The organism is Streptomyces sp. AM 4-1-1, assembly GCF_029167625.1.
Classification (GTDB): domain Bacteria; phylum Actinomycetota; class Actinomycetes; order Streptomycetales; family Streptomycetaceae; genus Streptomyces.
The window spans coordinates 802,778-1,033,463 of the sequence record NZ_CP119145.1 but is presented as its reverse complement, the minus strand read 5'-3'; the positions used below and the strand labels follow the sequence as shown (position 1 = coordinate 1,033,463).

The following is a 230,686-nucleotide window of genomic DNA, read 5'->3' as shown; positions in this document are numbered from 1 at the left end:
GCACGGGGCCGACGAGGACAAGCACGGACGGATCTTCAACGCGCTGCTGAGGAAGCGCGGACTGCGGCCGGTCGGGGTCCCGCGCGAGACCGACTACACGATGCTGCTGGAACGGCGTGGCATCGGCCTCGCCCATCAGCGGCTGAGCCGGGAGGAACGGCTCTCCGAACGGGACGTGATCACCTATCTCGCCCACAGCAGGGTCACCGAACAGCGCGCCTCCGAGCAGATGCGGCTGCTGTCCAGGCACTTCGCCGACCACCCCGAGCTCGGCCGCGCGGTACGGATGATCTCGAACGACGAGGACAACCACCTGGCGTACTGCCACGAGGAACTGCTGCGGCTCGCCGAGGCGGGACACGGCCGCACGATCCAGCGGGTCCTGCGCGCCTGCGCCCTCGCCGAGATCCGGGTGTACCGGGACGTCGGTCTCGCCGTGATGTCCCGTATGGGCGGGATTCTGGGCTGGTCCCGGGCCAGGTCGGCCGCGCTGGCCGCCGGCATCCACGCCGTGTACGCGTACGAACGACTCGGCGGGTGGCGGCGCATGGTGAGCCTTGAGCCGCCCGCGCGGCGTGACGCGCTGGGCGGGCCCGCGGTCCCGTCCCCGGAGTACGCCTGAGAGTACGGGGCCGCGCCGAGCCCGGGGCCGGCCTCCCGCCCGCCGGGCCCGCCCGTCGGACCCTCCGCGCGCCCCGCCGTCGTTCAGAGCCAGCCGCGGCGCTTGAACTGCCGGTACAGGCCGAAGACCACACAGCCCATCAGCACGATCACCGCCGGATAGGTCCACGACCAGTCCAGTTCCGGCATGTGTCTGAAGTTCATGCCGTAGATCCCCGCCACCATCGTCGGCACCGCGGCCATCGCCGCCCACGCCGAGATCTTCCGCATGTCGTCGTTCTGCCGTACCCCCATCTGCGCGAGGTGGGCGGACAGGATGTCGGAGAGCAGCCGGTCCAGACCCTCCACGTGTTCGTTGGCACGTGTCAGATGATCGTTGACGTCCCGGAAGAACGGCTGTGACTCCTCGTGGACGAACGGCACGCCCGCGCCCGCCAGCCGGGACAGCGGCGACGACAGTGGTCCCGTCGCCCGGCGGAACTCCAGTACCTGGCGCTTGAACATGTAGATGCTCTCGGCGGTGTTCTTCGCGTCGCCGGTCGCGGACGGCGCGAACACCTCGGTCTCCAGCTCCTCCAAATCGACCTGGAGTTCCGCCGCGATCTCGATGTAGTGGTCGACGACCGCGTCGCAGATCGCGTACAGCACCGCGGTCGGCCCCTGCTTCAGCATCCGGGGGTCCGCCTCCAGCCGGCGCCGTACCGCTGCCAGCGGGGCGCCCTCCCCGTGCCGGACCGTGACGACGAACGAGTCACCGATGAAGACCATCAACTCGTCCGTGCTGACGGTGTCGCCGTGGGGTTCGTACACCACCGGCTTGATGACCGCGAACAACGAGTCGTCGTACACCTCCAGCTTGGGGCGCTGGTGTGCGTTGAGCGCGTCCTCGACCGCCAGCCGGTGGAGCCCGAACTCGCTGCTGACGAGACCGAACTCCTCCGCCGTGGGTTCGTGCAGCCCGATCCAGAGGAACGCGTCCCCGGTGGCCCGCGCCTGGTCGAGGGCGTCGGAGAAGTCGGCGGGCCCGTCGGTTCGACGCCCGTCCCGGTAGATGGCACAGTCCACGATCACTCGCGCATTCTTCCTTCTCCCGGTCCCTGACGCATGTCCGCGCGAGTACCCGCCTAGGCTGGCCGGTATGCCCACGCTGATCCTCGTACGCCACGGCCGGTCCACCGCCAACACGTCAGGGTTGCTCGCGGGCCGGACGCCCGGTGTCTCCCTGGACGAACGCGGCGCCGAGCAGGCCGCCTCGCTGCCCGGCCGGCTCGCGGCGCTGCCCCTCGCCACGGCCGTCAGCAGCCCCCTGCAACGCTGCCGCGAAACCCTCCGGCCCCTGCTCGAAGCCCGGCCCGGACTGTCGCTGCGCACCGACGACCGGATCAACGAGTGCGACTACGGCGACTGGTCCGGGCGCAAGCTCGCGGAACTCACCGACGAGCCGCTGATGACCGTCGTCCAGCAGCACCCGTCGGCCGCCGCCTTCCCCGGCGGCGAATCCATGCGCGCGATGCAGGCCCGCGCGGTGGAGGCCGTGCGGGACTGGAACGTCCGCGTCGAGACCGAGCACGGCGACAACGCGGTCTATCTGATGTGCTCGCACGGCGACATCATCAAGTCCCTCGTCGCCGACGCGCTGGGCATGCACCTGGACCTCTTCCAGCGCGTGCAGGTCGAACCGTGCTCCGTCACCGCGATCCGCTACACCCAGCTGCGGCCGTTCCTGCTGCGGCTCGGGGACACCGGGGACCTGGCCCCGCTGGCCCCCCGCGAGCAGAGCGTCGGAGCCGACGCCGACGCGACCGCGGAGGTCGGGGGCGGTGCCGGGGCGCCGTGATCGCCGCGCACAGTAGGGTGGACGCGCCGTAGGCGCCCGCCGGAGGACCCACCTCCGGGCCCGGCCGCCCTCATCCACCGTCAATCTCAAGTCTCAAGGGAGACAGGACGTGTCCCGTCAGGTGTTCCTGTACGACCCCCCGGACCGTTTCGTGGCCGGCACGGTCGGGTTGCCTGGACGTCGTACGTTCTTCCTCCAGGCATCCGCGCGGGGGCGTGTCACCAGCGTCGCCCTGGAGAAGACCCAGGTCGCGGCGCTCGCCGAGCGGATCGACGAACTGCTCGACGAGGTCGTGCGGCGCACCGGCGGCAACTCGCCGGTTCCCGCCGTCGCGCCCATGGACGTCACCGACACCGCTCCGCTCGACGCACCCGTCGAGGAGGAGTTCCGGGTCGGCACGATGGCCCTCGCCTGGGACGGCGAGGAACAGCGCATGATCGTCGAGGCGCAGGCCCTGGTCGAACTGGACGCCGACAGCGAGGACGACCTCGCCGAGGCGGAGGAACGGCTCCTCCAGGACGAGGAGAACGGCCCGCCGATGCTCCGGGTCCGTCTCAGCGGCGCACAGGCCCGCGCGTTCGCCAAGCGCGCCCTGGACGTCGTGAACGCCGGGCGCCCGCCGTGCCCGCTCTGCAGTCTGCCGCTCGACCCGGAGGGACACGTATGTCCGCGCCAGAACGGATACCGCCGGGGGGCCTGACGGTCTCCGGGCCGGTCACCCTCCTCACCGAGGGCAGGCTCACGGTCCTGGGCCAGGTCACCGGGGCGTCCAACGCGGTGCTCCACTGCGCGGTCGCGTACGAGGGCGAGCGGGCCCTCTGCGTCTACAAGCCCGTCGCGGGGGAGCAGCCGCTCTGGGACTTCCCCGACGGCACCCTCGCCCAGCGGGAGGCCGCGGCGTACGAGCTGTCCGAGGCGACCGGCTGGGGCCTCGTGCCGCCGACCGTCCTGCGTGACGGCCCGTACGGCCGCGGCATGTGCCAGCTGTGGATCGAGACACCGCGGGAGCCCTCCGGGAACGCCCCGCGGGACCCCGCCACGGGCCCGGTGCCGGTCCTCCCGACGGCGGACGGGCCCCCGCTCATCGCCCTCGTCGACGGCGACGAGCCCGGCGACGGCTGGAAGGCCATCGGCTTCGCCGAGATCGGTGAGGGGCGGACCGCGCTGCTGGTGCACGCGGACGACCCCCGGCTGCGCCGGCTCGCGGTCCTCGACGCCGTGATCAACAACGGTGACCGGAAGGGCGGCCATCTGCTGCCCGCCCCGGACGGCAGGCTGTACGCGATCGACCACGGGGTCACCTTCAACGCCGACGACAAACTCCGCACCCTGCTCTGGGGCTGGGCCGGCGAGCCGCTCACCGATGAGGCCGTCGCGGTCCTCCGGAAGCTGAGCGTCGAACTCGCCGAGGGCGCGCCCCTGGCCACCCGGCTGGCCGAACTCATCACCGCCGCCGAACGCGAAGCCCTCCGGGGACGGGTCGCCACCCTGCTGCGGACCGGCCTGCACCCCGAACCGTCCGGGCAGTGGCCCGCGATTCCCTGGCCGCCCGTCTGACTCCGGCCGGGGCGCCCGGGTCCCGTACCGGCGACGGACCCGGCGTGTGCCGGGCGGACGGGATCGGACGCACAGTCGACGGGGTCGCCGGCACGCACAGCCGTCGGCTCCGCCGGCACGCACGGCCGACGGATCGCGGACACGCAGAAGACGGGCCCTCGCCGCGCAAGAACGCCCATTCGGCCAAGAAGGCCGGTCCGGTTCGTATCCGGACGGTGCATCCGGTTAGGCTCAGGGCATGCATGCCTGGCCCGCTTCTGAGGTCCCCGCCCTGCCTGGCAAGGGCCGCGACCTTCGGATCCACTCCACCGCGACCGGCGGACGGATCAACCTTGACCCCGGTCCCGTCGCCCGCATCTATGTCTGCGGCATCACGCCGTACGACGCGACCCACATCGGTCATGCGGCGACCTACAACGCGTTCGACCTCGTTCAGCGCGTGTGGCTCGACACCAAGCGGCAGGTTCACTATGTCCAGAACGTGACCGACGTGGACGATCCGCTCCTGGAGCGGGCCGTGCGCGACGGTCAGGACTGGGCCGAACTCGCCGAGCGCGAGACCGCCCTCTTCCGGGAGGACATGACCGCCCTTCGCATGCTCCCGCCCCGGCACTACATCGGCGCGGTGGAGGCGATACCCGGCATCGTCCCGCTCGTCGAACGGCTCCGTGACGCCGGGGCCGCCTACGAACTCGACGGCGATGTGTACTTCTCCGTCGAGGCCGACCCGCACTTCGGCGAGGTCTCCCACCTGGACACCGCGGCGATGCGGCTGCTCTCGGCCGAGCGCGGCGGCGATCCCGACCGGCCCGGCAAGAAGAACCCGCTCGACCCGATGCTCTGGATGGCCGCCCGGGAGGGCGAGCCGAGCTGGGACGGCGGCACGCTGGGCCGCGGCCGGCCCGGCTGGCACATCGAGTGCGTCGCCATCGCCCTGGATCACCTCGGCATGGGCTTCGACGTGCAGGGAGGCGGCTCCGACCTCGTCTTCCCGCACCACGAGATGGGCGCTTCGCACGCCCAGGCGCTGACCGGCGAATACCCGTTCGCGCGGGCGTACGTGCACGCCGGGATGGTCGCCCTGGACGGCGAGAAGATGTCCAAGTCCAAGGGGAACCTGGTCTTCGTGTCGGCGCTGCGCCAGGCCGGGGTGGACCCCGCCGCGATCAGGCTCGCCCTGCTCGCGCACCACTACCGGTCCGACTGGGAGTGGACCGACCAGGTGCTCGCGGACGCCGTCGAACGGCTCGGACGGTGGCGTGCCGCGGTCTCCCGGCCGGACGGCGTGTCCGCGGACTCCCTGGTCGACGAGGTCCGCGTGGCCCTGGCCGACGACCTGGACGCACCGGCCGCGCTGGCGGCCGTGGACCGCTGGGTGGGGCGTCAGCTCGCCGACGGGGGTACGGACGAGGGGGCACCGGGCCTCGTCTCGCGCACCGTCGACGCGCTGCTGGGCGTCGCGCTGTAACAGGGCTCCGCTTCCGGGCGGACAACGCCGGGACCGGAGGGCGTCCGGCCCGGTCAGGCCGGACGGACCCCGGACGACGAACGAGGCGCGGGACGGACACCAAGTCCGTCCCGCGCCTCGTCGTAGGGTCCGCTGCCGGCGGCGGAACGGCCCCTCGTCACTCGTCCGACGAGTCCGACGAGTCCGATGAATCGGATGAATCGGGTGCGTCGGGTGCGTCCGGCGCCTTTCCGGAGGCCGGCCTGTTCCCGGGGTCCTGATCGTCCTCCGGGTCCGGGGAGGTTCCCCGGCCCGGGACGTCCTCGGCCGTCGAATCCGGTGTCTCCCCGGGGCGCTGTCCCCGTCCGGCCCTGGGCTGTGGGCCCGTACCCGGCAGGCCCTGTCCGGTCTCCGGCCGAGGCGGTCTCGGCGGGCGGGTCCGGCCACCCGGCGCATCGCGTGGATACGAGGTGTCCCCGCTCTCCGTGGCGTGTCCGCCCGGACCCTGAACAGGGCCGCCGTCCCGGCGTCGCAGATACCGCTCGAACTCCCGGGCGATGGCTTCGCCGGTCGCCTCGGGCAGCTCCGCAGTGTCCCGGGCCTCCTCCAACGTCTGCACGTACTCCGCGACTTCGCTGTCCTCCGCCGCCAACTGGTCGACGCCGAGCTGCCAGGCACGGGCGTCCTCGGGCAGCTCGCCCAGCGGGATGCGGAGACCGATCAGGTCCTCCAGGCGGTTCAGCAGGGCCAGTGTCGCCTTGGGGTTGGGCGGCTGCGACACGTAGTGGGGCACCGCGGCCCACAGGCTCACCGCGGGCACGCCCGCGTGGGCGCAGGCCTCCTGGAGGATGCCGACGATGCCCGTCGGGCCCTCGTACCGGGTCTCCTCCAGATCCATCGTCCGCGCCAGATCGGGATCGGAGGTGACACCGCTGACCGGCACCGGTCTGGTGTGCGGGGTGTCGCCGAGCAGCGCGCCCAGGATCACCACCATCTCGACGCCCAACTCATGGGCGAATCCCAGGATCTCGTTGCAGAACGAGCGCCAGCGCATCGACGGTTCGATGCCCCGGACCAGCACGAGATCGCGTGGTGTCTCCCCGCCGACCCGTACCACCGAGAGCCGGGTCGTCGGCCAAGTGACCTTGCGGGTACCGCCCTCCAGGAAGACGGTCGGCCTGTTGACCTGGAAGTCGTAGTAGTCCTCGGCGTCGAGCGCCGCGAACACCTCGCCCTTCCACTCCCGTTCGAGATGGCCGACCGCGGTGGAGGCGGCGTCGCCTGCGTCGTTCCAGCCCTCGAACGCGGCCACCATGACCGGGTCAATCAGCTCGGGAACTCCCTCGAGCTCGATCACCCAGGCCTCCTTCCGAAGTTCCCTTGCGTACGCGCCAACCTTACGGGTTCCGGCCTGCACCGCCGCAGTCCCCGCGCACGGCGGGGTGAACCTGGCCAGTGGGGGTGCATCACGGACGGAACCGGGGCATCATTCTCCGCGCCCGCCCGAGCCGGTGCCGAGGGCGCCGCCGCCGTACGCGGAGGGGCGCGGCAGGAGCACATGCACGATCGGCCCGCGTCCGGAGCACGCGGCCGGGTGCGCCCCGGGTGTCGCCGCGGCCCCCGGGCGTCACCGCACCGGGTCCGGACCCGGCCCGTTCCCGTCGCTCACGCCTCCCAGAGCGTGGTCGGCGCCTCCTTGCGGATCACCGGGGCGATCTCCTCGGCGAACCGCTGAAGGGTCTCCAGCTGCTCCGCCCGGCCGAGCCCGAACCCGTCGACGGTGAGCGACTGCAAATCGTGCCGGTAGACCTCGTGGTAGCCGAGGATCTTGTCGATGATCCGCTGCGGACCGCCGATGAGCTGAGGACCGTTCTCGATGGCGTCCTCGATCGTCCTGAAGGGCGTGTTGTACCCGGCCTTCCCCGCCAGGTGGGGCTTGAAGTTCTGCCGCACCCGGGCCTCGTACACCTCCTTGTAGCGGGCGACCGCCCGCTCGGTGGTGTCCGCGATCAGCAGCCCGCCGGACCCGGCCGCCACATGGGCGCGGGCCGGATCGTGTCCGTACGCCTCGAACCGCTCCCGGTAGTGCGCGATCAGCCGGGCGTAGGCGTCGCGGGGCTGGATCGCGTTGGCGGTGAACAGCGGATCGCCGTGCCGGGCGGCCAGCTCGGGGGAGTGCAGACTCGTGGCCGAGCCGTGCCAGACCCTCGGCGGTCCGGCGTACGGGCGGGGCACCGTCGTCACACCCTTCAGCGGTGTCCGGAACTCGCCCTCCCAGTCCACGGCCTCCTCGGTCCACAGTCGGCGCAGCAGCTCGTACTTCTCCTGTTGCAGATCCCACTGCCGTTCCTCGTCCAGACCGAAGAGTGAGAAGTGCCCCGCCTCCGCCCCCTTGCCGATGACCAGCTCGATCCGGCCCCGGGAGATCTGGTCGAGCGTCGCGTAGTCCTCGGCGACCCGCACCGGATCGAGGATCGCGACCACCGTGACCCCGGTGAGGAGCCTGATCCGGCTGGTACGGGCGGCGAGCGCGCCCAGCACCACGGTGGGGGCGGACGAGAGGAACGCCCCGGCGTGCCGCTCACCGATGGCGTACGCGTCGAACCCCAGCCGCTCGGCGGCCTCGCCGACGGCGAGGACTTCCTCGAACCGGTCGGCCGCCGACGGGAGTTCACCGGTCAGTGGGTGCGGGGCGTGGTTGATGAGAGAGAGCACTTGAAATTTCATGCTTCAACTCTCTGCGCCGGATGTTGCGTCGGTGTGGCGGTGGTGTGGCACGCGTGGCCGACGCGCCGTCAACCGCGTGAGGGGCGGCGCCGCCGCCCCTCCGCTCCTGCTCGCCCCCGCGCCTCCCGCTCAGTTCCGCCCGGCACCGAGCATGTCCTCGACCCCGGCCCGGACCGCGTCCGTCGCCAGGCCCCGGACGGTAAGGGTCGTCCGCCTGCGCAGCACGTCGTCCGCGGTCTCGGCCCACTCGTGGTCGCGTGCGTAGGCGACCTGCGCCCAGATCTCCGGAGCGTCCGGATGTATGCGCCCGGCCAGCGCCGGGTCCTCGTTGGCGAGCCGGGCGATGTCGAACGCCAACGACCCGTAGTGGGTGGCCAGATGCCTCGCGGTGTCCGCCGACATCCGCGGGCCGGGGGTGCCGCCGTCGACCAGCAGCCGGTGCGCGACCGCGTTGGGGTTGGCGATGCCCGGCAGCGGCAGCTTCTTCGGCAGGTGCGCGATCGGCTCCATGTCCTCGCCGAGCGGATGGCCGGGCAGCGCGGCCAGCTTGTTCATCACCGTACGGCCGATGTGGCGGAACGTCGTCCACTTGCCGCCCGCGACCGACAGCATCCCGCCCCGGCCCTCCGTCACGACCGTCTCGCGCTTCGCCTTCGAGGTGCCGCCGGGGCCGCCGGGCAGGACCCGCAGACCCGCGAAGGAGTACGTGATCAGATCGCGCGACAGCTGCTGGTCCCGCACGGAGAACGCGGCCTCGTCCAGGATCTGCGCCGTGTCCCGCTCGGTGACCGCGACGTCCGCCGGGTCGCCCTCGTACTCCTCGTCCGTCGTGCCGAGCAGCAGCATGTCCTCCCACGGCAGGGCGAACGTGATGCGGTACTTGTCGATCGGGGTGGCCAGCGCGGCCTTCCACGGAGAGGTCCGCCGCAGCACCAGGTGCGCGCCCTTGGACAGCCGGACGGACGGCGCGGCGTCCGGGTCCTCCATCCTCCGCAGGTGGTCGACCCACGGGCCGGTGGCGTTGAGCACCAGCCGGGCGTTCACCCCGAACTCCGTACCGTCCGTGCCGTCGCGAAGCTCCGCGCCGGTGACCCGGCCCCGGGTGAACCGCAGGCCCGTCACCGCCGCGTGGTTGAGGACGGCGGCGCCCGCGTCGACCGCCGCGCGCACCGTCATCAGCGCCATCCGGGCGTCGTTCATCTGGTCGTCGCCGTAGACCGCGACGGCCTTGAGGTTGTCCGTGCGCAGTTCCGGTACGGCGCGCCGCGCCTTCGAGGGGCTGATCACATGGCCGACCCCGTCCCCGAACGCGGAGAGCGCCGAGTACGCGAACACCCCCGCCCCGAGCTTGGCGGCGCCGTGCGGTCCGTCCTTGTGGACCGGCAGGTAGAAGGTGAGCGGGTTGGCCAGGTGCGGGGCGACCTGACGGGACACCGCGCGCCGCTCGAAGTGGTTCTCCGCGACCAGCTTCACGGCGCCCGTCTGGAGGTAGCGCAGGCCGCCGTGGAGGAGCTTGGAGGAGGCGGACGAGGTGGCGCCGGCGAAGTCACCGGCGTCCACCAGCGCCACCCGCAGTCCGGACTGCGCGGCATGCCAGGCGGTGGAGATGCCCAGGATGCCGCCGCCGATCACCAGGAGGTCGTACGTCGCGCGGGAGAGCTGGTCCCGGGTCTCGGCCCGGCCCGGGAGGGAACCGGAGGCCGGGTGCGTTCCCAGTGCGGGGACGCTCTGCAGGGTGGTCATGGTGGTGCTCCTCGTCCGCTCTCGTCACTTCTCGTCGTCGAGCCAGCCCATGGAACGTTCCACGGCCTTGTGCCAGCTCTTGTACTCGCGGTCACGGGTGGCCGCGTCCATCCGGGGCGTCCACTCGGCGGCCCGGCGCCAGTTGGCGCGCAGCGCGTCGGTGTCCGGCCAGAAGCCCACGGCCAGGCCGGCGGCGTAGGCGGCGCCGAGGCAGGTGGTCTCGGCGACCATGGGCCGCACCACGGGTGCGTCCAGGAAGTCGGAGAGCGTCTGCATCAGCAGGTTGTTGGAGGTCATGCCGCCGTCGACCTTCAGCGCGGTCAGTTCGACGCCGGAGTCCTTGGTCATGGCGTCGCTGATCTCACGGGTCTGCCAGGCGGTGGCCTCCAGCACGGCACGGGCGATGTGCGCCTTGGTGACGTACCGGGTGAGACCGGCGATCACCCCGCGGGCGTCGGGGCGCCAGTAGGGGGCGAACAGTCCGGAGAAGGCGGGCACGAAGTACGCGCCGCCGTTGTCCTCTACCGAGGAGGCGAGCGTCTCGATCTCGGCCGCCGACTTGATCAGGCCCATCTGGTCGCGCATCCACTGCACCAGCGAACCGGTGACGGCGATGGAGCCCTCCAGGGCGAAGACCGGCTTCTGGTCACCGATGCGGTAACCGACGGTCGTCAGCAGGCCGTTGTAGGAGTTGACGGGCGTCTCGCCGGTGTTGATCAGCATGAACGTGCCGGTGCCGTACGTGGACTTCGCCTCGCCCTTCGCGAAGCAGGTCTGGCCGAACAGGGCCGCCTGCTGGTCGCCGAGCGCGGACGCCACCGGTACGCCGTCGAGCACACCGCCCTTGGCGGGGCCGTACACCTCCGAGGAGGACCGGATCTCCGGCAGCAGCGCCGCCGGGATGCCCATGGAGCTGAGGATGCGCCCGTCCCACTTCATCTCGTGGAGGTTCATGAGGAGGGTGCGCGAGGCGTTGGTGACATCAGTGACGTGGACGCCGCCCTCGGCGCCGCCGGTCAGGTTCCAGATGATCCAGGAGTCCATCGTGCCGAAGAGGATGTCGCCGCCTTCGGCGCGCTCGCGCAGCCCCTCGACGTTGTCGAGCAGCCAGCGGATCTTGGGTCCCGCGAAGTACGAGGCGAGCGGCAGTCCGGTCTCGCGGCGGAAGCGGTCCTGGCCGACGTTGCGGCCCAGCTCCCGGCAGAGCGCGTCGGTGCGGGTGTCCTGCCAGACGATGGCGTTGTGGACGGGTTCCCCCGTGTTCCGGTCCCACAGCACCGTGGTCTCGCGCTGGTTGGTGATGCCGATCGCCTTGACGTCGGCGGAGGTGATGCCCGCCTTGTGCACGGCGCCCGCGACGACCTCCCGTACGTTCTCCCAGATCTCGGTCGCGTCGTGCTCGACCCAGCCCGGCTTGGGGAGGATCTGCTCGTGCTCCTTCTGGTCGACGGAGACGATCCGGCCGTCCTTGTCGAAGACGATGCAGCGGCTGGAGGTGGTGCCCTGGTCGATGGCGGCGATGAACGGGCCGGTGGTGTGTGCGTCGGTCACGATGTGCTCCCGGGGGTCTGTTCGGCGAGGTCGGCGAGGTCGGCGAGGTCTGCGAGGGATACGGGTCGGTGGGCTCAGGCGAACGCGACGTTGTACAGTCCGCCCGCCGCCGCGCCGCCGATGAGGGGTCCGACGATCGGGACCCAGGCGTAACCCCAGTCGGAACCGCCCTTGTGCGGCAGCGGCAGCAGCGCGTGCACGATACGGGGCCCGAGGTCGCGGACCGGGTTGATCGCGTACCCGGTCGGGCCGCCGAGCGAGAGGCCGATGCTGACGATGACCAGCGCGGTGACGAGGGCGCCCAGGGCGCCGAGGCCGTTGCCCTCGTCGTTGAGGCCCTGCGTGAGGATCGCCAGGACCAGGACGAAGGTGGCGATGATCTCGGTGACCACGTTCTGGAGGCCGTTGCGGATCTCGGGGCCCGTGGTGAACACACCGAGCACCGGGCCGGCCTTCGGGGCGGAACTCTGGTCGACCATGCCCTCCTCGACGGGCTGGGCGCCGATGATCCCGGGGTCGGTGAGGTGGGCGCGGAACTGTCCGTAGTACGCCAGCCAGACCAGGACCGCGCCGATCATCGCGCCGAGCAGCTGGGATGCGAGATACAGGGGTACGTCGCCCCACTCGGTGCCGCCCTCGATCGCGAGGCCGAGCGTGACCGCCGGGTTGAGGTGTGCGCCGGAGACACCGCCGACCAGATAGGCGCCGGTCAGCACGGCGAATCCCCACCCGAAGGTGATGGCGAGCCAGCCCGCGTTCTGTGCCTTCGAACGCTTCAGGGTGACCGCGGCGCAGACACCGGCGCCGAGCAGGATGAGTACGGCGGTACCGATGGTCTCGCCGATGAAGATGTCGGAGCTGGACACCGTGACTCCTTTGTCCTTCGTCCAGAGGGAGGCGGAACCCGGGCCCACCGGGTGGTCCGCGCCCCAGGTGGGTAACCACCTGTAAGGGCTTTACCGGCCCTTGGCACTGCCACACCCTAACGCGTATTCCCGTTAAGTGTTCGACAATGCCGACCGGTGAACGGCAGTGTTTCTCCCGGAGGTAGAGGCGTCAAGGGGTGCGGGGTGCGCGACCCGCTCGCCCGGCCCGTCGCGGACACCGCGACGGGCACGTCAGGAGCGAGGGCGGACGGCCCGGGAACCGTCCGGCGGTGGCCGCGCCGTGCCGGCGCGGGAGGGGCCGCGGGATGGTCATCGCTCACCGGGTCCGGCGCGCGCGGCGGGTGCGGGGCGCGCGGGCACGGGGAAGCAGGGCGGGGGAGAAGGCGGGCGCGCGGCGCGGGGGAGCCGGACGGGTGCGGACGCGCAGGTGCCCGGCGCGGCGGGCGAAGGGATCGGGTGGTCGCGGCGGCCCGCTCAGAAGCGGCCGGCGCCCAGGTCCCGGGAGACCGCGCGGGCGCAGTCCCGTACCGCGGTGATCAGCTCGGGACGCAGCTCCCCGTCCGGGCGGATTCGCTCCACCGCACCGGTCACGGCCACCGCGCCCACCGTCATCCGCCGCCGGTCGTGGATGGGCGCGGACACGGCGGCCACCCCCTCCCAGGTCTCCTCCACGTCGGCCGCCCAGCCGCGCGCCCGGATCAGGTCGAGCAGCGACTCGAACTCCTCGGGGGCGGTGACGGTACGGGGCGTGTACGCCTTCCGCTCCGCCTCCAGGGCCTCGCTGCGCGCCACCGGGTCGTACGCCGAGAGCACCTTGCCCAGCGCCGACGAGTGCAGCGGCTGCATGGCGCCGACCTCCAGCACCTGCCGGCTGTCGTCGGGCCGGAAGACGTGATGGACGATCAGGACGCCGTGCTGGTGCAGCACGCCCAGGTGGACGCTCTCGCCGCTGGAGCGGGCCAGGTCGTCGGTCCACACGAGGGCTCGCGCCCGCAGTTCGTGGACGTCCAGGAAGCTGTTGCCGAGCCGCAGCAGTTCGGCGCCGAGCTGGTAGCGGCCCGACGCGGGGTCCTGCTCGACGAAGCCCTCGTGCTGGAGCGTGCGCAGGATGCCGTGCGCGGTGCCCTTGGCCAGGCCCAGGGAAGAGGCGATGTCCGACAGCCCCAGCCGCCGCTCGCCGCCCGCCAGCAGGCGCAGCATCGCCGCGGCCCGTTCCAGCGACTGGATGTTCTTGGCCATCGCGCCGTACTCCTCCACTCGGTTCGACAATGCTGAACAGTATCGGTCGATGCCGACCGGTGTCCGGTCGTACGAGAAGTCTGCGTCACCGCGGCGGTACGGGCATCCCCCCGCACAGCATGCAGTCCGTCCGGTGGGACACGGTGACGGGGCCGAGCGGTGTATGGCTACTCTGGCGGGGTGCGCCTTCCGCCGAAGACGCGAAGCCGACAGCCGTCGCATCCCAGGGAGCACATCCATGGCCTCGTCGCCTACCCCTTCCGCAGACAGCCGGACCCGTATCGCCGACCTCCGCGAAGCACTCGCCACCCGGGTGGTGGTGGCGGACGGGGCGATGGGCACGATGCTCCAGGCACAGGACCCCACCCTCGACGACTTCCAGAACCTTGAGGGCTGCAACGAGGTCCTGAACGTCACCCGCCCCGACATCGTCCGATCGGTGTACGAGGAGTACTTCTCGGTCGGCGTCGACTGCGTCGAGACGAACACCTTCGGCGCGAACCACGCGGCCCTGGGCGAGTACGACATCCCCGAGCGGGCCTGGGAGCTGTCCGAGGCCGGCGCCCGGCTCGCCCGCGAGACGGCGGACGAGTTCACCGCGTCGACGGGGCAGCAGCGCTGGGTGCTGGGTTCGATGGGGCCCGGTACGAAGCTGCCGACGCTGGGACACGCCCCGTATGCCGTGCTGCGCGACGGTTTCCAGGCGAACGCCGAGGGGCTGATCGCCGGCGGCGCCGACGCCCTGATCGTCGAGACGACCCAGGACCTGCTCCAGACCAAGGCGGCCGTGCTGGGCGCGCGCCGGGCCATGGAGGCCACGGGCGCCGACCTGCCGCTGCTGTGCTCGCTGGCGTTCGAGACGACCGGCACGATGCTGCTCGGGTCCGAGATCGGCGCCGCGCTGACCGCGCTGGAGCCGCTGGGCATCGACATGGTCGGACTGAACTGCTCCACCGGCCCGGCGGAGATGAACGAGCACCTGCGCTACCTCGCCCGGCACTCCCGTATCCCACTGCTGTGCATGCCGAACGCGGGACTGCCGGTGCTCACCAAGGACGGCGCGCACTTCCCGCTCGGTCCCGAGGGGCTGGCCGACGCCCAGGAGGCGTTCGTCAAGGACTACGGCCTCTCCCTGGTCGGCGGCTGCTGCGGCACGACGCCCGAGCACATGCGGCAGGTCGTCGAGCGGGTCCGGGGGGCGGTCCCGCCCACCCGTGAGCCCCGCCCGGAGCCGGGCGCCGCCTCGCTGTACCAGACGGTGCCGTTCCGGCAGGACGCCTCGTACCTCGCGATCGGTGAGCGTACGAACGCCAACGGATCGCGCAAGTTCCGCGAGGCCATGCTGGAGGGCCGCTGGGACGACTGCGTGGAGATGGCGCGCGACCAGATCCGGGAGGGCGCGCACATGCTCGACCTCTGCGTCGACTACGTCGGGCGGGACGGGGCCGCGGACATGAAGGAGCTGGCGGGCCGGTTCGCCACCGCGTCCACACTGCCGCTGGTGCTGGACTCCACCGAACTGCCCGTCCTGCGGGCCGGACTGGAGAAGCTGGGCGGTCGCGCCGTCCTGAACTCCGTGAACTACGAGGACGGTGACGGACCCGAGTCCCGCTTCGTCAAGGTCACACAGCTGGCCGCCGAGCACGGCGCCGCGCTGATCGCGCTGACCATCGACGAGGAGGGCCAGGCCCGTACCGTCGAGCACAAGGTCGCCATCGCCGAGCGGCTGATCGCGGATCTGACGGGCAACTGGGGCATCCACGAGTCCGACATCCTCATCGACACCCTGACCTTCACCATCTGCACCGGTCAGGAGGAGTCGCGGGGCGACGGGATCGCGACGATCGGGGCGATCCGCGAACTCAAGCGCCGCCACCCCGACGTACAGACCACCCTGGGTCTGTCGAACATCTCCTTCGGCCTCAACCCGGCCGCCCGCGTCGTCCTGAACTCCGTCTTCCTCGACGAGTGCGTGAAGGCCGGACTGGACTCGGCGATCGTGCACGCCTCGAAGATCCTGCCGATCGCCCGGCTCGAGGAGGATCAGGTCAAGGTCGCCCTCGACCTGATCTACGACCGCCGCGCCGAGGGCTACGACCCCCTCCAGCGGCTGATGGAGCTGTTCGAGGGCGTCGACATGAAGTCGATGAAGGAGGGCCGGGCCGACGAACTGCTCGCCCTCCCGCTGGACGAGCGTCTTCAGCGCCGCATCATCGACGGTGAGAAGAACGGTCTGGAGGCCGACCTCGACGAAGCGCTGGAGACCCGGCCCGCCCTCGCCATCGTCAACGACACCCTGCTGGCGGGGATGAAGGTCGTCGGCGAACTGTTCGGCTCCGGACAGATGCAGCTGCCGTTCGTGCTCCAGTCCGCCGAGGTCATGAAGTCCGCCGTGGCCCACCTCGAACCGCACATGGAGAAGTCCGACGCGGAAGGCAAGGGCACCATCGTCCTGGCGACCGTGCGCGGCGACGTCCACGACATCGGCAAGAACCTCGTCGACATCATCCTGTCCAACAACGGCTACAACGTCGTCAACCTCGGGATCAAGCAGCCCGTCTCCGCGATCCTCGAAGCGGCCGAGGAACACCGGGCGGACGTCATCGGCATGTCCGGCCTCCTGGTCAAGTCCACCGTGATCATGAAGGAGAACCTCCAGGAGCTCAACCAGCGCAAGATGGCCGCCGACTACCCGGTGATCCTCGGCGGCGCCGCCCTGACCCGGGCCTACGTCGAGCAGGACCTCCACGAGATCTACGAGGGCGAGGTCCGCTACGCCCGCGACGCGTTCGAGGGCCTGCGCCTGATGGACGCGCTCATCGGCGTCAAGCGCGGCGTGCCCGGTGCGAAGCTGCCCGAGCTCAAGCAGCGCAGGGTCCCCAAGCGGGACGCCGCGGTGCTGGAGGTCGAGGAGCCGGACGACGACGCGCGTTCCGACGTCCCGTTCGACAACCCGGTCCCCGAGCCGCCGTTCTGGGGCACCCGCGTCATCAAGGGCATCCCGCTCAAGGAGTACGCGTCCTGGCTGGACGAGGGCGCGCTGTTCAAGGGCCAGTGGGGCCTCAAGCAGGCCCGTACCGGCGACGGGCCCAGCTACGAGGAACTGGCCGAGCGCGAGGGACGGCCCCGGCTGCGCGGCTGGCTCGACAAGCTCCACACCGAGAACCTGCTGGAAGCCGCCGTCGTCCACGGTTACTTCCCCTGTGTCTCGAAGGGCAACGACCTGATCCTGCTGCACGAGGACGGCTCCGAGCGCACCCGGTTCACCTTCCCCCGGCAGCGCCGCGGGCGTCGGCTGTGCCTCGCGGACTTCTTCCGCCCGGAGGAGTCGGGCGAGACCGATGTGGTCGGACTCCAGGTCGTCACCGTCGGCTCCAGGATCGGCGCGGAGACCGCGAAGCTCTTCGAGGCCAACGCCTACCGCGACTACCTGGAGCTGCACGGCCTCTCCGTGCAGCTCGCGGAAGCCCTCGCCGAGTACTGGCACGCCCGAATCCGGAGCGAGCTGGGCTTCGGCGGCGAGGACCCCTCGGAGGTCGAGGACATGTTCGCGCTGAAGTACCGGGGCGCGCGCTTCTCCCTCGGCTACGGCGCCTGCCCGAACCTGGAGGACCGCGCGAAGATCGCCGAACTCCTCCAGCCCGGTCGGATCGGTGTCGAACTCTCCGAGGAGTTCCAGCTCCATCCCGAACAGTCCACCGACGCGATCGTCATCCACCACCCGGAGGCGAAGTACTTCAACGCGAGGTGAGGGCTACCGCACCGTCGGCGTCCGACGCGTCGTTGGGCAGGTGTTCGACGCGCGGTCGGACCGCGTTCGACGCGCCGTAGTGGCTCACGCCGTACACTGGTCGGTCCAGTGCAGGCCGGTCGCCCCCGACCCGGGAATCCCCGGGAAGCGGGGGTGACCGGCCTTCTCGTCCCTCATGGAGGTGTGCCGGATGACCAGTACGGTCCCCGCGTCCTTGACCCGCACGGCCGAAGGCGCCACGCTGCAGGCCGTCTTCCTCGACATGGACGGCACCCTGGTCGACACCGAGGGCTCCTGGTGGGACGCCGAGGTCTCGGTCTTCGCCGATCTGGGGCACCGGCTGGACGAGGAATGGCGGGAGGTGGTCGTCGGCGGGCCGATGACCCGCAGCGCGGGATATCTCATCGAGGCCACCGGCGCGGACATCACCCTCCCCGAACTCACCGTCCTGCTCAACGACCGCTTCGAGCAGCACATCGGGCAGGGGGTGGCCCTGATGCCGGGCGCCGCGCGGCTGCTCGCCGAACTCGCGGCGCACGAGGTGCCGACGGCCCTGGTGTCCGCCTCGCACCGGCGCATCATCGAACGGGTACTGGACTCGGTCGGCCGGGACCACTTCGCGCTCACGGTCGCGGGGGACGAGGTCACCCGTACCAAGCCGCACCCCGAGCCGTATCTCGCCGCCGCGGCCGGTTTCGGGGTGGACCCGGGGCGGTGCGCGGTGATCGAGGACACCGCGACCGGTGTCGCGGCGGCCGAGGCCGCGGGCTGCCGGGTGGTCGCCGTACCGTCCGTCGCGCCCATCGCCCCCGCGCCCGGTCGACGGATCGTGGAATCCCTGGAAGAAGTGGACCTGGCATTTCTGCGGGGACTGGTCACCAGAACGCATTGATTCGGCCATTCGAAGCGGTTCTGTGAATAAATGGCGAAAAAATTGACGGGTGCGCACCTGATGTCGTCACATGCGACAGCGTCAAGGCGTGTGCATGTCAAAAATGATCAATCGATTCACATGTGAGCTTGCTCACCCGGCTTGTCGTTCCGCCCGCTCACCTTCGGCTTGCCACCGCACTGTGAGCGCCCAAGTGTCCCGATTGATGGAGCTGTGTACGAAAGCTGAGCGGCCCGCGAAAGCGGTACGCCGCCATGTGTGTTCAACCGGTGATTGCGCATGCCGGATCGGCCGTCCGGCAATTCGGTATTCCCCCTTAACCTCGTTTTCCCGGTACCGGAAGAGGGAGAACGACCAGATGAACCGCAAGACGCTGGCGCTGCCGGTCGTGGTGGGCCTGCTCGCTCCCGTGCTCGCCGCCTGCGGCGGGCCGGGGGGCGGCGGTGGCGGCGGCGACGTCATCGTCGTCGGGACCACGGACCAGGTCGTCGCCGGCAAGGATTCCCCGGCGCCGCTGGACCCCGCGTTCGGCTACGACGCGGGCACCTGGAACATCCTCCGGCAGACCGTCCAGACGCTGACCCACGTACCGCGCGGGGGCGGTGAGCCGGTGCCCGAGGCCGCCGAGAGCTGTCTCTTCACCGATACGGAGAACGAGAGCTACCGCTGCAAATTGCGCGGCGGACTGAAGTTCTCCGACGGGAAACCGATCACCGCCGATGACGTCAAGTACTCCATCGAGCGGGTTCTCGACATCAAGTCCGACAACGGGCCCGTCGGTCTTCTCGCCAACATCGACACCATGGAGACCAAGGGCGAGCGCGAGATCGTCTTTCATCTGCGCACCCCGGACGCGACTTTCCCCTACAAACTCGCCACCCCGGCAGCAGGAATCGTCCCGTCCGGCAGCTATGACGAGAAATCCTTGCGCAACGGCTTCCAGGTCGACGGCTCCGGCCCGTACACCATGAAACCGGAAGTCAGGAACAACAAGGTCGTCAAGATCACTTTCACCAGGAATCCCGGCTACAAGGGTGATCTGAAGATCCGGAACGACAAGGTCGAACTGCGGCTCTTCCCCGACGCCGCCGCGATGGGCAAGGCGCTCGACGCGAAAGAGATCGACATGATGACCCGCACCATGTCGCCCGAGCGGGCCCAGAAGATGCTGGCCAAGCCGCAGGAGGGCCTGAAGCTCACCGAGATGCCCGGCCTCGCCATCAGCTATCTCGCCTTCAACACCAACGACCCGGCCGTGAAGAACAAGGCCGTCCGCCGGGCGATGGCCGAGATCGTCGACCGGGGGCAGATAGCGGCCGACGTCTACGGCACCACCGTCGAGCCGCTGTACTCGCTCATCCCGTCCAGCATCACCGGACACACCAACTCGTTCTTCAACATCTACGGTGAGCCCAGTGCCACCAAGGCCGCCGCGACACTGAAGGCCGCGGGCGTCAAGACCCCGGTCCGCTTCACCATGCACTACGCGACCGACCACTACGGGCCGGCCGCCGCCGAGGAGTTCAAGGTGCTGCGGAAGCAGCTCAACGACACCGGACTCTTCGCCGTCGACATCGAGGGCGCCCCGTGGTCCGTCCACCGGCCCGCCCAGCGGCGCGGCGACTACGCCGTGTACGGCATGGGCTGGTTCCCGGACTTCCCGGACCCGGACAACTACACGGCACCGTTCCTCGACAAGGACAACTTCCTCAACTCCCCCTACACCTCCACCGAGGCGCAGACGTACCTCATCCCGGAATCCCGCCGCCAGGCCGACCGCGCCGCCGCCGGGAAGACCTTCCAGAAACTCCAGGACCTCGTCGCCAACGACGTGCCCTTCCTGCCGATCTGGCAGGGGAAGCAGTACGTGGCCTCCCGGAACGAACTCAGCGGCGTCGAGTGGGCCGTCAACTCCTCCGCGGACCTGCTGCTCTGGGAGCTCGCACGCAACGCCTCCTGAGGAGGGGAGGGCGGCCGGTACGCGGGACGGGCGCGGTCACTGGGCGCCGGGGCGCACCAGACCGCTCTCGTACGCGTAGACGGCGGCCTGCACCCGGTCCCGCAGTCCCAGCTTCGTCAGCACATGCCCGACATGCGTCTTCACCGTCGTCTCGCTGACGAACAGGTCCGCCGCGATCTCCGCGTTCGACAGACCGCGCGCCACCAGCTTCAGCACCTCGACCTCGCGGTCCGTCAGCGTGTGGAGGGTGTTCGGCACCGGCTCCTCGCCGGACGGCAGGTGATCGGCGTACTTGTCGAGCAGCCGCCGGGTGATGCTCGGCGCGAGCATCGCCTCGCCGCCCGCCACCACCCGGATGGCCTGCACCAGCTCATGGGCCGGGGCGTCCTTCAGCAGGAAGCCGCTGGCCCCCGCCCGCAACGCCTCCACCACGTACTCGTCGAGGTCGAACGTCGTCAGCACCAGGACCTTCGCCGGACCGTCCCGGCCGGGACCGGTGATCTGACGCGTGGCCTCGACACCGTCCATCCGCGGCATCCTGATGTCCATCAGCACCACGTCGGGCTGCAACGCCCGCACCTGGTCGATGGCCTGCAGGCCGTCGCCGGCCTCACCGACCACCGCCAGATCACCCTCCGCCTCCAGGATCATCCGGAAGCCGGTGCGCAGCAGCGGTTGGTCGTCGACCAGCAGGACGCGAATCGCCACGGGTTCTCCTCAGGGCCGTTCGAGGGCCGCGGGCCGACCGGCCTCGGCCTGGACCGGACCCATTCTGCCCTGGACGTCCGGCGCCGGTTCCGCCGCCCGTACCGGCAGCGGATAGACCGGAGGCGTGCCACCGAACTCCGGGCAGACGGCCCGGTGGTCGCACCAGCCGCACAGCTTCGTCGGCCGGGGCCGCCACTCGCCCGTCGCCGTCGCCTCCCGGATCGCGTCCCACAGCGCGAGCAGCTTGCGCTCCACCCGCCGCAGGTCCGACACCACCGGGTCGTAGGTCAGCACGTCCCCGCTGCCCAGATAGACCAGCTGGAGACGGCGCGGCACGACACCCTTCAGCCGCCAGATCACCAGGGCGTAGAACTTCATCTGGAACAGCGCGCCCTCCGCGTACTGCGGACGCGGGGCCTTGCCCGTCTTGTAGTCCACGATCCGGACCTCGCCCGAGGGCGCCACATCGATCCGGTCGATCACCCCCCGCAGCCGCAGCCCCGAGTCCAGCTCCGTCTCCACGAACAGCTCACGCTCGGCGGGCTCCAGGCGCGTCGGGTCCTCCAGCGAGAACCACCGCTCCACCAGACCCTCCGCCTCCGTCAGCCAGCGCGAGAGCCGCTCGCCCCCGTCCTCCCCTGCGAACAGCTCCGCCAGCTCCGGCCTCGACCCCAGCAGCCGGTCCCACTGCCCGGGAACCATCGCCCTGGCCCGCGGAGCCGTACGCTCCACCGCCGGATCGTCGAAGAGCCGCTCCAGCACCGCATGGACCAGCGTGCCCCGGGTAGCAGCCTCGCTGGGCTTCTCGGGCAGCTTGTCGATCACCCGGAAGCGGTACAGCAGAGGGCACTGCATGAAGTCGCTCGCCCGCGACGGCGACAGGGACGAGGGGTGCTGCGCGGAGGTCATGCCGAAGACCCTACGACCCGCCACCGACAGCCGTCGGCATACCATCGACCGCAGAGCCTCGCGCACCGCATGATCGGGAAGGATCGTGCCGGACATCACCGACCGAAGGGACCCCGTGGACGAGAGCGGCGACAGCGGGCGGCCGCAGCCCGGCGGCGGGGGAGAAGACCCCGGAGCCCCGCCCGGCAAGAACGCGCCGCGGCGCCCCCGGGAGCCGGGCGGCGGCCTCCTCATGGGCCGCCCCTTCGGCGTGCCCGTGTACGTCGCGCCCAGCTGGTTCCTCGTGGCCGCCCTCATCACCTGGGTCTTCGGCGGTCAGCTCGACCGCGTCCTGCCCCAGCTCGGCGCCGCCCGCTACCTGGTCTCGCTCTTCTTCGCGATCGCGTTCTACGCCTCCGTGCTCGTCCACGAACTCGCGCACACCGTGGTCGCGCTCCGCTACCACCTCCCGGTGCGCCGCATCCAGCTCCAGTTCTTCGGCGGCGTCTCCGAGATCGAGAAGGAGTCCGAGACCCCCGGCCGCGAGTTCGTACTCGCCTTCGTCGGACCGCTCCTCTCCCTCGTGCTCGCCGGCCTCTTCTACCTGGGCATGCGGTTCGTCGAGCCCGGCACCGTCCCGGGTGTGCTCCTCGCCGGCCTGATGATCTCCAACCTGATCGTCGCCGTCTTCAATCTGCTCCCGGGCCTCCCGCTCGACGGCGGCCGGATGCTGCGCGCCGTCGTCTGGAAGATCACCGGCAAGCCCATGAGCGGCACCGTCGCGGCCGCCTGGGTCGGCCGTGCCCTCGCCGTCAGCGTGCTCATCGGCCTGCCGCTCCTCACCCACACCGGCGCCCTGGGCAACCGCGCGGACGAGGTCAGCGGCATGGACACGGTCACCGACGCGCTGCTCGCCGCGATCCTCTGCGCCATCATCTGGACCGGCGCGGGCAACAGCCTGCGCATGGCCCGGCTGCGCGAACACCTCCCCGACCTCCGCGCCCGCGCCCTCACCCGGCGCGCGGTCCCCGTCGAGGCCGCCACCCCGCTCTCCGAGGCCCTGCGCCGCGCCAACGAGGCGGGCGCCCGCGCCCTCGTCGTCGTCGACGGCGACGGCGCCCCCAAGGCGGTCGTCCGCGAGGCCGCCATCGTCGGCGTCCCCGAACACCGCCGCCCCTGGGTCGCGGTCAGCGGCCTCGCCCAGGACCTCACCGACGGCATGACGGTCCCGGCCGAACTCTCCGGCGAAGCCCTCCTCGACCGGCTCAAGGCCACCCCGGCCACCGAGTACCTGGTCGTCGAGGAGACCGGTCAGATCTACGGAGTGCTCTCCACCGTCGACGTCGAACGCGCCTTCGTCGCGGCCATGGCCCGGCCCGGCGCCTGACCGGGCGGGCGGCGCCGGACAGGCGGTCGGGGGCCCGGGAAATACCGGTACGCTGGTCACATGTCCGAACCGACCGGCGCCGCCCGTAGACGCGGCCCCTTCAAGGTCGGGGACCAGGTCCAGCTCACCGACCCCAAGGGACGCCACTACACCTTCACGCTCGAAGCCGGAAAGAACTTCCACACCCACAAGGGTTCTTTCCCGCACGACGAGCTGATCGGTGCTCCCGAGGGCAGTGTTGTCCGTACCACGGGAAACGTCGCCTACCTCGCGCTGCGCCCCCTGCTCCCCGACTATGTCCTGTCCATGCCCCGCGGCGCCGCCGTGGTCTACCCCAAGGACGCGGGGCAGATCCTGGCCTTCGGCGACATCTTCCCCGGCGCCCGCGTCGTCGAGGCCGGTGTCGGCTCCGGCTCGCTCAGCACCTTCCTGCTGCGCGCCATCGGCGACCAGGGCATGCTGCACTCCTACGAACGCCGCGAAGACTTCGCCGAGATCGCCCAGCAGAACGTCGAACGCTACTTCGGCGGCCCGCACCCCGCCTGGCAGCTGACCGTCGGCGACCTCCAGGACAACCTCTCGGACACCGACGTCGACCGCGTCATCCTGGACATGCTGGCCCCCTGGGAATGCCTCGAAGCCGTCTCCAAGGCACTCGTGCCCGGCGGCATCCTCTGCGCCTACGTCGCGACCACGACCCAGCTCGCCCGGACCGTCGAGTCCATCCGCGAGATCGGCTGCTTCGCCGAGCCGCAGCCCTGGGAATCGATGATCCGCAACTGGCACGTCGAAGGTCTCGCGGTCCGCCCGGACCACCGCATGATCGGCCACACCGGCTTCCTGGTCACCGCCCGCCGCCTCGCGGACGGCGTCGAGGCGCCGCTGCGCCGCCGCCGCCCCGCCAAGGGCGCGTACGGGGACGACTACGACGGCCCCGGCAGCCAGAGCGGTTCCTCCTCCCGCGGCTGACCCCGCGCAACGTACCGGCGCCGCCGCCGAGTTCCCGGACCGACCCGGGAACTCGGCGGCGGCGCCCTTTCGTCGCGCGCTCCGCGTTCGCCGCGGGCACGGCGGCCACCCCCCGTTCCCGGCACACCGTGAGGTGTGGCACGATGCTGGCCACCCCACCGACCGCCGCAGGGCACCGACGGCACCGCCCGTCCGGCCGTCCGGGGCTCTTCACCCGGCTTCACAGGAACCACAGGAGACACCCCGCGTGCAGACCTCCGAGCTCCCGGACCTCGCGCACACCGGCAGCGGGGCGATCCACTGGGCCGCCACCGCGGCCGCGATGGCCGCGGTGATCGCCGGTGCCGGACTGCTCCAGCCCCACAGCGCCACCGCGAGGAACGCCCCGTCCGCGGCCGCGGCGGAGTCTGCGTCCGCCCCGGCGCCGGACGCCGACGCTGTCCCCTACCCGATCAGGTGCGGCGGAGTTCCGACCACCGTCGCCCGGCGGGCCTCCGGCGATCTCGACGGGGACGGCAGTCCCGAGACCGTCGCCGTGGTCCGCTGCGACGCCGGATCGGGTACGCCTCCGGAGGGCGTCTACGTCCTGACGCACGGAAGCGGGGCCACCCCCAGGATCGTGGCGACCCTGGTGGACCCCGCTCGGAGGACGAACGTCGAGGACCTCGCCGTGGTGGGCGGAACCGTATCGGCGACCCTGGTCGGCTACTCGTCGCCCGGCGTACCGTCCTGCTGCCCCGATCAGCGCGAGAGCGTCGAGTGGCGGTGGCGGGGAGACGCCTTCGTCAGGTCCGTCCGCCCCACCGGGCAGGGCGCCTGAGCGTCCCCGCGCGCGGCCGGCCCCTTCCGGACCGTGCCAGGCACGTCCGGACGGTCAGGCCGCGTCAGGGCCGAAGACCTCGACGCTGTCCGAAACCCGGCGCACGTGGATGCAGTCACCCGGGCACTCCTTGGCCGAGTCCACCACGTCCTGGAGGAGCGGCAACGGCACGGGCGTCGTCGCGCCCTTGTCCTGGAGCAGTTCGTCCGCGCCGCTCTTCACATACGCCAGCCCGTCGATGTCCAGCTCGAAGACCTCGGGCGCGTACTGGGCGCAGATACCGTCTCCCGTGCAGAGGTCCTGGTCGATCCAGACCTCCAGGTCCTGAGCGTCGCTGCCGGTGGGAGCGTCCTGCTGCACGGTCATTTCTCCTGCCGTTCCCTGCGTGTACGAACCAAATGGATCGGGCCCTGACGGGTGTTGGACAGTTCGACGATACAACCGGCGGCTTTCCGGTGCCGATGGGTGGGTATTCATCCCCTGACGAGGGGGAGGGCGCAAGGGTGAAGATCGGACACACCCCGCAGTCTTTGTGATCTAGGGGTTTCAATCACCACCCACCCAGGTAGGGTCAGGAAGCGTCCAGCTCCCCTTGGAGGAGGTGAGGACCGTGGCAGCCCACGACGACGACATCAACCGCGGCATCCGGCCGGGGCGGGGGTCCGAAGACCCAGCCGGCCAGGTTGCCTATCTCGAGCAGGAAATCGCCGTCCTGCGACGTAAGCTCGCCGACTCTCCGCGCCATACGAGGATTCTCGAAGAGCGGATCGTCGAGTTGCAGACCAATCTGGCGGGCGTGTCCGCCCAGAACGAGCGGCTCGCCAACACACTCCGCGAGGCGCGCGACCAGATCGTGGCCCTCAAGGAGGAGGTCGACCGGCTCGCACAGCCGCCGGCCGGCTTCGGTGTCTTCCTGCAGGCCAATGAGGACGGCACCTGTGACATCTTCACCGGCGGCCGCAAGCTCCGGGTGAACGTCAGCCCGAGCGTCGAGCTCGAAGAGCTCAGGCGCGGCCAGGAAGTCATGCTCAACGAAGCGCTCAACGTGGTCGACGCCATGGAGTTCGAGCGGGCCGGGGACATCGTCACCCTCAAGGAGATCCTTGAGGACGGCGAGCGCGCCCTGGTGATCGGGCACACCGACGAGGAACGGGTGGTGCGGCTCGCCGAGCCGCTGCTCGACATCACCATCCGCCCCGGCGACGCGCTCCTGCTGGAACCCAGGTCCGGCTACGTCTACGAAGTGGTGCCGAAGAGCGAGGTCGAGGAACTGGTCCTCGAAGAGGTCCCGGACATCGACTACGACAAGATCGGCGGTCTGGGCGACCAGATCGAGCTGATCCGTGACGCCGTCGAGCTCCCGTACCTCCACCCCGACCTCTTCAAGGAACACGAACTGCGGCCGCCGAAGGGCATCCTGCTCTACGGCCCGCCCGGGTGCGGCAAGACGCTCATCGCGAAGGCCGTCGCCAACTCCCTTGCCAAGAAGGTCGCGGAGGTGACCGGCCAGCCCGCGGGGAAGAGCTACTTCCTCAACATCAAGGGTCCCGAGCTCCTCAACAAGTACGTCGGCGAGACCGAGCGGCACATCCGCCTGGTCTTCCAGCGCGCTCGTGAGAAGGCCAGTGAGGGAACCCCCGTCATCGTCTTCTTCGACGAGATGGAGTCCCTCTTCCGCACCCGTGGCTCCGGTGTCAGCTCGGACGTGGAGAACACCATCGTCCCCCAGCTGCTCGCCGAGATCGACGGGGTGGAGGGCCTCGAGAACGTCATCGTGATCGGCGCCTCCAACCGTGAGGACATGATCGACCCCGCGATCCTGCGGCCCGGCCGTCTCGATGTGAAGATCAAGATCGAGCGCCCGGACGCGGAGGCGGCGAAGGACATCTTCGCCAAGTACCTGACCCCTTCGCTGCCGCTGCACGCGGACGACCTCTCCGAGCACACCGGCTCCAGGGAAGCCGCCGCACACGCCATGATCCAGTCCGTCGTCGAGAGGATGTACACGGAGTCCGAGGAGAACCGCTTCCTTGAGGTCACGTACGCCAACGGCGACAAGGAAGTCCTCTACTTCAAGGACTTCAACTCCGGCGCGATGATCCAGAACATCGTCGACCGGGCGAAGAAGATGGCCATCAAGGCATTCCTCGACCAGGGCCAGAAAGGTCTCCGCGTCTCCCATCTCCTCCAGGCATGCGTGGACGAGTTCAAGGAGAACGAGGACCTGCCGAACACGACGAACCCGGACGACTGGGCCAGGATTTCCGGAAAGAAGGGCGAGCGGATCGTATTCATCCGCACGCTCGTCACCGGAAAGCAGGGCGCGGACACCGGCCGCTCCATCGACACGGTGGCCAACACGGGGCAGTACCTGTAGAACGCCGGTCGGCTGCGGATGCCCGGCCGGGCATCCGCAGCCGACCGCTTTCCGGACAGCTCCCCACCACACCGGAGCAATGACGTAATTGATCTCCCCAGCGGCGCAGAGGCAATCTAGGCTCATCCGCACCACGAGTCGCGCGACGCGGGGGCGGGCACCGCGCGCGCACCGGAAAAGCAGCGGTACTTGAGCGCCGTTCCCGGAGGGGAGCGCCGCCGGGCAAGGAGGGCCGCATGACCGTACGGCGAGTAATGGGCATCGAGACGGAGTACGGCATCTCCGTCCCCGGACACCCCAGCGCCAATGCCATGCTCACCTCGTCCCAGATCGTCAACGCCTACGCGGCGGCGATGCACCGGGCGCGCCGCGCCCGCTGGGACTTCGAGGAAGAGAACCCGCTGCGTGACGCGCGAGGCTTCGACCTCGCCCGGGAGACCGCCGACTCCAGCCAGCTCACCGACGAGGACATCGGCCTGGCCAATGTGATCCTCACCAACGGCGCGCGGCTGTACGTCGACCACGCGCACCCGGAGTACAGCTCCCCGGAGATCACCAATCCCCGGGACGCGGTGCTGTGGGACAAGGCCGGTGAACGGGTGATGGCGGAGGCCGCCGAACGGGCGGCGCAGGTGCCGGGCGCCCAGCCGATCCACCTGTACAAGAACAACACCGACAACAAGGGCGCCTCGTACGGCACGCACGAGAACTACCTGATGAAGCGGGAGACCCCGTTCTCGGACATCGTGCGCCATCTGACGCCGTTCTTCGTCTCCCGGCAGGTGGTGACCGGCGCGGGCCGGGTCGGCATCGGCCAGGACGGACACGAGCACGGGTTCCAGATCAGCCAGCGGGCGGACTACTTCGAGGTGGAGGTCGGCCTGGAGACGACCCTCAAGCGGCCCATCATCAACACCCGCGACGAGCCGCACTGCGACGCCGAGAGGTACCGCAGGCTGCACGTGATCATCGGTGACGCGAACCTGTCGGAGATCTCGACCTATCTGAAGCTCGGGACCACGGCGCTGGTCCTCTCGATGATCGAGGACGGGTTCATCAACGTCGACCTCGCCGTCGACCAGCCCGTGCGCACGCTGCACGAGGTCTCCCACGATCCCGACCTCCGGCAGCTGATCACGCTCCGCAGCGGTCGCACGCTGACCGCCGTGCAGCTTCAGATGGAGTACTTCGAGCTGGGCCGAAAATACGTGGAGGAACGGTACGGCGCGGACGCCGACGAACAGACCAAGGACGTTCTCAACCGCTGGGAGGACACCCTCAACCGGCTGGAGAACGATCCGATGAGCCTGTCGGGCGAGCTGGACTGGATCGCGAAGCGCGAGCTGATGGAGGGCTACCGCCGCCGCGACGGGCTGGACTGGGACGCGCCCCGGCTGCACCTGGTGGACCTCCAGTACGCCGATGTACGGGCCGACAAGGGCCTGTACAACCGGCTGGCGGCCCGCGGCAGGATGAAGCGGCTGCTGGACGAGAGCGAGGTCGCCAGGGCCCGTACGCGGCCCCCGGAGGACACCAGGGCGTACTTCCGCGGCCGCTGTCTGGAGCAGTACGCCGACGACGTGGCCGCGGCCTCCTGGGACTCGGTCATCTTCGACCTGCCGGGTCACGATTCGCTGCAACGGGTGCCCACGCTGGAACCGCTGCGCGGGACACGTGAACACGTCAAGGACCTCCTGGACCGCTGCCGCACGGCGGAAGACCTGGTCCGGGTGCTCACCGGCGGCTGAAAGCCGGCTGAGAGGGGAATCATCGAGATGGTCCCCGGACGTTGGGACAAGTACCGGGCCAATGTCGGACCCCGCTTGTAGGGTCTGATCAAGTGCTTCGAACCGAGCGGGGTGAGGTAGATGGCGACCAAGGACACCGGCGGCGGACAGCAGAAGGCCACGCGTTCCACCGAGGAGGTCGAGGAGCAGGCGCAGGACGCGCAGGCATCCGAGGACCTCAAGGACCGGCAGGAGAAGCTGTCGGACGACGTGGACGACGTCCTGGACGAGATCGACGACGTCCTGGAGTCCAATGCCGAGGACTTCGTGCGGTCCTTCGTGCAAAAGGGCGGTCAGTAGCGGGTCCGTGCCGTCCGTGTCACGGGGCGAACCGGCCGTGACGCGGACGGGAGCGGTGGCGGGGTTCCGGCCGCCCGGCAGGACGGACGGAACCCCGCCACGCCTCACGGGCGGGACCCCGAGCCGTCGCTCGGGCCGGGGCACGGACCGGAGCGGCACACGATCCGTCGGACCGCTCCCGCCGAGCATGTGGATCACCGCCACGGGGCGGGTAGGGTCCGTGGCGTAGTGTGCTTCAACTGCAATTCGGCCATCGGCAAGTTGGGGGAAGTTCCTGACTCCTTGCGAGGGGCCGTCGCATACCTGGAGGGAAACGCGTGGAAGCCAACACTCGTAGCACCGGGCGTCTACCAGCTGCCTTCCTGACGCCGGGTTCGTCCTCGTTCATGGACTTCCTGTCCCAGCAGTCGCCCGAGATGCTGCCGGGCAACCGGACCCTGCCGCCGCTGAAGGGAATGATCGAGGCGCCGCACGGCACGACGATCGTCGCCGCGGCCTTCCCCGGAGGGGTCGTGCTCGCCGGTGACCGGCGGGCCACCATGGGGAACATGATCGCGCAGCGCGACATCGAGAAGGTCTTCCCGGCCGACGAGTACTCAGCGGTGGGTATCGCGGGCACGGCCGGGCTCGCCGTGGAGATGGTCAAGCTCTTCCAGCTGGAGCTGGAGCACTTCGAGAAGGTCGAGGGCGCCCAGCTCTCCCTGGAGGGCAAGGCGAACCGGCTCTCCACGATGATCCGCAGCAATCTCGCGATGGCCATGCAGGGGCTCGCCGTCGTCCCGCTCTTCGCCGGGTTCGACGTCGACCGCGGGCGGGGCCGGATCTTCTCGTACGACGTCACCGGCGGTCGCTCGGAGGAGCACGGGTACGCGGCCACCGGCTCGGGCTCGATCTTCGCCCGCGGCTCGATGAAGAAGCTCTACCGCGAGGACCTGACGGAGTCACAGGCGCTGACCCTGGTCGTGCAGGCGTTGTACGACGCCGCGGACGACGACTCGGCGACCGGCGGTCCGGACGTGGCCAGGCGGATCTATCCGATCGTCACCGTCATCACGGACGAGGGTTTCCGGAAGCTGACCGACGCGGAGTCCTCCGAGATCGCCCGCACGATTCTGGAACGCCGGCTGGAGCAGCCGGACGGCCCGCGGGCCGCGCTGCTCTGAGTTCCGGTCCTCCCCACGCACTCGTCACTGACAGAAAGGGACGGATAGCCGGTGTCGACGCCGTTCTATGTCTCACCCCAGCAGGCCATGGCCGACCGGGCGGAATACGCCCGGAAGGGCATCGCCCGCGGTCGCAGCCTGGTCGTGCTCCAGTACGCCGACGGCATCGTGTTCGTCGGCGAGAACCCGTCCCGCGCACTGCACAAGTTCAGCGAGATCTACGACCGGATCGGGTTCGCCGCCGCCGGCAAGTACAACGAGTACGAGAATCTCCGCATCGGCGGGGTGCGCTACGCGGATCTGCGGGGATACACCTACGACCGGGACGACGTGACGGCCCGTGGGCTGGCCAACGTCTACGCGCAGACGCTCGGCACCATCTTCTCCAGCGCGGCCGAGAAGCCGTACGAGGTGGAGCTGGTGGTCGCCGAGGTCGGGGACGGCCCGGACGGCGACCAGATCTACCGGCTGCCGCACGACGGGTCGATCGTGGACGAGCACGGATCGGTCGCCGTCGGCGGCAGCTCCGAGCAGATCGGTACGTTCCTGGACCAGCGCCACCGCGACGGCATGTCGCTCGCCGAGGCGCTCAAGCTCGCCGTGCAGGCCCTGTCCCGCGATCCCAACGGGAGCGAGCGGGAGATTCCCGCTGAGCGGCTGGAGGTGGCGGTCCTGGACCGCACCCGGCCGCAGAAGCGCAAGTTCAAGCGGATCGTCGGGCGGCAGCTCACCCGGCTGCTCGACGCGGACGGTGCCGGCGCCACTCCGACGGACGCGCCGTCCGACACGGAGGAGACCGAGGACCCGGGCACGGCCACCGGTTCGTCCGGGACCGGCGGCCCTTCGACCGAGTCGTCCGAGGAGTAGCGGAGTACCCACGAGGAGTGGAGGAGCGCGGGGAAGACGCCCTCGCGCTTCCCGGTGCCCCGACCCGCCCGACGGCGGGCCGGGGCACCGTCACGACCGCCCGCGGGCGCCCCGGTGCGCGTCCTTCCGCGACGGGCTCGCGGACCGGGCCGTCACGGCGGCGGGGGCCGCGCAGGCCGATGGCCACGGCCGGGGGAGTGGCCGTGGCGTGGGTGCGGCTCGACGACGGAGGGTGCTCATGGCACCCGTGCACAGGGTCGGCGCGGTGCGGGGAGACGGGGCCGGGTGGTGTGGGGAAACGGGGCCGGGTGGTGTGGGGAAACGGGGCCGGGCGGTGCGGAGATCGGAAAATGATCGAAACGGTGCCGCCCAACCCGGTTTCAGCTCAGGCCCCAAGGCGTAATGTTCAGTCATGGACCGCCGCATTTTCGGGCTGGAGAACGAGTACGGCGTCACGTGCACGTTCAGGGGACAGCGCCGACTGTCACCTGACGAAGTGGCGCGCTACCTCTTCCGCCGTGTTGTGTCATGGGGCCGCAGCAGCAATGTCTTTCTGCGGAACGGCGCCCGCCTCTACCTCGACGTGGGATCGCATCCGGAATATGCAACCCCCGAATGCGACGACGTGACCGAGCTGGTCACGCACGACAAGGCGGGCGAGCGCATTCTCGAAGGTCTGCTCGTCGACGCCGAACGCCGCCTGCACGAGGAGGGAATCGCGGGCGACGTCTATCTTTTCAAGAACAACACCGATTCGGCCGGAAACTCCTACGGATGCCACGAGAACTACCTCGTTGCGCGACACGGGGAATTCTCCCGGCTCGCGGACATCCTCATTCCCTTCCTCGTCACGAGGCAGCTGATCTGCGGCGCCGGCAAGGTGCTGCAGACTCCGCGCGGCGCGGTGTACTGCGTCAGCCAGCGTGCCGAGCACATCTGGGAGGGCGTCAGCTCGGCGACGACGCGCTCCCGTCCGATCATCAACACCAGGGACGAACCGCACGCCGACGCGGAGCGGTACCGCAGGCTGCACGTCATCGTCGGCGATTCCAACATGTCCGAGACGACCATGCTGCTCAAGGTCGGCGCGACCGACCTGGTGCTCCGCATGATCGAGGCGGGCACGGTGATGCGAGACCTGACCCTGGAGAACCCGATCAGGGCCATCCGCGAGGTCAGCCACGACATCACCGGGCAGCGCAAGGTGCGCCTCGCGAGCGGGCGCGAGGCGTCCGCCATCGAGGTCCAGCGCGAGTACTACGAGAAGGCGGTGGACTTCGTCGAGCGCCGGGGCATCCGCACCGGCACGGTGGACCAGGTCCTGGAACTGTGGGGCCGCACGCTGGACGCCATCGAGGCGGAGGACCTCGACCGGATCGGCACCGAGATCGACTGGGTGATGAAGTACAAGCTCATCGAGCGGTACCGCGCCAAGCACAACATGACCATGTCGAACCCGCGGGTCGCCCAGATAGACCTCGCCTACCACGACATCCACCGCAGGCGGGGGCTGTACTACCTGCTGGAGCGCAAGGGGCAGGTCGCCCGCATCTGCAACGACCTGAAGATCTTCGAGGGCAAATCCGTGCCCCCGCAGACCACCAGGGCGCGGTTGCGCGGTGACTTCATCCGGCGGGCACAGGAGCAGCGCCGGGACTTCACCGTCGACTGGGTGCATCTGAAGCTCAACGACCAGGCGCAGCGCACGGTGCTGTGCAAGGACCCGTTCCGCTCGGTCGACGACCGGGTGGAGAAGCTCATCGCGGGGATGTGATCCGGCCGGTTCCGGTCATCCGGGGCGAGAGCTCCGGAACGGTCCGGAGCCGGAGCGGTTCGTGCGCCGGAGCGGTTCCGCTCCGGCGCACGAACGTGTCGGTTCGCGTGGTGCGGCGGGGGCGGGGTCGTACAGTGGCTGGACTGTCCTGACCCCCCTACTCGCGAGTTGGACTGATGAACCCCACCAAGACTGCCCGACGTGCCGCCGCGGTACTGGTCGTGCCCGCCCTGTTGCTGACCGCCGCCTGCGGATCCGATTCCAAGGACGACGACGCGAAGAAGACGGGGGGCGCCGTCACCGTCACCGGGACGTTCGGCACCGAGCCCAAGCTGGAGATCGCCAAGGACGCCAAGGCGCCCGACAAGATCGCGGTGAAGACGGTCAGCGCGGGTCAGGGCGCCGCGGTCAAGAAGGCGGACTTCGTCCGGCTGGACTTCGTCGGCAAGACGATGAAGGACTCCCAGGACCTCGGCAGCACCTGGACGAAGGCCGCGGGAGGCGACGCGAAGGCGGCGCACGCGCAGGTCGTCCAGGAGGTCGGGCAGCCGGGACAGATGCTGCCGGCCAAGGTGATGGACTCCCTGGAGGGCCAGAAGGTCGGCAGCCGGGTGGAGATCGAGGGCACCGCCGGGGCGCTCGTCGGAGAGCAGCTGAACACCGAGTCCGGCATCAAGCCCACGGACGGCCTGGTGTGGGTCATCGACATCGTGTCGGCGAAGAACTTCGACAAGAAGGCGGAGGCCAAGGGAGCCCAGGCCGCCGCCGCCAAGGGCATGCCCGAGGTGAAGGCGGCCTCCCAGAAGGCCGCCACCATCACCGTCCCCAAGGGCGAGAAGCCCCCGAAGGACCTCAAGGAGCAGGTGCTGATCAAGGGGAACGGGCCCGTGGTCAAGGCCGGCGAGGGCCTCATCGCCCAGTACACGGGCGTGAAGTGGGAGGACGGCAAGAAGTTCGACTCCTCCTGGGACCACGGCGGTGCCACCGGGTTCCAGATCGGTACCGGAGCGGTCATCTCGGGCTGGGACAAGGGGCTCGTCGGCAAGCACATCGGTGACCGCGTCCTGCTGACCATCCCGCCGGCCCAGGCGTACGGCTCCAACCCGCAGAGCGAGCTGGCCAAGAACAACCTGGTCTTCGTCGTCGACATCATCGGCACGGTCTGATCCCGGCTCTCGCCGTCCCCCGGGCCGCGATCATGCGAAACTGGTCCGGTTGTCCCCGAGATTCCTGTGTAGGAGCACTTCAGTGAGCATCGACAAGCCTGAGATCGACTTCCCGGGCGGCGAGCCGCCGGCCGACCTCGTGATCAAGGACATCTGGGAGGGCGACGGCGCGGAGGCCAAGGCGGGCCACACCGTCTCGGTGCACTACGTGGGCGTGGCCTTCTCCACCGGCGAGGAGTTCGACGCCTCCTGGAACCACGGCACCCCGCTCCGCTTCCAGCTCGGTGGCGGTCAGGTCATCTCCGGCTGGGACCAGGGAATCCAGGGCATGAAGGTCGGTGGCCGTCGTCAGCTGACCATTCCGGCGCACCTCGCGTACGGGGACCGCGGCGCGGGCAGCCGTATCGCCCCCGGCGAGACGCTGATCTTCGTCTGTGACCTGATCTCGGTCTGACCGGTCGCGGCGCAGCCGCGCGCACGCGAGGGTCCGCGCCGTCCGGTGCGGACCCTCGCTCCGGTCCGGGGTGTCCCGGAACTTTGGTCCCGGCCCCCCGGAGCGGTACGGTCGACGGTCGTAGGGCATGTACAGAAAGGGCGTCGATGGCGATTGCCAAGGCAGAGCGGCTGATGAACCTGGCGTTGTGCCTGCTGGGGACCCGGCGCCCGCTCAGCAAGCGCGAGCTGCGCGGCTCCATCGAGGCGTACCTGGAGGCGGGCTCGGACGACTCCTTCAACAGGATGTTCGAGCGCGACAAGGACGACCTGCGTGAGCTCGGCCTGGTGATCGAGACCGTGGAGAACCTCGACGGCGACACCGGCTATCTCGCCCGCCGGGACAGCAACCGCCTTCCTCCGATCACGCTGGACGCCGAGGAGGCCGCCGCCCTCGGGCTCGCCGCCAAGGTCTGGCAGCAGGCCAGGCTCGCCGGCGCGGCGAGCGGCGCGCTCCAGAAGCTGCGGGCCGCGGGCATGCCGGAGGCCGAGGACGCGTACGAGGTCCACAGCGCCCTCGAACCGCGCATCCCGGTCCACGAAGCGGCCTTCGAACCCCTGATGCTGGCCTGCCGGGACCGCCGCCCGGTCACCTTCGACTACCGCAAGGCCAACGCCGCCCTTCCCGAGCAGCGCCAGGTCGAGCCCTGGACCCTGGAGTGCTGGCGCGGCCACTGGTACCTCGCGGGCTGGGACCGCGACCGGAACGCCGAACGCGTCTTCCGGCTGTCCCGGATCACCGGCCGGGTCCGCTCCCGGGCGGGCGCCTTCACCGCCGAGGTGCCCGACGTGGTGACCGTCCGTGAGACGGTCGAGACCTGGGCGGGGGAGACCGCGACCAGGACCGCCCGGATCAGACTGCGCACCGGAGCGGGCTACCCGCTGCGCTCGCGCGCCGTCTCCGTACGGGAACTCGGTGACGGCTGGGACGAGTTGGAGATCCCGTACGGGCACGGCCTGGACGCCTGGCTCGTCGAGTTCGGCCCGGACGTCGTCGTACGGGAACCCGCCGATCTGCGGGCCGACGTGGTGGGCCGGCTGCGCGCCGTGGCCAGGGACTGAGGGCGGACCGGAAACATGGCCACGAACGCGATCGACCAGACCCGCCGGATGCTCTCGCTGGTGACGTACCTCAGGGAGCGCCCCGGCGCCCATGTCAGCGATGTCGCCCGCGCCTTCGGGATCACCGAGGACGAGCTGATCTCCGACCTCGATGTGCTGCCCATGTGCGGGACGAGCTTCCGCGGCGGCGACCTCCTCGACATCGACACCGACGGCGACCGGATCTGGTGGCACAACCCCGACGACGTCGCCGAGCCGCTGCGGCTCGCCTCCGACGAGGCCACCGCCCTGCTCGTCGCCGCGCGGGCCGTCGCCACCCTGCCCGGTCTGCGGGAGAGCGACCGGCAGGCCCTGCTGCGGGCCACCGCGAAGCTGGAGGCCGCGGCGGGCGAGGTGGGCGCGGCGAGTTCCCGGCTCTCGGTCACCTTCGAGTCCGAGGGCGGTGTCTTCGCCGAGGTCGACCGGGCGATCTCCGAGCGGCGCCGTCTCTGGCTGCGCTACTACTCACCGGCCCGTGACGAACTCACCGAGCGCGAGGTGGACCCGATCCGGCTGTTCGCCGTCGGACACACCTATATGGAGGCGTGGTGCCGGCTCTCCGAGGACCGGCGCACCTTCCGGCTCGACCGGGTCGCCGAGATCCGGCTGCTGGACGCCCCCGCCGCGCCCCCCGAACTGGAGCTGCGGGATCTGTCACAAGGGCTCGTACACCCGTCGGCCGAGGACCCGGAGGTCGTGATCGAGGTGGGGCCCGGTGGCCGGTGGGTCGCCGAGTACTACTCCCACGACAGTGCCGAGGAACTGCCCGGCGGCGGTCTCCGGATCACTCTCCGCACGCCCGACCCCGCCTCGCTGCGCAGACTCGCGCTGCGGCTCGGCGGCGAGGGCCGGATCGTGGCGCCGGGGGAGTTGGCGGTCAGCGCCCGCCGGGCCGCCCGTGACGCGCTCGCCGCGTACGACGACGCGGTCGACGGTGTCCTCGAAGGCACTCACTGAGAGGGGCGAAGAGATGAACGACACCTCGGTGAGGGCAGCCGTGCCGACCGTGGCCGTGCCCGCCACCGTCCGCTTCAGGGCCGCCTGCCCGGACTGCCGTGAGCGCTTCGAGCTCACGGCCGGGTCCCTGCGGCTCGCCGTCGGAGCCAGCAGGCGCACCACCTTCTACTCATTCACCTGTCCCGAGTGCGGCGCCGCCGTCCGCAAACCCGCCGGGGAGCGCATCGTCGAACTCCTCAGCGGGGGCGGCGTCCGGACCCTGCGTCTCCACACCGCTCCCGGTGACACCTCCTGAGGGATGAAACGGCACAATCAATCACAGACCGACCGAAACCGATCGAAACATCGAGGCTCCGCGCATGTTCTGGCCCATGCTCGCCATCGCCCTGGGATTCCTCGGGATCGCCGTACTCGGCGTACTGGCCGTCCGGGTCTTCGTCGAGACCCAGCGGCTGGGCCGGCAGGTGGCCCTCACCACCCAGCGGGTCAACCGGGCCGCCGAGGACCTGGAGCGGGCGGCGACCGGCCTCGCGGCCACGGGCGAAGCGCTGCGCTGACGGCCCGTCCTGACGGCGCCGAACCCGTGGTCCCCCAGGCCGTGCCCCGTCGTGACTCCCGTACCCGGCGTTCGGCGGGGCGGACGCGGCCTCCAGCTTTCCGGGCGCGAGGGGTACCCTTCTGAGTGCGGCCCGTGGAGCGAGGCAAGGCCGCCACCGCGTGCACGTACGAGCATTGCTCTACGTTTACCTACGCGGGTTACCATCGCTGACAGTCCGAAGACCGTCCGTCTGTCCGACGTTCGATCCGTCCCACCCCTGCTGCCTCGGTGAGAAGGTACACGCATATGTTCGGAAGGCTCGGCGCTCCCGAGATCATCCTGATCCTCGTCGTCATTGTTCTGCTGTTCGGCGCGAAGAAGCTTCCCGACATGGCTCGCTCGCTCGGCAAGTCCGCCCGCATCCTCAAGAGCGAGGCCAAGGCGATGAAGTCGGAGGGCCAGCAGACGGCCCCCGCCGACCCGCCGAACGACCCCGCCGCCCAGGACCAGTCCGTGCCGCGCACCATCAAGGCCGCGCCCGGCGACGTCACCAGCGCACGACCGGTCGCCGAGCCGACCGACTCCACCAAGCGCTGACCCCTGGGCCGCCGCGGTCGCCGTGCTCCATGACGGCCCGACGCACGAGATGAGGACGTGGGTTGCTCAAGTCTGCCCGCAAGCAGGTGACGGACCCAGAGGGCCGCATGCCCCTGGTCGAGCACCTGCGTGAGCTGCGTAACCGGCTGGCCAAGGCCGTTCTGGCGATCGTCGTCGTCACGATCGTCGCCGCCTTCTTCTACAAGGGGATCATCGAGTTCTTCACCGATCCGGTCCTGAAGGCGGTCGGCTGTGAGTCCAGCTTCGCGGAACTGGCCAAGCAGGAGGACGGCACCTGCGCGCGCATCGTCCTCAACGGTCTGCTGACACCGTTCACCCTCGCCCTCAAGGTCTCCCTCATGGCCGGCGTCGTGCTGTCGTCGCCGATCTGGCTGTACCAGCTGTGGGGCTTCGTCGCCCCCGGACTGCACAAGCAGGAGAAGAAGTACTCACTGGCCTTCGTGGGCGCGGGCTTCCCGCTCTTCCTGGCCGGCGGTTTCTTCGCGTACAAGACCCTCCCCACGATGGCCAGGGTCCTGCTCGACTTCTCGCCCGCGGGCCTGGACAACCAGCTGCCGCTGGACGACCTGCTCGATCTGATCACCCGCATGGTGGTGGTCTTCGGACTCTCCTTCGAGCTGCCGCTCCTCCTCGTCATGCTGAACTTCGGCGGCGTCGTCACCGGCAAGCGGATGCTCGGCTGGTGGCGCGGCATGGTCATGGGCATCACCGTCTTCGCGGCGGTGGCCACCCCCAGCACGGACCCGGTCACCATGCTGGCCCTCGCCGGCCCGATCTGGGTCCTCTACTTCGTCGCCACCCTGGTCTCCCTCTTCAACGACCGGCGCAAGGCGCTGCGCGCGGCGGCCGGACCGGGCGACGACGAGGCGTCGGAACTGGACCTCACCCCCGAGGACATCGGCGAGATCGAGCCCGTGCCGACGGGCCGGGGCGCGACCACCGGGGGAGTGCCCGCACAGGGCAAGTCGGAGCACGACCGGGTGAACGGTTACGACGACATCACCTGACCTTGTAGGGTCCCCGGGTGACCAGCGAGATCACCCTGTTCGTCAATCCCACCGCGGGACGCGGCCGGGGCGCGCACGCCGCGCAGCCGGCCGCTTCCGCGTTGCGGGACGCCGGATTCTCCGTGCGCACGGTGCTCGGCGAGGACTCCGCCGACGCGCTGGCACGGGTCCGCGACGCCGTCGACGAGGGCACCGGCGCACTCATAGCCGTGGGCGGGGACGGACTGGTCTCCCTCGCCCTCCAGGTCGTCGCGGGCACCTCGACCCCGCTCGGGGTGGTGGCCGTCGGCACCGGCAACGACTTCGCCCGCGCCCTCGGCCTGCCGGTGCGCGATCCGGCCGCCGCGGGACGGCTGGCCGCCACCGCCCTGAGGACCGGCACCGGCCGTGACATCGACCTCGGCCGGGTCGGTGACCGGTGGTTCGGCTCCGTGCTCGCCTCCGGCTTCGACTCCCGGGTCAACGACCGCGGCAACCGGATGCGCTGGGTCGGGGGCCGCTTCAAGTACGACCTCGCGATCCTCGCCGAACTCGCCGCGTTCCGGACCGTCCCGTACCGCGTCCGCCTGGACGGCGGACCGGTCAGGGAGATCGAGGCGACCCTCATCGCCGTCGGCAACGGGACCACGTACGGCGGCGGCATGCGGATCTGCGCCGACGCCCTCATGGACGACGGGCTCTTCGACGTGACCGTCGTCGGCGGATGCGGCCGGGCCACCCTGCTCAGGGTGTTCCCCCAGGTCTACCGGGGCACCCACCTCGGCCACCCCGTGGTCACCGTCCACCGGGTCTCGTCGATCACGCTGGAGGCCGCCGGGGTCACCGCCTACGCGGACGGCGAACCGCTGGGGCCGCTGCCGCTGACCGCGACCTGTGTGCCGGGCGCCGCGAGGGTCCTCACCCCCTGAAAACAAAGACCGGCCGACTGTCGGAGGTGGCGGGTAGGCTCGTCGACAAGATGACAGAGGACCTTTCACCGGCCGAGCGCTACCAGGCCGCACGGAACCGCGCGGCCGAGCAGGCCACCGCGCTCGCACCCTTCCGCGAGATGTACGAATTCGGTCTCGACCCGTTCCAGATCGAGGCCTGTCAGGCGCTGGAGGCGGGCAGGGGCGTGCTCGTCGCCGCCCCGACCGGCTCGGGCAAGACCATCGTGGGCGAGTTCGCCGTCCACCTGGCGCTGCTCCAGGGCCGCAAGTGTTTCTACACCACTCCGATCAAGGCGCTCTCCAACCAGAAGTTCGCCGATCTGGCCAAGCGCTACGGGGCGGACAAGGTCGGTCTGCTGACCGGGGACAACAGCGTCAACGCCGACGCCCCGGTGGTCGTCATGACCACCGAGGTGCTGCGGAACATGCTGTACGCGGGCTCCCAGGCGCTCACCGGCCTCGGCTACGTCGTGATGGACGAGGTGCACTACCTCTCCGACCGGTTCCGCGGCGCGGTCTGGGAGGAAGTGATCATCCACCTCCCCGAGTCGGTGACCCTGGTCTCCCTGTCGGCCACCGTGTCCAACGCGGAGGAGTTCGGCGACTGGCTGGACACCGTCCGCGGTGACACCCAGGTGATCGTCTCCGAACACCGGCCGGTGCCGCTGTGGCAGCACGTGATGGCGGGCCGCCGGATGTACGACCTCTTCGAGGAGGAGACCGACCACGGCGGCCGGGGCTCCGGACGCCGAGAGGTCAACCCCGATCTGGTCCGGCTGGCCCGGATGGAGAACCAGCGCGGGTACGACCCGCGTGAGCGCCGCCGGGGAAAGATGGTCCGCGAGGCGGACCGGGAGCGCGAGCGGCGCCAACGCAACCGCGTCTGGACCCCGGCCAGACCCGAGGTCATCGACCGGCTGGACGCCGAGGGACTGCTGCCCGCCATCACCTTCATCTTCAGCCGGGCCGGCTGCGAGGGCGCCGTACAGCAGTGCCTGCAGGCCGGTCTGCGCCTCAACGACGAGAACAAACGGCGCCTGGTCAGGGAGATCGTCGAGGAGCGAACCGCCTCCATCCCCGGCGAGGACCTGCACGTCCTCGGCTACTACGAATGGCTCGAAGGGCTGGAGCGGGGCATCGCCGCGCACCACGCGGGCATGCTGCCGACGTTCAAGGAGGTCGTCGAGGAGCTTTTCGTCAGGGGGCTCGTCAAGGCCGTCTTCGCGACCGAGACCCTGGCGCTCGGCATCAACATGCCCGCCCGTTCCGTGGTGCTGGAAAAGCTCGTCAAGTGGAACGGCGAACAGCACGCCGACATCACCCCCGGCGAGTACACCCAGCTCACCGGCCGCGCCGGACGCCGTGGCATCGACGTCGAGGGCCATGCGGTCGTCCTGTGGCAGCGCGGCATGGACCCGGCGGCGCTGGCCGGACTGGCGGGTACGCGTACGTATCCGCTGCGCTCCAGCTTCCGTCCCTCGTACAACATGGCCGTCAATCTCGTGCAGCAGTTCGGGCAGCACCGCTCGCGGGAACTGCTGGAGACCTCCTTCGCGCAGTTCCAGGCCGACCGGTCGGTCGTCGGGATCGCCCGCCAGGTCCAGCGCAACGAGGAAGGACTCGACGGCTACCGCGAGGGCATGACCTGCCACCTCGGGGACTTCGAGGAGTACGCGCTGATGCGCCGCGACCTCAAGGACCGTGAGACGGAGCTGGCCAAGCAGGGCGCGGCGCAGCGGCGGGCCGCCGCCGCGGTCTCGCTGGAGCGGCTCAAGCCGGGTGACGTCATCCACGTGCCGACCGGGAAGTTCGCCGGACTCGCGCTGGTCCTGGACCCCGGGCTGTCCGCCGGCCGGGCCAACGTCCACCGCGGCCTGGAGCACCACGACGGACCCCGCCCGCTCGTCCTCACCGCCGAACGGCAGGTCAAGCGGCTCGCCTCGATCGACTTCCCGGTGCCCGTCGAGGCGCTGGAGCGGATGCGAATCCCCAAGTCGTTCAACCCGCGCTCCCCGCAGTCGCGTCGCGACCTCGCGTCCGCCCTGCGGACCAAGGCCGGACACCTGGACCCGGGCCGCCACCGCAAGCAGCGGGCCGCGGCCGCCGACGACCAGGAGATCGCCCGGCTCCGCACGGCGCTGCGGGCACATCCCTGCCACGGCTGCGCCGAGCGCGAGGACCATGCCCGCTGGGCCGAGCGCTACCACCGGCTGCAACGGGACACGAAGCAGCTGGAGCGCCGCATCGAGGGCCGGACGAACACCATCGCCCGCACCTTCGACCGGATCGTGGCCCTCCTCACCGAACTCGACTACCTTCGGGGCAGCGAGGTCACCGAGCACGGCAGGCGGCTGGCCCGGCTCTACGGCGAACTGGACCTGCTGACCAGCGAGTGTCTGCGCGGCAAGGTCTGGGAAGGGCTGAACCCGGCGGAACTCGCCGCTTGCGTCTCGGCGTTGGTGTTCGAGGCGCGTCAGGCCGACGACGCGGTGGCCCCCAAGCTGCCGTCCGGTCCCGCGAAGACGGCGTTGGGCGAGATGGTCCGCATCTGGGGCCGGCTCGACGGCCTGGAAGAGGACTTCAAGATCAACCAGGCGGAGGGGGTCGGGCAGCGCGAACCCGATCTGGGCTTCGCCTGGGCGATCCACATGTGGGCCTCGGACAAGGGGCTCGACGAGGTGCTGCGCGAGGCGGAGATGCCCGCGGGAGACTTCGTCCGCTGGTGCAAGCAGGTCATCGACGTGCTCGGCCAGATTGCGGCGGCGGCGCCGCACGAGGACAGCACGGTCGGGAAGAACGCCCGCAAGGCGGTCGACGCGGTGCGGCGCGGAGTGGTGGCGTACAGCTCGGTCGGCTGACCGCGACACGGGCAGCGGGACAGGTGACGAGCGGGCCCGCCCGGGGTTGGTGACCGGGTGGGCCCGTGACGTGTCCGGGCTCACCCGGGGTGGTGTGAGCCGGTGCGCCGGTGACGACCCCGTCGGGTGTGCCGCCGGGCGGGGGCCTTCCGCTTCGGCGGCCTGCGGTACGGGGCGCACCGGGTCTCCGGCCGGCATGAACACGCGGGGCGCCGGCCGGTACCGGACGTGCGGGAGTGGCTACTTCGGCGGCATCAGGACCGAGTCGACGATGTACACGGTGGCGTTGGCGGTGCGTACGTTGCCGCAGACGACCTTCGACGAGTCGTTCACGGTGTACGAGGTGCCCGATTTCGCCGTCGTCAGTTTGCCCTTCTCCAGGGTGTCGAAGGAGCCGTCGTCCAGCTGCTTCGGCATCAGCTCCTTGCCCACCACGTGGTACGTCAGCACCTTGGTCAGCTCGGCCTTGTTCGCCAGCAGCTTGTCCAGGTCGGCCTTCGGGATCTTGGCGAAGGCGTCGTTGGTCGGCGCGAACACCGTGATGTTCTGGGCGTTGTTGAGGGTGTCGACCAGACCGGCCTGCTTGACCGCGGTCACCAGGGTGGAGAGCGCGGGGTTGTGGGACGCGGCCGTCGCGACCGGGTCCTGGGCCATTCCGTCGAAGCTGCCCGCGCCGTCCTTGGGCACCGTCGAACAGGCCGGGCCGAACGGCTGGTCCATCGTCATGGAGTCGTCGGACTTCGGGGACTTCGAGTCCATGGCCGCGCCGGCCGTGGAGCCGGAGGAGGCGGAGTCCTTGCTGTCGTCGGAACAGGCCGTCAGCGCGAGGGGCAGCACGGCGGCGACGGACGCGGCGAGAGCGATACGGCGGAGGTGAAGGGTGTTCATGGGGTGCTCCTGATCAAGGGTGTTTCGTACGTGTGGTGGAAAAATGGGGAAGGATCGTGCGGGGTCAGATCACGTCGACCACCACCGAATGCCAGCCGGTCGCACCGTTGGGGACGGTGCCGACGCGCTTGTCGGTCTGGGTGTCTCCCGTGCGGTCCGTCGCGCGGACTTCGAGGGTGTGATGACCGGGGGTGGCCGGCCACTCCCACACCCACTGGCGCCAGGTGTCGCGGCTGTCCTCCGCCGCGAGCCGGGCCGGATGCCAGGTGCCGCCGTCCACCCGGACCTCCACCCGTGCGATGCCCCGGTGCTGCGCCCAGGCGACCCCGGCCACCGGGACCGTGCCCGCCTTCGGTGAGGCGAAGGGGCGCGGGGTGTCGATCCGGGACTCGGTCTTGACGGGTGCCTCGCGCGACCAGGTGCGTTTGACCCAGTAGGCGTCGTACGCGTCGAACGTGGTGAGTTCGAGGTCCTGAATCCACTTGCACGCCGACACGTACCCGTACAGGCCGGGCACGAGCATGCGGACCGGGAAGCCGTGCTGGAAGGGCAGGGGCTCGCCGTTCATGCCGAGGGCGAGCATCGCGTCGCGCCCGTCCATGACCGTCTCGACCGGGCTGCCGATGGTCATGCCGTCCACGGACCGCGCCACGAGCTGGTCGGCCGGGCCGCCCCCGGACGGGGGCCGCACGCCCGCCTCGCGCAGCAGGTCGGCCAGCCGCACACCGATCCACCGGGCGTTGCCGACGTAGGGGCCGCCCACCTCGTTGGAGACACAGGTGAGCGTGATGTCCCGCTCGATGATCTCCCGCCGGAGCAGATCGCGGAAGCCGAGGGTGACCGGCCGTTCCACGCCCTTTCCGTGGATGCGCAGCCGCCAGCCGTCCGCGTCCACGCGGGGGACGACCAGGGCGGTGTCCACCCGGTAGAAGTCCTTGTTCGGGGTGGTGAAGGGACTCAGTCCGCGGACCGCCGGCCCTGCCCCACGGGGTACGGGAGGTGCGGGCGAGTCCGGTACCGGCAGGACGAGCGCCCTGCGTGAGGCGTCGGCTCCCGCCTGCTGGGACGCGGTGAGCCCACGGCCCAGTACCCCGGCGCCGGCCGAGGCGGCCGCGGCGGCGCCCGCCAGGATGACGAACCCCCGTCGGTCGAAGCCGGCGGGAGCCCCGCCGCCCCTCTCACCAGCCGCGGAAGAGGGGCGGGGGGCGGTCGTGGGGGCCAGTCGGCCGGCCAGCAGGTACAGCAGGGCCGCGGCCAGTACGGCACCCACCGCCGACGGCAGCGCGTCTCCCGGCCTGCCCTCCGGCCGGCCGGTCGCCGCCACCGCTCCGATCACGCCGAAGACCAGCACGGCCGCCGAGCCGGTCCGCCGGTACCGCGACGCGAGCACCCCGACCGCCATGGCGAACACCGCGAGCAGCACCAGGATGCCCAGCTGGAGCACCAGCTTGTCGTTGGTGCCGAAGTTCCGGACGGCGAAGTCCTTCAGGGCCGGGGGCGTGCGGTCGATGACCGCTCCGCCGACGGCGGCCACGGGTCCCGCCTCCGGCCGGACGAGCACCGAGACCAGTTCGGCGACGCAGAGCGCGCAGAAGCCCGCGATCAGACCGCTGAGCGCGGCGAGGGCGGCACGTGCCCAACGGGATCGCCGGGTGGCGGATGCCGTGGCCTGTCGCGGACGGTTCTGATCTTGACTCACATCCGGGATTCGTCGCCGGTCGGCGGAAGGATTGGTCCCTCACCCGATCGAATGAAGAGAAACGGTTGTCGAGCGCGTGGTCCGTGGGATGTGCTGTTCGAGGGGATGAGGCTGTCAGCCCAGGTCGCGGGCGTGTTCGAACCGCGCCCGGCCCTCGGAGAGGTCCACGATCGGGTCCGGGTAGTCGAGCCGGGCGCGGTCCCGCGCGGGCAGCTCCCACGGCTCATGGACCACGGCGCCCCGTACCTCGGCGAGTTCCGGCACCCAGCGGCGCACGTAGTCGCCGTGTCTGTCGAACCGCCGTCCCTGTGCGACCGGGTTCAGCACCCGGTTGGGGCGGGTGTCCGTGCCGGTGCCCGCCGCCCACTGCCAGTTGAGCTGATTGTTCGCCAGGTCCCCGTCGACCAGGAGCTCCAGGAAGTGCCGGGCGCCCACCCGCCAGTCCGTGTACAGGGTCTTCGTGAGGAAACTCGCCGCCAGCAGTCGCCCTCGGTTGTGCATCCATCCCTCGTGCGCCAACTGCCGCATGGCCGCGTCGACCAGCGGAAAACCGGTACGCCCCGCCCGCCAGGCGTCGATCTCGTCCCCCTCGGAACGCCAGTGGTCGCCCCGGGCCCGGTAGTCGGCGTGCGCCGCGTCGGGGCGGGCGGCGAGCACCTGGTGGTGGAAGTCCCGCCAGGCCAGTTGGCGTACGAACGCGTCGGCCCCCGGGCCGCCCCGCCGCCTGGCCCGGTGCACCAGTTCGGCGGCGGAGACGCAGCCGAAATGCAGATGGGGGGAGAGACGGGAGGTGGCGTCCCCGGCCAGATCGTCGTGCCCGTCCTCGTAGCCGGACATCGGACCGGCCAGCCAGGCCGACACCCGCCGGCGCGCCACCGACTCGCCGCCCGCCGCGAGGCCGGGCGAGACCCCGGAGACATCGGTCCGGGACGGCAGCGGGGCGGAGCCGACACCGTCCGGCAGCCGTACCGCGCGCGGAGCGCCCAGCGTGCCCCGTACCCCCGCCGCCTCCCAGCGGCGCAGATACGGGGTGAAGACCGCGAAGTGGTCACGGCCCGCCGGGACGACCTGCCCCGGGGCGAGCGCGGTGATCACCGCGTCATGGACGTGCAGCGCGCAACCGGTGTCCGCCAGCGCCGCCCGCAGCCGCTCCTCGCGCCGGGTCGCGTACCGGCTCACGCCGCCCGCGATGTGCAGGGAGCGTGCGCCGGTCTCCACGACGACGGCGTACGCCTCGGCCACCACGTCCCCGCCCCGGACGATCAGCCGGCCACCGCGCTCGCGCAGACCCGTGTCCAGATCCGCCAGACAGTCGGCGAGGAACGCGCGCCGGTTGGGCGCGTCGAAACCGGCTGCGTGGATGCCGTCGTCCTGGACGAACAGCGGGACGACCCGGTCCGCGTCCCGGACGGCGGCGCGCAGCACCGGGTTGTCGTGCAGCCTCAGGTCGGAGGTGAACAGGGCGACCGAGACGTTCATGGGGCCAGGTCCTTTCGTTCGGGGCAGCCCGGATCAGGGAGCGGCGGGCTCCGGTGCCGGGCGTCACGAGGCGGAGGAGGGAGTCATGGCGGAGCCGTGCCGACCGACGACAACGCCGCCAGGTGCGGTGCCGGAGCCGCGAGCCCGGTCTGACCCGAACGAAAGGCCCTCGTGCTCCTCGGGTGGTGTCGTCACCGCGCCGGACGTACCGGCCCCGGCCCGGCGCGGTCCTGTACGAGGGCGAGCCTGACCCGTGTGTCGGACCGCGCCGTGCGACGGGCCGCGCCGGACGCCGGTCGTGCCGTCAGCGTCGGCGACCGGCCACGACGGTGACGGCGCATCCGGCGCATCCGGCGCATCCGGTGGGGCTGGTGGGGCCGGTACGTCCGGCGCGACGGATGCCGCTGTCACATACGGTACGGCCGATATGTACAGATATACCCGGAACGACCCGATCCGGCCTGACCCGACTCGACCTCGACCTCACCCGATCCGGCCGTCACCGGAACCGGGCGTTCCTCCTGGCCGAGTTCATCAGCTCGGCAGGCTCATCACGGCGAGCGGCGCGGATGTCGGACGGGTGGAACCGCCGGCCGGCTCCACGGTGATGCCCATCCCGGACGCCCGGTCGACGGGCCCGTCCATCAGCGTCACTCCCGTCCGTCCGTCCGCATGCAGCAGGCCCGCGGGCCGCATGGTGCCGCCGTCGTCGAACCACAGCTGGTAGACCTTTCCGCTCGGCGGCCGGCGCAGTCCGGAGGCCAGGAAGACGGCGCGGTTCTCGCTCCTGGAGACCACGACCGTGCCCTTCGCGCCGTCCGCCATGGTGTGGGAGCCGGTTCTCGCGTCCGGCGCCGCGAGCACCCGGGTCAGCTGTTCGGTCTGTTGCCGGGCCTGCCGCGCCTCCTGCCGGGCGTCCCCGGCGACCTGGTGCTGCCATGCCGCGACGCCGCCCAGGCCCACCGCGGAGGCGAGGCAGGCGGCCAGCGCGTACCGCGACCACCGCCGCCCCGCGGAGCCCCCGGTGTGTGCGCCGGAGGGTGCGCGAAAGCCTGTGCGAGCACGCCGGGTGTGCGCCGGTGGTTCCTGGCGCACGGTCGTGATCCTCCGCAGCACCCGCTCGCGCAGCTCGCGCGGTGGGGTCTCGGCGACCGCCAGGCCGAGCCTGGTGGCGGTGGCCGACAGCTCACGCACCTCCTGGGCGCAGGTCTCGCAGCCTTCCAGGTGGCGTTCGAACGCCCGGCGCTCGTCGTCGGGCAGCGCGTGCAGCGCGTACGCCCCGGTCAGCGTGTGCGGTTCGGCGCTGCTCACGCGGTCACCCCCAGGCAGTCGCGCAGCCGGATCAGTCCGTCGCGCAGTCGGGTCTTGATCGTGCCGAGCGGTACGGAGAGGAGTTCCGCCACCTCGCGGTAGGTGAGCCCCCGGTAGTACGCCAGGGTCACCGACTGCCGCTGCAATTCGGAGAGGGTCCGCAGACAGCGGCGGACCTGTTCGCGTTCGAGCCGGATCTCGACCTGTTCCGTGACCTCGTCGAAGGCGGGGGTGCGGTCGAGCAGCGCGGCCTTGTGCTCACGTACCGCCGACGCCTCGGCCGAGCGGACCCGGTCCACCGCGCGGTGGTGGGCCAGGGTGAGGACCCAGTTCATGGCGCTGCCCCGGGAGGGCTGGAAGCGGGGCGCCGTGCGCCACACCTCGATCAGTACCTCCTGGGCCACCTCCTCCGACTGGGCCGGATCGCGGAGCACGCTGCGGATCAGCCCGAGCACCGGTCCGCAGACCGCGTCGTAGAGCGTGGCGAACGCCGGCTGGTCGCCCCGGGCGACCAGCGCCAGGAGTTCCTGGAGATCGGGGCCCGCCAGGGGTGCCCCACTGATGTGTACGGCCTCTTTCACGCGGGCTTCCTCCCGGGACGCTCATCGGTTTCCGAGTGATTCGGAGCCGTCGGCGACATGGATTGGTCGAACGGACCGACCGTGGGAGAAACCCTGCCAGGTCCGCCGCGCGTGACGGGGACGCGCGCCCCATCGCGTTCGACGGCCTCTCCGGGGGAGCGGTGTGCGGGTGTGCGGCGCAGAGTGGCCCGGTCGACGGCTCCGGGTACGGGGAGCGCCGGCTGCATCGGCCCGGACCTCGCGGACCTCGCGTGGAGTGTGTCGGCGGGGCCGGTGCGGCGGCCCGCACCGTAAGCGGGGGACCGGAGCGCCGGTACGCGTACGCCCCGGCGGACCGCGTGGTGCGGCCCGCCGGGGCGTGACGGACTGTGCGGTCCGGGGTCCGGGCGCGACCCGGGGCGTAGCTGTCCCGGGACCGGGCGCGTGCCCGGCGTACGGCTATCCGGCGTTCTCCTGCTCCCGCTCCACCTGCTCGTTCCACTCGCGCTTGACCGCGCGCCAGGCGTCGTCGTTCTGGCCGAGGCGCCAGTAGCCCGAGATCGACAGCTGGGAGAGGGGGATTCCGCGCTCCAGCCGCAGATGGCGCCGGATCTCCTTCACGAAGCCCGCCTCACCGTGTACGAACGCCCGCACCTCGCCCGCCGGGAAGTCCAGCTCCCGCACGGCGGCCGTGAGGGCTTCGCCGACCGGGCGGTCACCGCGGTGCAGCCATGTCACCTCGACCCCGTCGGGCGTCACGATCTTCTGCTCCTCCGAGGCGTCCGGCACCTCGACGAAGGCGTGCACGACGGCGCCCGCGGGCATCCGCTCCAGCGACGCGGCGATCGCCGGGAGCGCGCTCTCGTCACCCACCAGCAGATGCCAGTCGGCCGAGGCGTCCGGGGCGTAACCCCCGCCCGGACCGAGGAGGTTGACCGTCTCGCCGGGGAGCACCCGGGATGCCCACGGGCCGGCGAGCCCCTCGTCGCCGTGCACCACGAAGTCGATGGCCAGCTCACGGGAGGCGGGGTCCCAGGAACGCACCGTGTAGGTGCGGTTCGCGGGCCACTGCTCGCGCGGGAACTCGGCCCGGACGCGGTCCATGTCGAAGGGCTCGGGGTAGCTCACGCCCTCGGGCGGGAAGCACACCTTGACGTAGTGGTCGGTGAAGCCGGAGAGCTCGAAAGCCGCGAGCCCTTCGCCGCCGAGGACCACGCGCACCATGTGCGGGGTGATGCGCTCGGTGCGCAGGACCTGCGCCCCATGGGCCTGCGGCGCCTTGCGTACCGGTCGGTCTGCCACGCGTACTCCCCTGATCGTGCGGTGCTCACAACAGCTTAGGCATACCTAAGCTAACACCTCACCGGCGGAGTGTGGAGAGCAGCCGCTGGAGCGCGCCGCCCAGGCCCCAGCGGGCCGCGAGCGCGTCGAGAGCGGCGGCATCCCTGGGTCGGGAGGGCAGCGCCGGGTCGAACGCGGGCAGTGGTACGTCGGCCGCGACCCGGACCACCTCGGGCGCGACCGCCACGTAGTCCCGCGCCTCGTCGAGCCGCTTGCGCTGCGACGGGGTCAGCCGGGACGCCGGATCGTCCACGGCGGCCATGATCCCGGCCAGGTCGCCGAAGGTGTCCAGCAGCTTCGCCGCGGTCTTCTCGCCGATCCCCGGCACCCCCGGCAGTCCGTCGCTCGGATCGCCGCGCAGCAGGGCCAGATCGACATAGCCGGGGCCGTCCACGCCGTACCTCTCGCGCAGCCACGCCTCGTCCGTCAGCTGCGGTGATCCGACACCCTTGATCGGGTACAGCACCCGGACGCCCCGGGCGTCGTCGACCAGCTGGTAGAGATCCCGGTCGCCCGTGACGATGTCCACGGGGCCGGCGGCCAGTCCGGCCAGCGTGCCGATCACGTCGTCCGCCTCGTATCCCGCCACACCCACCCGGGCGATCCCCAGCGCGTCGAGCACCGCCTCGATGACCGGAACCTGAGGGGCCAGGGTGTCGGGGGTCTCCTCCTCGTCGGGTACGCCCGCCGGGGTCGCCCCGGCCACCCGGTGCGCCTTGTACGAGGGGATCAGCTCGACCCGCCAGTGCGGACGCCAGTCCGCGTCCATGCAGGCGACCAGGTCGTCGGGCCGGTGGTCCTGGACCAGGCGTCCGATGAAGTCGAGCAGGCCCCGCACGGCGTTGACCGGGGTGCCGTCCGGAGCCCGCACGGAGTCGGGAACGCCGAAATAGGCGCGGTAGTAGAGGGAGGCGGTGTCGAGGAGCATCAGGCGTCGCGTCACATCCCGATGATGCCGCACCCCACTGACAGCGGGCCGGGCGGCGACCGGCGGGAGGACGGGCGAGGTGACCGGTCCACGCCGTGAAAGTGACGCGGGACACACTTGTGTTTGCTCGGTGTAAGTGCGGGCAGGCACGGCACCGGAGCGGATCACGTCCTAATTTCAACTAGTGCACGTGCCATGCGGACAGAATCCGCGCCGCTCCACGGCCTGTCGGTGGGGGTGACGGGCCGTTTTCGGTTCAACGCGTGAGGTGTATGTGTCAAGGCTGCAAGCTGAACACCTGTACAAGGTGTTCGGCAGACGACCCGATCAAGCCGTGCGGAAACTGGAGCACGGCGCCGACCGCGATGAGCTGCGAGAAGACGGAACGACCGCAGCGGTGATCGACGCGTCCTTCACCGTCGATCCGGGACAGATCTTCGTGGTGATGGGCCTGTCCGGGTCCGGTAAGTCGACGTTGCTGCGGATGCTCAACGGACTGCTGGAGCCGACCGCCGGACGCGTCCTCTTCGACGGTCAGGACCTGACCGCACTGAGCCCGCGTGAACTGCGCGCCGTCCGTTCCTCGAAGATCAGCATGGTGTTCCAGCACTTCGCGCTCTTCCCCCACAGGAGCGTGCTGGAGAACGCCGCGTACGGCCTCGAAGTGCAGGGCGTGCCGCGCGCCGAACGTGACAGGCGCGCCGCCGAGGCACTGGAGATGACCGGCCTCGCCGGCTGGGAGAAGTCCTGGCCCGACGAGCTGTCCGGTGGTATGCAGCAGCGCGTCGGCCTGGCCCGCGCACTCGCCACCGACGCCGACCTGCTGCTGATGGACGAGTCCTTCAGCGCCCTCGACCCGCTGATCCGCCGCGACATGCAGGACCAGCTGCTCGAACTGCAGAAGCGGCTCAAGAAGACCATCGTCTTCATCACCCACGACCTCAACGAGGCCATGCGTCTGGGCGACCGGATCGCCGTCATGCGCAACGGCGAGATCGTCCAGCTCGGCTCGGCCGAGGACATCCTGGTCCGCCCGGCCGACGACTACGTCGCCTCGTTCATCCAGGACGTCGACCGCTCCCGGGTGCTCACCGCCGGCTCGATCATGGAGAAGCCCGAGAAGGGCCGCTCCGACAAGGAGCTGCTGGCGGGCGCGCCCGCGACCGTCTCCGCCGGGACGCCGATCTCGGAGCTGTTCACGCCGTGCTCGACGAGCGGTGCCGCGGTCGCGGTCACCGACTCGGACGGCGACGTCATCGGAGTCGTACCGCGCGGCCGGCTGCTCGCCGCGCTCGGGGAGGAACCCCGCGTCGAGGACGTGCCGCGGTCCAGGGGGGACGGGAAGCCGCCCCGGCGGGGCGCCAAGAAGGAGATGACCGCCGGTGCCTAGGTTCAAGTTCGGTTCCTGGGTCGAGTCCGCGGTCGACTGGCTCCAGTCGAACCTCGGCTGGCTCTTCGACGCCATCAAGGCCGTGCTCGGCGGCATGTACGACGGTGTGAACTACGTCCTCGGCGGCGGGGAGCCGCTGCTGGTGGCCGCGGTCTTCGCCGTCATCGCGTTCTGGCTGCGCGGTGTGGTCCCGGCCGTGCTCACCTTCGTGGGCTTCGCGCTGATCGACTCCCTCTCCCTGTGGGACGAGGCGATGGCCACGCTCTCGCTGGTCGTCGTGGCCGCCGTCATCACCATCGTGATCGCGGTGCCGATGGGTGTCTGGGCCGCCCGCAACAGCAAGGTCAGCGCCACGCTGCGGCCGGTGCTCGACGTCATGCAGACGATGCCGGCGTTCGTCTACCTGATCCCCGGCGTCATGTTCTTCGGCGTCGGTGTCACCCCCGGTGTGATCGCGACCATCGTGTTCGCGATGCCCCCGGGCGTACGGATGACCGAACTCGGCATCCGGCAGGTGGACGGCGAGCTGGTCGAGGCGGCCGAGGCGTTCGGCACCACCCCCAGGGAGACCCTGACGCGGGTACAGCTGCCGCTCGCCCTGCCGACGATCATGGCGGGCATCAACCAGGTCATCATGCTGGCCCTCTCCATGGTCGTGATCGGCGGCATGGCGGGCGCCGGCGGGCTCGGCGAGAAGGTGTACGCGGCGATCACCCAGCTCCAGGTCGGCCTCGCCGCCGAGAGCGGTATCGCCGTGGTCATCCTGGCGATGTACCTGGACCGGATGACCGGGGCGCTCAACGAGCGGGTCTCCCCGCTCGGCCGCCGCGCCGCCGCCAAGGCCGCTGCCGCGGCCCGGCGCTTCAAGTTCACCCACTACAAGCCGGGCACCGCCGTCGCGATGGTCGGCGTGGTCGTCCTCGCGCTCCTCGCGGGCGGGATCAACGCCATCGGCTCCGGTGACGACAAGGGGTCCGAGGCCACCGACAGCACGAACGTCGGCAAGGGCCAGAAGATCAACATGGGGTACATCCCCTGGGACGAGGGCATCGCCTCCACCTTCCTCTGGAAGGAGATCCTGGAGCAGCGCGGTTTCACGACCGACATGAAGCAGCTCGACGTCGGCCCGCTGTACTCCGGTGTGGCCCGTGGGGACATCGACTTCCAGACGGACTCCTGGCTGCCGACGACGCACAAGGACTACTGGGACAAGTACAGCTCGCAGCTGGACGATCTGGGTTCGTGGTACGGGCCGACGTCGTTGGAGCTGACGGTTCCGTCGTATGTGAAGGGTGTGGATTCGCTGGCGGATCTGAAGGGGCAGGGCAAGAAGTTCAACGGGAAGATCATCGGTATCGAGTCGAGTGCCGGGATGATGGGGACGTTGAACAAGGAGGTGCTGAAGGCGTACGGCCTGGAGGGTGAGTACCGGGTCGTGTCGTCGAGCACGTCGTCGATGCTGGCGGAGCTGGACCGGTCGATCAAGAAGAAGGAGCCGGTGGTGGTGACCCTGTGGTCGCCGCACTGGGCCTACGGACGGCACGACCTGAAGAAGCTCAAGGACCCCAAGGGCGCCTGGGGCAAGGGCGAGGACGTGCACACCGTCGCGCACAAGGGCTTCGCCGAGAAGGCCCCGGCGGTCGCCGACTGGCTGAAGAAGTTCAAGCTCACCGAGAAGCAGCTCACCAGCCTGGAGAACGAGATCCAGGGCGCCGGCGAGGGCCACGAGCAGGACGGCGTACGCACCTGGCTGAAGAAGAACCCCGGCCTCGTCGACCAGCTGGCCCCGGTCGCCGGCGGTGGCGAGCAGCAGGGCAAGGACGCCGGAAAGACCGTCAACCTCGGCTACTTCCCGTGGGACGAGGCCATCGCCTCCACCTACCTCTGGCAGAACATGCTGGAGGACCGGGGGTACCGGACCACCGTCAAGCAGCTCGACCCGGGACCGCTCTACACGGGCCTCGCGCAGGGACAGCTCGACGTGCAGTTCGACTCCTGGCTGCCGACGACGCACAAGGTGTACTGGGACAAGTACAAGGACAACCTCACCGATCTGGGTTCGTGGTACGGGCCGACGTCGTTGGAGTTGACGGTTCCGTCGTATGTGAAGGGTGTGGATTCGCTGGCGGATCTGAAGGGGCAGGGCAAGAAGTTCAACGGGAAGATCATCGGTATCGAGTCGAGTGCCGGGATGATGGGGACGTTGAACAAGGAGGTGCTGAAGGCGTACGGCCTGGAGGGTGAGTACCGGGTCGTGTCGTCGAGCACGTCGTCGATGCTGGCGGAGCTGGACCGGTCGATCAAGAAGAAGGAGCCGGTGGTGGTGACCCTGTGGTCGCCGCACTGGGCCTACGGAGCGCACGACCTGAAGAAGCTCAAGGACCCCAAGGGCGCCTGGGGCGAGGGCGAGCGGATTCACACGGTCGCCAAGAAGGACTTCGCCAAGGACTTCCCGGAGCTGACGGGCTGGCTGAAGGACTTCAAGCTCACCGAGCAGCAGCTCGCCTCGCTGGAGGTGGAGATCCAGAAGGGCGGTGGGGGCAACGAGAAGAAGTCCGCCCGCACCTGGATGGAGGCCAACCCGGACGTGGTGGCGAAGCTGACACCGGTCGGCAGCTGAACACGGCCCCGGCGGCCGCCGAGGCACGGCCGGGGAAGTGAGTACGCGGTGAGGAGGGGACGGACCCGGTGGCGCACCGGGTCCGTCCCCTCCGGCATGCCCCGGCCGCGCGGGGCCCGAGGCTCGGAGACTGCGGGTTTTTGGCTCCCGGCGGCTCCGGGTCTCCGGGGTTCCGGGACCACGGGCCCTGGGTTTCTGAGCCTCCGGTTTTCCGGGCCCCGCGTTTCCCGGAGCGAGGCCGAGGCGGACCACCCCCGGAGCCGCCCGGAGCGGTTCATCGGCCGCATCGCCTCGCCCCGCCCCCACCGCCCCCTCGCCCCCGGCGGCTCCGCGGTGACTTTCCGGCCGCGGCACCCATGGGTTTCCGGCCTTCGACGGGCTTCCGGGGCCCGCTGCCCGGGGGCATCCCGCATTCGAAGTGCGTAGGGTGCTGGCAACCGGGAGGATGGCCGTTCGGGGAGGGAGCCGGAGATGGACGACAAGGAAGCCCTTCGGGTGGGTGCCGCGGTTCGCCGACGGCGCAGAGCCCTGGGGCTCACACTGGCCGCCGTCGCGGCCCGCAGCGGCCTTTCGGTGCCGTTCCTCAGCCAGGTCGAGAACGAACGCGCCCGGCCGAGCCCCCGATCCCTGGACCGGGTCGCCGACGCGCTGGAGACCACGACCGAACGGCTGCGGGCCGCCGCGGACTCGGCACGCGCCGTCGACGTCGTGCGGTGCTCCCCCGACACGCACACGGGTGCCGGGGAGGGCAAGGACGGCGTACGACGCGTGGTGCGCGGACGCCACCAGCTCAGCGCTCTGGAGTTCAGCGGCGAGATCGACCTCGGGCGCGAGTTCCAGCACCGGAACGACGAGCTGATGTACGTCGCGGAGGGCGCCGCCGAGGTCGAGGCCGAGGGCCAGGCGTACCGGCTGGAGCGCGGGGACACCCTCTTCCTCTCCGGCGGGGTACGCCACCGCTGGCGCGCCACCTCGCCCGGCACCCGGCTGCTGGTCGTCGCCGTCGCCGAGCACATCGACGCCACCTACGACTCCCGCCGCTGACCCCGCCACCGCGGGAAGAACCCGAAGGGCCACCGCCGTGCGCGTCGTCTCCCTGGTCCCCTCGCTCACCGAGGCCGTCGCCACCACCGGCCCCGGCCTGCTGGTGGGCGTCACCGACTGGTGCACCCGTCCGGCCGGCCTGACCGCCGCACGGATCGGCGGCACCAAGAATCCCGACCTCGCCGCCGTCGTCGCGCTGCGCCCCGATCTGGTCCTCGCCAACGAGGAGGAGAACCGCGAACCGGACCTCGCCGCGCTGCGGGCGGCCGGGCTCGACGTACTCGTCACCGAGGTCCGCAGCCTCGACCAGGCGTTCGTGGAACTGACCCGGGTGCTGGTGGACGGCTGCGGACTGGCCAGGCCGCGCTGGCTGGACGACGCCGAGGCCGCCTGGACGGCCCTGCCGCCCCCGGCCGCCCCGCGCACCGCGATCGTGCCGATCTGGCGCAGACCGTGGATGGTGCTGGGCCGGGACACCTTCGCCGGTGACCTGCTGACCCGCCTCGGGGTGCGGAACGCGTACGCGGACCACGCCGAGCGCTATCCGCGGATGCCCCTCGACGAGCTGACCTCGGCCGGCGCCGATCTGGTGGTGCTGCCCGACGAGCCGTACCGCTTCACCGCGCACGACGGACCCGAGGCGTTCCCCGCGCTGCCCGCCGTACTCGTCGACGGACGCCACCTCACGTGGTACGGGCCGTCACTGGCCGAGGCGGCACCGGCGCTGCGAGCAGCGCTCCGCTGAGCAGCCCCCGCACGGTGCGCAGCCCGGCGACCGCCCACGCCGTCACCAGGAACACGTAGAGCGCGACGGCCAGCCAGGTGTACGCGGTCAGGCCGGTGTGCCGGGCCAGTCCCGATGCCCCCGTGACACAGGTGCCGACCGGGAAGGTGAACCCCCACCACGTCATGCCGAAGGTCATCCCGTCCCGCACCGCGCGCACCACCAGAGCGCCCGCCAGCGCCAGCCACATCATCGCGAAACCCATCACCGGGACCCCGTACAGCACGGCGAACGCCCCGAACGCGGAGGCGTACGGCGCCGGGACCACGCCCGGCGCCACGTCGGCCAGCTGGTTGACCGCCGTCGTCGACTGCCCCAGCGGGCCGAGGACCAGGAACAGCACCGGGGTGAGCGCCAGTGGCAGCGGGCCCTGGTGCACCAGCCGGGCGAAGATCACCGGCAGCATCACCAGCGTCGCGAGCAGGCTCAGCCCGAACATCGCGTAACAGGCGAGCAGCAGTGCCTCCTGCCACTGCCCGGCCGGCAGTTCCGGCACCAGCAACGGCCCGAGCGCCGCCGAGACCATCGGCGCCACCACCGGCAGCAGCCAGACCGGCGACGCGGTGCCGGGCGCCGGACGGTGGCGTACCACCATCAGGTACGGGATCGCGACGGCGGCGGCCAGACCGGTGGCCGTGCCCGCCGTGAACAGCACCGCGTCCACGGCCACCGCCGCCGAGTGCCCGATGACATCCCGGCCGACCGTCATGGCGGCGCCGCCGACGGCGAGCATCGCCATGGACAGACAGCCGTAGAACGGGGCGACGGCGGGGTCGAGCAGATGGGCGCGCGCCTGGTCCCGGTGCCTGATCCAGTGACCCGCGCGAGCGGCGAGCACCGCGCAGAGCAGCACCGCGGACAGCGCCCACACCACCCAGCAGACGGCTCGCAGCCCGGGAACGCGCACCGGCAGCGAGACACCCGCGCCGGCGACGATCGCGGTGCCCATGACCGTCGCGTACCAGTTGGGGCCGACGTACCGCAGGGAGCCGGGGCGCGGACCTGCGGGGCCGGGCGCCGCGGGACGCGTGACGGCGCCGGTGTGCGCGGCGTCGCCGCGCGAGCCGTCGCCCCGCGTGCCGGCCGTCGGGGACGGGTGCTGGGGAACGGGGCGGGCCGTGGTCCTGGCCGGAGGAAGGTGGGGCATGCATCCACCCTCCCCGCAGGGGCCGTCCCCCGCCAGGGTGCCTGGATCTATGAGGTCATAAGCTGCTCTTATGTCCAGTGACGCGCGCGGCCACCTCTCCCACCGGGTCCCCGACCTCGGGGCGCTGGAGCTGCTGCTCGCGGTCGCGAGGCACGGCAGCCTGGGCAGAGCGGCCCGGGACGTCGGCATCACCCAGCCGGCCGCCAGCAGCCGCGTCCGGTCGATGGAACGCCAGCTCGGCGTCGCTCTGATCGACCGTTCGCCGCGTGGTTCCCGGCTCACCGACGCCGGCGCCCTCGTCACCGACTGGGCCCGCCGGATCGTGGAGGCCGCCGAGGCGTTCGACGTGGGCGCGCAGGCGCTGCGGGACCGGCGCGACTCCCGGCTGCGGGTCGCCGCCAGCATGACGATCGCCGAGTACCTGCTCCCGGGCTGGCTGATCGCTCTACGCGGCGAACGGCCCGGGACCGCCGTCTCACTGCTGGCGGGCAACTCGTCGGCCGTCGCCGAGCGGCTGCTGTCCGGCGAGGCGGACCTCGGGTTCGTGGAGGGCCTGTCCGTGCCGGAGGGGCTGGACGGGGCGGTGATCGCCCACGACCGGCTCGTGGTCGTGGTCGCCCCCGGCCACCCCTGGGCCCGCCGCCGAACCCCTCTCACCCCGGGGGAACTGGCCGCGACCCCACTGATCCTGCGCGAACACGGCTCCGGGACCCGCCAGGTCCTGGACGCGGCCCTCGCCGTGCACGGCGGCCTGGCCCGGCCGCTCCTGGAACTCTCCTCCACCACCGCCGTGAAGGGCGCCGCGGAGAGCGGGGCCGGACCCTGCGTACTGAGCGAACTCGCCCTCGGCGAGGAACTCTCCTCGCGCCGCCTGGTCACGATCCCCGTCGCTGGCGTACGGCTGCGCCGCCAACTGCGCGCGGTCTGGCCGTCCGGCCACCGCCCCACGGGCCCGGCACGCGACCTGCTCTCGCTGACGGCGGACCCGACGGCGTCACCCCGCACCGGCTGACGGCGGTCGGCACAAGGCGGCGGACAGGGCGGGCGCGCTCCTGGGGTACGGGGCCCCGGGAACGGCCGCGCCGGTGAACCGGCGAGAGCGGTAGCGGTACGGAGGCGGCGGCACCGCCGGCCTTTCGCGCTCTGACCACGCCGAGCTCTGACCACGCCGAGCTCTGACCACGCCGAGCTCTGACCACGCCGAGCTCTGACCACGCCGCGCTCCGACCACACCGAGCCCCGGCCGCACCGACCTCTGACAGGGCGACTCATGCCGGCGCGGCTGCCGCCCGGTCAGAGGAAGGTGCGGCCCTCGCCCCGGTACGTCGGCACGGTCGCCGTGATCCGGTCGCCCTCGATCAGGTGCAGTTCGTCGAAGCGCTCGCACATCTCACCGGCCTTGGCGTGCCGGAACCACACCTTGTCGCCGAGCAGCAGATCGTCCGCGGGGGAGCCGAGCAGCGGCGTCTGCACCTCGCCCGGCCCCTCCTGCGGGTCGTAGCGCAGACCCTCCGGCAGATACGGCACGGGCAGCCGGTCCCGGCCCGCCGCGCCGGAGGCCGGATAGCCGCCGCCGAGCACCGTCACCACACCGACGCCGGGGCGCCGCACCACGGGCTGCGCGAACAGAGCGGCCGGCCTGCCCGTGAACGACGTGTAGTTGTCGAACAACCGCGGTACGTACAGCCCCGACCCGGCCGCGATCTCGGTCACCGCCGGCTCCGCCGCGGTGTGCTGCACGCTGCCCGTGCCACCGCCGTTCACGAACTCCAGTCCGGGCGCCACGGCCCGTACCGCCCGCACCACCTCGGCCCGCCGGACGGCCAGTTCCCTCCGGGCGGCCGTCTGCATCATCCGTACCGCGCGCGACCGCAGGGGCCTGCCCGCGACCGAGTCACCGACCCCGGCGACATGTCCCTCGTACGCCATCAGGCCCACCAGCCGGAACCCGGGCCTGCGCTCCACCGAGCGTGCCAGCTCGGCCAGTCGGGCGGGGGAGCGCAGCGGCGAGCGGCGGGCCCCGATCCTGATCCGGCCGCCCAGCAGTCGCAGTGAGGTGTCCAGCTCCAGACAGACCCTGATCACCTCCCCGCCACCACCCCGCGCCGCGTCGATGAGCTCCAGCTGCGCGTGGTCGTCGACCATCACCGTCACCGCGGCGGCGAGCTTCGGGTCGCCGGCCAGTTCCGCGAAGGCGGAGCGGTCCGCCGACGGATACGCCAGCAGGACGTCCTCGAATCCCGCCCGGGCCAGCCAGAGCGACTCGGCCAGGGTGAACGACATGATCCCGGCGAACCCCGGGCGGGCGAGCACCCGCTCCAACAGCGCCCGGCAGCGCACCGATTTGCTGGCGACCCGGACGGGCTTGCCCCCGGCCCGCCGTACGAGATCGTCGGCATTGGCGTCGAAGGCCTCCAGATCGATCACGGCGATCGGGGCGTCGAGGTGGGCGGTGGCCCGGTCGTAACGGGTCCGGTCAGCGGCGCGGGCAGTCATGTCGGCAGCTTGCCAGACCGTCCTACCGCTGGGTAGGGGGATGATCCGCGCAGATCGCACGGGGGCCGGTGTTCCGTTCCCACCAGCCGCGCACCAGCCCGTAGAGTGACGGGCACGCGGTGGCCAACGGGCCTGTCTGTGACGGTGATCCGCAGACGGACGAGGGTGTGGACCAGGGGGGCGGATGAGTACCGAAGCGCGACGCGGCGCTGTTCCACCGCGCCCCGCCACCCCGCCACCCCCGGCCGTACCGCCCGCCCCGGCACCCGCCTCCCGGACGCCCCCGCCCACCCCGACGCACGTCCCACCCGCCGCCGCGACGGCGCCCCCGGCACCTCCCGCTCCTTCGCGGAGGGACGCGCCACCCGCGGTGCGTCCGGAGAGGGCCGCACCCCTCGCACCCCCCGCGCCCGCGTCCCCGCCGCCGCTGCTCCCGCCGTCCTCGCCGGGGCCCCCGCCCCCCGCCATGACCCTGCGCGGAGCGGCCGGTACCGGTGCCCCCTCGCGGCCGGGCACCGGCACGCCACCGGCCCCGGTGCCCGACGGCGGGTACGCCCCGCCCGGGTACGTGCCCGACGAGACGCCCATGGAGACCACCACCCGGCTGCGTCCCGTCCGAGGCCGCCGCTCCCCACGCGCCGTGGCCGCCGCGGTCTGCGTCGTGCTCGGTCTCGGCCTGATCGGCGGCGCGGTCACCGGCAGCTGGCTCACCGGCGACTCCTCCGCCGAGCCCGGCGCCCGTACGACGTACACCACCGGCGGTGCCCTCTGGCACAACGTCCCGGTCGACACCCTCTTCCCCCGCACGCTCAAGGGCGACGGGGCGGGCCCCGGCGGGGCCGACCGGATGTGGACCCGCGTCGCCGTCGCCCCGGACGGCGACTGCGCCCCCGCACTCGATCCGTTGCTGCTCAGGACGCTGGGTCCGGTCGGCTGCCTGCGCCTGGTGCGCGCCACCTACACCGACGCCACCACCAGCGCCGTCACCACCGTCGGGCTGATCTTCACCGAGGCCGACAGCGACGGGATGCGCGCGCTGAACACCCGCTTCACCGAGCAGCACCTCGACCGGCGCTCCGATCTGATGCCCCGGGCGTACGCCGTCGAAGGCACCCCCGCCGCCTCGTTCGGCGACCGGCAGCGCGCCAGCTGGACGGTCCACGTGCTCACCGACGTACCGGTCGTCGTGTTCGCCGTCTCCGGTTTCGCGGACGGCCGCGAGGTCACCGGTCCGCAGTCCGTCGCCGACGCCATGGCCGCGGGCGCGACGACGGCGCCCGCCCAGGCGGGACTCGGCCACGAGGCCAAGGGCATCGCCGACCGAGTCGAGCGCGGACTGCGCGGAACCGTGGCCGGACTCACGGAGAAGCCGCGATGAAACGACACCACCGCCACCTCGTGCTCGCGGCCTGCGCGGCCACCGCGTTCACCGTCCTGCCCCCGCTCTCGGCCCACGCGGACACCAACCGGGCGCAGCAGTGGGGTCTGGAAGCACTCCACACCGACCAGGCGTGGCGCACCACCAAGGGCAAGGGCGTCACGGTCGCCGTCCTGGACACCGGAGTCGACGGCAGCCACCCCGACCTGGCGGGCCAGGTGCTCCCCGGCAAGGACCTGATCGGGTTCGGCGCCGCGCGCGGCGACCGCTCCTGGGCCCGGCACGGCACCGCCATGGCCGGGATCATCGCCGGCCACGGACACGGCACCGGGCACGCCGACGGCGTACTCGGTATCGCGCCGGAGGCGACGGTCCTCCCGGTCCGGGTGATCCTCGAATCCACCGACACGGCCCGTGCCAAGGCCCGCGAATCACGCGGTACGGCCCTCGCGGACGGCATCCGGTGGGCCGCCGACCACGGGGCCGACGTCATCAACCTCTCCCTCGGCGACGACAGCGAGTCCGCCCACCCGGACCGGAGCGAGGACGCCGCGGTGCAGTACGCGCTGGCCAAGGGAGCCGTCGTGGTCGCCTCGGCCGGCAACAGCGGGGACAAGGGCGACCACATCTCGTACCCCGCCGCCTATCCCGGAGTGATCGCGGTCGCGGCCGTCGACCGCTACGGCGGCCACGCCGACTTCTCCACCAGGGGCTGGTACGCCACCGTCAGCGCGCCCGGGGTCGACATCATCATCGCCGACCCGGACCGCGACTACTACGAGGGCTGGGGCACCTCCGCCGCCTCGGCGTTCGTCTCGGGCGCCGCCGCCCTCGTCCGCGCGGCCCACCCGGACCTGACGCCCGCCCAGGTGAAGAGGCTCCTCGCGGACACCGCCCGCTCCGCCCCCGGCGACGGCCGTGACGACGCGACGGGATACGGGATCGTCGACCCGGCCGCGGCGATCGAGGCGGCCGACGCCGTCCGTCCGGCCGCGGGGCGCAACGGCTCCGCCGACGTCACGGCGGGCCACCGCGGGAGTTACTTCGGCCCCGGCCCCGACCCGGGCGACGAGGGCGGTGGCCCGGCCGACCGGCTCGCCCCGGCGGCGGGCGGACTCGGCGTGGTCCTGCTGGCCGTGGCGGTGGTGCTGTGGCGCGGCAGGAACCGGCCGGGCCGCCGCTGAGGCCAGGCACTACGCTCCTCCCGTGGAGCTCAAGAACATCCCGGACCCCGGTTTCTCCGACGACGACGGCACGGCCGACCCGGCGCTGACCTCGGCGCTCGCCGCCTGGGCGCAGGACAGGACCGCTGTCGGCCCGGTCCTCGAAGCCCTCGCCGGCGCCCGGCTGCTGGTGCCCGTCGTCGCCGTACTCGGTGAGGTGGAGGAGGACGAGCGGGGGCTGCGCCGCGAGAAGACCAGCGACATGGCCGTCCCCACCCTCCAGGCCGGTGACCGCCGTGCCCTGCCGGCCTTCACCTCCACCGCCGCGCTGGCCCGCTGGGACCCGGGGGCCAGGCCCGTCGCCGTCCCCCTGCGCCAGGCGCTCCAGGCCGCCGCGCACGAGAAGGCGGACACCGTCGTACTGGACCTCGCGGGCCCCGTGGCCTTCGAGCTGACCGGCTCCGCGCTGCGCGCCCTCGCCGAGGGCCGCACCAGCGCCGACCCGCTCGACGACCCCGCCGTCACCTCCGCGGTACGGGAGGCGGTCGCCGCCGAACCCACCGTGCTCCGCGCCCACCTCGGCCCCGGACGGGCGGACGGCACCCTCGCCCTGGTCCTCGCCCCGGACGCGGCACCCGCCGAAGCCGCCCGCCGGGTCGCCGAAGCGCTCGCGGGCAGTGAGGTCCTGCGGGCCAGACTGGTGCGCGGGCTCGACCTGGCGCTGCTGCCCGCCGAGGCCACCGCCCCGGGCGAGCCCCTGTTCACCCGCTGACCGCCAAGGCCGCTGCCGCCGCCCCCACCGCGTCCCCGGCCCCCGGGCACGGAACGAGCCCGCCGCCCCGAAGGGCGACGGGCTCGTGAGCGGGTACGGAGTGAGGGGGCGGGGATCAGCCGTAGACCGGTCCCGTGTACTTCTCGCCGGGGCCCTGGCCGGGTTCGTCCGGTACGAGCGACGCCTCGCGGAACGCCAGCTGGAGGGACTTCAGCCCGTCGCGCAACGGCGACGCGTGGAACGTGCTGATCTCCGTGGTGCTCGCGTCCAGCAGTCCCGCCAGCGCGTGCACCAGCTTGCGGGCCTCGTCGAGGTCCTTGTGCTCGTCGCCGTCGTCGGTCAGGCCGAGCTTCACCGCCGCCGCGCTCATCAGATTGACCGCGACCGTCACGATCACCTCGACCGCGGGCACCTCCGCGATGTCACGGGCCATTTCGTCGAAGCCGGGGGAACCACCGGGGGTCGCGTCACTCATGCCCCACACGATAGGCCCAGCAGGTGAGGCCCGTTCACGGGAGTCCGGCCGGACCGGTGCGGGCCCGGAAGACGCCCGAGGGCGGACCGTGGCCCGGCGGGGGCCGTCGCGCCGTCGGATTGGCGGCTGTGTCCGCGGGGGTGTTAACCTGTAACAACGACCGGCTGGGCAGCTATGTGCCCGGCCCACAAGTGGAGGCTCCGATCTCCCACCTGACCGTCCCCCTGGGACGGCGGGTCACCGGTCAGGTGGCGCCCATCGTTCCGTACGGACGATGGAGCCGCCCGATGCGCCCCGCGGTTGACCGTGGCGGTGTTCCGGTAGTTCCTGGAGCCCCGCCTGTGTCCCGTCCGGGGCGTTTTTCCGTTCCGGAGCGGTTGGTCGACGAAACAGACGTTACGTGGCTGTCCGCCAGGCGGCCGCGTGGTGCTACCGAGGAGGATCCATCAGCGCCGAGCCCCGCATCAACGACCGGATTCGCGTTCCCGAGGTCCGACTTGTCGGTCCCAGCGGCGAGCAGGTCGGGATCGTTCCGCTTGCCAAGGCCCTGGAACTCGCACAGGAGTACGACCTCGACCTGGTCGAGGTGGCGGCGACAGCCCGTCCGCCCGTGTGCAAGCTCATGGACTACGGGAAGTTCAAGTACGAGTCGGCCATGAAGGCCCGTGAGGCGCGCAAGAACCAGGCGCACACGGTCATCAAGGAAATGAAGCTCCGGCCGAAGATCGACCCGCACGACTACGACACCAAGAAGGGTCACGTCGTCCGGTTCCTCAAGCAGGGTGACAAGGTCAAGATCACGATCATGTTCCGTGGTCGTGAGCAGTCCCGCCCCGAGCTGGGTTTCCGACTGCTCCAGCGTCTCGCTTCGGACGTCGAGGATCTCGGCTTCATCGAGTCCAACCCGAAGCAGGACGGCCGGAACATGATCATGGTTCTTGGCCCGCACAAGAAGAAGACCGAAGCCATGGCCGAGGCCCGCGAGGCCCAGGCCGCCCGCAAGGCCGAGCGTCAGGGCAACGCCCACGACGACCAGTCCGCGGGCCAGGCCGCCGAGGCTCCGGCCGAAGCCGCCGAGGCTCCGGGCGAAACACCTTCCGAGGCGTGACCTCCGGGGGCCGCCATCCAGGCGCCCCCGGGTCCCACCCCGGGATTCCCACGAAGATCTGACGCCCCTGTGGTCCGGTGCCCGCACCGTGAGGGACGCCACTGACGAGGAGAGAACGGCGCGATGCCGAAGAACAAGACGCACAGCGGTGCCAGCAAGCGCTTCAAGATCACCGGCTCCGGCAAGGTGCTCCGTGAGCGTGCCGGCAAGCGCCACCTGCTCGAGCACAAGTCGTCCAAGAAGACCCGCTCGCTGACCGGCACGGTCGTCGTGGCTCCGGCCGACGCCAAGAAGATCAAGAAGCTTCTCGGCAAGTGAGGCCGCGCCCCTGGAGTCCAGGGGCCGCGACCTCGACCAGACCGGGACCGATTCGTTTCCGGGCCGTGTGAGTACGACCACGGCCCCGCTACAAGGAGTTAACAAGTGGCACGCGTCAAGCGGGCAGTCAACGCCCACAAGAAGCGCCGGGCAATCCTCGAGCAGGCCAGCGGTTACCGGGGCCAGCGCTCCCGCCTGTACCGCAAGGCGAAGGAGCAGGTCACCCACTCCCTCGTCTACAACTACAACGACCGCAAGAAGCGCAAGGGCGACTTCCGTCAGCTGTGGATTCAGCGCATCAACGCCGCTGCCCGCCAGAACGGCATGACGTACAACCGCCTCATCCAGGGTCTGAAGGCCGCCAACATCGAGGTGGACCGCAAGATCCTGGCCGAGCTCGCGGTCAACGACGCCAACGCGTTCGCCGCCCTCGTCGAGGTCGCGCAGAAGGCCCTCCCGAGCGACGTCAACGCCCCGAAGGCCGCCTGATCCAGGCAGTCCTTCTCGGTTCCCGAACCGGACCCGCAGCCGCTCGTCGTCTGCGGGTCCGGTGCGTTGCACGACCTGTTCCGTACGTAGAGAGGCTCGCCGCCGACCATGGGCACCCCCGAACTGATCTCCCCGCGATCACCGCGCGTCGCCGCCGCCCGACGGCTGGCCAGGCGCAACTTCCGCGGCAAGGAGCGCCGGTTCATCGCCGAGGGGCCGCAGGCCGTGCGTGAGGCCGCCGTACACCGGGGCGACGACGGGGAATCGACGCTGACCGAGCTCTTCGCCACCGTCGAGGCCGCCGAGCGGTACGCCGACATCGTCGCCGCCGCCCACGCCGCGGGCGCCCGGGTGCACCTCGCGGACGGTGACGTGCTCGCGGACGTGTCGCAGACGGTCACCCCGCAGGGCCTGATCGGTGTCTGCCGCTTCCTGGACTCGCCGTTCGAGCGCGTCCTCGCGGCCGGACCCACCCTCGTCGCGGTCCTGGCCCACGTCCGCGACCCCGGGAACGCCGGCACCGTGCTGCGCTGCGCCGACGCGGCGGGCGCCGACGCGGTCGTCCTCACCGACGCCTCCGTGGATCTGTACAACCCCAAGTCGGTCCGCGCGTCCGTCGGTTCGCTCTTCCATCTGCCGGTCGCCGTCGGCGTACCGGTCGAAGAGGCGGTACGGGGACTGCGGGACGCCGGAGTCCGTATCCTCGCCGCCGACGGCGCGGGCCACGACGACCTCGACGACGAGCTGGACGCGGGCACCATGGGCGGCCCCACCGCGTGGATCTTCGGCAACGAGGCGTGGGGACTGCCGGAGGAGACCCGGGCGCTGGCCGACGCCGTCGTCAGGGTGCCGATCCACGGCAGGGCGGAGAGCCTGAACCTCGCCACCGCCGCCGCCGTCTGCCTCTACGCCTCCGCGCGGGCCCAGCGCCCCCGGCGCACCACCTGATCCGCCCAACGCCTCCGCCCGGCTTGCCGAACGGCCGTTTTCGGCCAGAACCACGACGTCCGCCGATCCCCTCGGGGAACGGCTCGACCTGCCGTCGCGCCCTCGGGCGAAAACTCCCCGTCGCCTTCGCCCCGGTCCTGCCGATGCCGCCGGGTCCGCCGGGGAACGTACCGCCACCACCGGCCATCCTGGCCCTCCGCGCTCCTCCCGGGCGCCCTCGCCGCCGGGCACGACGGGGCCGCCACCGAACGATCCCGGCCATCGCCGTACCCCGCCGACCAGCGCGTCATCGCAGTGCGCCCCCACAGGGTGTCGTTCCGTCACCGACGGCTAGTAGGGTGACGAACTCGGGGGCCCACTGCACCGGTTCGAGAGGTGGGGTACGGGGAGATGGCTGTCGGCATGAGCAGGCCGCGAGAGACACGCACGGCCGTCGTGCGCGACGGGACCACAGGACCGGCGGGCCCGGACGGTGACATCCGCCCGGCGCCCCGGCCGTCACAGGGGCCGGGCGCGGCCGGCGGCATCGGCGGCGGTATCGGCGGCGCACCGGACATCGACCCCGACGATCTGCCCGACGGTCTCGTCGTCGCCGACGAGACCGGCCGGATCGTCTGCTTCAACTCCGCCGCCACGCGGATCACCGCCGTCCCCGGAGCCGCCGCGATCGGCAGCACCCTGGAACACGCCCTGCCGCTGGAGGACCTCAAGGGCCGCCGCTGGTGGACACTGACCGATCCGTACGGCGGTCTCGCCACCCGGGTCGGCCAGCCCGAGCGGAACCTGCTGCTCCCCGGGGGCCGCGAGGTCCTGGTCTCCGCCCGGTACGTACGCGAGTCCCCGACCGGCCCGGTCCGCCGGGTGGTGGTCTCGCTGCGCGGCACCGAGGCCCGCCGCCGCACCGAACGCAGCCACGCCGAACTCATCGCGACCGTCGCCCACGAGCTGCGCTCCCCGCTGACCTCGGTCAAGGGCTTCACGGCGACCCTGCTCGCCAAATGGGAACGCTTCACCGACCCCCAGAAGCGATTGATGCTGGAGACGGTCCACGCCGACGCCAACCGCGTCACCCGGCTCATCGCCGAACTCCTCGACATCTCCCGGATCGACACCGGGCGGCTGGAGCTGCGCCGCCAGCCCGTGGACGTGTCCGCCGCCGTCGAGCGCCACATCCAGGCCCTCACCGCGAACGGCCAGGCGCCCGACCGCTTCCTCGTCCGCATCCGGCAGCCGCTGCCCGATCTGTGGGCCGACCCCGACAAGGTCGACCAGATCCTCGGCAACCTCCTGGAAAACGCGGTGCGGCACGGCGAGGGAACCGTCACCATTGAGATCGCACCCGCCCCCGTACCGGGCAGGAGCGACGAGGAAGGGACGGCCGTCACCGTGAGCGACGAGGGCCCCGGCATCCCCGAGGAGTCGATGAGCCGCGTCTTCACCCGCTTCTGGCGGGGCAGCAAGCGCGGCGGCACCGGCCTGGGCCTCTACATCGTCAAGGGCATCGTCGAGGCCCACGGCGGCACCATCACCGTCGGCCGCGGCCCCGGCGGCGGCGCGGAGTTCCGATTCGTCCTGCCCGTCGGTGCGCCGGCCTATCTGGCCTGAGCCGCCCACGGGCTCCGCAGCGTCCCAGCGACCTTTAGACTCGACCTTTGGCACCTTTGCGTCCTCCAGTCGTCGAGCGGGGCCGCGCCACCAGCCAATCGGAAGCACGGGAAGAGATGTCGGCACCGAACAAGTCGTACGACCCAGTCGAGGTCGAGGCACTGAAACCGGAAGAGATCGAGCGCATCCGGGACGAGGCGTTCGCCGCCTTCGCCGCCGCCGGTGACCTCGACGCGCTCGCCCAGGCGAAGACCGCGCACACCGGTGGCACCTCGCCGCTGTCCCTCGCCAACCGGGAGATCGGGGCACTGCCCCCCCAGGCCAAGGCCGAGGCGGGCAAGCGCGTGGGCCAGGCCCGTGCCGCCGTCGGCAGGGCGCTCGCCGCCCGCCAGACGGAGCTGGAGGCCGAACGGGACGCCCGCGTCCTGGTCGAGGAGGCGGTGGACGTCACCCTTCCCTACGACCGCGTCCCGGCCGGAGCCCGCCACCCCCTGACGACCTTCATGGAGCGCGTCGCGGACGTCTTCGTCGCGATGGGGTACGAGGTCGCCGAGGGTCCCGAGGCCGAGGCGGAGTGGTTCAACTTCGACGCCCTGAACTTCGTGCCCGACCACCCGGCCCGGCAGATGCAGGACACCTTCTTCGTCCAGGGCACCACCCCCGACGGCAAGGCCACCACGGGTGACGAGTCCGGTGTCGTCCTGCGTACGCACACCTCGCCCGTCCAGGCCCGCGCCCTGCTCGACCGCGAGCCGCCCGTCTACGTGGTCTGCCCCGGCCGGGTCTACCGCACCGACGAGCTCGACGCGACGCACACCCCGGTCTTCCACCAGATCGAACTGCTCGCCGTCGACGAGGGCCTCACCATGGCCGACCTCAAGGGCACCCTCGACCACATGGTCCGGGCGCTGTTCGGCGCGGACATGAAGACCCGGCTGCGGCCGAACTTCTTCCCGTTCACCGAGCCGTCCGCCGAGATGGACATGGTCTGTTACGTCTGCCGGGGCGCGTCCGTCGGCAACCCCGACCGCCCCTGCCGCACCTGCGGCAGCGAGGGCTGGATCGAGCTCGGCGGCTGCGGCATGGTCAACCCCAAGGTGCTGACCGCCTGCGGTGTCGACCCCGACAGGTACAGCGGATTCGCCTTCGGCTTCGGCATCGAACGGATGCTGATGTTCCGCCACAACGTCGAAGACATGCGAGACATGGTCGAGGGTGACGTCCGGTTCACCCGGCCGTTCGGGATGGAGATCTGATGCGCGTCCCGCTTTCCTGGCTGCGGGAGTACGTCGACCTGCCGGTCACCGAGACCGGCCGTGACGTGCAGGCCAAGCTCATCGCCGTGGGCCTTGAGGTCGAGACCGTCGAGCGGGTCGGCGCCGGTCTCAAGGGCCCGCTGGTCGTCGGACAGGTGCTGACCATCGAGGAGCTGGAGGGCTTCAAGAAGCCCATCCGCTTCTGCACGGTGGACGTCGGCGCCGCCAACGGCACCGGCGAACCGCAGGAGATCGTCTGCGGAGCCCGTAACTTCTCGGTCGGCGACAAGGTCGTCGTGGTGCTCCCCGGCGCCGTCCTGCCCGGCGACTTCGCGATCGCCGCGCGCAAGACGTACGGCCGGACCTCGCACGGCATGATCTGCTCCGCCGACGAACTCGGCATGGGCGACGACGGCACGCACGGCATCATCGTGCTGCCGCCCGAGCACGAGGCCGGGACCGACGCGATCGAACTGCTCCAGCTCGTCGACGAGGTCCTCGACATCGCCGTCACCCCGGACCGGGGCTACTGCCTGTCGATGCGCGGCGTCGCCCGCGAGGCCGCCATCGCGTACGGCCTGCCACTGCGCGACCCGGCCCTCCTCGACGTGCCCGCGCCCAACGCCTACGGCTACCCGGTGAAGATCGCGGACCCGATCGGCTGCGGCCGGTTCACCGCCCGCACGGTCGTCGGCCTGCGCCCCGAGACCCGCTCCCCGATCTGGATGCGGCGCAGGCTCCAGAAGGCCGGGATGCGGCCCATCTCGCTCGCCGTCGACATCACCAACTACGTGATGCTGGAGCTCGGCCAGCCCCTGCACGCCTACGACCGCACCCGCGTCGACGGCACGATCGGCGTCCGCCGCGCCCAGCAGGGCGAGAAGCTGACCACCCTCGACGGAACCGTACGGGTGCTCGACGCCGAGGACCTGGTCATCACCGACGAACGCGGCCCGATCGGCCTCGCGGGCGTCCTGGGCGGCGCCGACACCGAGATCGCCGACGCCGACGAGGACCCCTCGAACGGCACCACCGAGGTCGTCGTCGAGGCCGCGCACTTCGACGCGATCTCGATCGCCCGCACCGCGCGCCGCCACAAGCTGTCGTCCGAGGCGTCCAAGCGCTTCGAACGCGGCGTCGACCCGCAGGCCGCCGCCGCTGCCGCGCAGCGCACCGTCGACCTGCTGGTGCTGCTCGCGGGCGGCACCGCCGAGGCCGGCGTCACCGAGGTCTCCGCCCCGTCCGCTCCCCGCACCATCGCCATGAGGGCCGACCACCCCGACCGCGTCGCGGGTGTCACCTACGGCCGTGAGACCGTCGTCCGCCGCCTCCAGCAGGTCGGCTGCGACGTCTACGGGCAGGACGAACTCATCGTCACCGTGCCGTCCTGGCGCCCCGACCTCGGCGAGCCGAACGACCTCGCCGAGGAGGTCATCCGGCTCGAAGGGTACGAGAACCTTCCGTCCACCCTGCCCACACCGCCCTCCGGCCGGGGACTCACCGAGCGGCAGCGGCTGCACCGCAGGGCCGGCCGGGCGCTCGCGGGCGCCGGCTACGTCGAGGCGCTGAGCTACCCGTTCATCGGCGACACCGTCCTCGACCAGCTCGGCCTGGACGCCGACGACGCCCGTCGCCGCACGGTGAAGCTGACCAACCCGATCTCCGACGAGGAACCGGCGCTGCGCACCACGCTGCTGCCCGGACTGCTCGGCGCACTGCGGCGCAACGACGGCCGTGGCAGTCACGACCTCGCGCTCTTCGAGACCGGGCTGGTCTTCAGGCCGACCGGTGACGAGCACCCCGCCGTGCGGCTGCCCGTCGACCACCGCCCCGGCGACGAGCAGATCGCCGCACTCGACGCCGCGCTGCCGCGTCAGCCGCGCCACGCCGCGGTCGTCCTCGCGGGCGCCCGCGAACAGGCCGGCTGGTGGGGCAAGGGCCGCCCGGCCGGCTGGGCGGACTCCATCGAGGCGGCCCGCTCGCTCGCCCGCGAGGCGGGCGCCGAGCTGACCGTCCGGGCCGGCCGACACGCGCCCTGGCACCCCGGCCGCTGCGCCGCGCTGTACGCCACCGTGGACGGCGAGGAGACACTGGTCGGGCACGCGGGCGAACTGCACCCGCGCGCCGTCAAGGAACTCCACCTGCCCGAGCGCACCAGCGCCATGGAGATCGACCTCGACCTCCTGGAGCGGGCCGGTACCGGGCCCGTGCGCGCACCGCGGATCTCCACCTTCCCGGTCGCCACGCAGGACGTCGCCCTGATCGTCGAGCGGGACGTGCCCGCCGCGGACGTGGAGCTGGCACTGCGCGCGGGCGCGGGTGACCTCCTCGAATCGCTGCGGCTGTTCGACGTCTTCACCGGTGACCAGATCGGCGCGGGCAAGAAGTCCCTGGCGTACGCGCTGCGGTTCCGCGCCGCCGACCGCACACTGACCGTCGACGAGGCGTCCGCCGCCCGTGACGCGGCGGTCGCCCTGGCCGCCGACCGGACAGGGGCGGTACTGCGCGGGGCCTGACGTCCGCGCGGACACCGAGGAGGGGCGTATCCGGCCACCGGATACGCCCCTCCCGCGTACTCGCCGTCCCGGCGGGAACCGCACGCGGGGGGCCGGCCCGGGGAGGAGTCCGGGTCCGGCCGGTCCCGCGGCCACCCTCCTGTCGCTGGGCAGTGGGATGTGCGGTCCGGCGTCGCCCGCTCCGCCGCGGAGTGTGTCGGGCAGGTCGGCGGAGCGGACGGGCGCGGCGCGGGTCGCCCAACTGTACGAGGGGGAGTCGGCGACCCGTCCGCCGTCTTGCGAGATGGCTCAGTCAACTTGTCGCACCCGCCCGTCGGCAGAGTGCGCGAAGGGAAGGTTCGGGCATTGCGTTCACACCCCGTGTGAATCGTGCTGCACTGGGACGAGTCGCACCGCTGCGAGTCACCGGAGGGGCAATGGAACCCAACGTCCTGCTGGAGTCACTGATCGACGAGGCGGGTGTCTCCCGGGCGGGCCTCGCCGCACACGTCAACCGGGCGGGACGCTCCAGAGGACTGCTCCTCCGTTACGAGCACACCGCCGTGGCCCGCTGGCTGAAGGGCCAGCGCCCGCGCGGCCGGGTGCCCGACCTGATCTGCGACGTACTCGGGGAACGGCTGCGCAGGACGGTCTCCCTCGACGACATCGGCATGGGAACGTCCGGCTCCGGCGCCACCCCGCAGGGCCCCACCCTCCCCGCGTTCGTCGAGCGGGCCGCCGCCCTGTGGCACTCCGACGACCGGCACCGCCCCGACCTGGCCACCGCGCCGGCCGTCACCGGGACGACAGCCGTGATGCCCGTCTGGGAGTGGGAGAACCCGCCCGAGGACGCCGACGTGTCCCGCACCGGTCCCACCAGGGTCGGCGCGGCGGACATCGAGACACTGCGCGCGGCCCGTGCCCACTACGAGCAGATGTACCGCAGGACCGGGGGCATCACGACCCGCCCACGGGTCGTCGGCTTCCTCAACAGCGAGGTCGCGCCCCTGCTGCGCGGCGGCTGCAGCGACTCCGTGGGGCGTCGGCTCCACCGGGCGGCGGGCGGCCTGGTGGCCGTCGCGGGCATCTGCGCGTACGACTCCGACGCCCACGGCCTCGCCCAGCGCTACTTCCACCAGGCGCTGCGTCTGGCGAAGGCCAGCGGGGACAGGGGACTGGGCGGCTATGTGATCGCGCTGCTGGTCAACCAACTGCTGTTCCTAGGCGATCACCGGCAGTCCGTGGCCTTCGCGGAGACCGCGCTGCGGGCCGCGGGACGGCACATCACGCCCGCGCTGGCCGCCGATCTCCACGCGATGCAGGCGAAGGCGTACGCGCACCTCGGGGACGGCGCCGCCGCACTGGCCTGCGTCCGCCGCGCCGAATCGCAGGCCGAGCGGATCAGGCCGGGCCAGGAACCGGACGAGACCGGGTATGTGCAGCCAGGTCTGGTCGATGTGCAGGTGGCGGAAGCCCTGTTGGGCCTCGGTGACCTCGGCGCGGCCCGGGAGCACGCCACGGCCGCCGTGCGCAGCCCGGCGCACGACCGGGGCCGGGTGCACCGCCTGGCGATGCTCACCCATGTGGAGCTGCGCCGGGGCGAGGCGGACCGGGCGGCGATGACCGCCGTGGAGATGGCCGAACGGGCCAGGGGCATGGAGTCGCGACGGCTGCGGGACCGGCTGCGCGCCGTCCGGGGCGATCTGGCGGCGAGCGGTTGCGCGGAGGCGGGACGGGCCGCCGAGCTGATAGGGGAGGCGCTGCGGGTACCGCTCTGAGCCGTGCTGAGCCGCGGCGAGCGGGGTATGAGCCGCCGCGCGAGCGGGAGTGAGCCGCCGCGAGCGCTTCCGCGCCCCTCGTGCGCGCGTTACGCCACCGCACGCGCCCTGCTGCGATGTCTGCCACCTACTGATCGAAAGGTGGCAGAACTGTGCGGTGGACGAATCTGAACGAGCACACGGTGTACGAGAACCGATGGTTCCGGGTCAACCTGGCGGACGTCGCTCTCCCCGACGGCCGACACCTCGACCACTACGTGATCCGGCTCCGCCCGGTCGCGGCGGCCACCGCCGTCAACGAGGCCGACGAGGTCCTGCTGCTGTGGCGGCACCGGTTCATCACGGACAGCTGGGGCTGGGAACTCGCGGCGGGCATCGTCGAGGACGGCGAGGACATCGAGGCGGCGGCGGCCCGTGAGATGGAGGAGGAGACCGGCTGGCGACCGGGACCACTGCGCCCGCTGCTCACCGTGGAACCGGCGAACGGCCTGACCGACGCGCGCCACCACTTGTACTGGTGCGACGAGGCCGTCCACATCGGTCACCCCCAGGACGACTTCGAGTCCTCACGCCGTGAGTGGGTGCCGCTCAAGCTGGTGCCCGACATGATCGCCCGGGGCGAGGTCCCGGCGGCCAACATGGCGGCGGGGTTGCTGATGCTCCATCATGTGCGCCTGGGTAAGGGGTACTGAGCGCGGTGAGTGAGCCGTGACCGGACGCCACGGCTCACGGGCCGGCCGTGTGCGGGCCCGGCCGGGGCGATCGGCCGGGCCCGCACACGGCCGATGGCGGAGCCGACGGGTGGATCAGTGACCGAGCGGAAACCGGCGGTCGACGGAACGGAAGCCCGCCATGAGAATTCCGGAGCAACTCGCCGATGGCGCCGACCACCATCCGGAAGAGTTACAGGATCGTCATCTTTATCCGAACAACTGTGTTCATGGACACAATTTTGACGGCCCGTTTCCTCTCACATGCCCGACTCATTCCTCTGGTCGCGTGATGTTTCCCCTACGTAGAGTCGTCGCTTGATTCCTTTCTTCGAAGGATCTTCACAAGATGATCTTGTTGGGGTGGGTTATGTGGGGGCGTGGACGTTCACGTGGCCGTGTCGGTGTCTTGGCCGGTGTGTTGGGTCTGACGGTGGTAGCGGCTCTGGCGCCGGTGGAGGCCGCCGTGGCGGCTTCTCCGCACCGTCCGGCAGTCGCCCAGCAGGAGGATGACGGCTCATCTTCCGGTAAGGCGAGCGCCGAAGCCGCTCTCGCCGAGTCCAAGCGCGTCGGCAGGCCCGTCGAAGTGACGTCCATGCGTAGTGAGAGCAGCGACGTCTACGCGACCCCCGACGGAAATCTGGAGGCACGCGAGTACCTGAGGCCGGTCCGCACCCGAGTGGGCGGTCAATGGAAGTTGATCGAGACCGAGTTGGTGAAGTCGGACGACGGCGCCGTGGTCCCGAAGGCGACTGCGGTGGGGCTGAAATTCTCCGGGGGCGGCAACGCACCGCTGGTACGGATGACCAAGGCCGGCCGTGAGCTGGCCCTGTCCTGGCCCGCCAGGCTGCCGGTGCCGGATGTGGACGGTGCCACAGCTACCTACCATGACGTTCTTCCGGATGTGGACCTGCGCATGCAGGCGCAGGAGGACGGCTTCACTCAGCTGCTGGTGGTCAAGTCCGCCGAAGCCGCCGCGAACAAGGGCCTCTCCGAACTGCGGCTCAAGGTGGCCGCTGCGGGCATGGACGTCCACCGGACCGGTGGGGGCGGTCTCCAGGCGGTCGACAAGGGGGCCCGCGGAATGGTGTTCGAGGCGCCCACCCCCATGATGTGGGATTCCAGCAGCGGTCCGGAAACCGTGCCGGCTTCGGAGCCCGCGACCCCTGGAGCCGCTGCCCGGACTGCCGCAACGGGTACGGGGTCCGGCGAGGAGCCTGCCGCGACCGAGTCCGGCAAGCTGGCGCCGGTGGGTGTCGAGGTGCCGACCGGAGGCAAGGAAATCGTATTGACTCCGGACGCCGAGGTCCTGCGCGGGGAGGACACCACCTATCCGGTGTTCATCGATCCGCAGTGGTATTCACCCCGGGCCTCCGCGTGGACCATGGCGTCGAAGTACTGGGCCTCGTCACCGCAGTGGAAGTTCAACGGCGAGTCCACCGCAGGTATGGGCTACTGCAACTGGAGCTACTGCCAGCCCAACGACACCAAGCGGCTCCTCTACCGGCTGCCCACCTCGAAGTTCGCGGGCAAGTCGATCCTGTCGGCGGAATTCGTGGTGCGTAACACGTGGTCGGCCTCGTGCTCCGCCCGCAGTGTGGAGCTGTGGCGGACGAAGGACATCTCGTCCACGACCACGTGGAACACGCAGAACGCGTCGGGGTTCTGGATCAAGCAGCTGAAGTCGCAGTCTTTCGCCTACGGGTACACCGGGTGCGCCGCGAAGGACGCCGAGTTCGATGTGAAGGCTGCCGTACAGGAGGCCGCGAACGGGAAATGGGCCACCATGACGTTCGGTCTGCGTGCCGACAGCGAGACGGACCAGTACGCCTGGAAACGCTTCTCGGACAAGGCGTATCTGCGGGTGAAGTACAACCGGCCCCCGCAGCAGGTGAAGATGTCGCAGCTGTCGATGGAATACGGCGGTACGTGCAAGAAGTCGGACAGCGCCCCTCAGGTGCGCACGCTCGGCAAGATCTACGCGAATGGTGTGACCGACCCGGACGGCGACAACATCGCTGTGCAGTTCCAGGCAGCCTGGGACACCGGCGACGGCAAGGGCAACATCGCCCGGTGGAGCCCGGCTCTGACACCGCTCAAGAAATCCGGCTCCGGCTTCTCGATCAGCCTGCCCACGTCCGTGCCGAAGAACAAGCGGATCAGCTGGTACGTGCGGTCGTACGACGGGGCCCAGTACTCGCCGTGGTCGAGCGCCCTTGGTTCGAGCGCCTGCTACTTCACCTACGACACCGCGGTTCCACAGGCACCGGCCATCTCGTCCGGGGACTACCCCGCCTCCGACCCGGAGAATCCGGACGACCCGTGGTTCGACGGGGTCGGACAGTACGGGGCGTTCCAGCTCAAGGCGGCGAACAGCGATGTGACGAAGTACTGGTACGGAGTCAACGGGGACCCGTCCTCGAAGAATGTGCTGACCACGTCTGCGGGCGCCGCGCAGCTCGCAAAGGTGCTGCCCGCGAAACCAGGGCTGAACTACATCACGGCACAGGCCTTCGACGCGGCCGGCAACGGCTCGGAGACGCGCACCTACCAGTTCAGGGTGAAGGCGGGACAGCCCGAGCGAGCGATGTGGCAGCTGGACGAGTCGGCCGACGCCTCCCGGTCCGCCGGAAGCTCCGGAGCCCGCACGGCCAAGCTCCACGGCGGCACCACGCTGGGAGTACCGGGCAGAACGGGGACCGCGCTGGGGCTTGACGGCACGTCCGGGTACGCGGCGACGGACATCCCGACCATCAACACCGCCAATGGCTTCAGCCTCTCGGTATGGGTGAAGCTCGACCAGGTGCCCGACCGGGCAGCGGTGATCGCGACACAGCCGGGCAACTATTCGCCGGGCTTCGAGATGTACTACTCCAGCGGCTACGACCGCTGGGTCTTCAACCAGTACACCTCCGACACCGCCGGCGCCTCCATCGCGCGGGCCATGGCTCCGTCCGCCGGAGGAGTGACTGCCGGGAAGTGGACCCATCTCGTGGGCGTCTACTCCGGCGGGGACAGGGAACTGCTGCTCTATGTCGATGGGCAGTTGGTCGGACGCACTCCGTACACCACGGCGTGGAACGCGCGTCGTGGCCTCCAGATCGGCGCCGCCAACCTTCTCGGCACGGTGAAGAACTTCTTCCCCGGCACCATCGATGAACTCCGCATGTTCGACAAGCCGGTCTCGGCGACCGAGGTCGGCAGGCTCTTCCGCCTCGAATCGATCGGCAACGGCCGCACCACTCGGTCGGTGTTCCCGCTGGACGAGGAGGCGGGGGCGACCGAGGTGACCGGTCACGCCGACACTCAGCCGCTGGCTCTGGTCGGAGACGCGAAGCTGGGTGCCCCCGGGGTCGCGGGCGGAGCCCTGAGCCTCGACGGGGACGGCGACTACGCCCACACCACCGCTCCACACGTCGACACCGAACGGCCCTTCACCGTCTCGGCGTGGGCCAAGCTGGACCGGATACCCGCTCAGGCGGCCACCGTCGTCGCGCAACTGGGTGCCAATCGGCCCGGTTTCGAGCTGTACTACTCAAAGACGTACAACCGATGGGGCTTCACCCAGTACTCGGCCGACGTACCGAATGCCACGCAGATCCGCGCCGTGCAACCCGAGGGATCTTCCGCCCGGCCCGGCGAATGGGTGCACCTGGTCGGCGTCCACGATCCGACAGCCGACACATTGACGCTGTACGTCAACGGAACGAAGGCGGCCAGTGTTGCTCAGGCCAACCCCTGGTACGCGAGCGGACGCGTCCAGATAGGCGCCTTGACCATCGACGGCAACAACATCATCCAGCACTTCCCCGGCCAGATCGATGACGTCCGTTTCTTCGACCGTGTGGTCGCGGACGGTGAGGTGCAGCAGATGTTCCAGCAACGTCCGCTGGTCAAGGGCCGCTGGAACTTCGAGGAAGCCGGTGCCACCACTCCCGTCACCACACCGGACTCCTCGGCGGAGAAGAGGCCGGTGAGCCTGTACGGGAATGCTCAGCTCGGCGCAGGCATGATCGACAACAGTGGCCTGCAGCTCAACGGGGTCGACGCCTACGCCGCCACCACGATGCCGGTCGACACCAGCGGCAGCTTCACGATGACCGCCTGGGCGCAAGCGGCCGCCGCACCTGATCACGGCATGGCGGTCCTCAGCGGGGAGGGCACGGCTCGAAGCGCCTTCGAGGTCCGTTTCCAACCCGATCCGGACAATGTCGAGGGCCTTGGCCGCTGGGAGTTGACGCTCTCGGACAAGGACGCGGCGAACGCCACGGTGAAACAGCTGAACAACAGCGAGTTCTACGACGTGCGGGACTGGAACCACCTCTCCGTGGTGTACGACGGGTTCGCCAAGCAGGCTCGTCTCTACGTCAACGGTGTGCTCCAGGAGGCCGTCTGTGACGGCGACGCCGATGCCGCGTGCCAGGAGTACGTCGCCTGGGCGGACGACGTGCTGACCTTCAAAGCCACCAAGGCCCTCGACATAGGGCGGGCGCAGAGCGACAGCCCCGGAGAGTACTTCGCCGGCTCGGTGGACGACGTATGGGCATTCCAGGGCGCGTTGAACGACAACCAGGTCAGCGAACTGGCCGGGGCATGGTTCGACATTCCGACCGAAGTACCCAACGGCAGCTGACGCGCGACACCGCGCGTCAGCCCGGGCCGGACGCACCGTTCCACCGGCCTCCTCACCCTTGACGGTCCCGTGCCGCGCCCACTTCCTGGTGGGCGCGGCACCCGGCAGTGACGGACACACCAGACATGAAACCCATATCCACGACCTCACCCGGAATCAGACTGCTCCGCAGGGCGTCGCTGGCCCTCTCCACAGTGATGGTCGCCACTCTGCTCCAGGCGGCAGCAGCACCCTCGGCGGTGGCGGAGAACAATCTTCCCGGTCTGCCGAACTCCGAGAAGCCCGTGACGGGCAGCCACGAGAGTACGGTCAGACCACGCACTCTGCCCAAGGGGCCCAAGATTCCTCCGGTGCCTCCCGAGAAGGAACTCCCCGCACCCTTCACCGCGACGGTGGACATCTCCGGGGCGCGTGGGACCGGGACGAAGAACGCCGACGGCTTCACTCCGGCCAAGGGAACGCCGATCGGTCTCGCTCCGGCGCCGACGGGTGGAAAGCGCGAAGCGGCCACGTCTGCGTCGGGCGGGGACACGGCGACCCGTGTCGAGACCCGCGTACTGGACCGTGAGCACACCGACCGTGCGGGGATCAAGGGCGTGCTGTTCACGCTGTCCGTCCTTGACGCCACCGCCGCACGCGCCGAACGGTCCGCCGCGCCCACATCGACACATGTGGCGGCCACCGTCGACTATTCCGCGTTCGCAAGGGCGTTCGGTGGTTCGTACGCCTCACGTATGCGGCTGGTCGCACTCCCGCCCTGCGCGCTGACCACGCCCGACAAAGAGGACTGCCGTTCAGGCACGCCCGTCACCACGACCAACGACACCGCTCGACAGACGCTGACCGCCACGTCACTGAACCTGCGGGCGGGTACGCCGACAGTCCTGGCGGCGACGACATCGGCAGAGGGTGACAAGGGCACGTACAAGGCCACGTCCCTCGCCGCGTCCTCGACGTGGAGCACCAACCTCAACACGGGCGACTTCACGTGGTCGTACGACATGCCGACACCTGAGGTCCCGGGCGGGCTGAAGCCCGCTGTGGGCCTCTCCTACTCCTCGGCGTCCATCGACGGCCGTACCGGTGGCACGAACAACCAAGGATCCTGGGTCGGCGACGGTTTCAACCTGTGGCCGGGATTCATCGAGCGCAGCTACAAGCCCTGCGCGGACGACGGCCAGAAGAACGCCGACGGCAACAAGCCGGGTGACATGTGCTGGGCCTACGACAACGCGGTCATTTCGTTCAACGGCGCCGGTGGGGAACTGATCCCGGCGGGCAACGACGAGTTCAAGCTGAAGCACGACGACGGCACCAGAATCAAGCACCTGGCTTCCACCGACCGGGGCAACGGCGACAACGACGGTGAGTACTGGCGCCTCACTTCACCGGACGGCACCCAGTACTTCTTCGGGTACAACCGACTGCCCGGCTGGAGCGCGGGGAAGGAGACCACGGACTCCACCTGGACGCTGCCGGTCTACGGCAACAACAGCGCAGAGAAGTGCCACGCGGCGACGTTCGCCGACTCCTGGTGCCAGCAGGCGTGGCGGTGGAACCTCGACTACGTCGTCGATGTTCACGGCAACGCGATCAGCTACAACTACACCAAGGAAGCCAACTCCTACGGTCGCAACCTGAAGGCCGAGGACGACACCCCGTACACCCGTGGCGGCTACCTCAAGCGCGTCGACTACGGCCTGAAGTCCTCGGACATGTACGCGGCCAAGCCGCAGGCCCAGGTCGTCTTCGGCAACGCCGAACGCTGTCTGTCCCAGACCGGCGTCTCATGTGCCGCGGACACGATCGACGACAAGGCGTTCTACTGGTACGACACTCCTTGGGATCTGAACTGCAAGGCCGGTACCAAGTGTGACAACGGGCGCCTGTCGCCCTCGTTCTGGACACGTAAGAGACTCACGGACGTCACCACGCAGGTTCTCAAGGCGGACGGCACCTACGCCGAGGTCGATTCCTGGAAGCTCGACCACCGTTGGGGCATGGCGGATACCGACTACCAGTTGCTGCTCGACAGCGTGCAGCACACCGGACACTCGGCAATCCCGGCGATCACTCTGCCGAAGACCACCTTCGCCTACACGCAGTTGGAGAACCGCCTCGACAGGACGGGCGACGGCTTCGCCCCGTTCGTCAAGGCACGTCTGTCCACGGTCGCCGACGAGTCAGGTGGCCAGATCGATGCCAATTACTCCGCCCCGGCCTGCGACTGGGACGCCCTGCCCACACCGGAGACGAACACCACCCGCTGTTTCCCCCAGTACATCGGGGGCAGCGACACCGACCCGGCGCAGCGGCACTGGTTCAACAAGTACGTGACCACCTCGGTCACCGCGACCGACCGCACGGGTGGCTCTCCCGACCAGGTCACTCGGTACGACTACCTGGGGGGTGCCGCCTGGCATTACGACGATGACGACGGTCTGACCAAGGAGAAGCAGAAGACCTGGTCGCAGTGGCGGGGGTACGGCCAGGTCAGGGTTCGGACCGGCGGCCAGGGCGGGGATTCCGCCATGAGGACGCAGCAGGACTCGTATTTCCTGCGGGGCATGGACGGCGACCGCAAGAACACCTCCGGGGGGACCAAATCCGTTGCGGTGGCGCTTGAGGCCGGTGAGGGCGCGGCGATCACGGATCACGAGACCACGGCCGGCTTCGGCTACAGGACCGTCATGTTCGACAAGCCGGGCGGCAAGGTACTGAGCAAGTCGGTCAGCAGGCCCTGGTATCACGAGACGGCGAAGAAGGTGCGTGACTGGGGGACGGTGACCGCGAACTTCATCGGTACCTCCGCCTCCAAGGACTGGGTCTCGCTCGACGGCGGTGCGGGCGTCAAGTGGCGCACCACTTCGACGGCGACGAAACAGGACACGATCGCCGGCCGGGTCGTCCAGGTCGACGACTTCGGCGACGACGCCACCGAGGCGGACGACCGGTGCACGCGAACGACCTATCCGGAGGTGACCGCCACCAACCTCCTCAGGCTCCCCTCACGGGTGGAAACCGTCACCAAGCCGTGCGAGGCGACGGCCGACCGGTCGAAGGACGTCCTCTCCGACATACGTACCGGCTATGACGGCGGCGCTCCGGGCACGGCTCCCGTCAAGGGGGACGCCACGGCTGTCGCGACTCTGAAGAGCCACGACGGCACCAAGGCCACGTACCTTGAGTCGGCTGCCACCTATGACGCGTACGGCCGCCAGTTGACAACGACCGACCTGGTCGCCGATGTCACCGTCACCGGCAGCGGCGCACCCGTGCGTACGGCCCGGAGTGACGGCCGCACCACCACGACGGCCTACACCCCGGCCACCGGTCAGGTCACGCAGATCACGCTGACCACGCCGCGGGCAAGGGCCGCGGACGCCGGTTCGGCACAGACCTCCGTCACCACGCTGGACCCTCTGCGCGGACTGGCGGTGAAGCAGACCGACACCAACAGCAATGTCACCGAAGTCGCGTACGACGCGCTCGGCCGTTCCACGAAGGTATGGCTCGCTGACCGGCGGAACACCCAGACTCCGAGTCAGGAGTTCGTCTACACGGTCGCGGAGAACAAGGCGGTCGCCATCGCCACCAAGACGCTGAACAACAGTGGTGGCCAGATCACCTCGTACGCCTTGTACGACGGATTCCTGCGCGACAGGCAGACCCAGACTCCCGGTCCGGACAACGGCACTGTCGTCACCGATGTCTTCTACGACGAACGCGGCCTGACGGCGAAGACGTTCGCGCCCTATTACACGACGGGCAAGCCGAACACCGAGATCTTCAAACCCGCTGATGCCCTGTCCGTCGAGACACAGACCCGCACCACGTTCGACGGTCTGAACCGTGCCGTCGAAACACGGCAGATCGCGGGCAACGGCGACGGCGGGACGCTGCTCAACACCACCACGACCCTGTACGGCGGTGACCGCACGACCGTCATCCCTCCCGTCGGCGGCACCACGACCACCACGCTCACCGACGCACGAGGCAACACCACCGAACTGCGTCAGCACCACACCCGCGCGGCCGACGCACCCTATGACACGACCACCTATCAGTACACGCCGCGAGGCGAACTGGAGAAGGTGACCGACCCCGCGGGCAACAACTGGAGCTACGTCTACGACCAGCTCGGCCGCCAGACGAGGGCCAAGGACCCGGACAAGGGCAATACCACCAGCACGTACGACGACCGCGGACAGCTCACCTTCGTGAGCGGATCGCGTACGGACGTCCCCGGTCTCGCCTACGTTTACGACGATCTCGGCCGCCAGACCGAAATACGTGAGGGCTCGGCCACCGGAGCTCTGCGCACCCAGACGGTGTACGACACGGTCACCGGAGCGAAGGGCCGGCTCGCACAATCCACCCGCTATGCCGGCGGGCAGGCGTACGTCTCGAAGGTCACCGCCTACGACCGGCTCTACCGGCCGACCAAGACCGCCGTCGTCATTCCGGCGGCCGAGGGCAAGCTGCAGGGCACTTACCAGACCGGCACCGCTTATCTGCCCTCCGGCCTGACCGGAGCGGTGAGCTACTCCGCGGCCGGCTCGCTGCCGGGTGGTTCGTCCAACTACACGTACGAGGACGAGACGCTCCGCCCGGTCGCGGTCTACGGCGAGGGCATGACGTCCAGCACCGCCTACAGCCTGACCGGCAAGCCCTTGCAGTACTCGATGGGGTTGACCACCGGCGGAAAGAAGACGCAGGTCACGAACACCTACGAGTGGGGAACCCAGCGGCTCGCGACATCGCGGGTGGACCGTGAGGACCAGCCCGGGGTCGACCGCCACGTCACTTACGCGTACGACGAGGCCGGCGCCGTCCTTTCGATGGCGGACGTGTCCCGGACCGGTACCGACAACCAGTGCTTCACCCACGACTACCTCGGCCGCCTCGTCGAGGCGTGGACCCAGCCCACCACCACCTGCGCGACGGCGCCCGCAGCCGACAAGATCGGTGGCCCCGCCCCGTACTGGCAGACCTTCACCTATGACAAGGCCGGCAACCGCACCACCGAAACGCAGCACAACACCGTAGGCAACGCCGCACAGGACACCAAGCGGACCTACACGTACCCGGCGCCGGGGTCGGCCCAGCCGCACAGCCTCACGTCCTTGGCCACGGCGGGCCCGTCCGGAACCAGGACGGACGGGTACGCGTACGACCCGAGCGGCAACACCACCGCGCGGCCGGGACAGCAACTGACCTGGGACGCCGAGGGACATCTCGCCACGGTCACCGAGAACGGCAGCACCACCACCTACCTCTACGACGCCGACGGCAATCGCCTGATCGGCCGCACCAGCACCGGGACCACGCTCTACCTCGGCCACACCGAGGTCACCGTCCCCACCGGGGCGACAAAGGCCAAGGCCACTCGCCTCTTCGAGCTCGGTGGCGGCCAAACAGCCATCCGCGACGACGACGGCGCCTTCGCCTTCACCATCGCTGACCACCACGGCACCGGCGAACTCGCAGTCGCGGCCGGCAACCTCGCTCTCACCCAGCGTCGCACGCTGCCTTTCGGAGCCGTACGCGGACAGGCACCGGCCTCCTGGCCGAGCACCAAGGGTTTTGTCGGTGGCACCGACGACACCAAGGTCACCGGACTCACTCATCTCGGCGCCCGCGAGTACGACGCGGGCATTGGCCGATTCGTCTCTGTCGACCCGCTTCTCGACCTGAGCGACCCACAGCAGATGAACGGCTACACCTACGGCAACAACAATCCCGCCACGCTGTCCGACCCGACCGGACTGCGCCCGGACGGCCCGGTGGGCGGGGCCTCGTACAACGACCAACGGGAGACATTCGGAGACGGTCTGTACAACGCCAGGACGGCGGGGAGCGGGTACTTCCTCGATTACTACGGAGGCTGGAGCTACCGGCACGTCACTCATTTCGCCACGAGTTCGAAGAGCGCTGCTGCCGTTACCGTTTCCTGGTCCGGCCGCGCCAAGGCAAAGGGGTTGACCGCAAAAGACGGAATTGATCTCCGCGTCAAGGAGAACAAGGTTCCGGACAACTTCTACAGCCGATACATCGGTCCCGTTGTCGGAGCGTTGATCCTCCCGGACGTAGATGCGTGGGCCGGGTGCTTCAGTGGGTCGTTGGGGCAGTGCGGATGGGCTGCCACCGACCTTCCCCTCCTCAAGGTCAGCAAGCCGCTCAAGCTGCTCAAGGGGGTCAAGCGGGGAGAAGAGGTTGCTGAAGACATAGAAGACGTCGCCAGCATATGCAGGAAGCACAGCTTCCTGCCGGGAACCAAGGTGCTGCTCGCCGATGGCACCACCAAGAACATCGAAGACGTCGATGAGGGCGACGAGGTTCTCGCAACCGATCCGCTGACCGGTGAGACAGCGTCCGAAGAAGTCACGGCCAAGATCATCACAAAGGATGACAAGGACTTCACTCAGCTCACCGTCGAGACCGGTGACGGCCGCGAAAGCATCATCGCCACAGACACTCATCCGTTCTGGTCCATCGACACACACAAGTGGATCGACGCAGGCGAAATCGAGCCGGGAACCCAGCTCCGTAGCCCGGGCAAGGGTGCTGTTGAAGTCGTCGGTATCCGTCATTTCAAGAAGCAGCAGCGGACCAACGACCTCACGGTCGACCGCATCCACACGTACTATGTACTCGCTGGTCAGACACCGGTCCTCGTTCACAACAGTAACTGCCCGACCGCATCGAAATACGAGGACATCACGAGTCCCGGCGCCCGCATGCTGAACAAATCGACAGACGTGGGCCCCGTGGACTTCGGAAAGAATCTTGAGGCCAATGGGTGGAGCCGCACCGAAAAGGGCCCGAACCTCATGTACGAGAAGGATGGGGCAAGGTATTTCCTTCGAGGGAAGGCGAACAGCCACAAGGGGTGGACGGCTGACTACTACAATCCGGGGTCTAAGAAGGCCGACATCAAGATCAGGCTGGGTGAGGACTAATGGCAGAGGCAGGTTCGATAGTGATCGATCGCAACGGCTATCTGGGTGTTCGCTCCCGTAGTGCAGCCACCTTCGATCTTGATGCCAGGCTGCCTGGCCAGGTCTTCAAAGAGGGTGTGGAGGGCTCGCTGTTCTGTGAGTTCGATGCGGTCCTCACCCCGGAATTCTGGCCGGCGCTCTGCGCGATGGCCCGGTGGCATGGCGACAGTCACGTCGAACTGCTGGTTCTTGAGCCGGATTGCGATGACTTCTACCGTCCGGAGTATCGGATGTATCCGGCGTTGTCGTTGTCCGTAGAGGCTGACATGGACAACTACTGGGCGGCGATCGGTCACGAGCCGGACGGTGACATCATGGGGTCGATTGCAATCTCTGCGAACGTCATCGCTGTGACCGGAGCTTCCGGAAGATGGGGATGTTGGGGTGAAAGAGATCCCGAGATTGCAGTTTTCCGGGGGTTTCCCAACGTGGCCGCACGGAATGAATGGCGCGCGCAGTTCGGGCCCTTCCTGGAGGTGTCAGGCGCTCTGGAGTCGTATCTCCCACTGACCTTCGCGGGTCGGACCGTCCCGGACGGGTACGCCGCAACCCTGACCGCCAACTATGGACCTCCGAGCGGTAGGCGGCCGTAACGGCACGGAGCATCCCGCCGATGTTTCGGCGGGATGCTCCGTCGGCATCATGGGAACCAAGACTCCTCGTCGAGTTCCATGATCCGGCCCGGGTGCCGAGCCCCGCACAGAAGTACGCTTATGCAAATAGGAAGCCCCGTCAGGTGAGTCCGGGCGGGGCTTTTGTGCGGGGTGACGGCAGTAGTTGACGGCAACGTCAGCGGACGAGAGCGGCGCAAGGTGGCGGTTCGTCGTCATTGGAGCTGGCCGTCTCGTTGATCCCACACTGCTGAGCGCGGTGCTGAGGGTGTCGATGGCGTCGCGCTGGAGGCGGATGCGGACGTGGGCGTAGACGGTGGCGGTGACGCCGATGTGGGCGTGGCCCAACAGCTCCTTGATAACGACGAGTTCCACTCCTTGCTCCAGGAGGAGGGTGGCCGCCGAGTGGCGGAGGTCGTGGAACCGGATGCGGCGGAGTCTGGCCTGGCGGAGCAGGATGTTGAAGTGCCGGGTGAGGGTGGACCCTTCGATCGGGGCGCCGTCGGGGCGGGTGAAGACGTAGCCGCTGTCCTTCCAGCCCGTCCCCGCCGCCTCGCGTTCCTTGCGCTGTCGGTCGCGGTGCTGTTCGAGGGAGCGCAGACACGGCGTCGGCAGGGCGATGCGTCGTTCGGAGCTCTTGGTCTTGGTCGGGAGGGCGGTCAGCCCGCTGGAGTTGGTGCGTTGGAGGGTGCGTCGGATGCTGGCGGTTCCGCCGGCCAGGTTGAGGTCTTCCCAGCGCGGGCCGAGGAGTTCGCCCTTGCGGAGCCCGGTGTGCAGAGCGAGTTCGAACAGCGGCTGCAACCGGTGACCGTTGGCGGCGGCCAGGAACTTGCGGGCTTCGTCGGCGGTGAGGGGTTCGAAGCGGCGGGGGCGGGGTGTGCCGGTGCGGACGTTGCGGGCGACGTTGCGCGGGATCTCCTCCTCACGCACGGCGTGCTCCAGGGCGGATTTGAGTACGGAGTGCACGTAGGCCAGGGTCAGGGGCGAGAGCCGCTTGGAGCAGCACTTTCCGGCGGCACAGCAGAGGGCTCGGGCGCGGGCGGTGTCGAGGCCGCGGGTGCAGCACTGGCAGGTGGTGCGGAGTTGGTTGAACCAGGTGCGGACGTCCTTGGCGGTGAGCTTGGCGAGCTTCTTCCGTCCCAGGCCGGGGATGAGGTAGAGGCGGGTGACGGCGGTGTAGCGGGTGTGGGTGTTCTCGCGGAGCTGGTGGACGGCGACCGCGTCGAGCCAGTACGTCAGGTACGCGGCCAGGCTGCCCTGAGCGGACGGGACGGGGAGGCCGCGGTTGCTGGCGGAGATCTTCTCGGTGAGCTTGGCCAGGGCTTCCTTGCGGGTGGTGCCGTAGACGCGGATGCGCTTGCGGGTGTTGCCGGGGGCGAGGACGTATCCGGCGGCTTCCCAGCGGCTGTCCTTGCGCTGGTAGACGGTTCCGTCGCCGTTGGCGCGGACGCGGCGGGAGGCGGGGGTGTCGCGGGGCGTGGTCATCAGGCGGCGTCCTGTTCGAGGCGGGTGCGGATGAAGTCGGTGAGGGCGTGGGTGGGGATGCGGCGGGCGCGGCCGAGGGTGATCGAGGTGAGCTGGCCGGTGCGGAGTAGGTCGTAGACGGCGGAGCGGCCGAGCTGGAGGCGGGCCATCACCTGGGGCACCGTGAGCAGATCCAGCACCGGGGTCGCCTCCGTACGGAGGACGGTGGGCGGGGGCGAGATCATCAGCAGCCCCCTTCCGCGATGAACTGCCGTTCCATTTCCTTGCGGTGCCACACGCCGGCCGCGAGGAGCGCGGCGCCGGGGCTGTAGCCCGAGCCCAGGTAGTCCCACCGACCGACGACGAGCGTGGTCGTCGGGTCCGGCTCGGGCAGGCCGGCATGAGTGCGGGCCTGTTCGGTACACCAGGCGCGGCGGGCGTCGCGCAGCGCGCCAAGGGTGGTGGAGTAGCTGCGGGACTTGGTGGAGAAGTGGCCCCGGAAGCCGAGCATGTGCGCCCACTTCCAGAGCTTGAGGTGAGCGAACTCCGGCAGCCTGCCCAGCTCCCAGCAGGTGCGGATCATCTGCCGGACGTGCCGGGCGACGGGTAGCCGGGACAGCGGGCGAGCCTGCCCGGTCCCATCGCACGCGGTGCACGGGAGCGGCGTCCCGTGGGGCAACACGGTGGCGCCGCGTCCCTGACAGGGGCGGCAGAACAGGGTGTGGTCGAGGGTGCCGGAGGCGTCGGCGGACTTGGTGGCGTACTTCGCCACGTAGGCGGCCACGGCCTGGTCGGTGAATTCGGCGTCAGTGCCGAAGGCCGCGATCTCGCGCACGTCGAACTGTTTGCCCCAGCCGAGTTCGCGATCCCCGACCGCATCCGACTCCACCGTGACGCGGACCCGCGCGGCGGCGGCGCGGGCGGCCTTCGTGAGTACGGCGACGGTGGCGTACGGCGGCGGGGGCTGGCTGCTGCCGTCCGGGCCGTCGAGTCGCATGACGGCATGGAAGTGGACCAGGCCGCGCTTCTGGTACTCGGCGACCTTGGCGAAGGACACGCGTAGGACGGCACAGGCGGCCTTCTGGGTCAGGCCGAGCCGGGCGGCGATCTCCCGACGGAGGTAGATCGTGAAGCGGGCCCACAGGGCGGAGGCGTGGGCGTTGAACAGGACCGCGCCCGTGTAGTCGTACGTCGCCGGGTTCAGCGGCGTGCCCAGCAGGGCGTCCGTGGGGTCGTGGAGCTTGCGACAGCGGCAGGGCCGGGTGTCGCCGCCGGGGGTGGTGGGGCGGTTGTGGACGGGGCCGAAGAAGGGGGCGGTGAGGGTGGCGAAGACGCGGGGGTGGGTGCGGACGGTGTCGGGCACGGTCTTGCCGCCGGAGAGGCCGGCGCGGATGAGGTGGTAGGTGTCGGCGGCGTAGAGGCGGGAGCAGGCCGGGCAGCGGGAGGCACGGCGGTTGCCGCACGCGGTGAGCAGGCTGCCCGTCGGCTCGTCGGAGGAGGTGTAGGAGCGCAGCACCTCACCCGTCGCCGTGTCGACGGTGGTGGTCTGTCCGGTCAAGCGGACGGGTTCGGTGCAGCCGCTGAGGCGTTCGATCTGCTGCTGTGCGCGGTCGAAGTCGGGGTGGTTGACGAGGTGGAGCAGGTCCCGTACGGCGGGGCTTGCCACGTGGCGCAGGTCCAGGGTGACCATTCGGGGTGTGTCCCTTCTGTTCGGGTGGGTGGCCCCGAGCAGCAACCAGCCCGTCAGGTAGGGGTGTTGGTGCTGCTCGGGGCATGACGAACCAGGCCCGGGGGCGGGCGTGGGTTCAGAGAGGGGGATTCAGCCGGTGAGGGCCGGTGCTCAGAGCTGAGCGAGTGCGGCGGTGGCCACCGGCAGGGCGATGCCCATGCGTGTGCCGAGGTGGGCGGCGGTGATTGTTGTTCCGTGCTCGGCGCGGTGGGTGTCCGCGATGCGCCGAGCGGCGTCCAGCAGGGCGACCGGCAGGGCCAGGCCGGAGGCGGGCCGAGTCGTCTCGGCGACTACGACGGGCTGAGCGACGGCCGGAGCCGGAGCGGGCTCGGCTTCCTCAACCGGGGAGAGGGCGACGACCGGGGCGGGCGTCGGGGGTGCGGGTGCTTCGTCGGGCACCGGCTCGGAGACAGTGGCGGCGGCCTCCGGGTGCGGGGTGGGACGGGTGTGGAACTGGGCGAGGAAGGCGGGGCCGACGTGGCCCCAGCCGAGGAGCAGGAGCGGGGCGACGGTGTCCAGGCAGGCCCGGCCGTAGCGTCCGGTCAGCAGCGGTTCGGCGGTGTTCAGCGCGAGGGTGAGCAGGCCGCACAGGTGCAGCAGCCGGGTACCGGCCTTCAGCTCTGCCTTGGGGACGCCGCGCAGGGCCAGGAAGCGCAGGGCGACCAGGAGCCCGACGACGGACAGGTCCACCATGGGGGCGATCAGTGGCGCAATCGGGTGGGGGACGCCGAGCCGCAGGGCGAGGGCCCAGACGTTGCCGAAGGAGAAGACGAAGGCCAGGGCCGCGATGACCGCCATGACCACGGTCACGGTGCGCCGGGTGAACCGTTCCTCCGCCATGTCCTCAACCTCCTTTCCGGTGTGGGCTTTCGGGGCTACTTGGTGAGCGACGGCAGGGGTGCCGTGGTCCGGCCGGTCGAGGCGAGGAGGGCGTCCAGGCACAGGTCCGGGTCGGCGGTCAGGTGCGAGGTGGCTTCGGCGACGCGGGCGGCGTCGGCGTCGGAGACGTAGGGGGTGCGGATGCGGGTGTAGCCGGGGCGGCCCTGCATCGCCATCACCGCGACGCCGACGTAGGCGGGGTCCTGCAAGGTGACCGGGCTGGCATCGGGCCAGTTGCGGATGTCGTCACCGAGCGCGGCCACCGCGGCTTCCACGGTCTTCTGCGCGAAGGACAGCCCGATGGGGCACACGTCGCGGATGAAGGTGGGGATGGCGTCGCCGGTGGTCTTCTGGCTGATCAGGATCACCAGGATGCCGACGCTGCGTCCCTTCTTGACCAGGTCCTCCACCAGCCGGGCGTTCTCCGCCGTCAGCGCGGCCAGCCGTTTCGTGGCCGGGTCGCTGCCCTTGTACTCGCGGAAGTACGTGTGCGCCTCATCAATGATCAGGACCGTGAGCGGCCACTGCGGCGAGGGGCCGACGTGCCACATGTTCTTCACGCCCAGCACGTCCCGGATGGTCGCCGAACGCCGCTTGCGCAGCTCCACCATGCGCTTGAACAGCGCGTTGGCTTCATCGAGGTCGTCCCCGCAGAACGCGAACATCCGCTTGACCAGGTCGGCGTAGTCGCCCTCCGAGGCCCGCGACACCTTGCCGTCCGCCGTCACGAACTGCACGGACGCAGACGGCGCGAAGTCACAGACGAACTTGTTGACCCCCGAGGTCTTGCCCGCACCGGGGGCGCCGGCCACCGTGACCCCGGGCACGTTGGCCAGGGACACGCATACCTTCGCGGCGTACTCATCGATGCCCAGCTCCCAACGCGTCAGGTCCACGGGCGGGAGGCCAGTGGGCCGGTGCGTGGTCGGCGTGGTCAACGGGTCGGAGCGCACGCCCCGGATCACCACCCTGCCGGGGCCGTCCGGCAGCACGGACACCCGCGTGCACCGCCAGGCATCCGCCAGGAACCGCGCCGACTTCTGGTACTCCTCCACCCCGACCTGCGGCAGCGTCCGGGCCCGCACGATCACACCGAACCGGTCCGGCTTCACCTTGATCTTCGGCGTCAGGACTCGGGGCGCGGGGGCGGGGCCGTCCTTCTGCGCGGTGATCTGCCCCAGCAGGCCCGGGGTCTTGTCGGTGACCGTCAGCCCGGCCATCCGCGCGAGCCGTACCCAGCCCCACCGCACCCGCACGGCCTGCCACATGCTCACGCGCGTGTCCCGGTCGGCCCGTACGTAGCACACCACCCTCACCAGCAGCCACACACCGACCAGCACGGCCACGGCCAGCAGCACGTCCGGCGCGTATTCCGGCCCGGAATTTTCGAAGCGGATCACTGGGCCGCCTCCACCGTCACCAGCTCCAGGCGGGCGGCCCGGTAGGCGACGCCGTCGGAGAGCTGACCGTTGAAGATCCGCGCCCACGGAGTCGCGAACAGCTCCACGGGCCGCACCATCACACCCGGCTTGAGCCCGGCGGCCAGGCCGGTTTCCGGGACGGTGATCTTCAGGACCTCGGCCCGGCCGTCCTCCATGAGCATCACGGTCACCGTGTACAGCGACGCCCCGGTCTCCCGGTCCGTGGCGACCTCCCCAGTCTGCTGGTCCTTGATCTTCAGCGCCGGGTCGGTGCCCGCGATGCACACCGCCGACGGCAGCAGGGCAACACGGATTCGAGTCATGGCCATGCCATCACACCCTTTGTTCGATGGAGCCGCTTGATCGGCTCGACATGGAGCATAAGGAGATGATCGCTCAACTTGCAAGGTCGATTAGGTTGTGACTTCGATCAGGTTGGTAGGCGGTCAGGTGGGGAACCCGGGGATGTGTCTGTATCGCTACGGCTTGCTGGCGATACCGTGGGGGCATGACCCTGCCCTTGGACGAGGACTCCCGGCCGCCGTACCTCCAGGCCGCCGAGGCCCTGCGGGACGTGATCCTGAACGGTGAGTACCGCTCCGGCGAGCGCCTGCCCTCGGCCAACGTGCTGGGTGATCGGTTCGGGGTGTCCAGCTCCACCGTCCAGAACGCTCTGCGCGTGCTCAAGCAGGAAGGCTTGGTCTACTCCCAGCTCGGCCGGGGCAGCTACGTCAGCGACTCCGTCGGCGGGAGCACCGAAGAGGTCGACGGTGATCATGAGGAAGCCGATGCCGCAGGGGCGGACTGGCCAGTCGACGTCATCTACAACGGTGATCCCCGACCGCCGTACGCACAGGTCGCCGACATCCTCCGCCGGGAAATCCTGGAAGGCACCTACCCTCCAGGCTCCCAGCTCCCTCCCGCCCGGGAGATCCAAGAGCGATTCAAAGTCGCCAACTCCACGGCGCAGAACGCCTATCGGCGCCTTAAGCAGGACGGGCTGGTGTACGCGGTCAAAGGACGTGGTGTTTTCGTCCGCCAGGAACCGGAGCCGGGCAAGCACCACGGGACGATCACGAACTACCTGCTGCGCGATGAGATCGCCCGCGAGGCACGTGTGGCCGCCACCGAGTTCGCCGACCTCAGCGACGAGGAGCTGCTGGCGCGGGAAGCAGAGCTCGACCGACGATGGGACGTGGTTCGGGAGGAGCATCAGCGGCTTTACGGCGAGCGCCGGAAGGTCAAGCGGGAGAAGAGCCGACGCGGCCTGTTCCTGCCACCCCTGCATGACGACGACGCCGAGCCGGACATGTCGCCGAGCGAGAAGCTGAACACCGCGCTGGCCGAATCGAAGAAGCGCCGGCAACAGCGGCCCTGACCATCGACCGGGCAACTCGATCAGTGCGTGAGCTGTTCAGAGTTTCTTTACTTGATCAAGGGCGTTCCGCTGACGCGGGCCGCCGCGCGCCGGCGGTCGGTGACCGCCGCCCGCTCCTGTCTGCCGCCCCGCTGGCGACGGCCGCCGACCACTCGGCGCGCAGAGCCCGGGAGCGTAGGCCGGACCACAAATCGGAAGCCCCGGTCCGACCGCTCAGCAGCAGACTGGCCGGGCACCTGAGAGGTTGCCCGGCGAGCTCGCGCCGTCCCAGACGGCCCATGTTTGCTGCCTGGCTGGGGGCCGTGACGATGGAGATAACTGGGCTGATGCCGGTGCGGGGTTGAGCGAGACACACGTGGCGGGTGATCGTTCGGCGCGCCCGCCGTCGTGGCTGACTTTCTGCGGCAGAGGCCAGAACCCCCACAGTCATGGGCACGACACGCGCGTGAGGGCCCGTCCCTGCCGGGGCTGACGAGTGCGGGGGAACCTCGATCGGCTGCGCCCGGTAGGGACGGGAGTCGGGTGGGTCAGCGCGGTGAGGCGCCTGGGCGAGCGAGGTGGGTCACGTCTGGCGCCAGGTCCGCCAGGGACGGGTGATGATCTCCCGGTAGGTGTGGTGGGACGGGTTCTGGCCGCAGTGCCGCAGTACCCAGTCCTGCGGTTCGGCGAAGTCCTCGCTGGTCGGCGACGTCTCTTCATCCACGGCGCACTGCATCGCGTACAGGACCGGCTCCGCGTCCGGCTCGCGGTCGGGCTGGAGCGTCCAGGTCTCGTAGCGCAGGACCGAGCGAGGGGTCACCGTCCCCACCTCCGGTTGGCTACGGCCACCTTCGCGCTCAACTCCTCCGCCGGAGTCGGCGTACGTACGTCCTCTGGCGGCACGTCCCACTCCCGGCCACCGCACGGCGGCCGAAGCTGCACGCACGGCCCTACACGCCCCATCACCACGCCCACCTTGCCGCTCCGCCGGTCGACCACCAGGGCGCCGGCATCGGGCGAGACGGTGTGCCCGTCGGCATCAGGGGTGGGGGCCGTCATCGTGACCACCCCGGCGAGGCGGTCCGCGACCGGGCGTCCAGTCGCAGGGCGGGAACACATGGGGTGGCGCTCATTCGCACGGTGACGCTCCTCAGCGGCGTTGATGCATGCCCCTGCGCCTGTTGGTGCCGCAGGGTCGGCACCGATCCTCACGCCGGTCACCGGGACGAAGGAACCTCCACCAAACCCCACTCCAGGACGTCCTGCACCATGTAGAACGTCCCTAGTGCCGTCCTGGGGCGAAGAGGGAGACTCGTGCCGAACGAGAGACTACGAGCCGTCATGGCGGCGGGAGGCTGGACGTACGCCGCACTCGCTCAGCAGGTCGAGGTCGACCCCAAGTCGGTCGAGCGCTGGGTGAACCTCGGGCGTATCCCACGCCGTGCCACCGCCCTCCAGGCGGCCAAGGCCCTGGGAGAAGACGTGCACGCACTCTGGCCGGCGCTCCGCCAGGCCCGCCCCGCCCGCGCCATCAGCCCCGAACTGGTCGCGCTCTACGAACAGCGGGCCGACCTCCCCGTCTCGACGTTCACCGACCTCTTGACCCAGGCCCGGGAACGGATCGACATCCTCGTCTACGCGGCCGTCTTCCTCCACGAGGCGTACCCGCGGCTGAACGAACTCCTCACCGAACGCGCCGCCGAAGGCTGCACCGTCCGCATCGCGATCGGGGACCCCGACAGCGACAACGTCCAAGCCCGCGGCCAGGAGGAGCGGTTCGGCCACGGCATCGATTCCCGCTGCCGCCTCGCCCTCATGCACTACAAACCGCCCGCCGACACCCCCGGCATCGAAGTCCGGACCCACGCAACCACGCTCTACAACTCCCTCTACCGCGCCGACGACCAGCAACTCGTCAACGCACACGTCTGGGGCGTCAACGCCTACGCCGCCCCCGTATGGCATCTTCGCCGACACGAGACACGCGGCATGTTCGACACCTACACCGACAGCTTCGACGCCGTGTGGGCGACGGCAACCCCCGTACAAGAGGAAGGCTGACCGTGGCCCGCACCGAGTACTACGACGACCCGAACGCCCCCAAGCCGACCAGCATGGTCGTCGCCGCGTCCGCCGTCGTCACCGACGACCACGGGCGCATCCTTCTCCAGCGCCGCCGCGACAACGACCTATGGGCCCTGCCCGGAGGCGGCATGGACCTCACCGACTCCCTGCCAGGCACAGCCGTCCGCGAGGTCAAAGAGGAGACCGGCCTCGACGTAGAGATCACCGGCCTGGTCGGCACCTACACCGACCCGAAACACATCATCGCCTACACCGACGGCGAGGTTCGGCGACAGTTCAACGTCTGCTTCACCGCCCGCATCACCGGCGGCCGGCTGGAGATCTCCGACGAGTCCACCGAGGTCCGGTTCGTGCCGCCGGACGAGATCAAGCAGTTGCCGATGCACCACACCCAACGACTCAGGCTCCAGCACTTCCTGGAACAGCGCGAGAAGCCGTACCTGGGCTGAACCGTCTGACGGCAGTAGCGACGGCAACAACCCCGCACAACCACGGACGCCCACGCACTTCACCGGACCAGCAAACCGCACTTGACCTGCGAAAAAGCAGGTCGAAGGCTTCGCGTAGCACACGTACTATGTGCTGGCGGGGCAGACTCCGGTACTCGTTCACAACAGCAACTGCACAAATTGGGCCGCCAATAGCGTGAAGACGTGGGGGCACACATTCAAGACTCATGGTGCCGGAGCGAAGAACACGAAGGCTCTGACCGATCGCGCTCGTAGTACCGGGAATCAGCAGGGTCAATGGCTGGATAATGACGGCGCTGCAGAGTTCTTGAAGGGACTCCATGTCGAAGGGGCCGGTCCCAGGTCGGTGCGCATTCCGGATGGGTTGGGGCAGGTAATCATGCCGGATGGGAGTATCGTCCAAGCGCGGGCAGCTACCATTGTCCCGAGTCCAAATGGACTGTACAAGACAGGATTCCCGATTATTGGCCCGAACTAGGAGGCTGGAGAGATGAGCTTCTCTGTGTCGTTCAATCCGGCCGTGCAGTCTGGTGCTGCGGCTCCTGCTCTAGCGAGTCTGGAGCCGGGTGACGATTACGAAACCCTCGTCATGGAGGCGTGTAGCGCCCTCTCCGATGCTGGAGGCAGCAGATTCCACATTGGCGGTTTCGGGAACGATGAGTGGCCGCTCGATATCGGATATGACCTGTCTGCCTTCATGGAGCAGTTCCCGTCGCTGATAGCGGGTGTGCGTGAACGTCGCGAAGTCGAGGTGGATCTCTACTCTCAGGGTATCGAGAGGACTTTGGCCTTCCGTCCAAGTGAGGGCCTGGTGATGATTCGCTGCGAGTCGCGGACCAATTGGGTTCCAAACCCAGAGTTCGAGAGCATTGCGCAAAGTGAGCTAGTCGCGATGTTCTCGAAATTGGCCGAAGACTTCGCGCGGGGGTTGAAGGCGATTAAGTCCGACCTGTCGGAGGCCGCACCATTCGATCGTTGGCTGGAGGGTGAGGTGTAGCTTCACGGCCCGATCCTGCAATCCACGTGTTGGATAGCAGTAGCAAAATTGAAGCCCCGCCAGGTGTGTCCTGGCGGGGCTTCTGCGGTGAGTGACGCAGTAGTTGACGGCAACGTCAGTGGACGGTGGCTCCGCACAGCGGCGGGTCATCGCCGTTGTCGCGGGTCGACTCGTCGTTGCCAGGGATGTCAAGGGCGGTGCCGAGGGTGTCTATGGCCTGGCGCTGGAGGCGGAGTCGCACATGGGCGTAGACGGTGGCGGTGACGCCGATGTGGGCGTGGCCGAGGAGTTCCTTGATCACGACGAGTTCGACGCCCTGTTCCAGGAGCAGGGTGGCGGTGGAGTGTCTGAGGTCGTGGAAGCGGATGCGGCGGAGGCCGGCCTTACGGAGGAGTGTGGTGAAGGTCCGGGTGAGGTTGGTCGGGTCGATCGCTCTTCCCTGCGGCGTGGTGAACACGTACCCGTTGTGCTGCCACTCGGCGCCCGCCGTGTCACGGTCGCGCTGCTGCTCTTCGTGGCGGTGCTTCAGCGACTGGATGCAGCGGTCCGGGAGGGCGATGCGGCGCTCGGAGGCCCGAGTCTTGGTTGGCAAAGCGGTGAGGCCGTCTGTGTTGGTGCGCTGCAAGGTTCGGCGGACGGCAGCGGTGCCCCGGTCGAGGTTGAGGTCTTCCCAGCGGAGACCGAGGAGTGCGCCCTTGCGGAGCCCGGTGTGGAGAGCGAGTTCGAACAGGGCGTGCAGCCGGTGTTCGTTCGCGGCGGCGAGGAACTGGCGGGCTTCTTCAGCGGTGAGTGGTTCGAAGCGTCGGGGCCGAGGCGTGCCGGTGCGGACGTTGCGGGCGACGTTACGCGGGATCTCCTCCTCGCGCACGGCGTGTTCCAGGGCGGACTTGAGTACGGAGTGGATGTAGGTCAGCGTCAGCGGGGAGAGCCGCTTGGAGCAGCATGTTCCGGTGGCGCAGCAACGGGGTTGATCGCGGCCGGCGTCGATGTTGCGGGCACAGCACTGGCAGGTGGTGCAGAGTTGGTTGAGTCAGGTGCGGACATCCTTGGCGGTGAGCTTGGTGAGCTTCTTCTTGCCCAGGCCGGGGATGAGGTAGTTGTTCACGCAGGCGGAGTAGCGGGTGTGGGTGTTCTCGCGGAGGTGGTGAACGGCAACGGCCTCCAGCCAGTACGTCAGGTACGCGGACAGGCTGCCCTGAGCGGACGGGATGGGGGGGTGCCTCTATGTCGTTCGTCAATCCCGCACTGTCGGTTTTAGGGGTGTTGGTCCTGTTTATGCGGCGAGGGTGACGGTGGGGGTTCGGGACTCGTAGAAGGTTCCGTCGCGGAGCATGGCGAACAGGACGCTGATGCGTTGGCGGGCGAGGCGGAGGAGGGCTTGGGTGTGGGTTTTGCCGCGGGCGCGTTGCTTGTCGTAGTAGGTCCGGGAGGCGGGGTCGGCGTTCATGCAGGCGAAGGCGGACAGGAACATGGCGCGTTTGAGCTGCCGGTTTCCGCCCCGGGGTGCGTGTTCGCCGTGGATCGAGGTTCCCGACGACTTCGTGGTCGGGGCCAGGCCCGCGTAGGAGGCGAGGTGGGCGGCGGTGGGGAAGCTGGTGCCGTCGCCGATGGTGGTCAGGAGCACGGCGGCGGTCCTGACGCCGACGCCGGGCATCGAGGTCAGGACCGGGGAAAGAGGGTGGGCCTCCAGCAGGGTGCTGATCTGGGTTTCCAGGGCCCGGCGCTGTTCGTGGACGGCGCCGAGGGAGCGGGCCAGGGAGGGAACGACGGTGTCGAGGGTGCCGGTCCCGGGCACGATCACGGTCTGTTCGTCCAGGGCGTCGAAGACGTCGTCGATCAGCCGGGCGGCCATGCGGGGGGCCTTGGGCCGGATGAGTTCGACGAGTCTGCGGCGGCCGGCCTTTCGCAGTGCGGCCGGGGAGCCGTGGCGTTCGAGCAGCCAGGTGACGGCCTGGTGGTCCAGACGCGGGCCGAGGACGCGCTCCAGGCTGGGGTGGAACTGGGTGAGCAGGCCGCGTATCCGGTTGCTGGTGCGGGTGGCCTCGGCGGCGAGGTCCTGGTCGAAGCCGGCCAGGACGGTCAGCTCGGCGGTGATCTCGTCGGTCAGTTCCAGCGAGCGCAGGGTGTGGGGCAGGGTGCGGGCGGCGTCCGCGATCACGGCGGCGTCCTTCGCGTCGGTCTTCGCCTCGCCCGGGTAGAGGTCAGCGATCCTGCGCATGGACAGGCCGGGCAGGTAGGCGACCTTGCAGCCCGCGTCCCGGGCGACGGTAAGTGGCAGGGCGCCGATGGAGGCGGGCTGGTCCACGATCACCAGCACCGTGCCGAACTTCGCGGCCAGCTTGTCGAAGACGGCCCGCAGCTTCGGCTCGCTGTTGGGCAGCTGCTTGTCGAAGACCTTCTTCCCGGCCGGAGTCAGTCCGTGCCCGTGATGGGCACTCTTGCCGACGTCCAGGCCGAGGAACACGCCCACGTCTTCTGTGTCGAACATCGCGCCCCTCCAGGCGAGTTGAACGTGCCGGCCTCGGCAGTGGTGTCGTACGCGCGCATCCACGTTATGCAGACCTGCCGCCCAAGGGCTGTCCGGCACTGCGCCGGACCGGACGGTGGCCGGACCTCTCATCAGCGTCTCCGACGGCACCTCCCGGGCCCGGTGACACCACCCCCCAGGCCATCTGTTCGACAGGGGGACATAGTCATGCCGGGCCCGGAGGCCAGCGGTCCCGTTGCAGGACCGCGAAAAACATAACGGGGGGCCGCGGTTGCTGTTGGCGATCTTCTCGGTGAGCTTGGCCAGGGCTTCCTTGCGGCTGGTGCCGTAGACACGGACGCCGCGGCGGATGTTGCCGGGGGCGAGGACGTATCCGGCGGCCTCCCAGCGGCTGTCCTTGCGCTGGTAGACGGTTCCGTCGCCGTTGGCGCGGACGCGACGGGATGCTGGGGTGTCGCGGGGTGTGGTCATCAGGCGGCGTCCTGTTCGAGGCGGGTGCGGAGCGGCTGGCCATTCGGGGCGGTGAAGACGAGACCGTCCTGAGATCACGGGCCTGGTCGGCACCTGCACCGAACCTTGAGGGCAATAGGGTGGTTCCGCGCCGGAAAGGGTCCGAACGTCATGTACGAGAAAGATGGCGCCCGGCATTTGTTCGGGGGAGGGCCGACATCAGGAGCAGGCTGGGTGGGAACTGATGGTGTCAGGCGCGTTGGGGTCGCCTCTTCCACTGACCTTCTCGGCTCCATGCATCCCGGACGAGTACGCCGTAATCCTGAGCGCCAATTATGGACCCACGGGCGGTAGACGGTCATAAAATCAAGAAGAATGAGTCCCGCTAAGGGCTTGCAGGCAATCAAGGTGTTGCTTCTCGTTCCGGGGATCGTTGGTGTGGTATGCGCATCCCGGACGAGACTCGTGATCAACTCGCTGTGAAGTTCGAGGTGTTGTTCCCGCACCTGGATGAACGGCAGCGCCGGCTGCTGATGGCCGCAGAGGCCAGGGTCCTGGGGCATGGCGGTGTCCGGGCCGTCGCGCAGGCCGCGGCGGTCAGTGAGACAACGGTCCGCAGGGGCGTGTTCGAGTTGGAGGCGGGCGAGGCACCGCTGGGTCGGGCACGAAGGCCGGGCGGAGGTCGCAAACGGGTCGCGGATCTTGACCCGGGGCTGCGTCCGGCCTTGCTGGCGCTGGTCGAGCCGGACGAGCGCGGGGATCCGATGTCGCCGCTGCGGTGGACGGTGAAGTCGACACGCGCCCTTGCCCGGGAGCTGTCCCGGGCCGGTCACAAGGTCAGTGCCGACACCGTCGCCGACCTGCTGCGGGAGGAAGGCTTCAGCTTGCAGGCCAACGCCAAGACCCTGGAGGGCGGCCAGCACAGCGATCGCGACGCCCAGTTCCGCTATCTCAACGAGCAGGCCCGCGAATACCGGGACGCCGACCAGCCGGTGATCAGCGTGGATACCAAGAAGAAGGAGCTCGTCGGAGAGTTCAAGAACGGCGGCCGTGAGTGGCGGCCGGCGGGTGATCCGGTACTGGTGGGCGTCCACGACTTCGCCGACCCGCAACTGGGCAAGGCCGTCCCCTATGGGGTCTACGACATCGAGGAGAACACCGGCTGGGTCAACGTCGGCACCGATCACGACACCGCTGCGTTTGCCGTGGAGTCGATCCGCCGCTGGTGGCACGGCCAGGGCCAGGACGCCTACCCGCGGGCAACCCGGCTGCTGGTCACCGCCGACGCGGGCGGATCCAACGGCTACCGCACCCGGGCCTGGAAGCTCGAACTCGCACGGCTCGCCGCCGAAACAGGGCTGACCATCACCGTGTGTCATCTGCCGCCCGGCACGTCGAAGTGGAACAAGATCGAGCACCGGTTGTTCTCGCACATCACCATGAACTGGCGTGGCCGCCCGCTGACCAGCCACGAAGTCATCGTGAACAGCATCGCAGCGACCACCACCCGCACCGGACTGCGCGTGAAGGCCGCGCTCGACACCAACAGCTATCCCATCGGGGTGAAGATCAGCGACGCAGAGATGGCCGCTCTGCCGCTGACCCGGCATGCCTTCCACGGAGACTGGAACTATGCCCTGCACCCCCAGATACGGCCTGCAATGTCGGCGACACAATCCCCACAGGCCGCTGACACGCAGTGGGACCAGGCTCTGCTTTCCGATCCTTCACTGACCGGGATGCCCCGCCAGCAACTGGACAACCTCACGGCAATGTTGGCTACCGACGGGGACATTCAGCGCGGCCGCCCACCCCGACTCACCTTCCCCGAACAAGTCCTGGCGACCGTGCTCCACCTGCGGGTCGCCCTGGCCGCGGAACCACTCGCCGTACTGTTCACCAGCAGCCGCACGGCCATGCACCGCACCCTCCTCAAGAACAGAAGACTGCTCGAGGCCCAGGGCATCACCATCCCGCCCGCGAAGACCCCACCCGCGTCCCTCGCAGTCCTCCATGCCAGGGTCCTCGCGCTGACCGGCGACACCAGCATCAAGATCAAGACACCGTGTTAATGACCTGCAAGCCCTTAGTGTCCTGAGTCGTTAGTTGGCTTGCGGTTATAGGGTGTGGTGATGCCTGGTCCAAAGCCGCTGTCGCTGGAGTTGTCCGATCACGAACGCCGGGTGCTGCGGGGCTGGTTGCGCAAGCAGACGGCGTCTCAGGCGTTGGTGCTGCGGTCGAGGATCGTGCTGGCGTGCGCGGAGGGCCGGCCGAACGCGGAGGTCGCGCAGGATCTCGGTGTCTCGCGGGAGACCGTACGCAAGTGGCGGGCCCGGTTCGCCGCGGATCGGCTGGAGGGCCTGGTGGACCGGCCCCGTTCGGGTGCGCCGCGGAGGATCACGGACGAGCAGGTCGAGGCGCTGGTCACCAGGACCCTGGATCAGGCGCCGCCGACGGGTGATTCGCACTGGTCGACGCGTTCGATGGCCCAGGCGCAGGGTATGTCGCAGTCGGCCGTCTCGCGGATCTGGCGGGCCTTCGGCCTCAAGCCCCACATCGTGGAGACGTGGAAGCTGTCGACCGATCCGCAGTTCGTGACCAAGGTGCGTGATGTGGTGGGTATTTACCTGTCGCCGCCGGAGAACGCGCTGGTCCTGGCGGTGGACGAGAAGTCGCAGATCCAGGCCCTGGACCGAACCCAGCCCGTCCTGCCGATGGCCCCGGCCACGCCGGCGAAGATGACCCACGACTACGTCCGGCACGGCACGACCAGCCTGTTCGCCGCCCTCGACATCGCCTCCGGATCAGTCATAGCCCAGCACTACCGCCGCCACCGCCACCAGGAGTTCCTCCGCTTCCTGAAGGTTATCGAGGCTGCGGTACCCAAGGACCTCGAACTTCACCTGATCCTGGACAACTACGCCACCCACAAGACCGAGCCGGTCAAGAAGTGGCTGCTGCGGCACCCCCGCTTCCACCTGCACTTCACCCCCACCTCGGCCTCATGGCTCAACCTCGTCGAGCGCTGGTTCGCCGAACTGACCTGCCGCAAACTCCGCCGCTCGGCCCACCGCAGCGTCATCGAACTCGAACGCGACATCCGCGGCTGGATCAACGAGTGGAACAAGAACCCCAAGCCGTTCGTCTGGACGAAGACCACCGACGACATCCTCGACACCCTCGCCGCATACTGCACACGAATTAACGACTCAGGACACTAGAATTCTGGCGAGATCCTTCGTCGGTATCAGGGGAAAAATCTGCTTGTCGAGTTTCACGATCCCACCCGGGTGCTGAGACCCACCCGGCGGATGTGTTTCCGCGCACGTGAGTTCCGTCAGGCGGTACCTGACGGAACTCACGTGCGCGGCGACGTCGGTGGTTGACGGCCGGGTTCTCTGCCCGTGCCCGGCCGTCGGACCGATGACCGGTGATCAGTACGCGTAGAAGCCCGACCCCGTCTTCCGGCCCAGGCGGCCCGCGTCGACCATGCGTTGGAGCAGCGGGGGCGCGGCGTACAGCGGCTCCTTGTATTCCGCGTACATCGAATCGGCGATCGAGGCCACCGTGTCGAGACCGATGAGGTCCGAGAGCTTCAGCGGGCCCATCGGGTGGGCGCATCCCAGTTCCATGCCGTTGTCGATGTCCTCGCGGCTGGCGATGCCCGACTCGAACATCCGGATCGCGGAGAGCAGGTACGGGATCAGCAGCGCGTTGACGACGAAACCGGACCGGTCCTGGGCGCGGATCGAGTGCTTGCCGAGTATGTCCCGTACCACGGCCTCGGCGCGGGTGATCGTCTCGTCGGAGGTGGTCAGGGCCGGGATCAGCTCGACGAGCCGTTGTACGGGCGCCGGGTTGAAGAAGTGGATGCCGATGACCTGGTCGGGACGGGCGGTCGCCACGGCCAGTTTCACCAGCGGGATGGACGAGGTGTTGGAGGCGAGGATCGCGTCCTGCCGGGTCACCACCTGGTCGAGCACCTGGAAGATCTCGGTCTTGACCTGCTCGTTCTCCACGACGGCCTCGATGACGAGATCGCGATCGGCGAACTCACCGAGGTCGGTGGTGTAGCTGAGGCGGTCAAGGGCCGCGTCCCGTTCGGCGGGGGTGATCTTGCCGCGTTCGGCGGCCTTCGTGAGGGAGTTGTAGAGCCGGGTCCGGCCGATCTCCAGTGCCTCGCCGGTGGTCTCGGCCACCTTCACTTCGAGGCCGCTGCGGGCGCATACCTCCGCGATGCCCGCGCCCATCTGGCCACAGCCCACCACTCCGACGCGTGCAATGTCGGCCATAGAGTCCGTCACCTCGTGCCTTTCGCTGATCTCCGATCGACGGGGCGCCGTCTGATTCCGGTCCCGTCCGGGCCCCCCGACGGTACCCGGCGGACCGGGGGTGGCGGCGGGCCGGGGCGGGCATGTTCCGCGGTGTGTGCGGATACCTACGAGAGCGACGGGACCGGGACGACAGGTGCGAGAGATGAGAGACGCGGGCCGGAGGGTTTTCGTGACAGGGGCCGCCGCGGCGGTGACGGGAGCGGTGATGGCGGGTGACGCCGTCGTGCCGTCCCGTCGGCGGACCGCGCTCGCCGGGGCCGCGGCGCCCGCCGGGCGTGCCGCTCGGCGTGAGCTGCGCGGTGTCTGGATCGCCACGGTCGCCAATGTGGACTGGCCGTCGAAGCCGGGTCTCACGGCGGCGGCGCAGCGGGCCGAACTGGTCGCACTCCTGGACCGGGCCGTGGACCGCCGGCTCAACACCGTCATGCTCCAGGTCCGGCCGACCGCCGACGCGCTGTGGCCCTCGTCGTACGAGCCGTGGGCCGCCTGTCTCACCGGGGTCCAGGGCAAGGACCCCGGCTGGGACCCGCTGGGCACGGCCGTGTCCGAGGCGCACCGGCGCGGCCTGGAACTGCACGCCTGGTTCAACCCGTACCGGGTCGCGAACCACACCGACCCGTCCCGGCTGGCGGCCGGCCACCCCGCCCGCCGTCATCCGGGCTGGGTGCTGCCGTACGGCGGGAAGCTCTACTACGACCCGGGGCTGCCCGAGGTCCGCCGTTTCGTGCAGGACGCGATGCTCGACGCGGTCCGCCGTTACGACATCGACGCGGTGCACTGGGACGACTACTTCTATCCGTACCCGGTGGCCGGGCAGGTCTTCGGTGACTCCGCCTCGTACAAGAAGCACGGTGCGGGCTTCCGGGACCGGGCGGCCTGGCGGCGCGACAACATCGACCGGCTGGTGCGGGAGACGGCGGAGCGGATCAAGGGGCTGAAGAAGGACGTGCGGTTCGGGATCAGCCCGTTCGCCGTCTGGCGCAACGCCTCGACCGATCCGCTCGGCTCGGACACGGCGGCCGGGGTGCAGACGTACGACGATCTGTACGCCGACACCCGGGGCTGGGTCAGGAAGGGATGGATCGACTACGTCTGCCCGCAGATCTACTGGCACATCGGCTTCGCCGACGCCGACTACGCCAAGCTGCTGCCCTGGTGGGACCGGACGGTGCGGGGCACGGGCGTGGAACTGTACGTGGGTGAGGCGCTGTACAAGGCGGGTGACCCGGCCCAGCCGGCCGCCTGGCGGGACCCCGCCGAACTCTCCCGCCATCTGACCTTCGCCCACGACTACGACCAGGTGCGCGGGCACGTCCACTTCTCCGCGAAGGACGTGGTGCGGGACCGGATCGGCGCGATGGCCAGGGTGGTGGCCGACCACTACGGGGGCCGGGCGCGCACACCCCGCTGACCGGGCCGGGGAGACGATGGCAGGGGAATGGGTACCGGGTGATGGCGGGGTCTGGCGGTACGGGTGTCGGGCCACCGCCCGTACCACCGGTCCGTGACCGTCCTACCGCCGCGGTCGCCGGGCGCCGCCCGCCCGCTGGGTGACCGCGATGCAGGCGAGCACGGCGACCGCCGCGACCGGAGCGGCCGGCGACAGCTCCTCGTCGAGCAGCAGGAACGACCAGGCCAGGGTGAGCAGTGGCTGCGCGAGCTGGAGCTGGCTGGCCCGGGGCACCCCGATCTCCGCCATGCCCCGGTACCAGACGTACAGGCCGCAGAAGGTCGAACCGGCCGCCACCCAGACCAGGCCGATGACGCCGTGCGCGGTGAGGTGGACCGGCTCGGAGGGCAGCGCGACAGCGGCGCCCGCCAGGGCCAGTGGCAGTGCGAGAAGCAGCGCCCAGCCGGTCACCTGCCAGCCCGGCATGGTGCGGGCCAGTCTGCCGCCCTCGGTGTAGCCCGCCGCGCACACCAGCAGTGCCCCGAACAGGTACGGGTCCCCGCTGCCGAGGGTCCCACCGCTCTGTTGCACGGTGAACCCGATCACCACGGCGGCCCCGGCGAGCGCCGCGATCCAGAACGCGCGGGACGGCCGCGCCCCGGTGCGCAGCGAGGAGAACACCGCGGTCGTCAGCGGCAGCAGTCCCACCACGACGGCGGCGTGCGAGGACGTGGACGTCCGCAGGGCCAGCGTCGTCAGCAGCGGGAAGCCCACCACCACACCGCCCGCCACCACCGCGAGTCCCGCCCAGTGGGCGCGTGCGGGGACCGGCACCCGGCCCGCGAGCAGCGCGGCCCCCGCGATGAGCGCGGCCAGCACACCGCGCACCGCCACCAGTGACCACGGACCGAAGCTCTCCAGGCCCCAGACGGTGGAGGGGAAGGTGAGCGAGAACGCCACGACGCCCAGCCCGGCGAGCAGCGTCCCGTTACCGGTCCCGCCGATCTCACCGGTTGCCCCGTCACCACGGCCCGCCGTTCCGCCGGCGCCGGTGCGGGAGGGGTGAGGAGCGGCGGAGGTCACCGCTATCGATGAAGTGGTGGTAGCGCTATTGTCTGCTCTCATGCATGAGCGTAACAGCGTGGCGGAGCTGGTGAATTCTCTTCGCGGTGAACTCGACCGCTACCGCGAAGGGGGAAAGCTGCCGTCCAGCCGGGCCCTTGTGGAGCGCTACCGGGTCAGTCCCGTGACGGTCTCCCGGGCCGTCGCACGGCTCGTCGCCGAGGGGCTGGTCGTCACCCGCCCCGGCGCGGGCGCCTTCCGGGCGCCGCCCCGCACCGAGGCGCGTGCCCCCGGCGACACCTCCTGGCAGGAGATCTCGCTCAGCGGCGACGGCGGGCCCGAGGCAGTGCCCCGCACGGTGGACGCCTCCGGTGTCCTGGTCACGCTCGCCGCGCCGCCGGCCGGGGTCATCGAACTCAACGGCGGCTACCTCCATCCCTCGCTCCAGCCCGAGCGGGCGCTGTCCGCCGCCCTGGCCCGGGCCGGACGCCGGCATTGCGCCTGGGGGCGGCCGCCCATGGACGGGCTGGCCGAGCTGCGGTCCTGGTTCGCCCGGGAGATCGGACCCGCTGTCACCCCCGCCGACGTCGTGATCACCGCGGGCGGGCAGAGCGCCCTGGCCACCGCGCTGCGCGCCCTCGCCCCGCCGGGAGCCCCGGTCCTCGTCGAGTCCCCGACCTATCCAGGCATGCTGGCGGCGGCCCGCGCCATCGGTCTGCGGCCCGTCCCCGTCCCGGTCGACGCCGACGGCGTGCGCCCCGAACTCCTCGACGCAGCCTTCCGCGCCACGGGCGCCCGGGTCTTCGTCTGTCAGCCGCTGTTCCAGAACCCGACCGGTACGGTCCTCGCCCCCGGACGGCGGCGTGAAGTGGTCGCGATCGCCCGCGCCGCGGGCGCCTTCGTCATCGAGGACGACTTCGCCCGCCGACTCGTCCACGACGACGCGGGACCGCTGCCCGCACCGCTGGCCGCGGATGATCCGGACGGCGTCGTCGTCCATGTCTGCTCACTGACCAAGATCACCTCGCCCAGCCTACGGGTGGGCGCGCTGGCCGCCCGGGGCCCCGTCCTGGAACGACTGCGCGCGATCCAGGTCGTCGACAGCTTCTTCGTGCCCCGGCCCCTCCAGGAGGCCGCACTCGAACTCGTCGGTTCCCCGGCCTGGCACCACCATCTCCGCACCATGGCAGGAGAGTTGAGGAACCGGCGCTCCGCCCTCACGGCCGCGTTGCGCCAAGAGCTGCCCGAACTCACCGTGCCTCTCGTCCCGAGCGGCGGCGGAGCCCTCTGGCTGCGGCTCCCGGACGCCGGGGCCGACAGCTCCGCCCTCGTCGCCGCGGCGCTGCGCGAGGATGTCGCGATCGCGCCGGGGCGTCCGTACTTCTGCGCCGAACCCCCGGCCGAACACGTGCGGTTGAGCTTCGGCGCGGCGGCCGGAACGGCCGAGATCGCCGAAGGCGTCAGACGTCTGCGGTCCGCCCATGACTCCCTGCTCGGCCGTCGGGGCGCCTCGGAACGCTCCGTTAGCCTCCCCTCATGACAGAAGCAGCCGGGTCGACAGAAGCAGCCGGGTCGACAGAAGCGGCCGGGTCGACAGAAGCGGCCGAGCCGACAGAAGCAGCCGGGACGACAGACGTCCCCGAGCAGCGTTACGACATCTCCTCCGACCCGGCCCGCCTGGATCGCGCGCGCATCCACGCATGGCTCGGCCAGGACACGTACTGGGCCCGTGGCCGCACCCGCCGGCACCATGACCTGGCCATCGCGGGATCGCTCAACTTCGGTGCGTACGACACCCGTTCGGGCGAGCAGGTCGGCTACGCCCGGGTGGTCACCGACCATGCGACCTTCGCCTGGCTCTGCGATGTGTACGTCGACAGGGCGGCCCGTGGCCACGGCCTCGGCACGCGCCTGGTCACCGCGGCCCGTGACCACCTCGCCCGGACCGGTGTCCGCGCCCTCTACCTCGCCACCGACGACGCCCACGGCGTCTACGCGAAGGTCGGCTTCGAGCCGCTCGACGCCCCCGAGAAGTGGATGGTCAACCGACTCGCCCCGCCGCGCTGATCCGGGGGTGGCGGTGAGCCGGGGGAGGCGCGGCGGCGCACCGCCCCGGACGGAAACCGGTGTGCCTCTGCCGTCGTCGTGGCGCGGCCGGTCAGGGCACGGGGCGATGTCCGCCCCACCGGCCGTAACCTCGTCGCGCTCTTGACCCGGGCGGCGTTCGGACCCACGATCGCCGCCATGAGTGTTCGAGTCTCGCTCGTCGCCGCAGCGCGCAGCTCATCCCTCCTGGCCGAGCGCTTCGACGACGACCGGCCGCTCGACCAGACCGGTTGGTACGAGGTCCAGCGCGCCGCACAGGTCCTCGTGCCGCTCGGGGCGGCCGAGCTGCGTTACTGCTCGCCCACCCCGCGCAGTCGCGCCACGGGCCGCGCGCTCGGCTATGCCCCGCTCGTCCAACCGGCCCTGCGCGACTGTGACATGGGCCGCTGGCGCGGCTGCACCCTGGCCGATGTCGCGGCCCGCGAACCGGACGCGGTCGATGTCTGGCTCACCGACCCCTGGGCCGCCCCGCACGGTGGGGAGCCTCTGCTCGCCTTCATCTCACGGATAGGCGGCTGGCTGGACACCCGCCCCGCCTGTGACGGCTCGATCGTCGCGGTCGCCGAACCGGCCGTGGTCAGGGCCGCGTTGGTGTACGCGCTGAAGGCGCCGCCCCCGACGTACTGGAACGTCGATGTCCGGCCGCTCTCCACGGTGACCCTGACCGGTGGCCCCGGCCGCTGGAGCCTGCGGTTCGAGGCCGTGGCGGGCTGACGGCCGGGGCCGGACCCGGGTGACGACCGCGCGGACGGCGACCGCGCGGACGGCGACCGGGGCGGCCGATCGGCGAGGTCCGCCCGGGACAAGGCCCCCTTGGCACGCCTCCCCATGAGTCCTACTCTCGATGAGAGCAACTTGAGGCCGGGGAGGGTGCTGTGCCGCACAGCGTTGCCGGGGAACTGTCGTTCCTGCAGTCGTACGAACCGCGTGACTATCCACCCGTGGCCGTCACGGTCGACATCGTGGTCCTGACCGTCGTCGGGGGCCGCCTGTGCGTGCTGCTGGTGCGGCGCGGTGAGCCGCCGTACGAGGGGAGCTGGGCGCTGCCGGGAGGGTTCCTCCGGGTCGGTTCCGGGGTGGGGGAGGACCAGGGGGAGGACCTCCACGAGGCCGCGGCCCGTGAACTGATGGAGGAGACGGGGCTGTTGGTCCCGGGCAGTCCGACTCCGGCCGCCCGGCAGAGCGTCTATCTGGAGCAGTTGGCCACCTATGGCAGGCCGGGGCGTGATCCCCGGATGCGGGTGGTGACCGTGGCCTACGTCGCGTTGGCCCGGCACGTCACGGGAGTGCGCGCCGGCTCCGACGCCCGGGAGGCCGACTGGGTGCCGGTCGCCGATCTCGCCCTGAGCGGCGGCGACAGCGGCAACGGCAGCGGCGCGAGCAGCGGCAGCGGCGCGAGCAGTGGGAACGGCGGGAGCAGCGGGAGCGGCGGCAGCGGTGAGCGGGGTGCGGGCGAACCGGCCGGGGCGGGACCGGTACGGCTCGCCTTCGACCACGCGCGGATCGCCGCGGACGCCGTCGCCCGGGTCCGCTCGAAGATGCAGTACACGCCGATCGCGCTGGCCCTGGTGGACGACGAGTTCACCCTGGGCGAGCTCCAGGAGGTCTACGAGATCGTCCACGACGAACCGCTCCACGCGGCGAACTTCCGCCGCAAGGTCACCGCCACGCCCGGCTTCGTGGAGAGCGTCGGCGTATCGGCGCCACGCAGCAACCCGCGTGGCGGCCCCCGTAACCAGAAGCTGTACCGGGCCGGGCCCGCCCGGCAGTTCCATCCCGGTTTCCTGGGCAGCGCCGATGGGCGGGACGCGGGCTGACGTCCGGGTGCGCGGCCCCGGTGGCGCCCGTACGCCTACGGCCGCCCACGGGTGGTGGCCCCGGCGGAGGAGACGGAACGGACCGACCGCCCACTCGTGGACGGGCCGTCAGGGATGGTCTGCCACGCACCCATTGGTACTCGCGGCGGCCTCGGCACGAGAGACCGTGCTCGGGTCCGGGCCCGAGCACCCGTGGTCACGCACGACGGGGACCGCACGACCGAAGCGGTGAACAGGTGAACAGGGCGAAGGGACGAATCCCCCGAAGCGGCGCATCGGGCGACCCGGTGGGACCGGGCGAAGTAGTGGTACCGGGCAGGCGTTTCAACCGGGCGAAGGGGTGGGGTCTTGCACTCGACGGTCGACACACAGCAGGCGCTGGACTGGCTGGCGGCGGACACGGCCTGCCTGACCATGGCGGGCGCCGGGATCTCCATACCCGCGCCCGCCTGCGCGCCCGGGGTCGCGAAGGTCATGGGCGCCACCATCGACGTCCTGCGCGACACGGCCGGCCTTGTAGGTTCCCCCGGCCGGGCCGCCCTCGACCCCGCCTTCCGCGACCGGCTGCTGCCGGAATCGTGTTACGGGGCCATCGCCGCCTCCGTGGGGAAGGCCGACCATCTCCGTCTGTGGCAGGCGTACGCCTGGACCGGGGAACGGCCCGACGACCTCGCGCCGCAGCCCAACGCCGGTCACCATCTGCTGGCAGGGCTCGCCGCACGGCACGCGTTGCCCGTCCTGACCACCAACTTCGATCTGTTCCTCGAAACGGCCGCCCGGCGTCAGGGCAGGGACACGGTCGTCGGACTGCCCGTCGCGGACGGGTCGTTCCCCGCCGTGACGGCGGCGCCCGGCGGGGTGGCGGTGTGGAAGCTGCACGGAACCGCCCTCGACGCGCTTACCCTGCGCAGTCAGCCCGCCGATCTGGTACGCAGCTCCTACCAGGCGGTCCGGACGGCCCTGCCGGTCACCCTGGAACGCGTCCTGATCGTCGGGTACAGCGGCCGGGACTTCGACGTCTTCCCCTGGCTCGCGGAGTTCGGCAGCCGCTGCCAGGTGCTCTGGGTCGACCTGAGCTTCCCGGCCGACCACCGTTCCCGTCTGCTCCCGAACTGCCTCACCTGGCAGGGTAGTTTCGAGGACCTGGCACGGGAGTTCTTCGCCTCCCGGGGCACACTCGCACCGTTCGGCGACGCGGCGGCAGCCGTACGGCAGCTGACCGCCCTTCCCGAATCCGCCGAGCGGCACGTCAGGGAGGCGTTCGCCGAGCGGGTGCGGCTGGCGGTACGGCAGGAGGTGCGCGCCGTCGTGGCGGACCGGCCCCGGGCAGCCCGTCTGGCGCTCGCCGCGATGCTCAACACCGTCGCGGACTTCCCGCAGGTGATCGACCTCGCGCAGCACGAGGACCGCGGCCCGGCGGACGTACGCACGCTGCTGGCCGTGCAGTTCGCGCAGGAGTCCATGGACCTCTACCGCTCCGCGGAGGCGACCTCCCGCACCGCCCGCCGCCTCGCGTTACGGGCGGGCGACGCGACGGGCTGGGGGCGGGCGGAGATCGCCCGCGCCTACAGCAGGTTCAGGCGCCACAACAGCTCCTTCAACGAACCCGAGGTCCGCACCGCCCACCGCGGCGGCGTGGTGAAGGCCCGTGCGATCGCACGGCTGGCCGCGGACGCGCTGCTGCTCGCCCCGCTCCAGGCGCGGGCGATGCGCACGCTCAGGCACTGGGAGGAGGACGCCCGGCACTACGACGCCCTGGCGTTCGCCTGCGACTACACCGAGCACCTGATCCGGATCGCCGCGGCCTCCGCACGGCTCGGCCGGACGGTCTTCGCCGGTCACCCCGGCTGGGACCGCGCGATCTGGGGAGGAATCGGCTCCATGGCGAGGCGCGTCGGATACATGCGGGGCATGGTGAACGTCGCCAAGTACCGGGCCCGGAGCGCCGACGGGCGGGCACCGGACCTGGAGGCGGTGCTGGGCGCCGAGGTGGTGGGCGATCTGGTCGCCGGGGCGATCGCGACGCGCGACGCGGCGCTGCGGTGCCTGGCCGGGGCGGGCACCGCGGGCACGGGCGGCACCGAGGCCGCCGAGGCACGCGAACGCGCCCACCGGTTCCTGTTGGAGTCGATCGCCAAGGCGCGGCTGTGCCGGACCCCCTCACTGGTGCTGAAGGACCTGTTGATCCTGAAGCGGTACGGCTTCCCCAGCCCGTTGACCGCCGATGAGACGTCCGCGCTCATCGACGCGTTGGAGGGGGAGGTGGACCGGGCGGGGGCACCTGTCCTGCGCGCGCTGCTCGGCTGATCCACGGAGGGCGGACGGAGCGGTGACGGGGGCGGTGCGGGGCAACCCCGCACCGCCCCCCTTGGCGACCTGTCCCGCCGCGCTCTTCCCCTGTTCGCCGCTCCGTCCGTCCCGGGGACCCGACCGTCCTACCGACCCGACCGTCCTACCGACCCGACCGTCCTACCGGCCCGACCGTCCTACCGGCCCGACCTTCCTACCGACCTGGTCGTCCCGCCGATCCGTCCGTCCCGCCGATCCGTTCCGTGCCGCGTCCGTCCCGCCGACTCAGCCGGACACGACCGGCCGGTCGGCGGCCCGGTCGTTGCCCCGGTAGATGTGCCGTCCGCTGACCAGGAGTTGCCGGTCCCGGTCGGGGTGCGCGTCCAGCTCGTCCACGCTACGGAAGCCCAGGACCAGGCTCATCCGGCTGGTGTCACCCGTGTTGGCACCGACCGTGTGGAACGCCAGCGCGTCGAAGAGCAGGACGCCCCCGGCGGGTACCGGGACGGGCACGGACTGGTCCATCAGATCGGCGAGTTCGGGGTGCTCGTCCATCCAGGTGCCGCCACCGTCGGGCTGCGGCACCCCCACGAAGGGCAGATGGTGGGAGCCGGGGACCAGGTGCGTACACCCGTTGGCCGGGGTGGCGTCCTCCAGGTAGACCACGGCGGTGACGAGGCCGCGCGTCCACTGGAGGATGTCGCGGTGCAGACGCGACAGGGTTTCGCCGGGTGCGTTGACGGCCGCCTGGTTGTGCCGGTTCAGCAGGTAGACCACGTTCGGACCGAGCAGTGCGCGCAGCGGGCCCACCAGACCGGGGAGGGTGATCAGCCGGCCCATCAGCCCGGGAGCGCGCTCGTGCAACCGGTACAGCTTCGCGGGGGTGCCCTGTCGGGGCGGGACCGACGCCGAGGCGTCCGCGAACTCGGTCCGTAACATCCCGCGGATCTCGGCGACCAGCGCCGCCGGGACCACTCCGGGAATCCTGAGGTATCCGGAGTCCCGGAAATGGCGTATCTGCAAGGGGGTGAGGCTCATGTCTCTCTCCGTCGTCGAAGGGGCCGATCGCTGTGGACGGGCCGCCGTCGGACCCCGGCGCGGGGTGGTCCGACGGCGGCGGACGGGATCATCCCGGCGTCCCGCGTCCGCCGGGGATCATGGGACGGTCCTTACGACCTCCCTCACGACAGGGAACCCGCTCCCTGTCGTGGGAGAGGCGTCACCGTCCGAACGCGCGCAGCCGGTCCGGTGTCCCGAGGTCGGGGGCGGCCTGGCCGATGTCGAAGGCACCGACCGGGACGGCCCGGCTGACCATCCAGGGGATGAACTCCCGGTACAGATCGGTGGCGCAGGGCTCGGCGAGGCGTCGCGCGTACTGCTCGAACAGCTCGCAGAACTCGCCGGGCCTGACGATGACGACGCCCGCGCTCGTCGCGCCGCGCAGCCGGTGGCGTACGTCGGCGGGCGGTACCGCGTCCACCCCTTCGAGCGCGTGCCTGATACGAGGAGCGGTGGCGTCCAGCAGAATCCGCCCGGTGTTCTGGGCGTGCAGACCCGGCGAGGTCGTCACCACCCAGGTCACCGCGGACCCGTCCGCATGGTGCGAGGCGACCGCGGACGGCAGGAGGGAGAAGGGGAAGAGGGTGTCGGCCGGAATGATCACCGCCACCTCGGACTCCAGGTGGCGCAGCGCGGCGAAGGCCGCGCCGGCCGTGCCGAGCGGGTAGCCCTCACGGTAGATGTGCAGTTCGAAGGTGCTGCCGAACTGCGCCTGCGCGTATGCCTCCACCGCTGGGCCGCCCGCCTCGGGGTCGGAGCTGGTCAGCAGGGACACGCGACGGAATCCGGTGCCGGCCAGCTCGTTGAGCGCGTGGCCGAGCATGGTCGTCGTCCCGCCGGGACGCTTGATGGGGACGAGGACCTTCGGAGTGCCGCGCAGTTCCGGATCGGCGGCGGCCTTGAGCCGGCTTCCTTTGCCCCCGGCCAGAACCAGGGCCACCGCCGAAGGCGGCAGGGAGACCTGGACGCTGGAGAACCAGGAGGAGACGTCGACGTTCGTCTTCATGGGTGACCATCCCGCAGTCTGAGGGTGTGGGTGGCGCCGCCGCCGAAGTTCTGCTCCGGGAGGATTCAGAGCAGGTTCAGATGATCGAGTCCGAGGTAGGCCACTTCCACATCGCTCATCCGTCCCTTTCGGAGAATGTTCCGGAAGGAGGGCTGGTCGAGCAGGGTGACTTCGATGAACTCGTTGTCCTCCGTGCACGGTTCGGCGATCTTGACGCAGTTCGTCGCTACGAAGCAGTGCCTCACCACGGTCGAGTAGGCATCGTCGTAGCAGGTGGTGACGTGTTCGAGCTGTCCTCGATAGCCGGTTTCCTCCAGCAGCTCCCGTTCCATGGCGACCAGGGCCTCCTCGCCCGGCGAGATGAACCCGCCGGGCAACTCGTAGAGGAAGTCCATCGGCCCGGGACGGAACTGCTTGGCCACGACGACTTTCAGGTCCTCGGTCAGCGCCAGCACCGCGGCGGCTGAACTCTCGGCCTTGATGAAGAAATCTTCGATGCGGCCGTCAGGCAGTTGGAAGACCACCTTCTCGATACCGCGTCCGTATTTTTCGAAGACGGTGGTTCGCGAAATCTCTTGCCAGCGCGGGGTGGTGTCAATCATGGCGCCGGATACTACGCGAACCCCTGCACGCTCGTGGCTCCTCGCGGGGCCACGGCACTCACCGGAAGCAGGTACCACTCGTTATGAGTAATACTCTGCATGAGTATTACCCGGCAGGGCTTCCTTGTCCAGTCCGTTGAGCGCCCAACTCCGCCTGACACCCCGGAAACTGATGCGACGCGAGGGACGGTCCGCGCGCCACCGGCCGTACCGCGCGCGGAGGGCACCCGGCCGGGCACCGGCAGTGGGTGCGACCGGCCGCATCCGCCCGACGACCGCAGCGCGACCGCCAACTCGGGCCCCCGAAAGGCGACTTCGCTCTATGCCGGGTGACCGAAAGAGTTCGGACAAGTCGCCACGGACCCCTCCCGGCACATCCTGTACGGGTGTTCTGGCGCGATTACGTCTGTCCGTGCGACCGCCGCGCCTCTATCGTCGCCCGGGTGAACCAGACGGCGGTTCCTCCTCGGCCGGCGGGTCCTTCCGACTCGCACACGCACGTCAAGGCACCGGCCGACCCGGCCACCAGTGAGGCGGGGCGCCTGCTGTGCGTGGGGGTGTACCTCGACCCGCGCTTCCGGGACCGGGTCATCGACGAGCTGTACGTCCACCACGAGCGCTTCGTCGCGCCGAGCTACGGCATCGACGCGGCCCGCGTCCTCGCACACGCCCTGTACGCCAGGCGCGGTGAACTCCTCTGGGCGGCGGCGGTGACCGGACTGTGGGTGGTGGCCGCGGTCGTCACCGACGGCTGGTTCCTCACCCGTCTGCTGCTGCCCTGCCTGCTGCTGAGCGCCGGCGCGCGGGCCGTGGAGGCGTCCCGGGAGAACTCCGCGCTGCGCCTGCCCGCCTGGCTGCTCCAGATGTACGCCCGACTGCTCCTGGGATTCCTGCTGTTGACGGTGGCGATGACCCCGCTGATCCAGGCGAACTGGCAGCTGCTCGACAACTGGTTCGTGCAGTTCGTGCACAGCGTCACCCGGGCACTCGACCTCCAGTACCGCATGATGCCGCTGACGTGGCAGCTGAAGCTCTACTTCAACGGGGGCGACACCTGGCAGCGCTCGTCCTGGACCGTCTTCGCCTTCCTGCTGCTGCTCGCGGTGCTCACCGGACTGCGGCGGGAGTGGCTGGCCCGGACCATGTCCGGCCCGCTGTCCCGCGAGCGGTACGACGACCTCGCCGCGGACCCGGCCGAACGGCTCCACGGCTCACGTCTGCGGTTCGTCCGGGAACTGATCCGCGCCGAACAGCACTGGCCGCTGGTGATGTACGCGACGGAGAAGCCCTTCTGCGGCGCCGGAATGCCGTTCCGGCCCTGGCACCTGTCGGTCGAGCTGCGCCCGCGCACGGACCTCGGCGCCCGGGAACCGCAGGCGGTGGACAACGAGGAGATCCTGCGCCGCGTCGTCCCCCTCGTCGAGTCGCTGCGCGTGCCGTCCCCGCACGGCTCACCGCAGGCCGCGGCCGCGGTCCTGGACCGGCTGCGCGAACTCGTCGTCGACGAGTGCGTCTTCCTGCCGGCCACCGGTCTGCGCCTGCGCGAGGACGCGCCGCTCACGGCGGACGACTTCGAGGAACACCGCGCGGACGCGGTCGAGGAGGGCGGCGAGAAGCGCCGGCACTTCCTGCGGATTCGGGTGGGCGGCTGGGACGAGGACATCGTCGTCACCGTCTTCGTCCGGGTGCACACCCAGGGCGGCATGCTGATGCTGGAGGTCGCCCCGCACGTACTGCGCCCTGTGCGGGCGAAGTTCCGCGGCACGGGCGGCGTAGGGCAGCGCCTCGGCCGGAACAACGCGGTCGCGCTGGGACTCCAGGCCCTCGCGCACGCTCCGCGGGACCTGGGCACGGCGCTGCTCGCGCTCGCCAGGGGGCTGCTGAGCGGCTGGCACGCGCTGTCCGCCGCGAACTCCGGGGAGCCACCGACCGGTCCCGGCACGGCGGTACGCGAACTGGGCGCGGAGCCCGACGCCTCGCTGTTCCAGACCATGGACGTCGACCGCTATCTGAAGACCGTCGAGGACCGGGTGGCACGCGGGGTGCAGCTCGCGCTGTACGAGGCGGGCTGGCAGACGACCGAGTTCGAACGCAAGGCCGTGCACCTCGGTCAGGGGGCGGTCTACATCCAGTCGGTGCACAACAGCGCCGTCGGGATCGGCGACAGGAACACCGTCAGCGCCTCGAACGACGGGGCCGCGGGGAAGAAGGAGTCGACAGGTGACACACCCTGAACCGGAGCGGACCGCGCGGCCCGTGGGTTCCGAGCCCTCACCCTCCGAACGCGCCGTGCACATCGGCTCGGTGTCGGGCAGCTCCTTCGCCATCGGCGACCACAACCAGGTCGGTACGGTCAACGGCGCGTCCGGAGCCGACCGGGAGGCGGCGGTGACCGAACTGCTTTCGGCGGTACGGGAATTGCGAGCCGATCTGTCCCGGCTGACGGCGCGCGTGGCGGACCGTGGGCCGGTGGCCGTGCTGGACGCGGAACTGGTGTCCGTACAGGACGAGATCGAGTCCACCGACGTGGTCACCCCGGGCCGTCTCGCCCGGCTGCGTGACGCGCTCCTCTCGGCGGGCCCGGTGGTCGAACTCCTCGCCTCGGGGAGCGCGGTCGCCACCTCCGTGGCCGCCCTGCTGGGAGCCTGACGGTGTCACCACCCGGTCCCCGGTGGAACGCGGGTGACCAGAGCTGGGAGTTCCCGGACCACGACGCGCCCATGGCGTTCCCGGAGCCCCGTCCGGACCCGGACCAGGACGGCGCGCGCACCGGGAGCGGCCCGCCCACCGTGCCAGGACCGGTGCCCCCGGACGCGGCAGCGACCCGTACCCCGGCTCCCGCTTCCCGGGACGGTGCCGGGCCACGGCCACCGCTGACACCGCCGCCCGTGCCCCGGCCCCCGCTGGCACCACCACCCGTACCGCGACATCCGGCCGTCGGCGATCCGGGAGCGGGCGGGTCCGGTGGACCGGCGCGCACGCGCCGGCTCGCCCTGCCCGCCGCCGGACTCGCCGCCGCCGTGCTCGTGGCCGTCGCGGCGGTGTGGCTGGGACAGGACGACACACCGTCCGGCGCCGCGTCCTCCGCCGCCGCGACCGCCTTCCCCACCGCGTCCCCGACCGTGTCGCGCAGCGGCTACCGCCTCGCCGAGGGCCCCGACGGCGTCACCCTCGCGGTCCCGGAGGACTGGGCGCACCGCACGAACACCGCCGCGGTCGTCTACGAAGCGGCGGACCACTCCTCGTACCTGGAGATCTACCCGGTGTCGTTCAAGGCCGAAGCCGTCGAGCTGGCGCGTGGCTTCTCACGAGGGGTGGCGTCGGTCTGGACGGGCTACGTGGAGACGGGGTTCGGGCCGGTCGGCGAAGGACCGGACGCGGCCGTCGAGGTGAACTTCGGCTACGACCTCCCGGACGGCGGACGCCGACGCGGCATCTACCGCGTCTTCACCACGCCCGGCGGGGCCATGTACAGCGTCCAGAGCGCGGGACCGAGCACCGACTGGCCCCGGCAACGCCAGGTCATGGACACGATGCTGGCCGGCTTCTACGTACCGCCGTCCTCGCCGTCCCCGTGAACCGGTAGGGGCACCCGGCCTGGGAGGCGGACCGCCCTGCGCAGAGGTGCGGGCGGGAGTCACGGGGGAAGAGCACGGCTCAGCCGTCCTATACGGCCCCACCCCCTTGACGGTGATCGTGGTCGCGGTCTCGCTTTTCCTGTCGAGCGCGGCGACGTAGTGCGCGTCGTCGGGGGTTCCGCCGAGGAAGGTGTCAGCACCGGCGCCGCCGCGCCGGACCTCGTAGTGGCCGACGCCGTCGGCGTCGGCGGAGGCGTCCGGACCGGAAAAGGGGCCCTCGGCGTCGACGGCGCACGTGGGACAGGGACGACGACGCCCGGTCGCGCACCCCCACCTTTCGTTGCATAAACCTGCGGTGATGCGTATAGTCATGCCGTCGACGAGGAGGATTCCGATGGTGGTACGTGCAGCGGTGGCAGGGGCGAGCGGATACGCGGGCGGAGAAGTCCTCCGGCTGCTGCTGGCCCACCCCGAGGTCGAGATCGGCGCTCTCACCGGGAACTCCAACGCGGGGCAGCGGCTCGGCGCGCTGCAGCCTCATCTGCGGCCCCTCGCGGACCGGGTGCTCCAGGCCACCACCCCCGAGGCGCTGGCAGGGCACGACGTCGTGTTCCTGGGGCTGCCGCACGGGCAGTCCGCCGCCGTCGCCGAACAGCTCGGCGACGATGTGCTCGTCATCGACATGGGCGCCGACTTCCGGCTCAAGGACCCCGCCGACTGGGAGAGGTTCTACGCCTCGCCGCACGCCGGGACCTGGCCCTACGGGCTGCCCGAGCTGCCCGGCGGGCGGGCGGCCCTCGCCGGGACCAAGCGGATCGCGGTGCCCGGGTGCTATCCGACCGCCGTGTCGCTGGCGCTCTTCCCGGCCTACGCCGCCCGGCTCGTCGAGCCCGAGGCCGTCGTCGTCGCCGCGTCCGGCACCTCGGGCGCGGGCAAGGCGGCCAAGCCACATCTGCTCGGCTCCGAGGTGATGGGCTCCATGTCCCCGTACGGCGTCGGCGGTGGCCACCGGCACACCCCCGAGATGATCCAGAACCTCGGCGCGGTGGCCGGTGAACCGGTCACCGTCTCCTTCACCCCGACCCTCGCGCCCATGCCCCGGGGCATCCTCGCCACGTGCAGTGCCAGGGCGAAGCCGGGAGTGAGCGCCGAATCGGTCCGTACGGCGTACGGGAAGGCGTTCGCGGACGAGCCGTTCGTCGACCTGCTGCCCGAGGGGCAGTGGCCCGCCACCGGATCGGTGTACGGCTCCAACGCCGCGCAGGTCCAGGTCGCGTACGACGGGTCGGCCGGCCGCGTCCTCGCGATCAGCGCCATCGACAACCTCACCAAGGGCACCGCGGGCGGGGCCCTCCAGAGCATGAACATCGCCCTCGGACTCCCCGAGGACACCGGCCTTTCCTCGATCGGCCTCGCTCCGTGAACGACGGACGCGCGGCCGTCCGGCCGCGGGGCAGCGAGACCGGCAGCGACCACAGCCGCCACCCCGGCGGCGTGAACAAGGAGATGCAGTGAGCGTCACGGCAGCACAGGGATTCACGGCGGCGGGCATCGCCGCCGGGATCAAGGAGAGCGGAAGCCCGGACCTGGCCCTCGTGGTCAACCACGGGCCGCGTCGCGCCGCCGCCGGCGTCTTCACCTCCAACCGCGTCAAGGCCGCACCCGTCCTGTGGTCGGAGCAGGTGATCAAGGGCGGCGAGGTGACCGCCGTCATCCTCAACTCCGGTGGCGCCAACGCCTGTACGGGCCCACAGGGCTTCCAGGACACCCACGCCACCGCGGAGAAGGTGGCCGACGTCCTCACCGGCCACAGCGCGGGGGAGATCGCCGTCGCGTCGACCGGGCTCATCGGCGTGCGGCTGCCGATGGACAAGCTCCTGACCGGTATCGAGCGGGCCGCCGAGGCGCTGAGCGAGCACGGCGGCGAGAAGGCCGCCATCGCCATCAAGACCACCGACACCGTCCACAAGACGGCGGTCGCGGGCGGTGAGGGATGGACCGTCGGCGGCATGGCCAAGGGCGCGGGCATGCTCGCCCCCGGCCTCGCGACCATGCTCGTCGTCCTCACCACCGACGCCGACGTCGACGCCCCCGCGCTCGACACCGCGCTGCGCGCCGCGACCCGTACCACCTTCGACCGCATCGACTCCGACGGCTGCATGTCGACCAACGACACCGTGCTGCTGCTCGCCTCCGGCGCCTCCGGGATCACCCCGGAGGAGGACGTGTTCGCCGAAGCGGTACGGGCCGTCTGCGCCGACCTCGCCCGCCAGCTCATCGGCGACGCCGAGGGAGCCTCCAAGGACATCCGGATCGAGGTCGTGGGCGCGGCCGACGAGGACGACGCCCTGGAGGTGGGCCGCTCCATCGCCCGTAACAACCTCCTCAAGTGCGCCATCCACGGTGAGGACCCCAACTGGGGCCGGGTCCTCTCCGCGATCGGTACGACCGGCGCCGCCTTCGAGCCCGACCGGCTGAACGTCGCCATCAACGACGTCTGGGTGTGCCGCGACGGCAGCGTCGGCGAGGACCGTGACCTCGTCGACATGCGTTACCGCGAGGTGCGGATCACCGCCGACCTCTCCGCGGGCACCGAGTCCGTGGTGATCTGGGCCAACGACCTCACTGCGGACTACGTCCACGAGAACAGCGCGTACAGCTCATGAGCGCCGCACGCAAGCACACCGCGCTGCCGAAGGCACAGATCCTCATCGAGGCACTGCCCTGGCTCACCCGGCACAACGGCAAGACCGTCGTCATCAAGTTCGGCGGGAACGCCATGGTCGACGAGGAGCTGAAGGCGGCCTTCGCCCAGGACGTCGTCTTCCTGCGCCAGGCCGGACTCAAGCCCGTCGTCGTGCACGGCGGCGGGCCGCAGATCAGCGCCCAGCTCGACAAACAGGGCCTGGTCAGCGAGTTCAAGGCCGGGCTGCGGGTCACCACGCCCGAGGCGATGGACGTCGTACGGATGGTGCTGGCCGGACAGGTCCAGCGCGAACTGGTCGGCCTGCTGAACCAGCACGGCCCGCTCGCCGTCGGCATGACCGGCGAGGACGCCCGCACGATCACCGCGGTCCAGCACCGCCCGGTGATAGACGGCGAGCCCGTCGACATCGGCCGGGTCGGCGAGATCACGGCGATCGACACGGGCGCCGTCCAGGCGCTGCTCGATGACGGCCGTATCCCCGTCGTCTCCTCCATCGCCCGCTCCGCCGACGACGGACACGTCTACAACGTCAACGCCGACACCGCCGCCGCCGCGCTCGCCGCCGCGCTGGACGCCGCGACGCTGATGGTCCTCACCGACGTCGAGGGCCTGTACGAGGACTGGCCGAACAGCGACGACGTGATCAGCCGGCTCACCGCGACCGAACTGGAGAAACTGCTGCCGGACCTCTCCAGCGGCATGGTGCCCAAGATGGAGGGCTGCCTCTTCGCCGTGCGCAACGGCGTGGAGACCGCCCGCGTCATCGACGGCCGGGTCCAGCACTCGATCCTGCTGGAGATCTTCACCGATGAGGGAATCGGCACGATGGTCGTGCCGGACGGACAGGGGGAACGATGAGCAACGCGGAACTCTCGCAGCGCTGGCAGAACGCGCTGATGGACAACTACGGCACCCCGCGGCTCTCCCTGGTGCGCGGAGCGGGCGCCAGGGTCTGGGACGCCGACGGCGCCGAATACCTCGACTTCGTCGGCGGCATCGCGGTGAACGCCCTGGGCCACGCCCACCCGGCCGTCGTCGAGGCCGTCTCCACGCAGATCGCCTCCCTCGGCCATGTCTCCAACCTGTTCATCGCCGAACCTCCGGTCGCCCTCGGCGAACGGCTGCTCCAGCTGTTCGGCCGGACCGGCCGGGTCTACTTCTCCAACTCGGGCGCCGAGGCCAACGAGGCCGTCTTCAAGATCGGCCGGCTGACCGGGCGTACGCACATGGTCGCCACCGTCGGAGGTTTCCACGGCCGCACCACGGGATCGCTCGCCCTCACCGGCCAGCCGTCGAAGCGTGAGCCGTTCCTGCCGTTGCCCGGCGACGTCACGCATGTCCCGTACGGCGATGTGGCGGCCCTCCGGGCCGCGGTCACCAGCGACACCGCCCTGCTGATCATCGAACCGATCCAGGGCGAGGCCGGCGTCGTCGTCCCGCCCGAGGGCTATCTGGAGGCCGCCCGGGAGATCACCCGGGCGACCGGCACCCTGCTGGTGCTCGACGAGGTGCAGACCGGCATCGGCCGGTGCGGCCAGTGGTTCGAGCACCAGGCCCACCAAGGGGTCGAGCCCGACGTGGTCACGCTCGCCAAGGGACTCGGCGGCGGACTGCCGATCGGCGCCACCGTCGCGTTCGGCGCGGCGGCCGAGCTGCTGAAGCCCGGCCACCACGGCTCGACGTTCGGCGGCAACCCGATCGCCTGCGCCGCCGGGCTCGCGGTCCTGGACACCCTCTCCGCCGACGGCGCGCTCGACGAGGTGAAGCGGCTCGGCGAGAAGATCCGCGACGGTGTGGAAGGACTGGGACACCCGCTGGTCTCCCACGTCCGGGGCGCCGGACTGCTGCTGGGTATCGTGCTCACCGAGCCCCGCGCACACCAGGTGCAGCAGGCGGCTCAGGACGCCGGACTCCTGGTGAACGCGCCCGCCCCCGATGTCGTACGGCTGATGCCCCCGCTGATCATCGGCGACACGGAGGTGGACGCGTTCCTGCGGACCGTGCCCGGCGTCCTCGACACCGCACACGGGGACGGACGATCCGGGGCATGACCCTCCGGAGATGGAGGCGACGAAGATGACCGAGACGCAGGAGACCGAGCACGGAGGACAGTCCGTGCCGCAGACCCGCACGGCGCGCCACCGCCGGATCGTGGACATCCTGAACCGGCAGCCGGTGCGCTCGCAGAGTCAGCTGGCCAAGCTCCTGGCCGACGACGGGCTGAGCGTCACCCAGGCGACGCTCTCCCGGGACCTCGACGAACTGGGCGCGGTGAAGATCCGCAACACCGGAGGCGAGCTGATCTACGCGGTGCCCAGCGAGGGCGGATTCCGCACCCCGCAGGCCCCGCTCGGCGAGTCCGCGAAGGAGGAGCGGATGCGCCGACTCTCCGCGGAACTCCTCATCTCGGCGGAGGCGTCGGCCAATCTCGTCGTGCTCCGGACACCGCCGGGCGCGGCCCAGTTCCTGGCCTCCGCCATCGACCAGGCGGAACTCCAGGACATCCTGGGGACCATCGCGGGCGACGACACGCTGATGCTGATCAGTCGCGACCCGGTGGGCGGGCAGGCGCTCTCGGAGCACCTGCTGCGGCTGGCGCAGAACGACCGCTGAGGCGCCGGGGCGGCGGGCCGGGCCGCCGCGACCGGGGCAGCGGCCCGGCCGGAGCCGGTGGGCCCAGGCTCAGTAGCGGGTGATCGCCGTCGGCCCCGTGGTGGTGCCGATCGCGATGTGCGGGGCCCGCCCCGGCTCGGCCCACTCCATGATCCGGTCCAGCGCCTCGGCCGGTACGGACACACAGCCGGCCGTCGCCCCGTGCCCGTTCACATGGAGGAAGATCCCGGCGCCCCGGCCGCGCACCGGACGGTCGTAGTTGAAGCCGATCACGAACGCGTGGGCGTACTGCGTCGGGTAGTCGGTCAGGTGCTCCGCCTCGCTCGCCCGGCAGTCCGCGGGCAGCGGTTCCACCCAGCGGTTGTAGGCACGGGCCTCGTTGTCCTCGCACCACCACGAGCGGTCGTCGGCGCGGCGGTACGGATAGCGGATGCCGGCCGGGGCCGCGTCGACACCGAACGCGTACGGCAGGCCGAACAGACCGGTGGGGGTGGTCCCGGTGCCCTGCTCCCGCCGTTCGCCCTCGACCAGCCCGCCCTCGCCGAACCGCGCGGGCGCCGATCCCACCCGCGTCCAGCCGTCGGCACGCAGGCTCCACCAGGTGACGGTCCCGGTGGTGGCCGCGGTGTCCGCCGCCTCGGCGGTGATCAGCTGCGTACCGCCGCCCGTGTCGACCATCCGTTCCGGCAGCGGCGCCGGTTCGGCCGGCCGGGCCGCGACGGAGCCCGCCAGGGCGAGCAGGACGAATCCGGTCATCAGAGTTCCACGCATGCGCATGACCGCGACGCTACGCACGCCACCGCGCGCCCGCCCCGCGAAGCTGCTCCGTACGGCCCAGTGGACTCACCCGGCGCGATCGTCGTCGCCGCGCGATCGGCGGACCGGTGGTTCCGGGCCGCGGGACACGGCGTCCTGGAAGGGGCGCGGCCGAGCGCGTACGGCCCGTGCCGCCCGCCTGAGCAGCAGCTTTGACAAACCATACAGAGGCTTGCATAGTTATACCCATCAGTGATTGGACCGTAAGGAGAAACCCGTGACCGAGCGCGTCGTACTCGCCTACTCGGGCGGCCTGGACACCTCCGTCGCCATCGGCTGGATCGCCGAGGAGACGGGCGCCGAGGTCATCGCCGTCGCCGTGGACGTCGGCCAGGGCGGAGAGGACCTGGACGTCATCCGCAAGCGCGCGCTCGCCTGCGGCGCCGTCGAGGCCGAGGTCGCGGACGCCAAGGACGAGTTCGCCGAGGGCTACTGCCTCCCGGCGATCAAGGCCAACGCCCTCTACATGGACCGTTACCCGCTGGTCTCGGCGCTCTCCCGGCCGACCATCGTCAAGCACCTCGTCGCCGCCGCGAACAAGCACGGCGCGGGCATCGTCGCCCACGGCTGCACGGGCAAGGGCAACGACCAGGTCCGCTTCGAGGCCGGCATCTCCGCCCTCGGTCCCGATCTGAAGTGCATCGCCCCGGTCCGTGACTACGCGATGACGCGCGACAAGGCGATCGCCTTCTGCGAGGAGAAGAACCTCCCGATCGCGACCACCAAGAAGTCCCCGTACTCCATCGACCAGAACGTCTTCGGGCGCGCCGTCGAGACGGGCTTCCTGGAGGACATCTGGAACGCCCCGATCGAGGACATCTACGAGTACACCTCGGACCCGGCCACGCCCCGCGAGGCCGACGAGGTCGTCATCTCGTTCAAGGAGGGCGTCCCGGTCGCCGTCGACGGCAAGCCCGTCACCGTCCTGCAGGCGATCCAGCAGCTCAACGAGCGGGCGGGCGCCCAGGGCATCGGCCGGATCGACATCGTCGAGGACCGGCTCGTGGGCATCAAGTCCCGCGAGGTGTACGAGGCGCCCGGCGCGATCGCCCTGATCACCGCCCACCAGGAGCTGGAGAACGTCACCGTGGAGCGCGAGCTGGCCCGCTACAAGCGGCAGGTCGAGCAGCGCTGGGGCGAGCTGGTCTACGACGGCCTGTGGTTCTCCCCGCTCAAGCGCGCCCTGGACGGCTTCATCAACGAGGCGAACCAGCACGTCACCGGTGACATCCGGATGACCCTGCACGCGGGCCGCGCCGTGGTCACCGGCCGGAAGTCCGAGCAGTCGCTGTACGACTTCAACCTCGCCACCTACGACTCGGGCGACACCTTCGACCAGTCCAAGGCGCAGGGCTTCATCGAGATCTTCGGCCTCTCCTCGAAGATCGCGGCCAAGCGCGACCTCGCGTAACACGCGCGCCGCCGGTACCCGCGTACCGGACAGTCCGTCACCGCCTCCCCGGTCATCCGCGCGGGGAGGCGGTCGCACATCCACCTCTTGTCTGCTGAGGAGCACGCAGTGAGCAACGGCACCGGCAACAGCGACGTACGCCTCTGGGGCGGCCGTTTCGCCGACGGTCCGGCCGAGGCGCTGGCCAAGCTGTCCGCCTCCGTCCACTTCGACTGGCGGCTCGCGCCGTACGACATCGCCGGCTCCCGCGCCCACGCGCGCGCCCTGAACAAGGCGGGCCTGCTCACCGACGACGAACTGGCCCGGATGACCGCCGGGCTCGACCAGCTCCAGGCGGACGTCGCCGACGGCTCCTTCACCGGCACTGTCGCCGACGAGGACGTCCACACCGCGCTGGAGCGCGGTCTGCTGGAACGCCTCGGCCCGGACCTCGGCGGCAAGCTCCGCGCCGGCCGGTCCCGCAACGACCAGGTCGCCACCCTCTTCCGGATGTACCTGCGTGATCACGCCCGGATCATCGGCGGGCTGGTCGCCGAGCTCCAGGACGCCCTGGTCGGGCTCGCCGAGGCCCACCCGGACGTGGCCATGCCGGGGCGCACGCACCTCCAGCACGCGCAGCCCGTCCTCTTCGCCCACCACGTCCTGGCCCATGTCCAGTCCCTCTCCCGGGACGCGGAGCGGCTGCGGCAGTGGGACGAGCGCACGGCCGTCTCGCCGTACGGCTCGGGCGCGCTGGCCGGCTCGTCCCTGGGGCTCGACCCGGAGGCGGTCGCCGCGGACCTGGGCTTCGAGCGCGGATCGGTGGCCAACTCCATCGACGGGACGGCGTCGCGCGACTTCGTCGCTGAGTTCGCCTTCATCACCGCGATGACCGGTGTCAACCTCTCCCGGATCGCGGAGGAGATCATCCTGTGGAACACGAAGGAGTTCTCCTTCGTCACCCTGCACGACGCCTTCTCCACCGGTTCGTCGATCATGCCGCAGAAGAAGAACCCGGACATCGCCGAGCTGGCCCGGGGCAAGTCCGGGCGTCTCATCGGCAATCTGACGGGTCTGCTGGCGACACTGAAGGCCCTGCCGCTCGCGTACAACCGGGACCTCCAGGAGGACAAGGAGCCCGTCTTTGACTCCTGCGACCAGCTGGAGGTCCTGCTCCCCGCCTTCACCGGAATGATGGCCACCCTCACCGTCAACCGCGCCCGGATGGAGGAACTGGCCCCGGCCGGTTTCTCGCTCGCCACCGACATCGCCGAATGGCTGGTCAAGCAGGGCGTGCCGTTCCGGGTGGCGCACGAGGTCGCGGGCGAGTGCGTCAAGGAGTGCGAGCAGCACGGCATCGAGCTGGACGAGCTGACCGACGAGCAGTTCGCGAAGATCTCCGAGCATCTGACCCCCGAGGTCCGCACGGTCCTCGACGTGCCGGGCGCCCTCGCCTCCCGCGACGGCCGCGGCGGTACGGCCCCTTCGGCGGTCGCCGTCCAGCTCGCCGAGGTCAAGCGGGACCTGGCCGCCCAGCACGCCTGGGCGTCCGCCCGCGGCTGACCGAGGAAGACCGAGGGGCGTAGCGGCCGGGACCCCGCATCCGGCGGTGCGACGGGGCCGGCCCGCCGGTCACGCCCCCGGCCCTCGTACCGCGCCGGCCGCCCCCCGGCCCGCGACCCACTCGGCGAGCGTGACGAAGTCCGCCCGTACCAGCCCCACTCCCGGGTCGATCCGCAGGAGCAGGGACCCGGCCTGGTGATGGGCGGCGACCCATTCCCGGTCCAGCGCGGTGATCTCGTCGTCGACCCATGCGAACGGCCGCCCGGCCGCGTACTCGACGACGTACCGCGTCTTCCAGTACGTCCCGTCGGGCCGGACGGCGTGCATCGCGGGCCACTCGATCCACGGCAGCGGCGGCAGGCCGATCCGTGGCCCGATCCACTCGTTGGCCTCTTCCTTCCAGGTCGTCGCCCAGACCAGTTCGTACCGGTCCGAGAGGGCCCGCAGTTCGTCGCCGTGCGCGGGGGCGAGGAGCACCGGCAGGGTGCCGTGGGGCCATCCGGCGGGGCGGGTGATGTGCCTGACGTACCCCTGCGGCGGCTGCCGGCGCGCCGGCGCCGCGTACGGATTGAGCGGACCGTCGATGTCGAGCAGCAGAAGCGGCTTCATGGTCACATGCTCCTCTCCTCACCGGCCGGACGGGATGAACCAGGGGCGGCAGGGGCGAAGGAGGACGCCGAGAATGATGAGACGATTGTGTCTCAAGTGAGCTAGGTTCGTCTCATGACATTCGACCGTGCGCAGGTGCTGCGCAGCGCCGCGGTTCTCCTGACCCACAGATCGACCGCCACCATGGACGAGGTCGCCAGGGCGGCGGGCATCGGCCGCGCCACCCTGCACCGCCACTTCGCGGGACGCGAAGCGCTGGTCAGGGCGTTGGAAGAGCTGGGCATCCAGGAGTTCGAAGCGGCTCTCGACGCCGCCGCCCTCGACGAGGGCACCTCGGAGGAGGCGCTGCGCAGGCTGGTCGTCGCCGTCGAACCGGGCGCCGGACTGCTGTCGTTCCTCATCACCGAGAACCAGCTCTTCGAGGGCGACGAGGTCAACGAGGGCTGGGGCCGGCTCGACGCCCGGGTCGCCGCCTTCTTCCGGCGGGGCCAGGAGCGCGGCGAGTTCCGGATCGACCTCACCCCCGCCTGGCTGACCGAAGCCCTCTACGGGCTCATCGGCACCGGAGCCTGGGCCGTTCAGGCCGGCCGGGTCGCCGCGCAGGACTTCCCCTACATGATCACCGAGTTGCTGCTCGGCGGAGCACGCCGGAGCGTGGAGAAATGACGAGCACCGACACAGCCACCGACACCCCGGACGAGGTACGCGGGCCCGGGCGGTGGATCGCCCTGGCCGTCCTCGTGCTGGCCGTACTGCTGGTGGCCGTCGACGCCACCGTGCTCGGCCTCGCCACCCCGTTCCTCAGCGAGGACCTGAAACCCTCCGGCACCCAGCTGCTCTGGATCGGCGACGTCTACTCCTTCGTCATCGCCGGACTCCTCGTCTCGATGGGCAGCCTCGGTGACCGCATCGGCCGCAAGAAGCTGCTGCTCACCGGGGCGCTGGCCTTCGGAGCGGTCTCCGCGCTCAACGCGTACGCCACCAGTCCCGAGATGATGATCCTGGCCCGCGCGCTGCTCGGTGTCGCGGGCGCCACCCTGATGCCGTCGACGCTGGCCCTGATCCGCAACCTCTTCCACGATCCGCGCGAGCGCAGTTTCGCCATCGGCATCTGGGGCGCCATGGCGTCGGCGGGCGCGGCCGTCGGACCCGTCGTCGGCGGATTCCTCCTCCAGCACTTCTGGTGGGGTTCGGTCTTCCTCATCAACCTGCCGGTCATGGCGGTCCTCGTGTTGGTCGGCATCAAGCTGATCCCCGAGTCGAAGAACCCGGCGCCCGGCCCCTGGGACCTGCCCAGCGTGGCGCTGTCGCTCATCGGCATGATCGGCGTGGTGTACGCGGTCAAGGAGGTGGCCGCCCATGGCGCGAGCTGGCAGGTCGGCGCCTCGGCCGTCATCGGGGTGGCCGCGCTGGCCTGGTTCGTACGCCGTCAGCTGAGGCTGCCCGCGCCCCTCCTGGACATGCGGCTCTTCCACCACCGGGGCTTCTCCGGCGCCGTCCTCGCCGACCTGCTGACGATCCTTGGCCTGTCCGGCCTGGTCTTCTTCCTCTCCCAGTACCTGCAACTGGTCCAGGGACGCGGACCGCTGGAGGCGGGACTCGCCGAACTGCCCGCGGCCGTCGGCGCGGTGACCGCGGGGCTGCTGGCCGGCATCACGGCCCGCCGCTTCTCCGTGCGGTCCGTGGTGGGCGGCGGGCTCGGCGCGATCGGCCTGGCCCTCGCCGCCCTCACCGTGCTCAGCAAGGAGACCGGCTACCCGCTGCTCGGCGGGGTGCTCCTGGTCGTCGGTGTCGGCGCGGGCTTCGCCTTCACCGTGACCGCGGACGTCATTCTGTCCAGCGTGCCGAAGGAGCAGGCGGGCTCGGCCTCGGCGGTCTCCGAGACGGCGTACGAACTGGGGGCGGCTCTCGGCATCGCCCTGCTCGGTTCCATCGTCACCGGCGTCTATCAGGACTTCGCCTCACCGGCCGGCGTCCCCGCCCCGACCTCCGTCGCGGCCCACGAGTCCCTGGGCGGCGCGGTGGAAGCGGCCGCCGCGCTCCCCGCCAAGGAGGGGGCGGCGCTGATGGCGGCGGCACAGGACGCGTTCGTGGACGGACTTCGGCTCGCGGCGGGCGCCGGGGCGGTGGTGCTGCTCGCGACGGCCGTCGCGGCCTGGTTCCTGCTGCGCGGACAGAAGCTGGAGGACGGCGTGGAACACCCCTGAAGTCCCATGGGTGAGGGCCCGCACCCCGGCCGGGGTACGGGCCCTCACCCATGTCCTGCGCGTGCGTGCCCGGCTCAGGCGGCCTTCGCCTTGGTGGCGTAGACGTCGACGTACTCCTGGCCCGACAGCCGCATCACCTCGGCCATCACCGAGTCGGTCACCGCCCGCAGCACATAGCGGTCGCGGTCCATGCCCTCGTACCGCGAGAACTCCATCGGCTCACCGAACCTGACCGTCACCTTGCCCGGCCGGGGCAGACCCGCACCGCCCGGCTGGAGCTTGTCCGTGCCGATCATCGCGAACGGGATGACGGGGGCGCCGGTCATCAGCGTCAGCCGCGCGATGCCCGTACGGCCCCGGTAGAGCCGTCCGTCGGGCGAGCGGGTGCCCTCCGGGTAGATGGCGAACGCGCCGCCCTCCTCCAGCACCCGACGGCCCGTCATCAGCGCCGCGACCCCGCCGCGCCCGCCGTCCCGGTCCACCGGGATCATGCCGCAGCCGCTGAAGAACCACGCCATCAGCCGGCCCTTGACGCCCTTGCCGGTGACGTACTCGTCCTTGCCGATGAAGAACACCGGCCGGTCGCAGCAGATCGGCATGATCATCGAGTCGATGAACGTCAGGTGGTTGCCCGCCAGAATCACCGGCCCGGACCCGGGGATGTTCTGGACGCCCTCGACCTGTGGCCGGAACATCAGGCGCAGAATCGGTCCGAGCACTGCCTTGATGAACGCGTGTCGGGACAACGGTTCCTCCGGTGTCGTGGCCGAGCCGGCCGGGGCGAGGGTCTGCGGTTCGAGTGATGGTGCGTGTCGCGCAGGTGAGGACGATACTCGCGGGTACCCGTGGATCGCACATCGGGTTCACGGTACGGATACGCGGTGTTGACGTGTGTTTGCGGCATGTTCGTCCGGAAGGACCCCGGCGGACGGGCCCGGCGCCCTACGCTCGGGCCTCGCCCGGCACACGACGGACCGCACACCCGAGGAGTATCCATGGCAGAGCGCGCACAGGCGAACCCCGGACGGCGGGCCCTCCTGGGGGCCGCCGCCCTCGGCACCGCGGCCCTCGGACTGCCCGGCACGGCGAGCGCGGCGGAGCCCCGGCCCGGCCGGGGCGCGGACGGCCCGGGGCACGGCCACGGCTTCCGGCTCGACCTGCCGGTGCCGACCGTCATCGGCCACCGGGGCGCCGCCGGATACCGCCCGGAGCACACCATCGGCTCGTACCAGGCGGCCCTCGACATGGGCGCGCACATCATCGAGCAGGACGTCGTCCCCACCAAGGACGGCCATCTCGTCTGCCGCCACGAGAACGACATCACCGCCACCACCGATGTCGCCGCCCACCCCGGGTTCGCGAACCGCAGGACCACCAAGAAGGTCGACGGCGTCCCCCTCACCGGCTGGTTCACCGAGGACTTCACGCTCGCCGAACTCAAGACGCTGCGCGCCAAGGAGCGCATCCCCGGCAACCGCCAGCGCAACACCCTGTACGACGGACGCTGGGAGATCCCCACCTTCGAGGAGGTACTGCGCTGGGCCGACCGCGAGGGCCGCAGGCGCGGAAGGCCCGTCTGGCTGTACGTCGAGACCAAGCACCCCACGTACTTCCGCGGTCTCGGGCTGGGCCTCGAAGAGCCCCTGGCCCGGCTGCTGCGCCGCTACGGGCGCCACCGCGCGCAGTCGCCGCTGATCCTCCAGTCCTTCGAACCGAGCAGCGTCCAGCGGCTGTCGAAGCTCGTCGCCACCCCGCGCGTGGTCCTGCTGTCGGGCCCGGGGGAGCGGCCCTGGGACTTCGTCGCGTCGGGCGATCCCCGCACCGTCGCCGATCTCGTGAAGCCCGTCGGCCTGAAGTGGATGGCGGGCTACGCCCACGGCATCGGGCCCACCCTCGACCTGATCGTCCCCAAGGACGCGTCGGGCCGGCTCGGCACACCGACCACCCTGGTCCGGGACGCGCACGCGCAGGGCCTGATCCTCCACCCGTACACGCTGCGCAACGAGAACACCTTCCTGCCCGCCGACTTCAGGCGCGGCACCGATCCCAACGCGTACGGGGACGCCTTCGGCGCGCTGCTGGCGTACTTCGCGACCGGCATCGACGGCGTCTTCTCCGACAACCCGGACACCGCGCTGCTCGCCGCGGCGGACTTCGCCGGACGCTGACGGCGGGCGCGGACGCACGCCGTCAGGGCAGCGGGCGTCCGGCCCCGCGGGCCTGACACCCGGCTCCGGTACGGGACGCCGGGTGTCAGGCCCGCCGGGCCGGACGGGGCGTCAGCGCGGGGCGTCAGCCGTCCGTTCCCCCGGTGCCCCGGTCGAGTGGCCCGCGGGGGACGCGGCAACCCGCGGCCCCCGGCGGGCGTTGCGTGGGTCATGACACCTCCCGCTCCCGGCACCGCCCCCGCGGCCCCCGGCGTTCTCCCCGCTGCCCCCGGCGCGGCCCCCGCGCTCACCGCCGCCCCTGCCGCTCCCACCGCCTCCGACGCCGTCGTCCGTGCCCTGCGCCCCCTGGTCAGCGCCGAGGCGACGGCAGAGGCCCTGGCGGCGGCGATCGACCCGGCCGACCTCGAACAGGCCGTCTGGCTGCGCCTGCTGGAGCGGGTCGCGACGCAGGGACCGCCGTCGGACACCGCGCGCTGGGTGCGAGGCGCGGTACGCGGGGAGGCGCGCCGCGCCCGCCGCAGGAGCCGCCGCGAGGGCCCGTACACCGAGGAGATCACCGCCGACCCGGCCGACTGCCCCGAACGGATCGCCGTCGGCGCGGCCGAACGCAGGGCGCTGCGGGCGGCGGTGGGCCGGCTGCCGGACCGGTGCGCCCGGCTGATCTCGGCACTACTCGCTCCGGGTGATCCGACCTACCGCGAAATCGCAGGGAAGTTGGGTATGTCACAAGGCAGCTTGGGGCCGATCCGTTCCCGTTGCCTTGGATGTCTGCGCAGAATGCTGACGGCGGAGGTTGTAGCTCCTGAACCGCGGGGAAAGGAGCGGTAGACAACCGGCGGATCAGGTGAGCGGGAGGCATGCACACATGGGCACCAGTGTGATCATCGCGGCGGCGACCACTCAGGACGTCGAACAGATCTTCAAACTCCAGTACCTCTGCTTTCAGAGCGAGGCGGAGCTGTACGGCAACTACCGGATCGACCCGCTCGTCCAGACCCTCGAATCGGTCCGCGAGGAAGTGGCCACGGATCTCGTCTACGTGGCACGGCTCGGCGAGGAAGTCGTGGGCTCGGTCCGCGGCTTCACCGACCCGGACGGCGTCGGCCGGATCGGGAAGCTCTGCGTCCACCCCCGGCTCCAGGGGCACGGCCTCGGCGCCAGACTGCTGCGGGCGGCGGAGTCGGGACTCGCGGCCGAGCGTTCGGCCAAGCGGTTCCGGCTGCACACCGGCCACCGCAGCGAGGGCAATCTGCGGCTCTACCGGCGGGCGGGGTACGCGACCGTGGGCGACCTCACGGGCGCGGACGGCGTCCGGCTGATCCTGCTGGAGAAGGACGGCGCCGCGCAGACCCTCGCGGCCAGCGCCTGAACGCGCCGGCGCCCGGCCGCGACCGGGCCGGTGGCGCCTGAACCGCTGGCGCCTCGACCCGTTGCGCGCCGCCGGTCCGGTGCTCCGCCGACAGGGCAGGACGCGAGCGCCCGGCCGGTACGGGTCACGGGCGCTCGGCCCGGCGCAGCCAGATCATCCCGGTGACCGGAAGGATCACCGGGATGAACACATAACCCATGCCGAAGTCCGACCAGACGGTGGCGTCCCGGAAGGCCGACGGCTCCACCAGCGTCCAGGTGCCGACGACCAGCACCCCCACCAGCTCGGCGGCGCAGCAGACCAGCGCCGCCCTGCGGGCCTTCTCCCCGCCGCGCACCAGCGAGTACGTGATGAAGCCGTACACGACGGCCGCGACGGCGGACAGCACATAGGCGAGCGGAGCCCGGCCGAAGTCCAGGATCATCTGGACGATCGCCCGGGAGGCGGCGGCCACGGTGAACACCCCGTAGAACCAGACCAGGACCCGGCCGGGGCCCGTCCCCAGCTCGAAGCCGGGCTTCGGCGCACGGGCACCGGTGACGGTCCCGGAGGCCGTGGAATCGGCGGTGGCCCCGGAGCCGGTGGCGCGATCGGTGTCGGTCACGGTCAGTTTCCCCAGATGTCGTAGAGCCTTACTTCGAGCACCGCCAGCACGACCGCGCCCGCCGCCACCGTGACCGAACCCCAGCGGGTCCGCTCGACGAGCGACAGGAAACCGGCCGCGGGCACGGCCGCGGAAGAACCGATCAGATAGGCGAGGAACATCGCCATGCCCTGCTCCGGCCGCTCACCGCGGCTCAGCCGCACGATCCCCACCACCAGCTGTGCCACCGCCAGCAGCGAGACCACGGCCATCCCGATGAAGTGCCAGTCCTTCGTCGGCTGGTCCCGGTACGCGGCGAACCCGCACCAGGCGGCTAGGGCGAGCGCGGCCACGGCGACCGCGACCGTCAGGGCGTCAAGCATGAGGCGAGGGTATTACGGGCCGGGCACCCCGCCGCGTGCGCCCCCGGTGCGCGGGACCCGCTCGGACCGGGCCCCGGGCGCCTCCGCGAGGCCGCCGGCAAGGCGGGCGACGGGCGCCGCGTCCGTGGCCTTGGCCACAGCGCCCGCCCCTGACGCGTCGGCCCGCCCCTCGGCCCCCGCCGCCCGTACCGCCGTACAGGCGCAGGTCACGGCCCTACGCATCAGGACCGTCCGAGTGGGCCGGATCGCGCCGCCCGGCCATCCACGGGTGTCCGCTATTCGGACGGACGGCTCCGACGGGGCATTTCGTCTGTTTTACTTGTCGCATGACCACGACGAGCAGCCGCACCCTTGCGACCGAGGCGATCACGACGCCCGGTGCTCGTTGTATGTGTCGAATGCGCGCCTTCTGAGGGCCCCCGCCCGAGTCTCACGCCCCGAAGCGAGACCGAGGCCGTGCCGTCCGCGTCGAGCGGAGCGAGCCCGCCCGAGCACGTGCCGTCCGCCCGGCCCCGCCGCGCCCGGCCGTGCCGAGACCCACCGGTCGGAACGTCCGAACAGTCTCATCAGACGAATGCCCCGTGCCCGGCGGACCCCGCGCCGCGCACTCGACAGTGACGGAAAACCCCTGTGATCACCACTACGGGCCTCACGAAGGTCTACCAGTCGCGCGACCGTGAGGTCACCGCTCTGGACGGCGTCGACCTGCACGTCCGCGAGGGCGAGGTGTACGGCGTCATCGGGCAGAGCGGCGCCGGGAAATCCTCCCTGATCCGCTGCGTCAACCTGCTGGAGCGCCCCACCTCCGGCACCGTGACCGTCGCCGGCCAGGACCTCACCGCGCTCGCCGGCCGTGGCCGCCGGGCAGGCAAGGAACTGCGCGAGGCACGCAGCCGCATCGGCATGGTCTTCCAGCACTTCAACCTCCTGGCCTCACGCACCGTCCGGGACAACGTCGAACTCCCGCTGGAGATCCTCGGCGTCACCGGCCGGGACCGCACCCGCAAGGCCCTCGAACTCCTCGACCTCGTCGGCCTCGCCGACAAGGCCAAGTCCTACCCCGGACAGCTCTCCGGCGGCCAGAAGCAGCGCGTCGGCATCGCCCGCGCCCTGGCCGGCGACCCCAAGGTGCTGCTCTCGGACGAGGCGACGTCCGCCCTCGACCCGGACACCACCCGCTCCATCCTCCAGCTGCTGCGTGACCTCAACCAGCAGCTCGGCCTCACCGTGCTGCTCATCACCCATGAGATGGACGTCGTCAAGACGGTCTGCGACTCGGCCGCGCTGATGCGCCGGGGCCGCGTCGTCGAGTCCGGCACGGTCGGCGAGCTGCTCGCCACCCCCGGCTCCGAACTCGCCCACGCGCTGTTCCCCGTCGGCGGCGGCACGGCCTCCGCCCCCGACCGCACCGTCGTCGACGTCACCTTCCACGGCGAGTCCGCCGGCCGCCCGGTCATCTCCCAGCTGTCGCGCACCTACAACATCGACATCTCGATCCTGGGCGCCGCGATGGACACCGTCGCCGGCAGACAGATCGGCCGGATGCGCATCGAGCTGCCCGGCGGCTTCGACGAGAACGTCGTACCGATCGGCTTCCTCCGCGAACAGGGCCTCCAGGCCGAGGTCGTCAAGGACCCCGCCGCGGGCCTCCCCGAACAGACCACCGCCCCGCTCACCGAGGAGGCAGCGAAGTGACCTGGTCCGAAATGCAGCCGCTGCTGACCCAGGGAACCGTCGACACCCTCTACATGGTGCTCTGGTCCGCCGTCGTCACCGTCCTCGTCGGCCTCCCCCTCGGTGTCCTGCTGGTCCTCACCGACAAGGGCGGACTGCTCCAGAACGTCGTGGTCAACAAGGTCGTCGGCGTGATCGTGAACATCGGCCGCTCGTTGCCGTTCATCATCCTGCTGATCGCCCTGATCCCCTTCACCACCTGGGTCGTCGGTACCTTCATCGGCCCCACCGCGATGATCGTGCCGCTCGCCGTCGGAGCCGTCCCGTTCTTCGCCCGGCTCGTCGAGACCGCGGTCCGCGAGGTCGACCACGGGCTCGTCGAAGCCGTCCAGTCGATGGGCGGATCGATCCCGACGATCGTCCGCAAGGTGCTGCTGCCGCAGGCCCTGCCCTCCCTGATCTCAGGGATCACCACCACCGTCATCGTCCTCATCGGCTACTCGGCCATGGCGGGCGCGGTCGGCGGCGAAGGGCTCGGCTCCAAGGCCGTCACCTACGGATTCCAGCGCTTCGACAACCAGTTCATGCTCATCACCGTCGCGCTGCTGATCGTCATCGTCACGGTCGTCCAGCTGATCGGTGACGGAGCCGTACGCCTGCTGGCCCGCCGCGGCCGGACCACCTCCTGACCCGCTGCCGGCCCCCTGAACCCTCCCACCCACGAGCCCGCACTCCTTGTCCGGGCGTACCACCATCACCATCGGAAAGAGGCACTCTTCGTGCGTAAGAACATCAAGATCACCGCTGCCGCCGCCGTCACCGCCGCCGTCGCCCTCGGGCTCACCGCCTGCGGCACCGACTCGGACCCCGCCGCCAAGAGCGGCACGGGCGCCGAGGCCGACACCTCGAAGGCGCTCGTCGTCGCCGCGTCCCCGACGCCGCACGCCGACATCCTCGGATTCGTCAAGAAGAACCTGGCCGAGAAGGCCGGCCTCAAGCTGGAGGTCAAGGAGTTCACGGACTACGTCCTGCCGAACACCGCCACCGAGAACGGCCAGGTCGACGCCAACTTCTTCCAGCACCAGCCGTACCTCGACGACTTCAACAAGAAGAACAACACCCACATCGTCCCGGTCGCCCAGGTGCACCTCGAACCCCTCGGCCTGTACTCCAAGAAGGTCAAGGACCTCAAGGACCTGAAGTCCGGCCAGACCGTCGCCGTCCCGAACGACACGACCAACGAGGGCCGCGCCCTCCAGCTCCTCGCCCAGAACGGCGTGATCACCCTGAAGGACGGCGTCGGCACCGACGCCAAGCTCAGCGACATCACGGACAAGAAGGGCCTCCAGTTCAAGGAGCTGGAGGCGGCGACCGTGCCCCGCGCCCTGAACGACGTCGACGCCGCCGTCATCAACGGCAACTACGCCATCGAGGCCAAGCTCAAGCCCGCCAAGGACGCCCTCGTCCTGGAGAAGGCCGAAGGCAACCCGTACACCAACATCCTCGCGGTGAAGAAGGGCAACGAGAAGGACGCCCGGGTGCTCAAGCTCGTCGAACTCCTCAAGTCCGACGAGGTCAAGAAGTTCATCGACGACACCTACCAGGGCTCGGTCATCCCCGCCAAGTCCTGACCGCCGGACGGCACTTGCCCATGGAGCCCCGCCCGTCCCACCGGGACGCGCGGGGCTCCGCCGTGCCGCACCCCCGCCCATGCGCGCCCCCCGCCCGATGCTGCATGCTGTGCCTTTACACGGTCTTCGGCATGGAGCTGCGCATGACTTCCACCTTTCCGGACATCTCCATCAGCACGGATCGGTTGGTGCTGCGCCCCCTCGACATGGCGGACGTCCCCGCCTACATCGAGATGATGAACGACGAACTCGTCACCGCGTGGACGACCGTGCCCCACCCCTACACCCAGGTCGACGCCGAGCGCTGGGTCCGCCGGATCGCCCCGGCGGAGCGCACCCAGGGCAGGGGCATCGTCTTCGCCGTCACCGAATTCCTCACCCAGCGGCTGGTCGGCACCGTCCGGCTGCACGGCACCGACTGGCGGCTGCGCGCGACCGAGGCCTCGTACATCACCGCCCCCTGGGCGCGCGGCGAGGGATACGCCACCGAATCGGTGCTCGCCGTCGCCCAGTGGCTCTTCCGCGACCAGGGTTTCGAACGCGTCGAATTGCGCACCGCCGCCGACAACTCCGCCTCCCAGCAGGTCGTCCAGAAGCTCGGCTGCATCAGCGAGGGCGTCCTGCGCAACGCCTGGATAGCGCGCAGCCAGACGGAGGACGGCGGCTGGACCGACATCCGCACCGATCTGATCGTCTGGAGCCTGCTTCCCGAGGACCTGGAAGAGGTGGCCGGACAACTCACCGACGCGGGCCGCTACGGCGCCCACAACGACTGGAACTGACCCCACGGCACACCGGGCCCGGGATTCCACGACACCGGGCCGAGGTTCCACTGCGTCCGCCCCGGACCGGTCCCACGGCCGGCACCGGACCCGGAGCCCGCGACATCAGGTCCGGGCCCCGCGGCACCCGCCCGGTACGGCCCGGTAACCTCACCCCCTGCCCGCCATGCGGCCGGGCAGCCCCCGCCTGTCACAGACCCCTGGAGAATGACGACGATGGCCGACCGGGTCACGGTGATCGGCTGGGACGGCTCGCCCCTGACCGCCGCGGCGAGGGCCGCGCTCTCGGCCGCCACCCTGGTGGCGGGCGCCGCCCACCACCTCGCACTGCCCGAAGTGCCGCCCGGCGCCGAACGCGTCCGCCTCGGCAGCATCGACCTGGCCGCCCGCCGGATCGCCGGACACCGCGGCAGCCCGGTCGTCCTCGCCGACGGCGACCCCGGCTTCTTCGGGGTCGTACGCGCCCTGCACGCCCCCGAGCACGGGCTGGAGGTGGAGGTCGTACCCGCCGTCTCCTCCGTCGCCACCGCCTTCGCCCGTGCCGGGATGCCCTGGGACGACGCCCAGATCGTCGTCGCCCACCCGCGCACCCTGCGCCGCGCCGTCAACGTCTGCCGCGCCCATCACAAGGTCGCCGTCCTCACCTCGCCGGGGGCGGGTCCGGCCGAGCTGGCCCTGCTGCTCGAAGGCGTCCACCGGACGTTCGTCATCTGCGAGGAGCTGGGCACCGACCGCGAACAGGTCACCGTCCTCACGTCCGACCGGGCCGCCGACCACGTCTGGCGCGACCCGAACGTCGTGATCGTGATCGGCGGGGGGCCCGAGCCCCAGGCCACCGGCCAGTGGATCTCGGGCCGCCATCCGGCCTACCCGCGTGGTGTACGGGGCTGGGCGCTGCCCGCCGACGCGTACGGAGCCACCTGGGAGGAACAGCCGGCCGGGGCTTCGGAGGGGGAGTCGCCAGGGCTGCGGGCCGTCCAGCTGGCCCGGCTCGGACCGCGCGCCGGCGACCTCGTCTGGGACATCGGCTCCGGCAGCGGCGCGCTGGCGGTGGAGGCCGCCCGGTTCGGCGCGGCGGTCCTGGCCGTCGACAGCGATCCGGCCGCCTGCGCCCGTACGGCGGCGAACGCCCGTGCCTTCGGTGTCCAGCTCCAGGTCGTCCAGGGACGCGCCCCCCATGTGCTGGAGAGCCTGCCCGAGCCGGACGTCGTACGGATCGGGGGCGGTGGCGTGCCCGTGGTCGTCGCCGTCACCGACCGCAGGCCCGAACGCGTCGTCACCCACGCGTCGACCAGGGACGAGGCGGAAGCACTCGGCACCGCGCTCACCGAGAACGGGTACACCGTCGAGTGCGCGCTGCTCCAGTCCGTGGAACTCGACGCCGTCACCTGGTCGGAGCGGGAACGCGCGGTCGTCTTTCTGCTCTCGGCGTTGCGCTCCGACCTCGCCCCGTGACCCGGTCGGAGCGTGGCGGGAGGTAGGCTGGCCGATTGTTGTACCGCAGCCGGACGTTCGTCGCTTCGTTCGTCAATGTCCGGAAAAGGGGACCGTTTTGGCCCCCGCTGTGATACGGCACCACCGGGGGCCGCGCAACGTGGCGCAGTCCACAGCCGGCCGTGGCGGGAGTTGCCGCCGCGGCGACGAAAAGCCGCGAGAATGCTGTGTGCTCGCGAGCGGTTCGTGCCGCGCGTCGCGTCCGCTCGTTGTTGTTGGCGAGTGTCGGCGTGCCGTGGCCGGGCGCCCCGGGCGATGGGCCGAAGGAGCACTGACGATGGGCGAGGGGTACGCATGACTGACACCGGCCAGGTCCCGGGCGAGGGATTGCCGGAGAACGCAGGCATGGTGGAGCAGCCGGGCGTCCCCGCCCCGGACGCGTACACCTTCCTCGACCCCTCCGAGCATGTCACCGAGGACGACGATCTTCTCCTGATGCCGAGTTCCCAGGGCGGCTGGGGCGACCCGCAGGTGGTGCCCAGCCAGTCGGTCGAGCAGCACCACGCCGGCGTTCCCGGGCAGACCAGGACGCAGACCCGCGCACACGCCGCCGCTCGGAACGGGTACGCCCAGCAGCAGGCCGACGCCAGGCCCGGCACACACGAGTCCGGTGGCCGTGACTCCGGCGCCGTGGACCTCAGCGGCGTACGCATCCCCGGGCCGGCCCAGTCGCAGTCCCCGGCGCAGCCCCAGGTGCCGGTGGGCGCGCAGGCGCAGTCCGCCGCGCGCCGCCCGCTGCACCGGGGTCCGGCGGCCGACGCCGGTCCGTCATACGGCGGGACACAGACCGGGGGAGTGGTCCGTTCACTCGCCGACCGCGGCCCGGCGGGCTCGCCGGCCGCGCGGCACTCCGGACCGCCGACGACCGGTCCCGGGCTCGCTGATTCGGCTGTCGGTGAGGCCGCCGTGCTCCCGGGCCCCCAGCTCGGCGAGATCCCGCCGCAGAGCGGTAGCCCGTGGGCCGCGCAGCCGCCCGTGCCGCAGGCCGCTCCGGAACCGCCCGTGGCGGCGGTGACGGTGCCGGAACCGACCGTCCCCGAACCGGCCTCCCCGGAACCGGCCTCCCCGGAACCGGCCTCCCCGGAACCGCCTGTGGCGGCGGTGACGGTGCCGGAACCGACCGTCCCCGAACCGGCCTCCCCGGAACTGGCGGTCCCCGAACCGGCGGTCGGCGAGGCCCCGGCGGCCCAGGTCGCCGAGTCCGCCCCGGCCGGACCGGCGGCCCGGCCCGAGCCCGTCGTCGACGCCCCCTCGGCGGATGCCGTCGCGGTCGAGACCGCTCCGGTCGCTGCGGAGACTCCTGCGACCGTCGTCCCGGCGGCAGCCGTGGCCGAGGCAACGGGGGTGGCGGAGGCGGAGGCAGTGGCCGAGGCGCCGCCCGCCGAGGCCGCGGAGCCTTCGGCGGCGATGCCCGCGGAGGTCCCGGCCGAGCCGTCAGTGGTGGCGACGGATGACGGGGAGGCCGGCGAGGCCACCGAGGTCGCGGATGACGCCGAGACCGCCGACACCGCCGAGGTCATCGAGACCACAGGGGCCGTCGAGGCCGCGGATGGCGGCGAGGTCGCTTCCGCCGAGCCCGCCGCCCCCGCCGCGCCCGTGGAGGGGCCCGCGCCCGTCCAGGTGGCCGAGGCGGCCGACCCCGAGGTGGCCGCCGAGCAGCCGGTGACCGCCGAACAGGTCGCCCCCACCCCGGAGACCGCCCCCGAGGCCGCGGTGGAGCAGCCCGCTGTGGCCGGACCGGTGCAGACGGAGACCGCCCCGGCGGCGGAGCCGGTACGGACCGAGCCGGAGGTTCTTCAGCCGGAGGCCCCTCAGCCGGAGACCGCTCAGCCGGCGGCGCCGGCTCCCGAGGCCGTCCAGCCGGAAGCCGTGGCTGCCGAAGCCGCCCGGCCCGATGCGGTCGACCCCGCCGCCGAGCTTCCCGATGCCGTCACACCCGAAGCGATGACGGAGTCCGCGCGGCCGGACGCTCCCGTGGCGGAACCCGGGCCCGCGCGAGCCGCGATCGTCATGGAACCTGCGCCGGTCCGGGCCGCGCCGGAAGCCGCTCCGCCCGAGCCCGTCGCGGTCGTCGAGGCGGCACAGCCCGAGCCGATGGCGGCCGAGCCCGTCGCTCCCGAGGCGACCGTCACCGAACCGGTGGCGGCCGAGCCCGTCCCTCCCGAGGCTGTCGCTCCCGAGGTCACCGAACCGGTGACGGTCGCGCGGACCGCTCCGGGCCCGGAGGCCCCGGCCACGTCCGAGGCGGCCGCCCCCGAGTCGCCGGAAGCAGCACCCGCCGCCGAGCGGGTCCCCGTACCGGCATCCGTGTCCGTACCCGCTCCCGAGGCGCGTCCCGAGGCCGGGACAGCTACGGAAAACGTCGAGGTCCCGGAGATCACGGAGCCCGCCGCACCGGCGGCGGCCGAGGCCCCCGCAGCGGTCGCCACGGATACCACGGACGAGGCAGTGGCCGTGGACGAAGCCACGGAAGCGGACCGGTCCGCCGTGGAGTCCGGGACCCCCGCGCCCGAGACCACCGCGCCCGCCCCCGGCTACGACGACGCCGAGCGCGAAGCCGTCCTCCGCGTCATGCGGGAACGCCGGGACATCCGCAACGGTTTCCGCAGCGACCCCATCCCGCACGAGGTCCTGCTCCGCGTCCTGGAAGCCGCGCACACCGCCCCCAGTGTCGGCCACTCGCAGCCCTGGGACTTCGTCGTGATCCGCTCGGCGGAGACCCGCCGTTCCATGCACGAACTGGCCCAGCGTCAGCGTGACGCCTACGCCAAGTCACTGCCCAAGGGCCGGGCCAAGCAGTTCAAGGAACTGAAGATCGAGGCCATCCTCGACACCCCGGTGAACATCGTCGTCACCGCCGACCCCACCCGTGGGGGCCGGCACACCCTCGGCCGGCACACCCAGCCGCAGATGGCCCCGTACTCCTCCGCGCTCGCCGTCGAGAACCTCTGGCTCGCCGCTCGGGCCGAGGGACTTGGCGTCGGCTGGGTCAGCTACTTCGACGAGCGGGAGATGGTCCGCGCCCTGGGCCTGCCCGAACACCTCGAAGTCGTCGCGTACCTCTGTGTCGGATACGTCGACGAGTTCCCCGAGGAGCCCGAGCTGATCCAGGCGGGCTGGTCCAAGCGCCGCCCGTTGTCCTGGGTCGTCCATGAGGAGACGTACGGCCGTCGCGCGCTCCCCGGTGAGGAGCCGCACGACCTGCTCCAGGAGACCATCGCCAACATCCGTCCGCTGGACGCCAAGGCGCTCGGCGAGGCATGGGAACGCCAGAAGAGGATGACCAAGCCGGCCGGCGCGCTCGGCATGCTGGAGATCATCTCCGCGCAGCTCTCCGGGCTCTCCCGGATGTGCCCGCCGCCGATTCCGGAGCCCGCGGCGGTCGCGATCTTCGCCGGTGACCACGGAGTGCACGCACAGGGCGTCACCGCCTGGCCGCAGGAGGTCACCGCGCAGATGGTGGCCAACTTCCTCGGCGGCGGAGCCGTCTGCAACGCCTTCGCGGCCCAGGTCGGAGCCGAGGTCTGCGTGGTCGACGTCGGTGTCGCGTCGGACCTGCCCGCGACGCCCGGTCTGCTGCCCCGGAAGGTGCGTCCCGGCACGGCCGACTTCACGGTCGGCCCGGCGCTCACCCGCGAGGAGGTCCTCGCCGCCGTCGAGGTCGGCATCGAGACCGCCCGCGATCTGGTCGCGGCCGGCAACAAGGGCCTGCTCACGGGCGAGATGGGCATCGCCAACACCACCGCGTCCGCCGCGCTGATCTGCGTCTACACGGGCATCGACCCGGCCGAGGTGACCGGACGCGGCACCGGCATCAACGACGAGATGCACGCCCGCAAGGTCGACGTGGTCCGCCGGGGCCTCGAACTGCACCGACCCGACCCGGCCGACCCGATCGGTGTGCTCGCGGCGGTCGGCGGCCTGGAACACGCCGCGATGGCCGGGTTCGTCCTCGGCGGCGCGTCCCTGCGCACGCCCGTCATCCTGGACGGTGTCAGCGCGGGAGCCGCGGCCCTGGTCGCCCACGCGATCGCGCCAGAGGCCCTGGCCGCCTGCATCGCCGGACACCGCAGCGCCGAACCCGGCCATGTCGCCGCGCTCAACAAGCTCGGTCTGCGCCCGCTGGTCGACCTCGACCTGCGCCTCGGTGAGGGCACCGGCGCACTGCTCGCGCTGCCCGTCGTGCAGAGCGCGGCCCGCGCGATGCACGAGGTGGCCACGTTCGACTCGGCGGGCGTCACCGAGAAGTAGCGGGCACGGCGAAGCGGCCGTTACGGCGAAGCAGCCGGCGCGGTGAAGTGGTCGGCAGGGCGAAGGAACCACCACGGCCGGAGAACGGCCAGGCTGCGGCGCTCTCCGGCCACGGACCACCCGGAGGAGGCGCCCACGACGCAGCCGCGTCGCGGGGCGCCTTCGTCCCGTGGTCCCTTCGTCCCGTGGTCCCGTCCCTCCGCTCACCTCGCTGTCCCTGCCCGCCCGGTCTTCCCGCGTCGCCGACCCCGTACCCGCCCCTGGGCTCCGCCCCGGTCGCGCCCCGTAAAGTGGTCACAGAGGTCCCGTACCCCGTCCCACCAGCGCCGCTCCACCGCCGCAGCGGTCGCGCCACCGCAGTCCGCCGTCCCGCCGAGGAGCGCACACCGTCATGGCCGAGCACGCCGATCACCCCGCCTACCCCGTCGGACTGCGCCTCAGTGGGCGCCGCGTCGTGGTCGTCGGTGGCGGCCAGGTCGCGCAGCGCCGCCTCCCCGCGCTCATCGCGGCCGGTGCCGACATCGTCCTCATATCGCCGACCGCCACCCCGTCCGTGGAGGCGATGGCGACGGCCGGGGAGATCCGCTGGGAGCGCCGCGCGTACCAGGAGGGCGACCTGGCAGGTGCCTGGTACGCCCTCGTCGCGTCCACCGACACCGCCGCCAACGCCGCCGTGTCCGCCGAGGCCGAGCGCGCCCGCGTCTGGTGCGTGCGCAGCGACGCCGCCGACGCGGCCACCGCGCTGACCCCGGCCACCGGCCGCAGCGAGGGCGTGACCGTCGCCGTCCTCACCACCGACACCCAGGGCCGCGATCCGCGCCGCTCCGCCGCCGTCCGGGACGCCGTCGTCGAGGGCCTGCGCGACGGCACCCTCGCGGCGCGGCACCACCGCCGCCGGACGCCGGGCGTCGCTCTCGTCGGCGGCGGACCCGGCGATCCCGACCTGATCACCGTGCGCGGCCGGCGGCTGCTCGCCGAGGCCGACGTCGTCATCGCCGACCGGCTCGGCCCCCGCGACCTGCTCGACGAGCTCCCGCCGCACGTCGAGGTCATCGACGCGGCGAAGATCCCGTACGGCCGCTTCATGGCCCAGGAGGCGATCAACAACGCGCTGATCGAGCACGCGAGGGCGGGCAAGGCCGTCGTCCGCCTCAAGGGCGGCGACCCGTTCGTCTTCGGCCGCGGCATGGAGGAGACCCAGGCGCTCGCCGAGGCCGGCATCCCCTGCACCGTCGTCCCCGGCATCTCCAGCTCGATCTCCGTCCCCGGCGCGGCGGGCATCCCGGTCACCCACCGGGGGGTCGCCCACGAGTTCACCGTGCTCAGCGGTCACGTCGCCCCCGACGACCCGCGGTCGCTCGTCGACTGGGCCGCCCTCGCGCGCCTGCGCGGCACCCTGGTGCTGCTGATGGCCGTCGACAAGATCGGCGCCATCGCCCGTACCCTCATCGCCCACGGCAAGGACCCCGAGACCCCGGTGGCCCTGGTCCAGGAGGGCACCATGGCGGCCCAGCGCCGCGTCGATGCCACGCTCGCCACCGTCGCCGACCGGGCCGTCGCCGCGAACGTGCGTCCCCCGGCCGTGATCGTCATCGGTGACGTCGTCGCGGTCGGACCCGGCACCGGCCTTCCCGCCGAGTGACCGCCGGGAGCCGTCGTTCCCACCCGCCGTTGGTAACCCACACCGGACAAGGCAGCATCACCCGTGGCTGAACTCATCACCGTCGACGACCCCGACGACCCGCGCCTGTACGACTACACCGGCCTGACCGACGTCGAACTCCGGCGCCGGCGCGAACCCGCCGAGGGCCTCTTCATCGCCGAGGGCGAGAAGGTGATCCGACGCGCCAGGGACGCCGGTTACGAGATGCGGTCCATGCTGCTCACCCCCAAGTGGGTCGACGTCATGCGCGATGTCATCGACGAGGTGCCGGCTCCCGTCTACGCGGTCGCCCCGGAGATCGCCGAACGTGTCACCGGCTACCACGTGCACCGCGGCGCCCTCGCCTCCATGCGGCGCGCCCCCCTGCCGTCCGTCGGCGAACTGCTCACGACGGCCCGCCGCGGGGGAACGGTGGAGTCCGTCGGCGATCACACCGGTACCGGCGGAGCGCTGCGTCCGGGACCGCGGGAGGGTGGGGCTCGGCGCGTCGCCGTGTTCGAGGACATCGTCGATCACGCCAATCTGGGGGCGGCCTTCAGGAACGCCGCCGCCCTCGGCGTCGACGCCGTGCTCCTCACCCCGGGCTGCGCCGACCCTCTCTACCGGAGGTCCGTGAAAGTCTCGATGGGGGGCGTCTTCCAGATCCCGTGGACTCGTTTCGAGTCCTGGCCGAAGGACGTCGAGGCCCTGCGTGCCGAGGGGTTCACGGTCGCCGCGCTCTGCCTGAGCGACCGGGCGATCACCCTCGACGAATTCGCCGCGCGGAACGTCGGGGCACTCGCCCTGGTCTTCGGCACGGAGGGCGCCGGCCTCGCCCCCAGAACCCTCGCCGCGGCCGACGAGCACGTCCGCATCCCGATGGACGCGGGCGTCGACTCCCTCAACGTGGCTGCCGCCTCGGCCGTCGCCTTCTACGCCACCCGGCCGCGAACCGCCTGAACCCGGTGCGTCGGTCCTGATGCCGCCCGGCCGCGAACCGTCCGAATCCGGTGCCCGGCCCGAGGCCGCCCGGCCGTGAAGCGCCTGGACCCGGTGCGTCGGGCCTGATGCCGCCCGGCCGCGAACCGTGCGAATCCGGCGCCGGGCCCGAGGCCGCCCGGCCGTGAAGCGCCTGGACCCGGTGCGTCGGGCCTGATGCCGTCCGGCCGCGAACCGTCCGAATCCGGTGCCGTGCCCGATGCCGCCCTGCCGCGAACCGCCTTGACCCGGCGCCCGGCCCGTCGCCGTGCGGCCGGTACCGGCCGGCTCCGCAAGCGATCCCGGTACGACGGTGTTCTCCCCGGCCGCCCGGCTACCTCTCGTACGGCGACTGCTGGGCCGCCGACCACGTCCGCTGTACGCCGTCCCCGCCGCCGAGCCCGCGCGCCGGGCCCTGACAGCCCTGTGCCGCCGCGATCCCCAGGGCGACCAGCAGAGTCACCACGACGAAGACGAACAGCCGCTGCCGCAGCAGCCGGGGGTTGGCCGGGCGCCGCCCCGCCGACGTCGGACGGGACCCGGGCCGGGTGCCCGGCCTGCCGTCCGTGCCCCGGGGACGCCCACCGGGACGGGCACCGCCGCGTGGCGCCTGCGGGCGCGCACCGCCGGTACGGGGCGCGGACGAACGCGACGACGGACTCCGCACGGGCCGGCCGGCCGTCCCGGACGTCGAAGGGCCCGCCGCCCGACGGGTGTGCTGCTCGGTGTACGGGCCGTCCAGCGGCCCGGTCGGCCGGTCCAGCTCCAGGGCCGACCGCTGCGCCGGCGGCCTGCTCTCGTGCAGCCCGTGCGCCTCCCGCGCGGCGATCTCCTTGAGCCGCATGGAGAGTTGAAGGGTGCTCGGCCGGTCCTCCGGGTCCTTCGCCAGACAGGCGCGGACCAGCGGTGCGAGCGCGTCGTGCACCTCGTACAACTGAGGCTCCTCGTGCACCACGCGGTAGAGCATCACCTCGGAACTGCCGTGCCCGAAGGGCGAATCGGCCATCGCCGCGTACGCCAGCGTGGCACCCAGCGAGAAGACGTCCGTCGCGGGCGTCACGGCCGCGCCCCGTACCTGCTCCGGTGCGAGGAACCCCGGCGAGCCCACCGCCGTACCGACGTGCGTCAGCGTGCTCGCCCCGGTGGCCCAGGCGATGCCGAAGTCGATGATCCGGGGGCCCTTGGGCGAGAGAAGGATGTTGGACGGCTTCAGATCACGGTGGACGACACCGGCCTCGTGCACCGCCACCAGCCCCTCGGACAGCGCCGCACCGATCGAGGCCACTTCGGCGGCCGGCAGCGGACCCTCCTCGGCGACCTTGTCGTGCAGCGAGGGACCCGGTACGTACTGCGTGGCGAACCACGGCCGGTCCGCCTCCAGATCGGCGGCCACCAGCCGCGCCGTACAGCCGCCCCGGATGCGCCGCGCGGCCGACACCTCACGCGCGAACCGCGACCGGAACTCCTGATCCTCCGCCAGGTCCGGACGGATCACCTTCAGCGCGACCCGCTGGCCGCGCCGGTCCGAGCCCAGGTAGACGACCCCCATGCCGCCCGCGCCGAGCCGCCGGTGCAGCCTGAACGAACCGACGACACGCGGGTCCTCGCGCCGGAGCCGCATCATCGCCATGTCTGCCCATCCCCGCTGCCGGTCCGCCTGACGGGCACAGCTTACGTACCCGTGGCCCGGCGTGCTCAGAGGCCGCGCCCTTGCCCGTCGACCGATTGACGGCGCCCGGCGGCGGACGTGAGAAGCGGTCAGCGGGCCGCGCACGCACGGGCTCCGGCGGACGCGCGACCTCAATCCGGCTGACCCGGCGGACGGTTGGGCACGTGGGGGCCGACCCGGTACGGATGGTGCCGGACCCGCTCCGGACCCACCGGGCGGGGTACCCGCGACCCGGTCGCGGAGCGCTGCCGGAGGTGCCCCCGGGGGAGTGCGGAGTGAGTGAAGTCACCCGTCCGGCAAGGCCCGGACGCGTGCCGGCTTCCCCGCGCGGGCGGCGCGACCCTTCCGGGATGACCCCGGGGTCCGGCAGTTGATCTCCACCCAGGGGAGTACGCCGGGCATCGGCGACTCATCCTCCGGGAGGCCCGGCATTCGGTACGCCGGCATGACGACCCGTGCTCCTCCTGTCCCTAATGTTGAGGTCAAGCGGCGGGCGCTGCGCTCGTCCCCCGAGGTCGACGCCCGCCGCCCCACATCAGGTCAGGAGAGGAACCATGTCGGACACGGCAGTACGGACCATGATCCGTACCCAGGGACGCAGGGCCCGTGCCTCGTTCGGCAGCCGTCCGTCGTCCGGCCGGCGCCACCCGTTGGTGGCGACCGCCATGGTCCTTCCCCTGGCGGCCCTCCTCGTGGTCGCCTTCGGCGGCTGGGAGGCAGTGGTCACCCAAGCGTCGTCCGTGGGCGTGATGCTGGGGCGCTGAGCGGCGCCCCGGGTCCGGAAGAGCGGTCCGGACCGGGACATCCGGCCAACAACCCCGTGGGGACGGGGGTGCGGCGGACGGCAGCGTGCGTCCGGTCAGCTGGGGAGCTGACCGGACCTCGCGCTGCCCGGACACGGCTCGTACGCTCGTCGCCGGGCCCGACGTCACCGGGCCCCCTGCCGCACGCCACCGGGGAGACCGTGACCAGCACCGTCGTACGGGCGCTCGGCGCCCTCGCCCACGGCCTCGTCCACCCGGACCCGTCGGCATCACCCGCCCGTCCCTGTGCCTGCCCCGCGCCGGACGTGCTCGCGGACCGCGCCGACGGCACGGTCGTCCGTTGCGGCCCCGCCGTCGCGAAGGCGCACGCCCCCGGCACCGATGCCCCCGGCCTGGCCGCCAGGCTCGCCCTCGCCGCGGCCCCGCGGCTGGCCGGTGTCCTGCTGCCGCCGTTGTCCGTCCGGCCCACCACACGTCATGGCCGCCTCATCACCCTCTGGCCGTACGGCGCCCCCGTCGACCCGGACGATCCGGACGCCGCCCCCTGGGAGGAGGCCGCCGTCCTGCTGGCCCGCCTCCACCGGGTCCGTGCCCCGCGCGGACTGGCCCCGATGCGCGGGCCGGTGAAGGCAGCCCGCGCGGTGGCCAGGATGCGGGCGGCCCGGCCCGGTGACTCGGCCACCGCCCCGGTGGACGCCGCCTGGCGCCGGCTGCCCGACTGGGCCCGGGCCGAGGAGCCGGCACCCCCGCACCGGGCCGTCGCCCTGTGCCACGGGGACCTCCACCTGGGCCAGTTGGTCCGGCATCCGGCCCCGGACGGCCGCTGGCTCCTCATCGACATCGACGATCTCGGCCGGGGCGACCCCACCTGGGACCTCGCCAGGCCCGCCGCCTGGTACGCGGCCGGACTGCTGCCCCCGGAGGTCTGGCTGCGCTTCCTGGACACCTACCGGGCCGAGGGCGGCCCCGCCGTGCCCCCGGACGGTGACCCCTGGCCCGAACTGGACACCGCGGCCCGGGCCCTGACCGTCCAGACGGCGGCACTCGCCCTCGCGAAGTCCGCCGAGCAGCGGCGCGATCCGGACGAGGTGGAGCGGACGATGATCGACTGCTGTGCCCGAATCGCCGCCCTCCCACCCGAGTTGGCGCCGGGACGTCCGTCGTAGGCTGAACCGACCGTCGCCGGACCCGCGTTCCGGCGAGGCGGACCGAAGGCGAGGAGCCGAGCCGATGATGCAGTGCCCCAAGTGTCATGCCCCGATGCAGACCTACAACCGCAACGGCGTCCAGATCGAGCAGTGCGGCGGCTGCCGGGGGATATTCCTCGACTACGGCGAGCTGGAGGCCCTGACCCGCCTGGAGTCGCAGTGGACCCAGCAGGTGCCGCCCGCCCCCGCGCCCCCGGTCCCGCCCCAGTCCTACCCGCCCCAGCCCTACCCGGCGGCTCCCGGCCCCGCCTGGGGCGCGCCGCAGCACCACGGCGGCCACCACGGCCACTACCGGCAGAAGAGCTTCGGCCGGATGCTCTTCTCCTCCTGACCGGAAGCGGGAAGCGGAAGCCGGCCGGACCGGCCGGGAACGCGTGACCCCACCCCACCGCACTCCACCGCATCGACACCGGGCCCGGACCCACCGGGCCCGGCGCCGATGAGGGACGGAGGACCGCGCCCGCACACGACGAAGCCCCCGGCGTCGAGACGACCGGGGGCTTACGGCAGTGCGCGATACTGGGATTGAACCAGTGACCTCTTCCGTGTCAGGGAAGCGCTCTCCCGCTGAGCTAATCGCGCAGGGTGACCCTGCGTGTACTGCGTGCGCGATACTGGGATTGAACCAGTGACCTCTTCCGTGTCAGGGAAGCGCTCTCCCGCTGAGCTAATCGCGCGGGGTCCTTGCGGACCGGTGGACGATACTGGGATTGAACCAGTGACCTCTTCCGTGTCAGGGAAGCGCTCTCCCGCTGAGCTAATCGTCCTTGGAGGTGGAGACGGGATTTGAACCCGTGTAGACGGCTTTGCAGGCCGTTGCCTCGCCTCTCGGCCACTCCACCAGGAGTGCGGGGGCTCGGGAAGACTCCCCCCACTTCGAGCGGACGACCAGGTTCGAACTGGCGACCTCAACCTTGGCAAGGTTGCGCTCTACCAACTGAGCTACGTCCGCTTGTCGTTTCCGGTTCACTCACGTGTTCCGGCGACGTGTTGAACTCTAGCGGATTCCGGAGCCAGCACAAAAACACGTTTGCGCAGCGTGCTGCGCCGCTTCCGCCCCGGCGCGGGCGGTGGCGGGCCGCCATAGACTCGTCGGCGTGCACGACCTCGCTCCTCTGGCCCGCTTCGGCGGCCTCGTCGCCTCCGGTCTCCGGGACGTGACCGACGACCCCGCAGCCCTTGACTCGTCCGGTTTCTGGGCGGTATGTGCTGATTTCGAGGGCCGTCTCGTCTGCGCCCGCTTCGACGACGTACGGACCGAACCCGTGCCTGCCCCGGTGCCGGGGGCGTGGCGCGGTCCCTCGGCCGGTGACTGGACGTCGTCGCTCGACCGGCTCGCGTACACCGCGGGCGTGCGGCGGATACGTGAGCACATCGCGGCGGGCGATGTCTACCAGGCCAACCTCTGCCGTGTGCTGTCCGCGCCGCTGCCCGCGCGTCCGGCCGCGGAGGGGCCCGCGGACGTGGACGCCCTCACCGCGCTGCTGGCACGCGGCAACCCCGCCCCGTACGCGGGAACGATCCGGCTGCCCGGGCACGGCGTCGAACTGGCCACCGCGTCACCCGAGCTCTTCCTCGCCAGGACCGGGCGGACCGTCGAGTCCGGACCCATCAAGGGAACCGGACGCACCGAGGCCGACCTCCTGGAGAAGGACCACGCCGAGAACGTGATGATCGTCGACCTGGTCCGCAACGACCTCGGCCGGGTCTGCGCCACCGGCACCGTGACCGTCCCCGATCTCTGTGTGACGGAGAAGCACCCCGGTCTCGTCCATCTCGTCTCCACCGTGCGAGGAGAACTCGCCGAGGGGGCCGGCTGGCCCGCACTGCTCGCCGCCGCCTTCCCGCCGGGTTCCGTCACCGGGGCCCCCAAGGCCAGCGCGCTCGGCATCATCGGGGCTCTGGAGACCGCGCCCCGGGGCCCGTACTGCGGAGGCGTCGGCTGGGTCGACGCGGACCGCCGCACGGCCCAGCTGGCCGTCGGCATAAGGACCTTCTGGATCGACCGGACCGGGCCCGCCCCACTGCTGCGCTTCGGCACCGGAGCGGGCATCACGTGGGGTTCCGACCCGGAGCGTGAGTGGGACGAGACCGAACTCAAGGCGTCCCGGCTGCTCGCTGTAGCGTCGGGTGCACACGCGACCGGAGGGACGAGAGCATGAGGATATGGGTCAACGGCGGGCTGCGGGACGCCGAGGACGCCCGGGTGTCCGTGCTCGACCACGGACTGACCGTGGGGGACGGCGTCTTCGAGACCCTGAAGATCGTCCACGGCACACCCTTCGCGCTCACCCGGCATCTCGACCGGCTGACCCGCTCGGCGCGCGGTCTCGGACTGCCCGAGCCGGACACCGACGAGGTGCGCCGGGCCGTCGCGGCCGTGATCGACGCCAACCCGATGCCGCTCGGCCGGCTCCGCATCACCTACACCGGTGGCGTGTCGCCGCTCGGCTCCGACCGGGGCGACGCCGTGGCCGGACTGGTGATCGCACTGGGGGAGACCGTGCGCCGCGCCGACACCACCGCCGTGATCACCGTGCCGTGGACGCGCAACGAGCGCGGTGCGCTCGCCGGGCTCAAGACCACCTCGTACGCGGAGAACGTCATCGCGCTCGCCCGCGCCCATGAGCGGGGGGCGTCCGAGGCCCTGTTCGCCAACACCGTCGGACAGCTCTGCGAGGGGACGGGTTCCAATGTCTTCGTCGTGCTCGACGGGCAGCTGCACACGCCGCCCGTCCGCTCCGGCTGCCTCGCCGGGATCACCCGCGCCCTGGTCGTGGAGTGGACGGGCGCCCGGGAGACCGAGCTGCCGATGGACGTCGTCGGTCGTGCCGAGGAGGTCTTCCTCACCTCCACCCTCCGCGATGTGCAGGCCGTCCACCGGATCGACGGACGCGAACTCCCGGGCGCTCCCGGCCCCGTCACGGCCAAGGCCGTGCGGATCTTCGCCGAGCGCGCCGAGGACGACATCGACCCGTGACGGAAGGGTGCAGGGCCTTTCGAAGGGCCGGAAAAGTGTGTGACGCGGTCGGGGCCCGCGGGGTAGAACACCCCTGATGACCACGACACTCAGGCCGACCGGGCCGATCCAGCAGGGCGCCGACGGCGCGAAGATCCGCGCGTACGACGTGTGCGACAACGGGCGGCCCGTCGGCGCCGTCGAGATCGGCACGGACCCCGCGTTCGGCGCGAGGGCCGGTGTGCTCAGAGCACTGCGGATCGACGGTCCCAGCCGCAGGCGCGGCCGGGGCACGATCGCCGCGCTCGCCGCCGAGGAGGTGCTGCGCGGCTGGGGGTGCGCCCAGGTCCGCCTCACCGCCCCGGCGGACGATCCGGCGGCACTGGGCCTGGCGGCCGTGCTCGGATACGCGGAACGCAGCCGGAACATGCTGAAGCGGCTGCCCGGGACACCACCCGCCCTGCCGGACACCGTCACCGCGCGCCCCATGTCCGACGAGGAGTACGCGCGCTGGGACCGCGCCAGCCGCGTCGCCTACGCGCAGAACTGGATCGACCAGGGCGTCCCGGAGGACCAGGCCCGGCGCAAGTCCGACCTGGACCACTCCACGAACCTCCCGGACGGGCTCGCCACCGAGGGTGCGCACATGCACGTCCTCCTCAGGGAGGACCGGGTCGTCGGCCATGTGTGGGTGGCGCGGCACGGTGTGACCGCGGAGGACACGGTGGCGTACGTCTTCGACGTCGAGGTCCGTGAGGAGCACCGGGGCCAGGGACACGGCCGCGCGCTGATGCTCCAGGCGGAGAACATCGCCCTCGCCTCCGGGGAGCGGCGGATCGGTCTGCACGTCTTCGCGGACAACGTCCCCGCGCTGCGGTTGTACGAATCACTGGGCTACGAGCCCACCATGTACAACCTGGCCAAGGACCTGTAGGCCGGGAGGCGCCGGTTCCGGAGCGGCCGAAGCCGAACCGGCCGGTCCCCGGCCGGCGCCTCCCGGCCCGGATTCCGTGGTCTCCGGTCCCGCCCCCCGTCCGCCGCGCTCAGTCCCGCTCGGCCAGCAGCCGGTCCGCGATCGTCCCGATCCGCTCGCGCAGCCCGTCCTGGCTCCTGCCGCCGTCCAGCCGTTCGCCGCCGATCACGTACGTCGGGGTGCCGGTCACCCCGATCGCCCTGCCCTCCGCGTGGTCGGCGTCGACGATCAGCAGATGCCGTCCGTCGATCAGAGCCGTGTCGAACTCCTCGCTGTCCAGGCCCAGTTCGGCGGCGATCTCGATGAGCAGCGGTTCGCCGGTCCGGCCGAGAGCGTCGGTCCTGGCGAGCACCGCCTCGATGTACGGCCAGTCCTTGCCCTGCGCCGCGGCCTCCTCGGCCGCCTGGGCGGCGGCGTACGCGTGCTTGTGCTTCTCCAGCGGAAAGTGCCGCAGCCGTACCTGGAGGCGGTCGCCGTACCGGGCCCGCAGCGCGTGCACATCGGAGAGGGCCCGGTGGCAGTCGGGGCATTCGAGGTCGCACCAGAGATCGAGGACGACCGGCGTCGCGGGGGTGGAATCGCTCATGCCGACAGTCTCCCAGCACCCGGACACGGCCACTCCTCAGGGAGGAGCGCGGCCCTGAAATGTCCCTGATGTGGCACGGAACCGTGGCCCCGTCCCCCTCGGTGGGTGCACGATGGAAGGGACCTTTCCCCTGCGCCTGGAGGCACGATGATTGCCGAGACCATCTGTTCCGCGGTATCCGCGGCGGGCCTGGGCATCGCCGCGGTCACCGCCTACCGAAGACGATTCCTCACCGCGGCCCGGACAGCGGCCTACGCGTTCGTCCCGGTCGGACTGGTGCTCACCGGTACCGTCGAATGGATCTCCGGCATCGCCTTCAGGCCGAGCGTGTGGCTCGGCTTCGGGCTGCTCGGGGCGGCCTGGCTGCTCTTCATGGCGACCCGTGCGGTCGAGCGCCGCACGGGGGGGACCCGCAAGGAACGCAGGGCCGCCGCCCGGTCCGCGCGGCACGACGCGGTCGCCCCCGCCGCCTCCGCGCCCTCACTCGGGGCGGGCGCTCCGGACCGCGGCTCCGAGCCGGGGGGCAGGGTCAGGGGCAAGCAGTCGGGCGGCGCGTCCGGCGACGACTTCAGTGACATCGAGGCCATCCTGAAGAAGCACGGCATCTGACGCGGCGGCCGGGCCGGCCGGGCGCACAGGTGCGCTCTCGGTGTGCTCCCCGGTGTGCGGAGTCCGCGAACATGTGACGGCGGTTCGGACGCCGGAGCGATTGCTTTCGGCTGAGGAGAGGGTGAACTCCCGCCTGGAAAAGCGCCTTGACCGCCAAGCGGTCCGCGCTTGCGTCATGATCGTCCCGAGATGGTGGACACGTCCCGGGGCGACGCCCCCGCACCCCCCGCCGAAGAGCCGCGTGGCTGCCTCTTCGCGCTTTCCCAGCCACCCCTGATGATCTTCCTCACGGTGGTGGGCGGCCTGCTGTTGATGGCGGCGGTACATGACCTCTTCCTGCTCTGAGCCCGCCGGGAGCCGCTGCCTGCCGCGGGTTCGTCAGCCCGCCGCCTCCTTGCGGCGGGCCCGGTACGCGGCGACGTGCAACCGGTTGCCGCAGGTACGGCTGGAGCAGTAGCGGCGGGAGCGGTTGCGCGACAGGTCGACGAACGCGTGCCGGCAGTCCGGTGCCTCGCAGCGGCGCAGCCGCTCGCGCTCGCCCGCCACGATGATGAACGCCAGCGCCATGCCGCAGTCGGCCGCGAGGTGGTCCGAGAGCGAGGCGTCCGGCGCGAAGTAGTGCACATGCCAGTCGTAACCGTCGTGGTCGCTGAGCTGGGGGGTGGTGCCGGCCGAGGCGACGAGCCGGTTGACGAGCGTGGCGGCGGTACGGGTGTCGGGCGCCGCGAAGATCTCCGCGAACCGCGCGCGCACGTCCCGCACGGCCCGCAGGTCCCTCGGGCCGAGCTCGTCCACGCCACTGATGCGGTGCCGTTCGGCGAAGCCGTACAGCGACCCGACGTCGCCGATGCCGTCGCTCCGCTCGCCCTCCGGCACGGTGTTCACCAGATCGACCACCGTGTCGAGGGCGATCCGGGTGTCGTGGGGGATCAGCACGCTTCGCTCCCTGGCCTGCCGGGGGCGGGTGCCCGCCGGTGCGCGCTGACTCTACTGGCTCGCCGGACCCGTACAGGGGCCCGTCGGAGCCTTCGACGGCGGGGCTGGGTCTCCCGGGCTCCGAAGTGTCCCGAAAACGGCCGAGAGGGGTGGAGGCGGGCCCGGAACCGGCGCCGGCGCCGTCACCGCGGTGGGTTCCGCGGCTCCGGCGCCGGTGTGTGCCCTATGAGGTTGTCCGCGCGGCGCCGTCTCCCCGAGTCGGACGGCGCCGTGCAGCTCTCGGCCTGGCTCAGCTCTCGGCCAGGATGTGTGAGAGTTCGGTGTCGAGGTCGAAGTGACGATGCTCGGTGCCTGGTGGGACCGCGGCGTCGGTCCGCTTCAGGAACGACTCCAGCGCCCTCGCCGGGGCTTCGAGCAGTGCTTCGCCCTCTGGGGAGCTCAGCGCGATGCAGACGACGCCCTGGCCGTGGCTACGTGATGGCCAGACCCGGACGTCTCCGGTACCGGTGGGCCTGTGCAGGCCCTCGGCGAGGAGGTCGCGGGCGAAGACCCACTCGACCGTCTCCTCCGCTCCGGTGTGGAAGGTGGCGTGCACGGCATAGGGATCGGCCGTGGCATACCGCAGGCCCGCGGGTACAGGCAGTGAGGACTCGCTCGACACAACGAGGCGCAGGTGCAGCTCGCAGCTGACCGTGGTGTTCATAAGCGCCAGGGCCTTTCGCTCAGTGTGCGCTCGGGGATTCGCACGTCGGCGAAATCGACATGCCACCTACAGTGCCGTTGTAAACCCCTCTGACCTTTTTGTGGGCCTTCAGGTAGCTCGTACGGCGGTGTGTAACTTTGCGTCATTACGCCATCTCGGTGACACGGCGCTCCGGTACGTTTGCTCCGTACGTGTACGGAGAGCGACGAGCGGGCGGGACCGCCGTGCCCGGTGGTCCGGAGCCCGCGATGGGGGCGTGGCGGACGTGAACGACGTGACTGATGCGGTCGGTGCGACAGGGACCGGCGGGGAGCCCGGGACGAGCGGGGCCGACGGGGCCGGTGACGCACGGAGCCCGCGGGGAGGACGCGGGCTGGGCTCGCGGGCACCCGGGTTCATCAAGGCGTCCAGGACGCTGCACCTGAGCTGGCAGGCCGGTGTCTTCGTCGTCGGCCTCGCCGTGGTGGTGGCGGGCGTCGTCATGCTGCCGCTGCCCGGTCCGGGATGGCTGGTGATCTTCGGCGGAATGGCGATCTGGGCGACCGAGTTCGTATGGGCCCAGCTGGTGCTGCGCTGGACCCGGCGGAAGGTCACCGAGGCCGCGCAGCGGGCGCTCGATCCCGAGGTCCGGCGGCGGAACATCGTCCTCACCGTGGTGGGGCTCGTGATCATCGCCGTGCTGGTGGGCGTCTACGTCCTGAAATTCGGCATCGAGATGCCGTGGAAGATCGACCAGTGAGGGCGGACCGGTCGCCAGGCCGGTCCGGGTGCGCCGCTGACATGGGGTAATGTTTGCTGCGCGCCGGGGCGATTAGCTCAGTGGGAGAGCGCTTCGTTCACACCGAAGAGGTCACTGGTTCGAACCCAGTATCGCCCACCCGGACCGAGGGCCCGGGAGACTGCCAAGTCTCCCGGGCCCTCGGCGTTCCCCGGTCCCGGACCCCGCCGCTCCCAACCTCGCCGCCCCCGGCCGGCCGCCGGGACGGCCCGGACCGCGAACCCGGCTCAGCGCATCCGGACCACCGCGTCCCTCAGCCGACGGGCGTCGCGAAGCCGGTGCTCGTACGTCGCCCCCACCGCCAGCAGCAGCACCCCGGCCAGCGCTGGCGGCACCCAGCGCGGCAGCACACCCGCCACCTGCACCACATAGGGCGCCAGCTCGTGCAGACCGTCCAGCGCCAGCGCCGCGCCGCCGAGCACCAGCAGCGCCTGGAGCCGGAACCGCGCCCCGGCCAGAGTGATCACCAGCGCCGCCGCTCCCAGCAGCAGCGGACGCGTCCAGTGCGGGTCGGCCCAGACCGCGCCGAGACTCGGCACCAGCGTCACCGCGAGCCCGCCGCCGTACGCCTTCCACGACGACGCCCCCCGATCGCGCCGCCGCAGCAGCGCGCCCGCGGCCAGCGCGGGGAGCGTCAACGGCAGGGTGTACGCCTCCGGGGCCGACACCCCGGAAGCCGCGAGCCGTACCCAGACGGCGATCGCCAGCAGGGCCACCGCCGGCCACCCGGCCACCGCCCGGCGCTCCGGGCGCACGGCGGTTCCGGCGGCGAGCACCCCGCAGAGCCCCAGCACCAGGGAGAGCGCCGACGCGTCCGTCACCGCCGTCCCGAGGGCCACCAGGGCCCCCAGCGCCCCTGCCGCCTCGACGGGTGCGGCCACCGGGTCGCGGCGCAGCCGCGCCCCGAGCAGTACCGTCAGCGCGGGCACGATCAGCACGATCGGCGCCGCGCGATGCCCGGCGAGTCCCAGCGACTCCCCGGCCGCACGGGCCACGACGATCGCGCACATCACGGCCGCGCAGCCGAGCACCGCCCGCACCGCGCCCCCGGGAGCCCGCACCGCGCCGGTCACGGCCAGTGCCGCGAGCGCGCCGAACACCGCGTAGGTCGCGGGCTCGGACGCCAGCGAGAGTGCCCCCGCGCTCACCGCGCCGACCCCGGCGCACACCAGCGCCGTCACGGTCACCGCCGGGTTCGCGACGCGGCCACGGCAGCCGCGCACCCCCACCGCGAGCAGCGCGCCGACCCACAGCGTCTGGGCGGCCCACGCCACCGGGTACGGCACGTCGAGCGCGGCCGGCAGCGTCAGCAGCGCGCCCCACCCGGACACCACCACACAGACCCCGGCGGTCCGCCGCGCCGTGACGCGCCTCGGAACGGACACCGAAGGACCGGCGGTCCCCGGAGCGACCGCCTCCGGAGCGTCCGTCCCGTCCGGCCGGAGCGACCACCGGTGCGCCGCGGCGCACAGGCCGGACAGCACCGCCAGCACCACCGGGACCGCGTTCCAGTGCGGCCACAGCAGCGTCGTGCCGAGCGCTTCCCGGGCGCCCGAGGGCGCCCCCGCCCACGCGTCGCCGACCCGTGACAACGGACCCAGCAGCACCACGCCGGCCGCGGGCGCCGCCCACAGCGCGGCTCCCGCCGCCACCGCGGCCACCGACGCCCGCGCGCCCCTGCGCACCGGCCGGGGCAGTGGACCCCGCGCCGCCGCGGCGACCGCCGCCCCGCACAGCAGATACACCGCCACCCACCAGCCCGCCGGCACCTCCGGGCGCACCACACCGCCCACCGCCGCGACGACGGCGAGCCCGGCCGCCGCGCCACCGGCCGTACCGAACTCCCTCGGTGCCCGGCAGGCCACCAGCAGCAGCCCCCCGGCGGCCACCAGCAGCAGCACTCCGGGGCTCACGGCAGCCGCCGCCGACTGCGCCGTCAGCGACGCGGCCAGTCCGGTCAGAAGCCCGACGAACCCCGTCACGCACCCCACGGTGACGGCCGTCGCGCGCATCGCCGGACGGCCGCAACGGATGGCGATCACTCCGTCGAGCGTCGCCGTCAGCACCAGCGCCCAGCCGATCCCCAGCGCCGACGCGTCCGTCGCCGCCGCCCAGAACAGGAACGGGAACTGGGCGCCCACCACCGCGGCCGGCAGCGGCACCCGCAGCGCGGGGAGCAGCAGGCCGTAACCCGCCCACAGCACCGCCAGCACCGCCGAGGCGCCCGCCGCGAAACCGAGGCCCCCGGTGCCGGGGGCAGCCACCCGGTACCACGCGTAGGCGTCGAGAGCGGTCAGCACCAGGGCGAGCGCGGCCAGCGCCTCGGCCGTCGAGGGCAGCTTCCGCCGCAGCAGCGGCACGGGGGCGGCGAGCGCCGCCACCGTCAGTACGCCGAGCACCGCCGCCCGGCCGCCGATCCCCATCCGGCCCCAGCTGACCACGGTGAACGCGATCGCCGCGATCGTCAGCAGCAGCCCGCCCAGGATCAGCAGCACGTGCTGTGCGCCACGCGGCGAGAGCGCGCCCTTCGGCGCGGTCCGGGCGGGGGCACCCCACCCGGGAGCCGTGGCCCCCCACCCAGGAGCCGCCCCCCACCCAGGAGCCGCCCCCCATCCGGGGCCGGCGGCCGGGGCGGCGTACGGCCCCGGATGGGGTGTTCCGGGTGTGCCGGGTGGCTGGAGCACCGTCAGCAGCCAGGCACGGCGGGTCAGCAACTGGGCCCGGCGGGCGTCCAGCCGGACCAGTTCACGGTCGAGGAGCGTCAGTTCCTCGGCGGGCGGCGGCACATGTTCCATGGACGCAGTGTGCGGCCGGTCGTGGAATCAAACATGCGCGCGGGTACTCAGTTCCCCCGCTGAGTACCCGTGGACCGTCCCACGGCCCGGAGCCGCCGTCGCCCGCGGGTGACCGGGATGCCCCGGCCCGGATGAGAGGCGGAGACGGGATCGTCCGCCGGTGGCCGGACGGGAACGGTTTGAACGAGAGCCGCGTGGCCCTGTATGGTTCAGTCCGTTCCCGGGCGATTAGCTCAGTGGGAGAGCGCTTCGTTCACACCGAAGAGGTCACTGGTTCGAACCCAGTATCGCCCACCGGGAAAGGCCGGTTCACGCACGCGTGGACCGGCCTTCGCGTATCCGTCGGCAATTCATCGCTGCCCGTCCCCCTTCGACGCGTCCGGTGCTCAGGCCGCCGCGGGGACCGCCGGGCGCAGCGGCCAGGCGGCGTCCACCGCCTCCGTGGCCCCGCTCCTCGGGAACCACGCCTGCCCGCCGCGCGCGTGCGCCGCGTGCCACGCCGTCTGCAAGGTGTGCAGCTCCGCGGGGGCCAGCCGCTCCAGCCGGGCCGCGAACCGCCGCCCCACCGCGCGGACCACCTCCATCGAGGCCACCGCGTCCGCCGCCGCGTCGGGCATCGGCTCCGGGGTCGCCCCGGAGACCCCGTACACCTCACACAGATCCGCGAACGCGCGCGGTCCCTTGCGGTAGCGGTCCAGCTGTCCGTCGAGGACCCGGGGATCGAGCACGCACAGCGGCGCCCCCGCCAGACAGCCGCGCAGTGACGTCGCCCGGTGCCGCTTCAGCTCCCGGTCCAGCAGGGTCAGACCGAACGGCGCGTCCATCACGGCGAGCGGACGCCCGGTCGCGCACTGATCGGCCAGGGACCGTCCGATCTCTCCCATCACCGGCGCCGGCCACCGGCCGTTGCGGTGCAGATGCTCGTCGGTCAGACCGGGCATCCCGGTGGCCTCCGGGGGGACCGGCACCCCCGGACTCACCAGCCACCGGCTCACCCGGGTCAGCCCGCCCGCCGTCTCCTGGACGACCAGGGCGGCCGAGACGATCCGGTCCTCCTCTGCGTCCGCACCCGTGGTTCTGATCCCGAAGGCGGCCAGTGGCCCCTCGTACCAGCGCATCATCTCCGAACTCCTCGCATCTGCTTGGCAGATGGCGCGATTCGCCTGCCCCGGTTCGGTGATACCCGCCCCTTCTCCCCGGTACGCCGCGCACGCCCCGCGCACGCGGGCCTCCCGGTCGCACGGACGGCCCGCCACCCGCCGGGGGACCGGGCCGGGGCCCGACGGCCGGTCCGGCGGGCGCACGGGACACGGGCGGCGGGCCGCCCCGGCGTATCCCTTTCGCGCGGGGGGCCCGGGGCTCGGTACGATTCGTACGGCATCTGCGACAGGAACGCGGTGCGCCCCCTCAGTCAGGAGAGACCGGTGTCAGACGTCCGTGTGACCGTACAACGCGATTCCGAGCGGGAAGAGCGCGTGGTGACGACGGGCACTACGGCGGCCGATCTCTTCCCCGGACAGCGCACCGTCGTCGCGGCCCGGGTGGCGGGTGAGCTGAAGGACCTCGCGTACGAGCTCCAGGACGGCGAGACCGTCGAGCCCGTGGAGATCTCCTCCGAGGACGGCCTGAACATCCTGCGCCACTCCACCGCGCACGTGATGGCGCAGGCCGTGCAGGAGCTGTTCCCCGAGGCCAAGCTCGGTATCGGTCCGCCGGTCAAGGACGGCTTCTACTACGACTTCGACGTCGAGAGGCCGTTCACCCCGGAGGACCTCAAGGCCGTCGAGAAGAAGATGCAGGAGATCCAGAAGCGCGGACAGCGGTTCGCCCGCCGCGTCGTCTCGGACGAGGACGCCCGCGCGGAGCTGGCCGACGAGCCGTACAAGCTGGAACTCATCGGCATCAAGGGCTCCGGCTCCGTCGAGAGCGCCGGTGACGGCGCGGACGTCGAGGTCGGCGGCGGCGAGCTGACCATCTACGACAACCTCGACCCGAAGACCGGTGACCTGTGCTGGAAGGACCTCTGCCGGGGTCCGCACCTGCCCACCACCCGGCTGATCCCGGCGTTCAAGCTGATGCGCAACGCCGCCGCGTACTGGCGCGGCAGCGAGAAGAACCCGATGCTCCAGCGCATCTACGGCACCGCGTGGCCCACCAAGGACGAGCTCAAGGCGCACCTGGAGTTCCTGGAGGAGGCCGCCAAGCGCGACCACCGCAAGCTCGGCAGCGAACTGGACCTGTTCTCCTTCCCGGACGAGATCGGCCCCGGCCTCGCCGTCTTCCACCCCAAGGGCGGCACCGTCCGCCGGGCCATGGAGGACTACTCGCGCCGACGCCACGAGGAGGAGGGCTACGAGTTCGTCTACAGCCCGCACGCGACCAAGGGCAAGCTCTTCGAGAAGTCCGGCCACCTGGACTGGTACGCCGACGGCATGTACCCGCCCATGCAGCTCGACGACGGGGTGGACTACTACCTCAAGCCGATGAACTGCCCGATGCACAACCTGATCTTCGACGCGCGCGGCCGCTCGTACCGTGAACTGCCGCTGCGGCTCTTCGAGTTCGGCACGGTGTACCGGTACGAGAAGTCCGGCGTCGTGCACGGTCTGACCCGCTCGCGCGGCTTCACGCAGGACGACGCGCACATCTACTGCACCAAGGAGCAGATGGCGGACGAGCTGGACAGGACGCTCACCTTCGTCCTGAACCTGCTGCGGGACTACGGACTGACCGACTTCTACCTGGAGCTCTCGACCAAGGACCCGGAGAAGTTCGTCGGCTCCGACGAAGTCTGGGAGGAGGCCACCGAGACCCTGCGCCAGGTCGCCGAGAAGCAGGGCCTGCCGCTGGTCCCCGACCCGGGCGGCGCCGCCTTCTACGGGCCGAAGATCTCCGTGCAGTGCAAGGACGCCATCGGCCGCACCTGGCAGATGTCGACCGTGCAGCTCGACTTCAACCTCCCGGAGCGCTTCGACCTGGAGTACACCGGGCCCGACGGCGCCAAGCAGCGCCCCGTGATGATCCACCGCGCGCTGTTCGGTTCCATCGAGCGGTTCTTCGCGGTGCTCCTGGAGCACTACGCGGGCGCCTTCCCGGTGTGGCTGGCACCGGTCCAGGCGGTCGGCATCCCGATCGGTGACGCGCACATCCCGTACCTCCAGGAGTTCGCCGCGACCGCGCGGAAGCAGGGGCTGCGGGTCGAGGTGGACGCCTCCTCGGACCGGATGCAGAAGAAGATCCGGAACCAGCAGAAGGCCAAGGTCCCGTTCATGATCATCGCGGGCGACGAGGACATGGCCAACGGCGCCGTCTCCTTCCGCTACCGCGACGGATCGCAGGAGAACGGCATCCCGGTCGCGGACGCCATCGCCAAGATCGCGAAGGCCGTCGAGGACCGCGTCCAGGTCTGACCCCGACGCGTCCCGCGCGGTGGCCCCGAGGTGCTTCCGTCCGGACGGGACGCCGGGAGCTGTGAGCGAACCCGGTGCCGTAGAAGCGGCACCGGGTTCCCGCGCCTGCGGGGGAACCGGCCCCGGCATCCGGGGCGCCCGCGGGTGTGCCCCCGGCGACACGCTCGGCGTGGGCGAAGCAATATGCTGACCGGCATGACGAGTGAGCCGGAGCAGCAGTTCGGAGTGGGGACGCCCGACGCGTTCCAGCGCCTGTGGACGCCCCACCGGATGGCCTACATCCAGGGTGAGGGCAAGCCGACCGGACCCGAGGCCGGCGACGGCTGCCCGTTCTGTGCCATTCCCTCGAAGTCGGACGAGGACGGGCTGGTCGTCGCACGCGGCGAGCAGGTGTACGCGGTGCTCAACCTGTACCCGTACAACGGCGGACACCTGATGGTCGTGCCGTACCGGCACGTCGCCGACTACACCGGGCTCGACGGCCCCGAGACCGCCGAACTCGCCGACTTCACCAAACGCGCGATGACCGCGCTGCGGACGGCGTCGGGGGCGCACGGCTTCAACATCGGCATGAACCAGGGGGCGGACGCGGGAGCGGGCATCGCCGCGCACCTGCATCAGCACCTGGTGCCGCGCTGGGGCGGCGACACCAACTTCATGCCGGTGATCGGCCACACCCGGGTGCTGCCGCAACTGCTGGCGGACACCCGGACGATGCTCGCCGCGGCCTGGCCGAACGGCTGATCCGAGCGCTCGCGCACCGCTGCCGGGTACCCGGGATCAAGGTCCCGGGTACCCGGCAGCGGTGCGCGCGGTCCGGGCCGGCTACGCGTCGTACAGGTCCGCCTTCTTCGGGGCGGCGTCCTGGACCTGGCCGCCCAGGGCCAGCGAGCGGGAGTTGAAGCGGTCGGTGTCCACGCCGTTCTCGGCGAGGACCCGCAGGGCCGCCGAGTGCACGGCCCGCAGCACCGGTGTCGCGGCGCGCATCGCGTCGTCCGCCATGAAGCGGTGGCGCCAGGGCTTCTCGGCCCAGGCGTGCCGCAGGCCGAAGGGCTCCGGGAGCGCCAGCCTGCCGCCCAGGTAGTCGAGCAGCGGCGGATACCAGGTGAACGGGGCACGCATCGCGAGCCGGACCACCTCGTCCGCCTCGACGAGCGGCAGCTGATGCGTCTTGGTCTCCCAGAACCTCAGCGTCTTGTTGACCGTCTTGGTCCTCGGGGACGGCTTGGTGGTGAAGAGCGAGTGCACCGGGCCGAGCGCGTGACCGGTGACCTCGATCCGCAGGGTCTCGTGGAGCACGGTCACGGTGGTCATCATGGTGATGACCAGCTGTCCGTCCCAGAGGGTGAACTGCACCCCCAGGTAGTGGCGGTCCCCGCTGCCGAACTGCTGGTGGTTGCAGATGCGCTGTATCTCGTGCGGCTTCACCTGGTACGAGGCGACGTTGTCGCCCTCGGGACGGGAGACCCCTCCCGCGTTCTCCCCGACGGGCGACACGATCCAGTGCTTGACGGACGGGGTGGGGAATCCGCCCGAGTTCAGCGGACCGCGCTCCAGCATCTTCAGCTGGTCGTGGATGACCCGGATCAGGTCCCAGCTGCGGAACTGGTGGAATTCCTTGCCGGGCTCCTTCGAGACCAGCTCCTCCGCCAGCTGCCAGCTGCCCCAGCGGGTGCCCATGCCGAGGATGCCCTTGGGGCCCGCGTAGAAGACCGAGTTCGCCTGCTGCTCGGCGGACAGCTTCTCCAGCCCCTGCCGCAACGCCTCACGGGAGGCGTCGCCCGGATTCTTCGGGACCGACTCGGGGATCTTCGCGATGACCCCGCCGCCCGAGAGCAGCCCCTCCCAGCGGACCCGCATGTCCCTCGCCGAGGACTCCGCGATGCGCTTGGCGATCAGCCAGCCGATCACCGGGGCGACGGCCATCGTCCGCAGGTACAGCGCCAGGAGGCCGGCCACCGGCAGCTTCACCAGGAAGATCACCGCCCCGACCCCGACGGCGGCGAGCAGGCCGTTGCCGAGGACGCCGATGCCCCTGTCCTTGGTCGAGTTGAGGTAGTCGCGGGCGCGGAACACCCCTATCCACACGAGCAGTCCCGGCAGGAAGAGCAGCCCGCACACGACGGTGACGACGGTCAGCTTGGTGTCGCGCGCCTTGCGCAGACCGGTCGCGGCGAGACAGTGCTCGACCACGGTCTGCGGCTCGATGCCGAAGGACTGGATGAGGGCGCCCCGGGCGCCGCCCAGCATGCGTTCCTGGACGGCCCTGGAGAACGCCTCGCCGAGGTTGGGCCGGAAGTACTTGGACTTCAGGAACTTCGACTGGCCGGCCTTCACCTCGGACTTGTGCCACTCGCTGTTGGCCTTCAGGATCTCGTCCACGTCGCTGTCGCGGTACGCGGCCGACGCGAGGGCGTTGGTCGCCGCCGTCTGTCCGGCCGAGCCCTGGAGCGGGATCTGCGCTCCGGGAGAGAAATCGAATCCGTCGTTGGCCACTGCCGCCCCCACTCGCCGCAAGGATCTGCTCCTGCGGCTGTTCCCAACTACCGTACTTGGCACACCTTCTGAGCTGGGACCACAGCGTATCGTCCGGAACAGCTCACCGCCCGCAACCGGCGAATTCCATGGGCGGACAACGGACTGTCACCCCTTTGTGTGCCTTTTCGCCGTTCCCGTACGAGGCCGGGTCGATTCCGGTACGGGCCGGTGAACCGTACGGGCCGGGCCGGGGCTCCCCGCCGTACCGGTACACCGCCTGTCCGAAAAGCGCCCACCACGCGAGGACGGGTGCCCGGACGGTGGACCCCGGCGGTCGTGACTACGATGGGCCAGCCGGTGGCCGAAGGGGCCGCGCGGCCCACCGACCCTCGGGAAGGCCATGCTGAACAAGTACGCGCGTGCATTCTTTACGCGTGTCCTCACACCGTTCGCCGCACTGTTGCTCCGGATCGGGGTCTCTCCCGACGCGGTCACACTCATCGGCACGGCCGGAGTGATGGCGGGTGCGCTGGTCTTCTTCCCGATGGGGGAGTTCTTCTGGGGCACCATCGTCATCACGGTCTTCGTCTTCTCCGACCTCGTCGACGGGAACATGGCCCGGCAGGCCGGGATCTCCAGCCGCTGGGGCGCCTTCCTCGACTCGACCCTCGACCGGGTCGCCGACGGCGCGATCTTCGGCGGACTGGCGCTCTGGTACGCGGGCAGGGGCGACAACGACATGATGTGCGCCGTCGCGATCTTCTGTCTGGCCAGCGGCCAGGTGGTCTCGTACACCAAGGCGCGGGGCGAGGCGATCGGTCTGCCGGTCGCGGTGAACGGACTGGTGGAACGCGCCGAGCGGCTGGTCGTCTCGCTGGTCGCGGCCGGGCTCTCCGGGCTGCACAGGTTCGGGGTGCCCGGCATCGACATCCTGCTGCCGATCGCGCTGTGGGCGGTCGCCGCCGGCAGCCTCGTGACGCTCGTCCAGCGGGTCGTGACCGTACGCAGGGAAGCCGCCGAGGCCGACGCCGTGGCCGCGGTCGGGACCGGCCCCGCGTCGGACCCGGCGGCCGGGCGGGGGAGCGGGGCGGGGCAGTGAGCGGCGCCGGGGAGGTACCGGACCCGCCGGCTGCGGGCGCCCGGCTCAGGGACCGGCTGACCGACGGGCTGTACGGGCTCGGCTGGGGCGCGCTCAAGAAGCTCCCCGAACCGGCCGTGAACGCCCTCGGCCGCACCATCGCCGACCGGGCCTGGCGACGGCGCGGCAAGAGCGTGCTGCGTCTTGAGGCGAATCTGGCCAGGGTGGTGCCCGACGCGGACCCGGCCGGGCTCGCCGCGCTCTCCCGAGCCGGGATGCGCTCGTACATGCGCTACTGGATGGAATCGTTCCGGCTGCCCACCTGGAGTGCCGAACGGATCAGGACCGGCGTCGAGGTGCGCGAGGCGCACCGGCTGACCGAAGGGCTCGAAACCGGCCGGGGCGTCGTCCTGGCCCTGCCGCACCTGGCCAACTGGGACCTGGCGGGCGCCTGGGTCACCACCGTCCTGAAGGTGCCCTTCACCACGGTCGCCGAACGGCTCAGGCCCGAGACGCTCTTCGACCGGTTCGTGGCCTACCGCGAGAGCCTGGGCATGGAGGTCCTGCCGCACGTCGGAGGTTCCGCCTTCGGCACCCTGGCGCGGCGGCTGCGCAAGGGGGGCCTCGTCTGCCTCGTCGCGGACCGGGACCTGTCGGCGTCCGGCGTCGAGGTGACGTTCTTCGGCGAGACCGCGCGGATGCCGACCGGCCCGGCGATACTTGCCCAGCAGACCGGGGCCCTGCTGCTGCCCGTCACCCTGCACTACGACGAGACGCCCGTGCTGAGGGCGCGAATCCACCCACCCGTCGAGGTCCCCGCCACCGGTACCCGCGCCGAGAAGGCGGCGACGATGACCCAGGCGCTGGCCGACGTGTTCGCCGGAGGGATCGCCGAGCACCCCGAGGACTGGCACATGCTGCAACGGCTCTGGCTCGCCGACCTGGAACCCCGGGGCGAACAGCCGTGAAGACGCGAGGGGAACAGCCGTGAAGATCGGCATCGTCTGTCCGTACTCCTGGGACGTACCGGGCGGGGTGCAGTTCCACATCCGCGACCTCGCCGAGCACCTGATACGCCTGGGCCACCAGGTCTCCGTGCTCGCCCCCGCCGACGACGAGACCCCGTTGCCGCCGTACGTGGTGTCGGCGGGCCGGGCCGTGCCCGTCCCGTACAACGGATCGGTCGCCCGGCTGAACTTCGGCTTCCTGTCCGCCGCCCGGGTCCGCCGATGGCTGCACGACGGCACCTTCGACGTGATCCACATCCACGAACCGACCTCACCGTCCCTGGGGCTGCTCACCTGCTGGGCGGCACAGGGCCCGATCGTGGCGACCTTCCACACGTCCAACCCGCGCTCCCGGGCCATGATCGCCGCGTACCCGATCCTCCAGCCCGCGCTGGAGAAGATCAGCGCGCGCATCGCGGTCAGCGAGTACGCGCGCCGGACCCTGGTGGAACACCTCGGCGGCGACGCGGTCGTCATCCCCAACGGCGTCGACGTCGGCTTCTTCGCCGGGGCCCAGCCGAAGGCCGAGTGGCAGGGCGGGACCCTCGGGTTCATCGGGCGGATCGACGAGCCCCGCAAGGGACTGCCGGTGCTCGTGAAGGCACTGCCCGCGATCCTGGCCGCCCGCCCGGAGACCCGACTGCTGGTCGCCGGCCGCGGCGACGAGGAGGAGGCCGTCGCCGCCCTGCCCGGACACATGCGTGAGCGCGTCGAATTCCTCGGGATGGTGAGCGACGAGGACAAGGCGCGGCTGCTGCGCAGTGTCGATGTGTACGTCGCGCCCAACACGGGCGGCGAGAGCTTCGGCATCATCCTCGTCGAGGCCATGTCGGCGGGGGCGCCGGTGCTGGCCAGCGACCTGGACGCGTTCGCCCAGGTGCTCGACCAGGGGGCGGCGGGCGAACTCTTCGCCAACGAGGACGCGGACGCGCTGGCCGGGGCCGCGGTGGCGCTGCTCGGGGACGCGGCCCGGCGCGCCGAGCTGAGCGAGCGGGGCAGGGCCCATGTGCGGCGCTTCGACTGGGCGACGGTGGGCGCGGACATCCTCGCGGTGTACGAGACGGTGACGGACGGTGCGGCCTCCGTGGCCGCGGACGAGCGGCCGGGGCTGCGGGCCCGGCTAGGACTGGCCAGGGACTGAGAGCGGTCCGCCGGTCGTCCCGGGAGCTACGGAGCCCCCGGGGTGACAGAGAGGGGCGGGCCCGACGGTAGCCTTGCGGCCCGTGACCGAAACCCTCATCTGGGCCGCCGTCGCGGTCCTCGCGATCGGCCTGTACCTCAGCTGGACCGCCGGACGGCTGGACCGGCTGCACGCCCGGATCGACGCCGCCCGCGCCGCCCTCGACGCCCAACTTCTGCGCCGCGCCTCGGTCACCCAGGAACTGGCCACCTCGGGGGTGCTCGACCCGGCCGCCTCGATCGTGCTGTACGAGGCCGCACACGCCGCCCGGCAGGCGGCGGAGGAACAGCGCGAGGTCGCCGAGAGCGAGCTGAGCGCCGCGCTGCGGGCCGTCTTCGGCGAGACCGCGCAGGTGGAAGCCGTGAAGGAGATCCCCGGCGGGGAGGATGCGGCGGGGGAGCTGGCCGCCGCGGTGCGCCGGGTCCCGATGGCGCGGCGGTTCCACAACGACGCGGTGCGTGCCGCCCGCGCGCTGCGGCGCCACCGCACGGTGCGCTGGTTCCGGCTGGCCGGACACGCGCCGTTCCCGCTCGCCTTCGAGATGGACGACGAACCTCCGGTGGCCCTGGCGGACCGGCCGGGGAGCTGACGGGCCCGGGCCATGAGCGGGCGGGTCGGCCGAGTGACGGACCGGCCCGTGAGCCGGCGGAGCGGTGGGCGGTTGGCCGGGCGGTCGGAGGACCGGCCGGTGTGCCGAACGGGCCCGGCCGGGCGGCTGAAGGACCGGCCGGTGTGCCGACGGACCGGGCCATGAGCCCGGCGAGCCCACGACCGGTCTCCGGTCACCGGTCTCCGGTCACCGGGCCGTCGGCAGGGCCCGGACGGATCGTCGGCACGGCCCAGGACGGTCCCCGCGTACCTCGACCTCAGTTGCCTTGGCGGGCCCCGCGTACATCGAAAGCGGACCCTCGTGGATCTTTCGCGCACTGAGAGCGGTCCGGTCGGCTCGCGTAACCGGATGCGGTCCGCCCCGCGTACCGGAAGTGGATTCCCGCGACCCGGGAGCGCTCCTTGAGCCCCCCCTCCCACAGGCCACAGGGGCGCGGCGCGGCCCACTTCCCCGCGTCCTCCCCGCATCGGCGCGGACCGGAAAGAGCCACCGGCTGTCCATTGGCCCTTGCAGTGGACTGGTCCCGGAGCGTTTGCTCGTGGAGCCGCTACCGGCACCGGCCGCGTCCAGCCACGCGTCGGCAGTGCTTCCCGCATCCTTTTCACCGAGTGAGGTCGACCATGTCCACGCTTCCCAGCTCCCCGCAGTCCACGTCCGACACCCCGGCCACCGGCACCGCGCGCGTCAAGCGCGGCATGGCCGAGCAGCTCAAGGGCGGCGTGATCATGGACGTCGTCGACGCCGAGCAGGCGAAGATCGCCGAGGACGCGGGCGCGGTCGCCGTCATGGCCCTGGAGCGGGTCCCCGCCGACATCCGCAAGGACGGCGGCGTCGCCCGGATGTCCGACCCGAACATGATCGAAGAGATCATCGAGGCCGTCTCCATCCCCGTCATGGCCAAGTCCCGCATCGGTCACTTCGTCGAGGCCCAGGTGCTCCAGTCCCTCGGCGTCGACTACATCGACGAGTCCGAGGTCCTCACCCCGGCCGACGAGGTCAACCACAGCGACAAGTTCGCCTTCACCACCCCCTTCGTCTGTGGCGCCACCAACCTGGGTGAGGCGCTGCGCCGCATCGCCGAGGGCGCGGCCATGATCCGCTCGAAGGGTGAGGCGGGCACCGGGAACGTCGTCGAGGCCGTCCGTCACCTGCGGCAGATCAAGAACGAGATCGCCCGGCTGCGCGGCTACGACAACAACGAGCTGTACGCCGCCGCCAAGGACCTGCGCGCCCCCTACGAACTGGTCAAGGAGGTCGCCGACCTCGGCAGGCTGCCCGTCGTCCTGTTCTCCGCGGGCGGCGTCGCCACCCCCGCCGACGCGGCGCTGATGCGCCAGCTCGGCGCCGAGGGCGTCTTCGTCGGCTCCGGCATCTTCAAGTCCGGTGACCCGGCCAAGCGGGCCGCCGCCATCGTCAAGGCCACCACCTTCTACGACGACCCGAAGATCATCGCGGACGCGTCCCGGAACCTCGGCGAGGCCATGGTCGGCATCAACTGCGACACCCTGCCCGAGGCCGAGCGCTACGCCAACCGCGGCTGGTAGTCCCTGATGAACGGCGTTCCTGTCATCGGAGTCCTGGCCCTCCAGGGCGACGTACCGGAGCATCTGACCGCCCTGACCTCGGCCGGAGCCGAGGCCAGGGCGGTCCGGCGACCCGAAGAACTCGCCGCGGTGGACGGCCTCGTCCTCCCCGGCGGGGAGTCCACCACGATGTCCAAGCTGGCGGTCCTGTTCGGACTGCTGGAGCCGCTGCGCGAGCGGGTGCGCGCCGGAATGCCGGTCTACGGCACCTGCGCCGGGATGATCCTGCTCGCCGACAAGATCCTCGATCCCCGCGCCGGCCAGGAGACCATCGGCGGCATCGACATGATCGTGCGCCGCAACGCCTTCGGACGGCAGAACGAGTCGTTCGAGGCGGCCGTCGACGTCACGGGCGTCGACGGCGGGCCGGTCGAGGGGGTCTTCATCCGTGCCCCGTGGGTGGAGTCGGTCGGCGCCCGCGCCGAGGTGGTCGCCGAGCACGGCGGCCATGTCGTGGCGGTCCGGCAGGGCAACGCCCTGGCGACGTCCTTCCATCCCGAACTGACCGGCGACCATCGCGTGCACGCCCTTTTCGCCGACATGGTGCGCGCCGCCGGCTGAGGCGATCCCGGTAGGATCTCTCGGGTTCGTTCAAGAAGTTCGGTGACGCGAAGGAGACGGCAGATGTCCGGCCACTCTAAATGGGCTACGACGAAGCACAAGAAGGCTGTGATTGACGCCAAGCGCGGCAAGCTCTTCGCGAAGCTGATCAAGAACATCGAGGTCGCCGCACGGACCGGTGGTGTGGACCCCGAGGGCAACCCGACGCTCGTCGACGCGGTACAGAAGGCGAAGAAGAGCTCCGTCCCCAACAAGAACATCGACTCCGCGATCAAGCGGGGCGGCGGTCTCGAAGCGGGCGGCGTCGACTATCAGACGATCATGTATGAGGGTTACGGGCCGAACGGCGTCGCGGTGCTCATCGAGTGCCTCACCGACAACCGCAACCGCGCGGCGTCCGACGTACGGGTCGCGATGACCCGCAACGGCGGCTCGATGGCCGACCCGGGCTCCGTCTCGTACCTCTTCAACCGCAAGGGCGTCGTGATCGTCCCGAAGGGCGAGCTGACCGAGGACGCCGTGCTCGACGCGGTCCTCGACGCGGGCGCCGAAGAGGTCAACGACCTCGGCGAGTCGTTCGAGGTCGTCAGCGAGGCGACCGACATGGTCGCGGTCCGTACCGCGCTCCAGCAGGCGGGCATCGACTACGACTCCGCCGAGGCGAACTTCCTGCCCACCATGCAGGTCGAGCTGGACGAGGACGGGGCGCGCAAGATCTTCAAGCTGATCGACGCCCTGGAGGACAGCGACGACGTGCAGAACGTCTTCGCCAACTTCGACGTCTCGGACGAGGTCATGGAGAAGGTCGACGCCTGAGGCCCAGGCGGGCCGGCGTGCGCGGACGGGCCGACGGGGACACACCCCGTCGGCCCGTCCGCGTTGTCGGTGCCGGGCGCTAACCTGCAACAACGCAGGAACACATGATCGAAGGCGCAGGACCGCGGGCCGGTGACGGAAGCGGTACGGCACAGGCGCCCAGGCGCGAGGGAGGGGAGTCCGACGTGCGGGTACTCGGCGTGGACCCGGGGCTGACCCGGTGCGGCATCGGCGTCGTCGACGGCGTCCCCGGACGACGGCTGACGATGCTCGGGGTCGGCGTGGTCCGCACCCCGGCCGACGCCGAACTGGGACAGCGGCTGGTCGCCATCGAGGCGGGAATCGAGCAGTGGCTCGACGAACACCGACCCGAATTCGTCGCGGTGGAGCGGGTGTTCAGCCAGCACAACGTCCGTACGGTGATGGGCACCGCCCAGGCCAGCGCCGTCGCCATGCTCTGCGCGTCCCGACGCGGCATCCCCGTCGCCCTGCACACCCCGAGCGAGGTCAAGGCCGCCGTCACCGGCAGCGGTCGCGCCGACAAGGCGCAGGTCGGCGCCATGGTCACCCGGTTGCTCGGACTCGCGGCGCCCCCCAGACCGGCGGACGCGGCGGACGCCCTCGCCCTCGCCATCTGCCACATCTGGCGGGCCCCCGCCCAGAACCGCCTCCAGCAGGCCGTCGCCACCCATCGCACGCTGAAAGGCCGCACCACATGATCGCCTTCGTCTCCGGCCCGGTGGCCGCCCTCGCCCCGACCACGGCCGTGATCGAGGTCGGCGGCATCGGCATGGCCGTCCAGTGCACCCCGGACACCCTCGCCGGCCTGCGGATCGGGAAGGAGGCCAGACTCGCCACCTCGCTCGTCGTCCGGGAGGACTCCCTCACCCTCTACGGCTTCGCCGACGACGACGAACGCCAGACCTTCGAACTGCTCCAGACCGCCAGCGGCGTCGGCCCCCGGCTCGCCCAGGCCATGCTCGCCACGCACAGCCCCGACGCCCTGCGCCTCGCCGTCTCCGCGGGCGACGAGAAGGCGCTCACCGCCGTCTCCGGGATCGGCAAGAAGGGCGCCCAGAAGCTGCTGCTCGAACTCAAGGACCGGCTCGGCGAACCCCACGGCGCCCACATCGGCCAGCAGGGCGTCGGCACGGCCGCCGCCTCTTCCTGGCGCGACCAGCTCCAGGCCGCCCTGATCGGTCTCGGCTACGCCGCCCGCGAGGCGGACGAGGCCGTCGCCGCGGTCGCCCCGCAGGCGGAGACCGCGCTCGCGGCCGGCGGCCGGCCGCCCGTGCCCCAACTGCTGCGGGCCGCCCTCCAGACCCTGAACCGCGCACGCTGACCGAGACTGCGACACTGCGGGGGACACCCCGACCCCGGCCGGAGCACCGCACGGCCCGGCACCGAAACACCCGAGGCGGGACTGACTGAATGAACTGGGACGAGACCGCGCCCGACACCGACGAACGGCCGATCGGCGCCGACGGCCGCCTGGTCCACGCCGACGCGGACGGCGAGGACACCGCGGTCGAAGCGGCCCTGCGGCCGAAGGACCTCGACGAGTTCGTCGGCCAGGAGAAGGTACGCGAACAGCTCGACCTGGTCCTCAAGGCGGCCCGCGCCCGTGGCGCCACCGCCGACCACGTCCTGCTCTCCGGAGCCCCCGGCCTCGGCAAGACCACGCTCTCCATGATCATCGCGGCTGAGATGGAGGCCCCGATCCGGATCACCTCGGGTCCCGCCATCCAGCACGCGGGCGATCTCGCCGCGATCCTCTCCTCCCTCCAGGAGGGCGAGGTCCTGTTCCTCGACGAGATCCACCGCATGTCGCGGCCGGCCGAGGAGATGCTGTACATGGCCATGGAGGACTTCCGCGTCGACGTCATCGTCGGCAAGGGCCCCGGCGCCACCGCCATCCCGCTGGAACTGCCACCGTTCACCCTCGTCGGAGCGACCACCAGGGCCGGACTCCTGCCGCCGCCGCTCCGTGACCGCTTCGGCTTCACCGGCCACATGGAGTTCTACACCCCGGCCGAACTGGAGCGAGTCCTCCACCGTTCCGCACGCCTCCTCGACGTCGAGACGGACGTCGAGGGAGCGGCCGAGATCGCCGGCCGCTCCCGGGGCACGCCCCGCATCGCCAACCGGTTGCTGCGCCGGGTCCGGGACTACGCCCAGGTCAAGGCCGACGGACGGATCGACCGGGAGATCGCCAGGGCCGCCCTGCGCGTGTACGAGGTCGACGGCCGTGGCCTCGACCGGCTGGACCGGGCCGTGCTCGGCGCGCTGCTGAAGCTCTTCGGCGGCGGACCCGTCGGACTGTCCACCCTCGCGGTGGCCGTCGGCGAGGAGCGCGAGACCGTCGAGGAGGTGGCCGAGCCCTTCCTCGTACGCGAGGGACTGCTGGCCCGCACGCCCAGAGGGCGGGTCGCCACACCGGCCGCGTGGGCGCACCTCGGACTGGTGCCGCCGCAGCACGACGGAAAGGGACAACAGGGCCTGTTCGGGGCGTGATGTGTCACAGGTTGGCCTTCAGCGGAACCCCGGTGCCATGCTGGGCGTTGTTCCAATGATGCGGACTCGCTTAGACTCCGCCGATGCCGCCCCCCAAAGGTCGGTGTTACCCACCCCCGTAGACCGTGTCGCATCCCCAGCACGGTCGTGTGAAGGAAGTTCCGTCCCGTGAGTCCTGGTTTCCTCCTCCCCTTCGTCGTGCTCATCGGGGCCATGTTCCTGATGACGCGGTCCGCCAAGAAGAAGCAGGCGGCGGCTACGCAGATGCGTAGCGAGATGCAGCCCGGCACGGGCGTCCGGACGATCGGGGGCATGTACGCGACCGTCAAGGAGCTCAACGAGGACACGGTTCTCCTGGAGGTCGCGCCCGGCGTTCACGCCGTCTACGCCAAGAACTCCATCGGTGCCGTCCTCGACGACGCGGAGTACAACCGCATCGTCCACGGCGACAACGACCTCAAGGCCGAGGGCGCGATCGTGCCCGACGACGCCTCCTCGCTCACCGACCCGGACGTCAAGGCCGAGGCCGAGGACGCCCCGGACGAGGTCAAGATCGACCTGGGCAAGAAGGCCGAGGCGGACGACGCCGAGCCGACCGGCGACGCCAAGAAGGACGGTAAGTCCGGCGCGGCCGACGGCGAGGGCGACGCGAAGTAACCCGCGCCCCGGGGACGCCGTGTGGCCCAGCGGCGCCCGGCGTTCCCCGGACCGTGCGATCTTCTGCGGGGGCAGGTCCCCACAACACTTCGTGGCCGCTCGGGCGCGTACCCGGCGCGGGGCGGTTGGACAGGGAGAAACGAGAAGGTGGCAGCACCGAAGAAGCGCCGAACACAGCCGGCGGGAGGCCAGGGAACGCCGGCGCGTTCCCTGGCTCTGATCCTGATCGCCATGGTCGCGCTCACCGGCGGTATGTTCTGGGCCGGTGAGCTGACGCCGCGACTGGGCATCGACCTCGCCGGCGGCACGACGATCACGCTCAAGGCCAAGAACGAGCCGGGGCAGAAGTCGGCGATCAACAAGACCAACATGGACACCGCGGTCGAGATCATGGAGCGCCGTGTCAATGGTCTCGGTGTGTCCGAGGCGGAGGTCCAGACCCAGGGCAACAGCAACATCATCGTCAACATTCCCAAGGGTACGAACTCCGCCCAGGCCCGTGAGCAGGTCGGCACGACCGCCAAGCTCTACTTCCGCCCGGTGCTGACGGTCGCCGGCGGCGCCCCCGCCGAAACGACGAACCCCAGCCCGGCGCCGACCCCCTCGGCGGGCGACGGGACGAGCGGGACCGGTAAGGCCACGCCGTCGGGGAGCCCGTCCGCGACCAGCACCACGCAGGGCCGTGCCGTCACCGGCGCCCTCAAGGCCGACTCCACTCCGTCCCCGTCCACCGGGGCATCCGGGGCCGCGACGACTCCCTCGGCGTCCCCCTCGCCCTCGGCGTCCTCGCCGGACGAAGCGGCGGCGGCCGAGCTCCAGAAGAAGTTCGCCGCCCTCGACTGCTCCGACCCTAACCAGCGAGCGGCCGCAGGGAAGAACGTCAAGCCCTCCGACCCCACCCTCGCATGTGGCGAGAACGCGCCGGGTCAGTGGGACAAGTACGTACTCGGTCCGGCCGAGGTCGACGGTAAGGACGTTTCCAAGGCGCAGGGCACCATTGACCAGAACAACGGTCAGTGGATCGTTCAGATGGAGTTCACCAGCGGCGGCGCCAAGAAGTTCCAGAAGATCACCGGTCGGCTCTCGCAGCAGCAGTCGCCCCAGAACCAGTTCGCCATCGTCCTCGACGGCGAAGTGGTGTCGGCACCGTCCGTGCGCACGACACTCAGCGGCAGCGCCGAGATCTCCGGCAACTTCACCCAGCAGTCCGCCGAGGACCTGGCCAACGTGCTGTCGTACGGTGCGCTCCCGCTCTCCTTCGAGGAACAGAGCGTCACCACCGTCACCGCCGCGCTCGGTGGCGAACAGCTCAAGGCCGGCCTGATCGCCGGGGCCATCGGCCTCGCGCTCGTCGTGATCTACCTGGTGGCCTACTACCGCGGCCTGGCGATGATCGCCCTGCTCAGCCTGGTGGCCTCCGGCATCCTGACCTACACGATCATGACACTGCTCGGCCCGGCCATCGGCTTCGCGCTCAACCTGCCCGCGGTCTGCGGCGCCATCGTGGCCATCGGGATCACGGCGGACTCGTTCATCGTCTACTTCGAACGCGTCCGGGACGAGATCCGCGAGGGCCGCACCCTGCGCCCCGCCGTCGAGCGGGCCTGGCCGCGCGCCCGGCGCACGATCCTGGTCTCCGACTTCGTGTCGTTCCTGGCCGCCGCGGTGCTGTTCCTCGTCACGGTCGGCAAGGTCCAGGGCTTCGCGTTCACGCTCGGTCTCACCACCCTGCTCGACGTGGTCGTGGTCTTCCTCTTCACCAAGCCGGTCATGACGCTGATGGCCCGCACGAAGTTCTTCGCCAGTGGCAACCCGTGGTCCGGGCTCGACCCGAAGCGGCTCGGCGCGAAACCGCCGATCCGCCGCTCGCGCCGTGTCAACGCCCCCACCGACCCGAAGGAGGCGTGAGATGTCACGACTCGGCAGTCTCGGCGCCCGGCTCTACCGCGGCGATGTCGGTTACGACTTCATCGGCAACCGCAGGATCTGGTACGGCATCTCGATCCTGATCACCATCACGGCCATCGTCGGCCTGGCGGTCAGCGGCCTCAACATGGGCATCGAGTTCAAGGGCGGGGCGGTCTTCACCACCGAGCAGAAGGCGAAGATCTCCTCCTCCGAGGTCCGTGAGATCGCGGCGGAGGAATCCGGTCACGAGGCCATCGTCCAGGAGCTCGGCGGCGGCGGTCTGCGCGTCCAGATCACCGAGGTCGACACCGCCAAGGCCGACGCGATCAAGGAGAAGCTGTCCGAGGAGCTCGGCATCCCGGCGGAGAAGATCAACGCCGACCTGGTCGGTCCCAGCTGGGGCGAGCAGATCGCCAACAAGGCATGGACCGGCCTGGGGATCTTCATGGTCCTCGTGGTGATCTACCTCGCCATCGCCTTCGAATGGCGCATGGCGATCGCGGCCCTGGTCGCGCTGATCCACGACATCACCATCACGGTCGGCGTCTACGCCCTGGTGGGCTTCGAGGTCACCCCGGGCACCGTGATCGGTCTGCTCACCATCCTCGGTTACTCCCTCTACGACACGGTCGTCGTCTTCGACAGCCTCAAGGAGGGCACGAAGGGGATCACCAAGCAGACCCGCTGGACGTACAGCGAGATCGCCAACCGCTCCATCAACGGCACCCTGGTCCGTTCGATCAACACCACGGTCGTGGCACTGCTGCCGGTCGCCGGTCTGCTGTTCATCGGCGGCGGTGTCCTCGGCGCGGGCATGCTGAACGACATCTCGCTGTCCCTGTTCGTCGGCCTCGCGGCCGGCGCGTACTCCTCGATCTTCATCGCCACCCCGCTCGTCGCCGACCTCAAGGAACGCGACCCGCAGATGAAGGCGCTGAAGAAGCGAATCCTCGCCAAGCGCGCGGCGGCCGCCGCCAAGGGTGAGTCCGCCGAGAGCGACAGCGACGACCCGGCCCGTGTGGACGACGAGGTGGCCGAGGACGAGACGCCCGCGGCGGCGGTCGTCGGCCAGCGCCGGGAGCCGCCCAAGGGCCACGGCCGGACCTCGGGGAAGCGCCGATGACCCGCACGGTCGACGACACCAGGGAGCTGCTGCTCAGCCGCATCCGAGACGTGCCGGACCACCCGAAGCCGGGTGTGATGTTCAAGGACATCACCCCGCTGCTCGCGGACCCGGTGGCCTTCTCGGCGCTCACCGACGCCCTGGCCGAGCTGTGCGTACGGCACGGAGCGACCAAGATCGTCGGTCTGGAGGCGCGCGGATTCATCCTGGCCGCGCCGGTCGCGGTGCGGGCCTCGCTCGGCTTCGTGCCCGTCCGCAAGGCGGGCAAGCTGCCCGGGGCCACGCTCTCCCAGACGTACGAGCTGGAGTACGGCTCCGCCGAGGTGGAGATCCACGCCGAGGACCTGTCCGCCGACGACCGAGTCATGATCATCGATGATGTGCTCGCCACCGGCGGCACCGCCGGGGCCTCGCTGGAGCTGATCCGGCGGGCCGGTGCCCAGGTGGCGGGTGTCTCGGTCCTCCTGGAGCTGGGCTTCCTCGGCGGCCGCGACCGCCTGGGGCCCGCCCTGCGCGGTGCCCCGCTGGAGGCACTCATCACGGTGTGAGACCGGCGGCATGTGACGGCGGGTGCCCCAGGAGCGACCTTCCTGGGGCACCCGCCGTCGCATACCGTGACCGTCGGGTCGTCCGGACGACAAAGCTCAAAATTCCCTCAAATATGTGTTCGAAGCATTTCCCTTGCTGATTGAATCCTCACGTTGTCGCCAATTCGGACAACGTAACGGGAGGAAATTGATGACGATTTCACGCAGGATCGCCACGGGGGCATTGGGTCTTCTGTCGTTCGCGGTGGTGGGTGTGGGCGCCTCGCCCGCAGGTGCCGCCCAGGTGCCGACGGTCGACTCGACGGACGTCCAGGTCGTGATGTCGAAGCCCGTCCTGGTCGTTGACGGCGCGAGCACTCTGGCGGCCAAGGGCATATGTTCCGGCTGGAAGAACGCGGGATCGCTTCCGGGCAAGTGGAGCACCATCAACGACGGCTGTGCCCACTTCGGCGCCAAGGGCATGAAGATGGTGTACGGCTGGAAGGTCTCCAAGGGCAGCAGCATCTGTGTGAAGGTGAAGGGCTTCAACGCTCAGGGGAAGAAGACCTGGTACGGCGCCGGCTGTGGCAAGAACGGCCAGATCACCGTGCCGTGGGGCAATGTGGCCGCCAAGAAGGAGATGCAGGTCAAGGGCGCTGCCCTGCTGCGCTGGAACTGAGTTCCCGCACGATCGTGCTTCGACCCGGCGAAGGGGGAGTGACCCGGTGCGGCCGGTGTTCGGGGCGTGACCACAGCGAAGGGCCGGCTCTGGCCTGACCCGGAGCCGGCACAGCTGCACCGAGTTATGGGGTGCAACTGAACCGAAGGACGGGCACCCGGGAACAATCGGGTGCCCGTCCCGCGTTGTCCGGGCTCTCCCGTTCCCAGGGGGAGCACCGGCCGGGGGATCGATACGATGGGCGTTCCGGGTGTCCGGATTCGCACGAGGAGCCACTCTTGTCAGACGAGGCCCAGCCAGTCGCCGCCCCGCAGCCCGAAGAGCACGAGGCGGCCCCAGCCACGCCCGAGAAGAAGCGGTCCGCGGAGACGGAGAAGCCCAAGCCCCCCGCCCCGGAGAGCGCGGGCGGCCCCGCGCCGGTCCGGGCCCCCGCGATCGGCTCCGGGGCCCCGGTCGCGCCCGCCGCCCCGGCCCAGCCGGCCCCCGCCCTCCCCGGCAGCTCCGCCCCCAAACCCCCGGCGAAGCCCGCCCAGACCGGCGGGACCTCCCGTTCCGGCGGTTCCTCCAACCGGGTCCGGGCCCGGCTGGCCCGGCTGGGCGTCCAGCGCTCCAGCCCGTACAACCCGGTACTGGAACCGCTCCTGCGGATCGTCCGGAGCAACGACGCCAAGATCGAGACCGCCACGCTGCGCCAGATCGAGCGCGCCTACCAGGTCGCCGAGCGCTGGCACCGGGGACAGAAGCGCAAGAGCGGCGACCCGTACATCACCCATCCGCTCGCCGTGACCACCATCCTCGCCGAACTCGGCATGGACCCGGCGACCCTGATGGCGGGCCTGCTGCACGACACCGTCGAGGACACCGAGTACGGCCTGGACACCCTGCGCCGCGACTTCGGCGACCAGGTCGCGCTCCTGGTCGACGGTGTCACGAAGCTCGACAAGGTGAAGTTCGGCGAGGCCGCGCAGGCCGAAACCGTGCGCAAGATGGTCGTCGCCATGGCCAAGGACCCCAGGGTCCTCGTCATCAAGCTCGCCGACCGCCTGCACAACATGCGCACCATGCGCTACCTCAAACGGGAGAAGCAGGAGAAGAAGGCCCGCGAGACGCTGGAGATCTACGCCCCGCTGGCGCACCGGCTCGGCATGAACACCATCAAGTGGGAGCTGGAGGACCTCGCGTTCGCGATCCTCTACCCCAAGATGTACGACGAGATCGTGCGGCTCGTCGCCGAGCGGGCCCCCAAGCGCGACGAATACCTCGCCATAGTGACCGACGAGGTGCAGTCCGATCTGCGCGCGGCCCGGATCAAGGCCACCGTCACCGGACGCCCGAAGCACTACTACAGCGTGTATCAGAAGATGATCGTGCGGGGCCGTGACTTCGCCGAGATCTACGACCTGGTGGGCATCCGGGTCCTCGTCGACACGGTCCGCGACTGCTACGCGGCGCTGGGCACCGTCCACGCCCGGTGGAACCCGGTGCCGGGGCGGTTCAAGGACTACATCGCGATGCCGAAGTTCAACATGTACCAGTCGCTGCACACCACCGTGATCGGCCCCAGCGGCAAGCCGGTCGAGCTCCAGATCCGCACCTTCGACATGCACCGCCGCGCGGAGTACGGCATCGCCGCCCACTGGAAGTACAAGCAGGAGGCCGTCGCGGGCGCCTCCAAGGTCCGTACCGACGTCCCGAAGAACACCGGGCGCGGCCAGGACACCGTCAACGACATGGCGTGGCTGCGGCAGCTGCTGGACTGGCAGAAGGAGACCGAGGACCCCAGCGAGTTCCTGGAGTCGCTGCGCTTCGACCTGTCGCGCAACGAGGTCTTCGTGTTCACCCCCAAAGGCGACGTGATAGCGCTGCCGGCCGGTGCGACGCCGGTCGACTTCGCCTACGCCGTGCACACGGAGGTCGGCCACCGGACCATAGGGGCCCGGGTCAACGGCCGTCTCGTACCGCTCGAATCGACCCTCGACAACGGCGATCTCGTCGAGGTCTTCACCTCCAAGGCGGCCGGCGCCGGGCCTTCGAGGGACTGGCTGGGCTTCGTCAAGTCGCCCCGGGCCAGGAACAAGATCCGCGCGTGGTTCTCCAAGGAGCGGCGCGACGAGGCGATCGAACAGGGCAAGGACTCCATCGCCCGGGCCATGCGCAAGCAGAACCTGCCGATCCAGCGCATCCTGACCGGTGACTCGCTGGTCACGCTGGCGCACGAGATGCGTTACCCCGACATCTCCTCGCTGTACGCGGCGATCGGCGAGGGGCATGTGGCCGCGGCGGGCGTCGTCCAGAAGCTCGTCCAGGCGATCGGCGGAGAGGACGCGGCCAACGAGGACCTGGTGGAGAGCGCGCCGCCGTCGCGTCGTAACAAGCGCCGCGCCAACGCCGATCCGGGTGTGGTCGTCAAGGGCGTCGACGACGTCTGGGTCAAACTGGCCCGTTGCTGTACGCCGGTGCCCGGCGACCCCATCATCGGGTTCGTCACCCGGGGCAGTGGGGTGTCCGTGCACCGCGCGGACTGCGTCAACGTCGACTCCCTGTCGCAGGAGCCGGAGCGAATCCTGGAAGTGGAGTGGGCGCCCACCCAGTCCTCGGTCTTTCTGGTCGCCATCCAGGTCGAGGCGCTGGACCGGTCCCGGCTCCTCTCGGACGTCACCCGGGTGCTGTCGGACCAGCATGTGAACATCCTGTCGGCGGCCGTCCAGACGTCCCGCGACCGGGTGGCCACCTCCCGCTTCACCTTCGAGATGGGCGACCCGAAGCACCTCGGACACGTCCTGAAGGCGGTACGGGGTGTGGAGGGCGTCTACGACGTCTACCGCGTCACCTCGGCCCGCAGGCCCTGACCCCTTCCCGGCACCCGTCCGGCAGCCCTCCGCGTCCTCACGCGGGGGGCTGTTGTCCGTCCTGGACGGATTCGTGGGCGGTGGGCGCGAGCCGGGCCGCCGAGTCCGCGACCAGTCTCGCGATGACCTTCGTGGCGGCGCGCAGTTCGTCGTCCGGCACATCGGTGAGAGCCTCGCGGAAGGTGTCCCGCACTCCCCGGTTGAGCCGGTCCACCACCGTACGGCCGCGCTCGGTGGGGGTCAGCAGCTGCGCACGGTGGTCACGGGCGTCCGGCGTCCGGCGGATCAGGCCACCCTGCTCCAGCCGGGCGGCCTGCCTGGTGACGTGCGGGGGGCGCACCAGCAGCCGCTCGGCGAGATCGGTGATCCGCAGCGGCTCCGGCCCCGCGCACAGCACGCGCAGCAGGGCGACCTCGGGCCGGTCGATCCGCACGCCCACGGCCGCCGTGAGCTGATCGTGCACCCTGCTGCGGCCCATCGCGTACGAGAGGGCCGTGACCGCCCGTACCAGGTCGTCCAGGGATTCGTCCGACTGTCGCGCCATGACGTCATCCTGCCTCATTCGCCGCTCCCGTCATCGAGGAGTACAGTTTAGATACCTTAAGTAAATGAGAACTGTTCCGATGGGAACGAACCGATCGACAGGAGCACCGGTAGTGCCTGGTGACACGAAGGCCGCGAAAGCCGGCCGGCAGCAGATGAAAGCCCTCGCGGGAGGACTGTGGTTCCCCCTGTTCTTCTTCGTCGGCTTCATGCTCTGCTACCTGCTGCCGTTCCACGCGCCGCAGCCGCACGACGTCAAGGTCGCCGTGTCGACGCCAGCCGCGGCGGCCCAGCTCCGCGCGGGACTCGACCAGCGGGCACCCGGCGGCTACGACATCGTCCCGGCCGCGGACCCCGCGGCCGCCCGGCAGGCGGTGCTCGACCAGGACGCCGTGGCGGCCTTCACCCTGGACGGCGGAAAGGCGACCCTCTACGAGGCCAAGGCCAACGGCGCGGCGATGGAGTCCGTCCTCTCGGCGACCTTCACCCCGGTCGCCGCACAGGCCGGTGCGGACCTCGACACCGTCGAGCTGGTCCCGACCGCCGCCGGCGACGGCACCGGCACCGGACTGTTCTACCTGGCGATGGCCTGGAACATCGTCCCGTACATCACCGTCATGATGCTGCTCCGCGTGGTGACCATCGGCCGCCGCGGGAAGCTCCTGACCTTCGCGGGCCTCGGCGCCTTCGTGAGCGTGGCGGGCTTCGCCGTCGCCCAGGCCCTGGACGTCGTACCGAACGAACCGCTCGCGATGGTGTACGCGTTCCTGCTGACGCAGGCCGTGGCCTGGGTGACGTACGGCCTCGTGCCGTTCGTCAAGCAGTTCATCCCGGGCGTCGCGATGGGCCTGTTCGTCCTCCTGTCCATCCCGTCCAGCGGCGGCGCCATCCCGCACCAGCTCGTGCCCGGCTTCTTCCGGGCCCTGCACCCCGTGATGCCGCTGGGCAACCTCGTCGACGCGCTGCGCGGGATCTTCTACTTCGACGGAACCGGGCTGCTCAGGCCCACGCTGGTCCTGCTGGCGTGGCTGGCCGCGGGCGCCGGACTCATCGGGGTCGGAGTCGTCGGACAGCGCAAGGCCGAACGGGCGGCCACCGGGTCCGCCGAGGAGGAGATCGTCGAGGACCCGGCCATCGAGGCGCCCCGCGAGACGAACGCCTCCGGTGGCCCGAGCCCCGTACTGACGGGCCTCGCCGCCGACGAACACGGCAGCCCGGTCGCCGACGCCCTGGTCACCGTCATGGACGCGGACAGTCACCGTCTCGCCCTCGTCCATACCGACGAGACCGGACTGTACGAGGCCGTCCTGCTCGGGACGCGGCCGGTGCCCGGCGAGTCCGTCACCGTCCTGCTCTCCGCCCGCGACCGGGCCCCCGTCGCCGCGCGGCTGCACCCACGCCCCGGCGAGACCGTGCGCAAGGACTTCGTCCTTACGTCCGCCCTGGCCGAAGCGGTACCCGCCGCCGGAGTCCCGGCGCTGTGAGATCCGCGCGGTACCGCCCCGCACACTCCCCGCATGAACACAGCACGTCAGCACCGAGGAACAGGACCGAAGAACAGAACAGGCCGGAACAAGCACTCGCCGGCCGCCGCACGACCGCGGTCTCGCGCCGGTGCCCGCTCTCCTCACCGGGGACGGCGCCCGGTTCATGACCGGCCAGGTCTTCCCGTGGACGGCGAAGCCCCCATGACGCGCCGACCGGACGAACGGACGGCCGGCGCGCCGCCCCTGACGCGGGTCGGGCCCTCCACCGGTGCGGTGGAGGGCCCGACCTCGTACGGCGGGGGAAGCGGGGATCAGCCCCCGAACTCCTCCAGGCCCTTCAGCGCCTGGTCCAGCAGGGCCTGCCGGCCCTCCAGCTCACGCGCGAGCTTGTCCGCCCGCGCGTTGTTGCCCGCGGCGCGCGCCGTGTCCACCTGGGTACGCAGCTTGTCCACGGCCGCCTGGAGCTGACCGGTCAGACCCTCGGCACGGGCCCTCGCCTCCGGATTCGTCCGGCGCCACTCCGTCTCCTCGGCCTCCTGGAGCGCCCGCTCCACCGCCTGCATCCGCCCCTCGACCTTCGGGCGGGCGTCGCGCGGCACATGGCCGACGGCCTCCCAGCGCTCGTTGAGCGAGCGGAACGCGGACCGGGCCGCCTTCAGATCCCGCACCGGCACCAGTTTCTCCGCCTCGGCCGCGAGCTCCTCCTTCAGCTTGAGGTTCTCGCCCTGCTCGGCGTCCCGCTCGGCGAAGACCTCACCACGCGCGGCGAAGAAGACGTCCTGCGCACCGCGGAAACGGTTCCACAGCTCGTCCTCCGCCTCGCGCTGGGCCCGGCCCGCCGCCTTCCACTCCGTCATCAGATCCCGGTACCGGGCGGCCGTCCCGCCCCAGTCCGTGGACCCCGACAGCGTCTCGGCCTCGGCGACCAGCTTCTCCTTCGCCCTGCGGGCCTCCTCGCGCTGGGCGTCCAGCGAGGCGAAGTGGGCCTTGCGGCGCTTGGAGAACGCCGACCTGGCGTGCGAGAAGCGGTGCCACAGCTCGTCGTCCGACTTGCGGTCCAGCCTCGGCAGCCCCTTCCAGGTGTCGACCAGCGCCCGCAGCCGCTCACCCGCCGACCGCCACTGCTCGCTCTGCGCCAGCTCCTCCGCCTCGACGACCAGCGCCTCCTTGGCCACCTTGGCCTCGTCGGTCTGCTTCGCCTTCTGGACCTTGCGCTCCTCGCGCCGCGATTCGACCGTCGCGACCAGCGCGTCCAGCCGCTCACGCAACGCGTCGAGGTCGCCGACGGCGTTGTGCTCGTCGACCTGCTGCCGCAGATGGTCGATGGCGGCCGTCGCGTCCTTCGCCGACAGGTCGGTGGTCCTCACCCGTCGAGCGAGGAGACCGATCTCGACACTCAGGCCCTCGTACTTGCGCTCGTAGTAGGCCAGGGCCTCCTCGGGAGAACCGGCCTGCCACGATCCGACGACCTTCTCGCCCTCGGCCGTACGCACGTACACGGTGCCCGTCTCGTCGACACGGCCCCACGGGTCGCTGGTCACAGCGCCTCCTCCACATGATGTCCGCGCGAGGCTCTCGCCCCCCGGACATCGTCCACAGTTTCCTGGGGCGGGCAGCGCCCGCCCTGCACAACGCCAATCTAGGCGAACGGCTGCCCGGCTGTCCGCACTCAGCGCGGTCGAAATTCCTCCGCACCCGCTTCCCGGCCGGACGGCCCGCCAGGGCGCCGGGTCACTTCTTGTCGACGGTGGCCTTCGAGACGGTGACGGCCTTCTTCGGCGCGCCGTCGCCGCCGCCGTCGGCCACACCGCCCGCGCCGACCTTCTCCACGGTCTTCAGACCGGCTGCGTCCATCGTGCCGAACGGCGTGTAGGTGGGCGACAGTTGGGTGTCCTTGTACACCAGGAAGAACTGGCTGCCGCCGGTGTGCTCCTGGCCGGTGTTCGCCATCGCCACCGTGCCGGCGGGGAAGGTCACCGTGCTGTCGGCGCCCGCCTTGCCCAGCGCGGTCAGATTCTCGTCCGGGATCGTGTACCCGGGCCCGCCCCGGCCGTTGCCGTCCGGGTCGCCGCACTGGAGCACGAAAATACCCTGGGTGGTCAGCCGGTGACACTTGGTGCCGTCGAAGTAACCCTTGTCGGCGAGGGACTTGAAGGAGTTCACCGTGTGCGGTGTCTTCGCCGCGTCCATCGTGATCACGATGTCGCCCTGATTCGTCTTGAGCGACATCGTGTACGACGCCTTCGCGTCGATCTTCATCGCGGGTTCGGCCGACGCGCTCGTGCTCGCAGAGGGGGAGGCGGCCGGGCTCGCCTTCGCCGCCGTCTCGCTCCTGTCGCCGTCGCCGTCCCTGGCCACGTACGCCGTCACACCGGCGATCGCCGCCACCGCGACCACCGACGCCGTGACCAGCGTGATGATCCTGGTCCTACGGCGGCCCTCCTCCCGGCGCTGCTGCTGCCGCTCGAACTTCTCCCTGGCGAGCTGGCGCCGCCGCTGATCGCTGCTGACCACCGGGTGTTCTCCTTGTACGTCGTCTGAGCCGGGCCTGGACTGCCCCGTACCGTATCTGGGTTAGCTGTGTGATGAGGAGCGCCGGTAGGCTCTGATCCGCCGCAATATCCGCCACAGCCGTTTCTGCCGGACGACCATTAAGGACGATCGTGCTCATTGCCGGGTTCCCCGCCGGGGCCTGGGGGACCAACTGTTATCTGGTCGCCCCCGCCGCCGGCGAGGAGTGCGTGATCATCGACCCGGGCCACCAGGCCGCCCAGGGAGTCGAGGACGCGATCGCGAAGCATCGGCTCAAGCCCGTCGCCGTCGTCCTCACCCACGGCCACATCGACCACGTCGCCTCCGTCGTCCCGGTGTGCGGGGCCCACGACGTCCCCGCCTGGATTCACCCCGAGGACCGCTACATGATGAGCGACCCGGAGAAGGCGCTCGGCCGTTCCATCGGGATGCCGCTCATGGGCGAGCTGACCGTGGGGGAGCCCGACGACGTCAAGAAGCTGACGGACGGGGCCCTGCTGACGCTCGCCGGTCTCGAATTCGGCGTCGCGCACGCGCCCGGCCATACCAAGGGGTCGGTGACGTTCAGGACTCCCGGGACCGCGGATGTGCCGCAGGTGCTCTTCTCGGGGGACCTGCTCTTCGCCGGCTCCGTCGGACGCACCGACCTGCCCGGCGGCGACCACGCCGAGCTGCTCGAGTCGCTGGCCCGTGTGTGCCTGCCGCTCGACGACTCGACCGTGGTGCTGTCGGGGCACGGCCCACAGACGACCATCGGCCGCGAGCGCGCCACCAATCCGTATCTGCACGGTATGGACGCGCCCCGACGAGGAATGTGACGAGAGACGTTTCGTGAACACCTTCAAGGCCCCCAAGGGCACGTACGACCTGATCCCGCCGGACTCGGCGACCTACCTCGCGGTCCGCGAGGCCATCGCGGGCCCGCTGAAGAACTCCGGTTACGGCTACATCGAGACCCCCGGCTTCGAGGACGTCGCCCTCTTCGCACGCGGCGTGGGCGAGTCCACCGACATCGTCTCCAAGGAGATGTACGCCTTCGAGACCAAGGGCGGCGACCGGCTCGCGCTGCGCCCCGAGGGCACCGCTTCCGTGCTGCGCGCCGCGTTGGAGGCCAACCTCCACAAGGCAGGATCGCTGCCCGTGAAGCTCTGGTACAGCGGCTCCTACTACCGTTACGAGCGCCCGCAGAAGGGGCGTTACCGCCACTTCTCCCAGGTCGGCGCCGAGGCCATCGGCACCGAGGACCCGGCGCTCGACGCGGAGCTGATCATCCTCGCCGACCAGGCGTACCGGTCGCTGGGGCTCTCGCGGTTCCGCATCCTGCTCAACTCGCTGGGGGACAAGGAGTGCCGCCCCGTCTACCGGGACGCGCTCCAGGAGTTCCTGCGGGAGCTGGACCTCGACGAGGAGACCCGCCGCCGCGTCGAGATCAACCCGCTCCGGGTCCTCGACGACAAGCGCGCCGAGGTGCGGAAGCAGCTGACCGGCGCACCGGTGCTCCGCGACTTCCTGTGCGACGCCTGCAAGGCGTACCACGAGGAGGTACGGGAACTCCTGGGCGCCGCGGGCGTGGTGTACGAGGACGACGAGAGGCTGGTCCGGGGGCTGGACTACTACACCCGTACGACCTTCGAGTTCGTCCACGACGGTCTCGGTTCGCAGTCCGCGGTGGGCGGCGGCGGCCGGTACGACGGCCTGTCCGAGATGATCGGGGGCCCCGCGCTGCCGTCCGTCGGCTGGGCGCTCGGCGTGGACCGGACCGTCCTGGCACTGGAGGCGGAGGGCATCGCGCTCGAACTGCCCGCGGCCACCAGCGTCTTCGCCGTACCGCTCGGCGAGGAGGCGCGACGCGCGGTCTTCTCGCTGATCACCGAGCTGCGCCGGGCCGGGATCGCCGCGGACATGGCGTACGGGGGCAAGGGCGTCAAGGCCGCCATGAAGGCGGCCAACCGTTCGGGAGCCCCGTTCGCCGTCGTCGTCGGTGAACGCGACCTCGCCGAGGGCGTGGCACAGGTGAAGGACATGCGGTCGGGCGAGCAGGAGCCCGTCGCGCTCGACACCCTGGTCGCCGAGATCCGGCGGAGGCTGGCCTGACGCCACCCGTGGAACAGCGACTGTGCCCGTCCGGTCCGCCGGGCGGGCACAGTCGCTGTCCGGGCCGCCGTACGCGTGCCGGGGAGCGGACGTCGCCCGTACCGTCAACCCGAAGCCTGTCGATTCACACGGCCGGGCGGTACTGGACCAGGAACTCCGGCACTCGGGCGACCACATCGGGGCCGGTGTCCCGGCGCCCACGCCGTCTCCCGCATCGCTCCGGCGGCCATGACGGACCCCCCTCGTCCGAACGCCTTTATGTCGATCGAACGGTTGGCGCTCAGGGAGGTGCGGCACAATGACCGTGCCCAGCCGGATACTCAGTGATGGAACGGCGATATGACAACTGCAGCGGTAGATCACCCCTCTTCCGACCAGGACGAGGACGGCGGGAAGAGGACCATCGGCGGCGGTCGCGCGTTCGCACTGCTGCTGGTGATCACCGGTGCGGCGGGCCTCCTCGCCGCCTGGGTCATCACGATCGACAAGTTCAAGCTGCTCGAAGACCCGAACTTCACCCCGGGATGCAGCCTCAACCCGGTCGTGGCGTGCGGCAACATCATGAAGAGCGAACAGGCGGCCGCCTTCGGGTTCCCCAACCCGATGCTCGGACTCGCCACCTACTCCGTGGTGATCGGCATCGGTCTGGCGCTGCTCGCCGGGGCGCGCTTCCGCAGCTGGTACTGGCTCGGGCTGAACGCGGGCACGCTCTTCGGCGTCGGCTTCTGCACCTGGCTCCAGTACCAGTCCCTGTACAGCATCAACTCGCTCTGCCTGTGGTGCTGCCTGGCCTGGGTCGCCACGATCTTCATGTTCTGCTACGTCACGGTCCACAACATCAAGCACCGCGTCATCCCCGCGCCGAACTGGCTGCGCAACGGACTGACCGAATTCCACTGGGTGCCCCCGGTGCTCTGGATCGGGATCATCGGCATGCTGATCCTGACCCGCTGGTGGGACTTCTGGACCAGCTGACCGGTCCGAGGACCGCCCGGACCCGTGTCCGGGCCGCGCGGCTCCGTGCCCGGGACCACGCGGAACCGGGTACCCCGCCGGGGCCGGGGCTGTCCAGGTCCCGGCCCGGCCGGATTGTCGGTGCGGTGGCATAGGCTTCAAAACGTGGAGCCCGACCTCTTTACGGCAGCGGCCGAAGACCGCCAGGAGAAGGACCCGTCCAGCAGCCCCCTCGCTGTCCGGATGCGTCCTCGTACGCTGGACGAGGTGGTCGGCCAGCAGCATCTGCTGAAGCCGGGCTCACCGCTGCGCCGTCTCGTCGGCGAGGGGAGCGGCGGACCCGCCGGCCCGTCGTCGGTGATCCTCTGGGGCCCGCCCGGCACCGGCAAGACGACGCTCGCGTACGTGGTCAGCAAGGCGACCAACAAGCGTTTCGTCGAGCTCTCCGCGATCACCGCGGGCGTCAAGGAGGTCCGGGCCGTCATCGAGGGCGCCCGCCGGGCCACCGGAGGCTTCGGCAAGGAGACCGTCCTCTTCCTCGACGAGATCCACCGCTTCTCCAAGGCCCAGCAGGACTCGCTGCTGCCCGCGGTGGAGAACCGCTGGGTGACCCTGATCGCGGCGACCACCGAGAACCCGTACTTCTCGATCATCTCGCCCCTGCTGTCGCGCTCCCTGCTGCTCACCCTGGAGCCGCTGACCGATGACGACCTGAGCGCGCTGCTGTCGCGCGCGGTGACCGACGGGCGCGGGCTCGGCGGCGCCGTCACCCTCGCCGAGGACGCGCGTTCACACCTGCTGCGCATCGCGGGCGGCGACGCCCGTCGCGCGCTGACCGCCCTGGAGGCGGCGGCCGGAGCCGCGCTCGCCACCCACGAGAAGGAGATATCCCTCCGGACCGTCGAGGAGACCGTCGACCGGGCCGCCGTGAAGTACGACCGGGACGGTGACCAGCACTACGACGTGGCGAGCGCGCTCATCAAGTCCATCCGGGGCTCCGACGTGGACGCCGCACTGCACTATCTGGCCCGGATGATCGAAGCGGGGGAGGACCCCCGGTTCATCGCCCGCCGGCTGATGATCTCCGCCAGCGAGGACATCGGCCTCGCCGACCCGACCGCGCTGCCCACGGCGGTGGCGGCGGCCCAGGCCGTCGCCATGATCGGCTTCCCCGAGGCGGCTCTCACCCTCAGCCACGCCACGATCGCGCTGGCGCTCGCCCCGAAGTCCAACGCCGCGACGCTGGCGATCTTCGCCGCGCAGGAGGACGTACGGAAGGGGCTGGCGGGACCGGTCCCGGCACATCTGCGTGACGGCCACTACAAGGGCGCGGCGAAGCTCGGGCACGCCCAGGGCTACGTCTATCCGCACGACGTCCCGGGCGGTATCGCCGCGCAGCAGTACGCGCCGGACGCGGTCCGCGACCGGCGCTACTACGAGCCCACCCGCTACGGGGCCGAGGCGCGGTACGCCGACGTGGTGGACCGGGTCCGCGACCGGCTCGGCCGGGGCGGTCCGGACGGCGCGGCCGACCCCACCGGGCCCCGCTGACCGGGACGGCTCAGCGGGCCGCCGCCTCGAACAGCGTGTGCATGGCGTGGCGCAGTCCGGTGATGTCCCGGACCGGCCCGGGGAATTCGAACCGGGCGTCGAAGCACCGTCCGTCCGCCTGGCAGAAGCGCACCCGCAGCCCGAAGCGGTCGAGCGCGACCGGGACGACGGCGGGCCGGTGGGCCGCTCCGTCATCCGGCGTCCGCTCGCCCACCAGCGCGGACAGCGTCAGCAGCTGCGCCGCGTGGGCCGCGTGCAGATGCTGGAGCAGCTCCGCCTCGTACCCGACGAGGGGGTCGGCGGAGGCGTCCCGGAACGCCTCCGGTTCGACGTCCTCCTCGCCCCAGAGATCGTCGACGTACGCCTCCGTGACCTCCAGCCGCAGCATCATCCGGCCGGGTCGCGCCATTCCGGTGACGCGGGTGAGCCCGCCGGAGACCCAGGCGCGGGCGCGGATGCGGTGCGGCACGGAGACCGGGGCGACGTCCGTGATCTCCAGCACGGCCGTCAGCTCGTCGCCCTCCGCGTGCGTCGCGGCCCTCACCGCCGGGGACGCCGCGGGGAATTCGAGGAACACGTCGCCCCGGGGCCCCACGTGCCGCGCGAGGGGCAGCAGGGCGTCGGGACGGGGCGGCGGAGGCCCCGGGACGAGCAGTACGGCCGAGCAGGTACTCTGTACGAGAGTTCGTGTGCGTTCGGCTGCTGACGGCAGCCGCGCGTCTTCTGGCCCGCTTGGACGCGGCTGACCACGATCTGATCGGCCCTCCGTCGTATCGATGCCCTCGTGCGCGTCGACGCTGTCTGTGGTGTTCGTGACGTGTGTGGTGTTCCAAGGGCGAGACATGCGATCTCCTTGAGTAAGGTGAGCCTAACCTAACCCACAACGGAGGTCTGGAGAACGTGCCTAACCAGTCGCGTCCCAAGGTCAAGAAGTCCCGTGCGCTCGGCATCGCGCTGACGCCGAAGGCTGTCAAGTACTTCGAGGCCCGCCCCTACCCGCCGGGCGAGCACGGCCGTGGGCGCAAGCAGAACTCGGACTACAAGGTCCGTCTGCTGGAGAAGCAGCGTCTGCGTGCCCAGTACGACATCAGTGAGCGCCAGATGGCGCGTGCCTACGACCGCGCCAAGAAGGCCGAGGGCAAGACGGGCGAGGCGCTGGTCGTCGAGCTCGAGCGCCGCCTCGACGCGCTGGTCCTTCGTTCGGGCATCGCCCGTACGATCTACCAGGCCCGCCAGATGGTCGTGCACGGCCACATCGAGGTCGACGGCCAGAAGGTCGACAAGCCGTCCTTCCGTGTCCGTCCCGACAACATCGTGATGGTCCGTGAGCGCAGCCGCGACAAGCACCCGTTCCAGGTCGCCCGCGAGGGTGGCTACGACACGGACGGCGAGACCCCGCGCTACCTCCAGGTGAACCTGAAGGCCCTGGCCTTCCGCCTGGACCGGGACCCGAACCGCAAGGAGATCCCGGTGATCTGCGACGAGCAGCTCGTCGTCGAGTACTACGCCCGCTGATCCAGGCGTAGCCGCTCTCACCAGCGCTCCGGCCCGCCCCTCCCCGTTCCGCGGGAGGCGGCGGGCCTTCGCGTTCCGTCCGCGGCTCCGGCCGGAGGCGTGTCCGCCCCCGGCCGCCAGTTCCAGGGCGAGCGGCACCCCGTCCGGCCGTCGGCACAACTCCAGGACCCAGCCGCCGTCCTCGACGGTGAGCCGGGACTCCGGCCGCACCGCCGCTGCCCGTTCGGTGAACAGCTCCACCGCGTCCTCGTCGTTCATCGGGGCGAGCGGGAAGGTCGGCTCCCCTTCCACTCCGAACGGCCGCCGTCCGGCGGCCGGCACCCGCAGACCGGGGGAGCGGCGCGGCAACCCGCCCATGCCGACCACGGTGACGAGCCGCGACCGCGGAACCCGGCCCCGGCCGCCGGGGAATGCGGTACAGGACGCGACGCACGGCGCGATAGGCTCGTAGGAGGACGACCGGCTGCCACCAGCAGCCGTCGCCGGAAGAGACGGACAGTGCGAGCCCGGTGCGAACCCAGGGCGGACACGGAGACAGCAGAGAGCGGTGCACAGTGTCCGGTGGAGAGGTGGCCGGAATCCTGGTGGCCGTCTTCTGGGCGGTTCTGGTGACCCTCCTCGCCGTGGTGCTGGTGAGGCTCGCCCAGACGCTCAAGGCGACCACCAAACTCGTGGCGGACGTGACCGACCAGGCCGTACCGCTGCTCGCGGACGCCTCCGCGACCGTGCGCGCCGCGCAGACCCAGCTCGACAAGGTCGACGCCATCGCGTCGGACGTGCAGGAGGTCACCTCCAACGCCTCCGCTCTCTCCTCCACCGTCGCGTCCACGTTCGGCGGCCCGCTCGTCAAGGTCGCGGCCTTCGGTTACGGAGTGCGGCAGGCCATCGGCCGCAAGGCCGCCCCGGAACCGGAATCCGGACGCGGACCGGCCCGCCGCACCGTGGTCGTCGGCCGCACCGTGCCGTCCGCGCGACGCGGAAGGCGCGGCGCCCGAAGTTCCCGCGGATCGAAGGACTGACGCAGCGATGTTCCGTCGTACGTTCTGGTTCACCGCCGGCGCAGCCGCCGGTGTGTGGGCCACCACCAAGGTCAACCGCAAGATCAGGCAGCTGACGCCCGAGAGCCTCGCCGCTCAGGCCGCCGACAAGGCGATCGAGACCGGCCACCGGCTCAAGGAGTTCGCACTCGACGTGCGTGAGGGCATGATCCGGCGCGAAGCCGAACTGGGGGAGGCGCTGGGCCTGGAGGCACCCGTCGACCCCGAACTCCCCGTGAGCCGGTCGGCGGTCCGCGCGGCCGCCCCCGTCATCCACCGCTCGCTCCCCCACAACTCGTACAACCGGAATGAGGACCACTGATGGAGTCGGCTGAAATCCGCCGCCGCTGGCTGAGCTTCTTCGAGGAGCGCGGGCACACCGTCGTCCCCTCGGCGTCGCTCATCGCGGACGACCCGACTCTGCTGCTGGTCCCGGCGGGCATGGTCCCCTTCAAGCCGTACTTCCTCGGTGAGGTCAAGCCCCCCGCCCCCCGCCTGACGAGCGTCCAGAAGTGTGTGCGCACCCCGGACATCGAAGAGGTCGGCAAGACCACCCGGCACGGCACCTTCTTCCAGATGTGCGGCAACTTCTCCTTCGGGGACTACTTCAAGGAAGGTGCCATCACCTTCGCCTGGGAGCTGCTGACCGGTTCGGTGGCCGACGGCGGGTACGGGCTCGACCCCGAGCGTCTGTGGATCACCGTCTACCTCGACGACGACGAGGCCGAGCGGATCTGGCGCGAGAAGATCGGCGTGCCCGCCGAGCGCATCCAGCGTCTGGGCATGGGGCCCAACTTCTGGTCCATGGGCGTCCCCGGCCCCTGCGGCCCCTGCTCCGAGATCAACTACGACCGCGGCCCCGAGTTCGGCGTCGAGGGCGGCCCGGCCGTCAACGACGAGCGGTACGTGGAGATCTGGAACCTGGTCTTCATGCAGTTCGAGCGCGGCGCCGGTGAGGGCAAGGAGGACTTCCCGATCCTCGGGGACCTGCCGTCGAAGAACATCGACACGGGCCTGGGTCTGGAACGCCTCGCCATGATCCTCCAGGGCGTACAGAACATGTACGAGACCGACACCCTGCGCGTCGTCATGGACAGGGCCACCGGGCTCACCGGTGTCCGCTACGGCGCCGAGCACGGCTCGGACGTCTCCCTGCGCGTCGTCGCCGACCACATCCGTACCTCCGTGATGCTCATCGGCGACGGCGTCACCCCCGGCAACGAGGGCCGCGGCTACGTCCTGCGCCGCATCATGCGCCGCGCCATCCGCAACATGCGGCTGCTCGGCGCCACCGGACCGGTCGTCGCCGAGCTGGTCGACGTGGTCGTCACGACCATGGGCGAGCAGTACCCGGAGCTGATCACCGACCGGCAGCGCATCGAGACGGTCGCCCTCGCCGAGGAGGCCGCCTTCCTCAAGGCCCTCAAGGGCGGCACGAACATCCTCGACACCGCCGTCACCGAGACCAAGGCCGCCGGCGGCAAGGTCCTGGCCGGCGACAAGGCGTTCCTGCTCCACGACACCTGGGGCTTCCCGATCGACCTGACCCTGGAGATGGCCGCCGAACAGGGCCTGTCCGTGGACGAGGACGGCTTCCGGCGCCTGATGAAGGAGCAGCGGGAGCGGGCCAAGGCCGACGCCAGGGCCAAGAAGACCGGTCACGCCGACCTGTCCGCCTACCGCGAGGTCGCCGACACCGCGGGTTCCACCGTGTTCACCGGGTACACCACCACCGAGGGCGAGTCGACCATCGTCGGGCTGCTCGTCGACGGGGTGTCGTCGCCCGCCGCCACCGAGGGCGACGAGGTCGAGGTCGTCCTCGACCGGACGCCGTTCTACGCCGAGGGCGGCGGCCAGCTCGCCGACCAGGGCCGGATCAGGCTCGACACGGGCGCCGTCATCCAGGTGCGCGACGTGCAGCAGCCGGTCCCGGGCGTCTCGGTGCACAAGGGCTCGGTCCAGGTCGGCGAGGTGACGGTCGGCGCCCCCGCCCACGCCGTCATCGACACCACGCGCCGCCGCGCCATCGCCCGCGCCCACAGCGCCACCCACCTCACGCACCAGGCGCTGCGCGACGCGCTCGGTCCGACGGCCGCCCAGGCCGGTTCGGAGAACTCCCCGGGCCGCTTCCGCTTCGACTTCGGCTCGCCCGCCGCCGTACCCGGCACGGTCCTCACCGATGTCGAGCAGAAGATCAACGAGGTCCTCGCCCGGGAACTCGACGTGCAGGCCGAGGTCATGTCCATCGACGACGCCAAGAAGCAGGGCGCCATCGCGGAGTTCGGCGAGAAGTACGGCGAGCGGGTCCGGGTCGTCACCATCGGGGACTTCTCCAAGGAGCTGTGCGGCGGTACGCACGTCCACAACACCGCCCAGCTGGGTCTGGTGAAGCTGCTCGGCGAATCGTCGATCGGTTCCGGCGTACGCCGTATCGAGGCCCTGGTGGGAGTCGACGCGTACCAGTTCCTCGCCCGGGAGCACACGGTCGTCGCCCAGCTCCAGGAGCTGGTCAAGGGACGTCCCGAGGAACTGCCGGAGAAGATCGCCGGAATGCTCGGCAAGCTGAAGGACGCCGAGAAGGAGATCGAGAAGTTCCGCGGGGAGAGGGTCCTCCAGGCCGCCGCCGGGCTCGTCGAGTCCGCCAAGGACGTCCGGGGCACGGCCCTGGTCACCGGCCAGGTCCCGGACGGCACCTCCGCCGACGACCTGCGCAAGCTGGTCCTCGACGTCCGTGGCCGCGTCCAGGGCGGCCGCCCGGCCGTCGTCGCCCTCTTCTCCACGGCGAACGGACGCCCGCTGACCGTCATCGCCACCAACGAGGCCGCCCGCGAACGCGGTCTCAAGGCCGGTGAACTGGTCCGCGCCGCCGCGAAGACCCTCGGCGGCGGCGGTGGCGGCAAGCCGGACGTCGCCCAGGGCGGCGGTCAGAACCCGGACGCCATCGGCGACGCCGTCGCCGCTGTCGAGCGCCTCGTCGCCGAGACGGCGTGACGGCACCGATGAGACGAGGACGTCGGCTCGCGATCGACGTCGGGGACGCCAGGATCGGGGTCGCCTCGTGCGATCCCGACGGCATCCTCGCCACGCCGGTGGAGACCGTGCCGGGACGTGACGTCCCGGCCGCCCACCGGCGGCTGGGGCAGATCGTCGAGGAGTACGAGCCGATCGAGATCATCGTCGGCCTCCCCAGGTCCCTGGGGGGCGGTGAGGGCCCCGCGGCGGCCAAGGTCCGGATCTTCGCACAGACGGTCGCCCGCTCGGTCGCACCCGTTCCGGTGCGTCTGGTGGACGAGCGGATGACCACGGTGACGGCGACCCAGGGGCTGCGCGCCTCAGGTGTCAAGGCCAAGAAGGGACGTTCCGTCATCGACCAGGCCGCCGCGGTGGTGATCCTCCAGAACGCTCTGGAGTCCGAACGGGCGTCAGGCGAGGCCCCGGGCGAGGGCGTCGAAGTGGTTGTCTGATCGCAATACGGTAACGTTCCGCGCATTGTGGCGGCGTTCGAACAAACACCGCACAGAGAAGAGGCGGAAACGGCGCCTCGCGGCACTAGGGGATCGATGACTGAGTATGGCCGGGGCCCCGGCTCCGAACCGTGGCATCCCGAGGACCCCTTGTACGGGGACCAGGGATGGGCAGGCCAGGACGCTGCCCACGGCCAGAGCCAGTACGGCGGCCAGCAGCAGCCCTATCCGCAGGACCCGTACGCACAGCAGCAGCCCCCGCCGCAGCCGTACCAGGAACAGCCGGGGTACGGCGGCGGCGCCCCCCACGACCCGTACGCACGGCAGCAGCACCCGCAGGACCCGTACCAGGAACAGCAGCCACCGCGGCAGCAGTACGGCGGCGGCTGGGACACCGGCGGGGAGCGGCAGGACGCGTCCACGCCGTACGGCGGCGGGCCCGGTGACCCGTACGACCGGCAGCCGGACGGCTACGGCGAGAACCACGACCCCTACCGCACGCCGGACGCCTACCCCCCGCCGCAGCCCCCGGGCCGACGGGAGGCCGCGTCCGAGCAGAAGCCCGACTGGGACCCGGACGCTCCCCAGGAGGAGAAGCACCCCTTCTTCACCGGCACCGACGAGCGGGACGACGAGTCCGCCGCCTCCGACGAGCCGCGGCCGTCGCGCCGGGGAGGCCGCGGCGGCGGCGAACGCCGGGGCAAGCCCAAGAAGAAGGGCCGCAACGGCTGTGCCTGTCTGGTCGTCGCGGTGGTCCTCGTCGGAGGACTCGGCGGCGTGGGGTACGTCGGATACTCCTACTGGCAGAACAAGTTCGGCGCGGCCCCCGACTACACGGGTACCGGCACCGGCGAACAGGTCGAGATCGAGATCCCGAAGGGCTCGTACGGCTCCGACATCGGCAACATCCTGAAGAAGCAGGGCGTCGTCAAGAGCGTCGACGCGTTCGTCTCCGCGCAGAACGAGAACCCCAAGGGGAAGTCCATCCAGGCGGGCGTCTATCTGCTGCACAAGGAGATGTCGGCGGCCAACGCGGTCAAGATGATGGTCGACCCCAAGAGCCAGAACCTGCTGATCATCCCCGAGGGCACCCGGAACGCCGTCGTCTACGCGCTGATCGACAAACGGCTCGGCGCCGCCGCCGGCACGACCGCGGGCGTCGCCAAGACCAACGCGGGCAGCCTCGGCCTGCCCGCCTGGGCCGACGACGATCCGAAGATCAAGGACCGGCTGGAAGGCTTCCTCTACCCCGCGGCCTATCCGGTCACCAAGGGGATGAAGCCGGAAGCCGTCCTCAAGAAGATGGTCGAGCGGTCCAACGAGGAGTACGGCAAGCTCGGCCTGGAGGCCAACGCCAAGCGGCTGAATCTCGCCGGTCCCTGGCAACTGATCACCGTGGCCAGTCTCGTCCAGGCCGAGGGCAAGACACACGACGACTTCCGCAAGATGGCCGAGGTCGTCTACAACCGCCTCAAGCCCACCAATACCCAGACGAACCAGAAACTCCAGTTCGACTCCTCCTTCAACTACCTGAAGAAACAGAGCAACATCAAGATCAGCGAGTCCGAGGTCTCCACGAACCCGGACTCGTACAACACCTACTACCACAGGGGTCTCACCCCGGGGCCCATCGGTAATCCGGGCAACGAGGCACTGGCGGCGACCCTGAATCCCACGACGGACGGCTGGCTGTACTTCGTGGCGACCGACGGAATGCACAAGACGGAGTTCGCCAAGACCTACCCCGAATTCCTGAATCTCAAGGAAAAGTTCGATGCCCTCGACTGAGGCGTACCGGGCGGCCGTTCTCGGCTCGCCCATCGCTCACTCCCTGTCACCGGTCCTGCACCGGGCCGCCTACGCCGAACTCGGCCTGCGCGACTGGACGTACGAGCGTGCCGAGGTGGACGAGGCGGCGCTCCCCGGCTTCGTCGAAGGGCTCGACTCCTCATGGGCCGGTCTCTCGCTGACCATGCCGCTCAAACGCGCGATCATCCCGCTGCTGGACTCCGTCAGCGAAACGGCCTCGTCGGTCGAAGCGGTCAACACGGTGGTCATCTCCGCGGACGGCCGCCGCCACGGGGACAACACCGACATCCCCGGCATGGTCGCCGCTCTGCGGGAACAGGGCGTGGCGGAGGTCGAGTCCGCCGCCGTCCTCGGCGCCGGGGCCACAGCCTCGTCCGCGCTCGCCGCGCTCGCTGTGCTCTGCGCGGGACCGGTGACCGCCTACGTCCGCAGCCGGGAACGCGGCGCCGAGATGCGCGCCTGGGGGGAGCGGCTGGGCGTCGACGTCCGGACCGCCGACTGGGCGGACGCGGCATCGGCCCTGACGGCACCGCTGGTGATCGCCACCACCCCGGCCGGGTCCGCGGACGCGCTCGCCGGATCGGTGCCCGGAGCCCCCGGCACCCTCTTCGACGTGCTGTACGAGCCCTGGCCGACGCCCCTCGCCGCCGCCTGGTCGGCCCGTGGCGGCGCGGTCGTCGGGGGACTCGACCTCCTGGTGCACCAGGCGGTCCTCCAGGTCGAGCGGATGACGGGCCGCGTTCCGGCCCCGCTCGCCGCCATGCGGAAGGCCGGGGAACAGGCGCTCGCGGCCCGCTGAGGACCGCGGCGGGCCCCGCCCCGTCCCGTCTGCTGGACCGGCGGCCGGGACACGGGCCGCGTCGTGGGAGGATCGGGGCGGCGGGCCAGGGCCGCGCACCCGGTCGCGCCGATTGCAGTTTCAGGCGCGAGCATGAGGGAGCACCGTTGAGCAGGTTGCGCTGGCTGACCGCGGGGGAGTCGCACGGACCCGCACTCGTGGCGACGCTGGAGGGTCTTCCCGCCGGTGTCCCGATCACCACGGAGATGGTGGCGGACGCGCTCGCCCGGCGACGGCTCGGCTACGGGCGCGGCGCACGGATGAAGTTCGAGCGGGACGAGGTCACCTTCCTCGGCGGTGTACGCCACGGACTCACCATGGGTTCCCCGGTCGCCGTCATGGTCGGCAACACGGAGTGGCCCAAGTGGGAGCAGGTCATGTCGGCCGACCCGGTCGACGCCGACGAACTGGCCGCGCTGGCCCGCAACGCCCCGCTGACCCGCCCCAGGCCCGGCCACGCCGACCTCGCGGGCATGCAGAAGTACGGCTTCGACGAGGCCCGGCCGATCCTTGAGCGCGCCAGCGCCCGGGAGACCGCGGCCCGGGTCGCCCTCGGCGCGGTCGCCCGCTCCTACCTCAAGGAGACCGCGGGCGTCGAGATCGTCTCGCACGTCGTCGAACTGGCCGGGGCCAAGGCCCCGTACGGCCTCCACCCCACCCCCTCCGACGTCGCGCAGCTCGACGCGGACCCGGTGCGCTGCCTGGACGCCGACGCGAGCAAGGCGATGGTCGCCGAGATCGACCAGGCCCACAAGGACGGCGACACGCTCGGCGGGGTCGTCGAGGTGCTGGCGTACGGAGTGCCCGTCGGCCTCGGCTCCCACGTGCACTGGGACCGGCGCCTCGACGCCCGTCTCGCCGCCGCCCTGATGGGCATTCAGGCCATCAAGGGGGTCGAGGTCGGCGACGGCTTCGAGCTGGCGCGCGTCCCCGGTTCGAAGGCGCACGACGAGATCGTCGCCACCGACGAGGGCATCCGGCGCACCTCCGGCCGGGCCGGCGGCACCGAGGGCGGCCTGACCACCGGTGAACTGCTGCGGGTCCGCGCAGCGATGAAGCCCATCGCGACCGTGCCCCGCGCGCTCGCCACTGTCGACGTCGGCACCGGGGAGGCGGCCAAGGCCCATCACCAGCGCTCCGACGTGTGCGCCGTGCCCGCCGCCGGGATCGTCGCCGAGGCGATGGTCGCGCTGGTCCTGGCCGACGCCGTAGCGGAGAAGTTCGGCGGCGACAGCGTCCCCGAGACCCGGCGCAACGTGCGGTCGTACCTCGACCACCTCCAGATCCGATGAGCCGTCCACTGATCGTCCTCGTCGGACCGATGGGCGTCGGCAAGTCCACCGTCGGAGCGCTGCTCGCGCAGCGGCTCGGCACCCACTACCGGGACACCGACGCCGATGTCGTGGCCGCAGCCGGCAAGCCGATCGCGGAGATCTTCTACGACGAGGGCGAGCCGCACTTCCGTGAGCTGGAGCACCGGGCCGTCAGCGCCGCGCTCGCCGAGCACGCCGGGGTCCTCGCGCTCGGCGGCGGCGCGGTCCTCGACGCGGCGACCCGCTCCCTGCTCGCCGGGCACACGGTCGTCTACCTCTCGATGGACGTCGAGGAGGCGGTGAGGCGCGTCGGTCTGAACACCGCCCGCCCGCTGCTCGCGGTCAACCCGCGGCGGCAGTGGCGCGAACTCATGGACGCACGCCGCCCCCTCTACGACGAGGTGGCCCGCGCGGTCGTCACCACCGACGAGCGCACCCCCGAAGAGGTCGCCCAAGCGGTCCTCGACGCACTGGAACTGCCGGAGCGGGTGGCCGACCCCGCACCATCCGGCCAGGAGAACACGCACATGACGGACGAGAGCCACATCCGCATCCAGGTCGCAGGCACGGCGGGCACCGACCCGTACGAGGTGCTGGTCGGCCGTCAGCTGCTCGGCGAGCTGCCCAGGCTGATCGGCGACCGCGTCAAGCGGGTCGCCGTCCTGCACCCCGAAGCGCTCGCCGAGACCGGTGAGGCGGTCCGTCAGGACCTCGCGGACCAGGGGTACGAGGCCATCGCGATCCAGCTCCCGAACGCCGAGGAGGCCAAGACCGTCGAGGTCGCGGCGTACTGCTGGAAGGCGCTGGGCCAGACCGGTTTCACCCGTACCGATGTCATCGTCGGCGTCGGCGGCGGCGCGACCACCGATGTGGCGGGCTTCGTCGCGGCGAGCTGGCTGCGCGGGGTGCGCTGGATCGCCGTGCCGACGACCGTGCTCGGCATGGTCGACGCGGCGGTCGGGGGCAAGACCGGCATCAACACCGCCGAGGGCAAGAACCTCGTCGGCGCCTTCCACCCGCCCGCCGGGGTGCTCTGCGACCTGGCCGCACTCGACTCGCTGCCGGTCCACGACTACGTGTCCGGCATGGCGGAGATCATCAAGGCCGGCTTCATCGCCGATCCGGTGATCCTCGACCTCGTCGAGGCGGACCCCGAGGGCGCCCGCACGCCCACCGGGCCGCACACCGCCGAGCTGATCGAGCGCTCCGTACGGGTCAAGGCGGAGGTCGTCTCCGGTGACCTCAAGGAGTCGGGCCGCCGGGAGATCCTGAACTACGGCCACACCCTCGCCCACGCCATCGAGAAGAACGAGCGCTACAAGTGGCGCCACGGCGCGGCCGTCTCGGTCGGCATGGTCTTCGCCGCCGAACTGGGCCGCCTCGCCGGCCGGCTCGACGACGCCACCGCCGACCGGCACCGCGCCGTCCTGGAGTCCGTCGGACTGCCGCTCACCTACCGCGGCGACCAGTGGCCGAAGCTCCTGGAGAACATGAGGGTCGACAAGAAGTCCCGCGGCGATCTGCTGCGCTTCATCGTGCTCGACGGCCTCGCCAAGCCCACCGTCCTCGAAGGCCCCGACCCGGCCGTCCTGCTCGCCGCCTTCGGCGAGGTGTCGGCGTGAGCCGCCGGGTCCTCGTGCTCAACGGTCCGAACCTCGGCCGGCTCGGCTCCCGCGAGCCCGACGTGTACGGGGCGACCTCCTACGCCGGACTCGTCGACACCTGCCGGGCCCTCGGCAAGGAGCTCGGCTTCGACGTGGACGTCCGGGAGACCAACGACGAGGGCCAGCTGATCCGCTGGCTCCACGAGGCGGCCGACGGATCGATTCCGGTCGTTCTCAATCCCGGTGCGTTCACCCACTATTCGTACGGTATGCGCGACGCGGCCGCCCAGCGCACCGCCCCGCTCATCGAGGTGCACATCTCGAACCCGTACGCGCGCGAGGAGTTCCGCCACACCTCGGTGGTCGCACCGGTCGCCACCGGCACCGTCGCCGGATTCGGCATCGGCTCCTACCGTCTCGCGCTGCGGGCCCTCGCGGACGAACTGACGGACTGACGGACCACGCCCGGCCGGCGGGCACTTCGGACCGCCCCCGCCCGTTCCCCTCTGTGGTGGCCGGGAGGGGGCGCGTCCCGGCGGCCCACGAACGGTACGGTTGCCCTTCGACCAGCGCCAGTCGCCTGTACGAGACGGAGTGGCACCGGATGCAGTACGCAGTGGGGGCCCCGCTGCCGCCGCCCCAGGGCCCGGGAACGGGCCCCGTCGGCCGGCCGCACCAGGCCCAGCACCCAGGGCCGCCGGGGGCGCCGCCCCCGCCCCGTACCCCGCCCGCCCCTCCCCAGGGCCACGGCTGGAGCGGCCCCGCCCCGGCACCGGCCGCCCCGCTGCCGCCCGAGAGCACCGGTCATGTCCGGCTGCCCCCCGGCGGACCCGTCCCGCTGCCCGCGCCACCGGCCGAGCCCGGCACCGGCACGGCCACCCTCGCCGTGCTCCTGATCGGCCCGGCGGGCGCGGGCAAGACCACCGTCGCCAGGCTCTGGGCGGCCCGCCGCAGGGTCCCCACCGCGCACATCAGTCTGGACGACGTCCGTGAGTGGGTCCGCTCCGGCTTCGCCGACCCGCAGGCCGGCTGGAACGACCACTCCGAGGCGCAGTACCGCCTGGCCCGCCGCACCTGTGGCTTCGCCGCCCGCAACTTCCTCGCCAACGGCATCTCCTGCGTCCTCGACGACGCCGTCTTCCCGGACCGCCCGGTCGTCGGCCTCGGCGGCTGGAAGCGGCACGTCGGTCCCGGACTGCTGCCCGTCGTCCTCCTGCCCGGCCTGGAGGTCGTCCTGGAGCGCAACGCGGCCCGCAGCGGCAACCGCCGGCTCTCCGACGAGGAGGTCGCCCGCATCCACGGCCGGATGGCCGGGTGGTACGGCTCCGGGCTGCCGATCATCGACAACTCCACGTACGACGTCGAGACCACCGCCCGCGTGCTCGACGACGTGCTCGCCCGCTCGATAGCCAGCCCGCCGGCCTGGTGACGGCCCCCTGACGCTGCCCCGGTCGGACGCCCCGGCCGGGCAGCCCCCCGGCATCGCTCGTACGCTCGAACCATGTCAGAGGTGTACGCCGTCCGCCGCGGGCTGCTCCGCGACCGGTGCGCCGCGGTCGGAACCGCCGCCGCCCTGGTCTCCCGCCCCGCCAACGTCCGCTACCTCGCGGGCGGTGCGCCACCGGGCGCCGTACTGCTGCTCGGCCCCGGCGAGGACGTCCTGCTCTGCCCCCGCGCCCCGGCCGAGGAGCCCGCCGAGAGCCGCCCCGACGAGCAGTTGCGGCTGCTCGTGCTGCCCGGACCGGACGGCGACCCCGTCGTCGCGGCCGCCGATCTGGCCGAGACCACGGGCGCGGAGTCCCTCGCGGTCGAGGAACACGACCTGACCGTCACCCGCCACCGCGCCATGGGTTCCGTCGCGCCCCGGCTGACGTTGGCCGACCTCGGCACCACCGTCGAACAGCTGAGGATCGTCAAGGACGAGGAGGAGATCGCCTGTCTGCGGATCGCCGCCGAGATCACCGACCAGGCCCTGGGTGAACTCCTCGAATCGATCCTGGTGGGCCGCACCGAACGTCACCTCGCGCTGGAACTGGAGCGCAGGCTCGTCGACCACGGCGCCGAGGGACCGGCCTTCCCCACCTCCGTCGCCACCGGTCCGAACTCGGGCCGCGGCCGCCACCGGCCCTCGGACCGGCGGGTGGAGGAAGGAGATTTCCTCTCCGTCCGCCTCGGCGCGAACTACCGCGGCTACCGGTGCGAGATCGGCCGCACGTTCGTCATCGGAACGGCCCCCGCCGACTGGCAGATCGACCTTTACGACCTGGTTTTCGCCGCTCAGCGGGCCGCGCGGGAAGCCCTGCTGCCCGGCGCCGCCTACCGCGACGTGGACCACGCGGCCCGCCACCTCCTGGACTCGGCGGGCCACGGCGAGGGCTTCGGCTCCTCGACCGGACACGGTGTGGGACTCGAAATCGACGAGGACCCGCAGTTGGCACCTACGGCCATGGGTAAACTGGACGCTTGTGTGCCGGTCACCGTCGAACCGGGGGTCCACCTCCCGGGCCGGGGCGGAGTCCGGATCGATGACACGCTCGTCGTGCGCCCAGAGGCGGACGGCGGACCCGAGCTACTCACCATTACGACCAAGGAGCTGCTCGCGCTCTAGCGCGCATCCTCGGTCGTCCACCAGCTTCAGTCCAGGAGATTCCGCAACCGTGGCTTCCACGAACGACCTCAAGAACGGCCTGGTGCTCAAGCTCGACGGGGGCCAGCTCTGGTCCGTCGTCGAGTTCCAGCACGTCAAGCCCGGCAAGGGCCCGGCCTTCGTGCGCACCAAGCTCAAGAACGTGCTCTCCGGCAAGGTCGTCGACAAGACGTTCAACGCCGGTGTGAAGGTCGAAACGGCCACCGTCGACCGACGCGACATGCAGTTCTCGTACATGGACGGCGAGTACTACGTCTTCATGGACATGGAGACCTACGACCAGCTGATGGTCGACCGCAAGGCCGTCGGCGATGCCGCCAACTACCTGATCGAGGGCTTCACGGCCAGCGTCGCGACGCACGAGGGCGAGGTGCTGTACGTCGAGCTTCCCGCCGCGGTCGAGCTGACCATCCAGCACACCGACCCGGGCGTCCAGGGCGACCGCTCCACCGGTGGCACCAAGCCCGCCACCCTGGAGACCGGTTACGAGATCGGCGTCCCGCTCTTCATCACCACCGGTGAGAAGATCAAGGTCGACACCCGCACGGGCGACTACCTCGGCCGGGTGAACAGCTAACCGTGGCTGCCCGGAACAAGGCCCGCAAGCGCGCCTTCCAGATCCTCTTCGAGGCCGACCAGCGCGGTGAGTCCGTGCAGACGGTCCTCGCGGACTGGGTACGGCACTCGCGGACCGACGACCGTCAGCCGCCGGTCGGCGAGTACACGATGGAGCTCGTCGAGGGGTACGCGCGGTACGCGGACCGCATCGACGACCTCATCATCACCTACGCCGTCGACTGGGAGATCGACCGGATGCCGGTCGTGGACCGTTCCATCCTGCGGCTCGGCGCGTACGAGCTGATCTGGGTGGACGAGACCCCGGACGCGGTGGTGATCGACGAGGCGGTGCAGCTCGCCAAGGAGTTCTCCACCGATGACTCACCGTCCTTCGTGAACGGCCTGCTGGCCCGCTTCAAGGACCTCAAGCCGAACCTGCGCCGGGAGCAGTAGCCCACAGCCGCGAAGGGCCCACGGTCGAACCGTGGGCCCTTCGGCGTATCTCAACCCATCAGGTCGGCAGCCATCATCCCTCCGGGGGCCGCATGGACGCCCCACCGGCCCGCAGCCGCCGACCGGCCGACAAGCCCCCACCCCGGCCGGAAGCCGCCGAACCGGCCGGGGTGGGGCCGTGGAGGGGGGTCCCCGCAGGGCCGGGCGTACAACTGGGCCCCACTCGCGAACCGGGGTGCCACGCCCGGCCCGAGGAGACACCCCGGAGGGGCCCCACCCCACCCCGCCACGACACAGCGCTCCGCCCCCGCGCCCCCTCCGGCGGACGCGCCACAGCGCCCCGCCCACGCGCCCCGCCCACGCCGACAAGCACTCCCGCCCCGTATCGACAGCCTCCCCCGACCCACACAGCGCGAACGCCGGGCCGACGGAGCACCCGAAGTGCCCCACCGCCCGGCGTTCTGCGTTCCGCGTTCTGCGGACCGAGGGCGTCAGCCCTCGTCGTGGGCGACCGCCCGACGCGCATCCGCGTCCAGCACACCCCAGCTGATCAGCTGTTCCGTCAGCACGGACGGCGACTGGTCGTAGATCACGGCCAGCGTGCGCAGGTCGTCCTGCCGGATCGACAGCACCTTGCCGTTGTAGTCACCGCGCTGGCTCTGGATCGTCGCGGCGTAACGCTGCAACGGCCCGGCCTTCTCCGGCGGCACGTGGGCAAGACGCTCCAGATCCAGGACAAGCTTCGGCGGCGGCTCGGCGGCCCCGCCGGGCGTCGTGCCGGGCAGTAGCTCCTGCACCGGGACGCCGTAGAAATCCGCGAGCTCGGCGAGACGCTGTACGGTCACGGCGCGGTCGCCGCGTTCGTACGAACCGACCACGACGGCCTTCCAGCGGCCCTGCGACTTCTCCTCCACGCCGTGGAGGGAGAGGCCCTGCTGGGTGCGGATGGCGCGGAGCTTGGCCCCGAGCTGCTTTGCGTATTCGCTGGACATAAGGCTCCCCGGACGAAGTCTGGTAACTCACTGTGAGGTTACGCAGCGTTACTTGGCTGCGTCAAGCCGAACGCTCCTCCAGGGGGTGGGGCCAGGGTGTCACACACGCCCTGGTAACGTGGATGAAGCAATTTCGACGTCCTTTAACATCCGTCCGGTGAGGCGGAGAAGGAGGTCCGTTTCTTATGGACGCACAGCACGCAGAGACCGGCAATGCGGCACGCCCCGTTCTTGAGGCTCCCGACATCGCACGAGTTCTGACCCGGATCGCCCACGAGATCGTCGAACGCGCCAAGGGCGCCGACGACGTGGTGCTGCTCGGCATTCCCACGCGAGGTGTCTTCCTCGCCCGTCGGCTCGCCGACAAGCTCGAAGAGATCACCGGCCGCGAGACGCCGGTCGGCTCCCTCGACATCACCATGTACCGCGACGATCTCCGGATGCGCCCGGCGCGCGCCCTGGCGCGTACCGAGATCCCCGGGGAGGGCATCGAGGACCGTCTCGTCGTCCTGGTCGACGACGTGCTCTTCTCCGGCCGTACGATCCGTGCCGCGCTCGACGCGCTCGGCGACATCGGCCGCCCCCGGGCCGTCCAGCTCGCGGTCCTCGTCGACCGGGGCCACCGCGAACTCCCGATCCGCGCGGACTACGTCGGCAAGAACCTCCCCACGTCGCTGCGGGAGGCGGTCCGGGTCCAGCTCGCCGAGGAGGACGGCCGCGACGCCGTGCTGCTCGGGGTCCGGCCCACTGCCCCGGCCGGCGAGCAGTAGCTGTTCTCCTCCAGCCGTACGGTCCGCCGCCAGGGCCGTACGACAGCTTCCGCACGCCCGCACGACATCCCCAGCCACCCGGAGAACACCCAGATGCTGCGCTCCACCGGGGCGAACCCCCGGACCCCCAGCCACCTCATCTCGGCCGCCGACCTCACCCGTGACGACGCCGTCCTGATCCTCGACACCGCCGAGGAGATGGCCCGGGTCGCCGACCGGCCGATCAAGAAGCTCCCGACCCTTCGCGGACGTACCGTGGTCAACCTCTTCTTCGAGGACTCGACGCGTACCCGCATCTCGTTCGAGGCCGCCGCCAAGCGGCTGTCCGCCGATGTCATCAACTTCTCGGCGAAGGGCTCGTCGGTCTCCAAGGGCGAATCGCTCAAGGACACCGCGCTGACCCTGGAGGCGATGGGCGCCGACGCCGTCGTCATCCGGCACGGTGCCTCGGGCGCCCCGTACCGGCTGGCGACCTCCGGCTGGATCGACGCGGCTGTCGTCAACGCGGGCGACGGCACCCACCAGCACCCGACCCAGGCGCTCCTGGACGCCTTCACGATCCGTCGCAGGCTGGTCGGCGCGGACGCCGGGATCGGCCGGGACCTGGACGGCCGGCGGATCACGATCGTCGGGGACGTGCTGCACAGCCGGGTGGCCCGCTCCAACGTCCAGTTGCTGCACACGCTCGGCGCCCAGGTCACGGTGGTGGCGCCACCCACCCTGGTCCCGGTCGGGGTCGAGCAGTGGCCCTGCGACGTCAGTTACAGCCTCGACCCGGTGCTGCCCGCGTCCGACGCGGTGATGATGCTGAGGGTGCAGCGCGAGCGGATGAACGCCGCGTACTTCCCCACGGAGCGCGAGTACTCCCGCCGCTACGGCCTCGACGCCGACCGCATGGCGAAGATGCCCGGGCACGCCATCGTGATGCACCCCGGCCCGATGAACCGCGGCATGGAGATCACCGCCGAGGTCGCGGACTCCGACCGGTGCACCGCGGTCGAGCAGGTCGCCAACGGGGTCTCCACCCGGATGGCCGTCCTGTACCTGCTGCTGGGCGGCTCCGAGACCGCCCTGCCGTCCTCCGCCGCACGTCCGTCCTCCGCCGCGGGCCCGAGCGCCCCGCGGCCCCTTGACTCCGAGGAGAGCAAGTAACCATGAGCAAGATCCTTGTACGCGGAGCGCGGGTCCTCGGTGGCGAGCCGCAGGACGTCCTGATCGACGCGGGCACCGTCGCCGCGGTGGGCGCCGGCCTGGAGGCCGGCGACGCGCAGGTGATCGAGGCGGCGGGCCAGGTCCTGCTGCCGGGTCTGGTCGATCTGCACACCCATCTGCGCGAGCCCGGCCGGGAGGACTCCGAGACCGTCCTCACCGGTACCAGGGCCGCCGCGGTCGGCGGCTTCACCGCCGTGCACGCCATGGCCAACACCTTCCCGGTGGCCGACACCGCGGGGGTCGTCGAGCAGGTCTGGCGGCTCGGCAAGGAGTCCGGCTACTGCGATGTGCAGCCCATCGGCGCCGTCACCGTCGGTCTGGAGGGCAAGCAGCTCGCCGAACTCGGCGCCATGCACGACTCCGCCGCCGGGGTACGGGTCTTCTCCGACGACGGCAAGTGCGTCGACGACGCGGTGATCATGCGCCGGGCGCTGGAGTACGTGAAGGCGTTCGACGGCGTCGTCGCCCAGCACGCCCAGGAGCCCCGCCTCACCGAGGGCGCCCAGATGAACGAGGGCGTGGTCTCCGCCGAACTCGGTCTGGGCGGCTGGCCCGCGGTCGCCGAGGAGTCGATCATCGCCCGCGACGTCCTCCTCGCCGCCCACGTCGGCTCCCGCGTCCACATCTGCCACCTGTCGACGGCCGGCTCGGTCGAGATCGTCCGCTGGGCCAAGTCCAAGGGCTGGAACGTCACCGCCGAGGTCACCCCGCACCACCTGCTGCTCACCGACGAACTCGTACGGTCGTACAACCCCGTCTACAAGGTGAACCCGCCGCTGCGCACCGAGGCCGATGTCCTGGCGCTGCGCGAGGCCCTGGCCGACGGCACCATCGACTGCGTCGCCACCGACCACGCCCCGCACCCGCACGAGGACAAGGACTGTGAGTGGGCCGCCGCCGCCATGGGCATGGTGGGCCTGGAGACCGCGCTCTCCGTGGTCCAGCAGACGATGGTCGACACCGGTCTGCTCGACTGGGCGGGCGTCGCCGACCGGATGTCCTTCCGTCCCGCGGCCATCGGCCGTCTCGAAGGACACGGGCGTCCCGTCTCGCCGGGTGAGCCCGCCAACCTCACTCTGGTCGATCCGGCATACCGTGGGCCCGTGGACCCCGCGGGCTTCGCCTCCCGCAGCCGCAACACCCCGTACGAGGGGCGCGAGCTGCCGGGACGCGTCACCCACACCTTCCTGCGGGGCCGTGCCACGGTCGTCGACGGGAAGCTCGCGTGACAACACTCAACCCCCTGTACCAGCTGGCCGCCGAGCAGAAGTCGGCCGATGTGACCGACTGGCCCGCCCGGATCAGCTGGGTGATCGGACTGCTCGTCCTCATCGCCTTCGTCTACTGGCTGATGCGCCAGGGATGGAAGTGGCGGGGCACCCTCCAGTCCGACCTGCCGGACCTGCCCGCCACCCCGGACGGCTTCCAGGAGCGGACCCCGCTGCTGACGACGACCGGCCGCTACCACGCGTCGACCACGGCGGGGCAGTGGCTCGACCGGATCGTCGCCCACGGTCTCGGCACCCGCAGCCGCGTCGAGCTGACCCTGACCGACCAGGGACTCGACGTCGTCAGGCCCGGCGCCGCCGACTTCTTCGTCCCGGCCGACCGGCTCCGCGAGGCCAGGCTCGACAAGGGCATCGCGGGCAAGGTCCTCCCGGAGGGCGGGCTGCTGATCATCACCTGGTCGCACGGCGACAGGCTGATCGACTCCGGTTTCCGCTCCGACCACGCGGCCGAGCACCCGGCCTGGGTCGAGGCCGTCAACGGCCTCGCCGGCACCCATCTCACCAGCACTACGGAAGGCACCGCACGATGACCACCTCCACCAGGGGACGCGCCTCCCAGCAGGCGTCTCCCGCCGTACTCGTCCTGGAGGACGGCCGCTCGTTCCGCGGCCGCGCCTACGGGGCCGTGGGGGAGACCTTCGGCGAGGCGGTGTTCTCCACCGGCATGACCGGTTACCAGGAGACGCTGACCGATCCCTCGTACCACCGCCAGGTCGTCGTCATGACCGCCCCGCACATCGGCAACACCGGGGTCAACGACGAGGACGCCGAGTCGAAGCGGATCTGGGTCGCCGGTTACGTCGTGCGTGACCCCGCCCGCGTGTCCTCGAACTGGCGCTCCCGGCGCTCGCTCGGAGAGGAGCTGGAGAGCCAGGGCGTCGTCGGCATCAGCGGGATCGACACCCGCGCCCTCACCCGCCATCTGCGTGAGCGCGGCGCGATGCGCGTCGGGATCTTCTCCGGCGAGGCGGTCGCCGACGACGCCACCCTGCTGGCCCGGGTGAAGCAGGCCCCCGAGATGACCGGTGCGAACCTCTCCCAGGAGGTCGCCACCCAGGAGGCGTACGTCGTCCCCGCGATCGGCACCAAGAAGTTCACCGTCGCCGCCGTCGACCTCGGTATCAAGGGCATGACCCCGCACCGCATGGCCGAACGTGGCATCGAGGTGCACGTCCTGCCCGCCACCGCCACCGCCGAGGACGTGTACGCGGTCGAGCCGGACGGGGTCTTCTTCTCCAACGGCCCCGGCGACCCCGCCGCCGCCGACCACGCGGTCTCCGTCATGCGGAGCGTCCTGGAACGCCGGACCCCGCTCTTCGGCATCTGCTTCGGCAACCAGATCCTGGGCCGCGCGCTCGGTTTCGGCACGTACAAGCTCAAGTACGGCCACCGCGGCATCAACCAGCCCGTGCAGGACCGCACCACCGGCAAGGTCGAGGTCACCGCCCACAACCACGGATTCGCCGTCGACGCCCCGCTCGACAAGGTCTCCGACACCCCGTACGGCCGCGCCGAGGTCTCGCACGTCTGCCTCAACGACAACGTGGTCGAGGGCCTTCAGCTGCTGGACACCCCGGCGTTCAGCGTGCAGTACCACCCCGAGGCGGCGGCGGGCCCGCACGACGCCGCGTATCTCTTCGACCGTTTCGTCTCCCTGATGGAGGGCCAGCGTGCCTAAGCGCTCCGATATCCAGTCCGTCCTGGTCATCGGCTCCGGCCCGATCGTCATCGGACAGGCCGCCGAGTTCGACTACTCGGGGACCCAGGCATGCCGCGTGCTCAAGGCCGAGGGCCTGCGCGTCATCCTGGTCAACTCCAATCCCGCGACGATCATGACCGACCCGGAGATCGCCGACGCCACCTACGTCGAGCCGATCACCCCGGAGTTCGTCGAGAAGATCATCGCCAAGGAGCGTCCCGACGCGCTGCTCCCCACCCTCGGCGGCCAGACCGCGCTCAACACCGCGATCTCCATGCACGAGAACGGTGTCCTGGAGAAGTACGGCGTCGAGCTCATCGGCGCCAACGTCGAGGCGATCAACAAGGGCGAGGACCGCGAGCTCTTCAAGGGCGTCGTCGAGGCCGTCAACGCCAAGATCGGCCACGGCGAGTCCGCCCGCTCGGTGATCTGCCACTCCATGGACGACATCATCAAGGGCGTCGACACGCTCGGCGGCTACCCCGTCGTCGTCCGCCCCTCCTTCACCATGGGCGGCGCCGGTTCCGGCTTCGCCCACGACGAGGAGGAACTGCGCCGCATCGCCGGCCAGGGCCTCACGCTCTCGCCGACCACCGAGGTGCTCCTGGAGGAGTCCATCCTCGGCTGGAAGGAGTACGAGCTGGAGCTGATGCGCGACAAGAACGACAACGTCGTGGTCGTCTGCTCCATCGAGAACTTCGACCCGATGGGCGTCCACACCGGGGACTCGATCACCGTCGCCCCCGCGATGACGCTCACCGACCGCGAGTACCAGCGCCTGCGCGACATCGGCATCGCGATCATCCGTGAGGTGGGTGTCGACACCGGCGGCTGCAACATCCAGTTCGCGATCGACCCGGCCGACGGCCGCGTCATCGTCATCGAGATGAACCCGCGCGTCTCGCGCTCCTCGGCGCTGGCGTCCAAGGCCACCGGCTTCCCCATCGCCAAGATCGCCGCGAAGCTGGCCGTCGGCTACACGCTCGACGAGATCCCCAACGACATCACCGAGAAGACGCCGGCCTCCTTCGAGCCGACACTCGACTACGTCGTCGTCAAGGCCCCCCGCTTCGCCTTCGAGAAGTTCCCGTCCGCGGACTCCACCCTCACCACCACGATGAAGTCGGTCGGCGAGGCCATGGCGATCGGCCGCAACTTCACCGAGGCGCTCCAGAAGGCCCTGCGCTCCCTGGAGAAGAAGGGCTCGCAGTTCTCCTTCACCGGAGAGCCCGGGGACAAGGAGGCGCTGCTCGCCGCCGCCGCCCGTCCCACCGACGGCCGGATCAACACGGTCATGGACGCCATCAGGGCCGGGGCCACCCGGGAAGAGGTCTTCGACTCGACGAAGATCGACCCCTGGTTCGTCGACCAGCTCTTCCTGATCAAGGAAATCGCGGACGGACTCGCCGCCGCCGACAAGCTCGACCCGGACCTGCTCGCCGAGGCCAAGCGGCACGGCTTCTCCGACGCCCAGATCGCCGGAATCCGCGGTCTGCGCGAGGACGTCGTCCGTGAGGTGCGCCACGCGCTGGGCGTACGCCCGGTCTACAAGACGGTCGACACCTGCGCCGCCGAGTTCGCCGCGAAGACCCCGTACTTCTACTCCTCGTACGACGAGGAGAGCGAGGTCGCGCCCCGTACCAAGCCGGCCGTGATCATCCTCGGCTCGGGACCGAACCGCATCGGCCAGGGCATCGAGTTCGACTACTCCTGCGTCCACGCCTCCTTCGCGCTCAGCGACGCCGGGTACGAGACCGTGATGGTCAACTGCAACCCGGAGACCGTCTCCACCGACTACGACACCTCCGACCGCCTGTACTTCGAACCCCTGACGCTGGAGGACGTGCTGGAGATCGTGCACGCCGAGTCACTGGCGGGCCCGATCGCCGGTGTCATCGTCCAGCTCGGCGGCCAGACCCCGCTCGGCCTGGCGCAGGCGCTGAAGGACAACGGCGTGCCGGTCGTCGGCACGCCCCCGGAGGCGATCCACGCCGCCGAGGACCGCGGCGCCTTCGGCCGGGTCCTCGCCGAGGCCGGGCTGCCCGCCCCCAAGCACGGCACCGCCACCACCTTCGACGAAGCCAAGGCCATCGCCGACGAGATCGGCTACCCGGTCCTGGTCCGCCCGTCGTACGTACTGGGCGGCCGCGGCATGGAGATCGTGTACGACGAGACCCGGCTCTCCTCGTACATCGCCGAGTCCACCGAGATCAGCCCCACCCGGCCGGTCCTCGTCGACCGCTTCCTCGACGACGCGATCGAGATCGACGTCGACGCCCTCTACGACGGCACCGAGCTCTACCTCGGCGGCGTCATGGAGCACATCGAGGAGGCCGGCATCCACTCGGGCGACTCCGCCTGCGCGCTGCCCCCGATCACCCTCGGCGGCCACGACATCAAGCGGCTGCGGGCCTCCACCGAGGGCATCGCCAAGGGTGTCGGCGTGCGGGGACTGATCAACATCCAGTTCGCGCTGTCCGGCGACATCCTCTACGTCCTGGAGGCCAATCCGCGCGCCTCCCGCACGGTCCCCTTCACCTCGAAGGCGACCGCCGTCCCGCTCGCCAAGGCCGCCGCCCGCATCTCGCTCGGCGCGACCGTCGCCGAGCTGCGCGCGGAGGGCCTGCTGCCCAGGACCGGCGACGGCGGCACCCTGCCGCTCGACGCGCCGATCTCCGTCAAGGAGGCCGTCCTGCCGTGGTCGCGCTTCCGTGACATCCACGGGCGCGGCGTCGACACCGTCCTGGGCCCGGAGATGCGCTCCACCGGTGAGGTCATGGGCATCGACTCGGCCTTCGGCACGGCGTACGCCAAGTCGCAGGCCGGCGCCTACGGCCCGCTGCCGACCTCGGGCCGCGCCTTCATCTCCGTCGCCAACCGCGACAAGCGCTCGATGATCTTCCCGGCGCGCGAACTGGTCGCCCACGGCTTCGAACTGCTCGCCACCTCCGGCACGGCCGAGGTGCTCAAGCGCAACGGCATCCACGCCACCGCCGTGCGCAAGCAGTCCGAGGGCGAGGGTCCGAACGGCGAACCGACCATCGTCCAGCTCATCCACGCGGGCGAGGTCGACCTCATCGTCAACACCCCGTACGGGACCGGTGGCCGCCTCGACGGCTACGACATCCGTACGGCGGCCGTCGCCCGGTCCGTGCCCTGCCTCACCACGGTCCAGGCGCTCGCCGCCGCCGTCCAGGGCATCGACGCGCTCACCCACGGCGACGTCGGCGTCCGCTCGCTCCAGGAACACGCGGAACGCCTGACGGCGGCCCGGGACTAAGGGCTGTCCGGTATTCCCTGGCGGGCGTGCGGCGTCAGCTACGGCGCCTCGCGGCGTTGTCGGAACGTCCCCGTACATCCAGTATGCGGACGCCCCTGCGCCTGACGACGCACCGCATCCGACGCCGCACGCTGATCCACCACGGATTGCGGGACAGCCCTTGGTGCCGCCCCCGGCACGCACGCCCCCTCGGGGTGAACACCGCCGGTCACGGCAGTAGGAAGACCCGCACGGGGGACACCGGAAACGGTGTCCCCCTCCTCATGAGGACTTCGATGTACAAACTCTTCTTCCAACTGGTCTTCAAGCGGATGGACCCGGAACAGGCCCATCGGCTGGCCTTCCGCTGGATTCGCCTCGCCGCCCGCGTCCCCGTGCTGCGGACCTTCGCAGCGGCCGCCCTCGCCCCCCGGTACGAGGAGCTGCGCACCGAGGCCCTCGGCCTGCGGATGCACGGCCCGTTCGGACTCGCCGCGGGTTTCGACAAGAACGCCGTCGCGATCGACGGCATGGCGATGCTCGGCTTCGACCACATCGAGATCGGCACGGTCACCGCCCGGCCGCAGCCCGGCAACCCCGGCAAGCGTCTCTTCCGCCTCGTCCGGGACCGCGCACTGATCAACCGGATGGGCTTCAACAACGAGGGCTCGGCGGCCGTCGCGGAACGCCTGGCGGGCCGCGACCCGGTCTTCCGGACGACGGTCGGCGTCAACATCGGCAAGACCAAGGCCGTACCCGAGGCCGAAGCCGTATCCGACTACGTCACCTCCACCGAACGGCTCGCCCGGCACGCCGACTACCTCGTGGTGAACGTCTCCTCGCCGAACACCCCCGGCCTGCGGAACCTTCAGGCCACCGAGGCACTGCGACCGCTGCTCACCGCCGTGCGCGAGGCCGCCGACCGGACCGTCACGCACCGCCGGGTGCCGCTGCTCGTCAAGATCGCCCCCGACCTCGCGGACGCGGACGTCGACGCCGTGGCCGACCTCGCCGTGGAACTCGGTCTGGACGGCATCATCGCCACCAACACCACCATCGCCCGGGACGGCCTCGGCCTCACCTCGCCCACCGAGCTGACCGGGGAGACCGGCGGCCTGTCCGGCGAGCCCCTGAGGGAACGCTCCCTGGAGGTCCTGCGCCGTCTGTACGCCCGTGTGGGGGACCGGCTGGTCCTGGTGGGTGTCGGAGGCGTCCGGGACGCCGAGGACGCCTGGCAGCGCATCCTCGCCGGGGCCACGCTCGTGCAGGGCTACAGCGCGTTCATCTACGAGGGGCCGTTCTGGAGCAGGGCCGTCCACAAGGGGCTGGCCGCCCGGCTGGCCGCCTCCCCGTACGCCACTCTCGCCGATGCGGTCGGCGCCGAGAACCGGAAGGCCGTGAAATGAGCCCGGAACCCTTCGGCGCCCGGCTGCGGCGCGCCATGGACACCCGCGGGCCGCTCTGTGTCGGCATCGACCCGCACGGATCGCTGCTGTCCTCCTGGGGGCTGGGTGACGACATCGCGGGGCTTGAGCGCTTCACCCGTACCGTCGTCGAGGCGCTGGCGGACCGGGTCGCGGTGCTCAAACCGCAGTCGGCGTTCTTCGAGCGGTTCGGGTCCCGCGGCGTGGCCGTGCTGGAGAAGGCCGTCGAGGAGGCGCGCGCCGCGGGCGCCCTGGTCCTGATGGACGCCAAGCGCGGAGACATCGGCTCCACCATGGGCGCCTACGCGGCGACCTACCTGGACCGGGACTCGCCGCTCTTCTCGGACGCGGTCACCGTGTCGCCGTACCTCGGATTCGGCTCGCTGCGGCCGGCCCTGGACGCGGCGGCCGCCTCCGGGGCGGGTGTCTTCGTGCTGGCCCTCACCTCCAACCCGGAGGGCGCCGAGGTGCAGCGCGCCACCGCGGCGGACGGCAGGTCGCTGGCCCAGCTGATGCTGGACCACATGGCCGCCGAGAACGCGGGCGCGACCCCCCTCGGTTCCGTCGGAGCGGTCGTCGGCGCCACGCTGGGCAACGCGGGCGTGGACCTCGCGATCAACGGCCCGCTGCTGGCCCCGGGCATCGGCGCGCAGGGGGCGACCCCCGCCGATCTGCCCGGCGTCTTCGGCGCGGCGGTGGGCGATGTGGTGCCCAGCGTGAGCCGTGGTGTGCTGCGTCACGGACCCGACGTGACCGGGCTGCGGGAAGCCGCCGAACGGTTCGCGGACGAGGTCCGGACCGCCGTCGCGGGCGGCTGACCGGACCCCGCGCCCGACGAGTTGACGGAATCATGACCGAAATACCGGTCGTTATGTCGCGAATATCCTGGTCGGCTGAGGCTGACCAGGACTTTTCGTCTGTTCTCGCTGACTCGGGCGGCCATGGCCGCTAGTCTCCGTCGAGAGCCACCGCGCACAGTTCGTGCGGCGACTCGCCAGGTGGGGAGCGATCAGCTCCTTCACCGGTCCGTATCCGACAGATCGACATCCGAGGTGACGTAGGCGTGGCTCTTCCGCCCCTTACCCCTGAACAGCGCGCAGCCGCGCTCGAAAAGGCCGCCGCGGCTCGCCGGGAGCGGGCCGAGGTCAAGAATCGACTCAAGCACTCCGGCGCCTCGCTCCACGAGGTCATCAAGCAGGGTCAGGAGAACGACGTCATCGGGAAGATGAAGGTCTCCGCCCTCCTCGAATCCCTGCCCGGCGTCGGCAAGGTCCGCGCCAAGCAGATCATGGAGCGGCTGGGCATCTCCGAGAGCCGCCGCGTGCGCGGTCTCGGCTCCAACCAGATCGCGTCCTTGGAGCGTGAGTTCGGGGGCAGCGCGGCCTGACGTTCTCAGGCACCCCTGAGAACCTGGATAATCGCCGCATGGCTGCAACATCCCGGGGGACGTCCCCCGCACCCCCGGACGTACGTCCGCGGCTGACCGTGCTCTCCGGCCCCTCAGGGGTCGGCAAGAGCACGGTCGTCGCTCATATGCGCAAGGTCCACCCCGAGGTCTGGCTCTCGGTCTCCGCCACCACCCGCAAGCCGCGCCCCGGCGAGCGCGACGGAGTGCACTACTTCTTCGTCGAGAACGAGGAGTTCGACAAGCTCGTCGCCAACGGCGAACTGCTGGAATGGGCGGAGTTCGCGGGCAACCGGTACGGCACGCCGCGCCGCGCCGTGCTGGAACGCCTGGAGGCGGGCGAACCGGTGCTGCTGGAGATCGACCTCCAGGGCGCGCGCCTGGTCAAGCAGTCGATGCCCGACGCCCGGCTGGTCTTCCTGGCCCCGCCGAGCTGGGACGAACTGGTGCGCCGGCTCACCGGGCGCGGCACCGAGGCGCCCGAGGTCATCGAGCGCAGGCTGGCGGCCGCCAAGATCGAACTGGCCGCCGAGGCCGAGTTCGACACCACGCTTGTCAACACCTCGGTCGAGGATGTAGCACGCGAGCTGCTAGCCTTGATGTTGCAGGCTTCCGACCACCACCGCGACAGCGGCGCCTGACGCCACTGACGCGGAGCACCGGTCCCACGGAATCCGCACTATCAAAGATTTCTTTGATCTTTACCCCCTTCGGAAGGCAGAGAGTGTCCTCTTCCATCACCACGCCCGAGGGCATCATCAACCCGCCGATTGATGAGCTCCTGGAAGCGACCGACTCGAAGTACAGCCTCGTGATCTACGCCGCCAAGCGCGCGCGCCAGATCAACGCGTACTACTCGCAGCTCGGTGAAGGTCTCCTCGAGTACGTCGGTCCGCTCGTCGACACGCACGTGCACGAGAAGCCGCTCTCGATCGCGCTCCGCGAGATCAACGCGGGCCTGCTGACCTCCGAGGCCATCGAGGGCCCCGCGCAGTAGGCGGCGAAGACGCACCTTCACCACGGGCCCGGCGGCGCGACCGCCGGGCCCGTGGTGTGTTCCGGAGCGCCCGCTCACGGGGCCGGGGGCTCACGCCCCGGGACGTGAGGCAGCATGGACCCGTGGGTGACGGCCGTACGGACGCCGGTGCCGGAGACGCGAACGCGGGGAGACGCAGTGGACAAGCCGAAGGTCGTGCTGGGCGTCGGCGGCGGGATCGCCGCCTACAAGGCGTGCGAGCTGCTGCGCCGGCTGACCGAGTCCGGTCACGACGTCCGGGTCGTACCGACCGAGTCGTCGCTCCACTTCGTGGGCGCCGCCACCTGGTCGGCGCTCTCCGGCCACCCCGTCTCGACCGAGGTGTGGAACGACGTCCACGAGGTGCCGCACGTGCGGATCGGCCAGGACGCCGACCTCGTCGTCGTCGCACCCGCCACCGCCGATCTGCTGGCCAGGGCGGCGCACGGCCTCGCGGACGATCTGCTCACCAACACCCTGCTCACCGCCCGCTGCCCGGTCGTCCTCGCGCCCGCCATGCACACCGAGATGTGGGAGCACCCCGCCACCCGGGAGAACGTCGCCACGCTGCGTCGGCGCGGCGTGGTCGTCATCGAGCCCGCCGTCGGCCGGCTCACCGGGGCGGACACCGGCAAGGGGCGGCTGCCCGATCCCGGGGAGATCCACGAGGTGTGCCGCCGGGTGCTCACCCGTGGTCCCGCCGAGCCGGACCTCGCGGGCCGCCACGTGGTGATCAGCGCGGGCGGCACGCGTGAACCGCTGGACCCGGTGCGTTTCCTCGGCAACCGTTCCTCGGGCAAGCAGGGCTACGCCCTCGCCCGTACCGCCGTCGCCCGCGGCGCCCGGGTCACCCTCGTCGAGGCCAACACCGGTCTGCCCGACCCGGCGGGCGCCGACGTCGTCAGGGCCGGGACCGCGCTGCAACTGCGGGAGGCCGTGCTGAAGGCGGCGGCGGACGCCGATGTCGTCGTGATGGCCGCGGCGGTCGCCGACTTCCGTCCCGCCGAGTACGCCCAGGGCAAGATCAAGAAGAAGGACGGCCGGGAACCGGCTCCCCTGACACTCGTACGGAATCCGGACATCCTCGCCGAGGTCTCCGCCGACCGGAGCCGGCCGGGACGGATCGTCGTCGGCTTCGCGGCGGAGACCGACGACGTCCTCGCCAACGGCCGCGAGAAGCTGCGCCGCAAGGGCTGTGATCTGCTCGTGGTCAACGAGGTCGGGGAGCGCAGGACCTTCGGCTCCGAGGAGAACGAAGCGGTGGTCCTCGCGGCCGACGGGGGAGAGACCCCGGTGCCGTACGGGCCCAAGGAGGCGCTCGCCGACACGGTCTGGGATCTGGTGACGGTCAGGTTCCGTTAGTGACGCTCCCGTGCAGGTCTGTCCGCCGCGCCTTCCGGGCGGACATCGCCGGTCACGCCACCCGGATTTCACATTCACCGCTCCGGGCGGCAAAAATGCCCTGAAAAGCCCATGTATCACCCCGCTCCATGGGTGGGTCCACGTGTCTTCGTCCTCAGTGCCTCATGTCACAGACCACCCAAGGAGCGAGACACATGGCCCGCCGGGCGGGGACGACCGATAAACTGTCGGCGGAACGTGTCCGGGCGCAGCTCCCGGCCGTTCCACCCATGATCAGCCAGCAGCCGCTGCAACCCAGGGAGCGATGTGTCCCGTCGTCTGTTCACCTCGGAATCCGTGACCGAGGGTCACCCCGACAAGATCGCTGACCAGATCAGCGACACGATCCTGGACGCTCTCCTGCGTCAGGACCCGTCCTCACGCGTCGCCGTGGAGACCCTGATCACCACGGGTCTGGTGCATGTCGCGGGCGAGGTCACGACCAAGGCCTACGCCGACATTCCGAACCTTGTGCGCAACAAGATCCTCGAAATCGGTTACGACTCCTCCAAGAAGGGCTTCGACGGCGCCTCCTGCGGCGTGTCGGTGTCCATCGGCGCACAGTCCCCGGACATCGCCCAGGGGGTCGACACCGCGTACGAGAAGCGGGTCGAGGGCAGCTCCCAGAGGGACGAGGACGACGAACTCGACAAGCAGGGCGCGGGCGACCAGGGCCTGATGTTCGGGTACGCGTGCGACGAGACGCCCGAGCTGATGCCGCTGCCGATCCACCTGGCCCACCGGCTCTCGCGCAGGCTGTCCGAGGTCCGCAAGAACGGCACCATCCCGTATCTGCGCCCCGACGGCAAGACGCAGGTCACCATCGAGTACGACGGCGACAAGGCCGTCCGGCTCGACACCGTCGTGGTCTCCTCGCAGCACGCGAGCGACATCGACCTCGACTCTCTCCTGGCGCCCGACATCCGGGAGTTCGTCGTCGAGCACGTCCTGGCGCAGCTCGTCGAGGACGGCATCAAGCTGGACACCGAGGGCTACCGCCTGCTGGTGAACCCGACCGGGCGGTTCGAGATCGGCGGCCCGATGGGCGACGCGGGCCTGACCGGCCGCAAGATCATCATCGACACGTACGGCGGCATGGCCCGGCACGGCGGCGGCGCGTTCTCGGGCAAGGACCCGTCGAAGGTGGACCGCTCGGCCGCGTACGCGATGCGCTGGGTGGCCAAGAACGTCGTGGCGGCCGGTCTCGCGGCCCGCTGCGAGGTCCAGGTCGCGTACGCGATCGGCAAGGCCGAGCCGGTCGGCCTGTTCGTCGAGACCTTCGGCACGGCCGCGGTCGACAGCGAGAAGATCGAGCACGCCATCGGTGAGGTCTTCGACCTCCGCCCGGCCGCGATCATCCGCGACCTCGACCTGCTCCGCCCGATCTACGCCCAGACCGCCGCCTACGGCCACTTCGGCCGTGAGCTGCCCGACTTCACCTGGGAGCGCACCGACCGGGTGGCCGCGCTGCGCGCCGCGGCGGGGCTGTAGGACCCCGAGGTATCTTCCGTACGCCGGGCCCGGACACCGATCGAGGTGTCCGGGCCCGGCCGTGTGCGGGGGAGGGGCCGGGGTGCCTCCGGGCGGCGCACTGTCAGCCCTGTCTGGTAGGAATTTGGCTGTGAGCAGCGAAGACGAGCGGCCGACCGAGCCCGACGCCGGGGCTCCGGAGCAGCTTGCGCTCATCCGGGAGTCCGTGCGCAAGGCCGAGGTGCCGCGGGCCAGACCGCGGACCTGGCGGGGGGCCGCCCTCGCCGAGGAGCTGCCCGTCGCCCGGGTGCTGGTGAACAAGGGCGTGCTCCACCTCGACCAGTTCTTCGACTACGCCGTGCCGGAGGAGCTGGACGCGGACGCCCGGCCCGGGGTGCGGGTGCGGGTCAGGTTCGGCGCCGGCGGGCGGAACGTCCGGGGCGGCCGCCGCGAGGGCGGCGGACTGATCGACGGATTCATCGTCGAGCGCCGCGCCGAGTCCGACTACCAGGGGGCGCTGGCCGCCCTCGCCCATGTCGTGTCCCCGGAACCGGTCCTCGGCCCCGAACTCCTCGCGCTCGCGCGAGCCGTCGCCGACCGGTACGCGGGCAGTCTCGCCGACGTGATCCAGCTCGCGGTGCCGCCCAGGAACGGCCGGGCCGAGGCCAAGGCGTCCCCCGACCCGCTGCCGCCCCCGCCCGCCCCCGCACCGGGCAGCTGGGACCGTTACGAGCAGGGGCCCGCGTTCCTGCGCGCGCTGGCCGACGGTGAGGCACCGAGGGCGGTCTGGACCGCTCTCCCCGGCCCGCACTGGCCGCAGGAGATCGCCCGCGCTGTCGCGGCGACGCTGGCGTCGGGGCGGGGCGCGCTCGTCGTCGTGCCCGACGGGCGCGTCGCCGCCCGGGTGGACAAGGCGCTCACCGAACTGCTCGGCGCCGGGCACCACGCCCTGCTGACGGCGGAGTCCGGTCCGCAGAAACGCTACGGCCAGTGGCTCGCCGTGCGCCGCGGGTCCGTGCGGGCGGTGGTCGGGACCCGGGCCGCGATGTTCGCCCCGGTCACGGAGCTCGGACTGGCCGTCGTCTGGGACGACGGCGATTCCAGCCACAGCGACGAACGCGCCCCCTTCCCCCACGTCAGAGAGGTCCTGGAGCTGCGGGCCGCGCGCAGCGGGTGCGCCTTCCTGCTGGGCGGTACGAGCTGCACGGTGGAGGCCGCCCAGCTCGTCGAGAGCGGCTGGGCACTGCCGCTGCGCGCGGCCCGGGAGGAGTACCGGGCGGCGGCCCCGCTGGTGCGCACGGTCGGGGACGGCGAGCTGGAACGGGACGGGGCGGCCAGGACGGCCAGACTTCCCAGCCTCGCCTGGCAGACCGTACGGGAGGGGCTGCGCGCGGGGCCGGTCCTGGTGCAGGTGCCTCGCCGGGGGTACGCTCCCCGGCTGGCCTGCGAACGGTGCCGCACACCCGCGCGGTGCGGACACTGCGCCGGCCCCCTGGAGGCACCGGACCAGCACGATCTCGTCTGTGCCTGGTGCGGCCGGCAGGAGGCCGCCTGGCACTGCGCGGACTGTGGTTCCCGGCGGCTGCGCGCGCGGATCGTGGGCGCCCGTCGCACCGCCGAGGAGCTGGGCCGGGCCTTTCCGGACGTGCCCGTGCGGACGTCCGGGCGTGATCACATCCTGGACTCCGTGCCGGACCGGCCCGCGCTCGTGGTGAGCACCCCGGGCGCCGAGCCGGTCGCGGAAGGCGGGTACGCGGCGGCGCTGCTCCTCGACGGATGGGCGATGCTCGGCAGGCCGGACCTGCGGGCCGGTGAGGAGGCTCTGCGCCGCTGGACCGCCGCCGCAGCACTGGTGCGGGGGCAGCCCGAAGGCGGCACGCTGGTGATCGTCGCGGAGCCCACGCTGCGGCCCGTTCAGGCGCTCGTGCGCTGGGACCCGGTCGGGTACGCCCGGCGGGAGCTTGCGGAGCGGGCTGAGCTGGGTTTCCCGCCGGTCTCCCGGATGGCGTCGGTGACCGGCGGGGCGGAGGAGGTGGCCGCGTTCCTGGCGGCCGTCGAACTGCCGGAGCGGGCGCAGGTGCTGGGCCCGGTGCCGGTGCCCCGCGCCGCGCCGGGCCGGCCGCGCCGGGCGTGGGACGCGCCACCGGGGGAGACCTGGGAGCGTGCCCTGATCCGGGTGGAGCCGGGCCGGGGCGCGGCGCTGGCTACCGCCCTGAAGGAGACCCGGGCGACCCGGACGGCCCGGGGCGAAGGGGGCCCGGTCCTGGTCAGGATCGATCCGCTGGACATCGGCTGAGACACGGGGCCGGCGCAGGGGCGCGTCGGCCGCCGTCATCGGCCGGCCTCCGGGGGCCGGCCGGCTCTCACGGGACCGGCAGGCTCGCGACGGCCTGCGCTCGGCCGTTCGGGCGACCGATGGACCCGGCCGTCGTGCGATCGGCACCGGCACCCGGTCCGTGACCGGAACGCCGGACGACCCGGTACGCCGGGTGGTTCGCGCGGGCGTACGGCGGGACGGATCAGCCGTTGCGGGGGCCGGGGAAGGCGCCGGGCCGCAGATCCTCGCGCAACGGGGGGAGACCGGCCGAGGGCTGCGGCGGCATCGGGCGGGCGGCGGGCACGGTGGGCAGAGCGGGGCCGCCGGGCGCCGCGGCGACCGCCGGGGCCCCGGCGGGCAGCGGCACGGGACGAGGTGCCGCGGACTCGCCGGAGGAGTCCGTCGCCGCGGACTGCTGCCCGGCGCGCCGGGTGCCGTAGCGACGGTGCACGGCCTGCTTGGTCACCCCGAGCGCGGAGCCCACCGCGTCCCACGAGAAGCCCAGCGAACGGTCGAAGTCCACCGCCGCGGTGACCAGGCTCTCGACGCTGTCGCGCAGTTCCTGGGCCAGCCGGACGGTGGGAGCCGGGGCCCTGCCGTAGACGACGAAGCCCGTGGAGGGCCCGGATCGGCGCGGACGGTAGACGTTGCCCAGCTGGGCGGTGAGTGTGCGCAGAGCGTCCACCTGCCGCCGGACCCGCTCGATGTCCCGCACCAACAGATGCAGACTGGCCCGTGCTTGGGCGTCGTGGGTTGCGTGGTCGGCCATGAAGAAGCCTCTCGAACCGGCGTTGAAAGGGATCGGACCGCACCGTGGCGGCCCACTTCGGTCAATCTCTCTTGACCAACGCCTCACCCGCCGATGTGGTCACGCTCAACAGGGCGTACGTCCGCGAGCGCGGGGCGCGCGGGGGTGCGCGCGCCCCTCGCGGGGACCAGGGGCGGGACACCTGGTGCGACGGTCCCGCGTAGTAGTGTGTGGCGCTGCCCCCGGGCAGCGGTCAGGGCCCGGCCGGCACGAGACCTCCGCGCGACCGACGAGGAGCCGATCCCGTTCGTGGGGTGCGGGATTCGCGGGGCGTGGGACGGTCTCGCGGACCGGTGTGCTGCTCGTTCCCGTACCAGCTTGAGAGGCCCATCGGATGAAGCTCGTCTTCGCAGGTACCCCTGAGGTCGCCGTACCGGCGCTGGACGCCCTGATCGCCTCCGGCCGGCACGAGGTGGCCGCGGTCGTCACCCGGCCCGACGCCCCCGCGGGGCGGGGCCGCCGGCTCGTCGCCAGTCCCGTCGCCGAGCGGGCCGAGGAGGCCGGGATCGAGGTCCTCAAGCCCGCCCGGCCCCGCGACGAGGCGTTCCTGGCCAGGCTGCGGGAGATCGGCCCGGACTGCTGCCCGGTCGTCGCCTACGGCGCGCTGCTGCCCAGGGCCGCCCTGGACGTGCCGGCCCGCGGCTGGGTCAATCTGCACTTCTCGCTGCTTCCCGCCTGGCGCGGCGCCGCACCGGTCCAGCACGCGGTGATGGCGGGCGACGAGGTGACCGGTGCCTCGACGTTCCTGATCGAGGAAGGGCTCGACTCCGGTCCGGTCTACGGCGTCCTGACCGAGGAGGTGCGCCCCACGGACACCAGCGGCGATCTGCTCACCCGGCTCGCCTTCGCGGGCGCCGGACTGCTCGCCGCGACCATGGACGGCATCGAGGACGGCACCCTGCGGGCCGTTCCGCAGCCGGAGGAGGGCGTCACCCTCGCCCCGAAGATCACCGTCGAGGACGCGCAGGTCCGGTGGACGTCACCGGCCCTGCGGGTCGACCGCGTGGTGCGCGGCTGCACCCCCGCCCCCGGCGCGTGGACCCTGTTCCGGGGCGAACGCCTCAAGCTGATCCAGGCGGTGCCCGTCCCGGACCGCGCGGACCTGGCCCCGGGCGAGCTGTCGGTGGCGAAGAACAACGTGTTCGTGGGCACGGGATCGCACGGGCTGGAGCTCCTCTGGGTCCAGCCGCAGGGAAAGAAGCCGATGCGGGCCGCCGACTGGGCACGCGGGGTGCGCATCGTCCCCGGTGAACTGCTGGGAAGCTGAAACCGTCCCGTGGACGGCCGTGAGGCCGACGCGGGCGAGGGACCGCCGACGCGTGCGTGGAACCGCCCTTTGGAGAACGTCCCGTTCCGGTTCCCGGGCCCAGGGGTGCGGACCGCGGCCTTCCGTCCGGACGCGGGCGGCTCCTCCGGTCGGGCCGTCGCGGGCGGCGACGTACGCTGGGAACGTTCGTCCTCTCACCATCAGCGGAGCA

General features: G+C 71.1%; 195 protein-coding genes, 7 tRNA genes and 4 pseudogenes (1 of these 206 only partly in view). 146 read left to right on the top strand and 60 right to left on the bottom strand.

Annotated features, from left to right (window positions below; translation table 11 throughout):
* A protein-coding gene (locus PZB75_RS04190) for a ferritin-like domain-containing protein (protein WP_275538577.1) crosses the window boundary here: on the top strand, nt 1-622 show its 3' portion. 167 nt of this gene lie to the left of the window's left edge; only the last 622 of its 789 coding nucleotides appear in the window; the start codon falls outside the window, past its left edge; it ends in the stop codon at nt 620-622.
* An 83-nt stretch (nt 623-705) separates the two neighbouring features.
* Here the strand turns inward: PZB75_RS04190 and corA are convergent, their stop codons facing one another.
* Nucleotides 706-1,692, bottom strand: coding sequence for a magnesium/cobalt transporter CorA (gene corA / locus PZB75_RS04185; RefSeq protein ID WP_275533926.1), 987 nt, complete (start codon nt 1,690-1,692; stop codon nt 706-708).
* A 67-nt stretch (nt 1,693-1,759) separates the two neighbouring features.
* Here corA and PZB75_RS04180 point away from each other — a divergent pair, with 67 nt between their 5' ends.
* The 4 genes from PZB75_RS04180 to mshC all read left to right on the top strand — a co-directional run bounded on the left by PZB75_RS04180 (nt 1,760) and on the right by mshC (nt 5,483).
* The gene (locus PZB75_RS04180; RefSeq protein WP_275533925.1) at nt 1,760-2,458 is read left to right on the top strand and encodes a histidine phosphatase family protein; all 699 of its coding nucleotides are present in this window, start codon (nt 1,760-1,762) and stop codon (nt 2,456-2,458) included.
* A gap of 109 nt (nt 2,459-2,567) precedes the next feature.
* On the top strand, nt 2,568-3,158 hold the full coding sequence (locus PZB75_RS04175) for a DUF3090 domain-containing protein (protein WP_275533924.1): 591 nt from the start codon (nt 2,568-2,570) through the stop codon (nt 3,156-3,158).
* Nucleotides 3,122-4,015, top strand: coding sequence for an SCO1664 family protein (locus PZB75_RS04170; RefSeq protein WP_275533923.1), 894 nt, complete (start codon nt 3,122-3,124; stop codon nt 4,013-4,015). Before PZB75_RS04175 ends, PZB75_RS04170 begins: the two co-directional genes overlap by 37 nt.
* A gap of 238 nt (nt 4,016-4,253) precedes the next feature.
* On the top strand, nt 4,254-5,483 hold the full coding sequence (gene mshC / locus PZB75_RS04165) for a cysteine--1-D-myo-inosityl 2-amino-2-deoxy-alpha-D-glucopyranoside ligase (RefSeq protein WP_275533922.1): 1,230 nt from the start codon (nt 4,254-4,256) through the stop codon (nt 5,481-5,483).
* Between the two features lie 157 nt (nt 5,484-5,640).
* Here the strand turns inward: mshC and PZB75_RS04160 are convergent, their stop codons facing one another.
* The 6 genes from PZB75_RS04160 to PZB75_RS04135 all read right to left on the bottom strand — a co-directional run bounded on the left by PZB75_RS04160 (nt 5,641) and on the right by PZB75_RS04135 (nt 13,609).
* Complete coding sequence (locus PZB75_RS04160; RefSeq protein ID WP_275533921.1) at nt 5,641-6,819, bottom strand: PAC2 family protein; 1,179 nt, start codon at nt 6,817-6,819, stop codon at nt 5,641-5,643.
* A 308-nt stretch (nt 6,820-7,127) separates the two neighbouring features.
* Nucleotides 7,128-8,189, bottom strand: a complete 1,062-nt coding sequence (locus PZB75_RS04155; RefSeq protein ID WP_275533920.1) for an LLM class flavin-dependent oxidoreductase — start codon at nt 8,187-8,189, stop codon at nt 7,128-7,130.
* Nucleotides 8,190-8,318: 129 nt separating this feature from the next.
* The gene (locus PZB75_RS04150; RefSeq protein ID WP_275533919.1) at nt 8,319-9,932 is read right to left on the bottom strand and encodes a glycerol-3-phosphate dehydrogenase/oxidase; all 1,614 of its coding nucleotides are present in this window, start codon (nt 9,930-9,932) and stop codon (nt 8,319-8,321) included.
* A gap of 24 nt (nt 9,933-9,956) precedes the next feature.
* Entirely contained in the window at nt 9,957-11,483 is a 1,527-nt protein-coding gene (gene glpK, locus PZB75_RS04145) for a glycerol kinase GlpK (protein ID WP_275533918.1), read from the bottom strand.
* A gap of 74 nt (nt 11,484-11,557) precedes the next feature.
* Nucleotides 11,558-12,349, bottom strand: coding sequence for an MIP/aquaporin family protein (locus tag PZB75_RS04140; protein WP_275533917.1), 792 nt, complete (start codon nt 12,347-12,349; stop codon nt 11,558-11,560).
* Nucleotides 12,350-12,844: 495 nt separating this feature from the next.
* Entirely contained in the window at nt 12,845-13,609 is a 765-nt protein-coding gene (locus PZB75_RS04135) for an IclR family transcriptional regulator (protein WP_275538576.1), read from the bottom strand.
* A gap of 238 nt (nt 13,610-13,847) precedes the next feature.
* Between PZB75_RS04135 and metH the strand changes: the two genes are divergently transcribed.
* The 3 genes from metH (at nt 13,848) to PZB75_RS04120 (ending at nt 20,212) form a co-directional block, all read left to right on the top strand.
* Nucleotides 13,848-17,360 carry a methionine synthase gene (gene metH / locus PZB75_RS04130; RefSeq protein ID WP_275533916.1) on the top strand — a complete coding sequence of 1,171 codons (3,513 nt, stop codon included), beginning with the start codon at nt 13,848-13,850 and terminating at the stop codon, nt 17,358-17,360.
* Nucleotides 17,361-17,550: 190 nt separating this feature from the next.
* Complete coding sequence (locus tag PZB75_RS04125; protein WP_275533915.1) at nt 17,551-18,252, top strand: HAD family phosphatase; 702 nt, start codon at nt 17,551-17,553, stop codon at nt 18,250-18,252.
* A gap of 358 nt (nt 18,253-18,610) precedes the next feature.
* Nucleotides 18,611-20,212 (top strand): ABC transporter substrate-binding protein, encoded by a 1,602-nt coding sequence (locus tag PZB75_RS04120; protein ID WP_275533914.1) that lies wholly within the window; start codon nt 18,611-18,613, stop codon nt 20,210-20,212.
* Nucleotides 20,213-20,248: 36 nt separating this feature from the next.
* Here PZB75_RS04120 and PZB75_RS04115 read toward each other — a convergent pair whose 3' ends face one another.
* Nucleotides 20,249-20,920 carry a response regulator transcription factor gene (locus PZB75_RS04115; protein WP_275533913.1) on the bottom strand — a complete coding sequence of 224 codons (672 nt, stop codon included), beginning with the start codon at nt 20,918-20,920 and terminating at the stop codon, nt 20,249-20,251.
* A 9-nt stretch (nt 20,921-20,929) separates the two neighbouring features.
* Complete coding sequence (locus PZB75_RS04110; RefSeq protein WP_343286273.1) at nt 20,930-21,775, bottom strand: PD-(D/E)XK nuclease family protein; 846 nt, start codon at nt 21,773-21,775, stop codon at nt 20,930-20,932.
* A gap of 169 nt (nt 21,776-21,944) precedes the next feature.
* On the opposite strand from PZB75_RS04110, the gene PZB75_RS04105 reads away from it, so the two are divergent.
* From PZB75_RS04105 to PZB75_RS04095, 3 genes are all read left to right on the top strand, one after another.
* The gene (locus PZB75_RS04105) at nt 21,945-23,195 is read left to right on the top strand and encodes a site-2 protease family protein (RefSeq protein ID WP_275538575.1); all 1,251 of its coding nucleotides are present in this window, start codon (nt 21,945-21,947) and stop codon (nt 23,193-23,195) included.
* Between the two features lie 60 nt (nt 23,196-23,255).
* On the top strand, nt 23,256-24,164 hold the full coding sequence (locus tag PZB75_RS04100) for a tRNA (adenine-N1)-methyltransferase (RefSeq protein ID WP_275533911.1): 909 nt from the start codon (nt 23,256-23,258) through the stop codon (nt 24,162-24,164).
* A gap of 247 nt (nt 24,165-24,411) precedes the next feature.
* Complete coding sequence (locus PZB75_RS04095; protein ID WP_275533910.1) at nt 24,412-24,984, top strand: hypothetical protein; 573 nt, start codon at nt 24,412-24,414, stop codon at nt 24,982-24,984.
* A gap of 54 nt (nt 24,985-25,038) precedes the next feature.
* Here PZB75_RS04095 and PZB75_RS04090 read toward each other — a convergent pair whose 3' ends face one another.
* Nucleotides 25,039-25,350 carry a ferredoxin gene (locus tag PZB75_RS04090; RefSeq protein WP_275533909.1) on the bottom strand — a complete coding sequence of 104 codons (312 nt, stop codon included), beginning with the start codon at nt 25,348-25,350 and terminating at the stop codon, nt 25,039-25,041.
* Between the two features lie 244 nt (nt 25,351-25,594).
* Between PZB75_RS04090 and arc the strand changes: the two genes are divergently transcribed.
* From arc to PZB75_RS04005, 17 genes and pseudogenes are all read left to right on the top strand, one after another.
* The gene (arc, locus tag PZB75_RS04085) at nt 25,595-27,361 is read left to right on the top strand and encodes a proteasome ATPase (protein ID WP_275533908.1); all 1,767 of its coding nucleotides are present in this window, start codon (nt 25,595-25,597) and stop codon (nt 27,359-27,361) included.
* A gap of 236 nt (nt 27,362-27,597) precedes the next feature.
* Nucleotides 27,598-29,109 carry a depupylase/deamidase Dop gene (dop, locus tag PZB75_RS04080; protein ID WP_343286217.1) on the top strand — a complete coding sequence of 504 codons (1,512 nt, stop codon included), beginning with the start codon at nt 27,598-27,600 and terminating at the stop codon, nt 29,107-29,109.
* Nucleotides 29,110-29,229: 120 nt separating this feature from the next.
* Nucleotides 29,230-29,448: a ubiquitin-like protein Pup gene (locus PZB75_RS04075; RefSeq protein WP_275533907.1), complete on the top strand. Its 219-nt coding sequence runs from the start codon at nt 29,230-29,232 to the stop codon at nt 29,446-29,448.
* A gap of 174 nt (nt 29,449-29,622) precedes the next feature.
* Nucleotides 29,623-29,814, top strand: a pseudogene (locus PZB75_RS04070) (endonuclease domain-containing protein); the annotation flags it as partial.
* Nucleotides 29,766-30,611 (top strand): proteasome subunit beta, encoded by an 846-nt coding sequence (gene prcB, locus PZB75_RS04065; protein ID WP_275533906.1) that lies wholly within the window; start codon nt 29,766-29,768, stop codon nt 30,609-30,611. The pseudogene PZB75_RS04070 and the gene prcB, both read left to right, overlap by 49 nt.
* A 51-nt stretch (nt 30,612-30,662) precedes the next feature.
* The gene (gene prcA, locus PZB75_RS04060) at nt 30,663-31,478 is read left to right on the top strand and encodes a proteasome subunit alpha (RefSeq protein ID WP_275533905.1); all 816 of its coding nucleotides are present in this window, start codon (nt 30,663-30,665) and stop codon (nt 31,476-31,478) included.
* A gap of 412 nt (nt 31,479-31,890) precedes the next feature.
* The gene (pafA, locus tag PZB75_RS04055; RefSeq protein ID WP_275533904.1) at nt 31,891-33,252 is read left to right on the top strand and encodes a Pup--protein ligase; all 1,362 of its coding nucleotides are present in this window, start codon (nt 31,891-31,893) and stop codon (nt 33,250-33,252) included.
* Nucleotides 33,253-33,428: 176 nt separating this feature from the next.
* Entirely contained in the window at nt 33,429-34,418 is a 990-nt protein-coding gene (locus PZB75_RS04050; protein WP_275533903.1) for an FKBP-type peptidyl-prolyl cis-trans isomerase, read from the top strand.
* An 82-nt stretch (nt 34,419-34,500) separates the two neighbouring features.
* Nucleotides 34,501-34,872: an FKBP-type peptidyl-prolyl cis-trans isomerase gene (locus tag PZB75_RS04045; RefSeq protein WP_275533902.1), complete on the top strand. Its 372-nt coding sequence runs from the start codon at nt 34,501-34,503 to the stop codon at nt 34,870-34,872.
* Between the two features lie 146 nt (nt 34,873-35,018).
* The gene (locus tag PZB75_RS04040; RefSeq protein WP_275533901.1) at nt 35,019-35,972 is read left to right on the top strand and encodes a WYL domain-containing protein; all 954 of its coding nucleotides are present in this window, start codon (nt 35,019-35,021) and stop codon (nt 35,970-35,972) included.
* Between the two features lie 15 nt (nt 35,973-35,987).
* Nucleotides 35,988-36,968, top strand: coding sequence for a WYL domain-containing protein (locus PZB75_RS04035; RefSeq protein ID WP_275533900.1), 981 nt, complete (start codon nt 35,988-35,990; stop codon nt 36,966-36,968).
* A gap of 13 nt (nt 36,969-36,981) precedes the next feature.
* Nucleotides 36,982-37,263: a hypothetical protein gene (locus PZB75_RS04030; protein WP_275533899.1), complete on the top strand. Its 282-nt coding sequence runs from the start codon at nt 36,982-36,984 to the stop codon at nt 37,261-37,263.
* Between the two features lie 64 nt (nt 37,264-37,327).
* Nucleotides 37,328-37,525: a hypothetical protein gene (locus PZB75_RS04025; protein WP_275533898.1), complete on the top strand. Its 198-nt coding sequence runs from the start codon at nt 37,328-37,330 to the stop codon at nt 37,523-37,525.
* Between the two features lie 287 nt (nt 37,526-37,812).
* Complete coding sequence (tatA, locus tag PZB75_RS04020; RefSeq protein WP_275533897.1) at nt 37,813-38,103, top strand: Sec-independent protein translocase subunit TatA; 291 nt, start codon at nt 37,813-37,815, stop codon at nt 38,101-38,103.
* A 62-nt stretch (nt 38,104-38,165) separates the two neighbouring features.
* Nucleotides 38,166-39,131 carry a twin-arginine translocase subunit TatC gene (gene tatC / locus PZB75_RS04015; protein ID WP_275533896.1) on the top strand — a complete coding sequence of 322 codons (966 nt, stop codon included), beginning with the start codon at nt 38,166-38,168 and terminating at the stop codon, nt 39,129-39,131.
* Between the two features lie 17 nt (nt 39,132-39,148).
* Nucleotides 39,149-40,039 carry a diacylglycerol kinase gene (locus PZB75_RS04010; protein ID WP_275533895.1) on the top strand — a complete coding sequence of 297 codons (891 nt, stop codon included), beginning with the start codon at nt 39,149-39,151 and terminating at the stop codon, nt 40,037-40,039.
* Nucleotides 40,040-40,089: 50 nt separating this feature from the next.
* On the top strand, nt 40,090-42,918 hold the full coding sequence (locus PZB75_RS04005; RefSeq protein ID WP_275533894.1) for a DEAD/DEAH box helicase: 2,829 nt from the start codon (nt 40,090-40,092) through the stop codon (nt 42,916-42,918).
* A gap of 240 nt (nt 42,919-43,158) precedes the next feature.
* Here PZB75_RS04005 and PZB75_RS04000 read toward each other — a convergent pair whose 3' ends face one another.
* From PZB75_RS04000 to PZB75_RS03970, 7 genes are all read right to left on the bottom strand, one after another.
* A complete protein-coding gene (locus PZB75_RS04000) occupies nt 43,159-43,806 on the bottom strand; it encodes a fasciclin domain-containing protein (protein ID WP_275533893.1) in 648 nt (215 codons plus the stop codon).
* Between the two features lie 64 nt (nt 43,807-43,870).
* Complete coding sequence (locus PZB75_RS03995) at nt 43,871-45,412, bottom strand: molybdopterin-dependent oxidoreductase (RefSeq protein WP_275538573.1); 1,542 nt, start codon at nt 45,410-45,412, stop codon at nt 43,871-43,873.
* A gap of 207 nt (nt 45,413-45,619) precedes the next feature.
* Complete coding sequence (locus PZB75_RS03990; RefSeq protein ID WP_275533892.1) at nt 45,620-46,984, bottom strand: deoxyribodipyrimidine photo-lyase; 1,365 nt, start codon at nt 46,982-46,984, stop codon at nt 45,620-45,622.
* 534 nt (nt 46,985-47,518) lie between these two features.
* Nucleotides 47,519-48,295 (bottom strand): anti-sigma factor, encoded by a 777-nt coding sequence (locus PZB75_RS03985; RefSeq protein WP_275533891.1) that lies wholly within the window; start codon nt 48,293-48,295, stop codon nt 47,519-47,521.
* The gene (locus PZB75_RS03980) at nt 48,292-48,876 is read right to left on the bottom strand and encodes a sigma-70 family RNA polymerase sigma factor (protein ID WP_275533890.1); all 585 of its coding nucleotides are present in this window, start codon (nt 48,874-48,876) and stop codon (nt 48,292-48,294) included. Before PZB75_RS03980 ends, PZB75_RS03985 begins: the two co-directional genes overlap by 4 nt.
* Before the next feature lie 438 nt (nt 48,877-49,314).
* A complete protein-coding gene (locus PZB75_RS03975) occupies nt 49,315-50,157 on the bottom strand; it encodes a siderophore-interacting protein (RefSeq protein ID WP_275533889.1) in 843 nt (280 codons plus the stop codon).
* 58 nt (nt 50,158-50,215) lie between these two features.
* Nucleotides 50,216-51,124, bottom strand: coding sequence for a 5'-3' exonuclease (locus PZB75_RS03970; protein ID WP_275538572.1), 909 nt, complete (start codon nt 51,122-51,124; stop codon nt 50,216-50,218).
* 274 nt (nt 51,125-51,398) lie between these two features.
* Between PZB75_RS03970 and PZB75_RS03965 the strand changes: the two genes are divergently transcribed.
* The 4 genes from PZB75_RS03965 to PZB75_RS03950 all read left to right on the top strand — a co-directional run bounded on the left by PZB75_RS03965 (nt 51,399) and on the right by PZB75_RS03950 (nt 56,923).
* Nucleotides 51,399-52,514 carry a glycine betaine/L-proline ABC transporter ATP-binding protein gene (locus PZB75_RS03965; protein WP_275533888.1) on the top strand — a complete coding sequence of 372 codons (1,116 nt, stop codon included), beginning with the start codon at nt 51,399-51,401 and terminating at the stop codon, nt 52,512-52,514.
* Nucleotides 52,507-55,134 carry an ABC transporter permease/substrate binding protein gene (locus tag PZB75_RS03960; protein ID WP_275533887.1) on the top strand — a complete coding sequence of 876 codons (2,628 nt, stop codon included), beginning with the start codon at nt 52,507-52,509 and terminating at the stop codon, nt 55,132-55,134. The genes PZB75_RS03965 and PZB75_RS03960 overlap by 8 nt, the downstream gene beginning before the upstream one ends.
* Before the next feature lie 471 nt (nt 55,135-55,605).
* Nucleotides 55,606-56,178 carry a helix-turn-helix transcriptional regulator gene (locus PZB75_RS03955; RefSeq protein ID WP_275533886.1) on the top strand — a complete coding sequence of 191 codons (573 nt, stop codon included), beginning with the start codon at nt 55,606-55,608 and terminating at the stop codon, nt 56,176-56,178.
* A gap of 37 nt (nt 56,179-56,215) precedes the next feature.
* The gene (locus PZB75_RS03950) at nt 56,216-56,923 is read left to right on the top strand and encodes a helical backbone metal receptor (RefSeq protein WP_275533885.1); all 708 of its coding nucleotides are present in this window, start codon (nt 56,216-56,218) and stop codon (nt 56,921-56,923) included.
* On the opposite strand, the gene PZB75_RS03945 is transcribed toward PZB75_RS03950, so the two are convergent.
* The gene (locus tag PZB75_RS03945; protein WP_275538571.1) at nt 56,862-57,911 is read right to left on the bottom strand and encodes a TDT family transporter; all 1,050 of its coding nucleotides are present in this window, start codon (nt 57,909-57,911) and stop codon (nt 56,862-56,864) included. The genes PZB75_RS03950 and PZB75_RS03945 overlap by 62 nt on opposite strands.
* A gap of 268 nt (nt 57,912-58,179) precedes the next feature.
* Between PZB75_RS03945 and PZB75_RS03940 the strand changes: the two genes are divergently transcribed.
* The gene (locus PZB75_RS03940) at nt 58,180-59,121 is read left to right on the top strand and encodes a LysR family transcriptional regulator (protein WP_275533884.1); all 942 of its coding nucleotides are present in this window, start codon (nt 58,180-58,182) and stop codon (nt 59,119-59,121) included.
* 281 nt (nt 59,122-59,402) lie between these two features.
* Here PZB75_RS03940 and PZB75_RS03935 read toward each other — a convergent pair whose 3' ends face one another.
* The gene (locus PZB75_RS03935) at nt 59,403-60,605 is read right to left on the bottom strand and encodes an amino acid deaminase/aldolase (protein ID WP_275533883.1); all 1,203 of its coding nucleotides are present in this window, start codon (nt 60,603-60,605) and stop codon (nt 59,403-59,405) included.
* 466 nt (nt 60,606-61,071) lie between these two features.
* On the opposite strand from PZB75_RS03935, the gene PZB75_RS03930 reads away from it, so the two are divergent.
* The 3 genes from PZB75_RS03930 to PZB75_RS03920 are packed head-to-tail and all read left to right on the top strand — an operon-like array spanning nt 61,072 to nt 63,918.
* Nucleotides 61,072-61,983, top strand: coding sequence for a hypothetical protein (locus tag PZB75_RS03930; RefSeq protein WP_343286216.1), 912 nt, complete (start codon nt 61,072-61,074; stop codon nt 61,981-61,983).
* On the top strand, nt 61,980-63,167 hold the full coding sequence (mycP, locus tag PZB75_RS03925) for a type VII secretion-associated serine protease mycosin (RefSeq protein WP_275533881.1): 1,188 nt from the start codon (nt 61,980-61,982) through the stop codon (nt 63,165-63,167). The genes PZB75_RS03930 and mycP overlap by 4 nt, the downstream gene beginning before the upstream one ends.
* A gap of 22 nt (nt 63,168-63,189) precedes the next feature.
* The gene (locus PZB75_RS03920) at nt 63,190-63,918 is read left to right on the top strand and encodes an SseB family protein (protein ID WP_275533880.1); all 729 of its coding nucleotides are present in this window, start codon (nt 63,190-63,192) and stop codon (nt 63,916-63,918) included.
* Between the two features lie 115 nt (nt 63,919-64,033).
* Here the strand turns inward: PZB75_RS03920 and PZB75_RS03915 are convergent, their stop codons facing one another.
* A complete protein-coding gene (locus PZB75_RS03915) occupies nt 64,034-64,393 on the bottom strand; it encodes a DUF1844 domain-containing protein (protein WP_275533879.1) in 360 nt (119 codons plus the stop codon).
* A gap of 400 nt (nt 64,394-64,793) precedes the next feature.
* Between PZB75_RS03915 and infC the strand changes: the two genes are divergently transcribed.
* From infC to PZB75_RS03855, 12 genes are all read left to right on the top strand, one after another.
* A complete protein-coding gene (gene infC / locus PZB75_RS03910) occupies nt 64,794-65,501 on the top strand; it encodes a translation initiation factor IF-3 (protein WP_275533878.1) in 708 nt (235 codons plus the stop codon).
* Between the two features lie 123 nt (nt 65,502-65,624).
* Nucleotides 65,625-65,819, top strand: coding sequence for a 50S ribosomal protein L35 (gene rpmI, locus PZB75_RS03905; protein WP_003970213.1), 195 nt, complete (start codon nt 65,625-65,627; stop codon nt 65,817-65,819).
* Between the two features lie 105 nt (nt 65,820-65,924).
* Entirely contained in the window at nt 65,925-66,308 is a 384-nt protein-coding gene (gene rplT, locus PZB75_RS03900; protein WP_018103794.1) for a 50S ribosomal protein L20, read from the top strand.
* Nucleotides 66,309-66,416: 108 nt separating this feature from the next.
* Entirely contained in the window at nt 66,417-67,256 is an 840-nt protein-coding gene (locus PZB75_RS03895; protein WP_275533877.1) for an RNA methyltransferase, read from the top strand.
* A gap of 390 nt (nt 67,257-67,646) precedes the next feature.
* Nucleotides 67,647-68,861, top strand: a complete 1,215-nt coding sequence (locus tag PZB75_RS03890; RefSeq protein ID WP_275533876.1) for an ATP-binding protein — start codon at nt 67,647-67,649, stop codon at nt 68,859-68,861.
* Between the two features lie 116 nt (nt 68,862-68,977).
* Nucleotides 68,978-70,117, top strand: a complete 1,140-nt coding sequence (pheS, locus tag PZB75_RS03885) for a phenylalanine--tRNA ligase subunit alpha (RefSeq protein WP_275533875.1) — start codon at nt 68,978-68,980, stop codon at nt 70,115-70,117.
* Nucleotides 70,117-72,633, top strand: coding sequence for a phenylalanine--tRNA ligase subunit beta (gene pheT / locus PZB75_RS03880; protein ID WP_275533874.1), 2,517 nt, complete (start codon nt 70,117-70,119; stop codon nt 72,631-72,633). Before pheS ends, pheT begins: the two co-directional genes overlap by 1 nt.
* 416 nt (nt 72,634-73,049) lie before the next feature.
* Nucleotides 73,050-74,390 (top strand): transcriptional regulator, encoded by a 1,341-nt coding sequence (locus PZB75_RS03875; protein ID WP_275533873.1) that lies wholly within the window; start codon nt 73,050-73,052, stop codon nt 74,388-74,390.
* 152 nt (nt 74,391-74,542) lie between these two features.
* Nucleotides 74,543-75,082: an NUDIX domain-containing protein gene (locus tag PZB75_RS03870; protein WP_275533872.1), complete on the top strand. Its 540-nt coding sequence runs from the start codon at nt 74,543-74,545 to the stop codon at nt 75,080-75,082.
* A gap of 367 nt (nt 75,083-75,449) precedes the next feature.
* A complete protein-coding gene (locus tag PZB75_RS03865) occupies nt 75,450-79,733 on the top strand; it encodes a LamG-like jellyroll fold domain-containing protein (RefSeq protein WP_275533871.1) in 4,284 nt (1,427 codons plus the stop codon).
* Nucleotides 79,734-79,858: 125 nt separating this feature from the next.
* Nucleotides 79,859-86,695, top strand: coding sequence for a polymorphic toxin-type HINT domain-containing protein (locus PZB75_RS03860; RefSeq protein ID WP_275533870.1), 6,837 nt, complete (start codon nt 79,859-79,861; stop codon nt 86,693-86,695).
* Nucleotides 86,696-86,715: 20 nt separating this feature from the next.
* Nucleotides 86,716-87,327: a hypothetical protein gene (locus PZB75_RS03855; RefSeq protein WP_275533869.1), complete on the top strand. Its 612-nt coding sequence runs from the start codon at nt 86,716-86,718 to the stop codon at nt 87,325-87,327.
* A gap of 196 nt (nt 87,328-87,523) precedes the next feature.
* Here the strand turns inward: PZB75_RS03855 and PZB75_RS03850 are convergent.
* From PZB75_RS03850 to PZB75_RS03825, 6 genes and pseudogenes are all read right to left on the bottom strand, one after another.
* Nucleotides 87,524-88,830: pseudogene (locus PZB75_RS03850) on the bottom strand (tyrosine-type recombinase/integrase).
* Nucleotides 88,830-89,054 (bottom strand): helix-turn-helix domain-containing protein, encoded by a 225-nt coding sequence (locus tag PZB75_RS03845; protein ID WP_275533868.1) that lies wholly within the window; start codon nt 89,052-89,054, stop codon nt 88,830-88,832. Before PZB75_RS03845 ends, PZB75_RS03850 begins: the two are co-directional and overlap by 1 nt.
* Nucleotides 89,054-90,499 carry a replication initiator gene (locus PZB75_RS03840; RefSeq protein WP_275533867.1) on the bottom strand — a complete coding sequence of 482 codons (1,446 nt, stop codon included), beginning with the start codon at nt 90,497-90,499 and terminating at the stop codon, nt 89,054-89,056. Before PZB75_RS03840 ends, PZB75_RS03845 begins: the two co-directional genes overlap by 1 nt.
* Before the next feature lie 150 nt (nt 90,500-90,649).
* Nucleotides 90,650-91,378, bottom strand: a complete 729-nt coding sequence (locus PZB75_RS03835) for a DUF2637 domain-containing protein (RefSeq protein WP_275533866.1) — start codon at nt 91,376-91,378, stop codon at nt 90,650-90,652.
* A 35-nt stretch (nt 91,379-91,413) separates the two neighbouring features.
* Nucleotides 91,414-92,817 carry an FtsK/SpoIIIE domain-containing protein gene (locus PZB75_RS03830; RefSeq protein ID WP_343286215.1) on the bottom strand — a complete coding sequence of 468 codons (1,404 nt, stop codon included), beginning with the start codon at nt 92,815-92,817 and terminating at the stop codon, nt 91,414-91,416.
* Nucleotides 92,814-93,167 (bottom strand): hypothetical protein, encoded by a 354-nt coding sequence (locus PZB75_RS03825; protein ID WP_093854933.1) that lies wholly within the window; start codon nt 93,165-93,167, stop codon nt 92,814-92,816. Before PZB75_RS03825 ends, PZB75_RS03830 begins: the two co-directional genes overlap by 4 nt.
* Nucleotides 93,168-93,346: 179 nt before the next feature.
* Here PZB75_RS03825 and PZB75_RS03820 point away from each other — a divergent pair, with 179 nt between their 5' ends.
* Nucleotides 93,347-94,216 (top strand): GntR family transcriptional regulator, encoded by an 870-nt coding sequence (locus PZB75_RS03820; protein WP_275533865.1) that lies wholly within the window; start codon nt 93,347-93,349, stop codon nt 94,214-94,216.
* A 562-nt stretch (nt 94,217-94,778) separates the two neighbouring features.
* Here PZB75_RS03820 and PZB75_RS03815 read toward each other — a convergent pair.
* A complete protein-coding gene (locus tag PZB75_RS03815) occupies nt 94,779-95,024 on the bottom strand; it encodes a hypothetical protein (protein WP_095681949.1) in 246 nt (81 codons plus the stop codon).
* Nucleotides 95,012-95,263, bottom strand: coding sequence for a hypothetical protein (locus PZB75_RS03810; protein ID WP_275538569.1), 252 nt, complete (start codon nt 95,261-95,263; stop codon nt 95,012-95,014). The genes PZB75_RS03815 and PZB75_RS03810 overlap by 13 nt, the downstream gene beginning before the upstream one ends.
* Before the next feature lie 273 nt (nt 95,264-95,536).
* Between PZB75_RS03810 and PZB75_RS03805 the strand changes: the two genes are divergently transcribed.
* The 3 genes from PZB75_RS03805 (at nt 95,537) to PZB75_RS03795 (ending at nt 97,747) form a co-directional block, all read left to right on the top strand.
* Nucleotides 95,537-96,256, top strand: coding sequence for an XRE family transcriptional regulator (locus PZB75_RS03805; protein ID WP_275538568.1), 720 nt, complete (start codon nt 95,537-95,539; stop codon nt 96,254-96,256).
* Between the two features lie 2 nt (nt 96,257-96,258).
* Complete coding sequence (locus tag PZB75_RS03800) at nt 96,259-96,729, top strand: NUDIX domain-containing protein (protein ID WP_275533864.1); 471 nt, start codon at nt 96,259-96,261, stop codon at nt 96,727-96,729.
* A 511-nt stretch (nt 96,730-97,240) separates the two neighbouring features.
* Nucleotides 97,241-97,747, top strand: a complete 507-nt coding sequence (locus PZB75_RS03795) for a hypothetical protein (RefSeq protein WP_275533863.1) — start codon at nt 97,241-97,243, stop codon at nt 97,745-97,747.
* A gap of 115 nt (nt 97,748-97,862) precedes the next feature.
* Here PZB75_RS03795 and PZB75_RS03790 read toward each other — a convergent pair.
* Together PZB75_RS03790 and PZB75_RS03785 are read right to left on the bottom strand one after the other, a co-directional pair.
* A pseudogene (locus tag PZB75_RS03790) lies at nt 97,863-98,960 on the bottom strand (site-specific integrase); the annotation flags it as partial.
* Nucleotides 98,961-99,020: 60 nt separating this feature from the next.
* The gene (locus PZB75_RS03785) at nt 99,021-100,235 is read right to left on the bottom strand and encodes an IS110 family transposase (RefSeq protein ID WP_275533862.1); all 1,215 of its coding nucleotides are present in this window, start codon (nt 100,233-100,235) and stop codon (nt 99,021-99,023) included.
* Between the two features lie 893 nt (nt 100,236-101,128).
* Between PZB75_RS03785 and PZB75_RS03780 the strand changes: the two genes are divergently transcribed.
* Together PZB75_RS03780 and PZB75_RS03775 are read left to right on the top strand one after the other, a co-directional pair.
* Nucleotides 101,129-102,757, top strand: coding sequence for an ISAzo13 family transposase (locus PZB75_RS03780; protein ID WP_275533861.1), 1,629 nt, complete (start codon nt 101,129-101,131; stop codon nt 102,755-102,757).
* 60 nt (nt 102,758-102,817) lie between these two features.
* Nucleotides 102,818-103,906 carry an IS630 family transposase gene (locus PZB75_RS03775; RefSeq protein WP_275533860.1) on the top strand — a complete coding sequence of 363 codons (1,089 nt, stop codon included), beginning with the start codon at nt 102,818-102,820 and terminating at the stop codon, nt 103,904-103,906.
* A 213-nt stretch (nt 103,907-104,119) separates the two neighbouring features.
* On the opposite strand, the gene PZB75_RS03770 is transcribed toward PZB75_RS03775, so the two are convergent.
* The gene (locus tag PZB75_RS03770; protein ID WP_275533859.1) at nt 104,120-104,977 is read right to left on the bottom strand and encodes a 3-hydroxybutyryl-CoA dehydrogenase; all 858 of its coding nucleotides are present in this window, start codon (nt 104,975-104,977) and stop codon (nt 104,120-104,122) included.
* 211 nt (nt 104,978-105,188) lie between these two features.
* Between PZB75_RS03770 and PZB75_RS03765 the strand changes: the two genes are divergently transcribed.
* Complete coding sequence (locus tag PZB75_RS03765) at nt 105,189-106,430, top strand: family 10 glycosylhydrolase (protein WP_275533858.1); 1,242 nt, start codon at nt 105,189-105,191, stop codon at nt 106,428-106,430.
* A 102-nt stretch (nt 106,431-106,532) separates the two neighbouring features.
* On the opposite strand, the gene PZB75_RS03760 is transcribed toward PZB75_RS03765, so the two are convergent.
* Nucleotides 106,533-107,534, bottom strand: a complete 1,002-nt coding sequence (locus PZB75_RS03760; protein ID WP_275533857.1) for a DMT family transporter — start codon at nt 107,532-107,534, stop codon at nt 106,533-106,535.
* Between PZB75_RS03760 and PZB75_RS03755 the strand changes: the two genes are divergently transcribed.
* The 5 genes from PZB75_RS03755 (at nt 107,533) to PZB75_RS03735 (ending at nt 113,701) form a co-directional block, all read left to right on the top strand.
* Nucleotides 107,533-109,011 carry a PLP-dependent aminotransferase family protein gene (locus tag PZB75_RS03755; RefSeq protein WP_275533856.1) on the top strand — a complete coding sequence of 493 codons (1,479 nt, stop codon included), beginning with the start codon at nt 107,533-107,535 and terminating at the stop codon, nt 109,009-109,011. The two genes, PZB75_RS03760 and PZB75_RS03755, sit on opposite strands and share 2 nt — an antisense overlap.
* Nucleotides 109,008-109,538 (top strand): GNAT family N-acetyltransferase, encoded by a 531-nt coding sequence (locus PZB75_RS03750; RefSeq protein ID WP_275533855.1) that lies wholly within the window; start codon nt 109,008-109,010, stop codon nt 109,536-109,538. Before PZB75_RS03755 ends, PZB75_RS03750 begins: the two co-directional genes overlap by 4 nt.
* A 177-nt stretch (nt 109,539-109,715) precedes the next feature.
* On the top strand, nt 109,716-110,291 hold the full coding sequence (locus PZB75_RS03745) for a histidine phosphatase family protein (protein WP_275533854.1): 576 nt from the start codon (nt 109,716-109,718) through the stop codon (nt 110,289-110,291).
* 161 nt (nt 110,292-110,452) lie between these two features.
* The gene (locus PZB75_RS03740; RefSeq protein WP_275533853.1) at nt 110,453-111,394 is read left to right on the top strand and encodes an NUDIX domain-containing protein; all 942 of its coding nucleotides are present in this window, start codon (nt 110,453-110,455) and stop codon (nt 111,392-111,394) included.
* 348 nt (nt 111,395-111,742) lie between these two features.
* Entirely contained in the window at nt 111,743-113,701 is a 1,959-nt protein-coding gene (locus PZB75_RS03735) for an SIR2 family protein (protein WP_275533852.1), read from the top strand.
* Nucleotides 113,702-113,968: 267 nt separating this feature from the next.
* Here PZB75_RS03735 and PZB75_RS03730 read toward each other — a convergent pair whose 3' ends face one another.
* From PZB75_RS03730 to PZB75_RS03720, 3 genes are all read right to left on the bottom strand, one after another.
* On the bottom strand, nt 113,969-114,721 hold the full coding sequence (locus PZB75_RS03730; protein ID WP_275533851.1) for a phytanoyl-CoA dioxygenase family protein: 753 nt from the start codon (nt 114,719-114,721) through the stop codon (nt 113,969-113,971).
* A 181-nt stretch (nt 114,722-114,902) separates the two neighbouring features.
* Nucleotides 114,903-115,748 (bottom strand): NTP transferase domain-containing protein, encoded by an 846-nt coding sequence (locus PZB75_RS03725; RefSeq protein ID WP_275533850.1) that lies wholly within the window; start codon nt 115,746-115,748, stop codon nt 114,903-114,905.
* Nucleotides 115,749-115,813: 65 nt separating this feature from the next.
* Entirely contained in the window at nt 115,814-116,350 is a 537-nt protein-coding gene (locus tag PZB75_RS03720) for an NUDIX hydrolase (RefSeq protein ID WP_275533849.1), read from the bottom strand.
* A gap of 443 nt (nt 116,351-116,793) precedes the next feature.
* Between PZB75_RS03720 and PZB75_RS03715 the strand changes: the two genes are divergently transcribed.
* The 8 genes from PZB75_RS03715 (at nt 116,794) to PZB75_RS03680 (ending at nt 125,248) form a co-directional block, all read left to right on the top strand.
* Nucleotides 116,794-118,584: a hypothetical protein gene (locus tag PZB75_RS03715; protein WP_275533848.1), complete on the top strand. Its 1,791-nt coding sequence runs from the start codon at nt 116,794-116,796 to the stop codon at nt 118,582-118,584.
* Nucleotides 118,571-118,999 carry a hypothetical protein gene (locus PZB75_RS03710; protein ID WP_275533847.1) on the top strand — a complete coding sequence of 143 codons (429 nt, stop codon included), beginning with the start codon at nt 118,571-118,573 and terminating at the stop codon, nt 118,997-118,999. Before PZB75_RS03715 ends, PZB75_RS03710 begins: the two co-directional genes overlap by 14 nt.
* Before the next feature lie 2 nt (nt 119,000-119,001).
* Nucleotides 119,002-119,928 carry a hypothetical protein gene (locus PZB75_RS03705; RefSeq protein ID WP_275533846.1) on the top strand — a complete coding sequence of 309 codons (927 nt, stop codon included), beginning with the start codon at nt 119,002-119,004 and terminating at the stop codon, nt 119,926-119,928.
* 394 nt (nt 119,929-120,322) lie between these two features.
* On the top strand, nt 120,323-121,351 hold the full coding sequence (gene argC / locus PZB75_RS03700) for an N-acetyl-gamma-glutamyl-phosphate reductase (RefSeq protein WP_275533845.1): 1,029 nt from the start codon (nt 120,323-120,325) through the stop codon (nt 121,349-121,351).
* A gap of 88 nt (nt 121,352-121,439) precedes the next feature.
* The gene (gene argJ / locus PZB75_RS03695; RefSeq protein ID WP_275533844.1) at nt 121,440-122,594 is read left to right on the top strand and encodes a bifunctional glutamate N-acetyltransferase/amino-acid acetyltransferase ArgJ; all 1,155 of its coding nucleotides are present in this window, start codon (nt 121,440-121,442) and stop codon (nt 122,592-122,594) included.
* The gene (argB, locus tag PZB75_RS03690) at nt 122,591-123,493 is read left to right on the top strand and encodes an acetylglutamate kinase (RefSeq protein ID WP_275533843.1); all 903 of its coding nucleotides are present in this window, start codon (nt 122,591-122,593) and stop codon (nt 123,491-123,493) included. The genes argJ and argB overlap by 4 nt, the downstream gene beginning before the upstream one ends.
* Nucleotides 123,490-124,686 carry an acetylornithine transaminase gene (locus PZB75_RS03685; protein WP_275533842.1) on the top strand — a complete coding sequence of 399 codons (1,197 nt, stop codon included), beginning with the start codon at nt 123,490-123,492 and terminating at the stop codon, nt 124,684-124,686. The genes argB and PZB75_RS03685 overlap by 4 nt, the downstream gene beginning before the upstream one ends.
* 25 nt (nt 124,687-124,711) lie before the next feature.
* Entirely contained in the window at nt 124,712-125,248 is a 537-nt protein-coding gene (locus PZB75_RS03680) for an arginine repressor (RefSeq protein ID WP_275533841.1), read from the top strand.
* 69 nt (nt 125,249-125,317) lie between these two features.
* Here PZB75_RS03680 and PZB75_RS03675 read toward each other — a convergent pair whose 3' ends face one another.
* Entirely contained in the window at nt 125,318-126,019 is a 702-nt protein-coding gene (locus PZB75_RS03675; protein ID WP_275538567.1) for a L,D-transpeptidase family protein, read from the bottom strand.
* A 262-nt stretch (nt 126,020-126,281) separates the two neighbouring features.
* On the opposite strand from PZB75_RS03675, the gene PZB75_RS03670 reads away from it, so the two are divergent.
* Together PZB75_RS03670 and argH are read left to right on the top strand one after the other, a co-directional pair.
* Nucleotides 126,282-127,475 (top strand): argininosuccinate synthase, encoded by a 1,194-nt coding sequence (locus PZB75_RS03670; RefSeq protein ID WP_275533840.1) that lies wholly within the window; start codon nt 126,282-126,284, stop codon nt 127,473-127,475.
* Nucleotides 127,476-127,583: 108 nt separating this feature from the next.
* Nucleotides 127,584-129,017: an argininosuccinate lyase gene (gene argH / locus PZB75_RS03665; RefSeq protein WP_275533839.1), complete on the top strand. Its 1,434-nt coding sequence runs from the start codon at nt 127,584-127,586 to the stop codon at nt 129,015-129,017.
* 69 nt (nt 129,018-129,086) lie between these two features.
* On the opposite strand, the gene PZB75_RS03660 is transcribed toward argH, so the two are convergent.
* Nucleotides 129,087-129,626, bottom strand: coding sequence for a hypothetical protein (locus PZB75_RS03660; protein ID WP_275533838.1), 540 nt, complete (start codon nt 129,624-129,626; stop codon nt 129,087-129,089).
* A gap of 114 nt (nt 129,627-129,740) precedes the next feature.
* Between PZB75_RS03660 and PZB75_RS03655 the strand changes: the two genes are divergently transcribed.
* A complete protein-coding gene (locus tag PZB75_RS03655; RefSeq protein ID WP_275533837.1) occupies nt 129,741-130,292 on the top strand; it encodes a TetR/AcrR family transcriptional regulator in 552 nt (183 codons plus the stop codon).
* On the top strand, nt 130,289-131,833 hold the full coding sequence (locus PZB75_RS03650; protein ID WP_275533836.1) for an MFS transporter: 1,545 nt from the start codon (nt 130,289-130,291) through the stop codon (nt 131,831-131,833). Before PZB75_RS03655 ends, PZB75_RS03650 begins: the two co-directional genes overlap by 4 nt.
* A gap of 74 nt (nt 131,834-131,907) precedes the next feature.
* Here the strand turns inward: PZB75_RS03650 and PZB75_RS03645 are convergent, their stop codons facing one another.
* Nucleotides 131,908-132,579, bottom strand: a complete 672-nt coding sequence (locus PZB75_RS03645; RefSeq protein WP_275533835.1) for a lysophospholipid acyltransferase family protein — start codon at nt 132,577-132,579, stop codon at nt 131,908-131,910.
* Between the two features lie 249 nt (nt 132,580-132,828).
* Here PZB75_RS03645 and PZB75_RS03640 point away from each other — a divergent pair, with 249 nt between their 5' ends.
* The 3 genes from PZB75_RS03640 to PZB75_RS03630 all read left to right on the top strand — a co-directional run bounded on the left by PZB75_RS03640 (nt 132,829) and on the right by PZB75_RS03630 (nt 135,370).
* The gene (locus PZB75_RS03640; protein ID WP_275533834.1) at nt 132,829-134,001 is read left to right on the top strand and encodes a glycerophosphodiester phosphodiesterase; all 1,173 of its coding nucleotides are present in this window, start codon (nt 132,829-132,831) and stop codon (nt 133,999-134,001) included.
* A gap of 210 nt (nt 134,002-134,211) precedes the next feature.
* Nucleotides 134,212-134,829: a sigma-70 family RNA polymerase sigma factor gene (locus PZB75_RS03635; protein WP_275533833.1), complete on the top strand. Its 618-nt coding sequence runs from the start codon at nt 134,212-134,214 to the stop codon at nt 134,827-134,829.
* 37 nt (nt 134,830-134,866) lie between these two features.
* Complete coding sequence (locus PZB75_RS03630) at nt 134,867-135,370, top strand: GNAT family N-acetyltransferase (protein ID WP_275533832.1); 504 nt, start codon at nt 134,867-134,869, stop codon at nt 135,368-135,370.
* Nucleotides 135,371-135,494: 124 nt separating this feature from the next.
* Here the strand turns inward: PZB75_RS03630 and PZB75_RS03625 are convergent, their stop codons facing one another.
* From PZB75_RS03625 to PZB75_RS03615, 3 genes are all read right to left on the bottom strand, one after another.
* A complete protein-coding gene (locus PZB75_RS03625; RefSeq protein ID WP_275538566.1) occupies nt 135,495-135,875 on the bottom strand; it encodes a hypothetical protein in 381 nt (126 codons plus the stop codon).
* Nucleotides 135,876-135,976: 101 nt separating this feature from the next.
* Entirely contained in the window at nt 135,977-136,336 is a 360-nt protein-coding gene (locus PZB75_RS03620) for a hypothetical protein (RefSeq protein ID WP_275533831.1), read from the bottom strand.
* 12 nt (nt 136,337-136,348) lie between these two features.
* Nucleotides 136,349-136,558, bottom strand: coding sequence for a hypothetical protein (locus PZB75_RS03615; protein WP_275533830.1), 210 nt, complete (start codon nt 136,556-136,558; stop codon nt 136,349-136,351).
* A gap of 408 nt (nt 136,559-136,966) precedes the next feature.
* Here PZB75_RS03615 and PZB75_RS03610 point away from each other — a divergent pair, with 408 nt between their 5' ends.
* The 8 genes from PZB75_RS03610 to PZB75_RS03575 all read left to right on the top strand — a co-directional run bounded on the left by PZB75_RS03610 (nt 136,967) and on the right by PZB75_RS03575 (nt 148,770).
* Nucleotides 136,967-138,031 (top strand): ATP-binding cassette domain-containing protein, encoded by a 1,065-nt coding sequence (locus PZB75_RS03610; RefSeq protein ID WP_275533829.1) that lies wholly within the window; start codon nt 136,967-136,969, stop codon nt 138,029-138,031.
* Complete coding sequence (locus PZB75_RS03605; RefSeq protein WP_275533828.1) at nt 138,028-138,699, top strand: methionine ABC transporter permease; 672 nt, start codon at nt 138,028-138,030, stop codon at nt 138,697-138,699. Before PZB75_RS03610 ends, PZB75_RS03605 begins: the two co-directional genes overlap by 4 nt.
* 90 nt (nt 138,700-138,789) lie before the next feature.
* On the top strand, nt 138,790-139,641 hold the full coding sequence (locus PZB75_RS03600) for a MetQ/NlpA family ABC transporter substrate-binding protein (RefSeq protein ID WP_275533827.1): 852 nt from the start codon (nt 138,790-138,792) through the stop codon (nt 139,639-139,641).
* A 104-nt stretch (nt 139,642-139,745) separates the two neighbouring features.
* Nucleotides 139,746-140,423, top strand: a complete 678-nt coding sequence (locus PZB75_RS03595) for a GNAT family N-acetyltransferase (RefSeq protein WP_275533826.1) — start codon at nt 139,746-139,748, stop codon at nt 140,421-140,423.
* A gap of 216 nt (nt 140,424-140,639) precedes the next feature.
* Nucleotides 140,640-141,878, top strand: coding sequence for a precorrin-6y C5,15-methyltransferase (decarboxylating) subunit CbiE (gene cbiE, locus PZB75_RS03590; protein ID WP_275538565.1), 1,239 nt, complete (start codon nt 140,640-140,642; stop codon nt 141,876-141,878).
* A gap of 333 nt (nt 141,879-142,211) precedes the next feature.
* Nucleotides 142,212-146,168 (top strand): nicotinate-nucleotide--dimethylbenzimidazole phosphoribosyltransferase, encoded by a 3,957-nt coding sequence (gene cobT, locus PZB75_RS03585; protein ID WP_275533825.1) that lies wholly within the window; start codon nt 142,212-142,214, stop codon nt 146,166-146,168.
* A gap of 391 nt (nt 146,169-146,559) precedes the next feature.
* Nucleotides 146,560-147,810 carry a uroporphyrinogen-III C-methyltransferase gene (gene cobA / locus PZB75_RS03580; protein ID WP_275533824.1) on the top strand — a complete coding sequence of 417 codons (1,251 nt, stop codon included), beginning with the start codon at nt 146,560-146,562 and terminating at the stop codon, nt 147,808-147,810.
* Between the two features lie 63 nt (nt 147,811-147,873).
* Nucleotides 147,874-148,770 (top strand): RNA methyltransferase, encoded by an 897-nt coding sequence (locus tag PZB75_RS03575; RefSeq protein ID WP_275533823.1) that lies wholly within the window; start codon nt 147,874-147,876, stop codon nt 148,768-148,770.
* A gap of 352 nt (nt 148,771-149,122) precedes the next feature.
* Here the strand turns inward: PZB75_RS03575 and PZB75_RS03570 are convergent, their stop codons facing one another.
* Nucleotides 149,123-150,418 (bottom strand): serine/threonine-protein kinase, encoded by a 1,296-nt coding sequence (locus PZB75_RS03570; protein WP_275533822.1) that lies wholly within the window; start codon nt 150,416-150,418, stop codon nt 149,123-149,125.
* Nucleotides 150,419-151,011: 593 nt separating this feature from the next.
* Between PZB75_RS03570 and PZB75_RS03565 the strand changes: the two genes are divergently transcribed.
* The 3 genes from PZB75_RS03565 (at nt 151,012) to PZB75_RS03555 (ending at nt 152,760) form a co-directional block, all read left to right on the top strand.
* The gene (locus tag PZB75_RS03565) at nt 151,012-151,221 is read left to right on the top strand and encodes a hypothetical protein (RefSeq protein WP_275533821.1); all 210 of its coding nucleotides are present in this window, start codon (nt 151,012-151,014) and stop codon (nt 151,219-151,221) included.
* Between the two features lie 200 nt (nt 151,222-151,421).
* Entirely contained in the window at nt 151,422-152,387 is a 966-nt protein-coding gene (locus tag PZB75_RS03560; protein ID WP_275533820.1) for an aminoglycoside phosphotransferase family protein, read from the top strand.
* A 64-nt stretch (nt 152,388-152,451) separates the two neighbouring features.
* Entirely contained in the window at nt 152,452-152,760 is a 309-nt protein-coding gene (locus PZB75_RS03555) for a zf-TFIIB domain-containing protein (RefSeq protein WP_275533819.1), read from the top strand.
* A gap of 179 nt (nt 152,761-152,939) precedes the next feature.
* Here PZB75_RS03555 and PZB75_RS03550 read toward each other — a convergent pair.
* The 5 genes from PZB75_RS03550 to PZB75_RS03530 all read right to left on the bottom strand — a co-directional run bounded on the left by PZB75_RS03550 (nt 152,940) and on the right by PZB75_RS03530 (nt 153,381).
* A tRNA-Val gene (locus PZB75_RS03550) sits at nt 152,940-153,011 on the bottom strand.
* 23 nt (nt 153,012-153,034) lie between these two features.
* A tRNA-Val gene (locus PZB75_RS03545) sits at nt 153,035-153,106 on the bottom strand.
* 18 nt (nt 153,107-153,124) lie between these two features.
* Nucleotides 153,125-153,196: transfer RNA gene (locus PZB75_RS03540), tRNA-Val, on the bottom strand.
* Between the two features lies 1 nt (nt 153,197).
* Nucleotides 153,198-153,271: transfer RNA gene (locus PZB75_RS03535), tRNA-Cys, on the bottom strand.
* 37 nt (nt 153,272-153,308) lie between these two features.
* A tRNA-Gly gene (locus PZB75_RS03530) sits at nt 153,309-153,381 on the bottom strand.
* A 145-nt stretch (nt 153,382-153,526) separates the two neighbouring features.
* Here PZB75_RS03530 and PZB75_RS03525 point away from each other — a divergent pair.
* The 3 genes from PZB75_RS03525 (at nt 153,527) to PZB75_RS03515 (ending at nt 156,322) form a co-directional block, all read left to right on the top strand.
* Nucleotides 153,527-154,591: a chorismate-binding protein gene (locus PZB75_RS03525; protein ID WP_275533818.1), complete on the top strand. Its 1,065-nt coding sequence runs from the start codon at nt 153,527-153,529 to the stop codon at nt 154,589-154,591.
* Nucleotides 154,588-155,409: an aminodeoxychorismate lyase gene (locus PZB75_RS03520; protein WP_275533817.1), complete on the top strand. Its 822-nt coding sequence runs from the start codon at nt 154,588-154,590 to the stop codon at nt 155,407-155,409. Before PZB75_RS03525 ends, PZB75_RS03520 begins: the two co-directional genes overlap by 4 nt.
* Nucleotides 155,410-155,485: 76 nt before the next feature.
* The gene (locus tag PZB75_RS03515) at nt 155,486-156,322 is read left to right on the top strand and encodes a GNAT family N-acetyltransferase (protein ID WP_275533816.1); all 837 of its coding nucleotides are present in this window, start codon (nt 155,486-155,488) and stop codon (nt 156,320-156,322) included.
* A gap of 109 nt (nt 156,323-156,431) precedes the next feature.
* Here the strand turns inward: PZB75_RS03515 and PZB75_RS03510 are convergent, their stop codons facing one another.
* The gene (locus PZB75_RS03510; protein ID WP_275533815.1) at nt 156,432-156,947 is read right to left on the bottom strand and encodes a DsbA family protein; all 516 of its coding nucleotides are present in this window, start codon (nt 156,945-156,947) and stop codon (nt 156,432-156,434) included.
* Between the two features lie 147 nt (nt 156,948-157,094).
* Between PZB75_RS03510 and PZB75_RS03505 the strand changes: the two genes are divergently transcribed.
* Nucleotides 157,095-157,556, top strand: a complete 462-nt coding sequence (locus PZB75_RS03505; protein WP_275533814.1) for a hypothetical protein — start codon at nt 157,095-157,097, stop codon at nt 157,554-157,556.
* 189 nt (nt 157,557-157,745) lie between these two features.
* Entirely contained in the window at nt 157,746-157,901 is a 156-nt protein-coding gene (locus tag PZB75_RS03500; RefSeq protein WP_275533813.1) for a hypothetical protein, read from the top strand.
* Between the two features lie 33 nt (nt 157,902-157,934).
* On the opposite strand, the gene PZB75_RS03495 is transcribed toward PZB75_RS03500, so the two are convergent.
* Together PZB75_RS03495 and PZB75_RS03490 are read right to left on the bottom strand one after the other, a co-directional pair.
* The gene (locus tag PZB75_RS03495) at nt 157,935-158,492 is read right to left on the bottom strand and encodes a CGNR zinc finger domain-containing protein (protein WP_275533812.1); all 558 of its coding nucleotides are present in this window, start codon (nt 158,490-158,492) and stop codon (nt 157,935-157,937) included.
* Nucleotides 158,493-158,781: 289 nt separating this feature from the next.
* Entirely contained in the window at nt 158,782-159,195 is a 414-nt protein-coding gene (locus PZB75_RS03490) for an SsgA family sporulation/cell division regulator (RefSeq protein ID WP_030589699.1), read from the bottom strand.
* A gap of 265 nt (nt 159,196-159,460) precedes the next feature.
* Between PZB75_RS03490 and PZB75_RS03485 the strand changes: the two genes are divergently transcribed.
* Nucleotides 159,461-159,934 carry a TIGR02611 family protein gene (locus PZB75_RS03485; RefSeq protein ID WP_275533811.1) on the top strand — a complete coding sequence of 158 codons (474 nt, stop codon included), beginning with the start codon at nt 159,461-159,463 and terminating at the stop codon, nt 159,932-159,934.
* Nucleotides 159,935-160,000: 66 nt separating this feature from the next.
* Nucleotides 160,001-160,072, top strand: a tRNA-Val gene (locus PZB75_RS03480).
* A 128-nt stretch (nt 160,073-160,200) separates the two neighbouring features.
* Here the strand turns inward: PZB75_RS03480 and PZB75_RS03475 are convergent.
* Complete coding sequence (locus PZB75_RS03475; protein WP_275533810.1) at nt 160,201-162,768, bottom strand: hypothetical protein; 2,568 nt, start codon at nt 162,766-162,768, stop codon at nt 160,201-160,203.
* A 222-nt stretch (nt 162,769-162,990) separates the two neighbouring features.
* Here PZB75_RS03475 and PZB75_RS03470 point away from each other — a divergent pair.
* Nucleotides 162,991-163,062 (top strand) — tRNA-Val (locus tag PZB75_RS03470).
* A 92-nt stretch (nt 163,063-163,154) separates the two neighbouring features.
* On the opposite strand, the gene PZB75_RS03465 is transcribed toward PZB75_RS03470, so the two are convergent.
* A complete protein-coding gene (locus PZB75_RS03465) occupies nt 163,155-163,889 on the bottom strand; it encodes a 3'-5' exonuclease (RefSeq protein WP_275533809.1) in 735 nt (244 codons plus the stop codon).
* 303 nt (nt 163,890-164,192) lie between these two features.
* Between PZB75_RS03465 and thrS the strand changes: the two genes are divergently transcribed.
* Both thrS and PZB75_RS03455 read left to right on the top strand, forming a co-directional pair.
* Nucleotides 164,193-166,178, top strand: coding sequence for a threonine--tRNA ligase (thrS, locus tag PZB75_RS03460; protein WP_275533808.1), 1,986 nt, complete (start codon nt 164,193-164,195; stop codon nt 166,176-166,178).
* Nucleotides 166,179-166,361: 183 nt separating this feature from the next.
* Nucleotides 166,362-166,922, top strand: coding sequence for an HIT domain-containing protein (locus PZB75_RS03455; protein WP_275533807.1), 561 nt, complete (start codon nt 166,362-166,364; stop codon nt 166,920-166,922).
* Between the two features lie 81 nt (nt 166,923-167,003).
* Here PZB75_RS03455 and PZB75_RS03450 read toward each other — a convergent pair whose 3' ends face one another.
* Nucleotides 167,004-168,674 (bottom strand): hypothetical protein, encoded by a 1,671-nt coding sequence (locus PZB75_RS03450; protein ID WP_275533806.1) that lies wholly within the window; start codon nt 168,672-168,674, stop codon nt 167,004-167,006.
* 382 nt (nt 168,675-169,056) lie between these two features.
* On the opposite strand from PZB75_RS03450, the gene pgsA reads away from it, so the two are divergent.
* From pgsA to PZB75_RS03370, 16 genes are all read left to right on the top strand, one after another.
* Nucleotides 169,057-169,755, top strand: coding sequence for a phosphatidylinositol phosphate synthase (gene pgsA, locus PZB75_RS03445; protein ID WP_275533805.1), 699 nt, complete (start codon nt 169,057-169,059; stop codon nt 169,753-169,755).
* The gene (locus tag PZB75_RS03440; RefSeq protein WP_275533804.1) at nt 169,752-170,702 is read left to right on the top strand and encodes a phosphatidylinositol mannoside acyltransferase; all 951 of its coding nucleotides are present in this window, start codon (nt 169,752-169,754) and stop codon (nt 170,700-170,702) included. Before pgsA ends, PZB75_RS03440 begins: the two co-directional genes overlap by 4 nt.
* Nucleotides 170,703-170,721: 19 nt before the next feature.
* Nucleotides 170,722-171,882: a glycosyltransferase family 4 protein gene (locus PZB75_RS03435; RefSeq protein ID WP_275533803.1), complete on the top strand. Its 1,161-nt coding sequence runs from the start codon at nt 170,722-170,724 to the stop codon at nt 171,880-171,882.
* 82 nt (nt 171,883-171,964) lie between these two features.
* On the top strand, nt 171,965-172,510 hold the full coding sequence (locus tag PZB75_RS03430; RefSeq protein ID WP_275533802.1) for a hypothetical protein: 546 nt from the start codon (nt 171,965-171,967) through the stop codon (nt 172,508-172,510).
* Nucleotides 172,511-173,151: 641 nt separating this feature from the next.
* The gene (gene pdxS, locus PZB75_RS03425) at nt 173,152-174,075 is read left to right on the top strand and encodes a pyridoxal 5'-phosphate synthase lyase subunit PdxS (protein WP_275533801.1); all 924 of its coding nucleotides are present in this window, start codon (nt 173,152-173,154) and stop codon (nt 174,073-174,075) included.
* Between the two features lie 6 nt (nt 174,076-174,081).
* Complete coding sequence (pdxT, locus tag PZB75_RS03420) at nt 174,082-174,675, top strand: pyridoxal 5'-phosphate synthase glutaminase subunit PdxT (protein ID WP_275533800.1); 594 nt, start codon at nt 174,082-174,084, stop codon at nt 174,673-174,675.
* 63 nt (nt 174,676-174,738) lie between these two features.
* On the top strand, nt 174,739-175,491 hold the full coding sequence (locus PZB75_RS03415; protein ID WP_275533799.1) for a YebC/PmpR family DNA-binding transcriptional regulator: 753 nt from the start codon (nt 174,739-174,741) through the stop codon (nt 175,489-175,491).
* Between the two features lie 185 nt (nt 175,492-175,676).
* The gene (ruvC, locus tag PZB75_RS03410; protein WP_275533798.1) at nt 175,677-176,210 is read left to right on the top strand and encodes a crossover junction endodeoxyribonuclease RuvC; all 534 of its coding nucleotides are present in this window, start codon (nt 175,677-175,679) and stop codon (nt 176,208-176,210) included.
* Complete coding sequence (ruvA, locus tag PZB75_RS03405; RefSeq protein ID WP_275533797.1) at nt 176,207-176,833, top strand: Holliday junction branch migration protein RuvA; 627 nt, start codon at nt 176,207-176,209, stop codon at nt 176,831-176,833. The genes ruvC and ruvA overlap by 4 nt, the downstream gene beginning before the upstream one ends.
* A gap of 89 nt (nt 176,834-176,922) precedes the next feature.
* Nucleotides 176,923-178,005, top strand: coding sequence for a Holliday junction branch migration DNA helicase RuvB (gene ruvB / locus PZB75_RS03400; RefSeq protein WP_275533796.1), 1,083 nt, complete (start codon nt 176,923-176,925; stop codon nt 178,003-178,005).
* Nucleotides 178,006-178,173: 168 nt separating this feature from the next.
* Nucleotides 178,174-178,662 (top strand): preprotein translocase subunit YajC, encoded by a 489-nt coding sequence (gene yajC / locus PZB75_RS03395; RefSeq protein WP_275533795.1) that lies wholly within the window; start codon nt 178,174-178,176, stop codon nt 178,660-178,662.
* Nucleotides 178,663-178,809: 147 nt separating this feature from the next.
* Nucleotides 178,810-180,570: a protein translocase subunit SecD gene (secD, locus tag PZB75_RS03390; protein WP_275533794.1), complete on the top strand. Its 1,761-nt coding sequence runs from the start codon at nt 178,810-178,812 to the stop codon at nt 180,568-180,570.
* Between the two features lies 1 nt (nt 180,571).
* Nucleotides 180,572-181,693 (top strand): protein translocase subunit SecF, encoded by a 1,122-nt coding sequence (gene secF, locus PZB75_RS03385; RefSeq protein ID WP_275533793.1) that lies wholly within the window; start codon nt 180,572-180,574, stop codon nt 181,691-181,693.
* Nucleotides 181,690-182,241, top strand: a complete 552-nt coding sequence (locus PZB75_RS03380; protein WP_275533792.1) for an adenine phosphoribosyltransferase — start codon at nt 181,690-181,692, stop codon at nt 182,239-182,241. The genes secF and PZB75_RS03380 overlap by 4 nt, the downstream gene beginning before the upstream one ends.
* Before the next feature lie 190 nt (nt 182,242-182,431).
* Nucleotides 182,432-182,899: a hypothetical protein gene (locus tag PZB75_RS03375; RefSeq protein ID WP_275533791.1), complete on the top strand. Its 468-nt coding sequence runs from the start codon at nt 182,432-182,434 to the stop codon at nt 182,897-182,899.
* 278 nt (nt 182,900-183,177) lie between these two features.
* Nucleotides 183,178-185,748 (top strand): RelA/SpoT family protein, encoded by a 2,571-nt coding sequence (locus PZB75_RS03370; protein WP_275533790.1) that lies wholly within the window; start codon nt 183,178-183,180, stop codon nt 185,746-185,748.
* 37 nt (nt 185,749-185,785) lie between these two features.
* On the opposite strand, the gene PZB75_RS03365 is transcribed toward PZB75_RS03370, so the two are convergent.
* Nucleotides 185,786-186,292, bottom strand: a complete 507-nt coding sequence (locus tag PZB75_RS03365) for a MarR family transcriptional regulator (RefSeq protein WP_275533789.1) — start codon at nt 186,290-186,292, stop codon at nt 185,786-185,788.
* A 112-nt stretch (nt 186,293-186,404) separates the two neighbouring features.
* On the opposite strand from PZB75_RS03365, the gene PZB75_RS03360 reads away from it, so the two are divergent.
* Entirely contained in the window at nt 186,405-187,775 is a 1,371-nt protein-coding gene (locus PZB75_RS03360; RefSeq protein WP_275533788.1) for a hypothetical protein, read from the top strand.
* Nucleotides 187,776-188,089: 314 nt separating this feature from the next.
* Here PZB75_RS03360 and PZB75_RS03355 read toward each other — a convergent pair whose 3' ends face one another.
* Together PZB75_RS03355 and PZB75_RS03350 are read right to left on the bottom strand one after the other, a co-directional pair.
* Nucleotides 188,090-189,319, bottom strand: a complete 1,230-nt coding sequence (locus PZB75_RS03355; protein WP_275533787.1) for a DUF349 domain-containing protein — start codon at nt 189,317-189,319, stop codon at nt 188,090-188,092.
* A gap of 190 nt (nt 189,320-189,509) precedes the next feature.
* Complete coding sequence (locus PZB75_RS03350) at nt 189,510-190,292, bottom strand: peptidylprolyl isomerase (protein WP_275533786.1); 783 nt, start codon at nt 190,290-190,292, stop codon at nt 189,510-189,512.
* Between the two features lie 149 nt (nt 190,293-190,441).
* Between PZB75_RS03350 and PZB75_RS03345 the strand changes: the two genes are divergently transcribed.
* The 4 genes from PZB75_RS03345 to PZB75_RS03330 all read left to right on the top strand — a co-directional run bounded on the left by PZB75_RS03345 (nt 190,442) and on the right by PZB75_RS03330 (nt 194,909).
* Complete coding sequence (locus PZB75_RS03345; protein ID WP_275533785.1) at nt 190,442-191,128, top strand: MBL fold metallo-hydrolase; 687 nt, start codon at nt 190,442-190,444, stop codon at nt 191,126-191,128.
* A gap of 13 nt (nt 191,129-191,141) precedes the next feature.
* Nucleotides 191,142-192,404, top strand: a complete 1,263-nt coding sequence (hisS, locus tag PZB75_RS03340; protein WP_275533784.1) for a histidine--tRNA ligase — start codon at nt 191,142-191,144, stop codon at nt 192,402-192,404.
* 339 nt (nt 192,405-192,743) lie between these two features.
* A complete protein-coding gene (locus tag PZB75_RS03335) occupies nt 192,744-193,379 on the top strand; it encodes a vitamin K epoxide reductase family protein (protein WP_275533783.1) in 636 nt (211 codons plus the stop codon).
* A gap of 144 nt (nt 193,380-193,523) precedes the next feature.
* Entirely contained in the window at nt 193,524-194,909 is a 1,386-nt protein-coding gene (locus tag PZB75_RS03330; RefSeq protein ID WP_275533782.1) for a replication-associated recombination protein A, read from the top strand.
* Nucleotides 194,910-194,919: 10 nt separating this feature from the next.
* On the opposite strand, the gene PZB75_RS03325 is transcribed toward PZB75_RS03330, so the two are convergent.
* Nucleotides 194,920-195,621: a DUF2470 domain-containing protein gene (locus PZB75_RS03325; protein ID WP_275538564.1), complete on the bottom strand. Its 702-nt coding sequence runs from the start codon at nt 195,619-195,621 to the stop codon at nt 194,920-194,922.
* A gap of 188 nt (nt 195,622-195,809) precedes the next feature.
* Between PZB75_RS03325 and rpsD the strand changes: the two genes are divergently transcribed.
* Nucleotides 195,810-196,424, top strand: coding sequence for a 30S ribosomal protein S4 (rpsD, locus tag PZB75_RS03320; protein ID WP_275533781.1), 615 nt, complete (start codon nt 195,810-195,812; stop codon nt 196,422-196,424).
* 108 nt (nt 196,425-196,532) lie between these two features.
* Here rpsD and PZB75_RS03315 read toward each other — a convergent pair.
* A pseudogene (locus PZB75_RS03315) lies at nt 196,533-196,772 on the bottom strand (regulator); the annotation flags it as partial.
* Nucleotides 196,773-196,993: 221 nt separating this feature from the next.
* On the opposite strand from PZB75_RS03315, the gene PZB75_RS03310 reads away from it, so the two are divergent.
* From PZB75_RS03310 to nusB, 13 genes are all read left to right on the top strand, one after another.
* Nucleotides 196,994-197,443, top strand: a complete 450-nt coding sequence (locus PZB75_RS03310) for a DUF948 domain-containing protein (RefSeq protein WP_275538563.1) — start codon at nt 196,994-196,996, stop codon at nt 197,441-197,443.
* A gap of 7 nt (nt 197,444-197,450) precedes the next feature.
* Nucleotides 197,451-197,783, top strand: coding sequence for a DUF6167 family protein (locus PZB75_RS03305; protein WP_275533780.1), 333 nt, complete (start codon nt 197,451-197,453; stop codon nt 197,781-197,783).
* On the top strand, nt 197,783-200,452 hold the full coding sequence (gene alaS / locus PZB75_RS03300) for an alanine--tRNA ligase (RefSeq protein WP_275533779.1): 2,670 nt from the start codon (nt 197,783-197,785) through the stop codon (nt 200,450-200,452). Before PZB75_RS03305 ends, alaS begins: the two co-directional genes overlap by 1 nt.
* Nucleotides 200,453-200,460: 8 nt before the next feature.
* Nucleotides 200,461-200,925 (top strand): Holliday junction resolvase RuvX, encoded by a 465-nt coding sequence (gene ruvX / locus PZB75_RS03295; protein ID WP_275533778.1) that lies wholly within the window; start codon nt 200,461-200,463, stop codon nt 200,923-200,925.
* Between the two features lie 96 nt (nt 200,926-201,021).
* Nucleotides 201,022-202,713 carry an endolytic transglycosylase MltG gene (gene mltG / locus PZB75_RS03290; protein WP_275533777.1) on the top strand — a complete coding sequence of 564 codons (1,692 nt, stop codon included), beginning with the start codon at nt 201,022-201,024 and terminating at the stop codon, nt 202,711-202,713.
* Nucleotides 202,700-203,533, top strand: coding sequence for a shikimate dehydrogenase (locus PZB75_RS03285; protein ID WP_275533776.1), 834 nt, complete (start codon nt 202,700-202,702; stop codon nt 203,531-203,533). Before mltG ends, PZB75_RS03285 begins: the two co-directional genes overlap by 14 nt.
* 146 nt (nt 203,534-203,679) lie before the next feature.
* Entirely contained in the window at nt 203,680-204,864 is a 1,185-nt protein-coding gene (aroC, locus tag PZB75_RS03280) for a chorismate synthase (protein ID WP_275533775.1), read from the top strand.
* Nucleotides 204,861-206,507, top strand: coding sequence for a 3-dehydroquinate synthase (gene aroB, locus PZB75_RS03275; RefSeq protein WP_275533774.1), 1,647 nt, complete (start codon nt 204,861-204,863; stop codon nt 206,505-206,507). The genes aroC and aroB overlap by 4 nt, the downstream gene beginning before the upstream one ends.
* Entirely contained in the window at nt 206,504-206,944 is a 441-nt protein-coding gene (aroQ, locus tag PZB75_RS03270) for a type II 3-dehydroquinate dehydratase (protein ID WP_275533773.1), read from the top strand. The genes aroB and aroQ overlap by 4 nt, the downstream gene beginning before the upstream one ends.
* Before the next feature lie 149 nt (nt 206,945-207,093).
* Entirely contained in the window at nt 207,094-207,918 is an 825-nt protein-coding gene (locus PZB75_RS03265; protein ID WP_275533772.1) for a Pro-rich N-terminal domain-containing protein, read from the top strand.
* Between the two features lie 72 nt (nt 207,919-207,990).
* The gene (locus tag PZB75_RS03260; RefSeq protein ID WP_275533771.1) at nt 207,991-209,097 is read left to right on the top strand and encodes an aminopeptidase P family protein; all 1,107 of its coding nucleotides are present in this window, start codon (nt 207,991-207,993) and stop codon (nt 209,095-209,097) included.
* Nucleotides 209,098-209,146: 49 nt separating this feature from the next.
* Nucleotides 209,147-209,713, top strand: coding sequence for an elongation factor P (efp, locus tag PZB75_RS03255; RefSeq protein WP_275533770.1), 567 nt, complete (start codon nt 209,147-209,149; stop codon nt 209,711-209,713).
* Between the two features lie 2 nt (nt 209,714-209,715).
* Nucleotides 209,716-210,147: a transcription antitermination factor NusB gene (gene nusB, locus PZB75_RS03250; protein WP_275533769.1), complete on the top strand. Its 432-nt coding sequence runs from the start codon at nt 209,716-209,718 to the stop codon at nt 210,145-210,147.
* 491 nt (nt 210,148-210,638) lie between these two features.
* On the opposite strand, the gene bldD is transcribed toward nusB, so the two are convergent.
* Nucleotides 210,639-211,139: a transcriptional regulator BldD gene (gene bldD, locus PZB75_RS03245; protein ID WP_014157378.1), complete on the bottom strand. Its 501-nt coding sequence runs from the start codon at nt 211,137-211,139 to the stop codon at nt 210,639-210,641.
* Between the two features lie 185 nt (nt 211,140-211,324).
* Between bldD and pyrR the strand changes: the two genes are divergently transcribed.
* The 14 genes from pyrR (at nt 211,325) to PZB75_RS03175 (ending at nt 228,379) form a co-directional block, all read left to right on the top strand.
* Complete coding sequence (gene pyrR / locus PZB75_RS03240; RefSeq protein ID WP_275533768.1) at nt 211,325-211,909, top strand: bifunctional pyr operon transcriptional regulator/uracil phosphoribosyltransferase PyrR; 585 nt, start codon at nt 211,325-211,327, stop codon at nt 211,907-211,909.
* Nucleotides 211,910-212,002: 93 nt separating this feature from the next.
* Nucleotides 212,003-213,061 carry an aspartate carbamoyltransferase catalytic subunit gene (locus PZB75_RS03235; protein ID WP_275533767.1) on the top strand — a complete coding sequence of 353 codons (1,059 nt, stop codon included), beginning with the start codon at nt 212,003-212,005 and terminating at the stop codon, nt 213,059-213,061.
* A gap of 2 nt (nt 213,062-213,063) precedes the next feature.
* A complete protein-coding gene (locus PZB75_RS03230) occupies nt 213,064-214,350 on the top strand; it encodes a dihydroorotase (protein ID WP_275533766.1) in 1,287 nt (428 codons plus the stop codon).
* Entirely contained in the window at nt 214,347-214,940 is a 594-nt protein-coding gene (locus PZB75_RS03225; protein WP_275533765.1) for a hypothetical protein, read from the top strand. Before PZB75_RS03230 ends, PZB75_RS03225 begins: the two co-directional genes overlap by 4 nt.
* Nucleotides 214,937-216,088, top strand: coding sequence for a glutamine-hydrolyzing carbamoyl-phosphate synthase small subunit (gene carA, locus PZB75_RS03220; RefSeq protein WP_275533764.1), 1,152 nt, complete (start codon nt 214,937-214,939; stop codon nt 216,086-216,088). The genes PZB75_RS03225 and carA overlap by 4 nt, the downstream gene beginning before the upstream one ends.
* The gene (gene carB, locus PZB75_RS03215; protein ID WP_275533763.1) at nt 216,081-219,389 is read left to right on the top strand and encodes a carbamoyl-phosphate synthase large subunit; all 3,309 of its coding nucleotides are present in this window, start codon (nt 216,081-216,083) and stop codon (nt 219,387-219,389) included. Before carA ends, carB begins: the two co-directional genes overlap by 8 nt.
* A gap of 275 nt (nt 219,390-219,664) precedes the next feature.
* Nucleotides 219,665-220,774 (top strand): quinone-dependent dihydroorotate dehydrogenase, encoded by a 1,110-nt coding sequence (locus PZB75_RS03210; protein WP_275538562.1) that lies wholly within the window; start codon nt 219,665-219,667, stop codon nt 220,772-220,774.
* The gene (gene pyrF, locus PZB75_RS03205) at nt 220,771-221,610 is read left to right on the top strand and encodes an orotidine-5'-phosphate decarboxylase (protein WP_275533762.1); all 840 of its coding nucleotides are present in this window, start codon (nt 220,771-220,773) and stop codon (nt 221,608-221,610) included. Before PZB75_RS03210 ends, pyrF begins: the two co-directional genes overlap by 4 nt.
* A 245-nt stretch (nt 221,611-221,855) precedes the next feature.
* Nucleotides 221,856-222,179: an integration host factor gene (locus tag PZB75_RS03200; RefSeq protein ID WP_014157387.1), complete on the top strand. Its 324-nt coding sequence runs from the start codon at nt 221,856-221,858 to the stop codon at nt 222,177-222,179.
* A 38-nt stretch (nt 222,180-222,217) separates the two neighbouring features.
* Complete coding sequence (gmk, locus tag PZB75_RS03195) at nt 222,218-222,838, top strand: guanylate kinase (RefSeq protein WP_275533761.1); 621 nt, start codon at nt 222,218-222,220, stop codon at nt 222,836-222,838.
* Between the two features lie 83 nt (nt 222,839-222,921).
* On the top strand, nt 222,922-223,194 hold the full coding sequence (gene rpoZ, locus PZB75_RS03190) for a DNA-directed RNA polymerase subunit omega (RefSeq protein ID WP_003970369.1): 273 nt from the start codon (nt 222,922-222,924) through the stop codon (nt 223,192-223,194).
* 177 nt (nt 223,195-223,371) lie between these two features.
* Nucleotides 223,372-224,574, top strand: a complete 1,203-nt coding sequence (coaBC, locus tag PZB75_RS03185) for a bifunctional phosphopantothenoylcysteine decarboxylase/phosphopantothenate--cysteine ligase CoaBC (protein WP_275533760.1) — start codon at nt 223,372-223,374, stop codon at nt 224,572-224,574.
* Between the two features lie 306 nt (nt 224,575-224,880).
* Entirely contained in the window at nt 224,881-226,104 is a 1,224-nt protein-coding gene (gene metK, locus PZB75_RS03180) for a methionine adenosyltransferase (protein ID WP_275533759.1), read from the top strand.
* A 130-nt stretch (nt 226,105-226,234) separates the two neighbouring features.
* A complete protein-coding gene (locus PZB75_RS03175) occupies nt 226,235-228,379 on the top strand; it encodes a primosomal protein N' (protein ID WP_275533758.1) in 2,145 nt (714 codons plus the stop codon).
* 223 nt (nt 228,380-228,602) lie between these two features.
* Here PZB75_RS03175 and PZB75_RS03170 read toward each other — a convergent pair whose 3' ends face one another.
* Nucleotides 228,603-229,169: a hypothetical protein gene (locus PZB75_RS03170; RefSeq protein WP_275533757.1), complete on the bottom strand. Its 567-nt coding sequence runs from the start codon at nt 229,167-229,169 to the stop codon at nt 228,603-228,605.
* Nucleotides 229,170-229,542: 373 nt separating this feature from the next.
* On the opposite strand from PZB75_RS03170, the gene fmt reads away from it, so the two are divergent.
* Nucleotides 229,543-230,475 carry a methionyl-tRNA formyltransferase gene (gene fmt, locus PZB75_RS03165; RefSeq protein ID WP_275533756.1) on the top strand — a complete coding sequence of 311 codons (933 nt, stop codon included), beginning with the start codon at nt 229,543-229,545 and terminating at the stop codon, nt 230,473-230,475.
* Nucleotides 230,476-230,686 lie beyond the last annotated feature (211 nt).

Excerpts from the sequence above, each read along its gene's own strand:
- PZB75_RS04180 (WP_275533925.1), top strand. The coding sequence starts at position 1,760 with ATGCCCACGCTGATCCTCGTACGCCACGGCCGGTCCACCGCCAACACG.
- PZB75_RS04170 (WP_275533923.1), top strand. The coding sequence starts at position 3,122 with ATGTCCGCGCCAGAACGGATACCGCCGGGGGGCCTGACGGTCTCCGGG.
- mshC (WP_275533922.1), top strand. The coding sequence starts at position 4,254 with ATGCATGCCTGGCCCGCTTCTGAGGTCCCCGCCCTGCCTGGCAAGGGC.
- PZB75_RS04155 (WP_275533920.1), bottom strand. The coding sequence starts at position 8,189 with ATGAAATTTCAAGTGCTCTCTCTCATCAACCACGCCCCGCACCCACTG.
- PZB75_RS04150 (WP_275533919.1), bottom strand. The coding sequence starts at position 9,932 with ATGACCACCCTGCAGAGCGTCCCCGCACTGGGAACGCACCCGGCCTCC.
- PZB75_RS04135 (WP_275538576.1), bottom strand. The coding sequence starts at position 13,609 with ATGGCCAAGAACATCCAGTCGCTGGAACGGGCCGCGGCGATGCTGCGC.
- metH (WP_275533916.1), top strand. The coding sequence starts at position 13,848 with ATGGCCTCGTCGCCTACCCCTTCCGCAGACAGCCGGACCCGTATCGCC.
- PZB75_RS04125 (WP_275533915.1), top strand. The coding sequence starts at position 17,551 with ATGACCAGTACGGTCCCCGCGTCCTTGACCCGCACGGCCGAAGGCGCC.
- PZB75_RS04120 (WP_275533914.1), top strand. The coding sequence starts at position 18,611 with ATGAACCGCAAGACGCTGGCGCTGCCGGTCGTGGTGGGCCTGCTCGCT.
- PZB75_RS04110 (WP_343286273.1), bottom strand. The coding sequence starts at position 21,775 with ATGCAGTGCCCTCTGCTGTACCGCTTCCGGGTGATCGACAAGCTGCCC.
- PZB75_RS04100 (WP_275533911.1), top strand. The coding sequence starts at position 23,256 with ATGTCCGAACCGACCGGCGCCGCCCGTAGACGCGGCCCCTTCAAGGTC.
- PZB75_RS04090 (WP_275533909.1), bottom strand. The coding sequence starts at position 25,350 with ATGACCGTGCAGCAGGACGCTCCCACCGGCAGCGACGCTCAGGACCTG.
- dop (WP_343286217.1), top strand. The coding sequence starts at position 27,598 with ATGACCGTACGGCGAGTAATGGGCATCGAGACGGAGTACGGCATCTCC.
- PZB75_RS04075 (WP_275533907.1), top strand. The coding sequence starts at position 29,230 with ATGGCGACCAAGGACACCGGCGGCGGACAGCAGAAGGCCACGCGTTCC.
- pafA (WP_275533904.1), top strand. The coding sequence starts at position 31,891 with ATGGACCGCCGCATTTTCGGGCTGGAGAACGAGTACGGCGTCACGTGC.
- PZB75_RS04050 (WP_275533903.1), top strand. The coding sequence starts at position 33,429 with ATGAACCCCACCAAGACTGCCCGACGTGCCGCCGCGGTACTGGTCGTG.
- PZB75_RS04040 (WP_275533901.1), top strand. The coding sequence starts at position 35,019 with ATGGCGATTGCCAAGGCAGAGCGGCTGATGAACCTGGCGTTGTGCCTG.
- PZB75_RS04035 (WP_275533900.1), top strand. The coding sequence starts at position 35,988 with ATGGCCACGAACGCGATCGACCAGACCCGCCGGATGCTCTCGCTGGTG.
- PZB75_RS04030 (WP_275533899.1), top strand. The coding sequence starts at position 36,982 with ATGAACGACACCTCGGTGAGGGCAGCCGTGCCGACCGTGGCCGTGCCC.
- PZB75_RS04025 (WP_275533898.1), top strand. The coding sequence starts at position 37,328 with ATGTTCTGGCCCATGCTCGCCATCGCCCTGGGATTCCTCGGGATCGCC.
- tatA (WP_275533897.1), top strand. The coding sequence starts at position 37,813 with ATGTTCGGAAGGCTCGGCGCTCCCGAGATCATCCTGATCCTCGTCGTC.
- PZB75_RS04005 (WP_275533894.1), top strand. The coding sequence starts at position 40,090 with ATGACAGAGGACCTTTCACCGGCCGAGCGCTACCAGGCCGCACGGAAC.
- PZB75_RS04000 (WP_275533893.1), bottom strand. The coding sequence starts at position 43,806 with ATGAACACCCTTCACCTCCGCCGTATCGCTCTCGCCGCGTCCGTCGCC.
- PZB75_RS03990 (WP_275533892.1), bottom strand. The coding sequence starts at position 46,984 with ATGAACGTCTCGGTCGCCCTGTTCACCTCCGACCTGAGGCTGCACGAC.
- PZB75_RS03970 (WP_275538572.1), bottom strand. The coding sequence starts at position 51,124 with ATGCTCCTCGACACCGCCTCCCTCTACTACCGCGCCTATTTCGGCGTT.
- PZB75_RS03955 (WP_275533886.1), top strand. The coding sequence starts at position 55,606 with ATGGACGACAAGGAAGCCCTTCGGGTGGGTGCCGCGGTTCGCCGACGG.
- PZB75_RS03945 (WP_275538571.1), bottom strand. The coding sequence starts at position 57,911 with ATGGGCACCGCGATCGTCGCCGGCGCGGGTGTCTCGCTGCCGGTGCGC.
- PZB75_RS03940 (WP_275533884.1), top strand. The coding sequence starts at position 58,180 with ATGTCCAGTGACGCGCGCGGCCACCTCTCCCACCGGGTCCCCGACCTC.
- PZB75_RS03935 (WP_275533883.1), bottom strand. The coding sequence starts at position 60,605 with ATGACTGCCCGCGCCGCTGACCGGACCCGTTACGACCGGGCCACCGCC.
- PZB75_RS03930 (WP_343286216.1), top strand. The coding sequence starts at position 61,072 with ATGACCCTGCGCGGAGCGGCCGGTACCGGTGCCCCCTCGCGGCCGGGC.
- mycP (WP_275533881.1), top strand. The coding sequence starts at position 61,980 with ATGAAACGACACCACCGCCACCTCGTGCTCGCGGCCTGCGCGGCCACC.
- PZB75_RS03915 (WP_275533879.1), bottom strand. The coding sequence starts at position 64,393 with ATGAGTGACGCGACCCCCGGTGGTTCCCCCGGCTTCGACGAAATGGCC.
- rpmI (WP_003970213.1), top strand. The coding sequence starts at position 65,625 with ATGCCGAAGAACAAGACGCACAGCGGTGCCAGCAAGCGCTTCAAGATC.
- PZB75_RS03895 (WP_275533877.1), top strand. The coding sequence starts at position 66,417 with ATGGGCACCCCCGAACTGATCTCCCCGCGATCACCGCGCGTCGCCGCC.
- PZB75_RS03890 (WP_275533876.1), top strand. The coding sequence starts at position 67,647 with ATGGCTGTCGGCATGAGCAGGCCGCGAGAGACACGCACGGCCGTCGTG.
- pheS (WP_275533875.1), top strand. The coding sequence starts at position 68,978 with ATGTCGGCACCGAACAAGTCGTACGACCCAGTCGAGGTCGAGGCACTG.
- pheT (WP_275533874.1), top strand. The coding sequence starts at position 70,117 with ATGCGCGTCCCGCTTTCCTGGCTGCGGGAGTACGTCGACCTGCCGGTC.
- PZB75_RS03875 (WP_275533873.1), top strand. The coding sequence starts at position 73,050 with ATGGAACCCAACGTCCTGCTGGAGTCACTGATCGACGAGGCGGGTGTC.
- PZB75_RS03865 (WP_275533871.1), top strand. The coding sequence starts at position 75,450 with ATGATCTTGTTGGGGTGGGTTATGTGGGGGCGTGGACGTTCACGTGGC.
- PZB75_RS03860 (WP_275533870.1), top strand. The coding sequence starts at position 79,859 with ATGAAACCCATATCCACGACCTCACCCGGAATCAGACTGCTCCGCAGG.
- PZB75_RS03845 (WP_275533868.1), bottom strand. The coding sequence starts at position 89,054 with ATGATCTCGCCCCCGCCCACCGTCCTCCGTACGGAGGCGACCCCGGTG.
- PZB75_RS03840 (WP_275533867.1), bottom strand. The coding sequence starts at position 90,499 with ATGGTCACCCTGGACCTGCGCCACGTGGCAAGCCCCGCCGTACGGGAC.
- PZB75_RS03835 (WP_275533866.1), bottom strand. The coding sequence starts at position 91,378 with ATGGCGGAGGAACGGTTCACCCGGCGCACCGTGACCGTGGTCATGGCG.
- PZB75_RS03825 (WP_093854933.1), bottom strand. The coding sequence starts at position 93,167 with ATGGCCATGACTCGAATCCGTGTTGCCCTGCTGCCGTCGGCGGTGTGC.
- PZB75_RS03820 (WP_275533865.1), top strand. The coding sequence starts at position 93,347 with ATGACCCTGCCCTTGGACGAGGACTCCCGGCCGCCGTACCTCCAGGCC.
- PZB75_RS03805 (WP_275538568.1), top strand. The coding sequence starts at position 95,537 with ATGGCGGCGGGAGGCTGGACGTACGCCGCACTCGCTCAGCAGGTCGAG.
- PZB75_RS03795 (WP_275533863.1), top strand. The coding sequence starts at position 97,241 with ATGAGCTTCTCTGTGTCGTTCAATCCGGCCGTGCAGTCTGGTGCTGCG.
- PZB75_RS03785 (WP_275533862.1), bottom strand. The coding sequence starts at position 100,235 with ATGTTCGACACAGAAGACGTGGGCGTGTTCCTCGGCCTGGACGTCGGC.
- PZB75_RS03780 (WP_275533861.1), top strand. The coding sequence starts at position 101,129 with ATGCGCATCCCGGACGAGACTCGTGATCAACTCGCTGTGAAGTTCGAG.
- PZB75_RS03775 (WP_275533860.1), top strand. The coding sequence starts at position 102,818 with ATGCCTGGTCCAAAGCCGCTGTCGCTGGAGTTGTCCGATCACGAACGC.
- PZB75_RS03770 (WP_275533859.1), bottom strand. The coding sequence starts at position 104,977 with ATGGCCGACATTGCACGCGTCGGAGTGGTGGGCTGTGGCCAGATGGGC.
- PZB75_RS03755 (WP_275533856.1), top strand. The coding sequence starts at position 107,533 with ATGCATGAGCGTAACAGCGTGGCGGAGCTGGTGAATTCTCTTCGCGGT.
- PZB75_RS03760 (WP_275533857.1), bottom strand. The coding sequence starts at position 107,534 with ATGAGAGCAGACAATAGCGCTACCACCACTTCATCGATAGCGGTGACC.
- PZB75_RS03750 (WP_275533855.1), top strand. The coding sequence starts at position 109,008 with ATGACAGAAGCAGCCGGGTCGACAGAAGCAGCCGGGTCGACAGAAGCG.
- PZB75_RS03745 (WP_275533854.1), top strand. The coding sequence starts at position 109,716 with ATGAGTGTTCGAGTCTCGCTCGTCGCCGCAGCGCGCAGCTCATCCCTC.
- PZB75_RS03730 (WP_275533851.1), bottom strand. The coding sequence starts at position 114,721 with ATGAGCCTCACCCCCTTGCAGATACGCCATTTCCGGGACTCCGGATAC.
- PZB75_RS03725 (WP_275533850.1), bottom strand. The coding sequence starts at position 115,748 with ATGAAGACGAACGTCGACGTCTCCTCCTGGTTCTCCAGCGTCCAGGTC.
- PZB75_RS03720 (WP_275533849.1), bottom strand. The coding sequence starts at position 116,350 with ATGATTGACACCACCCCGCGCTGGCAAGAGATTTCGCGAACCACCGTC.
- argC (WP_275533845.1), top strand. The coding sequence starts at position 120,323 with ATGGTGGTACGTGCAGCGGTGGCAGGGGCGAGCGGATACGCGGGCGGA.
- argB (WP_275533843.1), top strand. The coding sequence starts at position 122,591 with ATGAGCGCCGCACGCAAGCACACCGCGCTGCCGAAGGCACAGATCCTC.
- PZB75_RS03685 (WP_275533842.1), top strand. The coding sequence starts at position 123,490 with ATGAGCAACGCGGAACTCTCGCAGCGCTGGCAGAACGCGCTGATGGAC.
- PZB75_RS03680 (WP_275533841.1), top strand. The coding sequence starts at position 124,712 with ATGACCGAGACGCAGGAGACCGAGCACGGAGGACAGTCCGTGCCGCAG.
- PZB75_RS03675 (WP_275538567.1), bottom strand. The coding sequence starts at position 126,019 with ATGCGTGGAACTCTGATGACCGGATTCGTCCTGCTCGCCCTGGCGGGC.
- PZB75_RS03660 (WP_275533838.1), bottom strand. The coding sequence starts at position 129,626 with ATGAAGCCGCTTCTGCTGCTCGACATCGACGGTCCGCTCAATCCGTAC.
- PZB75_RS03655 (WP_275533837.1), top strand. The coding sequence starts at position 129,741 with ATGACATTCGACCGTGCGCAGGTGCTGCGCAGCGCCGCGGTTCTCCTG.
- PZB75_RS03650 (WP_275533836.1), top strand. The coding sequence starts at position 130,289 with ATGACGAGCACCGACACAGCCACCGACACCCCGGACGAGGTACGCGGG.
- PZB75_RS03640 (WP_275533834.1), top strand. The coding sequence starts at position 132,829 with ATGGCAGAGCGCGCACAGGCGAACCCCGGACGGCGGGCCCTCCTGGGG.
- PZB75_RS03635 (WP_275533833.1), top strand. The coding sequence starts at position 134,212 with ATGACACCTCCCGCTCCCGGCACCGCCCCCGCGGCCCCCGGCGTTCTC.
- PZB75_RS03630 (WP_275533832.1), top strand. The coding sequence starts at position 134,867 with ATGGGCACCAGTGTGATCATCGCGGCGGCGACCACTCAGGACGTCGAA.
- PZB75_RS03620 (WP_275533831.1), bottom strand. The coding sequence starts at position 136,336 with ATGCTTGACGCCCTGACGGTCGCGGTCGCCGTGGCCGCGCTCGCCCTA.
- PZB75_RS03615 (WP_275533830.1), bottom strand. The coding sequence starts at position 136,558 with ATGCGTAGGGCCGTGACCTGCGCCTGTACGGCGGTACGGGCGGCGGGG.
- PZB75_RS03595 (WP_275533826.1), top strand. The coding sequence starts at position 139,746 with ATGCTGTGCCTTTACACGGTCTTCGGCATGGAGCTGCGCATGACTTCC.
- cbiE (WP_275538565.1), top strand. The coding sequence starts at position 140,640 with ATGGCCGACCGGGTCACGGTGATCGGCTGGGACGGCTCGCCCCTGACC.
- cobT (WP_275533825.1), top strand. The coding sequence starts at position 142,212 with ATGACTGACACCGGCCAGGTCCCGGGCGAGGGATTGCCGGAGAACGCA.
- cobA (WP_275533824.1), top strand. The coding sequence starts at position 146,560 with ATGGCCGAGCACGCCGATCACCCCGCCTACCCCGTCGGACTGCGCCTC.
- PZB75_RS03570 (WP_275533822.1), bottom strand. The coding sequence starts at position 150,418 with ATGGCGATGATGCGGCTCCGGCGCGAGGACCCGCGTGTCGTCGGTTCG.
- PZB75_RS03565 (WP_275533821.1), top strand. The coding sequence starts at position 151,012 with ATGTCGGACACGGCAGTACGGACCATGATCCGTACCCAGGGACGCAGG.
- PZB75_RS03555 (WP_275533819.1), top strand. The coding sequence starts at position 152,452 with ATGATGCAGTGCCCCAAGTGTCATGCCCCGATGCAGACCTACAACCGC.
- PZB75_RS03520 (WP_275533817.1), top strand. The coding sequence starts at position 154,588 with ATGAGGATATGGGTCAACGGCGGGCTGCGGGACGCCGAGGACGCCCGG.
- PZB75_RS03515 (WP_275533816.1), top strand. The coding sequence starts at position 155,486 with ATGACCACGACACTCAGGCCGACCGGGCCGATCCAGCAGGGCGCCGAC.
- PZB75_RS03510 (WP_275533815.1), bottom strand. The coding sequence starts at position 156,947 with ATGAGCGATTCCACCCCCGCGACGCCGGTCGTCCTCGATCTCTGGTGC.
- PZB75_RS03505 (WP_275533814.1), top strand. The coding sequence starts at position 157,095 with ATGATTGCCGAGACCATCTGTTCCGCGGTATCCGCGGCGGGCCTGGGC.
- PZB75_RS03500 (WP_275533813.1), top strand. The coding sequence starts at position 157,746 with ATGGTGGACACGTCCCGGGGCGACGCCCCCGCACCCCCCGCCGAAGAG.
- PZB75_RS03490 (WP_030589699.1), bottom strand. The coding sequence starts at position 159,195 with ATGAACACCACGGTCAGCTGCGAGCTGCACCTGCGCCTCGTTGTGTCG.
- PZB75_RS03475 (WP_275533810.1), bottom strand. The coding sequence starts at position 162,768 with ATGGAACATGTGCCGCCGCCCGCCGAGGAACTGACGCTCCTCGACCGT.
- PZB75_RS03465 (WP_275533809.1), bottom strand. The coding sequence starts at position 163,889 with ATGATGCGCTGGTACGAGGGGCCACTGGCCGCCTTCGGGATCAGAACC.
- PZB75_RS03455 (WP_275533807.1), top strand. The coding sequence starts at position 166,362 with ATGCTGACCGGCATGACGAGTGAGCCGGAGCAGCAGTTCGGAGTGGGG.
- pgsA (WP_275533805.1), top strand. The coding sequence starts at position 169,057 with ATGCTGAACAAGTACGCGCGTGCATTCTTTACGCGTGTCCTCACACCG.
- pdxS (WP_275533801.1), top strand. The coding sequence starts at position 173,152 with ATGTCCACGCTTCCCAGCTCCCCGCAGTCCACGTCCGACACCCCGGCC.
- pdxT (WP_275533800.1), top strand. The coding sequence starts at position 174,082 with ATGAACGGCGTTCCTGTCATCGGAGTCCTGGCCCTCCAGGGCGACGTA.
- PZB75_RS03415 (WP_275533799.1), top strand. The coding sequence starts at position 174,739 with ATGTCCGGCCACTCTAAATGGGCTACGACGAAGCACAAGAAGGCTGTG.
- ruvA (WP_275533797.1), top strand. The coding sequence starts at position 176,207 with ATGATCGCCTTCGTCTCCGGCCCGGTGGCCGCCCTCGCCCCGACCACG.
- ruvB (WP_275533796.1), top strand. The coding sequence starts at position 176,923 with ATGAACTGGGACGAGACCGCGCCCGACACCGACGAACGGCCGATCGGC.
- secF (WP_275533793.1), top strand. The coding sequence starts at position 180,572 with ATGTCACGACTCGGCAGTCTCGGCGCCCGGCTCTACCGCGGCGATGTC.
- PZB75_RS03380 (WP_275533792.1), top strand. The coding sequence starts at position 181,690 with ATGACCCGCACGGTCGACGACACCAGGGAGCTGCTGCTCAGCCGCATC.
- PZB75_RS03375 (WP_275533791.1), top strand. The coding sequence starts at position 182,432 with ATGACGATTTCACGCAGGATCGCCACGGGGGCATTGGGTCTTCTGTCG.
- PZB75_RS03365 (WP_275533789.1), bottom strand. The coding sequence starts at position 186,292 with ATGGCGCGACAGTCGGACGAATCCCTGGACGACCTGGTACGGGCGGTC.
- PZB75_RS03335 (WP_275533783.1), top strand. The coding sequence starts at position 192,744 with ATGACAACTGCAGCGGTAGATCACCCCTCTTCCGACCAGGACGAGGAC.
- PZB75_RS03305 (WP_275533780.1), top strand. The coding sequence starts at position 197,451 with ATGTTCCGTCGTACGTTCTGGTTCACCGCCGGCGCAGCCGCCGGTGTG.
- alaS (WP_275533779.1), top strand. The coding sequence starts at position 197,783 with ATGGAGTCGGCTGAAATCCGCCGCCGCTGGCTGAGCTTCTTCGAGGAG.
- ruvX (WP_275533778.1), top strand. The coding sequence starts at position 200,461 with ATGAGACGAGGACGTCGGCTCGCGATCGACGTCGGGGACGCCAGGATC.
- mltG (WP_275533777.1), top strand. The coding sequence starts at position 201,022 with ATGACTGAGTATGGCCGGGGCCCCGGCTCCGAACCGTGGCATCCCGAG.
- PZB75_RS03285 (WP_275533776.1), top strand. The coding sequence starts at position 202,700 with ATGCCCTCGACTGAGGCGTACCGGGCGGCCGTTCTCGGCTCGCCCATC.
- aroB (WP_275533774.1), top strand. The coding sequence starts at position 204,861 with ATGAGCCGTCCACTGATCGTCCTCGTCGGACCGATGGGCGTCGGCAAG.
- PZB75_RS03265 (WP_275533772.1), top strand. The coding sequence starts at position 207,094 with ATGCAGTACGCAGTGGGGGCCCCGCTGCCGCCGCCCCAGGGCCCGGGA.
- PZB75_RS03260 (WP_275533771.1), top strand. The coding sequence starts at position 207,991 with ATGTCAGAGGTGTACGCCGTCCGCCGCGGGCTGCTCCGCGACCGGTGC.
- bldD (WP_014157378.1), bottom strand. The coding sequence starts at position 211,139 with ATGTCCAGCGAATACGCAAAGCAGCTCGGGGCCAAGCTCCGCGCCATC.
- pyrR (WP_275533768.1), top strand. The coding sequence starts at position 211,325 with ATGGACGCACAGCACGCAGAGACCGGCAATGCGGCACGCCCCGTTCTT.
- PZB75_RS03235 (WP_275533767.1), top strand. The coding sequence starts at position 212,003 with ATGCTGCGCTCCACCGGGGCGAACCCCCGGACCCCCAGCCACCTCATC.
- PZB75_RS03230 (WP_275533766.1), top strand. The coding sequence starts at position 213,064 with ATGAGCAAGATCCTTGTACGCGGAGCGCGGGTCCTCGGTGGCGAGCCG.
- carA (WP_275533764.1), top strand. The coding sequence starts at position 214,937 with ATGACCACCTCCACCAGGGGACGCGCCTCCCAGCAGGCGTCTCCCGCC.
- PZB75_RS03210 (WP_275538562.1), top strand. The coding sequence starts at position 219,665 with ATGTACAAACTCTTCTTCCAACTGGTCTTCAAGCGGATGGACCCGGAA.
- pyrF (WP_275533762.1), top strand. The coding sequence starts at position 220,771 with ATGAGCCCGGAACCCTTCGGCGCCCGGCTGCGGCGCGCCATGGACACC.
- gmk (WP_275533761.1), top strand. The coding sequence starts at position 222,218 with ATGGCTGCAACATCCCGGGGGACGTCCCCCGCACCCCCGGACGTACGT.
- PZB75_RS03170 (WP_275533757.1), bottom strand. The coding sequence starts at position 229,169 with ATGGCCGACCACGCAACCCACGACGCCCAAGCACGGGCCAGTCTGCAT.
- fmt (WP_275533756.1), top strand. The coding sequence starts at position 229,543 with ATGAAGCTCGTCTTCGCAGGTACCCCTGAGGTCGCCGTACCGGCGCTG.